This is a genomic window from Allosphingosinicella sp. (assembly GCF_059502505.1).
The window spans coordinates 386,130-614,862 of sequence record NZ_JCACEU010000016.1; the positions used below are offsets into that span (position 1 = coordinate 386,130).

The 228,733-nt window shown below is 66.6% G+C and carries 197 protein-coding genes, 1 tRNA gene and 2 pseudogenes (2 of these 200 only partly in view); 124 read left to right on the forward strand and 76 right to left on the reverse strand.

What is annotated here, in order from left to right; genetic code table 11:
- The 15 genes and pseudogenes from nuoF to AC5JBD_RS10305 all read left to right on the forward strand — a co-directional run.
- On the forward strand, positions 1 to 619 hold the end of the coding sequence (gene nuoF / locus AC5JBD_RS10235) for an NADH-quinone oxidoreductase subunit NuoF (protein WP_495721690.1). The gene continues 674 nt to the left of window position 1, outside the view; the window shows 619 of its 1,293 coding nt (coding positions 675–1,293); its start codon lies beyond the left edge, outside the window; its stop codon occupies positions 617 to 619.
- On the forward strand, positions 616 to 1,242 hold the full coding sequence (locus AC5JBD_RS10240; RefSeq protein WP_495721691.1) for a hypothetical protein: 627 nt from the start codon (positions 616 to 618) through the stop codon (positions 1,240 to 1,242). The genes nuoF and AC5JBD_RS10240 overlap by 4 nt, the downstream gene beginning before the upstream one ends.
- 22 nt (positions 1,243 to 1,264) lie before the next feature.
- The gene (locus AC5JBD_RS10245; RefSeq protein ID WP_495721692.1) at positions 1,265 to 1,945 is read left to right on the forward strand and encodes a hypothetical protein; all 681 of its coding nucleotides are present in this window, start codon (positions 1,265 to 1,267) and stop codon (positions 1,943 to 1,945) included.
- Between the two features lie 20 nt (positions 1,946 to 1,965).
- On the forward strand, positions 1,966 to 3,975 hold the full coding sequence (gene nuoG, locus AC5JBD_RS10250; RefSeq protein WP_495721693.1) for an NADH-quinone oxidoreductase subunit NuoG: 2,010 nt from the start codon (positions 1,966 to 1,968) through the stop codon (positions 3,973 to 3,975).
- Positions 3,972 to 5,000, forward strand: a pseudogene (gene nuoH, locus AC5JBD_RS10255) (NADH-quinone oxidoreductase subunit NuoH); the annotation flags it as partial. The gene nuoG and the pseudogene nuoH, both read left to right, overlap by 4 nt.
- Before the next feature lie 128 nt (positions 5,001 to 5,128).
- Positions 5,129 to 5,611, forward strand: coding sequence for an NADH-quinone oxidoreductase subunit NuoI (gene nuoI, locus AC5JBD_RS10260; protein WP_495721694.1), 483 nt, complete (start codon positions 5,129 to 5,131; stop codon positions 5,609 to 5,611).
- A 33-nt stretch (positions 5,612 to 5,644) separates the two neighbouring features.
- Positions 5,645 to 6,256: an NADH-quinone oxidoreductase subunit J gene (locus tag AC5JBD_RS10265; RefSeq protein WP_495721695.1), complete on the forward strand. Its 612-nt coding sequence runs from the start codon at positions 5,645 to 5,647 to the stop codon at positions 6,254 to 6,256.
- Entirely contained in the window at positions 6,253 to 6,558 is a 306-nt protein-coding gene (nuoK, locus tag AC5JBD_RS10270) for an NADH-quinone oxidoreductase subunit NuoK (RefSeq protein WP_495721696.1), read from the forward strand. The genes AC5JBD_RS10265 and nuoK overlap by 4 nt, the downstream gene beginning before the upstream one ends.
- 1 nt (position 6,559) lies before the next feature.
- Entirely contained in the window at positions 6,560 to 8,620 is a 2,061-nt protein-coding gene (nuoL, locus tag AC5JBD_RS10275) for an NADH-quinone oxidoreductase subunit L (RefSeq protein ID WP_495721697.1), read from the forward strand.
- Position 8,621: 1 nt separating this feature from the next.
- Complete coding sequence (locus tag AC5JBD_RS10280; protein ID WP_495721698.1) at positions 8,622 to 10,181, forward strand: NADH-quinone oxidoreductase subunit M; 1,560 nt, start codon at positions 8,622 to 8,624, stop codon at positions 10,179 to 10,181.
- Positions 10,181 to 11,617 (forward strand): NADH-quinone oxidoreductase subunit NuoN, encoded by a 1,437-nt coding sequence (nuoN, locus tag AC5JBD_RS10285; protein ID WP_495721699.1) that lies wholly within the window; start codon positions 10,181 to 10,183, stop codon positions 11,615 to 11,617. The genes AC5JBD_RS10280 and nuoN overlap by 1 nt, the downstream gene beginning before the upstream one ends.
- Positions 11,617 to 12,369 carry a biotin--[acetyl-CoA-carboxylase] ligase gene (locus AC5JBD_RS10290; RefSeq protein WP_495721999.1) on the forward strand — a complete coding sequence of 251 codons (753 nt, stop codon included), beginning with the start codon at positions 11,617 to 11,619 and terminating at the stop codon, positions 12,367 to 12,369. Before nuoN ends, AC5JBD_RS10290 begins: the two co-directional genes overlap by 1 nt.
- 9 nt (positions 12,370 to 12,378) lie before the next feature.
- Complete coding sequence (locus AC5JBD_RS10295) at positions 12,379 to 13,161, forward strand: type III pantothenate kinase (protein ID WP_495721700.1); 783 nt, start codon at positions 12,379 to 12,381, stop codon at positions 13,159 to 13,161.
- Between the two features lie 113 nt (positions 13,162 to 13,274).
- Positions 13,275 to 14,909, forward strand: a complete 1,635-nt coding sequence (locus tag AC5JBD_RS10300) for a ribonuclease J (RefSeq protein ID WP_495721701.1) — start codon at positions 13,275 to 13,277, stop codon at positions 14,907 to 14,909.
- Between the two features lie 15 nt (positions 14,910 to 14,924).
- A complete protein-coding gene (locus AC5JBD_RS10305) occupies positions 14,925 to 15,185 on the forward strand; it encodes a DUF1467 family protein (protein WP_495721702.1) in 261 nt (86 codons plus the stop codon).
- Between the two features lie 29 nt (positions 15,186 to 15,214).
- On the opposite strand, the gene AC5JBD_RS10310 is transcribed toward AC5JBD_RS10305, so the two are convergent.
- The gene (locus tag AC5JBD_RS10310) at positions 15,215 to 17,533 is read right to left on the reverse strand and encodes a coiled-coil domain-containing protein (RefSeq protein WP_495721703.1); all 2,319 of its coding nucleotides are present in this window, start codon (positions 17,531 to 17,533) and stop codon (positions 15,215 to 15,217) included.
- A gap of 82 nt (positions 17,534 to 17,615) precedes the next feature.
- On the opposite strand from AC5JBD_RS10310, the gene AC5JBD_RS10315 reads away from it, so the two are divergent.
- From AC5JBD_RS10315 to AC5JBD_RS10335, 5 genes are all read left to right on the forward strand, one after another.
- Positions 17,616 to 17,918 carry an Hpt domain-containing protein gene (locus AC5JBD_RS10315; protein ID WP_495721704.1) on the forward strand — a complete coding sequence of 101 codons (303 nt, stop codon included), beginning with the start codon at positions 17,616 to 17,618 and terminating at the stop codon, positions 17,916 to 17,918.
- A 63-nt stretch (positions 17,919 to 17,981) separates the two neighbouring features.
- On the forward strand, positions 17,982 to 19,199 hold the full coding sequence (locus AC5JBD_RS10320; RefSeq protein ID WP_495721705.1) for a hypothetical protein: 1,218 nt from the start codon (positions 17,982 to 17,984) through the stop codon (positions 19,197 to 19,199).
- Between the two features lie 34 nt (positions 19,200 to 19,233).
- On the forward strand, positions 19,234 to 20,280 hold the full coding sequence (locus AC5JBD_RS10325) for a DUF2336 domain-containing protein (RefSeq protein WP_495721706.1): 1,047 nt from the start codon (positions 19,234 to 19,236) through the stop codon (positions 20,278 to 20,280).
- Positions 20,277 to 21,668: a sensor histidine kinase gene (locus AC5JBD_RS10330; RefSeq protein ID WP_495721707.1), complete on the forward strand. Its 1,392-nt coding sequence runs from the start codon at positions 20,277 to 20,279 to the stop codon at positions 21,666 to 21,668. The genes AC5JBD_RS10325 and AC5JBD_RS10330 overlap by 4 nt, the downstream gene beginning before the upstream one ends.
- Positions 21,669 to 21,797: 129 nt before the next feature.
- Entirely contained in the window at positions 21,798 to 22,169 is a 372-nt protein-coding gene (locus AC5JBD_RS10335; protein ID WP_495721708.1) for a response regulator, read from the forward strand.
- Positions 22,170 to 22,217: 48 nt separating this feature from the next.
- Here AC5JBD_RS10335 and AC5JBD_RS10340 read toward each other — a convergent pair whose 3' ends face one another.
- Positions 22,218 to 23,504, reverse strand: a complete 1,287-nt coding sequence (locus AC5JBD_RS10340) for a citrate synthase (protein WP_495721709.1) — start codon at positions 23,502 to 23,504, stop codon at positions 22,218 to 22,220.
- A 1-nt stretch (position 23,505) separates the two neighbouring features.
- Positions 23,506 to 24,996, reverse strand: a complete 1,491-nt coding sequence (gltX, locus tag AC5JBD_RS10345) for a glutamate--tRNA ligase (RefSeq protein ID WP_495721710.1) — start codon at positions 24,994 to 24,996, stop codon at positions 23,506 to 23,508.
- Between gltX and AC5JBD_RS10350 the strand changes: the two genes are divergently transcribed.
- On the forward strand, positions 24,965 to 27,088 hold the full coding sequence (locus tag AC5JBD_RS10350) for a ComEC/Rec2 family competence protein (RefSeq protein WP_495721711.1): 2,124 nt from the start codon (positions 24,965 to 24,967) through the stop codon (positions 27,086 to 27,088). The genes gltX and AC5JBD_RS10350 overlap by 32 nt on opposite strands.
- Positions 27,089 to 27,091: 3 nt before the next feature.
- Here the strand turns inward: AC5JBD_RS10350 and AC5JBD_RS10355 are convergent, their stop codons facing one another.
- Positions 27,092 to 28,081 carry a YihY/virulence factor BrkB family protein gene (locus AC5JBD_RS10355; RefSeq protein ID WP_495721712.1) on the reverse strand — a complete coding sequence of 330 codons (990 nt, stop codon included), beginning with the start codon at positions 28,079 to 28,081 and terminating at the stop codon, positions 27,092 to 27,094.
- 117 nt (positions 28,082 to 28,198) lie between these two features.
- Here AC5JBD_RS10355 and AC5JBD_RS10360 point away from each other — a divergent pair, with 117 nt between their 5' ends.
- Positions 28,199 to 28,894 carry an HAD family hydrolase gene (locus AC5JBD_RS10360; RefSeq protein WP_495721713.1) on the forward strand — a complete coding sequence of 232 codons (696 nt, stop codon included), beginning with the start codon at positions 28,199 to 28,201 and terminating at the stop codon, positions 28,892 to 28,894.
- A gap of 68 nt (positions 28,895 to 28,962) precedes the next feature.
- On the opposite strand, the gene lexA is transcribed toward AC5JBD_RS10360, so the two are convergent.
- The 5 genes from lexA to AC5JBD_RS10385 all read right to left on the reverse strand — a co-directional run bounded on the left by lexA (position 28,963) and on the right by AC5JBD_RS10385 (position 32,174).
- Positions 28,963 to 29,622, reverse strand: a complete 660-nt coding sequence (gene lexA, locus AC5JBD_RS10365) for a transcriptional repressor LexA (protein WP_495721714.1) — start codon at positions 29,620 to 29,622, stop codon at positions 28,963 to 28,965.
- Positions 29,623 to 29,697: 75 nt separating this feature from the next.
- Positions 29,698 to 30,432, reverse strand: coding sequence for a methanethiol S-methyltransferase (gene mddA / locus AC5JBD_RS10370; RefSeq protein WP_495721715.1), 735 nt, complete (start codon positions 30,430 to 30,432; stop codon positions 29,698 to 29,700).
- 80 nt (positions 30,433 to 30,512) lie between these two features.
- Positions 30,513 to 31,097: an anthranilate synthase component II gene (locus AC5JBD_RS10375; protein WP_495721716.1), complete on the reverse strand. Its 585-nt coding sequence runs from the start codon at positions 31,095 to 31,097 to the stop codon at positions 30,513 to 30,515.
- An 8-nt stretch (positions 31,098 to 31,105) separates the two neighbouring features.
- Positions 31,106 to 31,660, reverse strand: coding sequence for a dCTP deaminase (gene dcd / locus AC5JBD_RS10380; protein WP_495721717.1), 555 nt, complete (start codon positions 31,658 to 31,660; stop codon positions 31,106 to 31,108).
- Positions 31,661 to 31,709: 49 nt separating this feature from the next.
- The gene (locus AC5JBD_RS10385; RefSeq protein ID WP_495721718.1) at positions 31,710 to 32,174 is read right to left on the reverse strand and encodes a UPF0262 family protein; all 465 of its coding nucleotides are present in this window, start codon (positions 32,172 to 32,174) and stop codon (positions 31,710 to 31,712) included.
- A gap of 116 nt (positions 32,175 to 32,290) precedes the next feature.
- Between AC5JBD_RS10385 and AC5JBD_RS10390 the strand changes: the two genes are divergently transcribed.
- Complete coding sequence (locus AC5JBD_RS10390) at positions 32,291 to 33,808, forward strand: replicative DNA helicase (protein WP_495721719.1); 1,518 nt, start codon at positions 32,291 to 32,293, stop codon at positions 33,806 to 33,808.
- A gap of 89 nt (positions 33,809 to 33,897) precedes the next feature.
- On the opposite strand, the gene astD is transcribed toward AC5JBD_RS10390, so the two are convergent.
- A complete protein-coding gene (gene astD, locus AC5JBD_RS10395) occupies positions 33,898 to 35,334 on the reverse strand; it encodes a succinylglutamate-semialdehyde dehydrogenase (protein WP_495721720.1) in 1,437 nt (478 codons plus the stop codon).
- Positions 35,335 to 35,385: 51 nt separating this feature from the next.
- Positions 35,386 to 36,786, reverse strand: a complete 1,401-nt coding sequence (locus tag AC5JBD_RS10400; RefSeq protein WP_495721721.1) for a protein adenylyltransferase SelO family protein — start codon at positions 36,784 to 36,786, stop codon at positions 35,386 to 35,388.
- Between the two features lie 36 nt (positions 36,787 to 36,822).
- Between AC5JBD_RS10400 and AC5JBD_RS10405 the strand changes: the two genes are divergently transcribed.
- Positions 36,823 to 37,692, forward strand: a complete 870-nt coding sequence (locus AC5JBD_RS10405) for an alpha/beta fold hydrolase (protein ID WP_495721722.1) — start codon at positions 36,823 to 36,825, stop codon at positions 37,690 to 37,692.
- The gene (locus AC5JBD_RS10410) at positions 37,685 to 37,966 is read left to right on the forward strand and encodes a GNAT family N-acetyltransferase (protein ID WP_495721723.1); all 282 of its coding nucleotides are present in this window, start codon (positions 37,685 to 37,687) and stop codon (positions 37,964 to 37,966) included. The genes AC5JBD_RS10405 and AC5JBD_RS10410 overlap by 8 nt, the downstream gene beginning before the upstream one ends.
- Before the next feature lie 12 nt (positions 37,967 to 37,978).
- On the opposite strand, the gene AC5JBD_RS10415 is transcribed toward AC5JBD_RS10410, so the two are convergent.
- Entirely contained in the window at positions 37,979 to 38,455 is a 477-nt protein-coding gene (locus AC5JBD_RS10415; RefSeq protein ID WP_495721724.1) for a response regulator, read from the reverse strand.
- Between the two features lie 115 nt (positions 38,456 to 38,570).
- On the opposite strand from AC5JBD_RS10415, the gene AC5JBD_RS10420 reads away from it, so the two are divergent.
- The 10 genes from AC5JBD_RS10420 (at position 38,571) to AC5JBD_RS10465 (ending at position 48,238) form a co-directional block, all read left to right on the forward strand.
- The gene (locus tag AC5JBD_RS10420) at positions 38,571 to 38,951 is read left to right on the forward strand and encodes a PilZ domain-containing protein (RefSeq protein WP_495721725.1); all 381 of its coding nucleotides are present in this window, start codon (positions 38,571 to 38,573) and stop codon (positions 38,949 to 38,951) included.
- Between the two features lie 136 nt (positions 38,952 to 39,087).
- Positions 39,088 to 39,450: a hypothetical protein gene (locus AC5JBD_RS10425; protein WP_495721726.1), complete on the forward strand. Its 363-nt coding sequence runs from the start codon at positions 39,088 to 39,090 to the stop codon at positions 39,448 to 39,450.
- 463 nt (positions 39,451 to 39,913) lie between these two features.
- Positions 39,914 to 40,408: an AAA family ATPase gene (locus tag AC5JBD_RS10430; protein WP_495721727.1), complete on the forward strand. Its 495-nt coding sequence runs from the start codon at positions 39,914 to 39,916 to the stop codon at positions 40,406 to 40,408.
- A 339-nt stretch (positions 40,409 to 40,747) separates the two neighbouring features.
- Positions 40,748 to 41,899: a glycosyltransferase family 4 protein gene (locus AC5JBD_RS10435; RefSeq protein WP_495721728.1), complete on the forward strand. Its 1,152-nt coding sequence runs from the start codon at positions 40,748 to 40,750 to the stop codon at positions 41,897 to 41,899.
- A gap of 51 nt (positions 41,900 to 41,950) precedes the next feature.
- A complete protein-coding gene (locus AC5JBD_RS10440) occupies positions 41,951 to 43,357 on the forward strand; it encodes an NAD(P)H-dependent flavin oxidoreductase (protein WP_495721729.1) in 1,407 nt (468 codons plus the stop codon).
- A 6-nt stretch (positions 43,358 to 43,363) separates the two neighbouring features.
- The gene (locus AC5JBD_RS10445) at positions 43,364 to 43,843 is read left to right on the forward strand and encodes an SH3 domain-containing protein (RefSeq protein WP_495721730.1); all 480 of its coding nucleotides are present in this window, start codon (positions 43,364 to 43,366) and stop codon (positions 43,841 to 43,843) included.
- A 39-nt stretch (positions 43,844 to 43,882) separates the two neighbouring features.
- A complete protein-coding gene (otsB, locus tag AC5JBD_RS10450; RefSeq protein WP_495721731.1) occupies positions 43,883 to 44,623 on the forward strand; it encodes a trehalose-phosphatase in 741 nt (246 codons plus the stop codon).
- Positions 44,620 to 46,404: a glycoside hydrolase family 15 protein gene (locus AC5JBD_RS10455; protein WP_495721732.1), complete on the forward strand. Its 1,785-nt coding sequence runs from the start codon at positions 44,620 to 44,622 to the stop codon at positions 46,402 to 46,404. The genes otsB and AC5JBD_RS10455 overlap by 4 nt, the downstream gene beginning before the upstream one ends.
- Positions 46,401 to 47,822 carry an alpha,alpha-trehalose-phosphate synthase (UDP-forming) gene (gene otsA, locus AC5JBD_RS10460; protein ID WP_495721733.1) on the forward strand — a complete coding sequence of 474 codons (1,422 nt, stop codon included), beginning with the start codon at positions 46,401 to 46,403 and terminating at the stop codon, positions 47,820 to 47,822. The genes AC5JBD_RS10455 and otsA overlap by 4 nt, the downstream gene beginning before the upstream one ends.
- Positions 47,823 to 47,950: 128 nt before the next feature.
- Complete coding sequence (locus AC5JBD_RS10465; RefSeq protein WP_495721734.1) at positions 47,951 to 48,238, forward strand: PilZ domain-containing protein; 288 nt, start codon at positions 47,951 to 47,953, stop codon at positions 48,236 to 48,238.
- Here AC5JBD_RS10465 and AC5JBD_RS10470 read toward each other — a convergent pair.
- The 5 genes from AC5JBD_RS10470 to AC5JBD_RS10490 form a co-directional block, all read right to left on the reverse strand.
- Positions 48,207 to 49,436, reverse strand: a complete 1,230-nt coding sequence (locus AC5JBD_RS10470) for a hypothetical protein (protein WP_495721735.1) — start codon at positions 49,434 to 49,436, stop codon at positions 48,207 to 48,209. The two genes, AC5JBD_RS10465 and AC5JBD_RS10470, sit on opposite strands and share 32 nt — an antisense overlap.
- A 533-nt stretch (positions 49,437 to 49,969) precedes the next feature.
- On the reverse strand, positions 49,970 to 50,446 hold the full coding sequence (locus AC5JBD_RS10475; RefSeq protein WP_495721736.1) for a hypothetical protein: 477 nt from the start codon (positions 50,444 to 50,446) through the stop codon (positions 49,970 to 49,972).
- A gap of 5 nt (positions 50,447 to 50,451) precedes the next feature.
- On the reverse strand, positions 50,452 to 50,826 hold the full coding sequence (locus tag AC5JBD_RS10480; RefSeq protein ID WP_495721737.1) for a hypothetical protein: 375 nt from the start codon (positions 50,824 to 50,826) through the stop codon (positions 50,452 to 50,454).
- A gap of 387 nt (positions 50,827 to 51,213) precedes the next feature.
- Complete coding sequence (locus tag AC5JBD_RS10485) at positions 51,214 to 51,774, reverse strand: NADPH-dependent FMN reductase (RefSeq protein WP_495721738.1); 561 nt, start codon at positions 51,772 to 51,774, stop codon at positions 51,214 to 51,216.
- Positions 51,775 to 51,847: 73 nt separating this feature from the next.
- The gene (locus AC5JBD_RS10490; protein ID WP_495721739.1) at positions 51,848 to 52,093 is read right to left on the reverse strand and encodes a hypothetical protein; all 246 of its coding nucleotides are present in this window, start codon (positions 52,091 to 52,093) and stop codon (positions 51,848 to 51,850) included.
- A 209-nt stretch (positions 52,094 to 52,302) separates the two neighbouring features.
- Here AC5JBD_RS10490 and AC5JBD_RS10495 point away from each other — a divergent pair, with 209 nt between their 5' ends.
- Positions 52,303 to 53,079 (forward strand): PEPxxWA-CTERM sorting domain-containing protein, encoded by a 777-nt coding sequence (locus AC5JBD_RS10495; protein ID WP_495721740.1) that lies wholly within the window; start codon positions 52,303 to 52,305, stop codon positions 53,077 to 53,079.
- 75 nt (positions 53,080 to 53,154) lie between these two features.
- On the opposite strand, the gene AC5JBD_RS10500 is transcribed toward AC5JBD_RS10495, so the two are convergent.
- A complete protein-coding gene (locus AC5JBD_RS10500) occupies positions 53,155 to 53,688 on the reverse strand; it encodes a hypothetical protein (RefSeq protein ID WP_495721741.1) in 534 nt (177 codons plus the stop codon).
- A gap of 83 nt (positions 53,689 to 53,771) precedes the next feature.
- A complete protein-coding gene (locus tag AC5JBD_RS10505; protein WP_495721742.1) occupies positions 53,772 to 54,965 on the reverse strand; it encodes an acetyl-CoA C-acyltransferase in 1,194 nt (397 codons plus the stop codon).
- Between the two features lie 124 nt (positions 54,966 to 55,089).
- Between AC5JBD_RS10505 and AC5JBD_RS10510 the strand changes: the two genes are divergently transcribed.
- The gene (locus AC5JBD_RS10510; RefSeq protein WP_495721743.1) at positions 55,090 to 56,244 is read left to right on the forward strand and encodes an isovaleryl-CoA dehydrogenase; all 1,155 of its coding nucleotides are present in this window, start codon (positions 55,090 to 55,092) and stop codon (positions 56,242 to 56,244) included.
- Entirely contained in the window at positions 56,241 to 56,588 is a 348-nt protein-coding gene (locus AC5JBD_RS10515) for a hypothetical protein (protein ID WP_495721744.1), read from the forward strand. The genes AC5JBD_RS10510 and AC5JBD_RS10515 overlap by 4 nt, the downstream gene beginning before the upstream one ends.
- Before the next feature lie 138 nt (positions 56,589 to 56,726).
- On the opposite strand, the gene AC5JBD_RS10520 is transcribed toward AC5JBD_RS10515, so the two are convergent.
- Positions 56,727 to 58,775 carry a M13 family metallopeptidase gene (locus AC5JBD_RS10520; RefSeq protein ID WP_495721745.1) on the reverse strand — a complete coding sequence of 683 codons (2,049 nt, stop codon included), beginning with the start codon at positions 58,773 to 58,775 and terminating at the stop codon, positions 56,727 to 56,729.
- Between the two features lie 162 nt (positions 58,776 to 58,937).
- On the opposite strand from AC5JBD_RS10520, the gene AC5JBD_RS10525 reads away from it, so the two are divergent.
- The 6 genes from AC5JBD_RS10525 to AC5JBD_RS10550 are packed head-to-tail and all read left to right on the forward strand — an operon-like array spanning position 58,938 to position 65,156.
- The gene (locus AC5JBD_RS10525; RefSeq protein ID WP_495721746.1) at positions 58,938 to 59,252 is read left to right on the forward strand and encodes a hypothetical protein; all 315 of its coding nucleotides are present in this window, start codon (positions 58,938 to 58,940) and stop codon (positions 59,250 to 59,252) included.
- Positions 59,249 to 60,844 carry a carboxyl transferase domain-containing protein gene (locus tag AC5JBD_RS10530; RefSeq protein ID WP_495721747.1) on the forward strand — a complete coding sequence of 532 codons (1,596 nt, stop codon included), beginning with the start codon at positions 59,249 to 59,251 and terminating at the stop codon, positions 60,842 to 60,844. The genes AC5JBD_RS10525 and AC5JBD_RS10530 overlap by 4 nt, the downstream gene beginning before the upstream one ends.
- An 8-nt stretch (positions 60,845 to 60,852) precedes the next feature.
- Complete coding sequence (locus AC5JBD_RS10535; protein WP_495721748.1) at positions 60,853 to 63,108, forward strand: ATP-binding protein; 2,256 nt, start codon at positions 60,853 to 60,855, stop codon at positions 63,106 to 63,108.
- Positions 63,108 to 63,560, forward strand: coding sequence for a MaoC family dehydratase (locus tag AC5JBD_RS10540; protein WP_495721749.1), 453 nt, complete (start codon positions 63,108 to 63,110; stop codon positions 63,558 to 63,560). The genes AC5JBD_RS10535 and AC5JBD_RS10540 overlap by 1 nt, the downstream gene beginning before the upstream one ends.
- The gene (locus tag AC5JBD_RS10545) at positions 63,557 to 64,399 is read left to right on the forward strand and encodes an HpcH/HpaI aldolase/citrate lyase family protein (RefSeq protein ID WP_495721750.1); all 843 of its coding nucleotides are present in this window, start codon (positions 63,557 to 63,559) and stop codon (positions 64,397 to 64,399) included. Before AC5JBD_RS10540 ends, AC5JBD_RS10545 begins: the two co-directional genes overlap by 4 nt.
- On the forward strand, positions 64,392 to 65,156 hold the full coding sequence (locus tag AC5JBD_RS10550; RefSeq protein WP_495721751.1) for a prepilin peptidase: 765 nt from the start codon (positions 64,392 to 64,394) through the stop codon (positions 65,154 to 65,156). The genes AC5JBD_RS10545 and AC5JBD_RS10550 overlap by 8 nt, the downstream gene beginning before the upstream one ends.
- A gap of 96 nt (positions 65,157 to 65,252) precedes the next feature.
- Here the strand turns inward: AC5JBD_RS10550 and AC5JBD_RS10555 are convergent, their stop codons facing one another.
- Positions 65,253 to 65,870 (reverse strand): prolyl hydroxylase family protein, encoded by a 618-nt coding sequence (locus AC5JBD_RS10555; protein ID WP_495721752.1) that lies wholly within the window; start codon positions 65,868 to 65,870, stop codon positions 65,253 to 65,255.
- A gap of 142 nt (positions 65,871 to 66,012) precedes the next feature.
- Between AC5JBD_RS10555 and AC5JBD_RS10560 the strand changes: the two genes are divergently transcribed.
- The 12 genes from AC5JBD_RS10560 to gspN all read left to right on the forward strand — a co-directional run bounded on the left by AC5JBD_RS10560 (position 66,013) and on the right by gspN (position 76,976).
- The gene (locus tag AC5JBD_RS10560) at positions 66,013 to 66,858 is read left to right on the forward strand and encodes a type II secretion system protein N (RefSeq protein ID WP_495721753.1); all 846 of its coding nucleotides are present in this window, start codon (positions 66,013 to 66,015) and stop codon (positions 66,856 to 66,858) included.
- On the forward strand, positions 66,855 to 69,017 hold the full coding sequence (gene gspD, locus AC5JBD_RS10565) for a type II secretion system secretin GspD (RefSeq protein ID WP_495721754.1): 2,163 nt from the start codon (positions 66,855 to 66,857) through the stop codon (positions 69,015 to 69,017). Before AC5JBD_RS10560 ends, gspD begins: the two co-directional genes overlap by 4 nt.
- Positions 69,014 to 70,528: a type II secretion system ATPase GspE gene (gspE, locus tag AC5JBD_RS10570; protein ID WP_495721755.1), complete on the forward strand. Its 1,515-nt coding sequence runs from the start codon at positions 69,014 to 69,016 to the stop codon at positions 70,526 to 70,528. The genes gspD and gspE overlap by 4 nt, the downstream gene beginning before the upstream one ends.
- Positions 70,521 to 71,747 (forward strand): type II secretion system inner membrane protein GspF, encoded by a 1,227-nt coding sequence (gspF, locus tag AC5JBD_RS10575; RefSeq protein ID WP_495721756.1) that lies wholly within the window; start codon positions 70,521 to 70,523, stop codon positions 71,745 to 71,747. Before gspE ends, gspF begins: the two co-directional genes overlap by 8 nt.
- A gap of 3 nt (positions 71,748 to 71,750) precedes the next feature.
- A complete protein-coding gene (gspG, locus tag AC5JBD_RS10580) occupies positions 71,751 to 72,149 on the forward strand; it encodes a type II secretion system major pseudopilin GspG (RefSeq protein ID WP_495721757.1) in 399 nt (132 codons plus the stop codon).
- On the forward strand, positions 72,127 to 72,609 hold the full coding sequence (locus AC5JBD_RS10585) for a GspH/FimT family pseudopilin (protein WP_495721758.1): 483 nt from the start codon (positions 72,127 to 72,129) through the stop codon (positions 72,607 to 72,609). Before gspG ends, AC5JBD_RS10585 begins: the two co-directional genes overlap by 23 nt.
- Positions 72,581 to 72,961, forward strand: a complete 381-nt coding sequence (gene gspI / locus AC5JBD_RS10590; RefSeq protein WP_495721759.1) for a type II secretion system minor pseudopilin GspI — start codon at positions 72,581 to 72,583, stop codon at positions 72,959 to 72,961. The genes AC5JBD_RS10585 and gspI overlap by 29 nt, the downstream gene beginning before the upstream one ends.
- Before the next feature lie 80 nt (positions 72,962 to 73,041).
- A complete protein-coding gene (gene gspJ / locus AC5JBD_RS10595) occupies positions 73,042 to 73,680 on the forward strand; it encodes a type II secretion system minor pseudopilin GspJ (protein WP_495721760.1) in 639 nt (212 codons plus the stop codon).
- Positions 73,680 to 74,666, forward strand: coding sequence for a type II secretion system minor pseudopilin GspK (gspK, locus tag AC5JBD_RS10600; protein WP_495721761.1), 987 nt, complete (start codon positions 73,680 to 73,682; stop codon positions 74,664 to 74,666). Before gspJ ends, gspK begins: the two co-directional genes overlap by 1 nt.
- On the forward strand, positions 74,663 to 75,781 hold the full coding sequence (gspL, locus tag AC5JBD_RS10605; RefSeq protein WP_495721762.1) for a type II secretion system protein GspL: 1,119 nt from the start codon (positions 74,663 to 74,665) through the stop codon (positions 75,779 to 75,781). The genes gspK and gspL overlap by 4 nt, the downstream gene beginning before the upstream one ends.
- Positions 75,778 to 76,260 carry a type II secretion system protein GspM gene (gspM, locus tag AC5JBD_RS10610; protein ID WP_495721763.1) on the forward strand — a complete coding sequence of 161 codons (483 nt, stop codon included), beginning with the start codon at positions 75,778 to 75,780 and terminating at the stop codon, positions 76,258 to 76,260. The genes gspL and gspM overlap by 4 nt, the downstream gene beginning before the upstream one ends.
- Positions 76,260 to 76,976 (forward strand): type II secretion system protein N, encoded by a 717-nt coding sequence (gene gspN / locus AC5JBD_RS10615; protein ID WP_495721764.1) that lies wholly within the window; start codon positions 76,260 to 76,262, stop codon positions 76,974 to 76,976. The genes gspM and gspN overlap by 1 nt, the downstream gene beginning before the upstream one ends.
- Here the strand turns inward: gspN and AC5JBD_RS10620 are convergent.
- The 5 genes from AC5JBD_RS10620 to AC5JBD_RS10640 form a co-directional block, all read right to left on the reverse strand.
- Positions 76,946 to 77,923 carry a bile acid:sodium symporter family protein gene (locus AC5JBD_RS10620; RefSeq protein WP_495721765.1) on the reverse strand — a complete coding sequence of 326 codons (978 nt, stop codon included), beginning with the start codon at positions 77,921 to 77,923 and terminating at the stop codon, positions 76,946 to 76,948. The two genes, gspN and AC5JBD_RS10620, sit on opposite strands and share 31 nt — an antisense overlap.
- Positions 77,924 to 77,930: 7 nt before the next feature.
- Positions 77,931 to 78,629: a hypothetical protein gene (locus AC5JBD_RS10625; protein ID WP_495721766.1), complete on the reverse strand. Its 699-nt coding sequence runs from the start codon at positions 78,627 to 78,629 to the stop codon at positions 77,931 to 77,933.
- Between the two features lie 2 nt (positions 78,630 to 78,631).
- Positions 78,632 to 79,351: a hypothetical protein gene (locus tag AC5JBD_RS10630; RefSeq protein WP_495721767.1), complete on the reverse strand. Its 720-nt coding sequence runs from the start codon at positions 79,349 to 79,351 to the stop codon at positions 78,632 to 78,634.
- Between the two features lie 2 nt (positions 79,352 to 79,353).
- Entirely contained in the window at positions 79,354 to 80,547 is a 1,194-nt protein-coding gene (locus AC5JBD_RS10635; protein WP_495721768.1) for a toxic anion resistance protein, read from the reverse strand.
- 588 nt (positions 80,548 to 81,135) lie between these two features.
- Positions 81,136 to 81,339, reverse strand: coding sequence for a ComEA family DNA-binding protein (locus AC5JBD_RS10640; protein ID WP_495721769.1), 204 nt, complete (start codon positions 81,337 to 81,339; stop codon positions 81,136 to 81,138).
- A 148-nt stretch (positions 81,340 to 81,487) separates the two neighbouring features.
- Here AC5JBD_RS10640 and AC5JBD_RS10645 point away from each other — a divergent pair, with 148 nt between their 5' ends.
- Positions 81,488 to 81,715 carry a type II toxin-antitoxin system HicB family antitoxin gene (locus AC5JBD_RS10645; RefSeq protein WP_495721770.1) on the forward strand — a complete coding sequence of 76 codons (228 nt, stop codon included), beginning with the start codon at positions 81,488 to 81,490 and terminating at the stop codon, positions 81,713 to 81,715.
- Here AC5JBD_RS10645 and bla read toward each other — a convergent pair.
- Positions 81,712 to 82,608, reverse strand: a complete 897-nt coding sequence (gene bla / locus AC5JBD_RS10650) for a subclass B3 metallo-beta-lactamase (RefSeq protein ID WP_495721771.1) — start codon at positions 82,606 to 82,608, stop codon at positions 81,712 to 81,714. The genes AC5JBD_RS10645 and bla overlap by 4 nt on opposite strands.
- 123 nt (positions 82,609 to 82,731) lie before the next feature.
- On the opposite strand from bla, the gene AC5JBD_RS10655 reads away from it, so the two are divergent.
- Entirely contained in the window at positions 82,732 to 83,598 is an 867-nt protein-coding gene (locus AC5JBD_RS10655; RefSeq protein WP_495721772.1) for a LysR family transcriptional regulator, read from the forward strand.
- Here AC5JBD_RS10655 and ligD read toward each other — a convergent pair.
- The 3 genes from ligD to AC5JBD_RS10670 are packed head-to-tail and all read right to left on the reverse strand — an operon-like array spanning position 83,595 to position 88,125.
- Positions 83,595 to 86,126, reverse strand: coding sequence for a DNA ligase D (ligD, locus tag AC5JBD_RS10660; protein ID WP_495721773.1), 2,532 nt, complete (start codon positions 86,124 to 86,126; stop codon positions 83,595 to 83,597). The genes AC5JBD_RS10655 and ligD overlap by 4 nt on opposite strands.
- Before the next feature lie 5 nt (positions 86,127 to 86,131).
- Positions 86,132 to 87,031 carry a non-homologous end joining protein Ku gene (gene ku / locus AC5JBD_RS10665; protein WP_495721774.1) on the reverse strand — a complete coding sequence of 300 codons (900 nt, stop codon included), beginning with the start codon at positions 87,029 to 87,031 and terminating at the stop codon, positions 86,132 to 86,134.
- 59 nt (positions 87,032 to 87,090) lie between these two features.
- The gene (locus tag AC5JBD_RS10670; protein WP_495721775.1) at positions 87,091 to 88,125 is read right to left on the reverse strand and encodes an SPOR domain-containing protein; all 1,035 of its coding nucleotides are present in this window, start codon (positions 88,123 to 88,125) and stop codon (positions 87,091 to 87,093) included.
- Between the two features lie 176 nt (positions 88,126 to 88,301).
- Between AC5JBD_RS10670 and AC5JBD_RS10675 the strand changes: the two genes are divergently transcribed.
- The 3 genes from AC5JBD_RS10675 to AC5JBD_RS10685 are packed head-to-tail and all read left to right on the forward strand — an operon-like array spanning position 88,302 to position 90,964.
- Positions 88,302 to 89,021: an AAA family ATPase gene (locus AC5JBD_RS10675; protein ID WP_495721776.1), complete on the forward strand. Its 720-nt coding sequence runs from the start codon at positions 88,302 to 88,304 to the stop codon at positions 89,019 to 89,021.
- Between the two features lie 15 nt (positions 89,022 to 89,036).
- A complete protein-coding gene (locus tag AC5JBD_RS10680) occupies positions 89,037 to 89,645 on the forward strand; it encodes a hypothetical protein (protein WP_495721777.1) in 609 nt (202 codons plus the stop codon).
- A 14-nt stretch (positions 89,646 to 89,659) separates the two neighbouring features.
- Positions 89,660 to 90,964, forward strand: coding sequence for an SPOR domain-containing protein (locus tag AC5JBD_RS10685; protein ID WP_495721778.1), 1,305 nt, complete (start codon positions 89,660 to 89,662; stop codon positions 90,962 to 90,964).
- A gap of 48 nt (positions 90,965 to 91,012) precedes the next feature.
- Here AC5JBD_RS10685 and AC5JBD_RS10690 read toward each other — a convergent pair whose 3' ends face one another.
- From AC5JBD_RS10690 to AC5JBD_RS10705, 4 genes are read right to left on the reverse strand one after another with little or no spacing between them, the layout of a single operon-like run.
- Positions 91,013 to 91,951: an aspartate carbamoyltransferase catalytic subunit gene (locus tag AC5JBD_RS10690; protein WP_495721779.1), complete on the reverse strand. Its 939-nt coding sequence runs from the start codon at positions 91,949 to 91,951 to the stop codon at positions 91,013 to 91,015.
- A gap of 11 nt (positions 91,952 to 91,962) precedes the next feature.
- On the reverse strand, positions 91,963 to 93,207 hold the full coding sequence (locus AC5JBD_RS10695; RefSeq protein WP_495721780.1) for an O-antigen ligase family protein: 1,245 nt from the start codon (positions 93,205 to 93,207) through the stop codon (positions 91,963 to 91,965).
- Positions 93,208 to 93,254: 47 nt separating this feature from the next.
- The gene (gene ruvX, locus AC5JBD_RS10700; protein ID WP_495721781.1) at positions 93,255 to 93,716 is read right to left on the reverse strand and encodes a Holliday junction resolvase RuvX; all 462 of its coding nucleotides are present in this window, start codon (positions 93,714 to 93,716) and stop codon (positions 93,255 to 93,257) included.
- Complete coding sequence (locus tag AC5JBD_RS10705; RefSeq protein ID WP_495721782.1) at positions 93,713 to 94,840, reverse strand: DUF3089 domain-containing protein; 1,128 nt, start codon at positions 94,838 to 94,840, stop codon at positions 93,713 to 93,715. Before AC5JBD_RS10705 ends, ruvX begins: the two co-directional genes overlap by 4 nt.
- Positions 94,841 to 94,941: 101 nt before the next feature.
- Here AC5JBD_RS10705 and AC5JBD_RS10710 point away from each other — a divergent pair, with 101 nt between their 5' ends.
- From AC5JBD_RS10710 to AC5JBD_RS10745, 8 genes are all read left to right on the forward strand, one after another.
- Positions 94,942 to 96,660 carry a DUF4153 domain-containing protein gene (locus tag AC5JBD_RS10710; RefSeq protein WP_495721783.1) on the forward strand — a complete coding sequence of 573 codons (1,719 nt, stop codon included), beginning with the start codon at positions 94,942 to 94,944 and terminating at the stop codon, positions 96,658 to 96,660.
- A gap of 76 nt (positions 96,661 to 96,736) precedes the next feature.
- On the forward strand, positions 96,737 to 97,024 hold the full coding sequence (gene gatC, locus AC5JBD_RS10715) for an Asp-tRNA(Asn)/Glu-tRNA(Gln) amidotransferase subunit GatC (RefSeq protein ID WP_495721784.1): 288 nt from the start codon (positions 96,737 to 96,739) through the stop codon (positions 97,022 to 97,024).
- The gene (gatA, locus tag AC5JBD_RS10720) at positions 97,021 to 98,502 is read left to right on the forward strand and encodes an Asp-tRNA(Asn)/Glu-tRNA(Gln) amidotransferase subunit GatA (protein ID WP_495721785.1); all 1,482 of its coding nucleotides are present in this window, start codon (positions 97,021 to 97,023) and stop codon (positions 98,500 to 98,502) included. The genes gatC and gatA overlap by 4 nt, the downstream gene beginning before the upstream one ends.
- Entirely contained in the window at positions 98,499 to 98,885 is a 387-nt protein-coding gene (locus AC5JBD_RS10725; protein ID WP_495721786.1) for a hypothetical protein, read from the forward strand. The genes gatA and AC5JBD_RS10725 overlap by 4 nt, the downstream gene beginning before the upstream one ends.
- Entirely contained in the window at positions 98,882 to 100,360 is a 1,479-nt protein-coding gene (gene gatB / locus AC5JBD_RS10730; protein ID WP_495721787.1) for an Asp-tRNA(Asn)/Glu-tRNA(Gln) amidotransferase subunit GatB, read from the forward strand. The genes AC5JBD_RS10725 and gatB overlap by 4 nt, the downstream gene beginning before the upstream one ends.
- A gap of 284 nt (positions 100,361 to 100,644) precedes the next feature.
- The gene (locus AC5JBD_RS10735; RefSeq protein WP_495721788.1) at positions 100,645 to 101,412 is read left to right on the forward strand and encodes a hypothetical protein; all 768 of its coding nucleotides are present in this window, start codon (positions 100,645 to 100,647) and stop codon (positions 101,410 to 101,412) included.
- Positions 101,409 to 102,623 carry a M48 family metallopeptidase gene (locus AC5JBD_RS10740; protein ID WP_495721789.1) on the forward strand — a complete coding sequence of 405 codons (1,215 nt, stop codon included), beginning with the start codon at positions 101,409 to 101,411 and terminating at the stop codon, positions 102,621 to 102,623. Before AC5JBD_RS10735 ends, AC5JBD_RS10740 begins: the two co-directional genes overlap by 4 nt.
- Positions 102,624 to 102,634: 11 nt before the next feature.
- The gene (locus AC5JBD_RS10745) at positions 102,635 to 103,255 is read left to right on the forward strand and encodes a hypothetical protein (protein ID WP_495721790.1); all 621 of its coding nucleotides are present in this window, start codon (positions 102,635 to 102,637) and stop codon (positions 103,253 to 103,255) included.
- On the opposite strand, the gene AC5JBD_RS10750 is transcribed toward AC5JBD_RS10745, so the two are convergent.
- Positions 103,252 to 104,190, reverse strand: coding sequence for an aldo/keto reductase family protein (locus AC5JBD_RS10750; RefSeq protein ID WP_495721791.1), 939 nt, complete (start codon positions 104,188 to 104,190; stop codon positions 103,252 to 103,254). The two genes, AC5JBD_RS10745 and AC5JBD_RS10750, sit on opposite strands and share 4 nt — an antisense overlap.
- Positions 104,191 to 104,330: 140 nt before the next feature.
- Between AC5JBD_RS10750 and AC5JBD_RS10755 the strand changes: the two genes are divergently transcribed.
- The 6 genes from AC5JBD_RS10755 to AC5JBD_RS10780 all read left to right on the forward strand — a co-directional run bounded on the left by AC5JBD_RS10755 (position 104,331) and on the right by AC5JBD_RS10780 (position 111,571).
- Positions 104,331 to 105,581: a GTP cyclohydrolase II gene (locus tag AC5JBD_RS10755; protein WP_495721792.1), complete on the forward strand. Its 1,251-nt coding sequence runs from the start codon at positions 104,331 to 104,333 to the stop codon at positions 105,579 to 105,581.
- 5 nt (positions 105,582 to 105,586) lie between these two features.
- Positions 105,587 to 106,792 carry a URC4/urg3 family protein gene (locus AC5JBD_RS10760; protein WP_495721793.1) on the forward strand — a complete coding sequence of 402 codons (1,206 nt, stop codon included), beginning with the start codon at positions 105,587 to 105,589 and terminating at the stop codon, positions 106,790 to 106,792.
- Positions 106,792 to 107,421 (forward strand): uracil phosphoribosyltransferase, encoded by a 630-nt coding sequence (gene upp / locus AC5JBD_RS10765; RefSeq protein WP_495721794.1) that lies wholly within the window; start codon positions 106,792 to 106,794, stop codon positions 107,419 to 107,421. The genes AC5JBD_RS10760 and upp overlap by 1 nt, the downstream gene beginning before the upstream one ends.
- 397 nt (positions 107,422 to 107,818) lie before the next feature.
- Positions 107,819 to 108,898 carry a tyrosine-type recombinase/integrase gene (locus tag AC5JBD_RS10770; protein ID WP_495721795.1) on the forward strand — a complete coding sequence of 360 codons (1,080 nt, stop codon included), beginning with the start codon at positions 107,819 to 107,821 and terminating at the stop codon, positions 108,896 to 108,898.
- A gap of 805 nt (positions 108,899 to 109,703) precedes the next feature.
- Positions 109,704 to 110,480: a prolyl oligopeptidase family serine peptidase gene (locus tag AC5JBD_RS10775; protein WP_495721796.1), complete on the forward strand. Its 777-nt coding sequence runs from the start codon at positions 109,704 to 109,706 to the stop codon at positions 110,478 to 110,480.
- Positions 110,477 to 111,571, forward strand: a complete 1,095-nt coding sequence (locus tag AC5JBD_RS10780) for an IS110 family RNA-guided transposase (RefSeq protein WP_495721797.1) — start codon at positions 110,477 to 110,479, stop codon at positions 111,569 to 111,571. The genes AC5JBD_RS10775 and AC5JBD_RS10780 overlap by 4 nt, the downstream gene beginning before the upstream one ends.
- Before the next feature lie 92 nt (positions 111,572 to 111,663).
- Here AC5JBD_RS10780 and AC5JBD_RS10785 read toward each other — a convergent pair whose 3' ends face one another.
- The gene (locus tag AC5JBD_RS10785) at positions 111,664 to 112,221 is read right to left on the reverse strand and encodes a MarR family transcriptional regulator (protein ID WP_495721798.1); all 558 of its coding nucleotides are present in this window, start codon (positions 112,219 to 112,221) and stop codon (positions 111,664 to 111,666) included.
- 654 nt (positions 112,222 to 112,875) lie between these two features.
- Between AC5JBD_RS10785 and AC5JBD_RS10790 the strand changes: the two genes are divergently transcribed.
- Together AC5JBD_RS10790 and AC5JBD_RS10795 are read left to right on the forward strand one after the other, a co-directional pair.
- Entirely contained in the window at positions 112,876 to 113,064 is a 189-nt protein-coding gene (locus AC5JBD_RS10790) for a hypothetical protein (RefSeq protein ID WP_495721799.1), read from the forward strand.
- Positions 113,065 to 113,572: 508 nt separating this feature from the next.
- Positions 113,573 to 114,304, forward strand: coding sequence for a PEPxxWA-CTERM sorting domain-containing protein (locus AC5JBD_RS10795; RefSeq protein ID WP_495721800.1), 732 nt, complete (start codon positions 113,573 to 113,575; stop codon positions 114,302 to 114,304).
- Positions 114,305 to 114,381: 77 nt separating this feature from the next.
- On the opposite strand, the gene AC5JBD_RS10800 is transcribed toward AC5JBD_RS10795, so the two are convergent.
- A complete protein-coding gene (locus tag AC5JBD_RS10800) occupies positions 114,382 to 116,658 on the reverse strand; it encodes a right-handed parallel beta-helix repeat-containing protein (protein ID WP_495721801.1) in 2,277 nt (758 codons plus the stop codon).
- Between the two features lie 249 nt (positions 116,659 to 116,907).
- Positions 116,908 to 117,084 (reverse strand): hypothetical protein, encoded by a 177-nt coding sequence (locus tag AC5JBD_RS10805; RefSeq protein ID WP_495721802.1) that lies wholly within the window; start codon positions 117,082 to 117,084, stop codon positions 116,908 to 116,910.
- 449 nt (positions 117,085 to 117,533) lie between these two features.
- On the opposite strand from AC5JBD_RS10805, the gene AC5JBD_RS10810 reads away from it, so the two are divergent.
- The gene (locus tag AC5JBD_RS10810; protein WP_495721803.1) at positions 117,534 to 118,550 is read left to right on the forward strand and encodes an acyltransferase family protein; all 1,017 of its coding nucleotides are present in this window, start codon (positions 117,534 to 117,536) and stop codon (positions 118,548 to 118,550) included.
- A gap of 90 nt (positions 118,551 to 118,640) precedes the next feature.
- On the opposite strand, the gene AC5JBD_RS10815 is transcribed toward AC5JBD_RS10810, so the two are convergent.
- The 9 genes from AC5JBD_RS10815 to AC5JBD_RS10855 are packed head-to-tail and all read right to left on the reverse strand — an operon-like array spanning position 118,641 to position 127,006.
- Positions 118,641 to 118,799 carry a hypothetical protein gene (locus AC5JBD_RS10815; protein WP_495721804.1) on the reverse strand — a complete coding sequence of 53 codons (159 nt, stop codon included), beginning with the start codon at positions 118,797 to 118,799 and terminating at the stop codon, positions 118,641 to 118,643.
- The gene (locus AC5JBD_RS10820; protein ID WP_495721805.1) at positions 118,799 to 119,722 is read right to left on the reverse strand and encodes a glycosyltransferase family 2 protein; all 924 of its coding nucleotides are present in this window, start codon (positions 119,720 to 119,722) and stop codon (positions 118,799 to 118,801) included. Before AC5JBD_RS10820 ends, AC5JBD_RS10815 begins: the two co-directional genes overlap by 1 nt.
- A gap of 14 nt (positions 119,723 to 119,736) precedes the next feature.
- Positions 119,737 to 121,278, reverse strand: coding sequence for an undecaprenyl-phosphate glucose phosphotransferase (locus AC5JBD_RS10825; protein WP_495721806.1), 1,542 nt, complete (start codon positions 121,276 to 121,278; stop codon positions 119,737 to 119,739).
- 2 nt (positions 121,279 to 121,280) lie between these two features.
- Positions 121,281 to 121,973, reverse strand: coding sequence for an exosortase-associated protein EpsI, V-type (gene epsI / locus AC5JBD_RS10830; protein ID WP_495721807.1), 693 nt, complete (start codon positions 121,971 to 121,973; stop codon positions 121,281 to 121,283).
- A complete protein-coding gene (gene xrtV / locus AC5JBD_RS10835) occupies positions 121,970 to 122,854 on the reverse strand; it encodes an exosortase V (RefSeq protein ID WP_495721808.1) in 885 nt (294 codons plus the stop codon). The genes epsI and xrtV overlap by 4 nt, the downstream gene beginning before the upstream one ends.
- Positions 122,854 to 123,582, reverse strand: coding sequence for a CpsD/CapB family tyrosine-protein kinase (locus AC5JBD_RS10840; RefSeq protein WP_495721809.1), 729 nt, complete (start codon positions 123,580 to 123,582; stop codon positions 122,854 to 122,856). The genes xrtV and AC5JBD_RS10840 overlap by 1 nt, the downstream gene beginning before the upstream one ends.
- Positions 123,579 to 124,952, reverse strand: coding sequence for a Wzz/FepE/Etk N-terminal domain-containing protein (locus tag AC5JBD_RS10845; RefSeq protein ID WP_495721810.1), 1,374 nt, complete (start codon positions 124,950 to 124,952; stop codon positions 123,579 to 123,581). Before AC5JBD_RS10845 ends, AC5JBD_RS10840 begins: the two co-directional genes overlap by 4 nt.
- Before the next feature lie 15 nt (positions 124,953 to 124,967).
- Positions 124,968 to 125,795, reverse strand: a complete 828-nt coding sequence (locus AC5JBD_RS10850) for a polysaccharide biosynthesis/export family protein (protein WP_495721811.1) — start codon at positions 125,793 to 125,795, stop codon at positions 124,968 to 124,970.
- 14 nt (positions 125,796 to 125,809) lie between these two features.
- Positions 125,810 to 127,006, reverse strand: a complete 1,197-nt coding sequence (locus AC5JBD_RS10855) for an outer membrane beta-barrel protein (RefSeq protein ID WP_495721812.1) — start codon at positions 127,004 to 127,006, stop codon at positions 125,810 to 125,812.
- 272 nt (positions 127,007 to 127,278) lie between these two features.
- Here AC5JBD_RS10855 and AC5JBD_RS10860 point away from each other — a divergent pair, with 272 nt between their 5' ends.
- From AC5JBD_RS10860 to AC5JBD_RS10870, 3 genes are read left to right on the forward strand one after another with little or no spacing between them, the layout of a single operon-like run.
- A complete protein-coding gene (locus AC5JBD_RS10860; protein ID WP_495721813.1) occupies positions 127,279 to 127,545 on the forward strand; it encodes an XrtV sorting system accessory protein in 267 nt (88 codons plus the stop codon).
- 26 nt (positions 127,546 to 127,571) lie between these two features.
- A complete protein-coding gene (locus AC5JBD_RS10865) occupies positions 127,572 to 128,927 on the forward strand; it encodes an ATP-binding protein (protein WP_495721814.1) in 1,356 nt (451 codons plus the stop codon).
- Positions 128,928 to 128,930: 3 nt separating this feature from the next.
- Positions 128,931 to 129,872, forward strand: a complete 942-nt coding sequence (locus tag AC5JBD_RS10870; RefSeq protein WP_495721815.1) for a glycosyltransferase family 2 protein — start codon at positions 128,931 to 128,933, stop codon at positions 129,870 to 129,872.
- On the opposite strand, the gene welK is transcribed toward AC5JBD_RS10870, so the two are convergent.
- The gene (gene welK, locus AC5JBD_RS10875) at positions 129,869 to 130,891 is read right to left on the reverse strand and encodes a beta-1,4-glucuronosyltransferase WelK (protein ID WP_495721816.1); all 1,023 of its coding nucleotides are present in this window, start codon (positions 130,889 to 130,891) and stop codon (positions 129,869 to 129,871) included. The two genes, AC5JBD_RS10870 and welK, sit on opposite strands and share 4 nt — an antisense overlap.
- 197 nt (positions 130,892 to 131,088) lie before the next feature.
- On the opposite strand from welK, the gene AC5JBD_RS10880 reads away from it, so the two are divergent.
- From AC5JBD_RS10880 to AC5JBD_RS10905, 6 genes are all read left to right on the forward strand, one after another.
- Positions 131,089 to 131,979 carry an EpsD family peptidyl-prolyl cis-trans isomerase gene (locus AC5JBD_RS10880; RefSeq protein ID WP_495721817.1) on the forward strand — a complete coding sequence of 297 codons (891 nt, stop codon included), beginning with the start codon at positions 131,089 to 131,091 and terminating at the stop codon, positions 131,977 to 131,979.
- Positions 131,980 to 132,041: 62 nt separating this feature from the next.
- Positions 132,042 to 133,232, forward strand: coding sequence for a polysaccharide pyruvyl transferase family protein (locus AC5JBD_RS10885; RefSeq protein WP_495721818.1), 1,191 nt, complete (start codon positions 132,042 to 132,044; stop codon positions 133,230 to 133,232).
- Positions 133,229 to 134,446 carry a Coenzyme F420 hydrogenase/dehydrogenase, beta subunit C-terminal domain gene (locus AC5JBD_RS10890; RefSeq protein ID WP_495721819.1) on the forward strand — a complete coding sequence of 406 codons (1,218 nt, stop codon included), beginning with the start codon at positions 133,229 to 133,231 and terminating at the stop codon, positions 134,444 to 134,446. Before AC5JBD_RS10885 ends, AC5JBD_RS10890 begins: the two co-directional genes overlap by 4 nt.
- Positions 134,447 to 134,449: 3 nt before the next feature.
- Positions 134,450 to 136,099, forward strand: coding sequence for an O-antigen ligase family protein (locus AC5JBD_RS10895; RefSeq protein WP_495721820.1), 1,650 nt, complete (start codon positions 134,450 to 134,452; stop codon positions 136,097 to 136,099).
- Entirely contained in the window at positions 136,089 to 136,745 is a 657-nt protein-coding gene (locus tag AC5JBD_RS10900) for a class I SAM-dependent methyltransferase (RefSeq protein ID WP_495721821.1), read from the forward strand. The genes AC5JBD_RS10895 and AC5JBD_RS10900 overlap by 11 nt, the downstream gene beginning before the upstream one ends.
- On the forward strand, positions 136,742 to 139,300 hold the full coding sequence (locus AC5JBD_RS10905; RefSeq protein ID WP_495721822.1) for an AMP-binding protein: 2,559 nt from the start codon (positions 136,742 to 136,744) through the stop codon (positions 139,298 to 139,300). The genes AC5JBD_RS10900 and AC5JBD_RS10905 overlap by 4 nt, the downstream gene beginning before the upstream one ends.
- Here the strand turns inward: AC5JBD_RS10905 and AC5JBD_RS10910 are convergent.
- Both AC5JBD_RS10910 and AC5JBD_RS10915 read right to left on the reverse strand, forming a co-directional pair.
- Positions 139,297 to 140,073 carry a hypothetical protein gene (locus AC5JBD_RS10910; protein ID WP_495721823.1) on the reverse strand — a complete coding sequence of 259 codons (777 nt, stop codon included), beginning with the start codon at positions 140,071 to 140,073 and terminating at the stop codon, positions 139,297 to 139,299. The genes AC5JBD_RS10905 and AC5JBD_RS10910 overlap by 4 nt on opposite strands.
- A gap of 124 nt (positions 140,074 to 140,197) precedes the next feature.
- Complete coding sequence (locus AC5JBD_RS10915) at positions 140,198 to 141,694, reverse strand: flippase (RefSeq protein ID WP_495721824.1); 1,497 nt, start codon at positions 141,692 to 141,694, stop codon at positions 140,198 to 140,200.
- Between the two features lie 397 nt (positions 141,695 to 142,091).
- Between AC5JBD_RS10915 and AC5JBD_RS10920 the strand changes: the two genes are divergently transcribed.
- Complete coding sequence (locus AC5JBD_RS10920; protein ID WP_495721825.1) at positions 142,092 to 143,321, forward strand: NF038122 family metalloprotease; 1,230 nt, start codon at positions 142,092 to 142,094, stop codon at positions 143,319 to 143,321.
- A 907-nt stretch (positions 143,322 to 144,228) separates the two neighbouring features.
- On the opposite strand, the gene AC5JBD_RS10925 is transcribed toward AC5JBD_RS10920, so the two are convergent.
- Complete coding sequence (locus AC5JBD_RS10925; RefSeq protein WP_495721826.1) at positions 144,229 to 144,903, reverse strand: nuclear transport factor 2 family protein; 675 nt, start codon at positions 144,901 to 144,903, stop codon at positions 144,229 to 144,231.
- Between the two features lie 133 nt (positions 144,904 to 145,036).
- Between AC5JBD_RS10925 and AC5JBD_RS10930 the strand changes: the two genes are divergently transcribed.
- Complete coding sequence (locus AC5JBD_RS10930) at positions 145,037 to 145,480, forward strand: tetratricopeptide repeat protein (protein ID WP_495721827.1); 444 nt, start codon at positions 145,037 to 145,039, stop codon at positions 145,478 to 145,480.
- Between the two features lie 500 nt (positions 145,481 to 145,980).
- Here the strand turns inward: AC5JBD_RS10930 and AC5JBD_RS10935 are convergent, their stop codons facing one another.
- From AC5JBD_RS10935 to AC5JBD_RS10945, 3 genes are all read right to left on the reverse strand, one after another.
- Positions 145,981 to 147,498, reverse strand: coding sequence for an META domain-containing protein (locus AC5JBD_RS10935; protein ID WP_495721828.1), 1,518 nt, complete (start codon positions 147,496 to 147,498; stop codon positions 145,981 to 145,983).
- A gap of 240 nt (positions 147,499 to 147,738) precedes the next feature.
- A complete protein-coding gene (locus AC5JBD_RS10940; protein WP_495721829.1) occupies positions 147,739 to 148,161 on the reverse strand; it encodes a nuclear transport factor 2 family protein in 423 nt (140 codons plus the stop codon).
- Between the two features lie 82 nt (positions 148,162 to 148,243).
- On the reverse strand, positions 148,244 to 149,137 hold the full coding sequence (locus AC5JBD_RS10945; protein ID WP_495721830.1) for an alpha/beta hydrolase family protein: 894 nt from the start codon (positions 149,135 to 149,137) through the stop codon (positions 148,244 to 148,246).
- Between the two features lie 352 nt (positions 149,138 to 149,489).
- On the opposite strand from AC5JBD_RS10945, the gene AC5JBD_RS10950 reads away from it, so the two are divergent.
- The 6 genes from AC5JBD_RS10950 (at position 149,490) to AC5JBD_RS10975 (ending at position 155,980) form a co-directional block, all read left to right on the forward strand.
- On the forward strand, positions 149,490 to 150,482 hold the full coding sequence (locus AC5JBD_RS10950; RefSeq protein WP_495721831.1) for a helix-turn-helix domain-containing protein: 993 nt from the start codon (positions 149,490 to 149,492) through the stop codon (positions 150,480 to 150,482).
- Positions 150,483 to 150,754: 272 nt separating this feature from the next.
- A complete protein-coding gene (locus AC5JBD_RS10955) occupies positions 150,755 to 151,045 on the forward strand; it encodes a hypothetical protein (RefSeq protein ID WP_495721832.1) in 291 nt (96 codons plus the stop codon).
- A gap of 71 nt (positions 151,046 to 151,116) precedes the next feature.
- Complete coding sequence (locus AC5JBD_RS10960) at positions 151,117 to 152,280, forward strand: serine/threonine-protein kinase (protein WP_495721833.1); 1,164 nt, start codon at positions 151,117 to 151,119, stop codon at positions 152,278 to 152,280.
- Between the two features lie 10 nt (positions 152,281 to 152,290).
- Positions 152,291 to 154,117: a type I secretion system permease/ATPase gene (locus AC5JBD_RS10965; RefSeq protein ID WP_495721834.1), complete on the forward strand. Its 1,827-nt coding sequence runs from the start codon at positions 152,291 to 152,293 to the stop codon at positions 154,115 to 154,117.
- Between the two features lies 1 nt (position 154,118).
- Complete coding sequence (locus tag AC5JBD_RS10970) at positions 154,119 to 155,501, forward strand: HlyD family type I secretion periplasmic adaptor subunit (protein ID WP_495721835.1); 1,383 nt, start codon at positions 154,119 to 154,121, stop codon at positions 155,499 to 155,501.
- Between the two features lie 38 nt (positions 155,502 to 155,539).
- Positions 155,540 to 155,980: a hypothetical protein gene (locus AC5JBD_RS10975; protein WP_495721836.1), complete on the forward strand. Its 441-nt coding sequence runs from the start codon at positions 155,540 to 155,542 to the stop codon at positions 155,978 to 155,980.
- Between the two features lie 229 nt (positions 155,981 to 156,209).
- Here the strand turns inward: AC5JBD_RS10975 and AC5JBD_RS10980 are convergent, their stop codons facing one another.
- Complete coding sequence (locus AC5JBD_RS10980; protein WP_495722000.1) at positions 156,210 to 156,551, reverse strand: amidohydrolase family protein; 342 nt, start codon at positions 156,549 to 156,551, stop codon at positions 156,210 to 156,212.
- A gap of 26 nt (positions 156,552 to 156,577) precedes the next feature.
- On the opposite strand from AC5JBD_RS10980, the pseudogene AC5JBD_RS10985 reads away from it, so the two are divergent.
- The 8 genes and pseudogenes from AC5JBD_RS10985 to AC5JBD_RS11020 form a co-directional block, all read left to right on the forward strand.
- Positions 156,578 to 158,005 (forward strand): annotated as a pseudogene (locus AC5JBD_RS10985) (conjugal transfer protein TrbE); the annotation flags it as partial.
- The gene (gene trbJ, locus AC5JBD_RS10990) at positions 158,002 to 158,742 is read left to right on the forward strand and encodes a P-type conjugative transfer protein TrbJ (RefSeq protein WP_495721837.1); all 741 of its coding nucleotides are present in this window, start codon (positions 158,002 to 158,004) and stop codon (positions 158,740 to 158,742) included. The pseudogene AC5JBD_RS10985 and the gene trbJ, both read left to right, overlap by 4 nt.
- 114 nt (positions 158,743 to 158,856) lie before the next feature.
- Positions 158,857 to 160,167 carry a P-type conjugative transfer protein TrbL gene (gene trbL / locus AC5JBD_RS10995; RefSeq protein WP_495721838.1) on the forward strand — a complete coding sequence of 437 codons (1,311 nt, stop codon included), beginning with the start codon at positions 158,857 to 158,859 and terminating at the stop codon, positions 160,165 to 160,167.
- Between the two features lie 2 nt (positions 160,168 to 160,169).
- Positions 160,170 to 160,982 (forward strand): conjugal transfer protein TrbF, encoded by an 813-nt coding sequence (gene trbF, locus AC5JBD_RS11000; RefSeq protein ID WP_495721839.1) that lies wholly within the window; start codon positions 160,170 to 160,172, stop codon positions 160,980 to 160,982.
- Positions 160,979 to 161,968, forward strand: coding sequence for a P-type conjugative transfer protein TrbG (gene trbG / locus AC5JBD_RS11005; protein ID WP_495721840.1), 990 nt, complete (start codon positions 160,979 to 160,981; stop codon positions 161,966 to 161,968). The genes trbF and trbG overlap by 4 nt, the downstream gene beginning before the upstream one ends.
- Positions 161,965 to 163,143 (forward strand): TraB/TrbI/VirB10 family type IV secretion system protein, encoded by a 1,179-nt coding sequence (locus AC5JBD_RS11010; protein ID WP_495721841.1) that lies wholly within the window; start codon positions 161,965 to 161,967, stop codon positions 163,141 to 163,143. Before trbG ends, AC5JBD_RS11010 begins: the two co-directional genes overlap by 4 nt.
- A 4-nt stretch (positions 163,144 to 163,147) precedes the next feature.
- Positions 163,148 to 163,369, forward strand: a complete 222-nt coding sequence (locus AC5JBD_RS11015) for a DUF2274 domain-containing protein (RefSeq protein WP_495721842.1) — start codon at positions 163,148 to 163,150, stop codon at positions 163,367 to 163,369.
- A gap of 38 nt (positions 163,370 to 163,407) precedes the next feature.
- Entirely contained in the window at positions 163,408 to 163,602 is a 195-nt protein-coding gene (locus AC5JBD_RS11020; protein WP_495722001.1) for a helix-turn-helix domain-containing protein, read from the forward strand.
- 175 nt (positions 163,603 to 163,777) lie between these two features.
- On the opposite strand, the gene AC5JBD_RS11025 is transcribed toward AC5JBD_RS11020, so the two are convergent.
- The 4 genes from AC5JBD_RS11025 to AC5JBD_RS11040 all read right to left on the reverse strand — a co-directional run bounded on the left by AC5JBD_RS11025 (position 163,778) and on the right by AC5JBD_RS11040 (position 165,983).
- Positions 163,778 to 163,853, reverse strand: a tRNA-Glu gene (locus tag AC5JBD_RS11025).
- A gap of 58 nt (positions 163,854 to 163,911) precedes the next feature.
- Entirely contained in the window at positions 163,912 to 164,430 is a 519-nt protein-coding gene (locus AC5JBD_RS11030) for a UDP-N-acetylglucosamine 2-epimerase (RefSeq protein WP_495722002.1), read from the reverse strand.
- Positions 164,348 to 165,040 carry a UDP-N-acetylglucosamine 2-epimerase gene (locus AC5JBD_RS11035; protein WP_495721843.1) on the reverse strand — a complete coding sequence of 231 codons (693 nt, stop codon included), beginning with the start codon at positions 165,038 to 165,040 and terminating at the stop codon, positions 164,348 to 164,350. Before AC5JBD_RS11035 ends, AC5JBD_RS11030 begins: the two co-directional genes overlap by 83 nt.
- Entirely contained in the window at positions 165,030 to 165,983 is a 954-nt protein-coding gene (locus AC5JBD_RS11040; RefSeq protein ID WP_495721844.1) for a tetratricopeptide repeat protein, read from the reverse strand. The genes AC5JBD_RS11035 and AC5JBD_RS11040 overlap by 11 nt, the downstream gene beginning before the upstream one ends.
- A 149-nt stretch (positions 165,984 to 166,132) precedes the next feature.
- Here AC5JBD_RS11040 and AC5JBD_RS11045 point away from each other — a divergent pair, with 149 nt between their 5' ends.
- From AC5JBD_RS11045 to AC5JBD_RS11060, 4 genes are all read left to right on the forward strand, one after another.
- Positions 166,133 to 168,562 (forward strand): NAD(P)-binding domain-containing protein, encoded by a 2,430-nt coding sequence (locus tag AC5JBD_RS11045; RefSeq protein ID WP_495721845.1) that lies wholly within the window; start codon positions 166,133 to 166,135, stop codon positions 168,560 to 168,562.
- Positions 168,563 to 168,623: 61 nt separating this feature from the next.
- Entirely contained in the window at positions 168,624 to 169,499 is an 876-nt protein-coding gene (locus AC5JBD_RS11050; RefSeq protein ID WP_495721846.1) for a hypothetical protein, read from the forward strand.
- A gap of 14 nt (positions 169,500 to 169,513) precedes the next feature.
- Positions 169,514 to 171,403 (forward strand): cytochrome c3 family protein, encoded by a 1,890-nt coding sequence (locus AC5JBD_RS11055; protein WP_495721847.1) that lies wholly within the window; start codon positions 169,514 to 169,516, stop codon positions 171,401 to 171,403.
- Between the two features lie 7 nt (positions 171,404 to 171,410).
- Complete coding sequence (locus AC5JBD_RS11060; protein ID WP_495721848.1) at positions 171,411 to 172,277, forward strand: phosphodiesterase; 867 nt, start codon at positions 171,411 to 171,413, stop codon at positions 172,275 to 172,277.
- Positions 172,278 to 172,326: 49 nt separating this feature from the next.
- Here AC5JBD_RS11060 and AC5JBD_RS11065 read toward each other — a convergent pair whose 3' ends face one another.
- The 5 genes from AC5JBD_RS11065 to AC5JBD_RS11085 form a co-directional block, all read right to left on the reverse strand.
- Positions 172,327 to 172,764, reverse strand: coding sequence for a hypothetical protein (locus AC5JBD_RS11065; protein WP_495721849.1), 438 nt, complete (start codon positions 172,762 to 172,764; stop codon positions 172,327 to 172,329).
- Between the two features lie 140 nt (positions 172,765 to 172,904).
- A complete protein-coding gene (locus tag AC5JBD_RS11070; RefSeq protein ID WP_495721850.1) occupies positions 172,905 to 177,176 on the reverse strand; it encodes an LVIVD repeat-containing protein in 4,272 nt (1,423 codons plus the stop codon).
- A 14-nt stretch (positions 177,177 to 177,190) separates the two neighbouring features.
- Entirely contained in the window at positions 177,191 to 179,308 is a 2,118-nt protein-coding gene (locus AC5JBD_RS11075) for a hypothetical protein (RefSeq protein WP_495721851.1), read from the reverse strand.
- A gap of 1 nt (position 179,309) precedes the next feature.
- A complete protein-coding gene (locus tag AC5JBD_RS11080; protein ID WP_495721852.1) occupies positions 179,310 to 181,289 on the reverse strand; it encodes a heme-binding protein in 1,980 nt (659 codons plus the stop codon).
- A 2-nt stretch (positions 181,290 to 181,291) separates the two neighbouring features.
- A complete protein-coding gene (locus tag AC5JBD_RS11085) occupies positions 181,292 to 182,680 on the reverse strand; it encodes a multiheme c-type cytochrome (RefSeq protein ID WP_495721853.1) in 1,389 nt (462 codons plus the stop codon).
- Between the two features lie 226 nt (positions 182,681 to 182,906).
- Here AC5JBD_RS11085 and AC5JBD_RS11090 point away from each other — a divergent pair, with 226 nt between their 5' ends.
- The 4 genes from AC5JBD_RS11090 (at position 182,907) to AC5JBD_RS11105 (ending at position 187,128) form a co-directional block, all read left to right on the forward strand.
- Positions 182,907 to 184,565, forward strand: coding sequence for an acetolactate synthase large subunit (locus tag AC5JBD_RS11090; RefSeq protein WP_495721854.1), 1,659 nt, complete (start codon positions 182,907 to 182,909; stop codon positions 184,563 to 184,565).
- A 5-nt stretch (positions 184,566 to 184,570) separates the two neighbouring features.
- Positions 184,571 to 185,062, forward strand: coding sequence for an Imm26 family immunity protein (locus AC5JBD_RS11095; protein WP_495721855.1), 492 nt, complete (start codon positions 184,571 to 184,573; stop codon positions 185,060 to 185,062).
- A gap of 18 nt (positions 185,063 to 185,080) precedes the next feature.
- On the forward strand, positions 185,081 to 186,541 hold the full coding sequence (locus AC5JBD_RS11100; RefSeq protein ID WP_495722003.1) for an aldehyde dehydrogenase family protein: 1,461 nt from the start codon (positions 185,081 to 185,083) through the stop codon (positions 186,539 to 186,541).
- Between the two features lie 239 nt (positions 186,542 to 186,780).
- Positions 186,781 to 187,128 (forward strand): hypothetical protein, encoded by a 348-nt coding sequence (locus AC5JBD_RS11105; RefSeq protein ID WP_495721856.1) that lies wholly within the window; start codon positions 186,781 to 186,783, stop codon positions 187,126 to 187,128.
- Between the two features lie 290 nt (positions 187,129 to 187,418).
- Here the strand turns inward: AC5JBD_RS11105 and AC5JBD_RS11110 are convergent, their stop codons facing one another.
- Positions 187,419 to 187,595 carry a hypothetical protein gene (locus tag AC5JBD_RS11110; RefSeq protein WP_495721857.1) on the reverse strand — a complete coding sequence of 59 codons (177 nt, stop codon included), beginning with the start codon at positions 187,593 to 187,595 and terminating at the stop codon, positions 187,419 to 187,421.
- A 77-nt stretch (positions 187,596 to 187,672) separates the two neighbouring features.
- The gene (locus AC5JBD_RS11115) at positions 187,673 to 188,368 is read right to left on the reverse strand and encodes a cyclic nucleotide-binding domain-containing protein (RefSeq protein WP_495721858.1); all 696 of its coding nucleotides are present in this window, start codon (positions 188,366 to 188,368) and stop codon (positions 187,673 to 187,675) included.
- Positions 188,369 to 188,594: 226 nt separating this feature from the next.
- Between AC5JBD_RS11115 and AC5JBD_RS11120 the strand changes: the two genes are divergently transcribed.
- Entirely contained in the window at positions 188,595 to 190,703 is a 2,109-nt protein-coding gene (locus AC5JBD_RS11120) for a M3 family metallopeptidase (protein ID WP_495721859.1), read from the forward strand.
- Positions 190,704 to 190,820: 117 nt separating this feature from the next.
- Here AC5JBD_RS11120 and AC5JBD_RS11125 read toward each other — a convergent pair whose 3' ends face one another.
- The 6 genes from AC5JBD_RS11125 to AC5JBD_RS11150 all read right to left on the reverse strand — a co-directional run bounded on the left by AC5JBD_RS11125 (position 190,821) and on the right by AC5JBD_RS11150 (position 209,156).
- Positions 190,821 to 200,000 carry a beta strand repeat-containing protein gene (locus tag AC5JBD_RS11125; protein WP_495721860.1) on the reverse strand — a complete coding sequence of 3,060 codons (9,180 nt, stop codon included), beginning with the start codon at positions 199,998 to 200,000 and terminating at the stop codon, positions 190,821 to 190,823.
- A 22-nt stretch (positions 200,001 to 200,022) separates the two neighbouring features.
- Entirely contained in the window at positions 200,023 to 201,780 is a 1,758-nt protein-coding gene (locus tag AC5JBD_RS11130) for a ShlB/FhaC/HecB family hemolysin secretion/activation protein (protein WP_495721861.1), read from the reverse strand.
- Positions 201,781 to 202,093: 313 nt separating this feature from the next.
- Positions 202,094 to 202,822 (reverse strand): hypothetical protein, encoded by a 729-nt coding sequence (locus AC5JBD_RS11135; protein WP_495721862.1) that lies wholly within the window; start codon positions 202,820 to 202,822, stop codon positions 202,094 to 202,096.
- Between the two features lies 1 nt (position 202,823).
- Positions 202,824 to 204,830, reverse strand: coding sequence for a CHASE2 domain-containing protein (locus AC5JBD_RS11140; protein WP_495721863.1), 2,007 nt, complete (start codon positions 204,828 to 204,830; stop codon positions 202,824 to 202,826).
- 22 nt (positions 204,831 to 204,852) lie between these two features.
- Entirely contained in the window at positions 204,853 to 207,936 is a 3,084-nt protein-coding gene (locus AC5JBD_RS11145; RefSeq protein WP_495721864.1) for a CHAT domain-containing protein, read from the reverse strand.
- A gap of 149 nt (positions 207,937 to 208,085) precedes the next feature.
- A complete protein-coding gene (locus AC5JBD_RS11150) occupies positions 208,086 to 209,156 on the reverse strand; it encodes a phosphotransferase (RefSeq protein WP_495721865.1) in 1,071 nt (356 codons plus the stop codon).
- Between the two features lie 62 nt (positions 209,157 to 209,218).
- Between AC5JBD_RS11150 and AC5JBD_RS11155 the strand changes: the two genes are divergently transcribed.
- The 5 genes from AC5JBD_RS11155 (at position 209,219) to AC5JBD_RS11175 (ending at position 212,755) form a co-directional block, all read left to right on the forward strand.
- On the forward strand, positions 209,219 to 209,767 hold the full coding sequence (locus AC5JBD_RS11155; RefSeq protein WP_495721866.1) for an RNA polymerase sigma factor: 549 nt from the start codon (positions 209,219 to 209,221) through the stop codon (positions 209,765 to 209,767).
- The gene (locus AC5JBD_RS11160; protein WP_495721867.1) at positions 209,764 to 210,399 is read left to right on the forward strand and encodes a hypothetical protein; all 636 of its coding nucleotides are present in this window, start codon (positions 209,764 to 209,766) and stop codon (positions 210,397 to 210,399) included. The genes AC5JBD_RS11155 and AC5JBD_RS11160 overlap by 4 nt, the downstream gene beginning before the upstream one ends.
- Positions 210,400 to 210,631: 232 nt before the next feature.
- Complete coding sequence (locus AC5JBD_RS11165; RefSeq protein WP_495721868.1) at positions 210,632 to 210,772, forward strand: hypothetical protein; 141 nt, start codon at positions 210,632 to 210,634, stop codon at positions 210,770 to 210,772.
- Positions 210,773 to 211,016: 244 nt separating this feature from the next.
- Positions 211,017 to 211,820, forward strand: coding sequence for a HEAT repeat domain-containing protein (locus tag AC5JBD_RS11170; RefSeq protein WP_495721869.1), 804 nt, complete (start codon positions 211,017 to 211,019; stop codon positions 211,818 to 211,820).
- Entirely contained in the window at positions 211,808 to 212,755 is a 948-nt protein-coding gene (locus AC5JBD_RS11175; protein ID WP_495721870.1) for a transposase, read from the forward strand. Before AC5JBD_RS11170 ends, AC5JBD_RS11175 begins: the two co-directional genes overlap by 13 nt.
- On the opposite strand, the gene AC5JBD_RS11180 is transcribed toward AC5JBD_RS11175, so the two are convergent.
- On the reverse strand, positions 212,752 to 214,896 hold the full coding sequence (locus tag AC5JBD_RS11180; RefSeq protein ID WP_495721871.1) for a malate synthase G: 2,145 nt from the start codon (positions 214,894 to 214,896) through the stop codon (positions 212,752 to 212,754). The genes AC5JBD_RS11175 and AC5JBD_RS11180 overlap by 4 nt on opposite strands.
- A gap of 85 nt (positions 214,897 to 214,981) precedes the next feature.
- On the opposite strand from AC5JBD_RS11180, the gene AC5JBD_RS11185 reads away from it, so the two are divergent.
- On the forward strand, positions 214,982 to 216,571 hold the full coding sequence (locus tag AC5JBD_RS11185; protein ID WP_495721872.1) for a peptide chain release factor 3: 1,590 nt from the start codon (positions 214,982 to 214,984) through the stop codon (positions 216,569 to 216,571).
- 53 nt (positions 216,572 to 216,624) lie between these two features.
- Positions 216,625 to 217,749: a BaiN/RdsA family NAD(P)/FAD-dependent oxidoreductase gene (locus AC5JBD_RS11190; protein ID WP_495721873.1), complete on the forward strand. Its 1,125-nt coding sequence runs from the start codon at positions 216,625 to 216,627 to the stop codon at positions 217,747 to 217,749.
- Here AC5JBD_RS11190 and AC5JBD_RS11195 read toward each other — a convergent pair.
- The 3 genes from AC5JBD_RS11195 to AC5JBD_RS11205 all read right to left on the reverse strand — a co-directional run bounded on the left by AC5JBD_RS11195 (position 217,746) and on the right by AC5JBD_RS11205 (position 222,131).
- Positions 217,746 to 218,003 carry a hypothetical protein gene (locus tag AC5JBD_RS11195; RefSeq protein ID WP_495721874.1) on the reverse strand — a complete coding sequence of 86 codons (258 nt, stop codon included), beginning with the start codon at positions 218,001 to 218,003 and terminating at the stop codon, positions 217,746 to 217,748. The genes AC5JBD_RS11190 and AC5JBD_RS11195 overlap by 4 nt on opposite strands.
- 115 nt (positions 218,004 to 218,118) lie before the next feature.
- Complete coding sequence (locus tag AC5JBD_RS11200) at positions 218,119 to 220,308, reverse strand: penicillin acylase family protein (protein ID WP_495721875.1); 2,190 nt, start codon at positions 220,306 to 220,308, stop codon at positions 218,119 to 218,121.
- On the reverse strand, positions 220,305 to 222,131 hold the full coding sequence (locus tag AC5JBD_RS11205) for a DUF885 domain-containing protein (protein WP_495721876.1): 1,827 nt from the start codon (positions 222,129 to 222,131) through the stop codon (positions 220,305 to 220,307). Before AC5JBD_RS11205 ends, AC5JBD_RS11200 begins: the two co-directional genes overlap by 4 nt.
- Before the next feature lie 477 nt (positions 222,132 to 222,608).
- On the opposite strand from AC5JBD_RS11205, the gene AC5JBD_RS11210 reads away from it, so the two are divergent.
- From AC5JBD_RS11210 to AC5JBD_RS11230, 5 genes are all read left to right on the forward strand, one after another.
- A complete protein-coding gene (locus AC5JBD_RS11210) occupies positions 222,609 to 223,832 on the forward strand; it encodes a multidrug effflux MFS transporter (protein ID WP_495721877.1) in 1,224 nt (407 codons plus the stop codon).
- Positions 223,833 to 223,992: 160 nt separating this feature from the next.
- The gene (locus AC5JBD_RS11215; protein WP_495721878.1) at positions 223,993 to 224,604 is read left to right on the forward strand and encodes a TetR/AcrR family transcriptional regulator; all 612 of its coding nucleotides are present in this window, start codon (positions 223,993 to 223,995) and stop codon (positions 224,602 to 224,604) included.
- A gap of 398 nt (positions 224,605 to 225,002) precedes the next feature.
- Positions 225,003 to 225,404 (forward strand): hypothetical protein, encoded by a 402-nt coding sequence (locus AC5JBD_RS11220; RefSeq protein ID WP_495721879.1) that lies wholly within the window; start codon positions 225,003 to 225,005, stop codon positions 225,402 to 225,404.
- Positions 225,401 to 226,678 (forward strand): efflux RND transporter periplasmic adaptor subunit, encoded by a 1,278-nt coding sequence (locus AC5JBD_RS11225; RefSeq protein ID WP_495721880.1) that lies wholly within the window; start codon positions 225,401 to 225,403, stop codon positions 226,676 to 226,678. The genes AC5JBD_RS11220 and AC5JBD_RS11225 overlap by 4 nt, the downstream gene beginning before the upstream one ends.
- A 25-nt stretch (positions 226,679 to 226,703) precedes the next feature.
- Positions 226,704 to 228,733 carry the 5' portion of an efflux RND transporter permease subunit gene (locus AC5JBD_RS11230; RefSeq protein WP_495721881.1) on the forward strand. Its footprint extends 1,150 nt past the window's final position, so the window shows 2,030 of its 3,180 coding nt (coding positions 1–2,030); the start codon lies at positions 226,704 to 226,706; the stop codon falls past the right edge of the window.

A 228,733-nucleotide genomic window follows, 5' to 3' on the forward strand; every position in this document is an offset into this window, starting at 1 on the left:
CGGCGCCGCCTGGTTCAAGAGCTTCGGCCGCGAGAAAAACGAGGGCACCAAGCTCTTCCAGATATCCGGCCATGTGAACAAGCCCTGCGTCGTCGAGGACGCGATGTCAGTGCCGTTCCGCGAGCTGATCGACCGCCACGCCGGCGGCATCCGCGGCGGCTGGGACAATCTCCTGGCCGTCATCCCCGGCGGATCCTCGGTCCCGGTCGTGCCGGCCGAGCAGATCATCGACGCGCCGATGGATTTCGATGGCCTCAAGGATCTGCAGTCGGGCCTTGGGACGGCGGCCGTCATCGTGATGGACAAATCGACCGACATCGTCCGCGCGATCAGCCGCATCAGCTACTTTTACAAGCATGAGAGCTGCGGCCAGTGCACGCCCTGCCGCGAAGGCACGGGTTGGATGTGGCGGGTCATGGAGCGGCTGCGCGAAGGCAATGCCGAGATCCACGAGATCGACATGCTCTGGGATGTCACCAAGCAGGTCGAAGGCCACACCATCTGCGCGCTCGGCGACGCCGCCGCCTGGCCGATCCAAGGCCTCATCCGCCACTACCGCCCCGAGCTCGAGCGCCGCATCAAGGAGCGCCAGGGCCAGCAGCTGGAGGCGGCGGAATGAAGACTTTTTGGTGCGGAGCGCTGATCGCTTTGCTTTGCGCCCAGCAGGCAGGCGCTCAGCTGGGAACCGGACAGTCGGGGCACTCGAGTGCTTCGCCTTCGACCAACGCCCAGCCTTTCCGCGAGCTGCAAGTATTCGGGCTGTGTTTTGCCAAGACGCGGCGGCAGGCTGCGCTCAGCTTGATCGCCACCGTCCCTGACTCGCCGGAGGAGGACAAGGCTTTCAAGCGGCTCGTTTACGGCGAGCACAATACCTGTCTGTTCGGCGGCACCCGCATGTCGATGCCGACTCTCTTTGCCCGCGGCGCCATCGCCGAAGGGCTGCTGAAATCCGAGGGTGTCCCCGACGAGTATCGGCTTCCGAGCCCGAGCCCGGCAGAAGTCCGCGACCTTCACGGCGTCGCGCGCTGCTATACGTCGGGACACCGCAGCGAAGTCCAAAACCTGCTTCAGACGCAGCCGGGTAGTGCAAAGGAAAAGGCGGCTGTTGCTGCCCTTTGGAACGACTTCAGGGCGTGCATGCCGGGTTTCAGAGTTCGCTTGAACGCGCCCTGGATCCGCTTCCTGCTCGCCGAGGCTCTGCTTCGTGCCGGACCGAGCACGGCGTCGGTGGCAGCCCGATGACCTGGAGAGAGGAGGCAGTGGAATGATCACCACCCTGCTTGCCGTGGCGATGCTCGTCCAGGACGCGCCTCAGCCGAGCCAGGGGCCGCTATCGGCCGACTTCCCGCCGGAGCGCTCGCTGTCGCCGGCCCATGACCTCTTCTATGAGGACGAGAATAAGTCGACGCCTGAGGCACGGATAGCTATCCACGGCTTTGGCGCCTGCGTTGCCGACGGGAGCACGGAGCTGGCCTCCGAGACCCTCCGCAGCGATTTCACGAACCGGAGCTATCGGACCAGCCTGCGGCGTCTCGTCCGCGCGAACGAGAGCTGCTTCCGGCAGCGGGGCCGGTTGCGATCGGGCGGCCTGCTCTTCGCCGGTGCGATGGCTGAGCGGTTGTTGAAGCGCAATCCGCAGCCACTGAACGTCCGGCTGGCGCGCGCTGCCATGAAGCCGGCGACACCAGCTTATTCTCCTAGCGACCAGATCGCCATCTGCGTCGTGCGGGGCGTGCCGGATGAAACCGGCCAGCTGCTGGCCAGCGATGTCGGCAGCGAGGCCGAGGCAGCCGCCGTGCGGGCGCTGGCGCCTGCCATCGCGGCCTGCTCTGCGTCGGCCGCGAAGTTGGAAAGCAATGTTGGTGGGTTGCGCGCGATCCTGGCGACTGCGGCCTACCGCAGCATAGACAGCGCGGCCGGCAGCGGCCTGGCGCAGCGCGACTAAAGGGAAGGACTGGGCCGCTCATGCCCAAAGTGAAGGTCGACGGGGTGGAGATCGAGGTTCCGCAGGGGGCGACCGTGCTCCAGGCGTGCGAGATGGCGGGCAAGGAAGTGCCGCGCTTCTGCTATCACGAGCGCCTCACCATCGCGGGCAATTGCCGTATGTGCCTGGTGGAGGTGAAGCCCGGGCCGCCCAAGCCGCAGGCGTCGTGCGCGCTGCCGACTTCCGAAGGGCAGGAGATCATCACCACCTCCGAGACCGTGAAGAAGGCGCGGGAAGGGGTGATGGAGTTCCTGCTCATCAACCACCCGCTCGATTGCCCGATCTGTGACCAGGGCGGCGAATGCGACTTGCAGGACCAGGCCATGGCCTATGGCCGAGGCCACTCGCGCTTCGCGGAGAACAAGCGGGCGGTGACCGAGAAATATATGGGTCCGGTCGTCAAGACGATCATGACCCGGTGCATCCAGTGCACGCGCTGCGTGCGCTTCGCCGAGGAAGTCGCCGGCGTCGAGGAGATCGGGCTGATCGGCCGCGGCGAGAATGAGGAGATCACCTCCTATTTGGAAGGCACTTTGACCTCCGAACTGAGCGGCAACGTCGTCGATCTCTGCCCGGTCGGTGCGCTCGTCTCTAAGCCCTACAGCTTCGAGGCGCGGCCTTGGGAGCTCCGCAAGATCCCCGGCATCGACGTCATGGACGCGGTCGGCACCAACATCCGCATCGACGCCCGCCAGCGCGAGGTGATGCGCGCTCTGCCTCGCCTCAACGAGGACGTGAACGAGGAGTGGGCGCACGACAAGACGCGTCATGCCGTGGACGGCCTGCTCCGCCGCCGTCTCGATCGGCCGTGGATCCGCCGCGGCGGCAAGCTGCAGCAGGCGACCTGGGAAGAGGCGTTCGAGCATATCGCCGCGCAGCTTGAGGGCGCCGGCGGCGACCAGGTCGCGGGCCTCGCCGGAGACCTGCAGGATCTCGAGAGCATCTATGCCCTGAAGGCTCTGCTCGGCCGCTATGGCTCCACGCTGCACGAATGCCGGACGGACGGAGCGCACTTCGATGTCTCCGCACCGGCCGCCTATCGCTTCGCCTCGACCATTGCCGGTATCGAGGAAGCGGGGGCGATCCTCCTCGTCGGCTCCAACCCCCGCTGGGAGGCGCCGCTCGTCAACACGCGTATCCGCAAGGCGATCAAGAACGGCGCCCGCGTCTTCCGGATCGGCGAGCCGGTCGACCTGACCTATCCGGTCACCGACCTCGGCAATGACCTTGCCTTGCTCGGCAAGCTTCCGCGCGAGCTGATCGACGCTTTCCGAGGGGCTGGCGCACCGGCGGTGATCGTCGGCATGGGCGCGCTCGCGACGCCGGGAGCCTATGAGGCGAGCCGCGCGGCGACGACCTTCCTGGGCGCGACGTTGAACGTCCTGCACACCGCCGCCTCGCGCGTCGGCGCGCTCGATGTCGGCTTCACCACGGACGGTGGCGTGGAAGCGATCCGCGCGAGGGCAGGGGCCTTGAAGGCGCTCTTCCTGCTCGGCGTCGACGAGGCGGATCTCTCCGCCTTCGCCAACACCTTCACCGTCTATATCGGCACCCATGGGGATCAGGGGGCGCGGCAGGCTGACGTGATCCTTCCAGCCGCTGCCTACACGGAGAAGCACGGCACCTACGTCAATCTGGAAGGCCGCGTGCAGCTTTCCGAGCGCGCCGTCGATCCGCCCGGCGAGGCACGCGTCGACTGGACCATCTTCCGTGCCCTGTCGGACGTGCTTGGCAAGACGCTGCCGTTCGACGACCTCTCGCAGCTTCGCGCCGCGATCGGCGCCGAGCGGCCGCATCTGACTGTATCCGGCCTCACTACTTTCGATCCGCTGCCGGCACCCAGCGCGCCCGCGCCGCGGCTCAGCGGCCCGATCAGCTATCCGATCGAGGACTTCTACCTTACCAACCCCATTGCCCGCGCCTCGCCGACGCTGCAGCGCTGCTCCGCCGAGATCCTGCACGGGCAGACCTTCCAGGAGGCCGCCGAATGACCGAGTGGTTCCAGGGAACGCTCGGCTACGGCCTCGGCTGGTTCGCGGCGACCCTCATCCTCATCCTGATGATCGCGCTGCCGCTGATGCTGGCGGTGGCGATGATCATCTATGCCGACCGCAAGATCTGGGCGGCGATGGCGCTCCGGCGCGGACCGAACGTGGTCGGGCCGTTCGGCCTCCTCCAGAGCTTCGCCGACGGCCTCAAGGTCTTCCTCAAGGAGACCATCATCCCGTCCTCGGCGAACCGCGGCCTGTTCCTGCTCGCGCCGATCCTCACCTTCACCCTCGCTTTGATCGGCTGGGCGGTGATCCCGTTCGGGCCGGACATGGTGCTCGCCGACATCAATGTCGGCCTGCTCTACATCCTCGCCGTCTCCTCGCTGTCGGTCTATGGCGTGGTGATCGCGGGCTGGTCGTCCAACTCCAAATATCCCTTCTACTCCGCCCTCCGCGCCGCCGCGCAGATGGTGAGCTACGAGGTCTCGATCGGCTTCGTGCTGATCGGCGTCATCCTCTGGGCCGGCACCTTCAATCTCGGCGGCATCATCGAGGCGCAGCGCAGCCACGTCTGGTCTATCAACGGGTTCGGCTTCAATCCCTTGCTGTTCCCGCTGAGCATCATCTTCTTCATCTCGGCCCTCGCCGAGACGGCACGCGCGCCGTTCGACCTCACCGAGGCGGAATCCGAGCTCGTCGCCGGTTTCCAGACCGAATATTCGTCGATGAGCTTCGCGCTCTTCTGGCTCGGTGAGTACGGCAACGTGCTCTTGATGTGCGGCCTCAACGCCACGCTCTTCTGGGGCGGCTGGCTGCCCCCGATCGACTGGGAGCCGCTCTACGCGATCCCAGGCATCTTCTGGTTCTTCGCCAAGATCCTCCTGTTCTTCTTCATCTTCTCCTGGGTGAAGGCGACCGTGCCGCGCTTCCGCTACGACCAGCTGATGCGGCTCGGCTGGAAGATCTTCCTGCCCATCTCGCTGATCTGGGTGTTCCTGGTGTCCGGCTATCTGCTCGCCACCAAGTCCCAATGCCCGACCGATCCGGGCGTGCTCTTCTCGATCCGCACCGAGCGCGAGGCCGACCGCTACATGCCTTCCTGCCGGAGCCGCATGCCCAATCTCGCTAGCCGCGCCGCGGCCGGAGCCGCATCATGATCAAGCACTGGATCAAGTCCTTCTTCCTGTGGGAATTCGTGAAGGCGCACGCGCTGACGCTGAAATATTTCTTCAAGCCGAAGGCGACGATCAACTATCCCTACGAGAAGAACCCCATTTCCCCGCGCTTCCGCGGTGAGCATGCCTTGCGCCGTTACCCGAATGGGGAAGAGCGCTGCATCGCCTGCAAGCTGTGCGAGGCGGTGTGCCCGGCGCTGGCGATCACGATCGAGGCCGAGCCGCGCGAGGACGGCAGCCGCCGCACCACGCGCTACGACATCGACATGACCAAGTGCATCTATTGCGGCTTCTGCCAGGAGGCATGCCCGGTCGATGCGATCGTCGAGGGGCCGAACATGGAATTCTCGACCGAGACCCGTGAGGAGCTGCTGTACGACAAGCAGAAGCTGCTCGACAACGGCGACAAGTGGGAGCGCGCGCTCGCTGCCAACCTTGCCGCCGATGCACCCTATCGCTAAGCCGCCGCACGAATCCCAGGGCACCTGAATTACGTGATCCAAGCCTTTGCCTTTTACCTGTTCGCGGCCGTCGTGATCGCCTCCGGCGTGATGACGATCGCGAGCCGGAACCCGGTGCACAGCGTGCTCTGGCTGATCCTCGCCTTCTTCAATGCGGCGGGGCTGATGCTGCTCCTGGGCGCCGAGTTCATCGCGATGCTGCTGGTGATCGTCTACGTGGGCGCGGTCGCGGTGCTGTTCCTGTTCGTCGTCATGATGCTCGACGTCGATTTCGCGGAGATGCGCGCCGGCTTTGCCCGCTATCTGCCGTTCGGGACCCTGCTCGCGATCGTGCTGCTGGCCGAGATCGTATTCGCCATCGCCGCCTGGAATGCCGGCGGAATCATGGCGACGGCCAAGGCGGCGCCGGTGAACGCGGCCATTCCGAACATCGAACAGCTCGGCACCGTGCTGTACACGCGCTACCTCTACATCTTCGAAGGCGCCGGGCTCGTCCTGCTGGTGGCGATGATCGGCGCGATCGTCCTCACCCACCGCACCCGCGGCGGCACCCGGCCGCAGAACATCTCCGCCCAGGTCCGCCGCCGTCCCGAAGATGCCGTGCGCAACGTCAACCAGCCGGTCGGGCAGGGGGTCGAGCTGTGATCGGCCTCGGCCATTACCTCGTCGTCGCCGCGATCCTGTTCGTCCTCGGCGTGTTCGGCATCTTCCTCAACCGCAAGAACATCATCGTCATCCTGATGGCCATCGAGCTGATCCTGCTCGCCGTGAACATCAACCTCGTCGCCTTCTCCGCCTTCCTCGGCGACATGGTCGGGCAGGTCTTCGCGATGTTCGTCCTCACCGTCGCGGCGGGCGAGGCGGCGATCGGCCTCGCCATTCTCGTCATCTATTTCCGCGGCCGCGGCACGATCGCGGTCGACGACATCAACCAGATGAAGGGCTGAGATGATTCAGGCGATCGTCTTCCTGCCCCTGGTCGCTGCGATCATTGCGGGCCTCGGCAACCGCATGATCGGCAACGTTCCGGCCAAGCTGATCACGACCGGTGCCCTGTTCGTCTCGTGCGCGCTGTCATGGCCGGTCTTCCTCGGCTTCATGGCCGGGACCGAGACGTCGCAGCTCCATCCGGTGCTCGCCTGGATCCGTTCCGGCGATCTCCAGGTCGATTGGGCGCTCCGCGTCGATGCGCTCACAGCAGTGATGCTGGTGGTGGTGACGACCGTGTCCGCGCTCGTCCACCTCTACTCCTGGGGCTATATGGAGGAGGATCCGGACCAGCCGCGCTTCTTCGCCTATCTCAGCCTCTTCACCTTCGCGATGCTGATGCTCGTGACAGCGGACAATCTCGTCCAGATGTTCTTCGGTTGGGAAGGCGTCGGCCTTGCGTCCTACCTGCTGATCGGCTTTTGGTATCACAAGCCGTCGGCCAATGCGGCCGCGATTAAGGCATTCGTCGTCAACCGCGTCGGCGATTTCGGCTTCAGCCTCGGTATCTTCGGCACCTTCCTGGTCTTCGGCACCGTCTCGATCCCGGAGATTCTGGAAGCGGCGCCGGCCATGGCGGGCGCGACCTTCGGCTTCCTCGGCATGCGCGTCGACGTGATGACGACGCTTTGCCTGCTCCTCTTCATCGGCGCGATGGGCAAGTCGGCGCAGCTCGGCCTCCACACCTGGCTGCCGGACGCGATGGAAGGCCCGACGCCGGTCTCCGCCCTCATCCACGCCGCCACCATGGTGACGGCCGGCGTGTTCATGGTCTGCCGCCTGTCGCCGATGTTCGAGGTGAGCCCGACCGCATTGGGCGTGGTGACCTTCGTCGGCGCCGCCACCGCGCTATTCGCCGCCACGGTCGGCACGGTGCAGAACGACATCAAGCGCGTGATCGCTTATTCGACCTGCTCGCAGCTCGGCTACATGTTCTTCGCGGCGGGCGTCGGCGCCTATTCGGCGGCGATGTTCCACCTCTTCACGCACGCCTTCTTCAAGGCCCTGCTGTTCCTCGGCGCCGGCTCGGTGATCCACGCCATGCATCACGAGCAGGACATGCGCTTCTACGGCGGCCTCCGTAAGGAGATCCCGCTCACCTTCTGGGCGATGATGGCCGGCACGCTCGCCATCACCGGCGTCGGCGTCCTCGGCGTATTCGGGTTCGCGGGCTTCTACTCCAAGGACGCGATCATCGAGGCCTCCTATATGAGCGGCGCGACGGCGAGCGGCTTCGCCTTCGCGGTCGGCGTCTTCGCGGCCCTGCTGACCAGCTTCTACTCCTGGCGCCTCGTCTTCCTGACCTTCTTCGGGAAACCGCGCTGGGCCGCTTCTGAGCACATCCAGCACGCCGTCCACGACACGCACGGCCACGACCATAACGATCCGATCCAGGAGCATTCGGGCGACGATCCGCATCCCGAGATCCCGGGCGCGCGGCATCTGCCGGAAGGCACCGGCGGCTACCATCCGCACGAGAGCCCGTGGACGATGCTCGTGCCGCTGGGCGTGCTCGCGATCGGCGCGATCTTCGCCGGCATGGTCTTCCATGGCCCCTTCCTGGAGCCGGGCGAGGGCACGCGCTTCTGGGCCGGCAGCCTCGCCTTCGACGAGCATCTGATGGAGGAGATCCATCACGCGCCGCTCTGGGTGAAGCTCGCGCCCGCGGCCGTGATGATCCTCGGCTTCCTGATCGCGCTGCAGGCCTATATCCGCAGCACCAGCATCCCGTCCCGCTTCGTCGGCCAGTTCGGCGTGCTCTACCGGTTCCTGCTCAACAAATGGTATATCGACGAGCTCTATCACTATGTCTTCGTGCTGCCGTCGATGTGGATCGGCCGCCTGTTCTGGAAGCGCGGCGACGAAGGCACGATCGACCGCTTCGGCCCGAACGGCGCCGCCGCTTTGATCGCCGGCAGCAACCGGCTCACCGCCCGCCTGCAGTCCGGCTATGTCTACACCTATGCCTTGGTGATGCTCCTCGGCCTCGCCGCCGCCGCCACCTGGGCGATGGCTCGATGATATGAACGCGCTCGGCTTCCCCATCCTCAGCTTGATGCTGCTGGTGCCGTTCGCGGCGGCGATCGCCTGCCTGTTCGTCGGCAACAATGCCGCGCGCTGGCTCGCCTTCGGCGCGACCCTGCTCGACCTCCTGCTCGGCATCCTCCTGTGGGGCGCCTACGAGATCGGCGGGCCGCAATGGCAATTCGTCGAATTCTCGGCGATCTTCGGCGACTTCGCCTGGGCGCTCGGCATCGACGGCATCGCACTGATGCTGATCATGCTGTCGGTGTTCCTGATGCCGATCTGCATCGCGGCGAGCTGGTCCTCGATCGAGCACCGCATCCCCGAATATATGGCCGCGTTCCTCCTCATGGAGACGCTGATGCTCGGCGTCTTCATGGCGCAGGACATCTTCCTCTTCTACATCTTCTTCGAAGCCGGCCTCATCCCGATGTACCTGATCATCGGCATCTGGGGCGGCAAGGAGCGCATCTACGCCTCCTACAAGTTCTTCCTCTACACCCTGCTCGGATCGGTGCTGATGCTGATCGCGATGCTGTGGATGGTGAACTTCGCCGACACCACCAGCATCCCCGTCCTGCTCCAGACCGACTTCCCCGTCGAGGCGCAGACATTGCTCTGGCTCGCCTTCTTCGCCTCCTTCGCGGTGAAGCTGCCCATGTGGCCGGTCCACACCTGGCTCCCCGACGCGCACGTCCAGGCGCCGACCGCAGGCTCGGTGATCCTCGCCGGCGTGCTGCTGAAGCTCGGCGGCTACGGCTTCATCCGCTTCTCGCTGCCGATGTTCCCCGAGGCCTCGGCGCAGCTCTTCTGGCTGGTCATGGGCCTGTCGATGGTGGCGATCGTCTACACCTCGCTCGTCGCGCTCGTGCAGAAGGACATGAAGAAGCTGATCGCTTATTCGTCCGTCGCCCATATGGCGTTCGTGACGATCGGCCTGTTCGCCTTCAACCGCCAGGGCATCGAAGGCGCGCTGATCGTGATGCTGAGCCACGGCCTCGTGTCGGGCGCGCTCTTCCTGTGCGTCGGCGTGATCTACGATCGCCTGCATACCCGCGAGATCGAGCGCTATGGCGGCCTCAGCGACAATATGCCGGCTTATGCCGTGCTGTTCCTCCTGTTCACTATGGCCTCGGTCGGCCTGCCCGGCACGGGCGGCTTCGTCGGCGAGTTCCTGAGCCTGATGGGCGCCTATCGCGCGAACAGCTGGGTCGCCTTCGTCGCGACCACCGGCATCATCCTCGGCGCCGCCTACATGCTCTACCTCTACTGGCGGGTCGCCTACGGGAAGCTCGACAAGCCCGACGTTGCCGCCATGCCGGACCTCAACAAGCGCGAGCTCGCCATGCTCGGCTCGATCGCCGCGGTCGTGCTGTGGATGGGCGTCTATCCGGAGAGCTTCCTCGCACCGATGCGCAACGATGTCGGCACCTTGCTCGCCCGGATCGAACGCGCCAATCCGGGCGGTGACGCGCGGATCGCTCTCAACACCAATCCCGCGCCTTCCGTGGTCGAGGCCGACGGCGCCGTGCCCGAAGCGGCCGAGGGAGGCCACTGATGGGCAACAGCCTGTTCCTGACGCTGCCCGAGATCGTGCTCTCGCTCGGCTCGCTCCTCCTGCTGATGCTGGCCGCCTTCATGGGCGACCGCGTCTCCCGCCTCGCCACTTGGCTGGCGGTCGGCTTCTTCGTGATCGCAGCGCTGGTGACGCCGGAGATTATCGGCCGCGGTGGCGTCGGCTTCGACGGCCTGTTCATCGCCGACAGCTTCGCCGCCTTCTCCAAGATCCTGATCTACATCGCCGCCGCCGCTGCCCTCATCGCCGCCACCGGCTGGTTCGCACGCGAGGGGACGTTCCGCACCGAATATCCGGTGCTGATCCTGCTCTCCTCAGTCGGAATGGGCATGATGGTCTCGGCCGGCGACCTGCTCACTCTCTATGTCGGCCTCGAGCTACAGAGCCTCGCCGCTTACGTGCTCGCCTCCTTCCAGCGCAAGGACACGCGCTCGGCCGAGGCGGGCCTCAAATATTTCGTCCTCGGCGCGCTCGCCTCGGGCATCCTGCTCTACGGCATCTCGCTTCTCTACGGCTTCACCGGCTCGACCCTGTTCGGCGAGATCAATCTCGCGCTCGGCCGCGACGGCATCTCGACCGGAGAATTGTTCGGCATCGTCTTTGTCCTCGCCGGCATCGCGTTCAAGGTCTCGGCCGTGCCGTTCCACATGTGGACGCCCGACGTCTATGAAGGCGCGCCGACGCCCGTCACCACCTTCTTCGCCTCCGCGCCAAAGGTCGCCGCCATGGCCCTGATGGCGCGGGTCGCGATCGAGGGAATGGGTCCCGCCACTTTCGAATGGCGCCAGATCGTCATCTTCTCGGCGCTCGCCTCCACCATCCTCGGCGGGGTCGCGGCGATCAACCAGCGCAACATCAAGCGGCTGCTCGCCTACAGCTCGATCAACAATGTCGGCTTCGCTCTGATCGGCCTCGCCGCCGCCACGCGCGAGGGCATCGCCGCCCTGCTGTTCTACATGGCGGTTTATGTCGTGATGACGATCGGCTCCTTCCTCTGCGTGCTGCGGATGCGCGACGCCGAGGGCCGCCCGGTCGAGACGATCGCAAGCCTCTCCGGCCTCTCGCGCACGCGGCCCGGCTTGGCGGCGGCGCTCGCCATGTTCATGTTCAGCCTCGCGGGCATCCCCCCGCTGTTCGGCTTCTGGCCGAAGTTCCTGGTGTTCAACGCCGCCGTCCAGGCGGACCTAACCTGGCTGGCCGCAGTCGGCATCGCCACGTCGGTGATCGGCGCCTTCTATTATTTGAAGATCATCAAGACGATGTATTTCGACGAGCCGGCACCGGCCTATGAGCCCGGCCGCGACCGAGTCGAAGGCGTGCTGATCGCGCTGGCAGCCCTGTTCGTGTCGCCGCTCGGCTATTTCTCGATCCCCTATCTGGGCGCGGCTGCCGAGAATGCCGCGGGAGCCCTGTTCTGATCGAAGAGGTCGGGGAGACCCGCTCCACCAACGACGATGTCGCGGCCCGGGCGCGGGAAGGCGCACCCGAAGGCCTGTGGCTGCGTGCCGACCGCCAGACCGGGGGCAGGGGCCGGCAGGGGAGGGACTGGCATTCTCCCGCCGGCAATCTCTACGCCAGCACGCTGGTCCGCCTGCGCCCCGGCGATCCGCCCGCGCCGAGCCTGGCTCTCGTCGCAGCGATTGCCCTGCACGAGACGGTCTCCGCCTTCGCGCCGGAACAGGAGATCGTCATCAAATGGCCGAATGACCTCCTAGCGTGTTCCCCGGCGAAGGCCGGGGCCCAGAAGGACGGTGCCGCTGGACCCCGGCCTTCGCCGGGGAACGGCTGGCCCAAGCTCGCCGGCATCCTGCTCGAGCGAGCCGATGACGCGGTGGTGATCGGCATCGGCGTCAACCTCGCTCATCATCCAGAGGATATCGGCCGCCCAGCCACCAGCCTCGCTGCCCTGACCGGCGCAGCGCCGGAGCCGCGTGCCTTCCTCGACATTCTCGCCGATGCTTTCTCCCGATGGCTCGGCCGCTGGCGCACGGAGGGCCTTTCCGGCATCCGCAGCCGCTGGCTGGAGGCCGCACATCCGATCGGCACCGCCCTCTCCACCTCGGCCGGGGACGGCCTGTTCGACGGGCTCGACGAAACGGGCGCGTTACGGCTTCGCTTGGCGGACGGCTCCACCCGTGTCATTCACGCCGGCGACGTCTTCCTGATCTAAGGGCTCGCCATGCTGCTCGCCGTCGACGCCGGCAACACCAACCTCGTCTTCGCGCTCGTCGAGCAGGGCGTGATCCGCGCGCGCTGGCGGATCGCGACGGACCCGCGCCGCACCGCCGATCAATATGCCGTCTGGCTGCACCAGTTGCTCGAGCTGGAGGGCTTCACCCGGGAGGATGTCGACGCGGTGATCATCGGCACCGTCGTCCCGCGCGCGCTCCACAATCTGGAGGTGCTCGCGACCAAATATTTCCGCGTCGAGCCGCTGATCGCCGGGCAGGGCGCAGCCGCTTGGGGGATCGAACTGGACGTCGCCGAACCGGGCAGCGTCGGCGCCGACCGCGCGCTGAATGCGATCGCCGCCCACGCCGTGCACGAAGGCGATCTCATCGTCATCGATTTCGGCACCGCGACCACCTTCGATGTGGTCGACTATTCCGGCGCCTATAAAGGCGGGATCATCGCGCCCGGCATCAACCTGTCGCTCGACGCGCTGGTCACCGCCGCCGCCAAGCTGCCGCGCATCGCGATCGAGGCGCCCGGCAGCACGTCCGTCATCGGCCGCACCACCGAAAGCCAGATGCATATCGGCATCTACTGGGGCTACGTCACCATGATCGAAGGACTGGTGGCGCGGATGAAGGCCGAGATCGGCCGGCCGGTGAAGGTGATTGCCACCGGCGGCCTCGCCATCCTGTTCGACCAGCACACCCAAGCCTTCGACGCGATCGAGCCCGACCTGACGATCCAGGGCCTTTCGCTTCTTTACAAACGGACGCTCTCCACCACTTAAGCTGCAACACGTCATCCCGGCGAAGGCCGGGATCTCAGGACCAGAAGACGCCTGCGCAGGTCCTCCCGGAGACCCCAGCTTTCGCCGGGGTGACGAGCAAGAACAGGAACCTGATGAAACCCGGCAACGAACTTCTCTTCCTCGCGCTCGGCGGCTCGGGCGAGATCGGCATGAACGTCAATCTCTACGGCTGCAACGGCAAGTGGATCATGGTCGATCTCGGCATGACCTTCGGCGATCCCGGCTATCCGGGCATCGACCTGATCCTCCCCGACCTCAGCTTTGTCGAGGAGCGGCGCGAGGACCTGCTCGGCATAATCCTTACCCACGGTCACGAGGACCATATCGGCGCGATCCCCTACCTCGCCGCCGATTTGGGCGTGCCGCTCTATGCGACGCCCTTCACCGCCAGCCTGATTCTCGGCAAGCTCGAGGAGGAGGGGCTGAACGGCGAGATCGAGCTGAACACGATCGAGCTCGGCGTCGGCATGCAACTCGGGCCCTTCGGCATCCGCTACGTGCCGCTCGCCCATTCCATCCCCGAAGCCAACGGCCTGCTCATCGACACGCCGCACGGCAAGGTCTTCCACAGCGGCGACTGGAAGCTCGACGCCGCGCCGCAGCTCGGCCGCCCAAGCAGCGACGAGGAGCTGTCTGCGATCGGCGACGAAGGCATCCTCGCCTTGGTCTGCGACTCGACCAACGTGTTCAATGCCGATCCGGCCGGCTCCGAGGCGACGGTGCGCGGCGGGCTGGAGGAATGCGTCGCCGCCGCGAAGGGGAGGGTGGTCGTCACCACCTTCGCCTCAAACGCCGCCCGCCTCCACACGATCGGCGAGGTCGCCAAGGCGACGGGCCGCAAGCTCTGCGTCGCCGGCCGCTCGCTCGACCGCATCCTCCGCGCCGCCCGCAGCAACGGCTATCTGCTCGATTTCCCCGACACGATCGACTTCGACACCGCCATGACGTTGCCGCGCCGGGAGGTGATGATCGTCGCCACCGGCGGCCAGGGCGAGCCGCGCGCCGCGCTCGCCCGCATCGCCTTTGGCGAGCACACGATTAAGCTGACGGAAGGCGACACTGTCATCTTCTCCTCGCGGCAGATCCCGGGCAACGAACTCGCCGTCGGCCGCATCATGAACGCGCTCGCGCGGAGCGACGTGAAGACCGTCACCGAGCGCCAGGCCCATGTCCACGTCTCCGGCCATCCGGGCCGCCCAGAGCTCGCCGCAATGTATCACTGGCTGCGCCCGCAGATGCTGATCCCGGTCCATGGCGAGAGCCGCCACCTCCACGAGCATCGCCGCTTCGCGCTCGAGCAGGGCGTGCCGCAGAGTTTCGTGCAGGAGAATGGCGAGATCGTTCGCCTCGCTCCCGACGGGCCTCAGAAGGTGGGCATGGAGCGGGTGGGGCGCCTGATCCTCGACGGCGACGTGATCCTCACCGCCGACGGCACGACCATGAACCAGCGGCGCAAGATGGCGTCGTTCGGCCTAATCTCAGTGGCGGTGGTGATGGACGGCGACGGCCGCGTCCGCGGCCCCGTCGAGATGAGCCTGCAGGGCATTCCGGTCGAGGAGGACAAGGCGGCGTTCCTGGAGGAAGCCTGCGCCGCCGCGGCCGATGCGGCACGCAAGGGTGGCGACGAGGGCAAGCTGCGCGAGGCGATCCGCCTTGCCGTCCGCCGCTGCGCCACCGACTGGACCGGCAAGAAGCCGATCGTCGACGTGCTACTGGTGCGGATCTAGGCACCCGCCGAAGTCATGAAGTTCAGCTCGATCCTGGCGATCTACGCCCTATTCTGGACGATGAGCCTGTTCGTGGTGCTGCCGTTCGGCGTGCGCACCGACGAGGAAGCGGGCGTCGAGCGGCGCCCCGGCCATGCCGAAAGCGCGCCCCACGGCTTCAGCTTCCCGCGCGCGGCCCTGCGCGCGACGATCGTATCAGCCGTTCTGTTCGGCCTGTTCTATCTCAACTATGTCTACGCCTGGATCGGCCCCGCGGACCTCGACTGGGCCCACTAAACTCTCCCCTCCCTTCAAGGGAGGGGAGTTTAGGCCCGGATCCGCTCGATCGCCTGCGCAAGCGCCACGTAAAGCTTGCCCATGTCGCTGCTGAGGATGGTGACCCCGAGCGCCGAGCTGTCGCGGTCCGCCAGGATCCGCCGCAGCATCGATTCGAAGTCGTGGATGTAGCGATTGACCTGATCCCGGAATTCCGGCTCCGCCTCATAATGCTGCATGATCTCGCGGGCTTCGTTCGTGTCGAGCAGCCGCACCGCCCGCCGCGTGAAGACGCCGCGATCGCCCTTCATATAGGCCGCCCAGGCGCTGTCGGTGACCTCGTTCGACAGGATCTTGGTGACGTCGATCGCGGTCGAATTGAGCGATTCGATGAGCAGCGCCACGCGCCGCGAGAAATTCTCGCTGTCCCGCGCCTCGCGCTCCTTGCGCGTCTCGTCGATCCGCTCCTCGACCGCCGCGGCGGTCTCGCCGATCGTCAGCATCTGCCGGGTCAGCCGCTCGGACGCCTTGCGCGCCGCTTCGACCGTGCGTTCCGCCAAGGCGGAGAGCTGCTCCATCTGCAGGCCGACCTCGTCGCCGATCGACTGCGCGATCGCCTCCCGGCTCGCGGCGCCGATCGCCGCGGCGCTTTGCGGGATCACCGCCGCGATCGCCTCGCGCGCCCGCTCGGCCGCCTGGGCCGCCGCCTCGCGCACCCGCACCAGCGACTCGATCAGTTCGGGGCCGGTGTCGCTGACGATCTTGCCGGTCGCCTGATCGGCCTCGGCAACGGCGGCGGAGAGGGCGCGGATCTGCTCCTCGGCGGTGCCGACACCCGCCTGCAGCCGCGCCAGCATCGCTTCCAGCGCTTCCTGCTGCCGCGCAAGGCTCGTTTCGGTCTCCGATATCCGGGACGCGGCCGCATCGGCGGCGCCCGCCACCGATTCGACGTTCGGAGCGATGGCAGAGACTGCGGTCCGCGCTCGCTCCGCCTGCTCCTCGATCCGCCCCAGCGCGCCCGGGACGTCCGCGGTCAGCTGGTCGGTCACCGAGCTCATCGCGCCCGCCATCTCGCGTGCACGTTCGATCAGCGCCGATGCCCGCGCGTTGCTGCCGCCAATCTCCTCGTCCAACTGCCGCATCGATGCGCGCACCGTCTCGATCGCGACGCCGAGCCCATCGGAGGCGCCGCTGCCGGTCTCCCGCAGGGCGACGAACTTGCCGTCCAGGTCGCGCAATTCCCTGGTGAGGCCCGTGACCAGCGCCTGGCTCGCCGCATCCTGCGCCGCCAGGTGCGCGGCAAGGGCCTCGATCTTGCTGCCGACTGATTCGAGTCGCTGGCCGAGGTTACGCGTGGCATCCTCCCCGGCGCGGTCGAGCGCCGCCCGGCTCTGCTCGATCATCGCCATCATCGCGGCGCCCTGCGCCTCGAGGCCGATCCGTGCCGCATCGACCGCCTCGGCCGCCCGCGCCATCGTGCCGTCGACCGTGTTGGCCATGGCTGCGGCCGCTTCCTGCATCCGCGTCGCCGCCGCGCCGGTCGTGCTCTCGACCCGCGACAGGTGGGCGCCGAGCCGCTGCGCCGCGCCGCCGACCACCTCGTCGGCCTCGCGGCCGCGCGCGATCAGCGCCGAGAGCTGCCCCTCGAGTGCGCCCGCCTGGCTATGGGCGGTGAGACCGGCTTCCTTCATGCGCTCGGCGACCTGGAGCGCCTGTGCTTCGGCCTTGGGAAGATCGCTCATCAGCACGTCGATCTCGTTGCGCGCCTTCTCCGCCGCTTTCTCCAGCGCCTCGGACTTTGCGTCGAGCTTCGCGCCTTCCTTGGAAAGATAGTGAGCGACGCGGCCAAGCCGATCCGACGCCTCGTCGCCGAGCGCCATCAGCTTGCCCGCCTCGCCGGTGACCTTGTCGTGATTCTCGTCCAGGCGAGCGGTGACCGTCGCGAGCAGCCCCTCGAGCTCCTGGCTCTCACGGCGCATCGCGGCGACGGTGCGGGTATAATGTTCCGCGTCGCGCCGCGAGGTGCCGCCGAACAGGAGCCACGCAAGACCGAGCAATGCGATCGGCGCGCTCATCAGCGCGAACCACTGCATCAGGTTCGGAAGTGCCCCCGCGGCAGGGCCGGCCATCGCAACCCAGGTGGCGAGCGCCGTCCACAGCACGGCAGCAGCAACCAGCAGCGGCGCCAGGAGCTTCTTCCTGGGCTCGGGCTCAGACTCCGGCTCCTCCGAATTGGTCCGGCTCCACGCAATCTGCGCTGCCGGGCCTCCGCTCAGTGGAATGGCCGCCCAGTCGCCCTGGACCACCTCAATGCCGGCGTCATCCGGCTGCTGCGCTTCGGCGCGCGACGCCCCCATACTCATACTCATGATGTATGTTTAACATGAATCGGGCCGCTGCAAAGACGCTCCGGAAAGAAGACCTTAACTCCCCATCCTCTAGGCAGAACGGATGGTCTACGATCCCGGAGCATTGAACGCATCCCTGGCCGCCGCAGTGGGCAGCGATGGCGACCTGATGGCCGAGCTTCGCGCCGCCTTCATAGAGTCCGCGCTTCGCCAGGCAGATTTGATGAGCCGCTCGCGCTGCGACGCAAATTGGCAGGTCTCCGCGTCGCGGCTGCAGAGCCTCGCCGCCAGCTTCGGCGCCGTCGGCCTGCAGGGTCTCGCCAACGACGCGCTCGCGGGCGCTCCCGGCGACCCCGCCATCCTCCGCAGGATCCAGGCCGCGATCGACGATTTCGCGGCCCAATAAGCCGAACCGAATTGCGGGCGGCGGGGCAGCCGCTTATCCCTTGCCGCTTGCTTCGGGAGGGGATTGTTCGCGTTGGGCCTCGCTGCTCTCATCTGTGCCTATCATGATGCCGCCGACGCCCCGGGAGGGCTGCGCGCGACGCTTCCGCTCGCCGGCCGCACCCTGATCGAGCGCCAGGCGCGCCTGGCTGCCGTCGCGGGCGCCGCGCCCGTCGTCATCCTGGTCGAGCGCCTCCCCGCGGAGCTCGTCGCCGCGATCGACCGGATGCGATCCGAAGGCGTCAGCGCGATCGTCGCCCGCAGCGTCGAAGACGCCGCTGAGGCGATCCGCGCGGAGGACGGGCTGCTGGTCTTCGCCGATGGACTGTTGGCTGAGGACAGCCATGTCTCGCGCTTCGCCGGCACCCGCGCCCCGGCGCTGCTGACGCTTCCCGAAACCGGCGCGGACGATCGCTTCGAGCGGATCGATGCCGAGACGCGATGGGCAGGACTCGCCTTGCTGGACGGTGATCTTCTCCGCCGCACTGCCGCCAAGCTGCAGGACTGGGACCTCCAGTCGACCTTGCTGCGCCGCGCGGTCGAGGAAGGTGCACGACAGGTGGCGGTGCGCGGCGACCCGGCCGAGCAGCCGGTGGTGATCGCGCAGCGGGCGGCCGACCTTGCCGCCGCCCAGGCGCGGATCGTCTCAGGCGCCGGCACAGCCCGCGACGACTGGGCTTCACGCTACCTGCTCGCCCCAATCGAGGCGAGCGCGAGCCGCGCGCTGATGCCGAGCTCGATCACGCCGGGCTGGCTCTACGTCGGTGCCGGCGCGCTCACCGCCCTCGGCGGCGTGCTCTTCCTCCAGGGCTGGCTGCTCGTCGGGCTGCTGATGCTCCTGCTCGCGACCCCGCTCGACGGCATCGCGGAGCGCCTCGCCTCGATGCGCCTGCAGCCGGGCGGGGAGGGGAGCCTGCCCGCGCGAGCGCTGCCCTGGCTTTCGGCCGGAGCGCTGGGTGCGCTGAGCTACACTCTTTCGGAAACCCGTGGCTGGGGCTGCCTGGCGCTCGCGGCGACGACGATCGCCTTCCTGGCCGCTCTTTTCTTCGAGACGAAGGGTCGTCGCCTGCCCCAGCGGCTCTTCTTCGCCGAGCGCAAGGGCATGAGCTGGCTGATGCTCCCGTTCGCCGTTACCGGCGCCTGGGTGAGCGGCCTCGGCGTGCTTGCCGCCTATGCGGCCGGCTCTTTTTTCTGGGCCCAGCGGGAGGTGCATCGCGCTCCCGCGTCGGAGGCTCAGGATTAGCGCAGGGTTAACCTTGGTCCGGCTATGCAATGGCATGGCCGAGACTGCCCGCCAGGATGATGCCGCGCGCCTGCTGCTTGCCGCGTCGCATCGCCGCGCCGTCGCGACCTCCGATCTCTTCCTGCCCGAGACGCTTCGCCTCAGCGACCAGCAGCGCAGCATCGTGCGGACCTTGCTCGACAAGCTCGTCCGCACGATCGAGGATGAGCTGCGGGTCTCGCTTGCGGAGACTTTTGCGGGCGAAGCCGCGCTCCATGCCGCGCTCGCCTCCGCCCACGTCCAGCTCGCTGTGCCCTTGCTCGCCCGTTCGGAGGCGCTGCACGATCCCGAGCTGGTGACGATCCTGCTCCGCCGAGCCGAGGAGCACCGCATTTACCGCAACGCTTCCGCCGCGGACGACGCCCTCCAGACTTTGATCGCCGATCCCGACGCCGCCATCGCCGCCGAGGCCATGGCCGTCCTGGTCGGACGCAGCCGCCGCCTCGACCGGTTCCAGGAGCCGGTCATGGCCCGTACCGAATTGCCGGCCGAGGTCCAGCATCGCCTGGTCTGGACCATCGCCGCCGCGCTCCGTCGCTATATGGTCGACCAGCATGGCATCGACCCCGCCGCGGCCGATGCCGCGCTCGCCGCCGCGGCGGGCGCGCTAATCCTCGGCTATGACGAGGGTGACACGCTGGAGGCGCGCAGCTTCCGTCTCGCCCATCGCCTCGGCGAGGCGGGGCGCCTCGACGGCCCCGCCTTCCTCGCCGCCATTACCGGCGGCACGCTGCCGCTCTTCCTTGCCGGCCTGTCGGTTAGTACCGGCCTCGCCTACGCTTCGGTGTGGGATATTCTCTCGGATCCTGCCGGCCGCGGCCTCGTCTACCTCCTGCGTGCCGCCGGTATCGGCCGCCAGGAAGCGGCGGCGATTCTGATCGCCCTTGGTTCGGCTGCGGACGAAGCCGGTCTCGCTTCCGCCATCGACCTGTTCGACGTCGCCAATGAAGCGGCCGTGCGCCGTGCGCTTAGCCTCTGGTCGCTTGACCCTGCCTACCGCGCTGCCCTCGTCCGTATCGGCGAGTCCCGGAAGGCGGCATGAGCGAGCAGCGCGCGTCCGAAGCCGCCGTCGTCTACGGCCGCCTCGATCAGGACGGCCGGCTCATCGCCGCCGATCCGAAACTTGCTTCGCTCCACCGCCGTGCGGGCGGCGAGGAGGGCGGCCCGCTGGCCGTTCCGCAGATCGCCGCCTTGGCCCGCCTTGCCCGACGTCTCGGCATCCTGGTCTCGCGCCCGGTTACCGCTGCCGATGGCGATTCCGATCTCGATCTCTGGGTCCGCGCTCAGCCGCAGGATACGGAGGTGGAGCTCGCCATCACCGGCTGGACCGAGCGGCCGGCCCGCTCGCCGTTCGCCGAGCCCGAGGATCAGCGCGAGGCCGACTTCCTCCGCGCCGCCGCCGACTGGGTTTGGGAAACCGACGATTCACTCCGCTTCACCACGGTTTCGGCCGCCGCCGCCGCCGCCATCGGCCGTGCACCCGGCGAACTGATCGGCAGGCAGCTCACTCGCCTGTTCCGCTTCATTGAGGCGGAGGACGGCTCGCTGCCGATCCTCGACGCGCTCGCCGAGCAACGCCGCTTCGATGACCAGTTCGCCGAGCTTCGCGGCGGCTCGCGCGGCCGCTACCGCCTCGGCGGCGTCCCGCTGATCGACGGCGCCGGGCGCTTCGCCGGCTATCACGGCCATGCGAGCAGCATCCCCAGCTGGCTGACGGAGGCTGCCCTGCCTGAGCTTCCGGAAGAGCCGACGCTTTCCGACACGCCCGCATTCGGCGAACGCCTCGACAAGGCGCTTCGCACACCTCTCGACCACATCATCGCCAATGCCGAGGCGATCGGCGCCCAGCCCGACGGTCCGATCCGCCGCGATTATGCCGCTTACGCGCAGGATATCGCCACGGCAGGCCGCCACCTCCTCGCCCTGGTCGACGACCTCGTGGACCTGCAGGCAATCGAGCGGCCCGACTTCCGGCCCGAGGAGGAAGCAATCGACCTCGCCGACGTCGCCCGTCGCGCCGCCGGCCTGCTCGGGGTCCGCGCCGCCGACGCCAGGGTCAGGATCGATCGCCCCTCCGAGGACGAGACGCTGCCAGCGACCGGCGAGTTCAAGCGCGTGCTCCAGATCCTCATGAACCTCCTCACCAACGCCATCCGCTATTCGCCGGAGGGCGGGCAGGTCTGGATACGCTTGGAACGTGAAGGCGACATCGCCTCCGTCTGCATCGCCGACCAGGGCAAGGGCATCGCACTCGACGACCAGGGCCGCATCTTCGACAAGTTCGAGCGCGTCGACCCGACCGAAGCCGGCACCACCGGCCTCGGCCTCTACATCGCCCGCCGTCTCGCCCGGGCGATGAGCGGCGACATCCAGGTCGACAGCGCCCCGGGGCAGGGCGCCCGCTTCACCTTCACCCTGCCGGCGCGCTGATCCCCCGGCGATACGCAGGGGCTTCTTCCCGGACATATAAATGCGGCCGAAGGGGAACGGTCTCGGGCGCGCTTGAGTTGAAGCGATGCTGCCGCCGTTGCGGCCGCCTGTGACGAAGGGGTGCTCATCATGACAAATGCCGCCGCCAAGACGGTTCTTCTCGTCGAGGATGAACCGCTGGTGATGCAATCAACGTCCGATCTGCTCGAACATGACGGCTACAGGGTCGTCGGTGCGACCAATTACGATGAGGCTGTCGCGGCCCTCGAAGCGGAGCCGGAAACGGCGGTGCTCGTCACGGACATCAGCATCGGCGGCCAGGGCGACGGCGTACAACTCGCAAGGCTGGCGGCAGAACGCTTTCCTCACGTCCGCACCCTGATCGTCTCCGGCGCCGTTCGGCCGTCCGGCGACGCTTATCCGAAGGACGCGATCTTCTTCACCAAGCCCTATGCGCCGGGCGCCTTGCTGACGATCGTCAGGGACTGCGTCGACTGCTGAGGAAAGCTCCCTCTCCCGGGTGGGGAGAGGGCTCTCAGTTACTGAGCCTTACCGCTGGTCGACCGGCACGTAATCGCGCTGCGTCGGCCCGGTGTAGAGCTGCCGCGGCCGGCCGATCTTCTGCTCGGGGTCCGAGATCATCTCGTTCCACTGCGCGACCCAGCCGACGGTGCGGGCGAGGGCGAAGAGCGCGGTGAACATCGAGGTCGGGAAGCCGATCGCCGACAGGATCACGCCCGAATAGAAATCGACGTTCGGATAGAGCTTCTTGTCGATGAAATAGCTGTCGTTGAGGGCGATCTGCTCCAGCTCGCGGGCAACGTCGAAGATCGGATCGTTGATGCCGAGCTCCTTGAGCACCGCCTCCGCGGTCGCCTGCATCACCTTCGCGCGCGGATCGAAATTCTTGTAGACCCGGTGGCCGAAGCCCATCAGCCGGAACGGGTCGTCCTTGTCCTTGGCGCGCTTGATATATTCCGGGATGCGGTCGGGCGTCCGGATCTCGCGCAGCATGTTGAGCGCTGCCTCGTTCGCGCCGCCATGGGCCGGGCCCCACAGGCATGCGATGCCCGCCGCGATGCAGGCGAACGGGTTGGCGCCCGACGAGCCCGCCAGCCGCACCGTCGAGGTCGACGCATTCTGCTCATGGTCGGCGTGGAGGATGAAGATCTTGCGCATCGCGCTCTCGACCACCGGGTTCACCTCATAGGGCTCGGCCGGCACGCCGAAGGTCATGCGCAGGAAGTTGCCCGTGTAGCTGAGGTTGTTCTGGGGATACATGAACGGCTGGCCGAGCGAATATTTGTAGGCCGCCGCCGCGATCGTCGGCATCTTCGCGATCAGCCGGTGGCTGGCGATCATGCGCTGCTTGGGATCGGTGATGTCGGTCGAATCGTGATAGAAGGCCGAGAGCGCCCCGACCACGCCGCACATCACCGCCATCGGGTGGGCGTCGCGCCGGAAGCCGCGATAGAATTGCATCAGCTGCTCGTGCAGCATGGTGTGGCGGCTGATCGTGTAGGTGAAGCCGTCCAGCTCCTTGCGGTTCGGAAGCTCCCCGTGGAGCAGCAGATGGGCGACCTCCATGAAGGTCGAATTCTCGGCGAGCTGGTCGATCGGATAGCCGCGGTGGAGCAATATGCCGGCGTCGCCGTCGATATAAGTGATCGCGGATTCGCAGCTGCCGGTCGAGGTGTAGCCGGGATCGTAGGTGAAGAGGCCAGTCTGGCCGTAGAGCTTCCGGATATCGACGACGTCGGGACCGACCGTGCCGGACAGCACCGGATAATCGAAGGTCTTGTCGCCATAGGTCAGGCGGGCGGTGCTGTCGGCCATCTTAATGCTCCCCTTTGGTCATCCGGTCGGCGATCCGCGCCAGGCTCTCCTGGCGCCCGAGCAGGATGAGTACGTCGAAAATACCCGGCGATGTCGCCCGCCCGGTCAGCGCCGCCCTCAGCGGCTGCGCCACCTGGCCAAGCTTGACGCCGGCTGCTTCAGACACCCCACGCACGGCCTCCTCTGTCGCCTCGACTGTCCACTCCGGCAACGCAGCAAGCGACGCGTGGACGAGGGCGAGAAGGTCCGAGGCCTGACCCTGTAGCAGGGAGGCGGCGCGTTCGTCCATGTCGAGCGGGCACGACTTGAAGAGAAATGACCCGCTTTCGGCCAATTCGTTGAGCGTTTTGGCGCGCGGCTTGAGGCCGTCCATCGCGCGGGCGAGCAGAGCGATCTCGTCATTGGTCAGCATCCGCCCGAGCATGGTCTCGATACGCGGCGCGGTAAGACCCGCCAGCCGTCCATCCGATGCCTCGCGGATATAGTGGCCGTTGAGGTTCTCGAGCTTCTTCGTGTCGAATCGCGAAGGCGAGCGGCCGACGCCGTCCAGGCTGAACAGCTCGGTCGCGCGCTCGCGGGAGATGATCTCCTCGTCACCATGCCCCCATCCGAGGCGAAGCAGGTAATTGCTCAGCGCCTCCGGCAGGAAACCGAGTTCGTGATAGTCCATCACGCCGGTGGCGCCGTGCCGCTTCGACATCTTGGCGCCGTCGGCACCATGGATCAGCGGCACATGCGCATAGACCGGCTCGGGCCAGCCCATCGCCTTGATGATGCCGAGCTGCCGGAACGCGTTGTTGAGATGGTCGTCGCCGCGGATTACGTGGGTGACGCCCATGTCGTGATCGTCGACGACGACCGCGAGCATGTAGGTCGGCGTGCCGTCGGAGCGGAGCAGGACCATGTCGTCCAGCTCGCTGTTCTGCACCACGACCCGGCCCTGCACGCGATCCTCGATCACCGTCTCGCCATCGCGCGGCGCCTTCAGGCGGATGACGAAGGGGGCGTCCGGTGCGGGCGCGTCCGGCGTGCAGTCGCGCCACTGGCTCTCCACCCGGAACGGCCGCCGCTCCGCCTGAGCCCGCTCCCGCTGCGCCGCCAGTTCCTCCTGCGTCATGTAGCAGCGATAGGCATGGCCGCGCGCCAGCAGCTCATTGGCGACCTCGGCGTGCCGCGCCTGGAACTGGGACTGGTAATATTCGTGCCCATCCCAGTCGAGGCCCAGCCAGCGCATACCCTCCAGAATGGCAGCGATGGCTTCCTTGGTGGAGCGGGCGCGGTCGGTATCCTCGATGCGGAGCAGGAACTTGCCGCCGTGATGGCGCGCGAACAGCCAGTTGAAGAGCGCGGTGCGAGCGCCGCCGATGTGCAGGAATCCGGTGGGGGAGGGGGCGAAACGGGTGACGATTGCGCGGGGCTCTGTGCTTGCGCTCACGCGCGGATTCTCCAAGAATGCGGTGATGGCCACCAGGAACTGGCGCGCCCCTAGCATAGCGGGCTGGCGGCGACAAACCGGCCTCCAGACGCGCCTAGGGGAGCGGCTGGAGCGGATCGCCGACGCGGAGCGCGACCAGTTGCCGCTGTGGCTCCCCGTCGGCCTGGGTCTCGGCATCGGCGCATGGTTCGCGCTTCCGGACTCCAGTGCCTGGGCGGCTTTCCTGCTCCTCGCGGTCGCGCTCGCGACGGGCGCGGCGGCGATTGGCTGGGGCAGCCGCTGGGGCCGGGCGATTGCCATCTTCGGCCTCGCCGCTGCCTTCGGCTGCGGCCTCATCTGGGCGAAGGCCGAACGGGTGGAGGCGCCGCGGCTGGAGCGAGCCCGCCTGGCGGAATTCACCGCCCGCATCGAGACGACCCAGAAGCTGCCCGCGCGTGAGACCGTCCGCCTCGTCGTCGCGCCGCTCGACGCGGCCGATCTCCCGCCGAGGCTTCGGATCAACATCGACGAAAAGGCCGCAAAGCCCGCGTTCGCGCCCGGCGCAACGGTGCGCCTCAAGGCTTGGCTGATGCCGCCTGCGCCGATGGCGGTGCCTGGTGCGTTCGACCTTGCCCAGATGGCGTGGTTCCAGGGCATCGGCGGCACCGGCCGCGCCAGCCGGATCGAGCTCGTCTCACCCGCCGCGGAGCAGGGCTGGCGTGGCCGCTTGTCGTCGACACGCCAGGATCTGGCGGATCATGTCCGCTGGCAACTGGACGGCGGCGCCGGCGCAGTCGCCGCCGCGCTGGCAACAGGCGATCAGGGGGCGATCCCGGAGGAGGATGCCGAGGCGATGCGCGCCTCCGGCCTGGCCCATCTCCTTTCCGTGAGCGGCCTTCACCTGACTGCCGTGGTCGGCGCCGTCATGCTCCTCGTGCTGAAGCTGCTCGCGCTCAGCCCGACGCTGGCGCTTCGCCTCCCGCTTGTCCTGATCGCTGCGGGAGCGGGCGCCGTGGCGGGCGTTGCCTACACATTGCTCACTGGAGCCGAGGTGCCGACCGTGCGCGCCTGCGTGGCGGCTCTCCTCATCCTCTTGGCGCTGGCCCTTGGCCGCGATGCCTTCACCCTCCGGCTGCTGGCGGTCGGCGCCGTCGTCGTGCTGCTCTTCTGGCCGGAATCGCTCGCCGGCCCCAGCTTCCAGCTGAGCTTCGCCGCCATCACCGCGATCGTGGCGCTGCACGAGCATCCGCGCATCAAGGCATTGCTCGCCCGTCGCGAAGAAGGCGCGGTGCAGAAGATCGGCCGCGGCCTGCTCGCCCTGATCCTCACCGGCTTGGTGGTCGAAGCGGCGCTGATGCCGATCGCGCTCTACCATTTTCACAAGGCGGGCTTCTACGGCGCCCTCGCCAACGTGCTCGCGATCCCGCTCACGACCTTTGTCATCATGCCGCTCGAGGCGCTCGCGCTGCTGCTCGACCTCGCCGGCCTGGGCGCTCCGGTCTGGTGGCTGACCGGCCTCGCCCTCGATTTCCTGCTTGCGCTGGCGCATGCCGTTGCGAACGCGCCGGGGGCGGTTGCGACCCTGCCGACCATGCCGCGCGCCGCCTTCGCGTTGATCGTCGCCGGAGGCCTCTGGCTCGCACTCTGGCGCACCGGCTGGCGCCGCCTCGGCCTGGTCCCGGTCGCGGCCGGCATCGCCTGGGCAGCCGCCACCCCGCCGCCCGACCTGATCGTGACCGGCGACGGCAAGCACCTCGCGCTTCGCACCTCCGCGGGCGGGCTCGCCATCCTTCGCGCCCGCGCCGGCGACTATGTCCGCGACATGCTCAGCGAGACTGCCGGCGAGGAAGGCGAGCTTGCCTCGCTGGAGGATGTCGTGCCCTGCAGCCCGGATCTCTGCCAGGCCGAGTTCGCCAGGGACGGCCGCGTCTGGCGCATCCTCGCCACCCGCTCGCCTCACCATGTCGCCTGGCCCGAGATGATCCGCGCGTGCGCGGAGGCCGACATCGTCGTCTCCGAGCGCCGCTTGCCCCGCGGCTGCACGCCCCGCTGGCTGAAGGCCGACCGCGCCCTGCTTTCCCGCACCGGCGGCCTGTCGATCGCGCTCGGCAGCCGCCCGTCCGCCGTGACCGTGGCGGACCGGGTCGGCCGTCATCCCTGGGCTGACTAAGCTTCAGGGCACCTCGCCGAGCGTATCCGCGCTCTGCGCATGGCGGAGCCCCGCGGGGAGGGGCCGGCCAACGGTCGTGTCCCGCATCGTCTGCCGCTCGATCTCGGCGTTGAATTTGGCGCCGAGCAGCAAGATGAAGGCGGACAGATAGAGCCAGATCTGGAGGATGGCGACGGCGGCGAGCGACCCGTAGGTCGCGTCATAGCGTCCGAAATTGGCAATGTAGAGGCCGAAGGCGGCCCCGTTCAGCAGCCACAACAGAGTCGCCGCCGCCGCGCCGGGCAGGATCCAGCGCCAGCGCGCCCGCCGTCGACTGGGCGCATAGCGATAGAGCGCCGCGCTGCCGAGCCCGAAGCCGATGAGGACCAGTAGCCAGGAGGCGACCCGCACCAGCAGCCAAAAGGCAGCGGAGCGACCGGGAAGCAGCGGTTCGATGTAGCCGAAAGCGGCGATGCCGATGAGCGCCAGCGCAAGCACACCTGCGGTGCCGATGGCGAGGAGGACGGGCGGGCTCCACCGCCGGGCGAACCGCGTTTCCTCCTCCTCGCCATAGACCATGTTGAGGGACGCGATCAGAGACTGGGTGCCGCGCGCTCCGGCATAAAGCGTCAGGACGAGCGCGCCGAGCAGCGCCAGCGGGCCGCCGCGATCGCCGTTGATCACCTCGGCGATCCTGATCGCGATCGGTCCTTGCGCAGCGTCCGGCAGGATCACCATCAATGTCCTGAGGTCCTCCAGCACCTGCGCGGGCGTGGTCACCAGGCCGTAGATCATCGCTGCCGAGGCGATCAGGGGCAACAGCGCCAGGAAGGCGAAGAAGGCGATGCCGGCCGCCAGCACGCTCAGGTTGTCGTCGCGCCGGCTGCGCCAGGTGCGGATCGCGATGTCCCGCCAGCCGAGCATCGGTATGTCGCCCGGCGTGACCGCCTGCCTCCCGCGATCGCCGGTGCGTTTGAGGAGGAAGCGCCCGAGGGCCCTGAGTCGCTGAAGCACTTCACCCTGCGGCAGGAGGCAGTTTCGGACCGCTTACGATGCGCGGCGGGCCCACGGAAGGCGCAAACGCCGAGAAGTCGCTGGCGCCGGGAGGCGGGGAGGATTAGCGGCGCCGGCATGCCGATCCGCCTCATCTGCCTCGATGCCGACGACACGCTCTGGCACAACGAGACCTTCTTCCGCCGCACCTTTGGCGCGTTCGCAAGCCTGCTCGCACCGTTCGCGCCGGCCGACGAGATCCAGCGCCGCCTCGACGAGACCGAGCATCGCAACCTCGTCTCCTACGGCTATGGCGCCAAGGGCTTCATTCTTTCGATGCTCGAAGCCGCCTCGGACCTGGCCGGCGACAATCTCCCCGCCGCGACCGTCCGCGATATCCTCGCGCTCGGCCGCGAAATGCTGGCGCATCCGATCGAGATGCTGCCGGGAGTCGAGGACGCCTTGCCGGAACTCGCCGAGCGCGCGCCGCTGATCCTCGTCACCAAGGGCGACCTCCATCACCAGGAGGCGAAGCTCGCCGCCTCCGGCCTCGGCCACCATTTCACCGGCGTGGAAATCGTCAGCGAGAAGAGCGCGGAAACCTACCGCCGCGTCTTCGCCCGCTACGGCGCAGCGCCGCAGGAGGCCGTGATGGCCGGCAATTCGATGCGCTCCGACATCCTCCCCGCGCTGGAGGCCGGCGCCTGGGCCGCCTTCATCCCCTTCGAACTCGTCTGGACCCACGAAGCCGCCGACGCGCCCGAGGGCCATCCCCGCTTCGCTGAGCTACCGACCTTGGCCGAGCTCGCCAGCTGGATCGACCGGATCGACTGATGGGGGCAAGGGAGGGAGGTCCTCTTCCGCGAGCGTGACGTCAATAAGGCAGCCTCGCGGCCGCGATCTCAGTAGCGCCGCAGCAGTCCCGACAGCCGCCCCTGGATCTGCACCTGGTCCGGCCGGTAGCGCTGCGGGTCGTAGCGGCGGTTGGCGGGGTCGAGGCGGATCATCTGGCCCTCGCGGCGGAAGGTCTTGAGCGTCGCCTCCTCATTGTCGATCAGCGCCACCACGATCTCGCCGTCGCGGGCGGTGTCGGTCTTGCGGATGAGCGCATAGTCGCCGTCGAGAATGCCTTCCTCGACCATGGAATCGCCGGCCACCTCCAGCGCATAATGCTCGCCCGGCCCGAGCAGGGCCGCCGGCACCTGCAGGCTTTCCGTCCCCTGCAGCGCCTCGATCGGCGTGCCCGCCGCAATCCGGCCGTGGAGGGGAAGCTCGATGATGTCGTTCGCCGGCGCCGGGGTGGCGGGCGCGGGAGCCCGCAGCGGCACGACGTTGCTTGCGCCGGCCCGCTCCGGCATCTTCAGCACCTCGAGCGCGCGCGCGCGGTTGGGCAGCCTGCGGATGAAGCCGCGCTCCTCCAGCGCGGAGATCAGCCGGTGCACACCGGACTTGGACTTGAGGTCCAGCGCCTCCTTCATCTCCTCGAACGACGGCGACACGCCCGTCTCGCCGAGCCGCCCGTGGATGAAGGAAAGAAGCTCATGTTGCTTGCGCGTCAGCATGTCCGGCTCCGCTTAGAACGTTTGCGGAACGTGTAAGGAACGTTACGGCTGCTTGTCAAGCGGCAAGCTGCGCCTTCAGGCGCGCCGCCTCATGCGCGGCGTCAGCATCCCCACGCGACCGCGATATTCCTCATAATCCCGGCCGAAGAGGCCGACGAGGTCGCGTTCCTCGTAGCGGATCGCGATCAGCATGTAGACGGACATGCCCACCGCGAGCAGCAGATGCCCCGCTGTCATCCGCGGCGTCGCCCAGAAGGCGATGAAGAAGCCGGTATAGAGGGGGTGGCGGACGAGCTTGTAGAAGAAGGGCTGCCGGAAGATAGGACCCGGGATCTCCGCACCGCGCATGTTCGACCAGACCTGCCGCAGCCCGAACAATTCGAAATGGTTGATCAGGAACGTGCTCAGAAGCACGATCAGCCATCCCGATGCGAACAGCGCCCACAGCACCACCGCGCCGGCGCTTTCCACTTCCCAGACCGGCGTAGCGATCGGCCGCCAGAACAGGAACATCAGGATCAGCGCGAGGCTGGCGAAGATGACGTAGGTGCTGCGCTCGACTGGCGCCGGCACGATCCGCTTCCATACCGCCTTGAAGCCCTGGCGGGCCATGACGCTGTGCTGAAGCCCGAACAAAGCGATCAGCGCGACGTCGATGGCGAGTGCGGCGCCGAGGCTCGCCTCCGGCCCCCGATCGACGGTTCGCGGCGCTCCCGGAATGTCGCCGACAAAGGCGATCAGGTACAGGAACGTCGCGAAGAAGATCAGATACGCAATCACCCCGTAAAGGAGAAAGACCGGCCGAGCCATCTTGCCCTCCCACCCGTATGCGTCTCGACTCTTCTACCACAGCCGGCGCATCCGACCTAAAGCCGTGTCGGGAAGCCGACTTAAGAGGAGCTCTTCAGTTTCGTCATCGCCAGGAAGTTGGCGAGCAACTTGTGCCCCCACTCGCTCGCGACGCTCTCCGGGTGGAACTGAACGCCGTGGATCGGCAGCTCGCAATGGCGAAAGCCCTGCACCGTCGCGTCCGCCGCTGTCGCGTTGACGCTCAGGCACTCGGGCAAGCCCTCCGCCGCCACCGCGAGCGAGTGATAGCGCGTTGCGGTGAAGGGGGAGGGGAGGCCGGCAAAGACGCCGCTCCCGTCATGCTCCACATCGCAGGTCTTGCCGTGCATCAGCGGCGCGCGCACCACGCGCCCGCCGAAATGCTGCCCGATCGCCTGGTGGCCGAGGCACACGCCCAGCAGCGGCCGCCTGGCGTCCGCACAGGCTGCGACAAGTTCCAGCGAAACACCCGCTTCGTCGGGCGTGCCCGGCCCGGGCGAGATGAGGATCCCCGCCGCGCCGCTCGCGATCGCCTCGGCCGCTCCGATCTCGTCGTTCCTCACCACCCGCACCTCGGCGCCGAGCTCGCGCAGATAATGGACGAGGTTCCAGGTGAAGCTGTCGTAATTGTCGACGACCAGGATCATCGCTGCGCTCAGAGCTTGGGCAGCGTCACGCCCCTCTGGCCCATATATTTGCCCGCGCGGTCGGCATAGCTGGTCTCGCACGGCTCGTTGCCCTGCAGGAACAGGAACTGGCACGCGCCTTCATTCGCATAGACCTTGGCGGGTAGGGGCGTCGTGTTGGAGAATTCGAGCGTGACATGCCCCTCCCAGCCCGGCTCCAGCGGCGTCACGTTGACGATGATCCCGCACCGCGCATAGGTCGATTTACCGAGGCAGATGACGAGCACGTCGCGCGGCACTCGGAAATACTCGACCGTCCGCGCCAGCGCGAAGCTGTTCGGCGGGATGATGCAGACGTCGGTCTGGCGGTCGACGAAGCTGTTGGCCTTGAAATCCTTGGGGTCGACGATGGCGTTGTCGACATTGGTGAACAATTTGAACTCGTCGGAGACGCGGGCGTCGTAGCCGTAGCTCGACAGTCCGTAACTGATGGTCCCCTCGCGTCTCTGCCCGTCCTCGAACGGCTCAATCATTCCGTGCTCGCGCGCCTGGGCCCGAATCCACTTGTCCGACATGATGCTCATGAGATGGCGTTCTTCACGGCTTGAGCGCTTGTGGCAAGCGGGCTGGCCGTCACTTGATGTGCAGCACGCAGATCAAAGTGAAGAGGCGGCGCGCGGTGTCGAAGTCGACCTCGATCTTACCCTCCAGACACTCCTGGAGGAGCTCGGCTGCTTCGTTGTGGACGCCCCGGCGAGCCATGTCGACGGTCTCGAGCCCGTGCGGCGAGTCCGATCGCACCGCTTTGAAGTAGCTGTCGCAGATCGCGAAATAGTCGCGGATCAGGCGCCGGAAGCGGGCGAGGCCGAGGCGGACTGTGTCGAGCTCCCGCCCGTCCGCATCCTTGAGGTCGATGGCGAGCCTGTTGTCCTCCACCCGCAGCAGGATCTTGAACGGCCCCTCGAAACCGGCAGGCGCAAAGCGGTTATTCTCCAGCAGGTCGAAGATGGCGATCCGCCGCTCCTGCTCGACGTCCGGATTGCGCCAGATGATCGTGCGCGTGTCGAGCTGGATGTCGATGATGCGGGGTTCGCCCATGCGTGCCGCTGTTAGCAAGTGCAGCATCGTTTATCCACAAAGCATCCACACAAAGGTTCCGGAAATCTTTGCTGGCGGTGCTATGACTTAGCTGCCGCGCGGCATAGGATAGGCTCATGGCCGACATCATCAGAATCGCTGAAGCGCCCGCTCCGACTCCGCCCGCTCTCCCTCAGAATATCGAGGCGGAGGCGGCGCTGCTCGGCGCGCTAATGATCGACAACCGGCTCGCCGAAGACATCCAGATGAAGCTGCGCGCGGAGCATTTCTTCGAGCCGCTGCACGCGCGCATCTACGAGAATATCCTGAAGCTGGTCGACCGTAACATGATCGCTTCCCCGGTCACATTGCGCCCGCTGTTCGAGGCGGACGAGGAGATGAAGGAACTGGGCGGCCCGTCCTATCTCGCCCAGCTGACCGGCAGCGGCGCCGCGATCATCGGCGCCCGCGATTTCGCCGAGCAGATCTACGAGCTGGCATTGCTGCGCGCGCTGATCGGTGTCGGCCGCGAGATGGTCGAGAATGCGCTCGACACCAGCGAGGATGTCGACCCAAAGGGCCAGATCGAGGCGGCCGAGAGCGCGCTCTATCGCGTCGCGGAGGAGGGCGGCGGCGAGGGCTCGGTGAAGAGCTTCGCGCAGGCGACGAAGCTCGCCGTGCAGCTCGCCGAGAAGGCGCTCAACACCGGCGGTGGCCTCAGCGGCGTCACCACCGGCCTCGACAGCGTCAACGCCAAGACCGGCGGCCTCCACCATTCCGACCTTCTGATCCTCGCCGGCCGTCCCGGCATGGGCAAGACCTCGCTCGCCACCAACATCGCTTTCAACGCCGCGCAACGGCTGGTGCGGGACATGGAGGATGGCATCGCCCCCGAGAAGTCGGCGGGCGCCGCGGTCGCCTTCTTCAGCCTGGAAATGAGTGCCGACCAGCTCGCAACGCGTATCCTGTCGGAGCAGTCGGGCATCAGCTCCGAAAACCTGCGCATGGGAAAGATCAGCCAGCAGGATTTCCGCAACCTCGCCCGCGCCGCCGCCGAGCTGGAGAGCCTGCCGCTCTATATCGACGACACGCCCGGCCTTACCATCGCCGCGCTCCGTACCCGCGCCCGGCGTCTCAAGCGGCAGCGGAACATCGGCTTCATCGTGGTGGACTATCTCCAGCTCCTGCAGGGCAGCGGCAAGGCGTCAGACGGCAACCGCGTCCAGGAGATCTCGGAGATATCACGCGGCCTCAAGACGCTCGCCAAGGAGCTGAACGTGCCGGTGATGGCGCTCTCCCAGCTCAGCCGTCAGGTCGAAAGCCGCGAGAACAAGCGGCCGCAGCTCTCCGACCTTCGCGAATCCGGCTCGATCGAGCAGGACGCCGATATCGTCATGTTCGTCTATCGCGAGGAATATTACGTCAATTTCGCCAAGCCCAAGGAAGCCTCGGCGGGTGCCGGCGACGATGCCGCTTCGGTCGCGGCGTTCGAGGAATGGCAGCGGGCGATGGGCGACGCCCACGGCAAGGCCGAAGTCATCATCGCCAAGCAGCGCCACGGCGCCACCGGCACGGTCACGCTCCAGTTCGAGAGCAAGATCACCCGCTTCAGCGACCTCGCTCAGGACAGCTACCTGCCCGAGGCGCGGGGGTAAATCTCGTCATCCCGGCGAAGGCCGGGATCTGAGGGCGAAAAGACCCGGTGCATGTTCTCGCTGGGATCCCGGCCCGCGCCGGGATGACGTCAGCCTTCGAGGTTGTTCGCCGCATAGGGGTCGCGAAGGCCGACACCGATCGACGCCCGCGCCTGCTCGGCCTCCGAGCTGGTCACCGGATAGGCGCAATAATCCGCAGCGTAATAAGCGCTCGGGCGGTGATTGCCGCTGAGACCGACGCCGCCGAACGGCGCGTTGGAAGGCGCGCCGTTGGTCGGCTTGTTCCAGTTGACGACGCCCGCGCGGACGTTGGCCCAGAATTTGTCGTATAGCTGGGGGCTGCCCCCGATCAGCGATGCGGCGAGACCGTAGCGGGTCGCATTGGCCTCCACCAATGCCGCGTCGAAATCCGGCACCCGCACGACCTGGAGGATCGGCCCGAACAGCTCCGCATCGGGGCGGTTGGCGATGCCGGTCACGTCGATCACCGCCGGTGTCAGGAACGGCTTCTTCTCGTCCGGCCGGTCGAGATGCTTGAGCGGCCGGCCGCCCTTCAACATCAGCTCGAGGAAGCCCTCCTGGAGCTGGTCGGCCGCCTGGTTATCGATCACCGGTCCCATGAAGGGCGGCGGATTGGCGTGCGGCTGGTCGACGATCAGCCGCTCGGCCAGCTTCGTCACCGCCTCGACCAGTTCCTCATGCCCGCCATCCTTGACGATCAGCCGCCGCGCCGCCGTGCAGCGCTGCCCGGCGCTGAGGAAGGCGGACTGGACCGCGATTGTCGCCGCGGTGAACGTGTCGGCCATGTCCCAGACGATCAGCGGATTGTTGCCGCCGAGCTCGAGCGCGAGGATCTTGTGCGGCGCCTCGGCGAACTGGCGGTGGAGCGCCATGCCGGCCCGCGCCGATCCGGTGAACAGCAGCCCGTCGATACCGGGATGCGCCGCCAGCGCCTTGCCCTGATCCGGCCCGCCGATCAGGCAGCGCACCACGCCTTCCGGCACGCCCGCCTCGTGGAACAGCCTGACCAGATATTCGCCGACCGCCGGCGTCTTCTCGCTCGGCTTGAACACCACCGCATTGCCGGCGAGCAAGGCGGGGACGATGTGGCCGTTGGGCAGGTGGGCCGGAAAGTTGTAGGGCCCGAGCACGGCCAGCACGCCATGCGGCTTGTGGCGGACCGCGACCTTGGCGCCGAGCGACCCTTCGAGCCGCCGCTGCGACGTCCGCTCGGCATAAGCCGAGACCGAGATGTCGACCTTGTTGACGACGGCATCGACCTCGGTGAGCGCTTCCCACACCGGCTTGCCGGTCTCGCGGGCGATGAGGTCCGCGAACTTCTCCTTCTGCCCGCGCACCGTGTTGGCGAAGCGGCGCAGCGTCTCGACGCGAACGGCGAGGGGGCGCGCGGCCCAGGCAGACCAGGCGGCGCGGGCGGCGGCGACCTCGCGATCGGCGTCGCCGACTTCACCCGTCCAGAGCGTCTCGCCCGTCGCCGGCTCTAGGGAGCTAAGCGTCTCTGCCATCTGTCCTCTTCACGTCCTTGCCACCGCCCCAGCATCTTTGCGCGACCCGCGTCAAGTTTGGCCCATCGCCTCGCCCATCCTGCGTATCGCGGCAATCTTCGCCTCGAGAGCGGACCAGTCGTCCGCCTCGTCGATCCGGGACCAAATCGCCTCCACCTCCTCGATATGCATCGAGCAGGGCTCGGCGTCTGACCAATAGGGATGGTCCGTAGCAGCGGCAGGTTGATAATCGGCTATCAGGCTCCGGAAGCCGGCGAAAGCGTCGCCGTCATAGCGCGCATCGGCGGGCGAGGGGCCGCGCCGCCGCCCGCCCCGCCAGTCGAAGAAGAAGCGATCGATGGTCACGTCGTGCCGCCCGAGCCCCGCTTCGATGCCGGCGAGCAGCGCATTGTCCGCCTCCTCGCCCTGCGCCACGACCCCCAGACGCGCGCAGACCGCCTCCCTCAGCGCCTGCTGGAAGGTCGGCCCGTAAAGCTGCAGCGCTGGCATCAGCGCGTCCTCCTCGGCGAGGTGGCGGAGAGAGGAGGCGAGCTGGACCAGATCCCAATGGATCGCCTCGGGCTGCCGGCCGAAGGCGTAGAGCCCCGCATGATCGAAATAGGCGGCGGTGAACCGCCCGTCCCAGAAAGGCGTCCAGCGCCACGGGCCGTAGTCGAAGCTCTCAGCCGTGATCGCGATATTGTCGCTGTTGAGCACCCCGTGCACGAAACCCGCGGCGACATAGGAGGACGCCAGCCTCGCCGTCGCCCGCGCCACATGAGCGAGCAGTCGCGCCGGGCCATCCTCTCCTCCCGCCTCGCCATAATAATGGCGGAGGCAGTAATCGTTCAGCCTGGCAAGATTTTCGGTCTCGCCCAGGAAGGCCAGCCGCTGAAACGTCCCGATCCGGATATGGCTGTGCTGAAGCCGCACCAGCACCGCGGCGCGGGTGGGGGAGGGTTCGTCGTTCCGCTCCAGCGCCTCGCCCGTCTCGATGAGCGAGAAAGTCTTCGACGTTTGAACGCCGAGCGCCTCCAGCATCTCGGTCGCAAGCACTTCCCGCACACCGCCCTTCAAGGTCAGCCGCCCGTCGCCGAAGCGGCTGTAGGGCGTCTGCCCCGATCCCTTGGTGCCGAGGTCGAGCAGGCGATCCGCCCCGTCCCGCAGCTGCGCGAAGAGGAAGCCGCGCCCGTCGCCGATGTCGGGATTGTACACGCGGAACTGGTGCCCGTGATAGCGCAGCGCCAGCGGCTGCGGCAGCGTGTCGGGCAGCGGCTGGAACCGTCCGAAATGCCGCAGCCATTCCGCGTCCGACAAATTTGCCAGGCCCACCGCCTCCGCCCAGCGCTGGTTGCGGAACCTGAGAATGGTCTGCGGGAAGTCTGCCGCCGCCACCGGATCGTAGAAGGCGTCGCCGAGCTCCAATATGGCGCGCTCGGGGCGATAGTCCCCCGCTTGCGGTGCGCTGCTCATCCGTCGATATGGGGTCGAAGTTCAGGGGATATCTGCATGGCGGCTTGGTCCGATGGCTATTGGTGGTCGAACGACGGGCTGAGGCTGCACTATCGGGATTATGCCGGGTCGGACAGCCGCCCGCCGATCATCTGCATCCCGGGCCTGACGCGCAACGCACGCGACTTCGAAGGGGTTGCGGATCGTCTCGCGCGCGATTGGCGCGTAATTTGCGTCGACCTGCGCGGCCGCGGCGAGAGCGCCTATGCCAAGGACCCGATGAGCTATGTGCCGCTCACCTACCTCCAGGACATCGAGGCGCTCATCCGCGAACTAAGCCTCGCCCGCTTCGTCCTGTTCGGCACCTCGCTCGGCGGCCTCATCACCATGCTGCTCGCAATGAGCGACAACAGGCGCATCGCCGGCGCGATGATCAACGACATCGGCCCGGTGCTGGTCGAGCGCGGCCTGGAACGCATCCGCGGCTATGTCGGCCGCTCGCAAAGCTGGCCGACCTGGCTCCACGCGGCGCGCCATTTCCAGGAGATGCTGGGCGACGTCTATCCCGGCTGGCCGCTCGAACAATGGCTGGTCCACGCCAAGCGCGTCTGCAAGCTGACGGCGAACGGACGCATCACCTTCGACTATGACATGCGCATCGCCGAGCCTTTCAAGATCCCCGGCGGCGCCACCGGCTTCGATCTCTGGCAGGCTTTCGAGGGTCTGAACGGCGTGCCGTCGCTGGTGGTCCGCGGCGAGATATCCGATCTGCTCGACGAGGCGACCGTCGCCAGGATGCTGGAGCAGAACCCGACGATGGAGGCAGTCACGGTCCCCGCCGTCGGCCACGCTCCGACACTCGACGAACCGGAGGCTGTCTGCGCGATCGAGGATCTTCTTGCGCGGGTGGAGAAAGCGAATGGCTGAACAAGGCACTGTCTCGAACAACGAAGCCCGGCATCAATATGAGCTGCGCGTCGACGGCGCCCTTGCGCTCGCCGCCTACAAGCTCGACGGCGACGTGATCCGCTTCACCCACACCGAGGTGCCGGAGGAACTGGAAGGGCAGGGCATCGGCAAGCGCCTCGTCGCTGGAGCGCTAGACGACGTCCGCCGCCGCGGCCTCAAGCTCGTCCCGCTCTGCGCATTCGTCCGTCATTATATCGATACGCATCCGGACGCGCAGGACCTGCTCGCCTGACGGAGCGGCTTTTCAATTCGGCCAGCGGATCTTGGCGCAGTTGAACCGCCCATAGAGGGTGTCGATGAGCCGCTTCAGGTCGGCGCGCGCGAACGGCTTCACGATGAAGGTATCGGCGCCGAAATCACGAGCCTGCTCGATGACCTGCTGATCGTCTGCTGCGCTCAGCATGATGATGATCGCGTGGTCGAGCGAGCTGTCGCCGCGCAGCGTCTCGACCATCTGCAGCCCGTGCATTCCGGGCATGTGATAGTCGGAGATGATGATGTCCGGCCGCTCCCGCGCAGCCGCGGCAACGCCCTCGCTTCCGTCTTCGGCGACAAGAACCTGGGTGAAACCGAGACCGGCGAGTGCGCGCCCGACGAGGCGCCGCATCATCTCGTCGTCGTCGACGACCAGGACCTTGAGCTGCTCCGGTGAAACCGACTGGCTCGCTTCGACCCACTCGGTCTGCGGCGTTTCCGAAAAGTCGTCGTGCAACTGTTCCATGACGCCAGTGCATAATCGCGAATGCGTTTCCCGTTCCTTACCCGCGTCGCGGCGCGACCTTAACAAAGCCTTCAGGATCAATGGCTAGGCTTCCCGGACGAGCAGACGAGGACCGATGCTGAGCCGCGAACAGACATCTAGCGCTGCTGCTCGGGTGGGAGCGCCCCCACCCGTGGATTCGCCCGAAAGCCTCCGCGTCCACCCGCGCGTTCCCTTCCGGGGTCACCCGTTCCAGGTTCTGGCAGGCAAAATGAATTGCTCGATCCGCCTGCGCGATCTGTCGTGCGGCGGCGCGTCCGGGCTTTGTGACGAGCCGCTCGATGTCGGCTCGTTCATCACCGTCTGCTTCGGCAGGGAGAATTTCGTCGAGGCGGAGGTGCGGTGGGTCGAACGCATGAGCGTCGGCCTGAAGTTCACCCACCCGCTCGCGCCTGGACTCGTGCGCCGCTTGCACCAGTCGCACGGTGAGTTCGTGACGACGCGCAGGAAGAGGTGATCGGGCTTCGCGTCGCGCCTGACCGCGAGCGCTGACAGCGGACGTCGGCTGTCGCCGATTGGACGTTCCAAAGAAAAATGGTGCTCACCCGCTCCATGACTGTAATGGACGCCGCATGTGGGCGAAGGGAGCAGAAGTGCGGCGCATAGCGCTGGTGGCGACCATTGCGCTACTCGCCGGGTGCGATCAGGCAGCGCCCCCTAAGGTTGCAACGGCCCTGCCCAAAAAAGTCTGCGAAGATGCCCAGGCCGCGGTGACGCAAGCCACGAAGAGTGGTGCCGTAGTCGTCAACAGCCCCGTCGAGGTGATGATCGCGCAGGAATCCTGGCTACCCATGCCGGAGGCGCAGCGCGACGGCCTGACCCGCGCGCTCGGCATCGCGGCCACCTGCGCGGGAGGCGTTCCGAAGCTCGAGCAGGAGGTGGTTGTCCGGAGCGACACCGGGATGGTCCTCACGCGGCGCATCATTCAGACGTCTTTCTCACCGCTGGGCGAGTAATCTGTTGTAGCCGAGCGTCCGCGTTCGACCCGTTGCGGACATTCAGCCTAGCCTGCAGGTGGCGAGTCGGAGAGCCATGCCGTTCTCTCTGCTGAGACCTCAAGAACCGCCTGATCGCTGAGGCTCCTCCATGGGTCGGCCGAGGTGTCAAATTCGATTACGTGGTAGCGTCGCCCGCAGGTTCGCCAACTTGTGCAGGGGCATAGGTTAGGCGCTTCGTTCCACGGCAGTGCAGCCAGCCGCCGAAGCTCTTCATCCGCCTCTTCTCGGCTAGGATATTCGCCGACCCACTCAGCGTGCCACTCATCTTCAATCACGAACATTGGGAATGCCTAAGCCGGTCGATGTCCGCTTTCCACCCATGTCGGACGCTCAGACGCTAAGTCCGTTTTCGACCCATTACAGACAGCCGGAGCAAGCGGCGCCTTTCCGCCGTTGAAGACAAATGCGCTAAAGGCGAACCATGGGCAGGAGAAACTATCTGATCGAGGGCGGGTCCTGCTCAGGCAAGACGACGATCTGCAATGAGCTGCGCGAGCGCGGGTATCACGCGATCAACGGCGACACAGAACTCGCCTACCAGGGCGATCCGGTGACGGGCGAGCCGCTGGAGGTGCGCGCCCACGAGCACCACATCTGGGAAGTGAGTAAGGTAAGGGCCTTGGCTGCAGATCAAGGTCCTGCCGAGACCTTCTTCTGTGGCGGCTCGCGAAACTTCCCTTGCTTCATAGATGTCTTCGACCGGGTGTTCGTTCTTGAGGTCGATCTTCACACGCTCAACCGGAGGCTCGCTGCTCGACCGGAAGACGAGTGGGGCAGCAGGCCCGCTGAGCAGCGCCTGATTAGGCGCTTGCACGCAACCAGAGAGGATCTGCCACGCGACGCAGTGCCGATCGACGCGACAGCGCCCGTCGATAGCGTCGTCGATGCAATCCTGAAAGAATGCTCCCAGCTATAATCCGCTGCGGGTGAACTCACGGCTCGAAACGTCCGCTTTCCAGCCATTTCGCGGGCACTTCTTGCCCTCGCCGCGGAATGCTCATTTGGGCCGGTCTTTGGGAAGGATGGCTCGTTAGCCGACGCTTTCCTACAGGCGTCTGTTAGTGCCATGCTCAACCGCCCTTCAGGAAAAGCGCCCCATGTTCCTCGCCGCCCGTCCAGCTCTCGCCGCTTCGGCTCCCGCAGCCGGAGTGGAACCCGTCGTGCCCAACCGGCGCCTTCGGCGAGAGAAGCCGACAGCGATGGCATGTGTCAGCTTTGTAAGCTTCACCTCGTGTCCCTTGGAGAAACGGGGCTTGTGACCCGACCCGTCCGCATCCTCCACGCTCATTCGACCTTCGCGCTCGGCGGCAAGGAGGCTCGGGCGGTGCGCCTGATGAATGCGTTCGGCGATTCGGCCGAGCACGTGATTCTCAGCGGCATGGCGGACCAGCTTTCCGCCCGCTCGGCCATTGCGTCAGGGATCAACGTGGAGTTCCCCCAGGACGCGCCGCCGCTGACCGGTCGTCCGGGACTGGCACGGCTGTTTCGGCTTGCCCGCTACATGCGCGGCTTCGATCTGGTGCTGACCTACAATTGGGGCGCGTTCGACGCGGTGATGGCGCGCTACCTGTTTCGAGGGCCGCCGCTCGTCCACCACGAGGACGGGTTCAACGAGGACGAGGCGGAGGGGCTGAAGACCAGCCGCAACCTCTATCGCCGGCTCGGCCTCTCGGCCGCGCACAAGCTGATCGTGCCCTCGCAGCGGCTCGAGAAGATCGCGCGCACCACTTGGGCGCAGCCGACGGAGCGCGTCGAGCGCATCCCGAACGGCATCTCCGTCGCTTCTTATGCCGCTGCTCCCGCCGAGGACGCGCTTCCCGGCCTTGGCAGGCGCGACGGCGAAGTGGTGATCGGCACAGTCGCCGGCCTTCGCGCCGTCAAGAACCTGCCGCGCCTCGTGCGCGCCCTTGCAGGGATGCGCTTCAAGAACGCGCGCCTGGTGATCGTGGGGGAGGGGCCGGAAGGCGAACGGATCATGGCCGAGGCGCGCATTTGCGGGGTTGCCGATCGCGTGATCCTCCCCGGGTTCCTGCCCGACCCGGCGCGCTACGTGGGCCGCTTCCACATCTTCGCTTTGTCTTCTGACAGCGAGCAGTTTCCGATCTCGCTGGTCGAAGCGATGGCGGCGGGACTGCCGGTCGTCGCCACCGACGTTGGCGACATCGGCGCGATGGTCTCGGCGGACAATCGCCCACTGATCGTCGAGCCCGAGGACGAATCCGCCTTCTCCCAGGCGCTTGACAGTCTTGCCGAACGTCCCGACTTGAGACGCGCGATCGGCCGCGCCAATCGGGCGCTCGCCGTCGCAGACTATGACGAACGCCGCATGATCGAGCGCTACGCCCGCCTTTATGGTGAGACGATCGGCGATGCTTGTGCGTTCATTCCACAGTCGAACAGTTTTTGACGGCTTCGCCGCTTCAGGCGTATAGCCGCCGCGCTCTTTCTGGAGGTCTGATTGTTCAAAGGTATTCGGCCGATCCGCTATGCAGGCCGTGAGGTGCTCCCGCTGGTGGAGGGCGGCAAAGGGGTCTCGGCGACCAATCACCTGAGCTCCGGCGCCTGGGCCGCTGCCGGCGGCATCGGTACGGTCTCGGCCGTCAATGCCGACAGCTACGATCCCGAAGGCAAGATCATCCCCCAGATCTACCATGCTCTCACCCGCCGCGACCGGCACGAGGAGCTGATCAACTACGCTATCGCCGGCGCCACCGAGCAGGTCCGCCGCGCCTACGAGATGGCGGACGGCAAGGGTGCCATCAACATCAACGTGCTCTGGGAAATGGGCGGCGCGCAGCGCATTCTCCACGGCGTCCTGGAGCGGACCCGCGGCATGGTCGCCGGCGTCACCTGCGGCGCCGGCATGCCCTACAAGCTCTCCGAGATCGCCGCCTCCTATGGCGTCAATTATCTGCCGATCATCAGCTCGGCGCGCGCCTTCAGCGCGCTCTGGAAGCGCGCTTATTCCAAGGCTGCGGAGTGGCTCGGAGCGGTGGTCTACGAAGACCCATGGCTAGCGGGCGGCCATAACGGCCTGTCCAATGCCGAGGACCCGCTCGTCCCGCAGGACCCCTATCCGCGCGTGAAGGCACTGCGCGATACGATGCGGCAGGGCGGCATCTCCGACGACGTGCCGATCGTGATGGCCGGCGGCGTCTGGGATTTGAAGGAATGGAACGACTGGATCGACAATCCTGAGCTCGGCCAGATTGTCTTCCAGTTCGGCACCCGTCCCTTGCTGACCCAAGAAAGTCCCATTCCGGACGAGTGGAAGCAAAGGCTGATGACGCTGGAGGAAGGGGACGTCCTCCTTCACCGCTTCTCGCCGACCGGCTTCTATTCCTCGGCGGTGCGCAATCCCTTCCTCCGCAACCTCGAGGCGCGCTCGCACCGCCAGGTCGCCTTCACCAAGGAGGAGCTGGGCGATCATTGCTTCCAGCTCGACGTGGGCGTCGGCGCCAAGAAGAATTACTGGGTCACCCGCGGCGACCTGCTGCATGCTCGCGAATGGTATGCCCAGGGCTACACCGAAGCCCTCAAGACGCCGGACGAGACCCTCGTCTTCGTCACGCCCGAGGAGAAGACGATCATCCGCAAGGATCAGGCGGATTGCATGGGCTGCCTCAGCCAGTGCGCCTTCTCCTCCTGGGCGGACAATGAGAAGAATTCGACCGGACGTCTCGCCGACCCGCGCTCCTTCTGCATCCAGAAGACGCTACAGGACATCGCCCATGGCGGGCCGGTCGAGGAGAACCTCATGTTCGCCGGCCACTCCGCCTTCCGCTTCAAGAAGGATCCCTTCTATTCGAACGGCTTCGTGCCGACCGTGAAGCAGCTCGTCGAACGCATCCAGACAGGGGACTAGAAACCGATGCGCAAGCTCATCGCTTTTGCTCTGCTGCTGGCCGGAATCGCGACCGTTCCGGCCGCTCAGGCGCAGGAGAAGAAGACACCTTATTGGGCGTCGATCTCGGCGGGCGAGGCGATGATGCGCACCGGGCCCGGCCGCAACTATCCCGCCACCTGGCTCTACAAGCGCGCCGATTTGCCGATCAAGGTGGTCGAGGTCTATCCGAGCTGGCGCAAGGTCCAGGATCCGGACGGCACCACCGGCTGGATGCTGGTCAACCTGCTCAGCGACACCCGCACCGCGATTGTGCGCGGCAATGCGCCGGTGCCGCTGCATGAAGCGCCTCGGGCCGAATCCAAGATCCGCTACCGTGCTGAGCCCGGCGTCGTCGGCCGTCTGTCGGAATGCACGGTCGACTGGTGCCGCTTCGACGTCGGCGAGCGCGGCGGCTTCATCCGTACCGGCAACATCTGGGGCACCGATCCGGGCGAAAGCTTCTGATCGCTTGAGTTTCCGCGCCCGGCTTGCCACGGGCGAAGCATGCCCGAGCCGAGCCTGGCGCCGCCGCCTGACCAGATCGACGACATCGCCCTGTTCCTCGACTTCGACGGGACCCTGGTCGAGCTCGCCGAGACGCCCGATGCGATCCGCGTGCCGCCGCACCTGTCGCCGCTCCTCGGCACCCTGTCGCAGAAGCTGAACGGCCGCCTCGCCCTCATCAGCGGCCGCGCCATCCGCGACCTCGAGCGGCATCTCTCCTGTGCCGGCCTCGCCGTCTCCGGCTCGCACGGCCTCGAGCTTCGCCTCCGCGACGGCAGCTTCGTTCCCCTTGCCGTGCCCCGCGGCCTCGATCATGCCCGGGAGCGGAGCCTGCGCTTTGCCGGAGCCATTCCGGGCCTCCTCGTCGAGGAAAAGCCGTTCAGCATCGCCATCCATTACCGCAAGGCTCCCGAACGGGCGGATGAGGTGCACGCCTTCATGACCGGGCTCGCCGGGTCCACGGGCCTCACCCTCCAGCAGGGCAAGATGGTCGCCGAGCTCCGCCCGCCGGGCGCCGACAAGGGCGACGCGCTGAGGGCGTTGATGACGGAACCGGAATTCGCAGGCGCGCGTCCTGTGTTCGTGGGCGACGACCAGACTGATGAAGATGCGTTCAGCGCGGCGGCCGATCTGGGCGGCGGCGGCGTGCTGGTGGGACCGGCGCGCGCGACGGCGGCGAAGTGGCGGCTGGAGGGCGTCGCCGATGTCGCCGCTTGGCTGCAGAAGCTGGCTGAGCGATGACCGATCTCCGGCTCTGGCCGATCGGCAATTGCCAGGTGAGCGCCCTCGTCGACAGCGAGGCCGGCTTCACCTGGGCCTGCGCGCCGCGGGTGGACGGCGATCCACTCTTCTGCTCTCTGCTCTCGCCCAAAGGAGAGAATGTGCTCGGCGAGTGGCGGCTCGCGCTCGAGAGTCAGGTGAAGGTCGAGCAGCGCTACCTGCGCAACACGCCGGTGCTCGTCACGCGCCTCACCGATGCGGATGGGGCTGTGGCAGAGGTGTTCGACTTCTGCCCGCGCTTCGAGAAGAGCGGTCGCACCTATCGGCCGGTGGCGTTCGTGCGGATCGTTCGACCGATCCAGGGTGCGCCGCGGCTGCGCGTGCTGCTCGACCCGGCGACCAACTGGGGCGGCAAGTCCGCCGAGCGGACCAGCGGCAGCAACCACATCCGCTTCCTGCTGAAGCCGCAGCCGCTGAGGCTCACCACCGACGCGCCGGTGGGGCAGATCATGGAGGGACGCAGCTTCCGGCTGGAGAAGCCACTTCATTTCTTCCTCGGTCCCGACGAGCCGTTTGTCGGCAATGTCGGCCATGTGCTCGCCGCGATGCTCCACCAGACATCGGACCATTGGCGGGACTGGGTGAGGGGTCTCGCCATTCCGCTCGAATGGCAGAGCGTCGTCATCCGCGCGGCGATTACGCTGAAGCTCTGTCAGCATGAGGAGACCGGGGCGATCGTCGCCGCGCTCACCACCTCGATACCGGAGGCGGCCAATTCGGGGCGCAACTGGGACTATCGCTACTGCTGGATCCGCGATGCCTATTACACCGTCCAGGCGCTGAACCGGCTCGGCGCGCTCGACGTGCTGGAGAATTATCTCAGCTATTTGCGCAACATCGTCGACCAGTCGGAGGGAGGGCAGATCCAGCCGCTCTACTCCGTTTCGGGAGAGAAGCGGCTGGAGGAGTGGGAGGCGCAGGGACTGGCCGGCTATCGCGGCATGGGTCCCGTCCGCGTCGGCAATGCCGCCTATACCCAGGCGCAGCATGACGCCTACGGCCAAATCGTGCTGTCCAACGCCCAGGCATTCTTCGACCAGCGGCTGTTCCGGACCGCCACCGTCGACGATTTCCACGCCCTCGAGCAGGTCGGCGAGCGGGCCTGGGCGATGCACGACCAGCCCGATGCGGGACTGTGGGAATATCGCACGCGAAGTTCCGTCCATACCTACAGCTCGGTGATGAGTTGGGCGGCCTGCGACCGGCTCGGCAATGCGGCCGAGGCGCTCGGGCTGGGGGAGCGGGCGGCGCACTGGCGGGAGCGGGCCGACCGGGTCCGCGCCCGCATCGAGCAGGCGGCGTGGTTCGCGCCGGAGGAGCGCTTCGGCGCCACGTTCGGCGGCGGCGAGCTTGACGCCAGTTTGCTCCAGCTCGTCGACATGCGCTTCCTGGAGCCCGACGATCCGCGCTTCCGCGCCACCTTCGAGGCGGTGGAGAAGGGCCTGAGGCGCGGCGAGCATATGCTGCGCTACGCCGCCGAGGACGATTTCGGGCTGCCGGAGACGGCGTTCAATTTCTGCACCTTCTGGCTGATCGAGGCGCTGCATCTGGCCGGGCGCGGCGAGGAGGCGCGGCTTCTCTACGAGCGGATGCTCGAGCGGCTGACGCCGGCGGGCCTCCTTTCGGAGGATACCGATTTCGTTACCGGAGAGCTGTGGGGCAACTATCCGCAGACATATTCGCTGGTGGGGTTGATCAACTGTGCCGTGCTTCTCTCCAAGCCGTGGAGCGCCGTCAGATGAGCCGCCTGATCGTCATCTCGAACCGCGTCGCCGCGCCGCGTCCCCAGGGTGAGGGCGGCGCGCAGGGCGGGCTGGCGGTGGCGCTGTCGGCAGCGCTCAGGGAATATCGCGGCCTCTGGTTCGGCTGGTCGGGCAACAAGACCGAGGAGTTTACCGGCCATATCGAGTTTCAGCGCCACGAGGGCGTGACTTCCGCTACGATCGACCTCGAGGAACAGGACGTCGACGAATATTATAACGGCTACGCCAACCGCACGCTCTGGCCGCTCTTCCACTACCGCATCGACCTCGCCGAATATGACCGAAGCTTCGCCGGCGGCTATGAGCGGGTGAACGAGCGCTTCGCCGAGACGGTGGCGCCGCTGATCGAGCCGGACGACCTGATCTGGGTTCACGACTACCACCTAATCCCGCTCGGCGCCCAACTGAGGGAGCGGGGCGTCCGCAACCGCATCGGATTCTTCCTCCACATTCCGTTCCCGCCCTCCCGGCTGATGGTGTCGCTGCCCTTCCACGAGGGGCTTGTCCTCTCGCTGCTCGCCTATGACGTGATCGGCTTCCAGACCGAGGAGTGGCTGGAGAGCTTCCGCCACTATGTCACCCGCGAGCTGGGCGGCCATTGCGACGACGACGGCACGATCCATGTCGGCGACCGCTCCGTCCACGCCGCCGCCTATCCGATCGGCATCGACTATGCCGAGTTCAGCGAGGCCGCCCGCAGCGAGGGTGCCCAGCGCGCCTATGACCGCCTCAGGGCCAGCGCCGCCGGAAGGCACACGATCATCGGCGTCGACCGGCTCGATTACTCCAAGGGCCTGGAGGAGCGCTTCCTCGGCTACCGCCGCTTCCTGGAGGAGCATGAGGAATGCCAGGGCGAGGTCTTCCTCCTCCAGATCGCGCCGCCCTCGCGCGGCGAGGTCCACACCTACGAGATCATCCGCGAGGACCTCGACGAGCTATCCGGCCGCATCAACGGCGAGTTCGCCCATGTCGACTGGGTGCCGATCCGCTACGTCAACCAGGGCTATGACCGCGAGGACCTGGCCGGCTTCTACCGCGCGTCCGAGATCGCGCTCATCACCCCCCTTCGCGACGGCATGAACCTGGTGGCCAAGGAATATGTCGCGGCGCAGGACCCGGAGGATCCGGGCGTCCTGATCCTCTCCCGCTTCGCCGGCGCCGCGCTGCAGCTGAAGGACGCCTTGCTGGTCAATCCGTACAGCAAGGAGGAGATCAGCGACGCGATCATGCGCGCGCTGGAGATGCCCAAGGAGGAGCGCATCCGCCGCTGGCGCGCGCTTCACGAAAGCGTCGCCCGCGAGGACGTGGTCTGGTGGCGCCGCAATTTCGTGGAGGCGCTGCAAGGCAAGGCCGCCCAACCCTCGGATGAGGCGGGCCGGGCCCAAGGCGCCGGCTGAGCGCGAAAGAGTCCTAAGCCGGCGTTCACTTTCTTCTTTCCGGAACCCTTGCAGGGCGGAGGCGCTGATGCAGCGTCGGGAAGGGCCAGTGCATGCGTGTCGGGACCAGCAGCAGCGCAATCAAGCGCGTGGCAAAGAGGGTCAAGGTCTTCCAGCCGGCGATGCTGGTCGCGGACGGCCGCGCGCGCCGTGTCCACCTGCTCGACGTCTCGGCCGCAGGCGCGCTCGTCCATGCCCAGGAGCCGGTGGCCAAGGGCGCGCAGGTGCGGGTGGAATGCGCCGGCGTGGTGCGCGACGCGGCGGTGCGCTGGAGCGAGGGCAAGCGATTCGGGCTGCTGTTCGAGCGGCAGCTGAGCGCGGAGCAGGTGGGGGCGCTGGCGGCGATCACATCGGATCCTCCTCGGACGGCGGCGTGAAGCCGAAATACAGGTCGCGCGCCTCAGCTTCGAGCGCCAGCCGCTCCGTCCGTCCGCGCCCCCATTCGAGCGCCACAGCCTCGGGATCGGCGCCGATCGCCGCCAGTTCGGCCGGCGTCAGCGCGCGCTGATAATCCGGGTCGCCCGGTTCGCCTGCCTCATAGAGGTCGAAGCCGGGCGGTGGCGGGAAGTGGGTCCGGAACTCGCCATCCTCCACCTCCCAGACCTCGCAATTGGCGAGTTCGTCCTCCTCGTCCTCCGCAACCGCAGCCTCGCCGGCAGGCTCGGCGCCGTGGCGTTCGAGGTAAAGCTGACGACTCCGACACATGCCATCTGTGCCGTCGGCTTCGCCGGAAAGCGCTTCCGACGGCCAGGCGTCCGCAGGCAGGCGGTCGAGGAAGCCGCTGAACTCTGCGCGCGCCCATTGCTCCTGGGTCCATGCGGACATCTTTGCCGGAGCGAGATCGGCGGTGCGGATCTCGTGGGGCAGGCCGACCTCGAACTTCTTGTAGGCGGTGAGGCGGGCGAGGAGGGAGGCGCTGGATTCCAGTTCTTCTGCCTCCTCCTGCTCCTTTGGCGCAGGCCCTTCAACCGCGCGGCGCGCATTCCGCGGCGAATGCTGGGGAGGAGAGGTGCGTGCCCTGAGGAAGGCCTCGGCGCCGTCGCCGCCGGCTTGGACGATGTCGAGGAACTGATCCCATTCGCCGGCGATCGTGTTGGCGACGGCGGCGCCTTCGCCCTGACCTTCGGCGAGGCGATCGAGCCGGGTGAGCACGGCCATGGTGAGGCGGTTGTCGTAGCGGTGGCGCTCGGCGACGAGCTGGCCGTCCTTGTAGATGCGATCGACGACGCCGTGGCGGGCGCGGCAGATCACGTCGTCGGCGATGACGCGGCGGGAAATCAGGATCGCCGCGTCCCAGGCGAGCGCGAATACGCGGCCGGCGGCACGCTTCCGGTAGCCATAGGCGCTGTCGCGGCTGATGCCGACGGCGCGGCAGGCGTCGGCGACGACGCCGGTCTGGGCCAGCGTGTCGAGGAAGAGGCGCTCGCGGTCGGGCGTCCAGCCGTCGTGGCGCGGCGCGCGCAGCGGCTTGGGGTCCGCCTTCGGGTCTTCGGGCCAGGCCTCGATCAGCTTGGCGGAGACGAGACCGGGAGCGGCGGGATCGCGGGTGAGATCGAGGCTGAAGTCCGTCGACATGTGCGGATGCCCCGGCTCGCGCCCGGCGCAGCGTATGCCATGCGAAAGGCCCCGATAAAAAGCCTTGGCCTCTTCTTCGGAGTCGAAGTCGGGAACGCGCCGTCGTCGTCGGCGTCGGTCTGCGCTTCGACGTCGCTCAGGCTGGAATGGAAAGGAGAGGCGGGCTCATAGGTCGCCGCCTCGGTGAGGGCGCTCTCATGCACGATGTGGTTCTCTGCCATTTGGCAGTATGAACCATAAAGGTGAGGCTGTAGGAAAGCCCCAGCGTTCCGCCCAGTGTCTGCTTTTGACCCCTAGCAGACGGTGCCTTCAGCGGTTAATCGGCCAATTCCGGTTGTTCACCTGCACGCCGGCGCATCTGGCTGGTGCCGTTCGTTCAGGCAACCATGATGTCAGCGATTGGGCGGCTTCCTGCGTGGCGGCGATCGTGGAAGAGCCGGTGAAAGCACCCATTGAAGCTAATGTCCCGCTTTGGCGGCTGTACGCCCTAGCCCGGTCGTTCTACCCTAACGGCGCCGAAGGTGCCGGCACGATCACTCGACGGTGCCGGCAACCTTCCCGCGCGTGATGCCGCGCTCGTTCACAGTATCCACCGAGAAGTAATAGCGCGTGCCGGCATTCAGCGTCGTCAGCGGCAACGATGTCGCACCGTCATAGACCTGATAGTTCTGGATCAGCAGGTCAGGCCGCGTACCCACGCGCACGACATAGAACTCGGCCCGTTGCGCGCGTTGCCACGAAACGACGCCCTTGCGGGGATCAGCCGTATCACGCCGACCACTGCCCGAAACGACCCGACCCGGCAGTGGCATGTCACCGATCCCGAACACGCGCAGGTCGTAGAGCGAGAACTTCTGATCATCCGGCGAATGGATGTTGCGGATGCGCACGAACCTCGCCCGCTGCGCCCTCGCCAGCACCTGATAGTCATGAGGAGCGTCGCGCCCGCTCGCCGATTTGTCCGATGGCAAGCGCGAGCTGACTGGCTGGATGCTGCTGTCGCGCGGCAAGCCGGTCAGTAGCCCGGCGAGATATCGGCGGCCTCGGACCACTCGCCGTTCATCGGATCGTCCGTGACCCATATTTTTTTCGTGCGCTCGCTGGCCGTCAGGTAGAGCTTGCCGTCGGACACGATCACCGTTGGGGCGAAGCGATTGACGCTGTAGCCGCGGCCTTCCACGAAGGTCCAGTTGCGCAGGTCCGTAGACCACCAATAGCCTTTCGAATGCGAGGCGAAGAGCCAGTAGCGCCCCTTGAAGCGCACGATCGTGGGGTCAGCCGCCTCGCGATACGAGGGCCCGCGCGTGCGCGGCTGGTAGCGGTAGGGCAGGTCGATCGGGTTCGCGAAGGTGGCCAGCCGCCGCGGTTGGGAAGCGGCAGAATGGGCCACTCCGGTGAACAAGATCAAGGCCAGGGCAAATGGAGCGAGCCGAGAGGCAGATCGCGTGGACCGTTCAACGTGTTTAGCCATCGTTCTTCCTCCCGTCCGGCGGCCGCGCGCGCGCACGCCACCAGCTGAAGTCCGCCTGTAGAACGTGGGGTGCGATTGGCAATTCCCGGCTCACGGCTCCAGTCGCGAGCAATGCCTGTTCGAAGTGCCGGCCATTGTGTCGCGAATGTCAGCTTACTTGTGTCGTATGTCCGAAAGCCGCCAAGCAGCAAGCGTCCACGAGCAGGCGTTCCGCCCGCCAAAGCTATGTCCGCTTTCCACCCATAGCCGACATTCCGATGACCCCTGGCCGGGAACACTGGAGTGGGCTGAGAACGCCAAGAGCGACTAGGCTTGCGAAGTGGCTTGAGCGAAGACCGCAAATCCTTTCAGATAGGCTTGAAGCCTTGCCGCTACGGCCTGGTCCGTGAGCTTGCCCTCCTCATCGAACACCGTTCGAGCGCTCGAGACCATCAGTCGGCCGCCTGTCCACAAGGTGCAGCCGAGGGTGCGCAGGACCGGAAGCCACGCATTTTGCGACAGGATCGTGCCGAAGCCGCCGGGGGAGGCGCCGATCAGGGCGACGGGCTTGCCGCCGAAGACGCGCGGGATGTCGGACGAGGGGCGCGAGGCCCAGTCGATGGCATTCTTGAACGGGCCGGGGATCGAATTGTTATATTCGGGCGTGACGAGGAGGAGCGCGTCGGCGGAGGCGATCGCCTCCTTCAGCGCGACGACGGAGGCGGGGATGCCGCTCTCGGTCTCGACGTCGCCGTCATAGAGCGGGATGCCGGCAATGGTGTGGCGGCGGAGCTCGACCCCCTCGGGGAGCAGGTCCGCGGCGGCGTGCAGGAGGGCGGTGTTGAGCGAGGCGCGGCGGGCGCTCCCGGAGATGCCGGTGATGATCATGGGCACGGCTTAGCGCGAGAATCGTCGAGCCGCGAACCTTCTTGCAATCACCTGCGTCGCGGACCGCCGCGCTTCATCTCAGGACGGCGACGCCTTCCTTGGCCCAATCCTTGTCGACGTCGACGCCCTGTTCGGCCCACATCTGGCGGGTCCAGCAGCGGACCGGCTCGACACGGCTGCCGGTGATCCGCTCGACGCGCATGCAATATCTGGCGCTCGCGCCTGCGGCCGGGGCGGTCATGCCCGGTTCGGGCCCCGTCGCGGGCATCGGCTGGACGGCGGCGGTGATTGCCAGAGCGGCGACCATTAGATGTGCCATGTCGTTTCTCCCATTGATGGCAACGCTGGCCGGCGCAGATTAGCGCCTTTCCCGCAGCGATGCGAGCGTGATCCGCACGCGGCGGAGGGAAGGGTTTGGACGAGAGTGTGCCGCTTTGGTGCCGAATGTAAAAAACAAAAAAAGGGGGCTTTTGAAAATTTAATAATCCGTTATCCATGCGAGCGATCGATTCATCGTAGGGGGAAAAGATGCGCAAGTTCAGCATGATCGTCGCTGCCGGATTGCTGGCGGCCAGCGCGCTTGGGGGCGCGGCCCAGGCGGCCGTCACCGTGGTGACGCCGACCTCCGGGGGCTGGAACAACCTGCCGTTCGAATCGCGCCTCGGCGCGACCGCGGAGATCACCGACACCGCAGCGCGCAGCGGCAACGGCTCGCTGGAGCTGACCGGCGACCGCACCCGCTTCGCCACCGGCACCATCTATCCAAATGCAGGGAGCACCAAGCTCTATGACCTCAGCGACGTCACCGCGCTGACCTTCGACTGGATGATCGCGGCGGGTTCGACCAATCCGTATAATGCGGATTATACGCCGGCGCTGCGGCTGCACATCTTCGATGCGGGCTCGAACTCGCGCAAGGAGCTGATCTGGGAGGGCGCCTATAACGGCGTCTACGGGACGCAGACCAACCCGGGCAATTGGTACACTTCGGGCGTCAACGACAAATTCTACATCACCGGCGGCAACGTGAACCAGGGCAAGACGATCGCGGACTGGGCGTCGTTCCTCGACACTGGTTCGTTCGTCGCGGGCATCAGCGTCGGCAGCGGCGGCGGCGCCGGGATCGGCTACCATGCTTTTGCCGACAACGTCACGATCGCGACGCTGAACGGCTCCACCACCTACAATTTCGAGACTGGCGTCGTGCCGGAGCCCGCGACCTGGGCGATGCTGATCACCGGCTTCGGCGCGGTCGGCTTCTCGATGCGGCGCCGCAAGGCCGCCAGCGCGACCGCTCTGGCCTGATCCGCTGCTCTTCGAGCAAAGGAACGCCGCCGGTCGCGAGACCGGCGGCGTTTTGCTGTTCGCTTCAGTCGATCGTCACATCGCCGACGTGCGGGCGCGGGACGCGCTGTGGCCGCCATGGCGATAGAGGATGTCCTGGGCGGTGGTGCGGTCGATGCCGGCGTCGCCGGTGTCGACAGAGACGAACACGCCGCCGCCATGGATGCGCTCCTCATAGTAGCTCGCGTCTTCCTCACTGACGCCGTGCTTGGTGAGGAGGCCGGAAAGCCCGCCTGCCAGAGCGCCCGCGCCGGCGCCGATGGCGGCGCCTTCGGGAATGGCCGAGCCGGCGATCGCGCCGGCAGCGGCGAGCGGGCCGACGCCCGGGATGGCGAGCGCGGCAATACCGAGCAGAGCGCCGACGCCGGCGCCGCCAAGCGCGCCCTTCAGCAAGCCTTCGCCCTTCTCCTTCGCCTCATGGGTGTTGGCGTCGCCATAGTCACCGTCACCAGAATCGCGGCGGGCGATGACGGAGAGCGCGCTGTCGCGCACGCCGGCGCTGCGCAGTTCAGAAACGGCTCGCTCGGCCTCGGCATGACTGTCGAACACGGCGGATACGATGTGATTCATAACTACTCCTGCGGCTTGGGAAACGGGCGCATGCCCGAGCCGGAGAACGGTCTGTGAATCAGTACGTTCCGCCCGCGGCGGGCCTAGTTCATCAGCTCCACCGCCATCGCGGTCGCTTCGCCGCCGCCGATGCAGAGGGTGGCGAGGCCGCGGCGCTGGCCGTGGGTCTCGAGCGCCGACAGCAGGGTGGCGAGGATGCGGGCGCCTGATGCTCCGATGGGATGGCCCAACGCAGTTGCGCCGCCGTGGACGTTGAGGACTTCGCGGGAGATGCCGAGATCGCGCATCGCGATCATGGCGACGCAGGCGAAGGCTTCGTTGACTTCCCAGAGGTCGACGTCGCCGACGCTCCAGCCGGCTTTCTCCAGCGCCTTCTGCACGGCGGGGACGGGGGCGGAGGTGAACTTGTTGGGCGCCTGGGCGTGGGCGGCGTGGGCAATGATGCGGGCGACGGGCTTGACGCCGAGGCGGTCGGCGACGCTTTGGCGAGTGACGATCAGGGCCGCGGCGCCGTCCGAGATGCTGGAGGCGTTGGCGGCGGTGATGGTGCCGTCCTTGGCGAAGGCGGGCTTGAGGTTCGGGATCTTCTCCGGATTGGCCTTGCCGGGCTGCTCGTCGCAGGTGACCACGTCCTCGCCCTTGCGGGTGGTGACGGTGACGGACGTGGTCTCGCGGTCGAAGGCGCCGCTCCTGATCGCTTCGGTGGCGCGGCGGAGGGATTCGATGGCGTAATCGTCCTGTTGGGCGCGGGTGAATTGATATTCGCGGGCGGCGTCCTCGGCGAAGGTGCCCATGGCGCGGCCGGCATCATAGGCGTCCTCAAGGCCGTCGAGCATCATATGGTCGTAAACCGTGTCGTGGCCGATGCGGGCGCCGGCGCGGTGCTTCTTCATGAGATAGGGGGAGTTCGACATCGACTCCATGCCGCCGGCGACGATCAGGTCGGCGGAGCCGGCGGCGATCATGTCGTGGGCGAACATGGCGGCCTGCATGCCGGAGCCGCAGACCTTGTTGATGGTGGTCGCCTCGACCGACTTGGGGAGACCGGCGCCCAACGCGGCTTGGCGGGCAGGGGCCTGGCCGAGGCCGGCGGGGAGGACGCAGCCCATGAAGATCTTGTCGACCTGATCACCCGAGACGCCGGCGCGTTCGATCGCGGCTCGGACGGCGGTGGCGCCGAGCTCCGTCGCGGGCACGCCGGCGAGCTGGCCCTGGAAGCCGCCCATCGGGGTGCGGGCATAGGAGAGGATGACGATCGGGTCGGCAGCGGTGGCCATGTGTGCAGCGCTCCAGCGTTGTCGCTCGGACGAGCGGGGGTGTTGGCGCTGCACATAGGCGGGGAGCGGCGCTTGTTCAAACTTCGCGGGCTCTGCTAGGGCGCCGGGCAAACAGGAGAGAGACATGTCCGAGATCGGGCTCGACTTCGCCCTCGGCGAGATGGCCGACACCATCCGCGAGACCACCGCCCGCTTCGCCGCCGATCGGATCGCGCCCTTGGCCGCGCGGATCGACGAGGAGGACTGGTTCCCGACCGAGCTGTGGCCGGAGATGGGAGAGCTTGGGCTGCACGGCATCACCGTGGCGGAGGAGGATGGCGGGCTCGGGCTCGGCTATCTCGAGCATGTCGTGGCGCAGGAGGAAGTGGCGCGGGCGTCGGCCTCGATCGGGCTCAGCTACGGTGCGCATTCGAACCTGTGCGTGAACCAGATCAGGCGCTGGGCGAACCCGGAGCAGAAGGCGAAGTATCTGCCCAAGCTCATCTCCGGCGAGCATGTCGGCTCACTCGCGATGAGCGAGGCGGGGGCGGGGTCGGACGTCGTCTCGATGACGCTCAAGGCGGAGAAGGTGCAGGGCGGCTATGTGCTGAACGGCACCAAATTCTGGATCACAAATGCGGCCTATGCCGACACACTCGTCGTCTATGCGAAGACTGGCGAGGGGAGCCGCGGCATCACCACCTTTATCATCGAGAAGGACATGGCGGGCTTCTCGATCGGACAGAAGATCCCGAAGATGGGGATGCGCGGGTCGCCCACCGCGGAGCTCGTGTTCAACGACTGCGAGGTGCCGGAAGAGAATGTGATGGGGCCGGAAAATGGCGGCGTCGGGGTGCTGATGTCAGGGCTCGATTATGAGCGGACGGTGCTCGCGGGCATCCAGCTCGGGATCATGCAGGCGTGCCTCGACGTGGTTATTCCGTACGTGCGGGAGAGGAAGCAGTTCGGGAAGCCGATCGGGGCGTTCCAGCTGATCCAGGCGAAGGTGGCGGACATGTATGTCGCGCTGAATTCGGCGCGGGCATACGTCTATACGGTCGCCAGGAATTGCGATGCGGGGAAGACGACGCGGTTCGATGCGGCGGGGGCGATTTTGCTGGCGTCGGAGAGCGCGGTGAAGGTGAGCCTGGAGGCGATCCAGGCACTGGGCGGCGCCGGCTACACGAAGGATTGGCCGGTCGAGCGCTACATGCGCGATGCCAAGCTGCTCGACATCGGCGCAGGCACCAACGAGATCCGCCGGATGCTGATCGGGCGCGAGCTGATCGGCGCGGCATGAACCTGCTGGCGGTGGCGGCGGCAATCGTCATCGCAGCGACGGGCGCCATCCACTCGGTGCTCGGCGAGCGGCGGATGATCATGCCGCTGCTGGCCAAGGGCGCCTTTGCGGCCATGCCGCGCGTCGGCCGGGCGGTCCGCTTCACCTGGCACATGTCGACTTTGTTGATGGTGCTGACGGCTTTGACCGTCGCCTGGCCGGGAACGCCGATCGTCATCGTCCGGCTGATCGGCGCGGCCTATCTGCTGCTCGGCCTGCTGTCGCTCGGGATGACGCGCGGGCGGCATATCAGCGGGCCGCTCTTCACTGCGGCGGGGTTGCTGTCCCTCGCAGCGTCCATGTAAATTCCTGATCGGGCGCCCTGAATTTCTCCCTCCCCACTTGCGGGAAGGGTCGGGAGGGGTGCTGGGCGTAAGGCCGGCGCGCGACTGCGTCGCGCACCCCCCTCTCCAACCTCTCCCCCGCAAGGGGGGAGAGGCTTTTCACCAAATCCGGACGCGGGCTTCCGGCTCGAGGTAGAGCTTCTCGCCCGGCTTCACATCGAAGCTCGAATACCAGGCATCCAGGTTCCGCACGATCTCGGCGCGCCAGCGGCTGGGGCTGTGGCCGTCGGTGGCGACGAGCTGGCGCAGGGTGGCGTCGCGATATTTGCCGCGGCGGCTCTGGCCGTAGGCGATGAAGAAGCGCTGGTCGCCGGTGAGGCCGTCGATCACCGGCGCTTCCTTGCCGCCCAATGAGGCCTTGTAGGCGTCGTAGGCGGCAGCGAGGCCGGCGAGGTCGGCGATGTTCTCGCCGAGCGTCAGCTCGCCGTTGAGCTTGAGGTCCGGGAAGACCTGATAGGCGTCGTACTGCTTCACCAAAGCGTCGCCGGCGGCCTTGAACTTCGCCAGGTCCGCCGGGGTCCACCAGTTGCGGACGCGGCCGTCGGCGTCGAAATCGGCGCCCAGATTGTCGAAGCTGTGGCTGACTTCATGACCGATCACCGAACCGATTGAGCCATAATTGAAGGCTGGGTCGGCGCTGGCGTCGTAGAAAGGCGGCTCAAGGATGCCGGCCGGGTAGTTCATCGCATTTTGAAGCGGCAGGAAGACCGCGTTCACAGTGTGCGGATAGAGCCACCATTCGCGCTTATCGACCGGCTTGCCGAGCTTGGCGATCTGGTGCGCATATTCCTCCTCCTGCGCGCGCCAGGCATTGCCGAAGGCGTCGCCGGGGCGGACGTCGAAGCTGGTATAATCGCGCCAAGTCTCGGGATAGCCGACGCCGACTTCCAGTGTCTCGATCTTGCGGCGGGCCTCGGCTTTGGTGGCCGGGGCCATCCAGTCGATGCCCTGGACGCGGCGGTCGAACGCCGCCTTGATGTTGGCGACCATCTGCTCGATGTCGGCCTTGTTCTTCGCGGGGAAGTGACGCTCGACATAGATCTTGCCGACGGCGTCGCCGAGCGCGCCGCTGGTGGCGCTGATGGCGCGCTTCTCGCGCGGGCGCTGCTGCTTCTGGCCGGACAGGGTCTGGCCGTAGAAGGAGAAGCGCAGGTCGTCATAGGCCTTGGGCAGGACGGCGGCGAAGCGGCTGGCGGTGTGGAATTTCAGCCAGTCCTTCCAGACGTCGAGCGGCTCGCTCGCGACGAGGGCGGAGATGCCGGTGGTCGGCGCGGCGTGCCAGGCGATGAAGTCCTTCTCCTGTCCCAGCTTCGCGCCGTCGAAGAAGGCGGCCCAGTCGATGCCGGGCGCCTTGCGGCTGAAGTCGGCGCGGGTCCAGAGCTCGGCCTTCTTCGCGTCCTGGGCGTCGACGGCGGAGAGATGGGCGCGGGCGATCTTGGTCTCGAGATCGAAGATGCGGGCGGCGCGGGTGGCGGCGTCCGGGACGCCGGCGAGCGTCAGCATGTTGGCGATATAGGTGCGGTAGGCGCCGCGCACCTCGGTCATTGCCGGGGTGTCGGAGAGGTAATAATCCCGCTCGGGCATGCCGAGGCCGCCCTGGAGAAGATAGGCGACGTTGCGGCTCGGATCCTTGGGCGCCTGGGCGACGAAGATGCCGAACAGATTCTCGGTCCAGAAGTTGGTGGCGTTCAAGGGATCGGTGTCGGCGCGCATGGTGGTGCCGAGCAGGCGCGAGAGGGCGCGCTTGTCGCGGACGGCGTCAATCGAGGCGAAGACCGGCTTCAGCGGCTCGGCGCCGCGGCGCTCGATCGCGGCGGTGTCGAGATAGGCGGAATAATAGTCGCCGATCCGACGCTCGTCGTTGCCGGCGGCGGCCTGGCCCCTGGCAGCGCCGGTGATGATGTCGATGTTGCGCCGTTCGACCAGCTCGGCGACCGTGACGAAGGTGCCGATCGAGGTGCGGTCGGCGGGGATCTCGGTGCGGGCCTTGTAGGCGCCGTTGGCATAATCGTCGAAGCTGTCGCCTGGCGCGGCATTGCGGTCGATGCCCTGGAGATCGACGCCGACGGTTCCGGTGGACTGGAAGGCAAGAGCGGGTGCGGCGGTGGTGAGCAGCAAGGCGGCTGCGAGCAGCTTGGATCTCTTCATGTGGGCTTTCTGGTTGAACGCGGTGGCATCCCCGCCGCTTTCTTAAGCGGGGACGATGCCGCTGCCTAGACGCTTCCCATCCCGGTGCCGGGCGGCTAGGCAGTGCGCCGCTTAGAGGGCCAACAAGGGGAGCCGCTTCAGCATGCCAGGATCTGCATGAGCATGGCGGACATCCTCGAATGGTATGCGACGGTGAGCGGCGTGATCGCGGCGCTGATGCTGGCGGGCGATTTCGGGCGGAAGGTGACGGGCTTCGGCTTCGTCCTGTTCTGCACGATGAACGTCGCTTGGATCATCTTCGCCCAGATGGACGATACCGCTGGACTGATGTGGCAGAACATCATCCTCTTCGCGGTCAACGCGCTCGGCATCTATCAATATCTGCTGAGCCCCAAGAACCGGCGGAAGATGAAGGCGGTGGAGCAGGCGGTCGAGAAGTTCGAGGAGCGTGAGGCTGCGGCAGAGGGGCGCGCATGAGCCAGCTCACCAGCAAGATCGATGACGGATCGGAGACTTACCGCAGATTTGCTGCGCACAATCGGCGGCTGGCGGAGGAGCTGAGGGAGCGGGTTGCCGAGGCCGCGCTCGGCGGGCCGGAGAAGCATCGCGAACGGCATGTGAGCCGCGGCAAATTGCTGCCGCGCGACCGGGTGACGCGGCTGCTCGATCCGAGGTCGCCTTTCCTAGAGATCGGACAGCTTGCCGCGGGCGGCATGTACAAGGACGAGGCGCCGGGGGCGGGGATGATCGCCGGGATCGGCCGCGTCTCCGGGCGCGAGACGATGGTGGTCGCCAACGACCCGACGGTGAAGGGCGGGGCCTATTTTCCGCTGACGGTGAAGAAGCATCTCAGGGCACAGGAGATTGCGCGGGAGAACAGGCTGCCCTGCGTCTATCTGGTCGACAGCGGCGGCGCGAACCTGCCGCACCAGGCGGAGGTGTTTCCGGACCGGGAGCATTTCGGTCGCATCTTCTACAATCAGGCGCAGATGAGCGCGCAGGGCATCGCGCAGATCGCCTGCGTGATGGGGAGCTGCACGGCAGGCGGCGCCTATGTGCCGGCCATGTCCGACGAGACGGTGATCGTGCGCAACCAGGGCACGATCTTCCTCGGCGGGCCGCCGCTGGTGAAGGCGGCGACGGGGGAGGTGATCTCGGCCGAGGATCTGGGCGGCGGCGATCTGCACGCGCGGCGCTCCGGAGTGGTCGATCATCTTGCCGAGAATGACGAGCATGCGCTCAGCATCGTGCGGAGCATCGTGGGGCGGCTGAACACAGTGAAGGCAGTCGATCTCGATCTGGCGGAGCCGGTGGAGCCGAAATTCGACCCGGAGGAGCTCTATGGGATCATTCCGGACGATGTGCGCACGCCCTATGACGTGCACGAGGTGATCGCCCGGATCGTCGACGGGTCGGAGTTTCACGAATTCAAGCCGCTGTATGGCTCGACCTTGGTGTGCGGCTTTGCTCGCATCTGGGGCATGCCGGTCGCGATCCTGGCGAACAACGGCATCCTGTTCAGCGAGAGCGCCTTGAAAGGCGCGCATTTCATCGAGCTTGCCTGCCAGCGGCGGACGCCCTTGCTGTTCCTGCAGAACATCTCCGGCTTCATGGTCGGCGGCAAATATGAGGCGGGCGGCATCGCCAAGGACGGGGCAAAGCTGGTGACGGCGGTGGCGACCGCGCAGGTGCCGAAGGTGACGGTCTTGATCGGCGGCAGCTTCGGCGCCGGCAATTACGGCATGAACGGCCGCGCCTACGGCCCGCGCTTCCTGTTCACCTGGCCCAACAGCCGGATCAGCGTGATGGGCGGCGAGCAGGCGGCGAGCGTGCTGGCGACGGTGCACAAGGATGCCGACCGGTGGACGCCGGAGGAGGCAGAGGCGTTCAAGGCGCCGATCCGGCAGAGGTATGAGGATGAGGGCAACCCCTACTATGCGACGGCGCGGTTGTGGGACGACGGCATCATCGATCCGGCACAGACGCGAGACGTGCTGGGGCTCGCCTTCGCAGCGACTCTGAACGGGCCGATCCCCGAGCGGGCGCAGTTCGGCATCTTCAGGATGTGAGGCAACCGATGTTCAGATTGCCTAAGACGCCGGATGTCGAGGAGGCGCTGCTCCATCATCTTCAGCAAATTGGAGGTGGAGGTCGCCCCAGTGACATCTATCGGCCGCTCGGAGAGCTCTTCGGCCTGAGCATCGCCGATCAATCTGCCCTGATGCCGTTTCAGAATGAGAGGCATTGGGACAATCGCGTGCGCACCGCCAGGAAGCACCTGGTCGAGCGAGGCCTGCTCGATAATAGCCGGCACGGCGTTTGGCAGCTGACCGAGGCCGGGTTGCAAGCTTCGACGGCAGCGGGACATGACTTCAGACGCCGCGAAATGGAGCTCATCGTGGAGCCGGACTCGAAGATGGCCACACAGGCTCACCCAAAGCTGATCGGGTCCCTACTAATTGCTAATCGGGGCGAGATCGCGTGCCGGATCATCCGCACCGCCCGGCGGCTCGGTATCCGCACGATCGCGGTCTATTCCGATGCGGACGCGAAGGCGCTGCACGTGCGGGAGGCGGATGCGGCGGTGCATATTGGGGCGAGCCCGGCACGCGAGTCGTATCTGATCGGGGAGAAGATCATCGCTGCCGCCCGCGAAACGGGGGCGGAGGCGATTCATCCGGGATATGGGTTCCTGTCCGAGAATGCGGACTTTGCGCAGGCGGTGATCGATGCGGGGCTGGTCTGGGTGGGGCCGAAGCCGTCCTCCATTCGGGCGATGGGGCTGAAGGATGCGGCCAAGAAGTTGATGGACGAGGCGGGGGTGCCGACCACGCCTGGCTATCTGGGGGAGGATCAGAGCCCCGAAAGGCTGCAGCGCGAGGCCGATGCGATCGGCTATCCGGTGCTGATCAAGGCCGTGGCGGGCGGCGGCGGGAAGGGGATGCGGCGGGTCAATGCGTCCGCCGAGTTCGCGGACATGCTGACGAGTTGCAAGCGCGAGGCGGCGGCTTCGTTCGGTGACGATCGGGTGCTGATCGAGAAATATATCCTGCGGCCACGGCATATTGAGGTGCAGGTGTTCGGCGACAGCCATGGCAACGTCGTCCACCTCTTTGAGCGCGATTGCTCGCTGCAGCGGCGGCACCAGAAGGTGATCGAGGAAGCGCCGGCGCCGGGCATGGACGAGGCGACGCGGGCGGCGGTGTGCGGCGCGGCGGTGAAGGCGGCGCAGGCGGTCGACTATGTCGGCGCGGGGACGATCGAGTTCATCGCCGATGCCTCGGAGGGGCTGAAGCCGGACCGGATCTGGTTCATGGAGATGAACACGCGGCTCCAGGTCGAGCATCCGGTGACCGAGGAGATTACCGGGCAGGACCTGGTCGAATGGCAGCTCCGCGTTGCTTCCGGAGAGCCCTTGCCGCTGAGGCAGGAGGAGCTGTCGATCCGCGGCTGGGCGATGGAGGCGCGGCTCTACGCCGAGGATCCGGCGCATGAGTTCCTGCCTTCGACGGGGCGGCTCGACCATTTCGTGCTCGGCGGGCTGATTCGGGTCGATACGGGCGTCGAGGAAGGCGACCGGATCAGTCCCTATTACGACCCGATGATCGCGAAGCTGATCTCGACCGGCGCCACGCGGGATGAGGCGATCGACCGGCTGGTGGACGTGCTCGAGCAGGTCGAGGTGTGGCCGGTGAAGACCAATGCCGCCTTCCTCGCCCGCGCTGCGGCGGATCCGGATTTTCGGGCGGGGGAGGTGGATACCGCCTTCATCCCTTCGAAGATCGACAGCCTGGTGCCCGATCCCGCGCCGCCGGAAGGCGTCTGGGCGCTCGCGGCGAATGCGATGCTCGCCTCCGATTTCGGCGGGCGGTTCGAGACGCTCGACCCGTGGACGGCGCTGCAGGGCTTCCGCGCCAATGCCGCGGCGGACCTCCGCGTCGCATTGCGCCACGGGCACGAGACGCGCAGCCTCGCCGCGGGTGGCGACGAGGCGATCGAGGGCGTCGCGACGGCGCATGGCGAGACGATGCTGGTCTTCTCCGAAGGGCAGGCCTTCGCCTTCGGCTTGCCGGGCAGCGGTGGCGGGGCAGGGGCCGGCGGCGCTTCTGACGGCACCTTGCTGTCGCCGATGCCGGGGCGGGTGATTGCGGTTGATGTGCGGCAGGGCGACCGGGTGACCAAGGGGCAGAAGCTGCTGACCCTGGAGGCGATGAAGATGGAGCACAGCCTCGCCGCGCCGTTCGACGGGCAGGTGGCGGAGCTGAATGCGAATGCGGGGGAGCAAGTGACCGAAGGCACGTTGCTCGTGCGCATCGAGAAGGACGGGGACTGATGCCCGGGCGCTATTTCGACGAGTGGACGATCGGCGACAGGCTGCAGCACCAGCCGCACCGGACGGTGACCGGGACCGACAACCTGCTCATCTCGACGCTGACGCACAATCCGCAGCCGCTGCATCTCGATGCGGAATATGCGGGTGCGACCGAGTTCGGGCGGATCGTCGTCAACGGCACTTTCACCTTCGCGCTGATGGTGGGGCTCAGCGTCGGCGATACGACGCTCGGCACGCTGATCGCGAACCTCGGCTACGACAAGGTGCGGATGCCGAAGCCGGTCTTCATCGGCGATACGCTACGGGCGGAGACCGAGGTGACTGGGCTCAAGGAATCGCGGTCGCGGCCGGACGCCGGGATCGTCACGTTCGAGCACCGCATGCTGAACCAGCGGGACGAGCTGGTCTGCGTCTGCGAGCGCACGGCGCTGATGCAGCGGAGGCCGGGGTGAGGCTGCGCTCGCTCCTGTTCGTGCCGGGCGACCGGCCGGACCGGATGGAGAAGGCGCTGGGGACCGGCGCCGATGCGCTGATCCTGGACCTGGAGGATGCAGTGGCGCCGGCGGCGAAGGCTGAGGCGCGTGAGCAGGTGGCGCATTTTCTGGCCGCCAACCCGGACGCGCCGCTTTGGGTGCGCATCAACCCGCTGGACAGCGAGGCTTGCGCCGACGATCTTGCCGCGATCGCTACGGGACAGCCGGCCGGCATCGTTCTCCCCAAGGCGGAAGGCGGAGCCTCGGTCTCGGAACTTGCCCGCCGACTCGATGCGGCGAACATCGTCCATGCCGGCATTCTCGCCATCGCCACCGAGACGCCGGCGGCGATGTTCCAGCTCGGCAGCTATGGCGGCGCAGAGCGGCTCGCCGGGCTCACCTGGGGGGCCGAGGACCTGCCCGCCGCGATCGGGGCGTCGACCAGCCGCGAGGAGGATGGCCGCTTCACCCCACCCTATGAGCTGGCGCGCTCGCTCTGCCTGTTCGGCGCGGCCGCGGCGGGAGTGGCGCCGATCGAGACGGTCTATCCCGCGTTTCGGGACCTCGAGGGACTGGCCGCCTATGCGGCGCGGGCGTGGCGGGACGGCTTCACGGGCATGATGGCGATCCACCCGGCGCAGGTAGAGGTGATCAACGCGGCCTTCACGCCGAGCGAGGCGGAGGTCGAGCATGCCCGCGCGGTGGTCGCTGCGTTCGAGGCGAATCCGTGCGCTGGGGCGCTGTCGCTCGACGGCAGAATGATCGACCGGCCGCATCTGGTGCAGGCACAGCGGACGCTCGACGCCGTCCGTGACTGAAGGCTTTGCCGGCCTGCCCGGCGGGGCGTGGACCGCGCTCGGCTTCGTGATGGGCGCGATCGTCGGCAGCTTTCTTGCCGCCTTGCTTGTGCGCTGGCCCTCGGGGCGATCGGTGCTGCGGGGTCGGTCGCAATGCGATTCGTGCGGCGAGAAGCTGGGCGCCCGCGACCTCGTCCCGATTCTCTCCTACTTCCTGGTCAAGGGCCGCTGCCGCCGCTGCGGGGCGGAGATCGATCGCAAGCACCTCGCGGCGGAAGCGGGAGCGGCGCTGATCGGCCTCACCGCGATCGCGGCGCACCCGCTGCCGATCGCGATCTTCACAGCTTTGTTCGGCTGGTGGCTGTTCCTGCTCGCGGCCCTGGATGTCGAGCATCACTGGCTGCCGGACCGGCTGACGCTGCCGCTGATCCCGGCCGGACTCGCGGTCGGGTGGCTCGGCATCGGGCCGCCGCTTGAGTTGCGGATTATCGGGGCGGTGGCGGGGTTCGCATCGCTGGCGCTGATTGCCTGGGCCTACCGAAGCCTGCGCGGGCGCGAAGGGCTCGGGGGCGGCGACCCGAAGCTGTTCGCGGCGATCGGCGCCTGGCTCGGCTGGGCGCAGCTTCCGTTCGTGCTGCTGGGGGCGGGGCTGATCGGGCTCGCTGCGATCCTGGTCATGCGGCTGCGCGGCACCAAGGTCGCCGCGACCGACCGGCTTCCGCTCGGCACCCTGACGGCGCTTGCAGCGTGGCCGATCTGGCTGCTGATCGCTGGCTAGGCGTTCAGCGGGGATTCAACCAGCGGCCGGCATAAAGAGGCTTCGGGCGGCGTGGTTCCCTAGACTCGCCGCCCGAGCCTTCTCCCGCCGGCCGCTTCAGCCCCAGGGCCGCTCCCGGAACCACTTGGTCACGATATATTTGACGCCCGCGCGCACCTTCATGCCGTGGTGCATGGTGTTGGGATTGACGCTGCCGTCGGCCAGACAATTGTCCCATGCGAGCAGCTTGCCGAGCTCCGGCTGCACCGTCTTGCCGATGGTGGTGAAGCGGGTCGCGCCGCCCGCGCCGACGTCGTTCAGATAGATCATCACAGTCCAGGTGCGGTTGCCGGCGACCGAGCAATAGATCGGGTAGTCGGCGCCGCCCGGTTCGAAATAGTCGGTGTGAGCCTTGAACTCCTGTCCAACCGCATAGCGCTGGCCCTGGATCGGCTCGCCATGCGCCGGGTCGAGCCCGGTGAGGGCGATGATCTTCGCATCGAGCGCGGCGACTGCGGGGTGCGTGCCGTCAAGGTCGCAGGTCTCGCTGGTGCGGAAGGTCGGATCGCCCAGATCGTCGGCGATGGTCGAGGGCCGTCTCTTCTCGTCGATCAGCCCGATGATCTCCGCGCATTCCGCCTCGTCGAGGAAGCGCTTGCGGATGAACAGGTTGAGCTTGGGCGAGGGAACCCGTTGCACGCCGGCATGAGCGGCGATGGTGGCGGCGGTCTGCATCAGCCGAAACTAGCAGCGCCGCCACCCTGCGCCAGCGTGGATTCGCGCGCCGCAGCGCATCCTAAGCGTCAGATTGTTGTCACATTTCCTCAAACGCTGTGTCATGATAGCCTCCTACGCGCCTCTGGGGTGGGGAGTATCGATGCGTTTAGCCTTGGATCCGCGTGCGCGCCGGCTGCTCAGGCGGCTTCCGCGGAACACCGTCTATTCGGCGATGGAGCTCGTCGTCCTCTCGCTGCTAGCGCTGCAATGCGCGCGGCTGGTGTGGACGCTGGTGACGCCGCTCGGTCCCGTCGGTGACTGGAAGGCGGGGAGTGCGCTGCGTCCGGTGGCGCCGGGGGCCAGCGCGGTGCTGGGCGGCTTCGATCCTTTCTTCCGCCTGAGCGCCGGCGGCGGCGCGCCGGTGGTGGTCACCTCGCTCAACCTCAAGCTGTTCGGCGTCCGGGAGGACCGCGCTTCCGGACGTGGTTCGGCGATCATCGGCACGCCGGACGGCCAGCAGAGGAGCTTCGCGGTCGGTGAGGAAGTCATTCCGGGCGTCCGGCTGACCGCCGTCGGCTATGACAGTGTCACCGTCTCGCGCGGCGGGACGGCCGAGCAGCTCTATCTTGACCAGTCGACGCCGGCGACCGTCGTGGCGCCGAGCGGCGGACCTCCCGCCGTTGCCGCTCCGCCCCCGCCGCCCCAGGTGGCGCCGCCGCCGATCGGGACTATGCGGACGGAGAGCTCTCCGCCTGCGCCGGTCCAGATCCTCCCGCGGGTCGCAGGCGGCCAGGTCACCGGCGTCACCATCCAGGGCAGCGGCGCCATGCTTGGTCGATCGGGGCTCCAGCCGGGGGACGTCGTGACGTCGGTCAACGGCCAGCGCATCAGCTCCGTCGAGCAGGGGCGCGCCATCGCGGCCCAACTCGAAGGCGGCGGTGAGGCGAATGTCGAGGTCGAGCGGGGAGGGCGGACCCTATCGCTCCGCGTGAGGGCCGGCCAATGAAGCGACTTCCGATCGCTCTCGCCCTGGCTCTGGTGTCGGCGCCTCTGATGCCGGCCTCGTCCCAATATGTGCTGAATTTCCGGGAGGCGGACATCCGCGCCTTCATCGAGGATGCGGCGCGGGTGACGGGTCGAACCTTCATCATCGATCCGGCCGTCCAGGGCCGGGTCTCCGTGGTGACGCAGCGGCCGCTGTCGCGTTCGGAATATTTCGAGCTGTTCCTCTCCACCTTGCGAGCCAATGGCCTGGTCGCCGCGCCCGCGCCGGGCGGCGCGTTGCGCATTCAGCCGGTCGCGACTGCCGCCACCACCGCGGGCCGCGTCGGACGGCGCGCGACGAGCCCGAGCAGCTTCGTCACCGAGATCATCCGCCTGCGCAGCATCGACCCCGCGACCGCGATCGAGGCGGTTCGGCCGCTGGTCAGCCGCGAAGGATCGGTGACCGGCAGCAGGAACTCGATCATCGTCGCGGACTTCGCGGACAATGTCGGGCGCGTGCGTCAGATCATCGCGAATATCGACCGCGACACGGCGGCGACGCGGCTGCTGGAGCTGGAAAATGCCGGCGCGCGCGAGATCGCCGATGCGCTCACCGCGCTGGTGGCGCAGGAAGGCGGCCGCGCGGGCGTCTCCATCGTGCCGGTCGACAGCGCCAACTCGATCGCGCTGCGGGGAGACGCCGCCACGGTGGCGCGGATGGTCGAGATCGCGCGCGACCTCGACCGGCGTGCGGCGAGCGGGACGGAGCTGAGGGTCATCTTTCTCCAGCATGCGGATGCCGAGCAATTGCTGCCTGTGCTCCAGCAACTGCTGGGGCAGGCTGCGACGCCGCCCTCCCGCGCCGTTTCCCGGACGCCGGTCAGCACCGGTCGCCGCACGACATTGGGCGGGACGACGACCACTGCCATGACGGAAACCGCGCCTCCGCCGCCAATCGTCAGCGCCGCGCCGCCCGCGGGCGCCGGCCTGTTCGGCGGGAAGTCGGCCGTCGTGACGCGCTTCGAGGGCGCGAATGCGATCGTCATCGCGGCACCGAGCGACATCCAGCGCCAGATCGGCGAGGTCATCCGCCAGCTCGACGTGCGCCGGCCGCAGGTTTTGGTCGAGGCGATCATCGTCGAGATCTCCGACACGGCGGCCAAACAGCTTGGAGTGCAGCTCCTGCTCGCCGGCACCAAGGGCAGCGCCATCCCGTTCGCCGTCACCAATTATTCGAACGCCTCACCGAACATCGCCACCATTGCCGGCGCGATCGCGGCGCAGGACCTGCGCACCTCGACGACGACGGTGAACGGCGAGGTCGTGACCACGACCGAAAGCTCGCCGATCGCCGACGCGCTCGAGGAAGCGGCGGCGGCGGAAATCCTCGGTGCACGAACCGGACTGCTCGGTGTCGGCTTCCGCGCGGGCAACGCCATCTTCGGCGCTATCGTCAATGCGGTGCAGTCGGACAACAAGTCGAACCTGCTGGCGACACCGTCGGTGACGGTGATCGACAATCAGCCCGCGCACTTTCTCGCCGGACAGGAAGTGCCGGTGACGACGGGCGAGGCGCTGTCCGACAATTTCGACAACGCCTTCCGCACCGTGCAGCGCCAGAATGTCGGCATCTCATTGGACGTAACGCCGCAGATCAATGCGGGCGACACCGTAAAGCTCGACATCCGCCAGGAAGTGAGCTCAGTGGCCGGCACGGTCGGGGGACGCGCCTCGGCCGACCTCATCCTCAACAAACGCGAGATCGAGACCTCGATCGTCGTCGACGACGGCGACATCATCGGCATCGGCGGCCTGCTCAACGACAATGAGCGGCGGACGATCGAGAAGATCCCGTTCCTCGGCGATCTCCCGGGGATCGGCAATCTGTTCAAATCGCGCGGGCGGCAGCGCGAGAAGACTAACCTGATGGTCTTCATCCGCCCGACGATCCTGCGCTCGGCCGAGGATGCGCGGGAGATGTCGCAGCGCCGCTACGGCTATATCCGCAACATGCAGTTCCTGCAGAACCCGAACCAGGAGCCGATCATTGACGAGCTGGTCCGCGAATATATGGGCGCGGCGCCGCCGCCGCCCGCGCCGCCGGCACCGGCCGTCGATCCGGCGCTCTATGCGCCCGCGGTGCGGCCGGGCGACGCGGTCGTGACGCCGCCGGCGCAATGATCGAAACGGTATCCGTAACGGGCGCCGAAGCCTCGCTGCCGGTCAACATACTCTACGGCTTCGCCAAGCGCTTCGGCGTTGCGCTGCTCGGCGAGGAGAATGGCAAGCTGGTCGTGGCGATGCGCGAGGGCGGCGAGCCGCGCGCGCTGATCGAGGTGCGGCGCTATCTCGCACGGCCGTTTGACGTTCAGATGTCGCCGCCGGAGAGCTTCGACCGCATCCTGTCCGAACGTTATGCGATGGACGGGCAGGCGGCGGCGCATGCGGCGGGAACGCTGGGGCTGGGCGACGAGCTGAGTTCGCTCGCCACCGATCTGCCGACCGCCGACGATCTGCTCGACAGCGCCGACGATGCGCCCGCCATCCGCCTCATCAACGGCATCATCGCCGACGCGGCGAGGCAGGGCGTGTCGGACATCCATATCGAGCCCTACGAGAGTGGGCTTGTCGTGCGGATGCGGGTGGATGGGGTGCTGCGCGAGACGCTGCGCATGCCGCCGCACGTCGCACCGGTGGTCGTCTCGCGCATCAAGGTGATGGCGCGCCTCGACATTGCCGAGCGGCGGGTGCCGCAGGACGGGCGGATCGGGCTGACGCTGGGCGGCAAATTGCTCGACGTGCGCGTCTCGACGCTGCCGAGCCGGGCGGGCGAGCGGGTGGTGCTGCGCATCCTCGACAAGGACAATGCCGGCCTCGACCTCGAGGTGCTCGGCATGCCGGCGGAGGTCGAGCGCCTCTATCGCGAGGCGCTGGCGGAGCCGAACGGGATCGTCCTCGTCACCGGCCCGACCGGATCGGGCAAGACGACCTCGCTCTACGCCGGCCTCAGGCAGTTGAACGACGGCACGCGCAACATCCTGACGGTCGAGGATCCGGTCGAATATGCGGTCGAGGGCGTCGGCCAGACCCAGGTCAACGACAAGGTCGGCCTGACCTTCGCCACGGGGCTGCGCGCGATCCTCCGCCAGGACCCGGACGTGGTCATGGTCGGCGAGATCCGCGACCGCGAGACGGCCGACATCGCGGTGCAGGCCTCGCTCACCGGTCATCTCGTGCTGTCGACCGTCCACACCAACGATGCGGTCGGCGCCATCACGCGCATGCGGGACATGAAGATCGAGCCGTTCCTGCTCGCCTCGACGCTGCGCGCGGTGATCGCGCAGCGGCTGGTGCGGCGGCTCTGCCCCAATTGCCGGCAGCCGGTGCAGGCGACGGGCTCGGTGAGTGCGCTGCTCGGCTTCGAGAGTGGCACGATCATCTACGAGGCGCGGGGCTGCGGCGAATGTTCGAACAGCGGCTATCGCGGCCGGATCGGCGTGTTCGAGGCGGTGCGGGTCGACGATACGATCCGGCGGCTGATCAATGCCGGCGGCGACGAGGCGGCGATTGCAAGCCATGCCTTCCGGCATGCTCCCAATCTCGGCGCCGCCGCGCGCTCGCTGGTGCGCGAGGGGGTGACGACCGCCGAGGAAGCTGTCAGGATTTCGCGTCGCGAAACCGAGCATGTCTGATTTCGACTATCTGGCGCTCGACACCGCCGGGCGGGAGCGGCGGGGATCGGTGCGGGCCGCGAGCGTGGAGGATGCCCGCGCATCGCTGAGCGCGCGCAAGCTCTACGTGGTGCGGATGGAACGGGCGACCGGAGCGGCGGCGGCGCCCCTGCTGTCGCGCGGCCTGCTGGTGCGGAGGAAGCTCGACGCCAAGCAGCTGACCCTCTTCACCCGCCAACTGGCGACGCTCATCTCGGTCAGCCCGCTGGAGGAGTCGCTGCGGACGATCGGGCGGCAGGCGGAGAAGGAGCAGGTGCGCTCGATCCTGCTGTCGGTCCATGCCGGCGTTGTCGAGGGGCGGCGGCTGTCGGAGGCGATGACGCGGGAGGCGGCGAGCTTCCCGCCGCTCTACCGGGCGATGGTCGCGGCGGGCGAAAGCTCGGGCACGCTGCCACGGATCCTCGACCGACTCTCGGATCTGCTCGAGCGGCAGGCGCAGGTGCGCTCGAAGGTGACGAGCGCGCTCGCTTACCCGATCATCCTCGCCATCGTCGCCAGCTTCGTGGTGATGGCGCTGATGATTTTCGTGGTGCCGCGAGTGGTCGAGCAGTTCGAGGATGTGGGGCAGGAGTTGCCGTTTCTCACACGGGCCGTGATAGCCCTCTCCGAGTTCCTCGCCAATTGGTGGTGGGGGCTGGCGCTGGCGCTGGTCGGACTTGCGCTGCTGGTCGCGCGCGCTCTCCAGGAGGAGACGCTGCGGCTCCGCTTCGATCGCACCTTGCTGCGCCTGCCGCTGATCGGGCGGCTGCTGCGCGATCTCCACGCCGCGCGCATGGCACGGACGCTGTCCACCATGGTGGCCAGCCGGCTGCCGCTGCTGGAGGGGCTGAGGCTGACCACTCAGACGGTGCACAACAGGGCGCTGCGGGTCGCTTCGGAAGACATCACCGAGGCGATCCGCACCGGCGGCAGCCTCTCCGCGGCCTTGAGGCGCGCTGCCGTGTTCCCGCCCTTGCTGGTCTATCTGGCGGCGAGCGGAGAGGCGTCGGGCAAGCTCGACATCATGCTGGAGCGCGCCGCCGACTATCTCGAGCGGGAGTTCGACGCCTTCACCGCGACCGCCTTGTCGCTGCTCGAGCCCGCCATCATTGTCGTCATGGGAGCGATCGTCGCCCTGATCGTGCTGTCGATCCTGCTCCCGATCCTCCAATTGGACACGCTCGCGGGCGGAGTAGGATAGAATATGGAGATTTGCCTTCGCCGCGCCGATGACGAGGATGGCTTCACGCTCGTCGAGTTGATGGTGGTGATCGTCATCATCGGCCTTCTCGCCACGGTGGTGGTGATCAACGTCGCCCCGGCAACGGACAAGGCGGCGGCGACCAAGGTCAAGGCCGACGTCGCGACGCTCGAGCAGGGCGTCGAGATGTACCGCCTCAACCGCATGAACTATCCGAGCGGCGACGGGCTGCAGGCTCTGGTCACCGAAGGGTTCATCAGGCGCTTGCCGGACGATCCGTGGGGCAATCCCTATCGCTACGAAGCGCCGGGCCGGAACGGGGCGCCGTTCAACATCTACAGCCTGGGTGCCGACGGAGCCGAAGGCGGCGAGGGCGAGGATGCGGACATCGGCAACTGGTAGAGCGCGGCAGACCGGCTTCACGCCATTGCGGCCTTCCGCCGAGCACGGCTTCACGCTGGTCGAACTGCTGATCGTGCTTGCCATCATCGGCATGATGTCGGCGGTCGTCGTGCTCGCGATACCGGACCCGCGCGGCAGCCTGGTCCAGGAAGCCGAGCGGTTCGCGGCGCGCGCCAAGGCAGCGCAGGAGCGGGCGATCATGGACGCGCGCGCGACGTCGGTGCGGGTGACGAATGCCGGCTACGGCTTCGACCGGCGCGAGCGCTCCGGATGGCAGCCGATCGGCCCCGACCAGACCTGGATCGAAGGCACTGCGGCGGCGGTCACGGAGCAGAGCGCAGCGCGGATCGTGTTCGATTCCACGGGCGCGGCGGAGCCGGCGCAGCTCGTGCTCAGGCGCGACGACGAGCAGGTGGTGGTCGACATAAGTCATGACGGCAGCATCCATGTCGGAGCGTGAGGCAGGGTTCACGCTCATCGAGATGCTGGTCGCCCTGGCGATCTTCAGCCTTGCCGCGCTCGCATTGCTGCGGCTCGAGGGGGCAACGGTCGCCAACACCGCACGGCTGCAGGACCAAGCGATGGCGCAGATCGTCGCCCGCAATCTCGCGGTCGAAGCGATGACCGATCCGGTGGCGCCGGCTTTCGGCCGCGAGAGCGGCCAGGCAGCGAATGGCGGCCGCAACTGGAGCTGGACGCGCACCGTCGCCCGCTCGCCCGAGCCGCGCATCCAACAGATCGACATCGCCGTGCAGAGCCAGGTCGGGCCCGAAGGCGCGCGGCTGACAATCTTCCGAAGGGCGGCGGAATGAGGCGGTGCCTAAATCCTCCCCGGAACGGGGAGGGGGACCATGCGAAGCATGGTGGAGGGGGCCCCTCACCCGCGTGGGTCTTGGGGCCCCCTCCACCACCGCCTGCGGCGGCGGTCCCCCTCCCCGTTCCGGGGAGGAATGGGTTCACCCTCGTCGAATTGCTCGTCGCGCTCACCATCTTCGCCTTGCTCTCGGCGGCGGGGGTGACGCTGCTTTCGTTCAGCGTGCGGGCACAGGCGGCGGCGGACCAGAGGCTCGAGCGGCTGGCGGAGATACGACGCGCGGGGGCGTTGCTGACCAGCGACCTCGCCCAGGCGGCCCCGCGCATCTCGCGCGACGAGGCGGGGGCAGTGAGGCCGGCGCTGATCGGCGGGAGCGGGCAGGGCGATGCGCTGATCCTGTCGCTGGTGCGGCGTGGCTGGGAGAATCTGGACGGTGCCAACCGTCCGTCGCTGCAAAAGGTGCAGTATCGCTGGGTGTCCGGCCGGCTGGAGCGGACCGCCTATCGCCATGTCGATGGCGGTCCGGCAATGGCGCCGGTAGCGGTCGTGACCGGCGTCCGGACGGTTCGCATGCGCTATCGCGACCCGCGCGGCGAGTGGCGGGAGCGCTGGGACCCGACCCAGCCGACGCTCATGCCGACTGCCGTCGAGATGCAGATCGACACGGAGCAAAGCGGGTCGATCCGCCAGCTCTTCCTTGTCGGGGCGGCGGTCTGATGCGCGTGCCTTCCCGCGAGCGCGGCGCGGCCTTGCTGGCGGTGCTGCTGCTCGTCTCCGTCATGGGCGCGATCGCGGCGACGGCGCTGGAGCGGCTGCGGCTGTCGACGGCGCTGGCGGTCAACAATGCCGCGCTCGACCAAGCACGCGCGTCCGCGATCGGGGTCGAGTCCCTGCTGGCGCTGAAGGCGGACGACGTGCTCGCGCTCGATGCGGAGAAGACCACGCTCGCCGGCGGCTGGAATGGACAGACGCGGACGATTCCCATGCCGGGCGGCGGTCTCGTCCAGTCGACGATCCGCGATGGCGGCAATTGCTTCAACATCAACAGCGTCGCCGACGGCCGGCTGCCGACGGCACTGACCCCCCGTGGGGCGGGCATCGATCAGTTCACGGCGTTGCTGCTGGTCCTCGACGTGCCCGACCTCGACGCGAGGCGGATCGCCGAGGCCGCCGGCGACTGGGTCGATGCCGACATGAACCGCAGCCGTCAGGGCGCCGAGGACCCGGACTATGCCGGGGCGACGAGCGGCTATCGTGCCGGCAACACCCTTTTTGCCGAGGTTAGCGAGCTCCGCGCGGTGGCGGGCATGACGCCGGAAATCTACGCGCGCGTGCGGCCCTGGCTGTGCGCGCTGCCAGTAGCGGAGCTGTCGCCGATCAACGTCAACACCCTTTCGCCGGACCAGGCGCCGTTGCTGGCGATGCTGGCGCCCGAGCAGATCCCGGTCGATCGCGCGCGCCAGCTGCTTGCCGACCGCCCGGCGGCGGGATGGAGCTACATGATCGATTTCTGGCGCTCTCCGGCGCTGCAGGGCGTCAACCTGCCCCTCGACGTGCAGACGCAACCTCAGCTAAGAACAAGGTGGTTCGCGCTCGACATTCAGGTCGAGCTGCAGGGGGCGCAGCTCAACGAAACCGCGCTCGTCGATGCCCGCGTGGCGCCTGCGCGGGTGGTGGTCAGACGGTGGGGGAGTGACGATTGAGCGACGCGCTCCTCATCTTCCTCGACGCGCATAACGAGATCGAGGGCTGGCTTCGTCTTGGCGATGGCACGGTCGCGGCACGGGGCAAGGGCCTGGAAGGTCTGCCGGACGTCGGCGACTCCGCTGAAGGCGTGCCGCCTCGCATCACGGCGATCGTGCCGGGCGAGGCGGTGACGATTCACTGGCTGGAGGTGCCCGCCGGGCTGGCTCCCGCCCAGGCGGCCGCCGCGGCGCGATTGATCGCGGCGGATGCCGGCGCGCAGCCGGTCTCCGACATGCATGTGGCGGTCGGTCCGGAAGTCGAGGACAGCCCACTCAGGGCGGTGGCGATGGTGCCGGCGATCACCATGGCCGGCTGGCTCGGCAAGCTGCAGGCGCAGGCGATCGATCCGGATGTCGTGCTGCCGGAGCCGTTGCTGCTCCGCGCGCCGCGTGAGGGCTTCGTGCGGATCGAGCGGGCCGGGCTGCCGCTCTACCGCGGGCCGCAGGATGCGTTCAGCGTCGAGCCGGAGCTGGCCGAGCTGATCGTCGCCGGGGCCCCGGTCGAGGCACTGGACGAGGAGGCGTTCGAAGGCGGCCTCGTCGATGCGATTGCCGATCCCGCCGTCAACCTTCGCCAGGGCGCTTTCGCAAAAAGGCGGCGCTGGACGATCGAGTGGCCGCTGGTGCGCAGGCTGGCGATGCTGACGCTGGCGCTGCTGGTGGCGACGCTCGCCATCCAGTTGGCCTCAATCTTCCGCTACACGTTCGAGGCCGATGCGTTGGAGATGGAGGCGAACCGGGTCGCGGCCACCGCACTCCAGCGCAGCGGACCGGTCACCGACGGGCCGCGCCAGCTCGAGCGGCGTCTGTCCGAGTTGCGCGGCAGCGGGCCCGGCTACAGCGTGCTAGCTGCGGCCGTGTTCGCAGCCGTGCGGGCGACGCCGAACGTCGAACTGACCGCCGTCAATTTCGACCAAACCGGTGCGCTCCGCGCGACAGTGCAGGCGGACAGTCCCGCCTCGATCCAGACCCTCCAGCAGCGGATCGAGGCGAGCGGCTTCGCGGTCTCGACAAGCGATGCCCGGAGCGGAGGCGGACGGCCGACGACGGACCTGACGGTGCGCGCGCGATGAACGACAGCGTCAAGCTCTGGTGGCGGACCCGCACCCTTCGCGAGCAACGCCTGCTCATCGCCATGTCGGCGCTCCTTCTTTTCGTGCTGCTGTGGCTGCTCGTCATCCGGCCGATCAACGACGCGCTCTCCGCGGCGCGGGAGCGGCATGGGGCGGCGGTGCTGGCGCTGGCCGAGGCACGGGCGCAGGCGACGGCGATCGGCACGCTCCAGGAGCGGCGGCCGGCATCGCTCGGCGCCCCCCTCGACACGATCCTCAACCAGAGTGCGAGCGAAGCAGGCTTTCCGGTGGCGCGGGTGGAGCGCGAGGGGATCAACCAAGCGACGATTGTGTTCGAGAGCGTGCGCCCACAGGCCTTCTTCGCCTGGGTGAACCGGATGGAGGCCGACCGCGGCCTGATCGTCGAGCGGCTCAGCGCCCGCACCAACAGCGACCAGACGCTCGGCGTCGAGCTCACCTTTCGGGCGAGGGAGGGCTGATGCGCATCCGCCTGCCGCTCGGCCGCACGCTCTTCTTCGTGGTGGCATTCCTGTTCGCCTTGGTGGCCTTGCTGCCGCTGCGGCTTGCGCTCGACTGGTTCGGGCTCGACGACCGCGGTTTCGCGGCGCGGGAGGCGAATGGCAGCGTCTGGCTCGGCTCGGTCAGCGAGGCGCAGTTCGGCACGGTGGCGTTGGGCGATCTCCAGACGCAGCTTCGCAGCCTGCCGCTGTTCATCGGCCGCGCCCGGGTCGATCTCGAGCGGCTGGACGAGGCGCGACGCTTCGAGGGGTCCGCCAGCGTCTCCCGCAACCGCTTCGGCATCGACGACATGACCGGGCAACTCGACGTCGGCGCGACGCTGGCGCCGCTGCCGATCGGCGGGATCGACATGAGCGACGTCACGGCCCATTTCTCCGACGGCCTCTGCACCGGCGCCGAGGGGCTGGTGAAGGCGAACGTAGCCGGCGACATTGCCGGCGTGACCCTGCCCGGCGGCCTCAGCGGCAATGCGCGGTGCGACCGCGGCGCCTTGCTGCTGCCGCTGGCCAGCCAGTCGGGCATGGAGGCGCTGAACCTGCGCCTGTTCGAGGACGGGCGTTACGAAGTCGAGCTTGCCGTCCGGCCCGTCGACGACGCAATGCGAGACCGGCTGATCCAGTCCGGGTTCGCGCTCAGCAACAACGGCTATGCGCTGCGGCTGAGCGGAAGGTTCTGAGCCGCCATTCGCGCCGCGATCCAGGCGCAGACGATCAGCTGCATGGTGTGAAACAGCATGATCGGCAGGATCACCATGCCGGCCGCCGATCCTGGGAAGAGGATGCGCGCCATCGGCGCTCCGCTCGCGAGGCTCTTGACCGAGCCGCAGAACAGGATCGCCGCGCGGCTCTCGCGGGAGAAGCCGCCCGCGCGGCCGATGCTCCAGCTCGCTCCCAGGATCAACGCCAGGATCAGCCCGCAGACGCCGGCGAGGATGCCGAGATCGGCGGGCGGCACCCGGCTCCAGATGCCTTCGACGACCGCGGCCGAAAAGGCGCCGTAGACGGCGAGCAGGATGGTGCCCTTGTCCACGATCGTGGTGAGGCGGGGGCGGTCCTTCACGAAGGGAAGCAGCAGCGGCCGCAGGGCATGGCCGAGCAGGAAGGGGAGGAAGAGCAAGGCGACGATCTTGCCGATCCCGGTGAGGGAGATCTGCGCGCCCTGCGCTTCCAGGAGGAGGGTGACGAGCAGGGGGGTGAGGAACACGCCGACGAGGTTCGAGAAGGCGGCTGCTGCGACGGCTCCCGCGACGTTGCCGCCCGCCATCGAGGTGTAGGCGATCGAGCTCTGCACGGTAGAGGGCAGGGCGCAAAGGAAGAGGATGCCGGTCCACAGCTCCGCCGTCAGCGCGCTCGGGAAGGCCGCGGCGAGGCTGAGGCCGATCAGCGGAAAGGCGACGAAGGTGGCGGCGAGGATCGCGAGATGCAGTCGCCAGTCGGTGATCCCGGAGAGCAAGGCCTCGCGCGGCAGCCGCACGCCGTGCAGGAAGAACAAGGAGAAGATCGCGGCCAGCGTGAGCCAGTCCACGGCCTCGGCGAGGCCGCCGCGGACCGGGAGGAGAGTGGCCGCGGCAACGGCCGCCAGCAGCCAGAGGATGAACCTGTCGGGGAAGAGGCGGGCGAGCACGTGCGGCTTAGTAGCCCGGCTCCTTGTAGCGCGTGCGGATGAAGCGCTCCTGGATGTCGAAGTTGATCCTCGGATCGCGGCCGACCTCGGTGCAGAGGCGCTCAAGCTCGTCGGCGACCGTGTCGAGTCCTTCGAGCAGCCGCTCGGCCATTTGCGGGTCGCGGTTGCGAATCGCCGAGGGCGTGGCGAGATAGGATTCGATGAGGCGCGGCAGGTGCCGGCCGATGAGGCGGCGGGCCTCTCCCGCCAGCGGACCATCCGGATCGAGGCTGCATAGATGCGGCTCCAGGTCCTTCAGCGCGATCAGGATCTCGTCGAGAACTCCGGCGGAACGGGTGGGAAGAAAGGCGCGCTTGGCCAGCAGCCAGTCTTCGGCGACGGGCACCAAGTCGACGAACTCGCATTCGAAGCGCTCGCCGTCGCTGCGGCGCCCCGAGGGCCAGAACAAGGCCGCGCCGGTTGCGACCGTGGCCGCGGCCCCTGCGGCGACCAGGCCGGCGGTGGTGAGCGGCGCCACTGCGAGGCCGTAGCCGACCGCGCTGGCGCCCGAGAGGCCGGCGACGGTCGCGCCGCGGGTGAGCCGGCGCAGGGCCTCGCGGTTGCGGCGCTCCTGGCGCCTTTTCTCCGCCTCGCGCACCGCCTTCGACTTGATGTGGCGCCGCAGGAACTCCTCGGCACGCTCCAGGGAAAAGGACAGCAGGAACATGCTTATTCGCCCTCGACGCTGCCATCCTTGTAGCGGTTCTCGATGAAGCGCCCCTGCGTCTCGAACGCGTCGATATCCTGCTTGTGGAGCTTGGCGCCGAGCTCGTCGAGGGCGGTACGGGCGGCGTCGAGGCTGGCGACGAGACGCTCGTCCACTGTCAGGCCCTCGCCGTCGCGCTGGCTGCGATAGGCGGCGGGCACCTTCTCGTAGCGGTCGATCAGGTCGGGAAGATGCTTGCCCATCAGGCGGCGCGCATCCTGAGCGAGCGGATCGAGCGCATCGACTTCGGCGAGCCGGCTTTCGAGCAGGGGCAGCTGCTGCGCGATGGCATCGGCGCGAAGGGCGGCGGGGGCGGGTAGGGCGGTCCTGCGATAGTTGAGGAGGCTGCCGAGCTGCTGCACCACCGTGCGGGTCGGCACCTGCTCGCTATAGGCGACCCGCTTCGGCTCCCGCCGCGTCGGGAAGACGGAGAAGAAGACGAGGATGAAGATCAGCGCCACCGCGACGAGGAACAGGCCGCTGAGGCCGATCGGGCCGACGAACAGGCCGAAGCCGATCGTCGCGGCGATCAGCGCCATCACCGCGATGCCGATGTTCGCCGCCTTCTTGCCGACACGGGTGACGCTCGCACGCGAGACCGGCCGCGTCGGCACATGGCCGTCGAGCCGCGCCGTGATCTCGTCGAAACGCGCAAGCGTGTCCTCGACCCGGCGCGAAACCATTCTCAGCCCTCGAGCGACGTCAGCAGCGAGCGGTCGCTGCCGCCGCTAAGCCGGTTCTGCTCGACACCCTCGGCGCGGGCGATATAGCCGCGCGACTTCTCGACCTCGCTGGTGAGCACGTTGACGGTCTGCTTCATGTTGCCGAGCGCCTCGAGCTTGAACTGATCGATCGCATCCATCGTGTCGTAGATGTTCTGAAAGGCGCGCTGCAGCGTCTCCAGCGGGATGGTGGAGGAGGCGGCCTGCTTGTGGATCTCCCCGGTCTGGCTCTTCAGGAGGTCGCCGGTGCGATCGATCATGTTGGCGGTGGTTGTGTTGAGCGCGCCGATCTGCTCCAGCACCAGCTTCTGATTGGTCAGCGCCTGCGCGACGGTGACGGCGGTGCGGAGTGCCGCGACGGTGGTGGTGGAGGCGCGGTCGACGCCCTTCACCAGCTCGACATTGTTCTTCTTGACGAGGTCGAGCGCCAGGTAACCCTGCACCGTCACCGCCATCTGGGTCAGCAGGTCCGTAGTGCGCTGGCGGGTGTAGAAGAGCGCGGTCTCGCGGATCGCCTTAGCCTTGGCGGGCTCGGTGGCGTCGAGCTCGTTCGCTTTCTCCTCCAGCTTCTGGTCCATCACCTTCGAGATGTGGATCATCTGCTCGAGCCGGCCCATCGCCTTCCACATATTGGCGCGCTCGACGTCGATCGCCGCATTGTCCATCAGCAGCTCGTCCTTGCCGGAAGCAAGGCTGGCGAGCACCTTCGAGATGTGGGTCTGCGACGACTGGTATTGGCGGAAATAGTTGTTGAGCTTGTTGCCGAACGGAATGATGCCGAGGATCTTGCGCGGCGTGCTGAGATTGCCCTGGCGTCCCGGGTCGAGATCCTCGACCGTGCGCCTGAGCTCGGTGAGATCGGCGCCGATGCCGGTGTCGGCGTCGATCGCCTTGACGGGTCGGTCGAGGAAGCGGTTCGAATAACCAGCGGCCTCGGCGATCTCCTTGCGGCCCATGTTGGTGAGCTGGTCGACCTTCTTGCCGAAATCGGGGCTGTTGGCGTCGGTGGCGACGAGATCGTCGATAAAGCTGTCGACCTTCACCTCGAGCGCGCTGCGCTCCGTATCCTTGAGCGGCACCAGGCCCGCAGCCTGCTCCGGCTGCACCGTCGTCAGCGCCTCCGGCGCCTCGAGCTTCAGCTTGGTTTCCGTGGCCATTCCGCTCCCCGTCTTAAGTCTCCAGCGGAAGATGGGGGAGAGAGGCCGCTTTAGGCAAGGGCTAAAGTGTGTTAATTGCACAATACAGCGCTGCTTTCAGCTTCTTCTTCAAGCTTTTCGCCGCGTCGAAAATAGAGTAACGGGAGAATGGGGAAGGGAGATAGTCGCCTTTTGCGCGGACTGTCGGCGAAGCGCCTCGAAAAAAATCGGGGCGCTTCGTTTTTTTGGGGAACCGATCAGCGGGTGGCGTGTTTAAGCGATACCCCCCGATAGATCGGCCTCCCCCCCCCCCGGCCGACTATCAAAGCCCCGACCGGAAACGGTCGGGGCTTTTTCATTTCTGGAGCTGGTCGTGCCGACCGGCGAAGCTGCGAGCGAGCGCAGCCACGGTGACGGGCGAGGTTCGGGAGACAAAAGGGGCGGACGACTCAGATCAGGGAGAAGATAGTCGTCCGCCCAGTTGCGTGAGCCGGTGGTTTGGCGACTCACGAACCGATGAATAGCTAATCGGGGTTAAGCACGCCATAAATCCGCAAAGATTATTAACGGGCGCCGCGTCAGGCGGCTGTGCCGGTGTGGAGCAGAGGATCAGCCATCCTTTACCCGCAGCCGGTCGGTTATCTCGTCGGTGATCTTGCCGGTAAGACCCGGCACCTCATCGAGCTGACCAACGCTGGTGAAGCCGCCGCGCTCGTCGCGATACCGCACGATTTCGTGGCCGTGACCGCGCAGCCCATTGATGGCGTCGAGCGCGTCCTGGTCTGCGGTGTTGAGATCGATCCTTGCGTCCATCGCCGCCCAACCACTCACCGTGGAAATGGATGCAGGGCGGCGAGAAACCGATGCAGATCAGTTTTTCTTGGTCGGAGCGGCGACAGGCGGAACCGCGGGGCCGCGCTTCCAGTTTTGCTGCCAAACGAAATTCGCCGGAGTGCGAGACATGCTTCGTTACCCAGTGCAACTCACCCGCTGCGAGAGCAGCGGGGTCATCCTCACTTTGCCCGACGTTCCCGAAGTCACCGTGATCGGTCCGACCGAGGAGTTCGCCCGCCGCTGCGCGAGCAGCGTACTGGAGGGCATGCTCAAGGCCTTCGCTGCGGACGACCGGCCGGCGCCGGAGCCGTCGGAAATCCCCGGTGCTCCGACGATATCGGCGCGGTTGCACTAAGGCTTGCCGGCTCCTTCTGAGGCAGCGAGGGCATCCCGCTCGCGCGTGAGCTGTTCGCGGTAGCTCGTCTCCATGCGAGCGATGTAGCGCCTGCACCCTTCCGGATCGACGAACGGGTTCACCTTGGCTTTGCCGAGCTGTGCGCGCTTGGCGTCCAGATTAAAGAAGGATGCGTGCGCGCCGAGGAAGATGTCGCACGGTAGCTGCCGGAGCTTGGCGAAGGTCCGATCGTAATCGGCGGCCATGTCCGGGTAAGCGGGCGTGCCGAGCAGCTTGTAGCCGGGGATGCTGGCGCTGCAGTTGAACTGGGCCACCATTGTGCGCCCCTGCTCGCTCACCGGCATCGTCCAGGTCGTGCAGCCCTTGGTGTGGCCGGGAGTGAGGTGCGCCGTCAGCGTCGCCTTGCCGAGCGTCACGCGCTGGCCGTCGCGGACGATGCCGTCGACCTTGATCGGCGGATAGGCGAGGTCGTCCCCCCAGGCGAAGTCCTCCTTGCCGCCGCGCTGCAGCAGCTTGGCATCGGCGGCGGAGGCGAGCATCTTCGCCCCCGTCGCCGCTTTGACCGCGGCAAGGCCGCCGGCATGGTCGAGATGCGCCTGGCCGTTGAGCAATATCTTGACCTGCTTCGGCTCGAAGCCGAGCGTGCGGATGTTGGCGAGAAGCCGCGGCGCGTATTCCGGAACACCGGCGTCGAGCAGGATGAGGCCCTCGCCGCTGTCGATCAGGAACGCGGCCAGTTCCCTCGAGCCGACATAATAAAGCCGCTCGGCGATGCGGAACGGAGCTATGGGCTCCCTCCACTTGGGATCATCGTACGACTTTGCCTGCGTCTGGACAGCGGGGGCCGCCGAGGCGAGCCCAACTAGGGTGAGGAAGAACAAACTTTTACGCATATATCGCCTCCGACGCCTCGCAGGAGATAATGGCCCTGCTGGACCGCGAAGATGCTGCCCGTGGCGGCGGCGAGCAAACGATGTTACCTCTGCTGAGCTTTTAGGAAAACTAAAGGATCAAGCATGATCCGGCCTTATCTGCCGCTCAACGCTCTGCGTGCCTTCGAGGCGGCGGCGCGGCATCTGAGCTTTACCAATGGTGCGATCGAGCTGTGCGTCACGCCGGCCGCGCTCAGCCATCAGGTGAAGGCGCTTGAGGAGCGGCTCGGCGCGCCGCTTTTCCGCCGGCTGCCGAGAGGGCTCGCGCTGACGGACGAGGGCCTGGCGCTGCTGCCGGTGCTGCGGGAGTCGTTCGACAGGATGGCCGAACTGCTGGAGCGTTTCCGGGGCGGGATCGTGCGCGAGGTGCTGGCGGTGGGCGTGGTCGGCACCTTTGCGGTGGGATGGCTACTGCCGCGCCTCGACGCCTTCCGCGAAGCTCATCCCTTCGTCGATCTTAGGCTCTCGACCAACAATAACCGTGTCGACATCGCGGCGGAGGGGCTCGACTATGCGATCCGCTTCGGCGACGGCGCCTGGCACGGCACCGAGGCGCGGCTGCTGTTCGAGGCGCCGTTCACGCCGCTCTGCACCCCCGCCATCGCCGCGCGCCTGAAGGTGCCCACCGATCTCGCACGGGAGACGCTGCTGCGTTCCTATCGCAACGACTGGCCGGACTGGTTCGCGGCGGCGGGGACGGCCGCGCCGGCGATCGGCGGCCCGATGTTCGACTCCTCCTGGGTGATGATCGAGGCGGCGCTGCAGGGGGCGGGGGTCGCGCTGGCGCCGGTCTCGATGTTCGAGCGGGAGCTGCGCGAGGGACGGCTTTCGCGCCCGTTCGATGCCGAAGTGGTGACGGGAAGCTATTGGCTGACGCGCCTCAAATCGAAGGAGCCGAGTCCGGCGATGCGGGCGTTCGAGGACTGGCTCGTCGCCCAGGCGGCGGATTAGAGGTCCGGCAGGACCTGCGCGGCTTCGCCCCAGCCCTGCAGCGTGCGGGACGAAGCGCGCTCGACGAGCAGATCTCCGTCGCGGACGGTGAAACGGCCGCCCGAAGGCATGTCGTCAAGCTCGTCCCAGATGATCGGAGCCGCCACCGGCGCGCCTTCGCGGGCCCGGCTCGAATAAGGCATGATCGCCGTCGCGCCGCGCTGGTTGCGCAGGTAGTCGAGAAACATCCGGCCTTTGCGCTTGGCCTTGGCGAGATTGGCGGTGAAGCGGTCGGGTTCCGCGGTCGCGAGGGCGACGCAGAAGCGCTGGGCGAAATCCTTCACCTGAGGCCATTCCGCCTCCGGCGTGAGCGGCACGATCACGTGGACGCCCTTGCCGCCGGTCAGCATCGGGAAGGTCTGGAGGCCCATGTCGGCGAGGTAGCGTTTGAGATCGTGCGCGGCCTTCCTGACGACGTCAAAATCCAGGCCTTCGTCGGGATCGATGTCGAAGACGAGCCGGTCGGGCTTTTCGATCGCATCGACGGGCGAGCCCCAGCCGTGAAACTCGATCGTGCCCATCTGGACGCAGGCGATGATGCCGGCGACCTCCTTGACGAAGACATAGTCCTCGACCTGCCCCTTCTTCTCCTCGATCGGGATCTGGTGGACGTGCGGTCCGAAGCTGCCGGTATTGTGCTTCTGGAAGAAGCATTTCTTGGCCCGCCCCTGGGGGCAGCGGACCAGGCTCAGCGGGCGGTTGGCCGTCCAGGGCGTCATCAGCGGCCCGACCGTGCGGTAATAGTCGACCAGCTCGCCCTTGGTGATCTTCGCGTCCGGGAAGACGATCCGCTCGGGATTGCTGATCTTGATGTTATCGGGCGCGGCTTCGGCAATCGGCTGCGGCTTCTCGACGACGACGGCCTTGGCCGGCTTGTCCTCGCGGAGGCCCAGGAAGCTGGCGTGCCGGACGACATTGTCGGCGGTGAACTCGGCAAAGGCGACCTCCGCCACCAGCTCCGGCTTCAGCCAATGCGCGCCGCGCGCTTCCGTCCGTGGGACGGGGGCAGGGGGCTTGGCCACCGAGATCTTCTCGAACCGTTCGCGCAGCTCGTGCTGGATCGCGTTGGAGAAGCCGGTGCCGACCTTGCCCGCGTAGCGGAGCTTGCCGTCCTGGTTGAGGCCGAGCAGCAGCGCCCTGAAGCCGCGGCCCTTCTTGTCGCTCTCCGACCAGCCGATGATGACGAACTCCTGCCGCCGCGTGCACTTGATCTTGAGCCAGGCCTTGGTGCGGGTGCCGCGATAGGGTGCGTCGGCTTTCTTGGCGATGATGCCTTCGCCGCCGGCCTCGCACATCGCGTCGAACAGTTTCTCGCCATGGCCGACGACATGGTCCGCGTAGAGTAGGAAGGGCGGCTTGCCCTCGCCGAGCAGCGAGGCGAGGCGCTGCTTGCGTTCGATGTTCGGGAGCGGCGCCAGGTCCTCGCCGTCTATCTCGAGCGCGTCGAACAGGAACAGAGTGAGGCCGCGGCCGCCCTCGCTGATCGCCTGTTGGAGGGCGGAGAAGTTGCTGCCGCCTTTCTCGTCGAGCTTCACGATCTCGCCGTCGAGCAGGGCCGAGCCGACCTCCAACTCGCGCGCCGCGGCGGCGATCTCAGGGAACTTGTCCGACCAGTCGAGCCCGGAGCGGGTGTAGACCTTCGCCTCCCCGCCGCCGATGCTCAGCAGGCAGCGATAGCCGTCGAACTTGATCTCATGGATCCAGGCGGAGCCGGAGGGGACGTTGTCGACGAGCGTCGCCTTCTGCGGCTCGCGGAAGGGCGGGGGCTTGCCGTTCTTGTTCCCCGGCGAAGGCCGGCGTCCAGTCCGCGGCTGTTTCTGCGCCCCGGCCTTTGCCGGGGAGCTACGTGAGCCCGCTTTCATCGCCTTCTGGAAGGTGCTGAGCTCCTTGGCCGGCTTTGCCGCGGCGATCTCCTGCATCGTGCGGCCGGTCTTGATGCTGGTTAGATATTTCTCGGTGAGGCCGGTCGAGCCGCCGACGAATTCGTCATTCACCTTGCGAAGGATCCAGTTCTCCGCCCGCTCGCCGCCGCGCGGCTTCAGGCGGAACATGATCCATTCGCCCTTCATCCGCTGGCCGTCGAGCGTGAAGTGGAGATGGCCTTCCTCAATCGTCTTCACCGGATCCTTGCGCGGGTCCGGCGTCCAGACCCCCCAGTCCCACAGCATCACCGTGCCACCGCCATATTGGCCCTTGGGAATGGTGCCTTCGAACGTGGCGTAGGAGAGGGGATGGTCTTCGGTGCGGACGGCGAGGCGCTTGTCGTCCGGATCGAGGCTGGGGCCGCGCGTGACCGCCCAGCTCTTCAGCGTTCCCTGCATCTCCAGCCGGAAGTCGTAGTGCAGCCGCGTGGCATCGTGCTTCTGCACCATGAAGGCGTAGCCGCCGCCCCAAGGGAGCGTCTCATATTTGCCCGCCGGCTCAGCGGTCTTCGTGAAGTCGCGCTTCTTGTTGTAGGCCGCGAGCGGATCGGCCGCCTTGCGAGCCATTCAGCTTATGCCCGCTTGCGAGCCGGTGCGGCCTTGGCCGGTGCCTTCTTGGCAGGCGCTTTCTTGGCCGCGGGCTTGGCGGCAGGCTTTGCCGCGCTCTTCTTAGGTTTCCCGTCCTCCGCGCCGGGTCGTTCGATCGAGCGCTTGAGCGCGGCCATCAGATCGATTACATTGGAGCCGCGCGCCGGGGCCTGCTCCTCGTCGGTATGGATGGTCTTGCCCTTGCGCTTCTTCTCAATGAGATCGTGCAGCGCGTCGACGTAGCGGTCGTGGAACTGGCTCGGGTCGAACTTGGCCGTTTTCTTGGCGATCAGGGTCTCCGCGAGGTCGAGCAGCTCTTCGTCGGGCTTCGCCTCGCCGATGTCGCGGAAATAACCCTGAGCCTTGTTGACCTCGTCGGCATAGCGGAGCGTCTCCAGCACGATGCCTCGGCCGCAGGGCTTGAGACTGACGATATATTCGCGGCCGCGCAGAGCAAGCTGGCCGAGGGCGACCTTCTTCGTCCGCTTGAGCGCCTCGCGTAGGACGATGAACGCCTCCTCGGCGAGATCGTCGGCCGGGACGACATAATAAGGCTTCTCGAAATAAAGGACGTCGATCTCGTCATGATCGACGAACTGGGTGAGCTCGAGCGTCTTCTTGCTCTCCAGCTTGACCGCCTCGATCTCCTCGTCCTGCAGCAGAACGTAATTGCCCTTCTCGACCTGGAATCCCTTCACGATCTCGTCGGGATCGACCGGGCCGACGCCGGGCACCACCTTCTCATATTTGATGCGCTTGCCGGTCGGCTCGTGGATTTGGTTGAAGGCGATGGTGGCGCCGCTCTTGGTCGCCGAGAAAATCTCCACGGGAATAGAGACCAGAGCGAGCCTGATCTGACCCTTCCAATAGGCGCGTGCCGCCATCTTGCTGTCTCCAATCGATTCGCAGCCGATTCAATCGACGGGAGGGGCGGGAGTTCCCGTCAGGGCGCGACGACGAAGCAAGCCTGTCCCGCGGACTTGGCTGCGGCGCAGAGCTTCTCGGCATCGGCGCGGCTGGCGAGGGGCCCGACGCGAAGGCGAGTGAACTCGCCGGCAGGCTCATAGCTCGGCTGCATGCCGCCTAGTGCGCCGATCTTGCGCGACAGGACAGGCCATTGCCCACGTGCAAGGCCCGGGCTGCCATAGGCGCCGAGCTGCACCCGCCAGCGTCCGCCCGTGCTGGTCGCCGCAGGCTTGGGGGCTGGCGCCGCCTTCGCTCCCGAGGCCCCATCAAGCTTTGCAGCCTGCGCTGCAGCGGCGGCGGATTTCTCGCCCGGCGTGTTGCCCTTGCCCGGCGGCAGCGGCTTGGACGAAGCGGAAGAGGTGCTCGGCTTGGTCGCCGGCTTGGCGGGCGCAGCGGAGGCCAGCGCCGTCGGCCGGGTCGTTGGCATGGTCAGCGGGTCGGAGACCAGGCGCTGCGCCATCTGCGCCGCGAGCTGCTTGCCCTTCTGCTTGTCGGCGGCGGGGACGAACTCCTCCATCTGCGCGAGGCTCGCGCGGGCGGGCGCCAGGCCCTGCCCGGCGGCGCTGGTCATCAGCGCATAGGCGCGCGGCCAGTCTTTCGGCACGCCGTCGCCGTTGAAGAGGGCGGTGCCCAGCACATATTGCGCGCGCATGTCGCCCTTGTCGGCGGCCTTGCGGATCCAGGGCATGGCGGCGGTGCGGTTGCCCGCCTGGAACAGGATCAGGCCGAGATTGGCCTGCGCCGGCTCATGGCCCTGGGCCGCAGCCTTTTCATACCAGCTCTGGGCGATCTTCATGTCGGCGGGTGCGCCGCGGCCGAGCTTGTAGGCCTGGCCCATGTTGAACTGGGCGTCGGCATCGCCCTTGTCCGCGAGCGGGCGCCAGTCCTTGACCGCCGCGGTGAAGTCCCCGCGCTGCCAGGCATCGACCCCGGATTTGACGTCGGCAAGGGCGGGCGCGGCAAGAGCGGCCGCGCAAGCGAGGATGATGATATGCCGAGCAGTCTTGTTCATGTCCGCCTCCCGGAGCGCGGGGTCTGCGCTTCGCCTGCAAAGCTTCAATAGTTTGCGAGTATAAAATTGGCGTTGCCGCTGAACCAGCCGAGAAATGAAGCGGCTGAGGATTAACCAGATTTTAGGCGCCTGAAGTGCATCCCCCGGCGGGAAGGTCTGAGAGCCGAGGGAAAATCATGCGCGTTCTGGCACTGTCGTCTCAAAAAGGTGGTTCGGGCAAGACCACGCTGTCCGGCCACTTGGCCGTGCAGGCCCAGCTTGCCGGTTATGGGCCGGTCTGTCTGATCGACATCGACCCGCAGGGCTCGCTCGCCGACTGGTGGAACGAGCGCGAGTCGGAAATGCCCGCATTTGCGCAGACGACCGTCGCCCGTCTCGGTGCCGACCTGGAAGTGCTGCGCCAGCAGGGCTTCAAGCTCGCCGTCATCGACACCCCTCCGGCGATCACCATGGCGATCCAGAGCGTCATCCAAGTGGCCGAGCTGATCGTCATCCCGACGCGTCCCTCTCCGCACGATCTGCGCGCTGTCGGCGCCACCGTCGATCTGTGCGAACGTGCCGGCAAGCCGCTCATCTTCGTCGTCAATGCGGCGACGCCCAAGGCCAAGATCACATACGAGGCCGCGGTGGCTTTGTCCCAGCACGGGACGGTCGCTCCGGTCACTCTCCACCACCGCACCGACTTCGCCGCTTCGATGATCGATGGCCGCACGGTGATGGAGGTCGACCCCCGGGGCAAGTCGGCGGCCGAGGTCACGGAGCTCTGGGAATATATCGCCGACCGGCTCGAGAAGAATTTCCGTCGCACCGTCTTCGCCGCACCGGGTGGCCCGCAGCTGCACGCCGCCACGCCTCGTCCCGCCGGCGGCTTCGGCCGCCGCGTGGCCGGTCAGTAAGCGGAGGGCCGAACGATGGCTGAACCGAAGCCTTTCGCATCCCTCTCTTCCGGTCTCCTCGCCCGCAAGGGCGCGGCCAAGCCCGCCATGCGCCCGCAGGGCTTCGGCCAGGGCATGGGCCTCGAGGATCTCGGCTGGAACGACATGGGCCATGGGCACCAGCCCGCTACCCCGAGCCATCCCGCGCCGCGAGACGAGCGTCCGGAGCATGTGCCGAGCTCGATCTCGGCGCTGACGCCGGCACCGCGCTCGCCCATCGCCGAGGAGCCGGCCTCGCCGCCGCCCGTCATCGAGCAGCAGCGTGCCATCAAGGCCAGTTTCGCGCCCGAATCCGAAGAGGAAGCGGCCGAGGAACAGGCGCCGCAGGCCGAGCTGCCCAAGGTCAGGGCCGAGGTGGTCAAGCTGCCCTCGCGTCCGCGCAGCGCGCCGGGATCGAAGGCCAAGGCGGCTTTCACCCTTCGGCTGGATTCGGAGCGTCATCTGAAGCTGCGACTCGCCTGTGCGGTCACGCACCGTTCGGCGCAGCAGATCGTCAGCGAGGCACTGGACTCGTTCCTCGGCTCGCTTCCCGAACTCGACGCCATGGCGGGTCATGTGCCGGCCACTCTCGGCAAACGCCGCTGAGCAGGAGAATTAGGATGAACAAAGGTTTCGCTTTCAGGCTCGCCGCGTCCGGCCTCGTCCTTGGCACCACCGTCGTCGGCTGCGCGCCGGCCGGCCAGGCCGATCGCACCGCCTCGCTGGAGGCATCGCCGGTCTCCGAGCGCAATGCGATGAAGCTTTACGAGCGCGCCCAGATCGCGGTGCAGCAGGGCAAGTTTGCCGACGCGCTGCCGATTGCCGAGCGCCTCGTCGAGCTCGCGCCGCGCGATGCCGGCTACCGCATGCTGCTCGGCGATCTTTATCTGAAGAATGGCCGGTTCGTCTCGGCCGAGGCTGCTTTCTCCGACGTGCTGACGCTGGACCCGCGCAATCCTCGCGCATCGCTGAGCATTTCGCTGGCGCTGATCGCGCAGGGAAAGAAACAGCTCGCCACCGCCGAACTGGAGCAGCTCGCCGAAACGGCGGCGCCTGGCGACGTCGGTCTCGCCTTCGCGCTTGCCGGCAATCCGCAGCGTGCGATCGCGCTGCTTGAGCCGGCTGCGCGCGAAGCCAATGCTACGGGCCGAGTCCGGCAGAATTTGGCGCTCGCTTACGCCCTCGCCGGCGACTGGCAGAGAGCCCGCGTGACCGCCGAGCAGGACGTGTCGCCGGCCGATCTTCCCGAGCGTCTCGCCCAATGGGCGGAGTTCGCCAGCCCCACCGGCGACAAGAATCAGGTCGCTATGCTGCTCGGCGTCACGGCGGTTGCCGAAGATGCGGGTCAGCCGGTCCGACTGGCACTCAAGGCGCCGGAGCCGGAGGCTCCCGTGTGGGCGGAGGCCGTCGCTCCGGCGGTCGAGGCTCCGGTCGAAGTGGCTGCGGTCGAACCCGTCGTTGCCGAACCCGAAATTGTTGCGGCGGAGAAGTTCGCCGCCGCCGCGGAGACGCTGGTCACCGCGGATCCGGTCGTCATCCCCGCCGCTGTCCAGGTGGCGCCGGCGCCGATCCCCGTATTCAAGTCCGCCAAGCTTGCGAAGCTCGAATCCGAAGCACGCGCGGTCGCGAATGGTCGCTTCGTGGTTCAGGTCGCCGCCTACCGGAACCCGGTTCAGGTGGAGCTCGGCTGGAGCCGCCTGCAGGACCGCTTCGCCTTCGGGCCCGACAAGCAGCCGGTCAGCACGACCGTGAGTCTTCCCGGCAAGGGCACGTTCCATCGTCTCGCGATCGGCAGCTTCGAGGCTCCAGCCGAGGCGGCCCGCGTCTGCAACTCGATCAAGGCCAAAGGTGGCGCATGCTTCGTGCGCAGCAAGGCCGGCGACGCGCCGGTCCAGTGGGCAGCTCGCTACGCCGCTCGCGGCTAAGTCATAACCCAGGAGGGGGCGGGCGGCGGCAGGCGACTGCCGTCGCCCTTATTCTGTCCGGCGTCCATGGGTGAGGATGTCGAGGCAGGCCATCCGGACGGCGACGCCGATCTCGACCTGATCAAGGATCGCCGAACGGCTGCGATCGTCGGCCAGCTCCCCATCGATCTCCACGCCGCGGTTCATCGGGCCTGGGTGCATGACGAGGGCATCGGGCGCCGCCCGGGCAAGCCGTTCGCGGGTGAGGCCGTAACGGGCATGGAAGTCATCGAGCGAGGCGGACAATGCCGCTTCCATCCGCTCGCGCTGGATGCGCAGCATCATCACCACGTCCGCCCCCTCGATCGCCTCGTCGAAATCATCGAAGGCCGGGACACCGCCGAGCGCTTCCCAGCCCGGGAGCAAGGCAGGGGGACCCGCCACCCGCAGCTCCGCACCCAGCAAGGGCAGCGAGAGGAGATTTGAGCGCGCGACGCGGCTGTGCCTGATGTCGCCGCAGATCACCACCTTCAGCCCCTCGATCCGTCCCAGCCGGCGCCGGATCGTCAGCGCGTCGAGCAAAGCCTGGGTCGGATGTTCGCCGGTGCCGTCGCCGGCATTGATCACCGCGCAATCCACGGCCGCCGCCACTTCGGCTGCCGCGCCGGTCGAGGAGTGGCGGATCACCAGCACGTCCGGCCGCATGGCGTCGAGCGTGAGGGCAGTGTCGATCAGCGTCTCACCCTTGTGGACCGACGAGCCGGCGGCGTGGAAATTCGCGACCGTCGCCCCCAGCCGCTTGCCCGCCACCTCGAAGGAGAACAGGGTGCGGGTGCTGTTCTCGAAGAAGACGTTGAACTGCGTGAGGCCCTTCAGCCGCTCGTCGATCTTCCGCGTGCGGCGGTTGAATTCGATCCACTGCTCCGCCTGATCCAGGATGAAGCGGATCTCGCTTGCCGACAGCGCCGCGATGCCGAGCAGGTGACGGTGGGGGAAGGGATCGCTCATCGCCTGCGGCTCTAGGTGGGGCGCGGCTGCGGCTCAAGCCGGCGGCTGGCGACGAGGAGGCCGAACAGCAGCCAGAGATGGCGCGCATCCTCGAACGAGCCGCCGAGGCCCTGATAGACGAATGCACCGATGAAGGCGACGCCGAGCGCGACCGGCAGCGCATGCTCGCCGTGAGGCCCGATGCGAAAGGGCGAAGCGGCCTTCCAGGCGGCGAGGGTGACCAGCACCAGCCCCGCGAGGCCGAGCAGGCCGCATTGGACGGCGATGTTGAGGTAGGAGTTGTGTGCGTCGGTCAGCCGCTGGAGGTTGCCCGAGGGATCCTGATAGCGGACCAGCACCGCATCGGCGCCAAGGCCCCGGCCCAGCAGCGGATCGGCGACGAAGTTTCGCACTGCATCCGTCCAGATCATCAGTCGCCCCGCCGGTGCCAGGGTAAGGTCGATCAGGGGAACGCGTATGAGATAGGGCGCGGTGCTGTGAAGGATGGGCGTCACGGCCATGGCGACTATGAAGAGGACGGCGACGACGGCTCCGCCACCGAGTGCGAGGCTGCGCGCGAGCCGCCGCTCGCTGGGCAGTGTCAGGCCGAGCCAGAGCCCAACGACGAGGGCGATCCCGCCGAGCCCCGGCGAGATCGTGAACGCAGCCGCGATCATCAGGCCTGCGGCGACCAATGCTCCCGCAACTCTTGGAACCCAGCTCAACCGCAGGGAGGCGAGCAGGATCATCAGCGACACGCTCAGATAGTTGCAGAGCATGTTGGCATTGGTGAAGCTGAGCTGGAAACGGGGATAGGCACCCGGAGCGAGGGTTCCGAAACGGTAGAGCGCCCGCGCCAGCAGCGGATTGTTGCGATCGACGTAGAAGAGAAGGAGGGCAGCGACCGCCATCGCGGCCAGGAGCGCCATCGCGGCGATCCACCAGCGGAAGATGCGCCTCAGATCCGCCGTGCCGTCGATGAGGCTCACAGCGATGACCGGGAGGCTGAGCAGGTATACCTGGCTGGCCAGCTTGATCGCACCCCGGCCGATGGTCGCGGTCGCGAGCAACGACAGAGTCATGGCGGCGAAGTAGAAGAGGAGCGGCCACCAGGCCCGGTCCCAGATGAGCTTCGCCTGCCCGCGCAACACGGCGAGGCCCCAGACCAGCGCCAGCGGGACGAAGACGATATCCGAAGGCACGGCGTTATAGCCGAGCAGCCGTATCCGGGGCTGCATGAAGGCGAGCGAGATGACGTAGAGAAGGAGCAGGGCCATCGCCGCTCGCGCGAGCCCCCCCTTTTTCGCCTGCTCCATCGCGGCGCTCAGCCCATCGTCAGCGCGTCGATCGCGCCCTGTAGGATGTAGGCTGCGGCCATCTTGTCGACGAGCTCGGCACGGCGGGCTCGGCTGGCGTCGGCGTCGATGAGGGTGCGGGTGACGGCCTGCGTGGACCAGCGTTCGTCCCAGAGCAGGATCGGCAGGCCGAGCGGCTGGAGGTTGCGGGCAAAGGCGCGAACCGACTGGGTGCGGGGGGAATCGCTGCCGTCGAGGTTGAGCGGCAGGCCGACGACGATGCCGGTGACATGCTGCGCGGCGGTGAGCGCCTTCAGCTTCTCGAGGTCCGCCGAGAACTTCCCGCGCCGGATCAGCTCCGCGGGCGTCGCGAAGGTCCATTGTGCGTCGCAAAGCGCCACCCCGATCGTCTTGGTGCCGACGTCGAGGCCGATCAGGCGACCACCAGCCGGGAGCGCCTCACGGAAAGCGGCGGCACCGGCGACGATCATGAGGCGCGGAAGCTTGCGAGCCGGGCGGCGGCGTCGGCACGGATGTTCGACCAGAAGAGCGCATAGTCGAACACATGATAGTTGTTGCCCGGCAGCACGTAGGCCGGCAGGTCGGGCAGCCGCTCCTCGTCGCCGATCAGGAGGAACCCCGTCGGGCCGCACTCCGCCGGCACCGCCCCGACCGCCATCTCCGCCTCGGTCAGCTCCGCATTGGGCAGGAGGGTGCCGAGATTGCGCGCGGCGGGAGCGGCGTCGCCCCGGTTGCCGGTGAGCGGATTGACGCACAGCATCGGCGTGCCGGCGCGCCTTTGCCCGTTGGATGCGCTGGAGGCGTTGTAGACGTCCGTCACCATTGAGGGATCGGCCGGCTCGGCGAAGGTCTGCCAGGAAAGGATGCAGCCGCTCTGGCCGGCGGTTGCGCAGGCGGGGAGTCCGAGGGCCGGAAGGTCCGCGGTGATCGAGATCGGCCAGCCGACGACGTAGGCCGCGGCGACGCGCTTCGACACCGACGTCCCCGCAACCCGCTCGCGAAGCAGCCGCATCAGGTGCAGGCTGCCCTGGCTGTGGGCGGCGAGGATGATCGGCCGGTCCGCCGGCGCTTGCCTCAGGAATTCCTCGAACGCGGCGAGAACGTCGCGATAGGCGAAGTTCAGGGCCTTCTCGGCGTCGTCCTTGCTGGTGAGGAAGGCGCCGAACGTCGCCTGGCGGTATTTGGGCGCCCAGATGTCGCCCACGCCGTTGAAGGCGCTCGCCTGGTGGCGGACGAACAGGCGGGCGCGCTGCTGTGAATCCTGATGGTCGATGGGCGCATTCCAGCGCGATTTATCGAGGAAGGAGGTGGGGTGGATGAAGAACACCGCCGCCTTTTCCTCAGGCGGGGGAGGGGGCGTGAATCCGTCGGGCAGCCAGCGCGCCGGGTCTCTAGCCAGGTCGGGGCGGGCGATCCACATCGAGGCAGCGGCGTAATCGGGGCCGGCCGTTGGCGCCTTCGCCTCCTCGAACGCCACGGTGGGCACCATGGCCAGCTTGAACAGCCGGTCCTCGAACAGGCGATAGGCGAGCGCCCCCGCCAGCAGCATCACGATCAGACCCGCGACGATCCACAGAAAACGGCGTGCGGGCATCTAATTCCTCCGGAAATGCATCGCGGCTGCACAACAGCATGGCAGAGGCGGTTGCAAGCCGCCGCTGGCGCGGCGCATGTTCGACGCGGGGAGAAGGGTCAATGGCGGACAGGATGGCGGATCACGAGCCTTGGCCGGTGCGTGCGGCGGGGCTGGCGGCGCTGGGCGCGGTGCTGGCCGTTCTGATCGATGGTCTCATCAACGTCAGCGAGCATGCTCAGACCGAGGATCCGCTGCGGCTGGCAACCGCCTTCTTCCTTGCCGTCGCCGGCATCACACTGGGCTTCACGCTCGAGCGGGTGCGGCCGCTCTGGTCGCTCGCCTTCGGACTCACCGCCGGGCTGGTCGTCGCGCTCGTCTTCTACTCGAACGGCAGCAGGAGCGGATGGAGCGCCGGCGACGAATGGCGGGTCTTCTCGTCCTTGCTGGTCGTGGCGATTGCCGTGCCGCTCTTCCAGGCGGCGCGGGACGAGGGGCGCTGGCGGCTCGATTATGCGCCGATCCACGCCCATGCCTGGACCAACATCGTGCTGTGGTGCGCCGCCTGGGCTTTCGTGCTCATCTCCTGGCTGCTGGCGCAATTGCTCGCCGAGCTGTTCAACCTCATCGGGCTCGACCTGCTGCGCGAGGCGCTGCGGGAAAGCTGGTTCAACGCCCTCATCATCGGCGCGGCGCTCGGCGGCGCGATCGGGCTGCTGCGGGATCGCGATCAAGTCCTGGGCATGCTCCAGCGGGTGGCGACCACCGTCCTGTCGGTGCTGGCCCCCGTGCTTGCTGCGGGGCTGGTGCTGTTCGTGCTGGCTTTGCCTTTCACCGGGCTGGAGCCGCTGTGGGACAAGACGACGTCGACCACACCCATCCTGCTGTTCGCCATCCTCGGCGCCTTCCTGCTCGCCAATGCCGTGATCGGAAACGCGCCGGACGAGGAGGCGAAGGGCAGGGCGCTCCGCCTGTCGGCGGCGGCGCTCGCGGCGGTGATGGCGCCGCTTGCGATCGTGGCGGCGATCTCGACCTGGCTGCGGATCGATCAGCATGGCTTCACGCCCGAGCGACTCTGGGCCGCCACGTTCGTGCTGATCGTGCTGGCGGTCTCGCTCGCCTATCTCTGGACGGTAGTTCGCGGACGCCTCGGCTGGGCCGAGCGCGTGCGGCCGATGAACGTCAGGCTGGCGCTCGGCATCTCCGCCGTGGCGCTGCTGCTGGCGGCGCCTTTGGTCAATTTCGGCGCGATCTCGACGCGCGACCAGATGGCGCGGCTCGAGGCCGGCAAGGTCTCGCCGGAGGAATTCGACTGGACCGCGATCCGCTTCGACTTCGGCCCGGCCGGCCGGCGCGCGCTCGAGCGGATCCGCGACACGGGTCCCGCCAATCTGCGCGCGTTCGCCGCGACTGCGCTGGCCAGCAAGGTGCGCTGGGCGGCGGCCGAGCCTGCACGGCTTCGACGCAGCGCCAGGCAGCTGGAAACGAACCTGCGCGTGCTGCCGGAGAATGTGCCCGTGCCGCCGGAGCTCCGGGTCGCCTTGTCACAATCCGCCGCCTGCCAGTTCGGTCCCTGCACCTTGATCTGGCGACCGGGCGCGAACGAGGCGGTCGCGGTCGGCTTTCCCTGCGAGCGCTGCGACGTCAGCCCGGTCCGGGTCGTCCGCGACGAGCAGGGGGGCTGGCTGGTCAATCCGGATATCGGGCCGGGCATCTCCACGGGGACGTCTCGCAACCCGGAGGCGCAGCAGCGGGCGGTCGCGGCGGGGCAGGTCGAGGTGCGGCCGGTCCAGCGGCGTCAGGTCTTCGTGAACGGGCAGCCGGTGGGGCCGATCTTCTAACCTCTTCCTTGAAGGGGAACCAAGCGGGTGCTAGCGCGCGTGCCGTCGCTCAGCGACGTTTCCGCACAAGGCACTCATGTCCGTCGATACCGCCACCGTACGCCATATCGCCAAGCTCGCCCGCATCGCCGTTAGCGATGCGGAGGTCGAGGCCTTGGTTCCCGAACTCAACAACATACTCGGCTGGATCGAGCAGCTGCAGGAGGTGGACGTCACCGGCGTGCAGCCGATGACGGCGGTGATCCCGAACCAGCTCCGCATGCGGGCGGACGTGGTGACGGACGGCGACAGGCGCGACGCCGTGCTGAAGAACGCGCCGGTTGCCGAGCATGGCTTCTTCGCGGTGCCGAAGGTCATCGAATGAGCCAGCTGACGGATCTCGGCGTCGCGGCGATCCGTGACGGGGTGCGCGACGGCGCCTTCTCGGCCCGCGAGGTGGCGGAGGCGTTCAACGCGAACGTCGCCAAGGCGAAGATGCTCAACGCCTTCGTGATCGACACGCCGGAACATGCGCTCGCCGCGGCCGACCAGGCCGACCGCGACCGCGTTGAGGGCAACCTGAAGCCGCTCTCCGGCGTGCCGCTCGGCATCAAGGACCTGTTCGCGACCGAAGGCTATCAGACCACCGCCGGCAGCTCGATGCTCGGGGGCTACGAGCCGGTCTACGAATCCACCGTCAGCCGGCATCTGTTCGAGGCGGGCGCCGGCATGCTCGGCAAGCTCAACATGGACGAGTTCGCCATGGGCTCGTCCAACGAGACCAGTGCCTATGGCAACGTCATCTCGCCTTGGCGGCGCAACGACGGCGGTAACGCGGGGCTGACCCCGGGCGGCTCGTCCGGCGGCTCGGCCGCGGCCGTCGCCGCGCGGCTCGCGCCAGGCGTCACTGGCACCGATACCGGCGGCTCGATCAGGCAGCCTGCCGCCTTCGTCGGCATCACCGGGGTCAAGCCGACCTACGGCCGCTGCTCGCGCTACGGCATGGTCGCCTTCGCGTCCTCGCTCGATCAGGCCGGGCCGATGGCGCGGGACGTGCGCGACTGCACGATCCTGCTCGAGACCATGGCCGGGCACGATCCGAAGGACTCGACCTCCCTGAAGCTCGACGTGCCCGCCTGGGAGGCGAATCTTTCGAGCGATATCAGGGGCAAGCGGATCGGTATTCCCAGGGAGTATCGGATCGATGGCGTGCCGGAGGAGATCGATCGCGTCTGGGAGCAGGGCATCGCCTGGATGCGCGATGCCGGCGCCGAGATAGTCGAGGTCTCGCTTCCGCATACGCGCTACGCGCTGCCGACGTATTACATCATCGCGCCGGCCGAAGCCTCGTCCAACCTCGCCCGCTATGACGGCGTGAAGTATGGCAAGCGGGTCGCGCCGGATAACGGCAACCTTGCCGACATGTATCAGGCGACCCGCGCCGCCGGCTTCGGCGCCGAGGTGAAGCGCCGCATCATGATCGGCACCTACGTGCTCTCGGCCGGCTTCTACGACGCCTATTTCAACCAGGCGCAGAAGGTGAGGGCGCTCATCGCCCGCGACTTCGAGGCGGTCTGGGGCGAATGCGATCTGATCCTGACGCCGACAGCGCCGTCGGCCGCCTTCGCGCTGGGCGAGAAGACCGCCGACCCAATTGCCATGTATCTGAACGACGTCTTCGCCGTGCCCGCCAGCCTCGCTGGCCTGCCGGCCATGTCGGTCCCGGCAGGCCTCAACGATCAGGGCCTGCCGCTCGGCCTTCAGATCATCGGCAAGGCATTCGACGAGCAGGGCGTCCTCAACGCCGGCCTCGCCTTCGAGGAACGCGCCGGCTTCACCGCGAGGGCCGAGGCTTGGTGGTGAGCAGCTACGAATTTCCGGCTGAAACGGGTGAGCAGCGGCTGCAGCGAGCCCTAGACCGTCGGCGCGTCTGGACATGGCGTGCGCTGATGGCGGCTGGCATCGCTGGAGGCTCCGTGTGGCTGTGGATGGACGGCGTCTTCGAAGAGGAAGGATGGGACCTCCTCTGGATGCTGCCGCTCTGCCTGCTTCTGCTACTCATTTGGGAAGGAGTGTTCGAAGGGATCGGCGCTATTCTAAGGGCACTGTTCTCCCCGCTGGCGCGACCATTTAGCAGTCGCGGCTACAGCTATTATGACGACGAGATACAGGATCCGCCGCCCGACTACAGCATGGCGGAGGTGATTGTTCCCGACGCCAGGCAGCCGCATAAGGGAAGTCGATGAGCTACCGCATCCGTGGCGCCACGGGCGATTGGGAAGTTGTGATCGGGCTTGAGGTTCACGCCCAAGTCACTTCGAACGCCAAGCTTTTTTCCGGCGCTTCGACCGAGTTCGGCGCGGAGCCGAACACGCAGGTGAGCCTCGTCGATGCGGCGTTCCCGGGCATGCTTCCGGTGCTCAATGAGGAGTGCGTGCGGCAGGCGGTGCGGACCGGCATGGCGCTGGAGGCTCAGATCAACGCCTGGTCGCGCTTCGACCGGAAGAATTATTTCTACGCCGATCTGCCGCAGGGCTATCAGATCAGCCAGCTTTACCACCCGATCGTCGGCGAGGGCGCGATCGAGATCGAGGCGGGCGAGGGGACCAAGACTGTCGGCATCGAGCGGATTCATATCGAGCAGGATGCCGGCAAGCTGATGCACGACCAGCATCCGAGCTTCTCCTATGTCGACCTCAACCGCTCGGGCGTGGCTTTGATGGAGATCGTCTCCAAGCCCGACATGCGTTCGCCAGAGGAAGCAGGCGCTTACGTCCGCAAGCTGAGATCGATCCTACGCTACGTCGGCTCGTGCGACGGCAATATGGAGCAGGGCTCGATGCGCGCCGACGTCAACGTCTCGGTCCGCAAGCCCGGCGAGGAATTCGGCACCCGCACCGAGACCAAGAACGTCAATTCGGTGCGCTTCATCATGGCGACGATCGAATATGAGGCGAACCGGCAGGTCGATGTTCTGGAGAGCGGCGGCGCGATCGTCCAGGAAACTCGCCTGTTCGATCCCGACAAGGGCGAAACGCGCTCGCTCCGTTCCAAGGAGGATGCGCACGATTATCGCTACTTCCCGGATCCGGACCTGCTGCCGCTGGAGCTCACGCCGGAGTTTCTTGAGGAATGCCGCGCCAGCCTTCCCGAACTGCCTGACGCCAAGCGCCGCCGCTACGAGGAGCAACTCGGTCTCAGCGCCTACAATGCGCAGGTGCTCACGGCCGAGGCCGAGACTGCCCGCTGGTTCGAGGCCCTCCTCGCCGAAGCCGCGCTGAAGGCCGGCAAGCCCGAGACCCAGGTCGCGAAGGCGGCTGCCAACTGGCTGCTGTCCGACCTTTATGGCGCACTCAACCGGCTCGGCCGCACGATCGAGGATTCGCCCGTCACGCCCGCGCAGGGCGCGGAGCTCCTCGCGCTCGTTGCCGACGGCACCCTCTCCGGCACCCTCGGCAAGCAGGTGTTCGAGATCATGCTCGAGACGGGCGACGATCCCAGCCGCATCGTCGAGGAGCGCGGCCTCAGGCAGACCAGCGACACCGGCGCGATCGAGGCGGTGATCGCCGAGATCATGGCCGCGAATGCGGACAAGGTTGCGGAATATCGCTCCGGCAAGGACAAGCTCTTCGGCTTCTTCGTCGGCCAGACGATGAAGGCGATGGCCGGCAAGGCCAACCCGCAGGTGGTTAACGAGCTCCTGAAGAAGGCGCTGGCCTAGGTCTTTGCCTAAGGCGGCTGATGTTGCGCCTCCAGAGAGGCGACGGAGACGCGCTATGCCTGACGATCCCGACGAAAGGGAGCAATCGCGTGCCTATGTCTGGCTGCTCGGCACTGGTGCGCTTGGCGCCTGGTTCGTCCTGCTCTGGCTGATGTTCGGTGACGTGCTCTAGCAGGCAGTCGCCCGCAGCTGCCCGGAAGGGAGTTGCAGTCAGATAACACGTTGAGGCGCTTGAGCTTTTCCAGATGCTGGGGCAAGATGCCAGGCTTGCGCGGGAGGTGGCCATGGCAAGAGGCGCATGTGCTTGGGTGGCGGCGGCTTCGCTGACCCTCGCCGGCTGCGTGCAGACGCGGCAGGTGGCCGACGTCGAGTTCCAGCCGCCGCAGGGCGATTACAGCCTGATCGTGATGCGGCCTGACGTGCAGGTCGGTTCGGTCACCGCCGGCGGTCTTGTCGAGCCGCGGGCCGAATGGACCGAGCAGGCGCGGCGCAACGTCCTCCAGGCGCTGCGCGAGCAGCAGGGCGGACGCGGCGGGCGCACCGTCATCGCTGAGACGCGAGAGTCGGTCTCGGGTGTCGATCCGAAGCTGGTCGCCGACCTCGAGCGGCTCCACAATGCGGTCGGCAATTCAATCGCGCTTCACAAATATTTCGGCGCCGACCTGCCGACCAAGCGCAGGCAGGGCATCGACTGGACGCTGGGGCAGGATGCGGTGACGCTCGGCCGCGCCACCGGCATGGACTATGCTCTCTTCCTCTACGCGCAGGACAGCATCGCCTCCTCCGAACGGATGGCGCTGCAGGTGCTCGGCATCGCCGGCTGCTTCATCGGCTTCTGCGCGCCGCAGGGCGGCGGCGGCCAGGTGGCCTATGCGTCGCTGGTCGATCTCAGGACCGGCGGGGTCGTCTGGTTCAACGTGCTCCAGACCAACAGCCACCTCCCCGGCGTGACGTTCGGCGACATCCGCACGCCGGAGGGCTCGGCGCAGATGGTCGAGCGGCTGCTCGGCCGCATGAAGGCGGGCCGCAACGTCAGGAACCGCGCCCGATGAGCGAAATCATTACGAGGCGCAGCTTGCTCGGCGGTCTCGGCTGCGCCTGCTGCGCGGGCCTCGTCGGCAGGGGCGAGGCACGCATTTCGCCCAGGTCGATGACCCCGCTCATCCAGGCCGGCTACCGGCCGACGGAGACGGACGAGAAGGGCCTTTGGCAGCAGTACGAGCGGGTCGAGCAGGAGATTGCCGGCTCGAACCTGCTGATCGAGGACCGGGCGCTCACCTCCTACCTTGGCGGTCTTGCCGAGTGCGTCGGCGGTCCGGCGGCCAGGGACCTGCGCGTCTACCTGGCGCACATCCCCGAGTTCAACGCGTTCATGGCGCCGACCGGCTTCATGGTCGTCTTCTCGGGCCTCCTCACCCGGATGCGGGACGAGGCGCAGCTTTCCGGCGTGATCGCTCACGAAGCCGGTCACTTCCTGCGCCGCCACCACGTTCGCGGCTGGCGCGACACGAAGCGTAAGTCCGATCTCCTTACCGTCGCCGCGGTGGGTGCAGGCGTCGGCGGTGCCGCGGCGGGTGCTTATCTGGGCGATGCCGTCCGCCTCGCCCACATGGGCACGATCCTGTCGCTCTTCGCATATAGCCGCACGCTGGAGGCCGAGGCGGACGCGATGGGGCTGAAGCTGATCGGCGAGGCCGGCTACGACCCGCACGCCGTGCCGGAGACCTGGCAGCAGCTGATCGAGGAAGTCGAGGCAAGCGCGAGGATGCGCCGTAAGCGGCCCAACCGCGGCTATTCGCTCTTCGCCACTCATCCCGCGCCCGCCGAGCGCATGAGCGATTTGCGTATCTCAGCGCAGGAAGTGGCAGGCGGCAGCGGCACGCGCGGTCGCGAGCGCTACCTCGCTGCCCTCGGTGGCCATCGCACGCGCTTTCTCGACGATCAGGTCAAGCTCAACGATCCGGGTGCTAGCCTCTATATCATCCAGAACCTGGCGAAGGACGGCTGGAGCGGACTGCTCCGCTATTACGAAGCGGAGATCTGGCGGCTGCGCGGCGAGAAGGGCGACGATATCCGCGCCGCGCAAGGCTATGCCGCCGCCGTGACATTGCCGGACGCGCCGGCGGAGGCGTGGCGTGCGCACGGCTATGCCGAGTTCAAGGCCGGCCGCCGGGAGGAAGGGAAGCAGGCGCTCGGCCGCTACCTCGCGATGGCGCCCCAGGCGAAGGACGCGGCGATGGTCCGCTATTCGCTCACGCAATGAGGAGGGAGCTGATGAGGACGTCGCTGCTCGCGCCGCTGCTGGGTCTGAGCCTGCTCGCCGGCTGCGCAGGCGGCGGTCTGGGAAGCGGCGGCTTCGGCTACTATTCGCTCGTCCATCCGCGGCCGCAGAGTGTCGCCCGCGGCTCGATGACGGTGACGCCGACCATCCGCTGGAACCAGGCGCCCCGCGGCTTCTACGACATCAATCGCGAGGAGAACTGGACGCTCAACGGCCCCTTGCTCGACGGACTCTCCTTCATCGGCGGACTGGAGCACGACAAGCGCATCGTCCAGCAGCGGCGCAAGGCCGACCGGAAGGTGCCGAACTTCCGCGCTGATATGTCGCCGCCCGAAATAGCAGCGATGATCGAGAGCTTCTATCGGATCCGCTCCGGCGCCAGCAGCTTCGCCATGACCAACCTCGCGCCGCGGACTTTCCTCGGCCATCCCGGCTTCCAGTTCGACTACGACTATCTCGGCGGCGACGAGGTCGAGCGGCGGGGCCGGGCAGTCGGCGCAATCATTGGGGGCCGCTTCTATCTCGCCCTCTTCGATGCCGCGCGGATGCATTATTTCGACGCGGGACTGCCGGAATATGAGCGGATCGTGGAGTCGGCGCGGCTGAGGGCTTAGGCCGAGGCTAGGATGTCCTCGGCCTGCCGGAACAGCGCGGGATCGACCTCGGCGCCCGATGCCTTAGCATTTTCCTCGAGCTGCTCCGGCCGCGACGCGCCGACGATGGCGGAGGCGACGTTGGGCTCCCTCAGCACCCAGGCGAGCGCGAATTGCGCAAGGCTCAGCCCCGCTTCGGCGGCCAGCGGCTGGAGGCGCTGCACAGCCTCCAGCAGGCTGTCCTGCATTAGCCGCTCCATCCAGCCGCCCATCTCGTCGCTGGTCGCGCGGCTGCCGCCGGGCGGCGGCGCGCCTGGACGATATTTGCCGGTGAGCACGCCCTGCGCCAGCGGCGACCAGACGATCTGCGAAATGCCGTTCGCCGAGGAAAGCGGGATCACCTCTTCCTCGGGCTGGCGCCACACCAGCGAATATTGCGGCTGGCTGGACACGAACTTCTCGACGCCGGCCATCTCAATCGCCGCTCGGATCCTGTCCTCCGGCCATTCCGAAAAGCCGATGTAGCGCACCTTGCCGGAGCGCACGGCTTCGGTCAGCGCCTGCATCGTCTCCTCGAGCGGCGTCTCCTCGTCGTAGCGGTGGCACTGGTAGAGATCGATGTAATCGGTCCTGAGACGCTTCAGCGACGAGTCGAGCTGCTTTTCGACCTGCGCCCGCGAGAGGCCGCGATCCTGCTCCGTCATCGGGAAGAAGAGCTTGGTGGCGAGGTTGTAGCTGTCGCGCGGTCGGCCGGACAGCGCCTCGCCGAGGAAGCTCTCGGCAGCGCCGCGGCCGTAGATGTTGGCGGTGTCGATGAAGTTGATGCCGAGATCGAATGCCTTGTTGACGCAGGCGGCCGCACGATCGCGCTCGACGCCGACGCCATAGGTCAGCCACGATCCGAGCGAGATTTCCGATACATCAAGGTCGCTCGACCCGAGCCGCCGGTATTGCATCTCCGCTCTCCTCCTATGGACGCGAGGGCAAAGCACGAAGCCGGAACATCGTTCCGAAAGAGCGGGCTAGCTACGGCGCCTTTGCTGGCGTAGCGTCCTGACCGAGGCCGAGAAGCCCGTGTGAGGAGGGGGAGTAGTCGATGCCCGAAGGTAAGAGCGGCCATATCAGGCTGACTTCGCATCCCGGTTCGCGGGGGCCGGCGCGCTTTCCGCTGCACTGGGGCGCCGCCACGGCACCGGAGAGGGGTCCGGTCGTCGCGACCGTCAATGCCGGTTCGGACCGCAACGCGATCGGCGCCCATGGCGGCTCCTATTCGATCTACCGCGCGCTCGCCATTTCCGCCGGCGCCATGGACCCGCACGCGCGCCCGGACCTTCACGACACATCGCCGGTCTGCGAAATCGGCCCGCACGCGCAGTGGGGCGAGGCCGGCAAGATCGTCTCGCTCGATCCCTGGGGGCATCGCGTCGCGCATGATTTCGCCGATCTGATCCAGCAGGGCGTCGACATCCGCCCGTCGATCGCGATCACCAAGGCGCGGCTGACGCTGCCGGAGATGCAGGCCGCGATCGCCGCCGGGCGCGTGGAGGCGGACGGCGAGATCGTCCATAGAGCGGGCGACGTCTCCGTCACCAAGATCGCCGTCGATCCGGTCTGGTGGCTGCCCGGCGTCGCCGAGCGCTTCGGCGTAAACGAGGGAAGCCTCCGCCGCTGCCTGTTCGAGCAAACCGGCGGCATGTATCCGGAGCTCGTCACCCGCCCGGACCTTTGCGTCTTCCTGCCCCCGATCGGCGGTATGACCCTCTACATCTTCGGCGATCCCGAACAGCTGGGCAAGAAGCCGCTCACCTGCCGCGTCCATGACGAATGCAACGGCTCAGACGTGTTCGGCTCCGACATCTGCACCTGCCGCCCCTACCTCACCCACGGCATCGAGGAGGCGACGCGGGCGGCCCAGGACGGCGGCGTCGGCCTGATCGTCTACAATCGCAAGGAGGGGAGGGCGCTGGGCGAGGTCACAAAGTTCCTCGTCTACAATGCCCGCAAGCGACAGCCCGGCGGCGACCAGGCGGCGACCTATTTCGAGCGCACTGAATGCGTCGCCGGCGTCCAGGACGCGCGCTTCCAGCAGCTCATGCCGGACGTGATCCATTGGCTCGGCATCCGCCGCATCGACCGCTTCGTGTCGATGTCGAACATGAAATATGACGCGCTCGCCGGCGGCGGCGTAGAGATCGGCGAGCGGGTGCCCATACCTGACGATCTCGTCCCCCCCGATGCCAGCGTGGAAATGGAGGCCAAGAAGGCCGCCGGCTATTTCACGCCGGAAGGGGCGCCGAGCGCCGAGCAGCTCCGCAAGGTCGTCGGCCGCGATCTGGGGAATTTCTGACGCTCATGCACAATACAGCGACTTTGCACCGCCTGCTGAGTGCGGCGGCGGTCCGCGAACGGGCGCACGAGATGCTGGATCTCGCGCTTCAGGGGGCGATCGACGGATGGAAGGTCGATCTCGCCCGCCTGGAAGAAGCGGCCGACCGCACGGCGCGAGTGACACGGGAGAGCTATCCCGATCTCGCCATTCCTTTCCATGCCCGCTGGCGCCACTTCGTAGCCGGCGATCCGGCCCTGCCGCCGGAGGGCGTGGAGCGTGCGCGGGCTGCATTCGACCTCGTGATCCTCTCGGTGCTGCTCGATGCCGGCGCGGGACCCGACTGGCGCTATCGTGATGACCGGACCGGCAAGGTTCTTGCCCGCTCGGAAGGGCTCGCCGTCGCCAGCCAAAGGCTGTTCGAGCAGGGCGCCTTTTCCGCAGATGCTTCGCTGCCCTCGCGGGCGGACGGATCGGCACTTGCCGAACTGGATGCGAGCAGCCTTGCCGGAGGCTTCCAGGTGGATGAGGCCAATCCGATGGTTGGCCTTGACGGACGTTCGGCCCTGATCCGCCGCCTCGGGGAGCAGGTGCTGGCGCGGCCCGATCTCTTCGCCAGCGCCGATGCGCCACGTCCTGGGGGTCTCTACGACGTGCTGGCTGCCCGCGCGGAAGGTGGCCGCTTGCCCGCTTCGGCGGTCCTCAAATTGCTGCTCGAGGCGCTCGGGCCGATCTGGTCCGACCGGCTCGTCATTGATGGCCTCCCGCTCGGCGACTGCTGGCGGCACCCGGCGCTCCGCCGCAGCGACGCGACCGACGGCTTCGTGCCGCTCCACAAGCTGTCACAATGGCTCGCATACTCGCTGATCGAGCCGCTCCAGGAGGCGGGACTGGAGGTCGTCGACATTGACGGCCTCACTGGCCTCGCGGAATATCGCAACGGCGGCCTCTTCGTCGATTGCGGCGTCCTCAGCCTCACCGACCCGGCGGCGGCGGAGCAGCCGCACCATGTGTCCGACCCGCTCATCGTCGCCTGGCGCTCGATGACGGTCGCCCTGCTCGATCGGCTGGCGCCCCTGGTGCGGGAGCGGCTCGGCGTTCGGGAGGTCGATTTTCCGCTCGCCCGCATGCTCGAGGGCGGCAGCTGGATGGCCGGCCGCCGCATCGCCGTCGAGCGCCGCGCCGACGGCGGGCCGCCTTTCACCATCATCAGCGACGGAACGGTATTCTGATGGACGGACTGACCATCGTTCAGCACCCCCTGGTGCAGCACAAGCTCACCATCCTGCGCGACAGGAGCACCTCAACCCAGTTGTTCCGTGCCGTGGTGCGGGAGACCGCGACCTTGCTCTGCTATGAGGTGACGCGCGACCTGCCGACCGCGCCGATCCGGGTGGAGACGCCGATGGCGGTGACGGACTCGCCGGCGATCGCGGGCAAGAAGCTCGTCTTCGCACCGATCCTGCGCGCCGGCCTGCAGATGGCGGAAGGCATGCTCGACCTCGTGCCTTCAGCTCGTCTCGCCCATGTCGGCCTCTACCGCGATCCGCTCTCGCTCCAGGCGGTCGAATATTATTTCAAGACGCCCGAGGATTGCCACGAGCGCCTCGTTATCATCGTCGATCCGATGCTGGCCACCGGCCACACCGCGATCGCCGCGGTCGACCGGCTGAAGGAAGCGGGCGTGTGCGACATGCGCTTCGTTTGCCTGCTCGCCGCCCGGCCCGGCGCCGAGGCGCTGCGCGCCGCTCATCCCGACGTGCCGGTCTGGGCCGCCGCGATGGACGACGCGCTGAACGACCATGGCTACATCATCCCCGGCCTCGGCGACGCCGGCGACCGCACCTACGGCACGCGCTGAATTTCCAGTGAGCCGCCTCGAGCGGCGGTGGTGACCCCTACGGGACTCGAACCCGTGTTTTCGCCGTGAGAGAAAGGCCCCCGAGACGGCCCCGGACGGCCCTGGACGCCGCAGAAATCCGCCATTTTCTGGATTCCCGTCCAGCCTCATCCATGCTACTTTTCCCCCGTATATTGGACATTTATTTGACACGATTTCCGGGTCGAACGAGGTCAAAATGGGGCGGAGTCTACGCGATCATCGGCTCGAGAACCGCGCTGCGCGCGAGCGGCTTAAGCCAGGGCGCCGGATCTATTGGCGGACGGTCTCTATCGGGTGCCACATCGGCTACTCACGTGGCCTTAGAGGCGGGAGCTGGGCTGCACGGCATCGCTGCGCGGGCTCGAGGAGCGGCTATGTGCAGAAGACCCTGGGGCAGGCCGACGACACCCAAGATGCAAACGGGGTGGACATCCTGGACTTCCGCCAGGCGCAGGAGGTTGCTCAATCCTGGTTTGAGGATTTAGCGAAGCAGGGGGGAAAGCGCCCGCACCTCTACAAGGTCGGAAATGCGCTCGATGACTATCTCGCTGGCTTCACCGGCAAGTCGCTCGATAAGACCCGCCACACGATCGAGCGGCATATCCGTCCGGTGCTGGGCGAGAAGCTTGTCGCTGAACTGACGACGGCAGAGCTCGCCGCGTTCCAGAGCGATCTTGCAAACCGTCCCTCTGTCTATCGGGCGAACAAGGCAGGAAAGGCGAGGAGACGTCCGGAAGACGACGACAGCATGCGGCGGCGGCGCGCCAATGCCAACCGCATATTCACGCCGCTCAAGGCCGCGCTCAACCGCGCCTTCAACATCGGCAAGGTGGCGGATGACACGGCTTGGCGCAGGGTCAAGCCTTTCGCGAAGGTATCGGCGGCGAGAATTCGCTATTTCACTCCGGCAGAGGTCCAGGCGCTACTGGACGCGGCGGAGCCCTGGTTTCGCCAGTTGATGCAAGCAGCCCTGCTGACGGGCGGGCGCTGGTCTGAAATCTATAGGATGAGGGTGAGGGACGTCGATCCCAGTGCCGGCACCGTGCATTTTCCAGAGACCAAGGGCGGCCGCCCCCGATACGTCCATCTTACAGATGAAGGACTGCTCTTCTTCAGGCGGCTCTGCAGCGGCAAGCTGCTGTCTGACATGCTTTTCGTCAATCAGCATGGGAGGGCAATTGGGCCATCCCATCAGATCCGGCCGATGCGCGAAACCTGCAGGCGAGCGGGGGTAGACCCCGCCGGCTTTCACATACTCCGGCATACCTATGGCTCGACGCTTGCTATGGCCGCGGTGCCGCTTCCAGTCATTGCCGAGGCGCTCGGCCACGCGGACGAGAGGATTACGCGCAAGCATTATGCTCATCTGGGGCCCTCCTATGTGAGAGACGCCGTCCGCGCTGGGCTTGGCACTCTGGGCGCTTACCGTGCGGGAGGACTTCGGCTCGTCACATGAAAGGGGAGCTAGGGAGGCCCTCAGGTCTAGCACGATCCCGCGACACGAAGCGGCGGGAGACCTCGATCAAATGAGACGGAGCCTCACCGACTCCCATGGTCGGCGCTGAATTGCGCGACACAGGCTCTCGTGAGGTTAGCTTCTTGGCCGCAGTCACGTCGTGATAACCGTCGAGGTTAGCCGAGCGTCGGCCGAGGTTGAGCCCATCGCTCGCGTGCACGACAGCCGCCTCGCTTGAACTTCGCGCACAGGGCTCTAAGCTTGCCGGGCGCCGCAGCTGCGGTGCCGAGGCGTGAGAACCTTGCTTGAGGAACCGGAACTGATCGCCTGACGGTGGCCGGGTGGCCGACGCGCATGTCCAGACCGCTCGCGGTTAAAGGCGGCGGCGCATGTCCAAGCATGTTCTCAACACCCGGCTTCGCCGGCTGCCTCGCACGGGAGGCAGACGATGCGGGTTGGCGGTAACATCTCCGGGGCGAGCAGGCTCGAACCAGGCGGCATGGCGGCTGCGGCGGCGGCGCCGGAAGGCTTCCGATGAGAGGAAGCCTCATCGATGAGCATCTCAGCTGGACGCTCGCCGACGGCCGCCCGGCGAGCGCGACCTTGCTGAAGCCGCGGAGTGGGGCGCGAAAGGCGCCCTATTCATCAACTACTATTTCTGCCCCGGTTTCTTGTGGGGAGAGGAGGGCGGGGACTATCCGCTCGCGCCCCTGGCCGATGCTGGCTTCGTCGTCGCCTGCATGAATATGCTTCCGTTCAAGGATGCCCGGAACGGGTCGGCCGCTACCGCGATTCCCTCGAGGCCGTGCAGGGGCTGGTCGAGCTGCTCGACAAACAGGGGCTCATGAACCGGAGCAGGATCGGCATGGGCGGGTTCAGCGTCGGCAGCGCGGCGATAACCTGGGCGCTGATGAACTCGGACCTGCTGGCGGCGGCCGGCGTCGCCTCCTCGCGCTATGCCCCGTCCAATTGCTGGCTCGATGCAATGCGCGGCAGCACCATACCCGGCTCGTTGCAGAACGTTCACGAGTTCGGCGCGCCCTATAAGACGCCCAAGCGTTGGCGGCTGATCTCGCCGGCACTCAACGTGGAGCGGATCCGGGCTCCCCTTCTGATGCAGCTGCCCGAGCAGGAGGTGCGGCATCAGATGGAGTTCTTCTCGCACCTGTCGAACACCGCCACTCCGGTCGAGCTCTACGCTTATTATGGAGCCGCCCACATCAAGATGCAGCCGCGGCAGCGGCTAGGGGCGAACAGGCGGAACGTCGACTGGTTACTCTTCTGGCTGCAGGACCATGTCGACGCCGAGCCGGCGACGGCGGCGCAGTATCGGCGTTGGGATGCGCTTCGGCAACGCTGGGAGGAAGAGGCGGTTGGGCGATCCCGCCGGGTCGTCATCATTGGCCGGGCGCGATCGTGTTGGTTCGAAACAGCGCAGGCCGGGGATCGAGATCACGGCAACTTCACCTCGCCCGAAGGTTCGGAACAGGGGGATAGCGCGCCCACGCTGGTCAAGGGCTCTGCCGGCCGACGGGCGCGGCAGCACAGCGAGGCAGGCGAGCAGCGGCGGAGGGTCGTATGAGCGGTGCGAAAGTGTGGATCGGCCTCGATCTCGGGCGAGATCGAACGCATGTCTGCGTCGTCGATGACGAGGGCGTTCCCTTGGAGGAATGCGACTGTCCGGCCAATGCAGCAGACGTAGAGTCTGCTCTCGCGGCATTCCCCCTCGGTGACATCGGCCTGATCGCGGTAGAGGCCGGCGCCGAAATGCGTCTCGTCCGCGCCCTTCGCGCGCGAGGTTTCCCGATCGCTGTTTTCGAGTCTCGCAAAGCGAGCAGGTTTCTGGCGATCCGCCGCAGCAAGACAGACAGCGGCGACGCCAGGGGCCTCGCTGACCTCGCGCGTTTGGGTCGGGACACAGTGTCCCAGGTCCGTCTCAAGAGCGAGGAAATGCAGCAACTACGCTCCCGCATCGTGCTGCGACACAGGCTCGTACTCATCAAAGTGGCGGCCGAAGGTGCACTGCGCTCGAGATTGGCACTGCATGGCCGGCGGCTGAAAAGCACGAGGGTTCCCGGCGGGCTGCGCGACCAGGTTGCGGCGCACATCGCAGAGATACGCGAAGCCGAAGGTATCGACCTCAGTGGGGACCTACGGCCACTGGTCGATGTGTGCGAGAGCTTGAAGGGCCATCTTAATCAACTGGGTCAAGTCATCGAACGGACGGCGAAAAGTAACCCTGTGTGCAGCCTGCTGATGCAGGTTCCCGGCGTCGGGCCAATCTGCGCCGTGTCCTTTTACAGTGCGATTGAAGATCCCGCTCGCTTCGGCAAGAGCGCTGCCGTTGGCGCCTATCTGGGACTGGTGCCGCGGCGCTACCAATCCGGCCAGACCTCAAGGACGCTCGGCATCACCAAGACCGGCAGCAAGCTCACGCGATCACACTTGGTGGCCGCCGCGACCGGGTTTATCAGGTTTGCGCCCGACTCTGCTCTGAAGGAATGGGCCATGGCTGCCAGGACGCGTCTCGGCTCGCGGCGTGCCAAGGTTGCGGTTGCTCGCAAACTGGCGATCGTCCTGCTGTGCATGTGGAAGAGCGGCTCATCGTTTCGGCCATATCCGCCAGTGGCTGGCGCTTCGCATCCCGCATCGGCCCTCGAAACCCCGCGATAAAGTCGCCCTCGAGCGGTGGCGGGGCAGAGGTCATTCGTGAGAGTGCGAGCCTCTCGCCCGGCATGGATCCGCTGGCCATAGCGCCCGGCCATTCAGGACGGCTTCTGGCGACTCTCCCACGCCGCTTCCCGTCGCGGCACGGGCTCCGAGGCGAGGCGGCCCGTCTCCTCGAGCAATGCGGCCGCTATAGACCCTATGATCTTGTGCGCGTTCTGGAGTTCCGCGTCGCTGTAGCCGGCGAGCGCGTTCTCCAGCGAGCCTTGCCTCATATCGTAGATCGGCGCGATCTCCTGGAGGGCAATCGCGCGGGGCCGAACGATGGTCTTGCGGCGATCGCCGGGAACCGGCTCACGTTGCGCGAGCCCGCGTGCTTCGAGCCTGTTCATGGTACCGGTCGTTGCTCCGCCGGTCAGGCCCGTCGCGGCTGTGAGCTCGCCCGCAGTCGCGCCGCCCTGCGACAGGATGAGCCTCAAGCAAAGCAGGTCCGACTCGACGATTCCGGCGCGTTGCGCGACCAGCCCATTGAATCGGCTGCTCTGCGCTGCGAGCCCGTCGGCTGCGTCGGCCAGCGCTTCGACGAGCCCGCTGCGCCGCGATGCTTGCGGCCGATTTGGGCCTTCCGGTGAGTCCTTCGGAGGCGGCGCTATCATTCTGCTTTGTCCGGCAAGTGAGGATGGCCTCTCGGAAGAGTTCGACAAAACATGAGCGGGTCAGCGCACTCTTCGAAGATTAGCCGCTCACTGCTAAACTTCTCGTCGGCGGGCAAGATGCGAGGATCGGCTTGGAGGCGTTCCGGCGCTTCCGGAGCCGCCATGGGGGCTTCCCAGCCCACACAATGTCCACGCTCTTCAACTCGCGATCTTCGTCCTACCGCGTGAATAGACGGGTCGAGGCGCTTGTCCGCTTGGTCGAAGGCGCATATCCATATCGCACGGGAGACCGGACTCCGGGTAAACCATCTGTGGCTCGACCGCGCGTTAGTTGGTGGAGCCGGGCTCCCGACGTTCGCCGATTCACTTCTGCAGGCGCCAGGAACAGGTGGACGGCGCGCGCCGCTGAAGAACAGACTGCGGTCGCACGCGTCAACTTTGTCTCTCCGCGAAGGCGGTGTTTATGGCATGGTTGCTGCGGAGGCTCGGACTCCGAATGACGCAGAGGGCGACCCGAGCCCGGATCATTTGAGCGAGCCGAGCCTCCAACACCGCAGAGCTTAGGCCTTTAGCTCACGGTCGCGGCGAACATAAAAGTTTCTGATGCGAACGGCGCGTTAACCATCTACCGCTAGGAAAGCGGCGGCGCCGCGAATGCGCGGCATCGACAGAAGCGGGGTGCAGAGAATTATGGACTATAGAAACGGCGCGGAAAAGAATGGCTCAATGCCGCGGAATGACGAGCGCGCTTTCTGGGTGAAGCCCGAGCTCAAGCGCCTCGATGCGGGTGCTGCTGAAAACACCTCCGGGATGTCATCTGACGGGGACTTCACCTTTTCCTGAGCGAAGCGCTCACACTCAACTCAGTATACGACGCGCCGAGGAACCTGGACACTCGGCTGATGTAGCCTGACGCTCGTCTTCTGGACGATCGATCAGGCCTGAACTTCTTGGCCTTCGCGCGGAGCGAAGGCCAAGGAGCCGCGACGGCTCATCTTGTTAAGCACCAAGTCTGTTCTCGACGTTGCAGGCTCTCGAAACGAGCTTTGCGGGCGTCTCATCGGATGCGTCCCCACCGCGCTTCGCGCCCTACGCTCCGCTCCAACCTCCTAGAAAATCTAAAGAATGCGATCTGCTGCGGGTGTCTTTTTGAGACATGCGTGTGGAAGAACTATTTGTTCGTTCCGCAAATAGGTATACAAGGCGTTAAGGAATTGGGGGCGAATCGAGGGGGGACGGGGTGCCAAGCACCCTCCTTCGATCATCCGAACCAGAAGTCTGCGTAGGAGCAAGCGCCCTTCGTGGCGCCACGACCTCGTATTTTTGCGATCGGGGAAAGAGGGAGTTTGACATGCTGAGTTTCAAGATGAAGGCGGGCCTCGTTGCGGTGGGGACCGCGATGTCGCTCGGAACCGCCGCGCCGGCCAACGCCGCCGCAATTCTCGGCCTCTACAACACGGGGGTCGACAACAGCGGCAATGTTCTCGCTCCGGGTGCTGCCGAGCAGCATTATGTCATCACCGGGTCCAGCAATGCAGCCTTGGTCATTCCGAATACGCCGACCGTGGCGACGCACCCGTCTTGGTCGGTGAATAACGCTGCCGGCGCTGCGGGGTCCTCCTGGATTTCGCCCTTCACGGATGCGAACGGCGTGGCGACGAAAAGCACCTCGTTCCCGACTCAGTTCACGTATGACTATTCGCTGACTTTCAGCCTGGGCTCTCTCAGCGCCAGCAGTGCAGTCATCAGCGGCCTCGTCCAGTCCGACAATTTCGTGACGGTGCTCCTGAACGGCGTGGCGCTGGTTGCCCAACCGCAGGATCCGGTGTTCCCGGGCGGTCTGCCAACATCCTATTTCCGCAAATTCTCGGCCTTCGGCACGAATGGCGGGTTCGTGAGCGGGACCAACACTTTAACATTCCAGGTCACCGACTATGGCGTCATTTCGGGGCTGCGCGTCAGTGACCTTGTCGGCACCGCGGTTCCGGAGCCGGCCACCTGGGCGATGCTGATCGTCGGCTTCGGGCTCGTTGCCGGCCAGATCCGCCGGCGCCGCCGGGCGGGAACGCTCGCGATTGCCTAAGCTTCTATTGGGGGGCAATAGGGAAGGGGCGGCACCGCAAGGTGCCGCCGCTTTCTTGTGCCGAAGGCCCCGCTGCTTCAGACAAAGAAATCGAGCGCAGGATTGATCGGCACGAGCGGATTGACCAACTCGATCACGAAGTCCGCGCCGGCCTGATAGCCCGCTTGGCCATTGGCATCGACCACCAGGAAGGAGCGCCCGGCCATGTCGCCCGTACTGGCCGTGAACAATGCTGCTTCACCCGCACCCAGGAAGGCGCCGAGCGCAGCTGAGAGGTCGCCGTCGAACGAGCCGGACGAGAGACTACCGCTGTTCACGACGTCCGAGAGACCGGCGAGATTGCCGGCCAAATCCAGCTTGTCGGTCCTGCAGTCGAAGCCAATCAACTGGTCGCAGTTCGGACCTGTCGATTCCGCCGCTGACTTAAACTGGAAGGTGTCGGATCCCGCCCCGCCGTTCAGCTGGTCACGACCAAGTCCACCATAGATGAGGTCATTCCCGGCGCCGCCCAGAATGGTGTCGTCTCCGGCACCCCCGAACAGGCGGAAATGGCCATCCGTCTCGGCTCTGCCGTCGAACTTGAAGGTCTCTCCGGCAGCCAGCTGACCGGCATTATAGGTCATCACCTGGCCAGCGGCGAGGTTGGCATCGTGCACGGTCAAGTCGTAGCTCAGTCTCATTCCTGTGCCCGCCATGTAGCGCACGTCGCTTGCTGAGGTGAGGGCGACCGTTTCGATGTTGGAAAGGGCATCGGCAGCGAACACGATCGCGTTCGCGCCGCTATAGTCGCCGCGCAAGGCGACGGCGTCGTTACCCGCCCCGCCCTCGATACGATCGCCCGCATTGAAGCGGCCTTCTGCCATGTAAAAGGAATCGCTCCCGGCGCCGCCGGTGAGGGTGTCGCGGCCCTGTCCACCATAGATGAAGAAGCTGCCATCCGTCTCGGCAGAGCCGTTGAAGGTGAAGTTCTCCCCCTGGAGAAGCACCGCTGCATTCACGATCAATCTGGCACCTGCGGCGACGTTCGCATCGACGGCTGTGAGATCGTAGCTGTAGCGGTTGTTGGCCGTGTCGCCGAAGCGCGTATCGGATCCGGAGATCAACGCGACGGTCTCGATATTCAGCAGATTATATCGGCCGAAGGTGAACCCTGCGTAATTCCCCTGGAGCCCCAACGCGTCGCTTGCGCCGAGCCCATCGATGAAATCCAGTGCCGTCAGGGTTTTACCCATGTAGAACCCGTTGGGGTTCGCATCGCCGATCTTCGGCGTCTTAAGTGGTTCCGGTCCACCGTCTGACTGGTAGCCGATGCCGTCGATCTGGAGACCGGCGGGCCGAGCTCCTGCGCCGAGATTGAGCTCGCGTATCTCGCTCGCTCGCTCAGGGGACTTGTCGAGCAAGATGTTCCGAGTCGCGATAACGCCGGTGTTCGTCGAATTGATGAGAGAGTCGGCGACGTTGCCCTCGATGAGGCCACCAGTTACCCGCTCCAGACGGATCCAGATCTCACCCGCAGCAGACTTCTGGGAGACGACGCTGTTGCTTTGGACGATGATGTCCTTGCCACCACCCACGGTTATGCCGTTGCCGGATCCTTGATTGATGTAGACGAGATTGTTGAGGATCGTGACCCGCTCGTAAGGCAAAGTTCCGATCTGATCCCGAAGGAAGATTCCCTGCAGGCCGCCACCATCGCCTTGCAGAATCACGTTGTCCTCAATGAGGATATCGGTGGATGCCTGAGTCGTCCCGCTGGTCCAGAACTGGATGGCGTCCGGATGATCATCGGAATCGGGATAGAAATCGCGAAAATTGTTGCGGGCGATGACGACGTGCTGGACGTCTGCGAAATCGGCGCCGTCGCTGCGAAGATCGTGGAAGTCATTGTCGAGAACCTCGACGTGCGAGGTGTCGCCGATCATAAGCGCTCGGCCGAGCTGCTCGAAGGTCGAATTTAGCACAGCGACATGGTCGCTTCGAAGGACGTTGAGACCATTTCCGTCATTCGCCGAATTGTTGTCGAGAGAACCGTGGAATGCGATGCTTTCGAACGTAATGAACGAGCTGTTGGTGACGCTCGCCATTGTCGCGAAATTGGGCTGTCCCGGCGCTAATGCGAATCCGATATCGAGGCCCTTGAAGGCCAAGTTCCGGCTGCTGGAGACGGTGATATACTCGAAATGTGCGGGATTGGCCGGATCGGCCGACTCGATCTCAACTTTGCTGGTGAAGTTGCGGTCGTTAAGCTTCAGTGTTCCGTAGTTTCCACCGGCCAGCACAATACGGTCGCCCCCTTGAGCGCTCGCCAGTGCGGCCGCGAGCTGGCTCGCGCTGGACACATTATGCGTTGCCATGATTTGCTCCGTCCGTTCCAGTGGCCGGTCGCAGCCTCCCGACAACAGGCAGGAGGCGACCGCTACACAGGCAACAATAACCGCCTGCATTAAAGCCATGCTGAACATCCGTGGTTACCCCGGTCTTTCCCACAGGCTGCGGGACCATGCAGCTGCGAGAGACCCGCCCCATGGCATCGGAGACAAGCAAAGTGTCTGTTTCTGCTGAGAAACCCCGCGCAGGATACAGTCGCAGGTTTGATCACGGCCTTAAGCCACGCCCCGCAATTCTTGATTGATTAACCACCATTTTCTTCTGATTGCAATGAGGGACTTCGTCAATTCCATGGCACGCCCCAGCTGCAGTTCCGCCTCCGAAATCGAATACATGTTCCGGGTCACGTTGAGCAGCGAGAGGTGCTGCACGGACATGGTGGCGCCGGACACGTCCAGAGGCGCTTTGCCCGAACCGGGCAAGCCGGCCGAGCCGCGCCGGCTCGCGCAGCCGGTGGATCGGCGGCAGCTGGAGATGCGGGTCGATGGGGAACGAGATGTTTGGCGTCGGGATGCGTAGGGGGCGCAAGCGCCGCACTCCATCCGCCATCTGCATCAGCTCCGGTCAGTGGCCGACATACTCGATCACGCTGTTGAAGTGGACCAGCTCGAATCTCATTGCGGGGAAGGTTACCACGGACAGTGCAGCCTTATGCGTCTTGAAACAGCTCGGAGTCGTCTACCTGAGCTCAATTCTCTCTATGCTGTTCAAAAACATGCCTATACGAGAAGGTGAGAGGGCTTGCTCAAAGATGCTGCCCCGTCAGCAAGATTTTCTGATCGCAAGTGCCGGGGCGTGATCGAAGTACGTTTCGGAATTCTATGGTGGGCAGGTAAAGACGATGTCTCGTAGCCTCAAATATGACCCGGCGTTGGACGGGCTCCGTGCAGTCGCCGTCATCGCCGTTGTCCTGTTCCACACGTGGCCTGACAAATTGCCGGGCGGCTGGGCCGGCGTGGACCTGTTTTTTGTGCTCAGCGGTTATTTGATTACGCAAATATTGGTCCGCGAGTGGACCAGCACCGGGCAGATCGACTTCAGGCGCTTCTACATCCGGCGCGCGTTGCGTCTCGCGCCCGCGCTTGCGGCTCTCGTCCTCGCATATCTGGTCTTTACCGCCGTGACGCGAGACGAGATGGGCGATGCGCCGTTCGATGCGCTGATGGCGATCACGTATCTCACGAATTGGAGCAGGGCCCTCGGATGGGGCGATTCGGAGATCGGGCATACCTGGTCACTCGCAATCGAGGAGCAATTCTACCTCGTTTGGCCGATAATCCTAATCGCGTTGCTCCGTAGTTCAAATTCGTTGCGGGGCGCGGTGGTTCTGCTTGCCGCTGCCGTCGGCTGGCGAGTGGCAATGATCGTGGCGGGCGCTGGCTATGAGCGGATCTACAACGGTTTCGATACGCACGCTGACCCGATCCTCATCGGGTGCATCTTGGCACTTCATCCGTGGAAAACGGCGCGGGGCGGCGCAGCTTTGCCCCTTCTATTGATGGTGATGTGGTTCCTCTTCGTATATGTCCAGGAGCCACTCGTGCTTGCGTTCGGCTATGCGATCATCGGGGTTCTCGCTGCATGGCTGATTGCGTCTGCATCCGGGAATGGCTGGTTTCGCACGATTTTGTCCTGGAGGCCGCTCGTGTTCACCGGCAAGATTTCCTACGGTATCTATCTCTGGCATTTTCCAATCATAGTCATTGGACGTCATCATGTACCGGAGAGCGCTTGGTTCGTCCTGCCGCTCATTGGTTATGCGGCTGCGGTCGCATCTTATTACGTAGTCGAGCGTCCATTCCTTCGAATGAAGGACCGGCTGGCTGGGCCAAATCCGAAGCTCGCGACATCGGCTTGACATGGACCGACGAGGCTTCGCCATGTTCGGCGTATTGATGCCTGCTGGTAGCGCCAACATAGGCTGCCAACATCCCTGTGATCGGAAAACTTAATGGAATGGCTGATCCTTCAACTTCTGTTCGGCATAGCCGCGTTTCTGGCTGGCCGCCGCTACACCAATGGTCTTGACCGGATCGAAGCCGAAAAGGCTGCGCTGCGGCGCGCTGCCCCAGACGAGGGCGAAGCCTTCGATGACGCCGTTCGGCATTAATAGCCGCTTAGCCATTCGGAGCGGCGGCTCCAGATCGTCTTCCACTTGTCGCTCGATCCGCCGCGGCGGTCGCGCGCGACGTGCGAGCCGATCGCCCGCGACAGCGCCCAGCTGCGGAAGAGGGTGAGCCCGACCGCCCGCTGCCAGGCCGGCCAATGCTTGCGGATCAGGGTGACGCGGCCGCGGGTCGTCTTGATCGTCTTCTCGACCGGCGACGCTTCCGAGCGGCCGCCCAGATGGACGATCTCGGCCTTCGGCGTGACCGTGGGTCGATAGCCTAGCTTGGCCGCGCGCAGACAAAGATCCGCTTCCTCGGCATACATGAAGAAGGTGCGATCGAAGCCGCCGAGGCGTTGCCAGAGCGGGCGGTCGATCAGCAGGAAGCAACCAGTGACGATGTCGACCTCGCGCTCGCTGTCGCGCTGCCAGCCGCCATAAGACTCCGGATTGAACAGCGGGCTCCCCGGGAAGAGGTAGGTGAGCCCGGCCGCGCTGCAGAACAGACTCCAGGGCGTGATCCTGGCCCAGCAGGAGGTTGGGTTGAGGCTGCCATCCTCGAACAGGGTGCGGCCGCCCCATATGCCGCGGTCCGGATGCGCCTCGGCGAAATCCCACAACGCGCGAAGGCTGCCTTCGAGGACGATCGTGTCGGGGTTGAGCAACAGCAGGCGCCGCCCGGTGGCGCGCTCGGCCGCGATGTTGTTGCCGCCCGCAAAGCCGGTATTTTCACGAATGGCGATCAACTGCACCTGCGGGAAGTGTTCGGCGACGGCCTCTGCCGAGCCGTCGGCTGAAGCGTTGTCGAGCAGGATCACTTCGAAGGGCACGGCCGGCGGATGCGCATAGAGGCTGTGCAGGCAGTCGAGGGTCACCTGCCGCGTATTGTAGCTGACGATCAGGATCGACAGGTCGACGCTCACCCTCCGGCCCTCGCTCAATATGCGCGCGAGGAGAAGAAGGCGGTGAAGGTCCGGAACAGGATCGCGAGGTCGAACAGGACCGACCAATTGTCGATATAATGAAGGTCGTGCTCGACGCGGGCGAGCAGCTTCTCTTCCGTATCGGTCTCGCCGCGCCAGCCATTGACCTGCGCCCAGCCGGTGATGCCGGGCTTCACCTTGTGGCGCGCCGCATAGGTCGACACGACGTCGGCGAACAGCCGGTCGCCCGCACGGGTGGACGGCGCGTGCGGACGCGGGCCGACCAGCGACATCTCTCCCGACAGCACGTTGAACAGCTGCGGCAGCTCGTCGAGGCTGGTGCGGCGGAGCAGGCGGCCGACACGGGTGACGCGCGGATCGGCCTTGCGGGCCTGCTCTATGGCCTGGACCTGGCTCTGGTCTGTATACATCGACCGGAACTTCCAGATGCAGAAAGTCTGGTTGTTGAACCCCTCGCGCGGCTGACGGAAGAAGACCGGGCCTGAGCTGTCGAGCTTGATCAGGAGCGCGATCAGCAGCAGCAATGGCGAGAGCAGGATGGTGAGCGCGGTCGCCAGCACCATGTCCTCGACCTTCTTCACCATCTGGTCGGCGCCCGAGATCGGCCGCTCGAACAGGGTCATGACCGGCAGGCCGTCCAGCATGACGAACGGGCGCTGGAGGTACATGAAGTTGGCCATGTCCGGGGCAAGGCGAATGCGGACCGGCGTCACGGCGAGCTTGGCCACGATCTCCTGGATACGGTCATCGGCAGACCAAGGCAGGGCGACCATGACCTGGTCGATCTGGCCCGCTCGGATCGAGCCGAGCAGCTCGTCGAGGCCACCGCGGAAGGGCACGTTAGTTTCGCCGGCAGCGGCGCCGTTGACGGCCTTGTCGTCGTAGAACCCGACCAAGTCGATGCTGAGGCGCTCGCTTTTCTGGACGTGCTGGACGAACCGCGCGCCCTGCTTGCCGGCGCCGAATATTGCCACGCGCTGATTGAAGGCCCCGTGGCGCAGCAGGCGCTTCAGCCACAAGGTCATCCCGGTGCGGAAGATCAGCAGCGCGCCGCCGCCGGCCGCGAACCAGCTTACCGCCCAGACGCGGGAGAAGGTTTCCGACGCCTTGAACAGGAAGCCGAGGGTCAGCATGAAGACGAAGGTCGAGAACCAGGCAAGCGCCACTCGGCTCCATCCGGACCGAACCGAGAAGCGCGCGTCCAGGTCATAGGCGCCGATCGCCTCGGAGAAGATCGCATAGAAGACGGCGGCCACCAGCACGGCATTGCGATAATCGCGGGCGCGCTCCGGGCTCAGGAAATCGAGCAGCAGCTGTGTGCAAACCAGGGCCGCCAGCGCGAGGACGGCGAGCTCCACCACGCGCAGGATCAGCGAGCTGAGCTCGAGCAGGCCGGACGTGCCAGCCGAGGGGCCCGAACGGCCGGAGCTGAGCTCCTCCGCCGCAGCCGGTGCGGCCACGGACGACACCGCCTCGACGCTGGACTCGCTCTGGATCTCTCTCGCCCGGCTGGCCCCGGTCTGGATCCCCTCCATGGTCAGCTCGCCAGAGCCTTGGCGGGCTCGGTGCCGAGGAGCAGGCGCCGCGTGCCGGGGGACACCGCCTTCATCAAATCGGCGGCGAGAGCGCGGTTGAGCTGGAGCCCGCGCTCGGCGTTTCTCGCTATGGTGGAAATACGGACGAGCACGCCATCCGGAATCGTGCCGCTCATCTCGGTGCTCAGCCTTGCCCAGCGCTGCTCTGCACCTGTGACCGGAAGATGTTCGCCGATCCGCGTCCAGTAGAGGATCTGCTCGGTGCGCATGGCGGATGCGGCAACAAGCTTTCTCGCGGGGATTTCAACGTCGGACCCGAGCGGGATCGGTACGTTTGCCGCGTCGCGGATCTCGAAGCCGAAGGCCGGGTAACAGACCTCCGGGCGATGAAGCTGGAGCGAGTCGCTCTGCGTGCCGCCATAAGCGATCAGCAGCATCGCCGCCTCGTTGTCCGGGTTCGCGTAGATGCGGCCGACGCGCTGGCTGTAGAGCTGGGTTGCGAGGCTGCCTTCTTCCTCCGGAACAACGAGCGCCGAGGCGGGAAGAGAGCGCCAATGCCCGAACGATTGGGGAATCAGTTTCTCCAGCTCGGCGTTGCCGATCAGCGACATCTTGTTGCGCGGGGTCCAGGCCCAGGCGCCGGCGGAGGCGCCGAGCAGCATCCCCCCAATCAGCATATCGCGCCGCGAGATCATGCGTGCCTCCGCGCAAGCCGCTTGCGGATCGGCCAGCTGAGGCCGTCGATCACGAAGATGCCCGCCAAGGCGGTGACGAACATCAGCAGGCCGGCCGTCGAATGGAGGAAGCCCTGCGCCATCGCGTCGCCGAAATGATAGGTGATGAGCACCAGGACGACCACGCGTATGAAGTTTGCAAGTAGGGCGACAGGGATGATCCAGCAGAGCAGGAACAGCGAGTATCGCCAGGACGCCCGATGCAAGAGATAAATATAAAAAAGCCCGATAGATGTCAAACTTATCAATGAGTTGAGACCAGCACAGGCATCCTTCACGAGCAGCTGATATTGGGCGACGTAGAGCATCACGCCCTCGCGCACGATCGGGTACCCCAAGGGCTGCAGCGCCTCGACGGCGGCAACAGAGATGCCCGTCTTCAGCGGTGCCGTGACCCAGTCCATGAACCAGCCGGGCAGCGGGATCAGGAAGCAGAGATAAAGGATCGGAAACCAGAGGTGCTTCAGCACCGCGGCGCCGAGATAAAGATAGGCGATGGCGCCGGTCAGGCCCAGCAGCGCCGTTGCTTCGAGGCTGAGGAAGCCGAACGCGCGCCCGAAAACATATACCGCCAGCGAAGGAAGCGCAGCCGCGAGAAACAGGGCGGTCGAGCCGCGCCGGCTCAGCGCGATGATCTCGTCCTTCTCGCGCGCTATCAGCCAGATGCCAGTCGCCAGCACGATCGGCCCGTGCATGCCGGCCTCGGTCGACCAGTGCTGCTGCGCAAGGCGGATGACGGTCGGTATCAGCACGACCGCAAGACCGAGCAGCAGCGGCCAGTGCTCGAGCAGCCGATGCGCGAAGTGCGCGCGCGGCGCGGGAGTGATCGTGTCGATCCGCATCAGAAGTCCACCAGGACGGAGCCGACTACACGCGAGCCGTCGGCGCGGAGCAGCTTGGCCAGCGTGGCGAGGTCGTCCACATAGGAATTGTTCTTGCGCGCCACGACGAGGCTATAGCCGGCAACGGTGGCGACGCGCTGGGCGTCGGTGCAGCCATTGGCCGGCGTCGTGTCGAAGATCGTCACCTGATGCTCGCGCAGCAGGTGGCTCGCCAGCGCCGCGAATCGCGCGGAGGCCAGCAGTTCCTGCGGCCGGGCGGGGAGGGAACCGGCCGGGATGAAGGACAGGCAGGGAAGCAACGGCTCCTCGACCAGGTCCTGGATGTAGACGTCCGGGTCGGACAGGAATTCGGAGAGTCCGGGTCCCTGGTGATGGACGCCCAGCAGCTTCGACAGGCTCGGCTGCCTGAGGTCGGCATCGACGAGCGCGGTGCGGACGCCGATCTGGGCCAGCGACACCGCAAGATTGGCGGCGATGAACGAGCATCCCACGCCGGGCGTCGCTCCGCACACTGCGAGCGCGCGGCGGCCGATCTGGACATGCTGGGCCATGATGCGCGTGCGTAGCGCCCGCACGGCCTCTGCCATGATGCTGCTGGGGCTGGTGATGACAGCGAGCGCGTTCAGCGGGTCGGACGCGTCCGCAGCCGGCTCCGGCGCAGCTGGTGCGGGAACGAGTGAAGTGCCGGCCTGCGGCTCTGCTTCGAGCTGATCGGTCAAGGCGCTCATTCGGCACCGATGGCGAGCGGCTGGCGGCGCCGGGTGCGCTCACCCAGACGGGCGATCAGCTTGCGAACGAAGCCGAGCTTCTTCGGCCGGGCGCCGATTTCCGCAAAGACGGGCGCGCCGGCGGCATGCTCCAGATCTTCCTGGCTACGGATGCGGCGGCCGATCATCTCGATCAGTAGCGCGAGCACAATGCCCAGCGCGGCCCCGAACCCGATCGACCCGGCGAGTACGAGCGGCACTTTCGGAAAGTCCGGGCTACCGGATGAGGTTGCGTCGCCGAGCAGCGACATGCCGGTATCGCCGACATTGGCCGAGAGGCGCGAATCGTTGACGCGATCGCTGAGCTTGGCGAGCTGCTCGCGCTTCAGCTCGATGTCGCGGGTCATGCGGTTCAGCATGTCGACGGCGCCGCTCTGGGCAACCACCTTCTGCTTCTGCGCCTCATAGGCCGCATTTGCGCGAGCCGCGGGATCGGGACCGGTGACGCCGCCCCGAGATGCTCCGGCGCGCTCCTCCGCCACCACCTTCTCCAGGACGGCGCGCTGGCGCTGGAGCGCCTGGAAGGACGGGTGGTTCGGGCCGAGCGTCTGGCCGGCCTGCGCCAGCTGCTGCGTCACCGTCTCGAGCTGCATCTGGGTCGGGCTTACGCCGCCGCCCATTGGCGCAATCGTGACTCCCCCGAGGCCAGCGGTCGCGGACTGGCCGGACAGGGCGTTGAGCCGCGAACTTTCGAGGCTGGTATTGTCGGCCTGGAGGACGATGCCGTTATCCTGGGCGAACTTCGCGCGTTCCGCTTCGGCCGCCTTGACCAGAGATTCGGCCTGCACGGCCTGCTCCCGGAACCAGTCCGCGGTCTGCCCGGCGCTTTCGCGCTTCTTCTCCAGGCTGTCCTCCATGTAGACCGCGCGAATTACGGTGACGATCCGCTTGGCGAGCTCCGGATTGGGGCCGGTATAGGTGATCTCGAGGATGTTGCTGGCTTCGATCAGGCCGGCGTCGGTGCCGGTTATGATCTGATTGGCGAGCCAGCGCCGGAGGCCGTCCGCAGTGGCGCCGTCGGTCGAGTAATATGACTGGACGATCTCCGGATTGTTGGTCCAGCCAAGGCGGTCCACGACCTTGCCGGCGGTCTGATAGTCCTTGATCAGCTCGATCTGCGTCTTGGTGTAGGAACGCAGGAACTGGGTGCCGAGCACTTGGCCAGTGACCGGATCCGGCTTGATCACGTCCAGCATGATACGGGCGCTGGCGGTGTAACGCTTCGGCAGCACGTTGATCATGACGACGCCGGCGAACAGGGCGCTCCCCAACGCGACGATCAGGATGATCCGCCGCGCGTACAGGATCCGGAAAAATTGTACCAAGCTCATCGACCCAACCCTGACCTAGAAGAACCGCTCGCCGATTACGATCACATCACCAGCCTGCACGACCTCGTCGAGCTCAAGCTTGGTCTTCTCCCCATTGCGGAACACCGACACGCGCCTGTCCGATCCGCTGGGGGACAGTCCCCCACTGCGCGCGATCGCCTTGCGCAGCGTCATGTCGTCCTTCAGCGCATAGGCGCCCGGCGCATTCACTTGGCCATATATGAAAAATTGGTCGGCCAAGGGAACATATATTTTATCTCCGGGGCTTACCATCGGGTCCTCTGTCCCGGTTCCGGTCGCGATCTGCTCGAAGTTTAAACGTTGCTCAATGCCGTCGGCACGGGTCAGGATGACGTAATCCGCGCCGGTGCCGGCGATGCCGCCAGCGCGGGCGAGGATCTCCGAGATGCGATATTCGCGGTCGACCGGCTGCAGGCCGGGGCTGCTGACCGCGCCGAGCACGATCACGTAGCGGCTGGCATAGCTCACCACCTCCACGCTTACGATCGGATTGATGTAATAGCCGCCGGCCGCCAGCGAGCTCGCCACCTGCTGGGCGAAGGCGGTGGGCGAGCTGCCCTGCGTCGCGACATTGCCGAGGAAGGGGAGGGCGATCGTCCCGTCCGAGCGGACGCGGGCGCGCGTCTTGAACTCGGACTGGCCGAGCACGTCGACCTCGACCACGTCGCCCGGGCCGAGAATATATTCGGCCGCTTCGGACGTGCCTTGCTGGCCTTGCTGCTGAGCCTGCTGCTGCTGTTGAGGCGGCTGCTGGGCGGTCGCGCCCGTCACGGGCGCCCAGGCGAGCAGCACCAGCAGAAGCATCCGGATCAGTCTGTTCATCGCACCTATCCTCGTCAAATGGTCAGTCGCGTGGTGAGCGCGACCGAGTAATTGTTGAAGCTCAGCTCGTCGAAATCGGAGCGGCGCCGCTCCGCCCGGCCGTCGAGCGAGAAAGTCAGCCGTTCCCCGACTTGATAGCTGCCGCCGGCGGAGAGCAGCAGGCGGCGGTCCTCGGTCTGAAGCACCGGGCCCGGGGTCAGCGCCGAATCGCGCAGCTTGCGCCGGCTGTAGTCTGCGCCAGCGCTCAGCCGGATGCGCTCGCCCAGGGCATAGCGCAGTTGGGCCTGATAATTGTCGGTGATCGCATAGCTGATGCTGAGCAGGTTCGGCTGCTCCGCTTCGCGCGACAGTCCGAGCGTCGCCTGGAGTCGCGTTCCGGGGGTCCATGTCAGGTCGGCGGAATAGGAAGCCCCCTTGAAGCCGGGAACACCGGCGAGGCTGGGCTGGACGCGCGTCAGGCCGCCGGAGATGTTGCCCGTCAGCTGACTCCCGATACGCCGCTCAAACGTGAGGCCGCCGGAATAGACCGTGATCGCGTTGCTCTGGTCCGGAGGCAGATCGGGAGTACGGTCATAGCGCGATTCGCTAAGACTGGCCTGAACCCCGAGACGACCGAAGACAGGACGGTCGTAATTCAGTGAGAAGCCGTAAACGTCATTCGTCGAATTGCCGCTGCGGCGCATCCGATCGCCATTTTCGGTACGTTCCCGGTCATAGGTGAAGGAGGGCACGAGAGTGCCGAAGCCGCGGCAACTGAGCTGCCCGCTATAGGAGGTGGTGGTTTGGGTGTTGACCTGCCGCTCCCCCGGGAGCACGTCGGCGAGGTCGCTTTGCTGCCGCGCATAGCTGACGGTGAGCTTAGAGCCGCAGGACCGCAGGTTGAGATTGAGCCCACCGGCCAGCTCAATCCGCTCGCGCTCAAGCTCATTATTCTCGCGGTAGAAATCATACCCGACGGTTCCCGCCAGGAACACCGACTGGCGGCCGAGCGGCTGCTCGGCATCGATGGTGAAGCTGGGGGTGGCGCGGATGTCGTCGCGGCTCTGGCCCGGCGGCGCGGATGCTCCCTCAGGAAGTCTCAGGATGTTGGTGTCGTAGCTGTTGAGGATCGTGACGCCGATGTCGAGCCGGCGCTCCGGCAGGCCTTGCGCGCCCGCCGCTCCACCGAGCGACAGGAGGCCGAGCCCGAGCATAGGCGCGATCTTCGACAATGCGGACCCTCCCCGATCATTCCCCGGCCCCCCGGCCTTGGCATGATAAACATACAGCAAAGCGGGCCTTATACGAATCCGATCCGAAAGGGCACCCGCAAGTCGCTGGATTTACCTCGATTTTGCATTTTCACTGCAATCCGATCAGTATAGGCGATGCAGCGCGCCCTTGCCGTCTATCGCTTTTGGCGCCACGCGGGGATCGGCTCGTGGGGCTGCGGAGGGATCGGCCGAAGGCGAGGACCGGAAGCGCGGGTGTCGGGGGAAGTTTGATGCAGACTGTGTACGACTGGGTGACGATCGCCCTGTTTGCGGGCTTGATCGTCCTGTTCCTGCAGCGCTCGGTCGGCAATAAGCAGGACGATGCGGAGATCGTCGAGCATCACGATACGATCTTCCACTATCTTGCCCCGTCCGTCGGATTGGCGGTCGCCAATTATCTCGGCAATGAGGGTTATGGGCTCCCCGCCTGGCTGCTGATCGCCGGCGTGTGCGTCTATATCTACCTGGTGCTCAAGCCGTTCCCGGCGCTGCGCTAGGCGCCGAGGCAAGAGGAAGTCAGACTTTGAAGTTCAATTTCCGCTCCTTTCTCGCCCGCGGCGGCCGCAGCAGGGAGCCCGACGCGGAGCAGGAGGCTGCGCCGCAGCCGATCGCGGACGAAAGCTGGACGGTCGCCCGGCCGCCGAAGCGGGAGGACCATCTTCCCCGCTTCAAGGGCGTGGCGGCGGTGCGGCGCGAAGGCACGGAGCGGAGCGAGATCACGCGCGCCCGCACCCGGCTTCGCGAAGCCTTCACGCCGGCCCAGCCGGTCACCGACCGCCGGCTCTTTGCGGGACGCATCGAAGTGCTCCACCATCTTATCGAGGTGATCGAGACTCGTCTGGCGCATGTCGTCGTGTTCGGCGAGCGCGGCATCGGCAAGACCTCGCTGATGCACATCCTCTCCGACCTCGCCCGCGAATCGGACTATCTGACACTGCGCGCGACGTGCGGCGCCGGCTCGCAATTCGACGTCTTGTTCCGGACGCTGCTCCGCGAGATCCCGCTCATCTACCACGAAAGCGTCTCCCCGACCGATTCGGGCAGCGGCGCGGAGACGACGCTGGCGAGCCTGCTGCCGGACCGTCCGTTCGACGCGCGCGAGCTGGCGGATCTGCTGAGCGGCGTCACCAGCGTCCGCATCCTGCTGATGCTCGACGAATATGATCGAATCGAAAGCGAGGATTTTCGGCTCAACATCGCCGAGCTGATCAAGAACCTTTCGGACCGCGCGGCGCCCGTCCAGCTCGTCATCGCCGGCGTCTCATCCAATTTGCACGAGCTGATCGGCTACATTCCCTCAATCCGCCGCAACGTCGTGGGGCTTCCGCTCCCGAAGCTGACCGAGGCGGAGGTGAGCGAGATCATCCGCCACGGCGAGCAGGCATCCGGCATCCGTTTCGACGCGGATATCGTCGGGATGATCAACGATCTGTCGCAGGGATCGCCCTATCTGGTCCGGCTGGTCTGCTATCACAGCAGCCTTGCCGCATTGTCCGCCGGACGGATGGAAGTCCTAATCGAGGACGTGCGGGAAGGCCTCGACCTCATGGTGGAGGAAGCTGCCGCGCGGCTGCCGATCGCTGCGCTCCAGAGCTCGCGCCGCATCGACCTTGCGCGGCACGCCGAGCTGCTCGGCTGCACGGTGCATCTCGCGGGAACGCCGAGCGGCTGGTTCTCGGCGCCGGACATCGTGGACGAAGTGAAGAACCCGGAGACGGTGGCGAGGATCGAGAATTTCATCAGCGACGAGCTGATCCCGGTCAGGCTGATGCTTCGGGAGGGCTCGGGCCCGGAGGCGCGCTACCGGTTCGTCGACGAAGGACTGCAAAGCTTCCTCTGGATCAGCCTCGCGCGCAACCGGCTGCTCGGGGGCGCCTGAGCGGTGAACGAGCGGGCGGAGCGTGGCGCGTGCCCGCTGGTCAGCGTCATCATTCCGCACCTCAACCAGCCGGACTTCCTGCGCACCTGCCTCCAGTCACTGGCAGCGCAGGACTGGCCGGCCGAGCGGACTGAGATCATCGTCGTCGACAACGGCTCGCGCGAGCTGCCGGATCTGGCGGCGCTCGGCTTTCCACACGCGACGCTGCTGGCCGAGCCCACGCCTGGCCCTGGCCCAGCGCGCAATTGCGGCATCGCGGCTTCATCTGGCGCGCTGCTCGCCTTCATCGACGCCGACTGCCGGGCGGATCCGGGCTGGATCTCGGCGGCGGTCGCCGGTCTGACGGCCGAAGGCAGCACGGGCGTGGTCGGCGGCGACGTGCGGATCGACTTCGGTGATGACAAGCATCTGACGCCGCTCGAAGCCTATGAGGCGGTCTTCGCCTACCGTCAGAAGCTTTACATCGGCCGCCACGGCTATTCGGGCACCGGCAACCTCGCCATGCGCCGGGGTGTGTTCGACATCGTCGGGCCGTTCGGCGGCATCCACACCGCCGAGGATATGGACTGGGGCCGGCGTGCCCGCGCCGCCGGTCACCCGGCCATGTACCGGCCCGACATGATCGTCTATCATCCCGCACGCACCACCAGGGCCGAGCTCGAGACCAAGTGGCGCCGCCATGTGGCCCATTCGCTCGTCCTGCATCGCCAGAGCGGCGGCTCCGATCTCGGCTGGGCGGCCCGCTCGGCGATGGTGCTGGCGTCCGCGGTTCCGCATATCGGCATGGTGCTGACCTCGCCGCGCCTGCCGGGCTTCGCCAACCGCCTACGCGGCATCGGCGTGCTGATCGGTATCCGCGCCTTTCGTGCCCGCGAGATGCTCCGCCAGCGCGCAGGCAGCGCGACGGCCGGGTCGGAGAGCTGGAACCGGCCTCCCGAAGGCTAAGCTTGGAGCGCGGCGTAATGCGCCAGCCGGGCCTTCAGCCAGCCGATCAGCGCGCTCGGATCCGTGGTCGCCATGGGTGGCACCTTCTGCCGCGCCCGCTCGATCGCCGGGCCAAGATCGTCCTGCTCGACGGCCACCTCGATCAGCCCGCGGTCGGCGAACGCGGTGGTGATCTCGAACTGATGGTCGTCATAATGCTCGCCCCGGGCGAACTGGCGCGGCATCGCCACCACGCGGCACCCTTCGCGCAGCGCGGTGATGAGCGAGCCGGTCCCGCCGTGGGTCACGACGATGTCGGCATCGCGCAGGATCGCCTTCATCTCCTCGAAGCTGAGCGCCGGAAAGGCGCGGACCCGCTCCGCCTCAGCAGCCGCCTTGCTGCCGATTCCGGTCTGCAGGATCACCTCCTCCGTGATCGCGCCGCTCCTCGCGAGATCGACCACGCCGCCGGTCATGCGGTCGAAGGGCAGGGTCGCGCCGACCGTCGCAAGGACCAGCGGCTTCTTCGGCGGCCGTGCCGCCTCCAGCCTCCTGAACGGATCGAACACCAGAGCGTCCGGCCAGCGCTCCTTCAATTGCTCCGACTGGGCGATGACGTCGGTCGCGAACGGTTTCACCATGCGCCCGAATTTGGACGGCGCTTCGAAGCGGGCGAAGGATTCGACCAGGATCACCTTGGCTCCGCTGAGCCGGCCGAGCAGGGCGATCCAGAACACCGCGCCTGCCCCCGTCGTCAGGATGACGCTCGGCTTCTCCTGCCGGAGGATCTCGATCGACTGGACGAGGTTGCGAATCATCGCGCGCAGCATCTTGAACGGCTTGCCGAGCCGCAGTTGTCCAAAGCTGTAATGATCGACGAACCGCGCCGGATGGTCGCTGGCGATGCTCTCGCCGAGCGCGCTCTCTTCGGTGACGAAGAAATAATCATGGGCCGACCAGACCGGTTCCAGGTCCAGCAGCTGCCGCACATGGCCGCCGCCCGAGCCAGCCAGGCACAGGCGAAACCCTTTGCTTTCCACGCGGAACCCCCGTTCGATCCGTCCGAATGAGCCCGGCGCTCTAGCCCGCCCGGTTCGGCAACACTAGCCGCTCCATCTGTGCCCCGCCTGCACATAGTTCGCCGCTCGGCGCGGCGACGCCTGAATCCATTTTACCAATTGCGACCGAATGGCTATGGCCCGGTTTTCAGGAAAGAAGCGGGTGGGAGATCAAGAGGATGCGCGTCAAGGCGTCTCTGATTACGGCGGCATTGCTGCTTGCAGGCTGTGGTGGCAGCGAGGGTGAAGGCGGCGGGGGCGGCGAGCCTCTCGCCAAGGGCCAGACGGTGGCGACCGTAAATGGGAAGGACGTGACCGTTCACCAGCTCAATGCCGAGCTGATGGGCGTGAACCTGCCGGAGGGCGAGCAGCGCAAGCAGGTCGAACAGGCGGCGCTCCAGGCCGTGATCGGCCGGCAGATTCTCGCCGACATTGCCCGCGAGCGCGGCATCGACAAGTCGCCGAGCTTCCTGATGCAGCAGCGCCGAGCGAACGAGAACCTGCTGGTGCAGATGCTGAGGTCAGACATCGCGTCGCGCCTCCCGCCGGCGACGCGCGAGGATGCCGAAGCCTATATGCGGGCGAACCCGGACTTTTTCGCGCAGCGGAAGGTCTTCCAGCTCGATCAGATTCAGTTCGCCACGCCGGCCGACATGAACAAGGTCAAGAACCTCGAGCCGCTCAAGACGATGGAGCAGGTCGAGCAGCAGCTCATCCAGGATCGGATCCAGTATCGCCGCGGCGCGACCCGGCTCGATACGATCGGCACCAATCCGGAGCTGATCCGGCAGATGCTCCGTCTCCCCGAGGGCGAGATCTTCGTCGTGCCCCAGCAGGGTTCGATCGTCGCGAGCCGCATCACCGGCGTGCAGGTGGTGCCGTTCGAAGGTGAGGATGCGATCAACTATGCGATGAACCTCGTCCAGAACCAGCGCATGCAGCAGGCGACCGAGCGCGAGCTGAAGGGCAGGCTCGAGGAGGCCCGCAAGACGATCAAATATCAGGAGGGCTTCGGGCCGCCTGCCGGGGCGCAGCCGGCAGCTCCGACGAAGGCCGCCGCAGGAACCTGACCCAGCTCTCGTCGCGGCGGCTCGCGCCCGCGGCGCGAGCAGATTGCGACCGGAACGCGTGAATGACGGACCAGGCGATCAATATTGGCCTCCTGTGGCATTCGGTCCGGTCCGGCAATCTCGGCGTCGGGGCGCTCACGGTCAGCAATATCGCATTGATCCGGGAGGCGTGCGGCCGGCTCGGGCTGCGGCCCCATCTCACGGTGCTGGGGCCGCGCGAGGCGAGCCCCGTCTATGTCCGCGAGCCGGACGTCGAGGCGCTTGATATCGATGGGCGCTTCATGGGGTCGCCATCGGGTTATTGGCGAACGCTGCGCGCGCTCGATTGCGTCGTCGACATCGGCGCGGGCGACAGCTTCGCCGAAATCTACGGACCCAAGCGCTTCGGCTATCTCTGGCTCACGAAATTCCTCGCGGTGACCCGCGGGCTGCCGCTGCTGATGAGCCCTCAGACGATCGGCCCGTTCGAGGGTGAGCCGTGGCGCAAGCTGGCGGGCTATATCATGGATCGGGCGCAGGTGGTGCTGGCGCGCGATCCACTCTCCTTTCAGGCGGCGAGCGAGCTTGCCCGCAAAACGCGGCTTCGGGAGGCGATCGATGTCGCCTTCGCGCTGCCGTTCACGCGGCGGTCCCGCGCTGGTGGCCCGATCGAGATCGGTATCAACGTCTCGGGCCTGTTGTTCAACGGCGGCTATGGCGGCGGCAACCAATATGGGCTCGAGGTCGACTATGCGGCGCTGATGCGCGGCTATCTGACTGCTCTCTCGAGGCGTGACGATGTGGCGGTGAAGCTCATCACCCATGTCGTTTCGGCCGACCTTCCCGTGGACGATGACGGCCGCGTCGCCGACCTTCTCGCCCGCGAATTCCCGAAGGCGGAGCGTGTGCCCGACTTCGCCTCGCCGAGCGAAGCCAAGTCCTACATTTCGGGCCTCGACCTCCTCGTGGGCGGGAGAATGCATGCGTGCATCGCCGCTTATTCGAGCGGCGTTCCAGTCATCCCGGTCGCCTATAGCCGCAAGTTCAGCGGCCTGTTCGAAGGCGTGCTCGGCTATCGGCATGGCGTTCCTGTGAAGGGGCTCTCGACCGAGGAAGCTCTGGCTTATCTCACCCGTGCGCTGGACCGCCGCGACGCGCTGCGCGAGGAGATTGAGGCAGGCTTGCGAACCGTGGACGCCAAGCTCGATGTCTATCGGGCGGAGCTCGACCTTTTCCTCGGCGGCGTTGCTGCCGGCCGGAGGAAGGCGGCGTGAATGCAGTCAGTTCACCTACCCTGAAGCGCGTGCTTGCCGGCGACCTCTGCTCCGGCTGCGGCATGTGCGCGGGCGTCAGCGGCGGCGCGATTACGATCGAGGAGTCTGTGAAGGGCTATAATCGGCCCCATCAGCATGCGCCGCTCTCGGCGGAGGCGGAGCGGGCGGTGGCCCATGGCTGCCCCGGCTCGGCGGTTGCCGGTTGGAACGACAAGAGCGATTGCGACCCCTTCTGGGGCCCGCATCAGTCGATCAGCACGGGCAATTCAACAGACCCGGAGCTGCGGTTTGCGGCGTCTTCCGGGGGAATGATCTCGGCTCTTCTGGCGCATGCGCTGGAGACCGGCCTAGTCGATGAAGTCATTCAGGTCGGCGCCGCGGACGACCCGACCCGCACCGCCATCCGCCGCTCCTCCAGCGGCGAGGAGATCGCCGCCAGCGCCGGCTCCCGCTATTCGCCGTCCTCGCCGCTCGCCTTCGTTGGCGATCTGCTCGACGAGGACAAGAGCTTCGCCTTCGTCGGCAAGCCCTGTGACGTGTCAGCCTTGCGCCGCCTGGGCGAACTGGACTCCCGGGTCGCGGAGCGCTTTCCGGTCGTGCTGTCCTTCTTCTGTGGCGGCATTCCCAGCCATCGCGGCACTCAGCAGATCCTCGACGATCTGGGCGTCGCCAAGGCGGACCTTGCCGACTTCAAATATCGCGGCGACGGCTGGCCCGGCTACGCCACCGCCACCCGCCGCGACGGATCGAGCGAGCGGATGAGCTATGCCGACAGCTGGGGCGGCCGGCTGTCGAAGCACGTCCAGTTCCGCTGCAAGATCTGCCCCGACGCGGTCGGCGGCACCGCCGACATTGCCTGCGCCGACGCCTGGTACGGTGACGAGAGCGGCTACCCGCAATTCGAGGAGACGGACGGTCGCAGCCTGGTGATCGCCCGCAGCGACGCCGGCAGCGCGCTAGTCGAGAGCGCCCGCCGCGCCGGCCGGATCGAGACCGAGGCCTGCCCGCTCCGCGACATCGACCTGATGCAGCCGTCGCAGGCGCGGCGGAAGCGGCTGATCGCCTCGCGCGTGGCTGCCCTCGCCGCGACCGCCCAGCCGTGGCCGGATTATCGCGGCGTCGCAGTTCCCGCCGCCGCCCGCCGCGCGGGCTTCGGCGAGACGCTGAAGAGCTTCCTCGGCATGGGCCGCCGCATCGTCATGGGCAAGCGCTGAGCGATGGCAACCGTGCTCGCCCCGATCCGCGCGCTCGGCACTTCGCTCCCCCGGCGCCTCGCCGGCTGGATCAAGGCTCGCCTGAACCCGGAGCAGGCGCCGCCCGTCCTCGCGCCTTATCGCCCGGTCCGCACGCGCCGCGAGGAAAAGAAGCGTCGGCGCCGCCTGCTCACCGCGATTGGCTTCATCGGCTTCATCTACGGCTTCCTCGTCTCGATCTTCCCGGTTGCCTGGTATCTTTACATGGCGTTGCCGATCCTCCTCATGGGGGCACTCGTCGTCTGGGCCCTGCCGGAGAGCGAGTCCTATCCGGAAGCGGCCATCGAGCGGCTCTTCTTCGCCGTCTTCATCAGCCTGTTCCTCTGGCCGAATTACCTTGCCGTCGAGCTGCCGGGCCTGCCGTGGATCACGATGATACGACTCTGGGCGGCGCCGCTCTGCCTGGTCTTTCTAATGAGCCTGTCGACGTCTCCGAGCTTCCGCGGCCGCATCACTCAGGTGTTTTCGGCGAGCCCGTGGCTGCTGCGGTTGATGGTGGCATTCATCATAATCCAGACTCTGACCCTGCCGCTGTCGGGACGGCTCGGCAACTCGTTCAACAAGTTCCTCGACGCACAATTCGCCTGGACGACGATCTTCTTTGTCTCTGCCTGCATTTTCATGAAGCCGGGGCGGCCGCGCCTGTGGGCCACCTTGTTCTGCGCCATGGCCGTTCTGCTGGCATTTCTCGCCATTCCCGAGCTGCGAAGGCAGCAAGTCCTCTGGGGAGGGGAGATCCCGTCCTTTCTGGCGATCGAGGACGAGCGCGTACTTGCGATCCTCGCCGGCGGCCGCCGCTTCGCGTCGGGCATCTATCGGCTGCAGTCGACCTTTGGTACCTCGCTCAATTTCGCCGAGTTCCTCGGCTACACAACGCCCTTCTTCCTTTATTTCCTCGCCACTGCGAGGTCGGCGCTGCTGCGCCTGGCGATCATCGCCTACCTGCCTTATTCCTTTTGGGTGATCAGCGGCACCGATTCGCGGCTCGGCGTGATCGCCTTCTTCGCCTCGCTGATGCTCTACCTGCTGCTCTGGGGGCTGAAGACTTGGATGCGGCGGCGAGAGAATCTGTTCGCGCCGCTGGTGGTGCTCACGTACCCGATCCTCGCCGGTTTGTTCTTCGTGTTGACTCTGGTCTGGCAGCGGCTCGGGCGGATGGTGTGGGGCGGCGGTCCGCAGCAGGCGAGCAACGAGGCGCGCAAGCAGCAATATGCCTCCGCCTGGCCCAAGATCGGCAAGAACCCGGTCGGCAACGGCATCGGCGAGGGGGCGGTGACGCTCGGGCACACCAATCTCGGCGGCACGCTGACCATCGACAGCTATTATCTGACGATCGCGCTGGAATATGGCGTGCTCGGTTTCTTCGTCTACTACGGGCTCGTGATGACCGGAATTTGGCAGGCGGTGAAATACGGTCTGCAAAGCGTGGGCAAGGAGGCCGAGCTGCTGCTGCCTTGCGCGGTGATGCTGACCGTGTTCGTGATCGTGAAGGGCGTGCTCGCCCAGGACGACATCCACTCGGCGATGTTCATGGTGCTGGGGATGGTGGCGGCGCTCACCTACAAGGTGAAGCGGGACCTCGAGGCGAGGGGAGGGGTGCCGGTTGGGCGTTGAGCAGCTCTACGAGGGGAAGGCGGACACCTATTTCGCCAATGCCCGGCACGATATCGTCGCCCGGCTCAAGACCGACACGAATTCGGCGCTGCTCGAGCTGGGCTGCGGCGCAGGCGGGACCGGCGGGGCAGCGCTCGCGGCGGGCAAGGCCGGCCGATACGTCGGCATCGAGCTCAGCCCGAAGGCGGCGGCGGCGGCACGGGAGCGTCTGACCGAAGTGATCGAGGGGAATGTCGAAACGCTCGATCTGACGCCGCTCCACGGCTCATTCGACGCATTGATCATCAGCGAGGTGCTGGAGCATCTCACCGACCCGTGGCGGGCCCTGACGGCACTCGCCGCGTGCGTTCGGCCGGGAGGGCAGGTGTTCGCCAGCTCGCCCAACGTCGCCCATTGGCGGGTGGTTCGCTCGCTGGTCTCGGGCCGGTTCGACTATCAGGAAAGCGGTGCGATGGACCGCACCCATCTGCGCTGGTTCACGCCGGCCAGCTACCGCCAGATGTTCGAGGCGGCCGGGTTCCAGATCGTCTCGATCGAGCCGATCACGCCCAATGCCGGGCGGACGCGGCTCCTGAACCGGCTGACCGGCAATCGCTTTCGACACCTGTTCATGACCCAGATGATGGTGGAGGGCCGCCGTCCGTGAATCGGGAGGGGCAGGACCTGCTCTTCTTCGCGCGGCGGCTGGAGCGATTCGGCGATGCCCCCGCCCTGATCCTCGAGAGCGGCGAGACGCTGACCTATGCCGAGCTGGCGCGGCGCGCCGACGACTTTGGAGAGCGGTTGGGGGCCGAGCGGTCGCTGCTGCTGATCGAGGCGGAGAACCAGGTCGAAGCCGTGATCGCCTATCTCGGCGCACTCCGCGCTGGTCATCCAATCATCCTCAGCGGCGGCGGTTCGGACGGCGCCCGGCGCCTCGTCGAGACGTACCGGCCTAACTGGCGCTTTCACGTGGACGGCAGCGAGTGGCGCCTCGATGCGACGGGGGAGGGCGGGCGGGAGCTGCATCCGGAGCTAGCGCTGATGCTGTCGACATCAGGGACAACCGGCGCGACCAAGCTGGTGCGGCTGTCCGCGAACAATATTGATGCCAATGCACGGTCGATCGCCACCTATCTCGGCATCGCCGCCGGAGACCGGCCGATCACGTCGCTCCCGCTTCATTACAGCTATGGCCTCTCGGTCCTGAACTCTCACCTCGCCTCCGGGGCCGCCCTGCTGCTCACGGAACGATCGGTGATCGACCCCGCTTTCTGGACCTTCTTCGACGCCCATGGCGCAACCAGCATCGCTGGTGTTCCCTACACCTACGAGCTGCTGGAGCGGGTTGGCTTTCGCGATCGTGACTTGCCGACGCTGAGGACCATGACCCAGGCGGGCGGGCGACTGCCGCCCGAGCTCGTCACCCGCTATGGCGATTGGGCGCGCTCGCGCGGCGTGCGCTTCTTCGTCATGTACGGGCAGACTGAGGCCACTGCCCGGATCAGCTACGTGCCGCCCGAGCGGCTGGAGGGGAATGAGCGGACGATCGGCGTTCCCATCCCCGCCGGAGAGCTGCGCCTGATCGATGACGAGGGGCGCACCATCGATGCGGCCGGCGAAGCGGGCGAGCTGGTCTATCGCGGGCCGAACGTGATGCTCGGCTATGCCGAGGGGCAAGGGGATCTCGCCCGCGGCCGCGAGCTGGAGGAACTGCGCACCGGCGATCTCGCGGTCCGCGAGCCGAGCGGCTTCTTCCGCATCACCGGCCGCAAGAGCCGCTTCTCCAAATTGTTCGGGCTGCGGGTGAATCTCGACGAAGTGGAGGCGCAGCTCGCCCGCCTTCACCTGCGAGGTGCGGCGGCAGGCAATGACACGCTGGTCGCCGTCGCATATCTCGGCGATCTGCCGCCGGAGGCGGTCCGGGGGAAGCTCGCCGAGGCGCTGTCGCTGCCCGCCGAGGCGTTCGAGGCCGAGCAGGTGGCCGATCTCCCACTCCTCTCCTCCGGCAAGGTCGATTATCGGACCATCCTCGCCCGTGCCGAGGCCCGTCGAGCCGCCGCGCCTGTCGATCCAAACAGCGATTTCGGCACTTTGTTCGCGGCCGCCTTTCCCGGACGCCCCATCGCCCCCTCCGACAGCTTCGTCAGCCTCGGCGGCGACAGCCTGGTCTATGTGACGCTGGCCGGCGAGATCGAGACGCGACTGGGGCACCTGCCGCGCGGCTGGGAGGGGATGAGCGTGGAAGCGCTCGCGGCCAAGGCCGAGGGCGCACCGCGCGCCGTGCGCGTATCGAGCATCGACAGCGAGATCCTGCTACGGGCGCTCGCGATCCTGGCGGTCGTGATTAATCATGCGAGCAGCTATGCAGTCGGTGGCGGCGCCGAGGCCCTGCTGATGCTGGCCGGCTTCAATATGGCGAGGTTCAATCAGGGCCGCTTCGTCGAGGGCCGCTTCTGGCAGGCGATCGGCAGCTTCGCGCTGCGCGTCGTCTTGCCGGTCTATCTGATTATCGTCGCCTTCGCGATCGTGCGTGAGGACCCGCCGGCCAGCTCCTTCGTCATGGCGAGCGTGTTCGAGGGACGGTTCGGATCGATCCTGGAGCCCTTCTGGTTCATCGAGACCCTGCTCCATTGTTTCCTGCTGGTCGGCTTCATCTCCTGGCTGCCGGCCGCCCGGCGGCTCGCGGCAACGCAGCCCTTCCAGTTCGGCCTGGTGCTGCTCGGGCTCGCGGTCGCGATGCGGCTCGCAGGGCCTTTGCTGTTCGATCATGCGCCGCTCGGCGGCCGCAGCGTCGACCAGCTCTTCTTTCTCGTCGCCCTCGGCTGGTGCGCCTATTTCGCCGGCAGCCTGCGCGCGAAGCTCGGCATCGCCGCGGCCACCCTGCTGTTCGCGGCGTTGAACGGCGGACTGGTTTCATTCCCCGGCTGGATCGCTTCGGACAAGCTCTACAGGCTCACCTGGCTGGTGGCAGGGATGGGCCTGCTCCTGTTCGTGCCGCGCATCCCTATCCCGGCGCTGCTGCGGCGCGCGCTGATCCCGCTCGCCGCCGCCAGCTTCTCAATTTACGTGGTCCACGGCCTGCCGATCTACGCAATCAACGAGCATATCGACCGGAGCCTGGAGCTCACGAAGATCGTCATCGGCGTGGCGTCGGGCCTGATCTTCCACTGGCTCGTGTTAAAAATTGTACGGCGGACGAGGAGGGTCCGCGCCGGTTAGCTTTCGAAGCCAAGGCGGGCGGCGATGGCGGCTGGATCTTCGGGGGCCATCGCACCGCGGCGTGCGCGTCCGCGATGCTTGACGCGGATGCGAATATCTTTCTCAATTACCGTCAGCGGGGACGATGTGATCGCACAAACGAGGTTTTGGATCGGCAACCGATCCCGCCATTTGCGACGAAGATAGTACCAGGCCTGCTTGTAGCCGCCGTCCAAATTGATCACCGGGCGGCTGTGGTGAACGGCTGGCGCATCGATGACCCACGTGCTGTAGCCTTGCACCGCGGCGATCTCAATGATGTCGGCTGCATAAAGGTGGAAGCCAGGCAAGCCTTCATCAAAGCGCACACCAGTCGAGGTTCTGACAAACAGGATCATCTCGTCGAGCGTCTTTACTCGCGCGGGAAGAGTGCCGTGGCCCCCGATGACTTTGCCAATGCCTGTCGACCAGACGCGGCCGTGTAGCAGCCCGTCTTCGTCAGCGCCAACGACGCCTGCTACCGCCCAGGCTGGGGCGACCTCGTCGAGGCGGTGGAGCGCCGCTTCAAGCTTGGCGAGATAGCCGCGCGGGAGGTAGACATCTTGATGAAGCAGAATCAAAACGTCGGCATCGGTCTCCTCTAGCGCACGGTTATAGGCCGCGCCGGCGGAGCGAAAGCCTTCGTAGGTGCGCAAAGCCAATGCGCCGCGAGCGATGTCCGGCGACGCGAACAGGCATCGATGAAGGACCTCATGATCGTTGACGGCTGCGGCGGCGGCGAGCTTTGAGTCCATGGGTTAGCTATCGTCTTTGTTAGCTGTGGGCAGCGCAGGGGTTTGAGTCTATGATGCTGGAGGGTTGATTGCGACTGGCGACGATTCTGGAGCGATCACTCCGTAGTCGAGATGAACTCCGCCTTCAAATGCCTCTGGAGGACGAGCGGCTTACGAGCAGGCCTACAAGCTTCTCGCGAATATGAATCGGCAGCGATGCGAGACCCAGCGCCGCGGTGCTGGCCAAGAGGAGAGCCGATCCTCCCAACCAAAGGGGCTCGAACGGCTCGGTGCGTTGTGAAAGGGCGGCAGCAAGCGCGAGCAAAGCAAGGTTTGGCGCGAGGATCGCCAGGCCGCCAATGCGTCGGTCTTGCATCCAAGAAAGGAGCAGGAGATCGAGAAGGCAGCGTAGTCCGAACATGACCGCGCAACCGACAAGTCCATATAGCTTCATCGCCAGCGTCAGGCCCGCGAGATAGGGAGCGAGCTCAAGAAGATGGCATTTGGTGACGAGGTCAGGGCGCCCTCTCGCCTGAAGCCGGGTCAGTGGAAGCAGCGCGAACGCGTTGATCCAGAATCCGATGAGCAAAAGGCGGGCGACCGGCGCCGCCTGGCCGCCGATGTCGCGGCCGACCCAAAGCTCAAGGAATGGGCCGATCAGAAGGACACCGCCTAGCACCGGAAACGTCATCAAGGCTGCCAATGTCCGAAAAGCGAGGCGGCCGAGCCGTTCCTGCTCCTCCGGAGGCGCCGCGGAAAGTCGCGGAAAGAGTGCTGTCGTCAGCGCCGATGGAACGATGGCCATGCGCTGGGCCAGCTGGAAGGGTATCGAATAGAGGGTCACGGCCACGGCGCCGAGCACCGCCCCGATTAGAAAGCGATCCGTGACGAGGAGCATCGCGCCCACGAAGGAGGTAAGGGATATCCATCCGCCGAAGCTGAGCAGCTCCTTTATCCGCGCCTTCTCAATCCGGACGGGATGATCGCGCGTCACTTCGGCGTGACACATCGCGCACAGGATCACGATCGCGATCAGGCGGGCGGCGAGGGCGGCGAGGAGAAGGCGTGGGAGGTAGGGGCCCATCGCCCACGCGACGCCGAGCGGGAACAGCTGGAACAGCACCGTCGACGTCACGGAAACGGTGTTGGTCCGCAGGAATTGCTCGCGGCCCTGCAGTGCCCCAGTCAACACGCCGGTCATTGTGGCGACCGGCACCGTCATGGCGAGGAACGGCACGCCTGCAATGATCTCGGGTCGAATCCGCGGCTCCACCTTGAAGACATCCGAGAAGAACCAGTGCGCTGCCGCCCACAGGATCGCAGCCCCTATAAGGCCGAGGCCAAGATTGACGATGATGGCCGTCCAAAGTGTTGTGGCCCTCTCCTCCGCGGGAGCGTCCCGAAGGGCGGCGATCCGAAAAGCCGTTGCGCGTCCCAAACCGAGATCAAAGAGCCCGAGATAACCGAGCATGATCCAGGCAATCGCCAGCACCCCATACCGATCCGTCCCGACAAGCTTCAGGTAGACGGGTACGGTGACGAGAGAGAGGGTCAGCGGGATGACGGCGCCCGCCAGGTTATACCCAGCGTTGCGTCCTATGCTCTTGCTGCCACTTGTGTCCCTTACCCCAGCATTTGCCATAAGCCGGTGTGCTAAGAGCAAACGCTGCAAGATGCTATACGTTGAACGACAGTGCTCGACCCGCTCTTCCGAACGACCGCTTTGGCGCGCGGGGCAGGCAAATTGGTGTCGCCTGCAGGCTTGGTCGGGCGTTCGCCATTTTCCTCGGGCTTCGATGCCGTGCAGGTATCCAGGCAGCTATGGCGAGGATCCAGCCACTAGGTGATCCTATGGTGGAGTGGTTGCACCCCCAATCGGCGTTAACAATATTCGTTTGAAAGTGTATCTATTTGGGATTCTTGGAAACAATCGTTAATAGTTTGTTGACTGTTATGAACAATCCGTTCACCTAGGGGGCCTGGGGGAGGCGCCGACTCGCCTTCCGAGATTGCGATTATTCAGTCGGAGGGGAACTCACATGCGCCGTATCACTCGCGCCCTTCTCGGGGCCGCTGCCATTGCCTGTCTCATGCCTACTGCCGCCAACGCGGTCACCATCAATCTCTTCGACACGAACGGTCGCGTCGCGGGGACCGCTGCCGAGAAGGGCTTCCGTGAAGCTGCGGCCTTCTGGGAATACATGTTGCGGGACAACATCACGATCAACCTCGGCGTTGACTATGCTGCGCTCTCTGCGGGCGTGATCGGTTCCACCGGCAGCACCCGCGGCACGGTGGCCACCTCCCAGGTCTATGCCGCGATGGCGGCCGACGCCAAGACCGCCCTCGACACGACCGCCGTCACCAACCTGTCGCCGCTCTCCGCGGTCGGCGGCATCTCCATGATCACCAGCGGTTACGACACCGACGCGACGCGCGCCGGCATCGACGTGACCAAGCGGGCATGGGACAATGACAACTCGGCGAACAACCTGTTCCTGGGCGTCAACACCGCCAACCTGAAGGCGCTCGGTTATACGATCAATTACGGGGCGAGCAATCCGAACGGGCTGGACGGCAACGTCACCTTCAGCAGCAACTTCGCGTTCGACTTCGATGCCAGCGACGGCATCGCGGCGAACCAGATGGACTTCGTCGGCGTTGCGATCCACGAGATCGGCCACGCCCTCGGCTTCACCAGCGGCGTCGACGTCTACGACAACCCCGCCAACGTGAACTTGAACAACGTAAACGCCAACGGCGCGGCGGGCATCTTCTCGGCGCTCGACCTGTTCCGTTACAGCAACGATCCGACCGGTGTGGCGCCGGGCACCGGTCCGGTGCTCGACTTCGCGGTCAACTCGCCGGCTTATTTCTCGATCGACGGCGGCGCGAGCCAGTTCAACGGCCGCTCGCTGATGTCGACCGGGCGCAACTACGGTGACGGCCAGCAGGCTTCGCACTTCAAGGATGCGAAGAACCCGAATTGCAGCGGCCAGATCGGCATCATGGATCCGACCTTCTGCCTCGGGCAGCTGGGTGAGATCACCGGCACCGACCTCGCCGCGTTCGACGCGATGGGCTGGGACCTGCGCTTCGACGTGCTCCGCAACAAAGACTTTCTCATGACCTCGGCCGCGGTTCAGAACCTCGCGGCGGTGCCGGAGCCCACCACCTGGGCGATGCTGATCGCCGGCTTCGGCATGGTCGGCTTCACGATGCGTCGTGCCCAGCGCCGTCAGTCGAAGGGCGCGATGGCGATCGCCTGATCGCTTGAGCTCGAGAACCGGAGGAGCCGCGGACCGGAGTCCGCGGCTCCTCTTTTTTTGCCCGCGGATCTACGAATTTCTCGTTTGGCCGTTGAGCGGGCAATGCTGCCGCCGTAGCTCGGAATCACCTTCCGTTCATTCGCCCATATTAGAGTCGAAAGCGCCGCGGCAGATTTTTGCCCTATTGCCTGCATAGCACCTGCTTTCTGCCCGCTCTTTGATGATCGAGGCCGTCCATCAATATACGGGCTTCGGATGTCGGCGGCGCGTGGAACCTGCGCTTGATGAGGCGGAACTGATCGCCGCAACGCGATCCGATGTCGGTTGCGCATGACTCACCGAGTGCGGGGCCCCCGACATCCATCGCTTGCGCAGCTAAATTTCTAGCGTCGACCCGCTTTCCCACTTTTTAGTGAAGCGGCGCCTCCGCAGGCATCGGCCGTTCAGCTGATGCATAGCGAGTTTCGCTGCTAGTGAAAATCAGAGCGCTGCCGAGCGGTACAGGCGCAGGCTGGCTTCAAGAATCGTTGATATCATACGCGGTCTTTGATGCTAGCGGACGGCGCCGTACGGGCTCTGACGCAGGTCGCAGCCGAACAGCGGACCATGAGTCGGACCATGCGCTGCTGCAGACACAAAGCTGCCCCGCATTGCCGACCCGACAGTCCTGATTACCTCGACGATTTCATGCGTTGTCACGGCGCTGTGGATCGCGACTAGGGAGAGCACTGGGCGCAGGTTGATCAAGCGCGATCTTGGCTGGCCGAGGAGCGTCTTCTGACGGAGCGCGACGCGGGGACCTTGGCGCGATGAGTGAAGCTTCGCCTCTATCATCGCAATCCGGAGCTCTTCATACCTTTCGGTTAGATCGTATTTGAAGACAAGACGCCGACGCTGGACCCACTCTTCACCCGGCGAATTCCGTGGGAGGCAACATACGGGCAAACAGGCTGCGCTTGTGGATCTGCGTGCGTGTCCGCAAGATCTTCCATCCCGCGTCCGTGCGGATGAGGGTTCGATAGTACCAGCCGCTGTTGGATGTGTGCTCGTCGTCGCCCAGAAATGCGTAGCTCTGCACCGTCTCGGCCGTGTCGCCATCAACCATGATCCGCAATCCGCCGCAAAGATAGGTGCCGTGCGGCGCTTGGGATAGCGTCGCAGCGACCTCCTCCCGTCCGAGATGCTCCCGTGGAGACACCTCGTAGACAGCGTCGTCGGTGAAGAGGTCAAGCAACCCCTCGAAGTCATTGAATTCGAGCCGGAGGTAATATTCGTCGTGCACATCCCGAACCGCTTGCCGATCGGCCACGCTCTGCAAATCGGAGCTTGGTTCCACGTTCTTTCCCTTTACGCCATTGATGTGCCTATGTTTAGAGGCCCGGGCGTGAAAGTGAAAGATACCGCGTACCGAGGTCGCGCCATTGTCACGCATGTAGTGGGGCAATGGCCACATCACATTGACGAGATATACGACCTCTCCGACCGCGCCGCGCCACATTTCCTGGTCCCGGTAAAAACGCGAGAGGGCGACGCTCTGGATAAGGGGAACGCGGCGCCTATCAGACGCAGCCAACAGCGCCATTGCCTCCGCAGGTACAATTCCACACCATAAGGCTCTTGAGGAGGGCACGGTGACGACTGGACGAACACGCGGGGTTGAGGGGCAGACGGTCGGGCCTTTCTTCGCGAGTTCACGCGACAGCGAAATCGCCGCTGTGGCCCTGTCGGTTCGGGAAGACCCGCGCAGCGCGCTGCCGCGGTTGCGCGCGATCCTGCGCGCCCACCCAGGCGATCCGGCAGCGATACTGCTTCTGGAAAAGGCCCTGCAGGCGCTCGGGCAGGATCATTCACCAGAGAAGATCAGGCTACTCGCCAAGGGTGCCGAGTTCCAGGACGCGCGAAATCGCGAGGCGGCGGCACTGATCGGACAGGAGCGTCTGGCGGAGGCTGAACGCTTAACCCGATCGATCCTGAGCGTTGAGGCAACCAACCCGACCGCCTTGCGCCTGCTCGCCGAGATCGCCAGCCGTCTCGGTCGGATGGCCGAAGCTGAGCTTCTGCTCGAAAAGGCGCTGACCATCGCTCCTCATTTTGCGACTGCACGCTACGTCGACGGGCAGCTGGACGTTCACCAGGCGTGTCTGGCAAAGCCCTGCTGACCCTTTGTCGATCGTAGCGAGCCTTCCGCCGATCCGCCGGCTCCCCGGGCCAGGGAATGCGCCGTAATCGTCGATCTCGAGCGTGTAGCCGGGGCCGTCAATTCTCAGGATGGTGCTGTCGATCCCCTGCGGCCGCGCCACCGCCGCCTCCGGCGGAACTGCCAGGCTCAAGCCTGCGACATAAGCGGCGCGTGTCCAGCCGGCCGGCGTCGAGATCGCGCTCTCCGTCAACGGTTCCGGAAGAATTGCCGCATTGCGTTCCGAAGCCGGGGAGCAACCCGGCAAGGCGAGGCCTGCGATCATGATGACCATCCACCGCATCCGGCCCTGCCTGCCCTTGGGGAGCGGATTGGGCGGTGCCGGCCGGTCGCCGGGATCGCAGGGGAATGGTTGCGCACCCGGGGCATAGCATGTGGATCGCGCGGATGGTCGGACCAGGGCTGGCAAGTTCGTGCAGGTGCGACACCGCCTTGGAGGGCCGTCCCGGCCCGTTCTCTTCCTCATGGAGATGCCGCTACGAGGCGCGCGGGCAAGCTTCGGCCGTTGTTGACGAACAGAGCCATATCGCGGTTCTGGCCGATGGCCGCAATCACATTGCCAGTGAAGAAGTTGTACAATTGCATCGCTGCGGGTGCGTCGCCGCAGCCTGCCGGCGGTCGTTCCGGCGAGAAGCGGCTGTGATCAGTTCCGAAGCCGCGCCCGTTCCGCCAGCGCCCTGAGAAGGTGCCGCAGGGAAGGGCGACGGTGAATGCGTCGCCGGGGCCGAGTTTAAGCCGCGCAGGTCCAGGATCGCGCTGGAGATCGAAGCTGGTGCCGGACCGCAATCCCGTTCCCGCCGAGGTGCCGAAGGGCTTCGTCGAGAGCCGGCGCAGACGCAGGGCGCCGCTGCGGCCAATCAGGGCGATTTCGTCGTCACCCGCGCGGGCGATCCTGGGTGAATCCGTCACGATCGTGCTGATCTTCTCGCGGACCTCGTCCCGCGGGCATTTGGCGAGCGTCACGACGCCAGAGCCGAGGGTGAAGAGTTGCCGCTCCGATCCGATGGCGATCCCCTCGCTACGTCGGCAGCCGTCCCAAAGGGCGAAGGCCCGCGGGCCCAGGAAGAACGCTGGCGGCCGGTCGCCCGGGGGCGGCCTCGATCCGTCCACGGAAACAATCTGCCACTCGCCGGCGAACATGCCTTCTTGCCCTCGAGTGAAGGTCGGGTCCTGCCGGCCGGTCAGCCAATGCGCCTTGCTTGCAAGCACGAGCTCCCCGTTAGGACCGACCACGTATGCGAGGCGGCCAGCGAGCGCCCGGGCGACCATGTCGCTTTGCCCGAGGAGAGGCTGACTGCATGGACGCTCGGTCATGCCGCCGGGATCGACGATCAGGGCATCGTCCAGTTGCCGCCACGGCCCGCCTCGTGTCGCGCAGGGCGTCTCGAGCGTCCATCGATCGGCCTCAAGCGTCAGGCGAGCCGGCACCTGCGCGCCCGGAAGCTGGATCGCAGCGCCGTCGACCGCCAGGAGCTCCCACCGTGTGCCGGCAAGGAGGGGCGGGGGCGTGGCCGGCTTATCGATCGGTGCCGCCTCGACGAGACGCAGCCGCATGCTGCCCCCCGGGGCGCGAAGCACAACGGCGTCCGCGCCCTCCCAGGTGACCGTCGGACCACTGGCGAGAATTTCGAAAATGCTGTTCTCCTGCTCCGTGAGATCAGCACATCCTTGCTGGGTTGCCATGGGTGGTTCAGCGAACCACCTTTCGCCGACCAGCACTCCATGGCCGCCGAAGCCGTTGCAGCCGCTGCTGCCACCATAGCTCCCCGAAGCGAAGGAGACATGGGGCTGCACCTCTGGATCGCGCGCCTGGGGCCGCGCGGCCTTCCCATTCACCTCGACGATCCGCCAATGCCCATGAAGCGAGGCGGGCCTGGCGGATCCCGAATCTTCGGTCGGAGACTTTCTCGGTTCGGACGGACCCGGTGCAGAGCAGGCGAACAGCAGGGCCAGCGCCAGGGCTGCGATCGCGTCTTTCACCCGGAACACCCTCCCTGATCGTCGTCCTATCGGAGAACGCATTGGAGCCTCCAAAGCTGCGTCGTGCCGCGGTGGAGCACCCGGCCGCTCCCCCGCCGGTTGCTGCCAAAGGCATTGAATCGACGTGCGTCAGCCGAGCCCCAGGGCGATGCTGCTTGGCATGCTCGAACCGGCGCGGCACTGCAGCGCATCGAAGCATGGGCGCCCTGCCTGGCGCCATGTGCTTGATCATGCCCTCGTTCAGCGGGATGGCCGGGAGGTCCCATCGTGATCCACCCAAGTGTCCACGCCCGCGAGACGACCAGCGGGGACACACGCAGCCGGTGCAGTCCAAGACTCTGCCCACGTCACGACCGCAACGTTGCCGAAGAACCGCACATTTGCTCGCTCCAATGACGCGGTCGCGCGCCGCGCATCTCCGGAGACGGCCGCGATCAACTGCTCTCCCGATCGGACCTCGCCGCTGGTTGAAATCCAAAGCGCCCGGGAATCAAGATGTCGACGTAGCGGTGCTGGATCGCCGGTGACGAGCATGCCCGTCGAATCCTCGGTCGCCTGCAGGATGTAGCGGCAACTCTCTTCGTCGCCTCCGTCGCAACTCGTCACCGGGCCGACTTGCGCAATCACTTGCGCACTGCCTGTCATGGAAAGGGCGACGAGCATCCTCAAACCGAACTTGAACCTTCATACCGCCCTTCCTGCTAGCCTATGCCAACGTCGTTCATGCGGCTGGTCCACCGGCTGTTCAGGGTACGCTGGCCCGTTCGGAGAATGTGACGCCAAGCCAGTCGATGATTACGGACGCCAGGGCGACGCGATTATCGTTGTAGCTGTGGTCCGTCTCGAACTTAACTCGGGTTGGAGCTGGGCCGCCCGCCTGAGAGACGGCCGCCGCGATGGCAGCACCGTCCTTTTCCAGGCCGTCGTTTGAGTCGATCACCAGGACCGGCCGCCGCGCCATCTCGGCCGCGTTCCGGCGCCAATCCCACGTCCTGAGGTTCGCCAGGCCCTCGTCGATCATGGCAGCATAGGACATGTTGGTGAAGCTGGTGTCCTTCTCCCACTCTGAGCGGGCCGCCTCGCGCGCCTCTAAGGACTTAAGCGGGCCTAGAAGAGCGCCCATGTCGGCCGCGGAGATGGTGACGAAGCCGGCCACTCCCGCGTCATCACCGATCATCACCGTGTCGAAACCTCCCATGCTGTGACCCAGCACAACGATGCGCGAGGTGTCGACCTGTCCAGCACGGGCAGACTGGCGCAGCCAGACCAGTGCGGCGCGCGCGTCCTCGATCGTGTGATTGAAGCTGAACTGCCCAGGCGCGCCCCAGACCCCCCTATAATGGATGGCCATCACGTTCCATCCCGCCCGCTGCACGGCGCGGGCCAAGTCCAGGTTCAATTCGGTGCCTGGAAAGCCGTGCAGGAGCAACATTGTTGGATGTGGCCCGGGTCCGGCCGCGATGAACCAGCGGGCCGGCACCTGAACACCGCCGGTCAGATAGCGTGTCTGCACCAGCTGAGGCGGATGGGCTGCATCGCTGCGCTGGTCCGCGATCACCGCCGCCGATGGCCTCGCGTCCTGCGCATGAGCCATCGATGTCAACGTCGCCCACGCAAGCGCCGCCACTGCGATCCGCATGCTTGTTTCCCCCGGTTCGGCGGAGCCTCAGGATAGGCTGCGCTCCCGCTGCCCGGCTTAGCAGAGGTCAGCGTCGGCTTGCCACCCATCGCGGAATTGAACAGGCCGCCCTGCGCCCCATCCAAAACGATGTCGAAGTCGAAGCCGCATCGATTGGCGCGGTGATCTACTCATGCGCTTTTTGTGAATTACTGGTGCGGTAGGCAAGACGCTGCGACCGCTGTCAGGATCGAATTGAAGAGTGGTCGTCTTCCCTCCTACGTGCCAAATCGTCTGGCATCTGTGCGATGCCGTCCCCTTACCCATGCGCAAGTTGCTTACGGCGGGTGTTAAGGTCATGTGGCGGAAAGCCATGACGGCATCGCACGATCTCGACCGCCTGCTGGTGACGATGGACGTCGCGGTCCAGAATTTCGGCGTCTGCGAGGTGCGGCGCGGCTACAGGCTGGTCAGCGCGCCGGTCGATGCGATAATGGTCCATTATGTGCTGGCCGGCACGATGCACATGACGATCCCGGGCATGGATCTGATCGTGTGCGGGCCGGGCGGCATCGCCTTGATCCCGCCGGGCATGCAGCCCAGCATGACCGCGGACGGCGGGCCGGCCACCGAAGTGATGGCGCTCGACCATGCCAAGATGAACCGCGACGGCCTGCTCGTCTTCGACGCGGCCGAGGGCGGAGCGGGCGACCTGAGGCTCGTCTGCGGCATCATCATGGCAAGCCTGTCCGGCTCGTTCGGACTGTTCGACAAGCTGAAGGTGCCGATCGCCGAGGATCTGAGCGGCGTCGATATCGTGCGGCAATCCTATGCGATGATGCTCGCGGAGATCGAGCAGCCGGGTTTCGGCACGCGGGCCTTGTCCGGAACCTTGATGAAAACCTGCCTGCTGATGGTAATCCGCAGGTTCTTCGGCCGGCCCGGCGGCGATCAGGCGCTGGTCGGGGCGCTGACCGACCCGAGGCTCGGAGCGGCGGTGGCGATGGTGCTCGACATGCCCTCGGCGCCGCATACGGTGGCGACGCTTGCGGCTCGCGCGGGGATGAGCCGGTCCACCTTCGCACGCCAGTTCAGCGACGCTTTTTCCATGAGCCCGATGGAGTTCGTCGCCAAGACGCGGCTGCACCACGCCGCCGACATGCTGCGATCGAGCCGCCTTCCGATCAAGGTGATCGCCGCCAGCATCGGCTTTGCCAGCCGCAGTCATTTCTCACGTGCCTTCCGCGATGCCTATGGCGCCGATCCCAGCGCATTCCGCAAGTCGCACAGCGAGCCGGCGCTCGATGCTCCGAAGCCGCTCAGCGGATCGCGCGAGCGCTTCGCCCTGCCCGAAGAGCCGGATTGAGGGCTGACGACGGTCCTCAATTGGTGCTCTCCTATGTCGAAACGGTCCCAGATCGCGCTGACGGGGTTGCGGAAGTAACGTGACGAATCGCGCTGCCGAAAAGCTTTGTCAGCGGCTGAAAACGCCGGTTGTTACGGCTCCGGAGGCGTCTTCCTTCGTGCCCCAAATACTGACCTTGGCAAGTATAGCGGGCCAGAAGCGGTCAGGAACACTCGTTAATCGAGCCCGTTCTCCTGTCACGATCTCGCAAGATCGCCACTAGGAGAAAGATAATGGCTCGCAATTTTTCGGATGTCTTCAGCAACGACCAGAACGACAGCAACAATTCGTCCGACACCAACACCGATCAGAATGCCGATGCGGCGCTGGATACCAGCAACGAAGGCATCAGCGTCCAGAACGAGAGCTACAGCCGTGACGAGGACGGCGAGGAATCCTACGAGAGCACCGGCGCCGACACAGGCGGCACTGACCTCGGCTCGAACCTCGACATCGACAACATGGTCGACAACATGACCGACAGCTCGAACTCGTCCAGCGGTTCGGAGCTGCTCGACTCGTAATCGGGTTCCTGGGGCGGACCGGTCTGACCGGTCCGCTTCCATTTCTTTGGCAACGGAGGTGAAGGAACGCGATGCTCGACCGGATCCTGATCAATCCGGAAAGTCGCTTTCTCGGATCCTCCGCCGCAAACGACTTCAGTCTCTACGGCGCCCAGCCTCCGGCCGCCGTCGCGATCCGCGCCGCGGACGATGCTCCCCTCGCCGATGCGGGCGACGACAGCCGCGTCGCCGGCTCGGGCTCTCCCGCCGATGATGGCGGCGCACCTTTCCCCAGCCAGACCTTCGCTTCCGCCGACACCGTCGCCGAGGGCTTCGGATCGCCGCTCTTCGCACTGCCGGCCATCGCCCGACCCGGCGAAATCGCCGAAGCCAGCCGGGCCGAGGCGGTCGCCGGCACCAGCTCAGGCGCTGCTGTTTCCGATTTTCCCGGCGAGGTCGCCGGTTCCGGCGCTCCAGCCACCAGCTCGCTGACGCCCGCCCCGGCCGCTGAAGCGGCACCGGTAGGCACGGCCGCGTCGGAGGGCGACATGGCCGCGCCCGCGGCACCCGTTCACGCCATGTCGCTGACGCCGGATGCCGTGTCGGCCCTGCTCCTCGCCACCCCGGTCATCGATCAGGCGACCGATGCCCTCGTTGCCGACCCTTCGCCGACCATCTCCGCGGCCGTCGCGCCGCTTGACCTGCTGCCGGCCACGGAAGCGACCGGGCCGGTGATCGATGCCGCCGCCGACGTTCCGGAGGCGGTGACGGGAACGCTTGCCGCAGCGCTGCCCGCCGAGGCGCCGGACGCTCTGGACGACCTTGCCGGCAGCGATCCGGCCGCCGGCATTGCGACCCTGGTCAGCCTCGTCTCGGTGCCCGATGTGCTCGCCGTGCCGGCCGCGGGCGCCCCGGATGTGGCTGCGGCGGCGGACAGCGGGGCCGACATGCTCGACACGCTGGCGGCCGATACGATCGAAGTCACACTTCCCGCCCACGATACCTCGGACGGGGACGAAGCAGTCGGGGACGACGCGCCTGCTGTGCCCGCAGACGATCCTCTTGATGATCCGATCGATGAGACGGTCGACGCCCTGGCCGATCTCGACGCCGGTCCGGCGCCGGGCACCGCTCTGCCCATGGACGCCTCGGGCGAGAGCGCCGCGGCGCCGCTGCCGTTCGTGGCGACGGCCGAACTGCCCCCTTTGTCTCCGCCTCCGCCGCCGGCTGGGGACGACGACCTGCCCGGTATTTGAGGAACGCAAGATGGCAAACGGGTTGTTCCCGAAGCTCACGCCTAGCGAAGTCAGGGATGCGCGAGAAGAGGCGCAGGAAGCCGCGGCCGAGGCGATCGCCCTCGACAGCGCTGCGCGCTCAGCAGATCTCGAGCTCGGCGACGAATTCGCCTCCGCGCTGCGGCAATGCAAGCGGCTGCTGTGGACGGCGGCGGCGTTCAGCGGCGGTGTCAACCTGCTGTTCCTCGCGTCGCCCATCTACCTCATCCAGGTCTATGGCCGCGTCATCACCAGCGGCAGCATCGCCACCCTGGTCAGCCTCAGCGTCGCCTTGCTGTTCGCGCTGGCGACGATGGTGGTGTTCGACGCGGTGCGCGGCCGCATCCTGATCAAGGCGGCGGCCCGGCTAGACCGCATCCTCGCCCACCGCGTCTTCCAGGCGACGATCGACCTCGCGCCCAAGAACGGCGCCGTCTTCCGCAACGCGCAGGCGCTGCGCGACCTCGACCATTTCCGCACCGCGCTGGCGGGGCAGGGCGCGCAATTCTTCTTCGACGTGCCGTGGATGCCGCTCTTCCTACTCGTCCTGTTCCTGATCCATCCGGCGCTGGGGATCGTCGGCCTCGGAGGTGCCGCGCTGCTGCTGGCACTTGCTTTCTGGAACGACCGCACGACGCGCGAAAGCGCGGCGACGGCCATTGCCGCCCAGAACCGAAGCTACCAGTTCACCGACGCCGTCGCGCGCTATGCCGGTCCGGTCCGCGCGATGGGCATGGACGATGCGCTGGCGGTGCGCTGGCACGTTGACCGCGAGACGATGGTGCGGCGCCAGGCGGAAGGCAGCGAGCGCAACGCCGACGCCTCCGCGCTGATCCGCGGCCTCCGCCTGGCGCTGCAGAGCGCCATGATCGGGGTCGGCGGCTATCTCGCCATCCAGGGCCAGTTGCTGCCGGCGGCCATCTTCGCCGCTAACCTGCTGCTCGGCCGCGCTTTGGCACCGCTCGAGACGGCGGTGGCGGGCTGGCGCCAGATCAAGAGCGGCATCGAGGCCGGGCGCCGCGTGCAGAAGGCGCTGGTCCAGGCGCCGCCCCGCAAGTCCAGGATCGACCTGCCGGATCCGGACATCGAGATCGAGGCGCTGGGCGTCAGCTACGTCCCGCCCAATGCCAAGCGCCCTGCGCTGAAGAATATCAGCCTTCATATCGAGGCCGGCGAGGCGATCGGCATTGTCGGGCCGAGCGGCGCCGGAAAGAGCTGCCTTGCCCGGATGCTCGTTGCTGCGACTTCGCCCAGCCAGGGGCGCCTCACCATCGGCGGCGTCGAGGGGCGGCAGTGGACGGCCGACAATCTCGCCCGCTATGTCGGTTATCTGCCGCAATCGATCGGGTTGTTCCCGGGCACGATCCGCGACAACATCGCCCGTTTCGCACAGGCCGACGACGCCGAGGTGGTGAAGGCCGCCATTCGCGCCAACGTCCACGAGATGATCCTTGAGCTGCCGGAGGGCTATGAGACGCAGGTGACCGAAGGCGGGCGCGGCCTGTCCGGCGGGCAGCGCCAGCGCATCGCCCTGGCCCGCGCCATGTTCGGCTCGCCCCGGCTGCTGGTGCTCGACGAGCCCAATGCCCATCTCGACGCCGATGGCGAGCAGGCTCTTGCGGTGGCATTGGCGACGCTCAAGAAGGAGGGATCGACCATCGTTCTCATCGCCCACCGCCTCAATCCGATCGCCCACGTCGACCGGGTGATCGTGCTCAACAAGGGCGAGCTGCAGCTCGACGGTCCGCGCGCCCGGGTCTTCCGCAAGGTCAAGACCGAGATCGCACGGTCGATCGCTCGCGAGCCGACGGAGGCCTGAGATGAAACTCGATTTCCTTTATTTCGGCGGTGGCGGCAGCGGCGGCGGCGGCGGTTTTCGCGGCTGGGGAACCCGGTGGCGGTCGAGGCGGCTCTCGAAGCGCCTGATCCAGCGCTATATGCGCGAGCGGCTCGAGGCGCCGCAGCTCGACGACGCCCGCGACACCGTCCGGGTCGGCCTGATCGGCGCTGCCCTCTTCTTCGGCCTGTTCCTGCTGTTCGCCCTGCTCGCGCCGATCTCCGGCGCGGCGGTTGCGGAGGGCGAGGTGGCGCCGCGCGGCGACCGCCTCGTCATCCAGCCGGTCGCGACCGGACTTGTCTCGCAGGTGCTGATCCATGAAGGCCAGCAGGTCCGGGCCGGCCAGCCGCTCGTGCGCCTGAACGGCATCGGCTCCGGCGCGAAGCTCGACCAGGCCCAGGCCAGCCGCGACGTGCTGCGGGCGACCGAGGCGCGGCTGATCGCCGAGCGCGACGGGTCCAACCGCATTGCCTTCCCGGCGGACCTGGTGAGCCGCTGGGGCGATCCGACCGCGCGCGAGGCGATGCGGGCGCAGTTCGCTCTCTTCCAGCGCCACCTCGGCATCCTTGGTGCCGACCGCGCGGTGACCGAGACGCGGCTCGCCTCGGCCGAGGCGCAGCGCGCGGCGTCGGAGACCCAGTTGGCGCTGGTCCAGGACGAGCTTGCCGGCATCAGGCAGCTTTATGAGAAGGGCTTCGCTCGCAAGACGACGCTGAGGGCGCTCGAGCGCAGCGCCGCCCAGCTCGAGGCCGACACGCTGACCGGCGCGGCGAGCGTTGAGGAGGCGCGGATCAACCAGAGCCGTACCCGCGACAGCCAGATGATGGACATCGTCAACCAGCTGGCCCGCGTCCAGGAGCAGCTGGCGCAAATCACTCCGCAGCTCGAAGTCTCCCGTTATTACGCCGACCGCGACCTGCTCCGCGCGCCTGTCACGGGCTTGGTCTCCGGCCTTAGCCCGCTAGGGCCGGGAACGGTCGTCAGCGGCGGCCAGACTTTGATGCAGATCGTGCCGCAGAACCGCTCCCTGATCGTCGAGGCACGGGTGAAGCCGGGCGATATCGACGACGTCCGCGTCGGGCAGGAGGCGACGGTCCGCTTCTCGAGCGTCAATCCGCACGGCCAGTCGAGCTTCAAGGGCCGGGTCGTCACCCTTTCGCCCGCCCGCATCGATGGGCAAGGCGGCGAGGGTTACTTCCGTGCTCAAATTGCGCTCGACGACCTAGCGGCGGCGGCCGAGGCGGGCGTGACGCTCCAGCCCGGCATCCCCGCCCGGGTGAACATCAAGACCGAAGACCGCACCCTCTGGGATTATCTGATGGCCCCGCTCGGGGATGCGCTGAGCCGGAGCTTCCGGGAGGAATAACCACAGCAAGGCTGCAGACGTTTGATGGAGAATTTGGAATGGCAGGTTTGTTCAGCAAGGTTTTCGAGGCGAGCGAAGGCGAGGGGCGGGTATCGTCCGTCCTCGACCGCTCAGACGATGTCGGCGATCGCCTGATCGAGCAGGCCGATCGCGCCACGGACAACGCGAACGACCGGTCCCACCAGGCGGCGGAGCGCGGCGACAATCGCGCCGACAATGCCGGCGAACGCAGCGACCGCGCCGAGGACAGGGTGGAGGACAGGACAAGCGAGGAGCAGTCCGCCGATGGTTCGGCAAGGGTCGAAGCCAACATCGACGTCGACCTAGCCGTTCGCAACGAAACCGAAATGTCTCATACGGACGCGGACGGCCAAACGAGCAGTTGGTCGCGCAGCACTGAGGTTTCGACCGGAGCGGAGGCCGGCGCTTCGATCGACACAAGCTCCGGCCTCTCTACCAGCTTGACAGACGAGTTCTAAGCACTCGGATCGTCTGCAACGGCCCGTCGCCAGCTGCCTTTGCGTGAAGTCGCTGTACGTCCGCTTTATAGCCCCAGCTCAAAGAGGGGATATTCCGCTTTCCGCCACAAGCCGCTCACCGGAAAGCACGAATGTCCGCTTTCCACCCATTTCGGACATTCGCTCTCTTCGGTTTAGCACAGTCATAGCCCGTCCGGTGGGCGCCCAGTCCCGGCGGGCGCCGTGTCGGTCATCTAACGTTAGCGGGCGCCGGCCGGTTCTTCTGTCCGGCGGGGTCCATCCGCAAAAGGCGAGCGGCGTTCTCGTACAAGAACTTGCGCTTCACCGCCTCGCTGAGGCCGGGTGCTCGCCGGACCCGCTCGAGGGTTGCATCGATCAACCCAGGCCAGACCATCTGGTCCGTCCCGTACAGGATGCGGTCCTCGAAACCGGCATCAACGAAGGCTTGCAAATACGGCCATATGTCGCTGTCGCGGTAGCCGGAGGTCAGGAAGCCGAACTCCGCATAAACCTGGGGGTGCGCGGCCATGAGGGCCATCATCCGGTCTTTGAACGGATAGCCCGCGTGCATGACGAACACGCGAAGCTTCGGGTGCCGATGCCGCGGCCGCCGAGGAAAAGGTGAGGGCGGTCGAGCGGATCGTGAACGGCCTCGGCTTCACCGCCATGCGCGAGCGCCTCAACGGGGTCGAGGCCTGGCTCTCGAGCCTGCCCGGCCACGTCTATGCCAACGTCCGCCAGCCGCTCGTCCACACATTGAATCTCGCTCACCTGATGCCGCTGTCCTCGGTCTGGGCGGGACCGGCGCGGAACACGCATCTGGACGGGCCGCCATTGCTGTTCGCCCGCACGAGCGGGTCGACGCCGTTCCGGCTCTCCACCCATGTTGGGGACGTCGGCCACATGCTCGTCGTCGGCCCGACCGGCGCCGGCAAATCGGTGCTGCTCGCCATGCTGGCGATGCAGTTCCGGCGCTACGAGGGCGCGCGCGTCTATTTGTTCGACAAGGGCTGGTCCGCGCGTGCGGCAGTGCTCGCTTGTGGCGGCAGCCATCATGCGCTCGGCTCGGGCGCGGAAGCCGGCGAGGGCGCCTTGGCCTTCCAGCCGCTGCGGCGCATCGACGTGCCGGCGCAGCGGACCTGGGCGGCGGAGTGGATCGCGGCATTGCTCGAGCATCAAAGGCTGCTCGTGACGCCCGAGGTGAAGGACGCCTTATGGTCGGCGCTCGGCAGCCTCGCCTCGGCCCCGGCCGGCGAGCGGACGCTGACGGGCCTGTCGCTCCTCATGCAGTCCAATGCGCTCAAGTCGGCGCTGCTGCCCTACACGCTCGAGGGGCCGTTCGGCGCCCTGCTCGACGCCGCCGAGGACAGGCTCGCTCTGGCCGACGTCCAGTGCTTCGAGACTGAGACGCTGATGGGGCAGGCGGGGGCGGTCCTTCCCGTCCTCACCTACCTGTTCCACCGGCTCGAGGAACGGTTCGACGGCAGCCCAACCCTCCTCGTGCTCGACGAGGCCTGGGTGTTCCTCGACAATCCGCTGTTCGCCGCCCGCATCCGTGAATGGCTGAAGGTCCTTCGCAAGAAGAATGTGGCGGTGGTGTTCGCCACCCAGTCGCTCGCCGACATCGCCGAGAGCAGCATCGCCCCAGCCATCATCGAAAGCTGCCCGCAGCGCATCTTCCTGCCCAATGACCGGGCGGTCGAGCCGCAGGCCCGTGCCGCCTACGAGCGGTTCGGGCTGAACGCGCGGCAGGTCGAGCTGATCGCCCGCGCCACGCCCAAGCGCGATTATTACCTCCAGTCGCGCCGCGGCAACCGGCTGTTCGACCTCGGCCTCGGGCCGATCGCGCTGGCATATTGCGGTGCGTCGGATCCCGCGGCGCAGCAGCAGATCGACCGCCTCCTTGCCGAGCACGGCGCCGCTGGCTTCGCGCATCATTTCCTCGACGCCCGAGACCTAGGCTGGGCCGCGTCCGCGCTCGACCAGTTCCCCACCCCCGTCGCCCCGGAAGGAGATTTGAAGTGAAGACAATTTCCCGCGCCGTCGCTTTCGCGGCCGCCACCAGCCTGTCGGTCGCGGCCACATTCGCTCTGCCGGCCGCGCCCGCGGCCGCGCAGTTCACAGTGTTCGATCCCACGAACTACGCCCAGAACCTGCTGCAGGCGGCCCGCGCGCTGGAGCAGATCAACCAGCAGATCCAGTCGCTCCAGAACGAGGCGGCGATGCTCCAGAATATGGGGCGCAACCTCGAGCGGATCGACTTTCCGCAGCTTGAGCGGGTCACGTCCTCCATGCAGCGGATCGACCAGCTGATGGGGCAGGCGCAGGGCATCGACTTCCGGATCGATCAGCTCGACGATCGCGTTCGCACGCTGTTTCCCGGCGCGGTGAGCCAAGCCCTGGGCAGCGACCAGCGCCTCGCGCAGGCGCGCGGGCGGCTCGATGCCGCGATGACCGGATACCGGCACGCGATGGGCGTGCAGGCGCAGGTCGTCGAGAATGTCCGCGAGGATGCGGGCACGCTCGCTGAGCTTGTCGGGCGCAGCCAGGGTGCCGTGGGCGCGCTTCAGGTCAGCCAAGCGGCGAACCAGCTGCTCGCGCTCAGCATCAAGCAGCAGTTCCAGCTTCAGAGCCTGATGGCCTCGGACTTCCGCGGTGCCGCGCTGGAACGGGCGCGCCGGGTGCAGGCCGAGGAGGACGGGCGCGCCGCGACGCGCCGGTTCCTGGGCACCGGCCGAGCCTACAGCCCCGGCGGGCGCTGACCCAAGAGATGGACGCGGGGGCGATGCCGCCGGGCCCGCCGCGGGGCGTCCATGGCCCCTTTGGGACTGCCCCGCGGCACCCTTTCCTTCGAGCCTTGAGCGGAACGCGACGACATGGGTGACCTCAATGTGATCGACCGCTTCATGGCGGCCTTCATCCAATACATCGACAGCGGCTTCGGACTGCTCGGCGGCGACGTCGCGTTCCTGACGACGGTCCTCATCGGCATCGACATCACCCTTGCCGGCCTGTTCTGGGCGATGGGCGGCGAGGACGACATCATCGGCCGCTTCCTCAAGAAGATCCTCTATGTCGGGGCCTTCGCGCTGATCCTCGGCAGCTTCTCGACGCTCGCAGACATCATCTTCCGCTCATTCGCGGGGCTCGGGATCACGGCGGGCGGCGGCACGATGACGGCCGACGACCTGCTGCGGCCCGGCTATGTCGCCAGCACAGGGTTCGAGGCAGCCCGGCCGATGCTGGATCAGGTGAGCGAGCTCACCGGCTTCTTCAGCTTCTTCGAAAATTTCCTGACGATCGCCGTGCTGATGATCGCCTGGCTGTTCGTGATCATCGCCTTCTTCGTGCTCGCGATCCAGCTGTTCATCACGATCATCGAGTTCAAGCTGACGGCCCTCGCGGGCTTCGTTCTGGTGCCGTTCGCGCTGTGGAACCGCACCAGCTTCCTTGCCGAGCGCGTGCTCGGCAACGTCATCTCGTCCGGGATCAAGGTGATGGTGCTGGCGGTGATCGTGGGCATCGGCTCGGGTTTTTTCGACGAGTTCGTCACTGCGGGAGCGGCCGAGGAGCCGGACCTCACCCACGCCATGAGCCTGGTGCTCGGCAGCCTCGCTTTGTTCGGGCTCGGCATCTTCGGCCCGAGCATCGCGTCCGGGCTGGTTTCGGGCGCCCCACAGCTGGGGGCCGGCGCAGCCGTCGGCACGACGGCGGCCGCGGTCGGCACTCTGGCAGTGGGCGGCGGCGCTGCGGTGGCCGGCGCACGCGGCGTCGCGGGCGGTGCGATGGGCGCCGTGCGCGCGGGCACCTCGATGGGCTCGGCAGCGTCGACCGCCTACCGTCTCGGCGAGGAGACGTCCGGGTCGAAGAGCGTCGGCGCCGGCCTCGGCGGCATCGCAAGTGCCGGCGGGGCCGCCGCGCGGGACAAGATCGGCTCCGCCGCCGGACTTGGCGCGGCGGCCGAGCGCGGTTCGCGGGGCGCTTTCCTTGCCGGTTCGAGGTCCGCCGGTTCAGCCCACAGCGCGGAAGCCGGGGCGGGCTCGTCGGACGGCGCCCCGCAATGGGCGCGGCGTCTGCGCTCGGAGCAGAATGCACGCCATCACTGCCACGTCGCCCTGCAGGCCCTCCGCGAGGGCGATCGAGGGGGCGCGGCAGCCAATCCCGACATCAGCCAGAGAGAGGACTGAAGATGAAGTTCAGGCGCGCGCTGCAGCGCTATGGAAAGACCCCCGAGCCCGAGACACCCCATCAGCGCGCGGCGCAGGTCTGGGACGACAGGATCGGCTCCGCCCGCGTCCAGGCCCGCAACTGGCGGCTGATGGCGTTCGGGGGACTCCTTCTCTCGACGGGCCTCTCCGGCGGCCTCCTCTGGCAGTCGATGCAGAGCCGGGTGGTGCCCTATGTGGTCGAGGTCGACCGGCTTGGGGAGGCGAGGGCGGTAGAGCACGCCGCCGCCGAATACCGCCCGACCGACCCGCAGATCGCCTGGCACCTCGCTCGCTTCATCACGAACGTCCGCTCCGTTTCGCTCGACCCGGTGCTGATGCGCGAGAACTGGCTGTCGGCCTACGACTTCGTGAACGACAGGGGTGCGCTGTTCCTCGGCGAATATGCCCGCGCGGCGAACCCGTTCGCAGACGTCGGCACGCGCACCGTCTCGGTCCAGGTGACGAGCGTCGTTCGCGCCTCGGATCGCTCGTTCCAGGTGAAATGGACGGAGACGGCCTATGAGCGGGGCAGCCTCGCCGGCACCTCGCGCTGGACGGCGATCCTGACGGTCGCCGTGAGGCCGCCTTCGTCGGCCGAGACGCTCCGCAACAACCCGCTTGGCCTTTATGTCGAGGCGATCGACTGGTCGCGCGAACTTGACGTGCCGGCGCCGGCCTCCGCGCCGCCGCCGGTCGCCACACCTCCGGCTCCGCTGCCGATGGGTTCCCCGCTCGACCCGAACCTCGGCCGCGAAGCCGCTCCGGCCCCCACTCCTGAAAGGACCATGAGATGACCCAATCCCCGCTGCTTGCGGCAGTCTCCCTGCTCGCGCTGAGCGCCTGCGCCGGCCGCGGCGAAGATCGTCCGGCACCGCCATCTCCGCCTGGCCGGTTTTCGGCAGCCATGCTCCTGCAGGATCCGGTGCCGGAAGCGAGACCGGTAACCCGGGTGGTGCAGCCGCTACTCCCGCCGGAGCAGCTTCTGCCGCCGCCGAGCGGTGCCGCGCCGCGCGAACGCGGTGCACCCGCATCGCGCGTGGAGGCCGCGAACCGCGCAGCCGTCCGGGAGCCGAGCAGTCCGGGCTATGTCAACGCGACGCAAGTCTATGCCTGGTCGGAAGGCGCGATCTACCGCCTCTACACCGCGCCCGAGCGGGTCAGCGAGATCGCGCTCCAGCCCGGAGAGGCGCTTGTCTCGGTCGCGGCCGGCGACACCGTCCGGTGGGTGATCGGCGACACGACCAGCGGGTCCGGAGCCGGGCGCCGCACCCACATCCTCGTCAAGCCTTCGGCGGTCGGCCTGCGCACCAACCTCGTCATCTCCACAGATCGGCGGGTCTACCACGTGCAGGTCGAGAGCACCGCCCGCACGGCGATGGCGAGCATCTCCTGGACCTACCCGCAGGATGAGCTGCTCGCGCTCCGGCGCGAAGGGGCGGAGATGGCTTCCGGGACTGGCACCCCGGGCATCGCGATCGAAGCGCTGAACTTCGGCTACAGGATCGAGGGTGACGATCCGCCCTGGCGTCCGATCCGAGCTTTCGACGATGGGAACCAGGTGTTCATCGAATTCCCGGCCACGCTCGGTCAGGGAGAGGCGCCGCCCTTATTCGTGCGTGGCGGCGGCGGGCGCACGGAACTCGTCAACTACCGTCTGCGCGGCCGCTATTATGTCGTCGACAGGTTGTTCGCCGCCGCCGAGCTGCGTCTTGGCGGGCGCCGCCAGCACGTCGTGCGGATCGTGCGGCAAGCCGGCGCGGACCGCCGGAGGGCATCATGAGCGATACCGACCGCAGCGAGGAGGCGCCTGCCGCTCCGGGGAAGGAGGAGCCCGAATCCCTGGTGCTCCGCGGCAGCCCGCAGCCGATCGTGCGCTTCAGGCGCGGTCTCATCATCGGCATCACCGGCCTCGTTGCGGCTTGCCTGGTGACGGTGACCTGGTTTGCGCTGGAGCCGCCCAGCTTTCGTCTGGCGGCCGGCCAGGAAGGCGAGGGCGATCCGCTTCGGAAAGCTGCGCCCGATGCGCTCGCCAACGCGCCGAGCAGCTATGGCGAGGTGCCCCGCCTCGGGCCGCCGCTCCCCGGCGACCTTGGCCGACCTATCCTCGAGCACCAGCGCAGGCTCGAGGAGGAGGGTGCTCCCGTCCCACCAGGCGCGGCAACGCCGCAGCCTGACCCGGCACGGGCAGCCGCGGACGCGGAGCGACAGCGATTGGCCGCCGCGCACGAGGCGGCGAGAACCTCCCCCGTGGTCGTGCAGCTGTCCGGCCGCGGCGGAGGGACGCCACAGGCGGCAATCCCGCCGGCCGGCGCGGCGCTGGAGACCCCGCGATCGGCGGACCTCGGGTCGCAACCCAGCGACACGATCCCTCATGCGCTGCGCGTGGCTCCGTCGCCCTGGACCCTGAGCGCCGGCACGATTATTCCCGCCAGCCTCGTCACCGGCCTGAACTCGGACCTGCCCGGCACTGTGATTGCCCAGGTGACCGAAAATGTGCGGGACAGCGCCACCGGTCGAACGATCCTCGTGCCGCAGGGGGCACGGCTGATCGGCAGCTATGACAATAAGGTGGGCTTCGGACAGCGCCGGGCCTTGCTCGTCTGGCAGCGGATCGTCTTCCCGGATGGATCGTCGGTCGGCCTCGACGCTGCACCTGCCACGGACACGTCCGGCTACTCAGGCGTCGAGGACAGTGTCGACTTCCACACCTGGCGTCTGCTGACAGGCATCGCCCTGTCGACGCTCTTGGGGATGGGCACCGAGCTCAGCTTCGGAAGCGCGGAGAGCGATCTCGTCAGAGCCGTACGAGAGTCGACGCAGCAGAATGCCGGACGGGCAGGGGACCAGATCACGTCCCGCAACCTTGAGGTACAGCCGACCCTCACCGTCCGCCCAGGCTGGCCGCTGCGGGCCCTGATCCACAAGGACCTGGTCCTTCGGCCGTGGAGAGGATGAGGACATGCGCGAGCTGAGGTTGCCGAAGCTTCCCGACCGGACGCCGGTCAAGATCGCGATCAGCGTGGCGCCGGACCTCAACCAGGCGCTCCTGGATTATGCGGCGCTCTATGGCGACGTTTACGGGCAGACGGAGTCGGTCCCGGATCTCATCCCGGCGATGCTGGCAACCTTTCTCGATGGCGATCGCGCCTTCGCTCGGCGCCGGCGCGGGCAGGGGAGCTGAGGGCCTCGATGGCTGATCCGAACGAGAGGCATTCCTGGATGGAGCCGATCAGCGTCAGGATCCCTGAAGCAGTCCGGCTCACGGGCCTCAGCCGCTCCCGTCTGTACGAGCTGATGAAAAGCAAAGAGATCGAATTCGTGAAGGTCGGGAGCTCCACATTGATCCCGTTCGACAGCCTCCGCGGGTTCATCGAGCGGCAGCGAAGTGTCATAGGAACCCACGCACGTCCTTAGAGGACGCTCCACGTTCACGACGCTGCGAATCGTGCACTCAGCTTTGTCACCGAAGGCACAAGCCGAGCCTCAATCGTCCGTCCGTGTTCAGGCCCATCTCGCGAACTATATTGGACAAAAATTGTGCACGCTTGAGATTTCGCGCAAATCAATACAGCTAAGCTATTGATTTTACTGGTGACCCCTACGGGACTCGAACCCGTGTTTTCGCCGTGAGAGGGCGACGTCCTAGACCGCTAGACGAAGGGGCCAACGCGTCGCGGCAGCGCCGCGGGACGGGACGCGCATATGGGCGAGGGGCGGGGGAAGTCAAGGAATCCGTTCGCCCGCCAGCAGGAACTGCTCGATGACGTCGGCGATGCGCGCGGAGGCGTTGCCGTCGCCGAACGGGAAAGCGGGAGTTGCCATCCGGCGATAGCGATCATCGTCTTTGAGAAGCTCTGCCACGGCGCGATAGATGCGTTCGCCGTCGGCTCCGACCAGTTCGGCATTCAGGCTGTCGATCGCCTCCGCGCGCTCGGTCACGTTGCGCAGGACCAGCACCGGCTTGCCGAGCGCAGGCGCCTCCTCCTGGATGCCGCCGCTGTCGGTCAGGATGAGCCAGCTCGACTCCATCAGGGCGATCGTAGCTTCGTGCTCCAGCGGCTCGATCAGCCGGATGTGCGGAACGCCGCCGAGCAGCCGCTCCATCGCACGCCGCAGTCCAGGATTGGGGTGGAGCGGCAGCACGATCTCTACCGGCAATTCACGGGCGAGGCGGCGGCAGGCCTGGGCGACCTGTCGGAGCGGCTCGCCCTGATTCTCGCGCCGGTGACAGGTGAGGAGAATGCGGTTCCGGCCAGATTCCGGAGGGGAGAGGGGCGGCGCTGTCCGGGGAGCGGCCAGCAGCGTCGATGCCGCTATTGCCTGTGAGATGGACGGCGCCTCGCACCGCGGGCTCGGCGGCGAGGTTCCGGGCGGCGCTGTCGCTCGGCGCGAAGAGCAGGTCGGACAGCCCGTCGATCGCGATGCGGTAGCCCTCCTCGGGCCAGGGCTGGGTGAGATCGAAGGTCCTCAGCCCCGCCTCGACATGGCCGAGGGCGATGCCCTGGTCCCGGGCAGCCAGCGCTCCGGCGTAGGCGCTCGACGTGTCGCCCTGGACAAGGATGAGGTCGGCGTCATGCCGGTCGAGCAGTTCGCACAACTCGTAGTGGATGGCGTCGCAGATCTCACCGGCGCTCTGTTCCCGCGTGTCGACCCCGAGGTCGCGGATATTGTCAGGTGCGAGGAAGGCGAAGGCTGAAGCGAGGCTCTGATGCTGGCCGGTGAGGATGACCTGCTGATCGAGGCCGCGCGCGGCGAGAGCGCTTACGACGGGCCTCAGCTTGATCGCTTCCGGTCGGGTGCCGACGATCGAGACGATCCGCGCGGATCGCGCCGCCAGGCGGTCAGCCGCCACCAGGCACGCCGAGCTCCGCCGCTGCCTGGCTGAGGCGGGCCTGGGTTGCCGAATCGCCCTTGAAGGCCTCTTGGCCGGTGCGAAGCGCGGCGGTGGCCTTGTCGGTCTCGCCGAGCACCATCCGTGCGCGCATCAGCCGGATCCAGCCATCGGCATCCTTCGGATTCGTTTTCAGCCGGTTGGCGAGGCGGCTGACCATCCCTTGGACCATCTCGTCCTGCTGGCTGGGCGGGATCGAAGAGGCGGCGGCCAGTTGCTCAGGCGTCGGGCCGGGAATTGCCGCGGTCGCTACCGAGCCGCCGCTGGGAGCGGACGGCGCCGGCATGCGGCCGGCGATGTCGATCTTCTCCCTGCTTGCGACCTCCTGAATGGTGCGGCGAAGATCCGCCTCCCATGGCGCTCCCGCCGGCGTGTCGCCGAGCAAGGCTATCCAGTCGGCGATCGCCGCTTCATGCTGTCCCGAAAGATCCTTCTGGACGGCAAGGAAGTAACGGGCGCGGGGATCCTGAGGCTGCAACTTTATCGCGCGCTGAAAGGCACTTGCGGCTTCAGGAGAGACGGTCGTGCTGGCCGTCTGCAGCGCTTCGCCGAGCGACGACCAGTTCTCCGGATTGTTCGGCTCGACCTGCGCCGCGCGGCGATAGGCCGCGGCCGATCGGGCGAGATCGCGGGTCTCGAAATAGGACCAGCCCAGCATCCGCCATCCTTCCGCATTGTCGGGGTCCTGCTTCAGCCGACCCTCGAGCGAGGCGATCATGCTGTCGATGTCGCCGACGGGCTGGTCCGGCTTCACGGTCCCGTGCGGACCGGCCGCCGCGCTCTCGTCGCTGCCGCCGCGGGTTAGCGCCACCGCGGCCGATGCCGCGGCGACGATGCCGGCGCCGATCAGAAGGATGGTCGCGGTGGAGGGTCGCTTTTTCGCGGCGCTGCTGGTGTCGGTCATGTCGCGATTGTTCCTGCAAAAAAACGAACGTCAAGTCTGGCGTGCGCGATACAACATGATACAGTGCGATCGGCTGTGCACGTGCCGGGTTGGTTTGCGTCTTTTTACTGTCGACGCATATTGCCGATGTGACAGGGGGGAAATCAGGGGTGTCAGCATCCTATCGTATCGCGGTCGTGGGCTCCGGTCCGGCGGGCCTCAGCGCTGCCGGTCGCGCGGCGGAGCTCGGCCTCAGTCACGTCCTGCTCGAAAAGACGGACCATCTGTCCGATACCATCTATAAGTATCAGAAGGGCAAGCACGTCATGGCGACGCCGAACCAGCTGCTGCTGCGTTCGGACTTCGACTTCGAGGCCGGGAAGCGCGAGAAGGTGCTCGGCACCTGGGACGAGCAGGCCGCCGCCAAGAAGATCAACGTCAAGCTCAAGTCCGAAGTGAAGTCGATCGTCGGCTCCAAGGGCGATTATACGATCACGCTCACCAACGGGGAGACGTTGACCGCCGAGAACGTCATCCTCGCGATCGGCACGCAGGGCAACCCGAACAAGATGCGGGCGCCTGGCGCCGATCTGCCGCACATCCAGTATCAGCTCGACGACCCCGGCGAATATGTGGACGAGCATATCACCGTCGTGGGATCGGGCGATGCGGGCATCGAGAATGCGCTCGGCCTCGCAGCGGATCCCGAGCAGGCGAACGTCGTCACCATTCTCAATCGCGGCGCCGATTTCGCCCGCGCCAAGAGCGCCAACGTCAAGCTGCTGATGGAAGCCCAGGCGACCGGCCGCGTCAACGTGATGACGGAGACGGCGCCCAAGTTGATCGAGAAGGGTTACCTCACCGTCGACACCCGCGACGGCGAGCAGAGGATCCGGTGCGACCGCATCATCGCCCGCATGGGCTCGGCCGCGCCGCGCTCGTTTGTGGAAAGCTGCGGCATCCAGTTCACCAGCGAGGATCGAGAATCCTTCCCGATGCTCTCGCCGCAGTTCGAGAGCACCGCGCCGGGCATCTTCGTGATCGGCGCGCTGGCCGGCTACCCGCTGATCAAGCATTGCATGAATCAGGGCTATGACGTCGTCGAGTTCATAAACGGCAATGTCGACCTGCAGCCTGCCGACCAGCCGATCCTGGAGGCCAAGTTCAAGCATCTGCCCGGCACGCGCAGCGTCGACGAATGGCTCGCCTTCCTCCGCCGCCGCGTCACCGTCCTGAACGAGCTGTCGATGCTGCAGATGCGCGAGTTCATGCTCGATTCGGAAGCCATCTCCTACCGCGCCGGCGACGTGATCTTCGAGCGGAACGACCCCGGCTCCTCGCTGTTCGCGATCGCCGACGGCTCCGTCTATGTTGAGGTGGGCCCGAAGCAGATACCGATCGAGCAGGGTTCCATCTTCGGCGAAGTCGGCCTGATCTCCGGCCGCCGCCGCGGTGCCACGGTGCGGACTGCCGAGGGCGCGATCGTGATCGAGATCCCGCGCAACGCGGCGCTGAAGCTGATGGCGACGGTGCCGGCGGCCAAGCGCGCGATCACCCGCATCTCGACCGAGCGGCAGCTGCTCCAGATGTTCGGTTCCGGCCTCACGCCGGAGGATCTGGGCGAGTTGCTCGAAACCGCCGAGATCAAGCAGCTTTCGGCCGGCGAGACGATCATCAACGAAGGGCAGGACGGCTATGACGTGTTCGTCATCCGCCAGGGCTCGATGGTGGTCGAGAAGAATATCGGGGGCAAGCCGGTCTTCCTCTCCTATCTGCCGGCCGGCTCCTATGTCGGTGAGATGGCGCTGATCGACGGCGGCCGCCGCACGGCGACGGTGCGCGCGGCAATTAAGTCCGAAGTGATCAAGCTCGACGGCGACGCGTTCCGCCGGCTGCTCGAGAAGAAGCCGGACCTGCTCAACAAGGCCAAGCAGGAGATGGCCTCTCGCCAGCAGCTGACCAGCTTCATTGAGGCGAAGAAGGACAGCTTCGGCGGCGTCGTGGACATGTATTCATCGGTCGCCTCCTTCCTGCTCGAGAACGGTATCGGCGAAGCGACCGACGTGCTGCTCATTGACGAGAATCTCTGCGTCGGCTGCGACAATTGCGAGAAGGCCTGCGCCGACAGCCACGAAGGCCTGTCGCGGCTTAACCGCGAGGCCGGCAAGACCTTCGCGCATCTCCACGTGCCGACCAGCTGCCGGCACTGCGAGCATCCGCACTGCATGGCCGACTGCCCACCCAATGCGATCCATCGCGGGCCCGACGGCGAGGTGTTTATCGACGACACCTGCATCGGCTGCGGCAATTGCCAGCGCAACTGCCCCTATGGCGTGATCAGGCTCGACAAGGTGCCGCCGAAGAAGCCGGGCCTGCTCGCCTGGCTGCTCGCCGGCATCGGACCCGGCCCCGGAGAGCCGCCCAAGAAATGGACGGAGAAGCGCGTTAGCCCTGAGACGCCCAAGAAGGCGATCAAGTGCGACATGTGCTCGGGCATCGCCGGCGGGCCGGCCTGCGTGCGCGCCTGCCCGACCGGGGCGGCGATCCGCGTGGCGCCGGAAGAATTCCTCACCGTGGCGAGGCTGGGGCAGGAGGGCTGAGGCCGTCTAAGGGGCCAGCCGGAAGGCTGGGTGGTCGGAACTGGTCGGGGGCAAGAACCAGATGGCAAGCGTTGGGATCGAACGGACGGAGCTGAGCGAGGGGGCAAGCCACGAGGGCTTTCTGCGGCACAGGAACTATCGCTGGCTCAAGATCGCGCTGGTGCTCTCGCTCGTCTCGCTGATCGTCTACATGAGCGTGAACGTGCAGCCGCGCCACAATGGCGGCAGCTGGTACGGCTACACGACGGGCACGATCGGCGCGCTGCTGATCCTGTGGCTGACCATGCTGGGGCTCAGGAAGCGCGCGATGACGCGGGGCCGCTGGTCGCTCAAGGCCTGGACGTCCGCCCACGTCTATCTCGGCCTGTCGCTGATCGTCGTAGCGACCCTGCATACCGGCTTCCAGTTCGGCTGGAACGTCCACACGCTCGCCTATAGTTTGATGATGCTGGTGATCTTCTCGGGCATCTACGGCATCTCGGTCTATGCCGGGCTGCCGCAGGAGCTCAGCGACAATCGCTCGGAGATGACCAAGGGCCAAATGGTCGACGCGGTCTATAAGATCGACCGCCAGCTCCAGCTCGCCGCGCAGCCGCTGCGGAGCGACGAGACCGAGCTCGTGCTCGATTCCACCGGCATCAACCCGTTCAAGGCCGGTCTGCTGCGCCGCCTTTCCGGCCGTTATCCCAAATGCTTCAACCGACGCGCGCTGAACGAGCTTCGCCGCCGTATGGCGACCGCGACGGGCGAGGAGGCTGAAACGCTGGAGACAGTGGTCAACCTCCTCGAGCGCAAGTCAGCCGCGCTCGGGCGGATCCGCCGGCACATGAAGATCAAGGCGTTGCTGGAGGTCTGGCTGTTCATCCACGTGCCGGTGACCTTCGCACTGATCGCCGCGCTCGCCGCGCACATCATCAGCGTCTTCTTCTACTGGTAAGCGGGGGCTTCTAGATGGCATTTCTGCTTCGCCAGATCACCTACGCAGCGGACGGTCGCGAGATCGTCCGCCCGCTCCGGATTGACGACGACCTTCTTCGGATCGGCCGCGATCCGGAAATGGACATCCGGCTCAACGACCTCGCCGTCGCACTGAAGCACGCGGTCATCGAGCGCATCTCGGCCGGGCAGCTCGGCGTCAATGCGGAGCAGGGCCTCACCGTCGTCCTCAACGGCCGCTCGACCAATTTCGGCAAGATCAACCTCGCCAAGGGCGGCGACATCAAGATCGCCAGCCACCTGCTGCGGATCATGCCGACGCCGCCGGATTCGCAGGACATCGCGATCGACGTCGAGAAGATCACCGATTCCGACGTGCGTCTGGACAAGAGCGCCGAGAAGGAATTCTCGCTGGTTTCGGTGCTGCCGAGCAAGCGGCTGACCGCCTATGTGCTCAGCATCGCGATCCTGGGGCTATTCCTGGCCTGGCCGGTGATGAACTATTTCGAGCGGCGCGATCAGCCGATGACGCCGACCCTGGCGGCGACGCTGGCCGCCGGCGGTGCGGGGGCCGCGGGTGGCTTCCATCCTGACAGCACGTGGTCGAGCGGCAAGCTGTCGCTCTCCCACACCGGACTCGAGCAGAATTGCAAGGCCTGTCACGTCAACGCCTTCGAAGCGGTCCGCGACGAGAGCTGTAAGACCTGCCACACCACCGTTCATGACCACGCCGACCCGTTCCGGATCGCGCGGGCGCAGCCTGACCTCGACCAGTGGGGCAGGGTCAAGCTCGCCTTCCAGGAGACGTTCAACATCCCGCCCGGCCGCTGCGTCGAATGCCATACCGAGCATGAGGGACGCACCCAGATGGCGGCCACTGCGCAGCGTTTCTGCAGCGATTGCCACCAGACGCTGAAGGAGAAGCTGCCGGATACCCGCCTCGCCGACGCTGGCGACTTCGAGGATTCTCATCCCGAGTTCCAGCCGGCGGTGCTGACCCGCTGGAACGGCGACCGGCCGATGCTGCAGCGCGTGTCGCTGGCCGCCAGGCCGCAGGAGAACAGCAACCTCAAATTCCCGCACGACATGCACCTGTCGAAGACCAACGGGGTCGCACAGATGGCGAGGCGGCTGGGCGGCGAATATGGCTTCGGCCAGGCGCTGGCCTGCAAGGATTGCCATGATTCGGATCCGACGGGCACTCGTTTCCAGCCGGTGAGCATGGAAGAGGATTGCCAGATGTGCCACAGCCTCGGCCTGCAGACGATCGGCGGCACGGTGCGCCTGCTGCCGCACGGAGAGCCCGAGCAGGTGGTCGCGGATATCCGTGCCTTCTACGGCTCGACCGGCCCCTATCGTCCGGCGGGTCTCCCGATTGCCCAATATTCGCGTCAGCGGCCCGGAGACGTGAACTTCATCCGCCGCGCCCAGGATGTTGCGCGTGGCCGCGCCGCGGTGCCGATGCGGGCCGAGGCGATGGTCAGGACCACCTTCTCGAACCAGGGCGTCTGCGGCGAATGCCACACGGCGAGCCTCGCCGGCGGGCAGCCCAAGATCGCGCCCGTCGCCTTCCCGGTCCGCTACATGCACAAGGGCTGGTTCGACCACCGGCCGCACGCGACCGAGACCTGCCAGAGCTGCCACAAGGCGGAGGCATCGGCTTCGTCCAACGACCTGCTGCTGCCTGATCTCGCCAGCTGCCGAGAATGCCATGGCGGCGAGACGACCTCGAAAGCGGTTCCGTCCGGCTGCGCGATGTGCCACGATTATCACATGGATGGTGGCGCGCCCGCGATGCTGATCCGCCAGCGCGTGCGGGGTAAGAGGCAGGACAATGTGATCGCGGCTGCGGAGCCGACCGGACCGCAGCTCGCCGGGCGCAGCGCCGTGGGTGGAAGACGTTAGGCAGCGGATGCTGATCGCTCAGATTACGGACATCCACCTCGGTTTCGAGCCGGACAACCCCGCCGAGTTCAACCGCAAGCGTCTCGACCAGACGCTTCGGACACTGGTGGCGATGACCCCGCGGCCGGACGTGCTGCTGGCCACCGGCGACCTCGCCGACACCGGTGACGACGAGGCATCCTACCGACGCCTGAAGAAGGCCCTAGCCGGTCTGCCCTTTCCGGTCTGGTTCTGCATGGGCAACCATGACGGCCGCGCCGCCTTCCGCAAGCACTTCCCCGACGTGCCGACGTCCGACGGCTTCGTTCAATATGCGATCGAGGACTATCCGATCCGGATCCTCGTCCTCGATACCCTAGAGGAAGGGCGCCATGGCGGCGGCTTCTGCGAAGTACGCGCGGCCTGGCTGTCGGAGCGGCTCGCGGAGCAGCCCGACCGCCCGACGTTGATCGTACTTCATCACCCGCCGATCGAGACCGGCCTCAGCTGGATGACCGAGGATCCAGACGCCCAGTGGGTGCGTCGGCTCCACGCCATAATCTCGCGCCACAACAATATCGTCGCGATGATCAGCGGCCACCTGCATCGCCAGGTTGTGACGCAATGGGCCGGCACGACGCTCGCCGTCTGCCCCTCCACCGCGCCACAGGTTGCGCTTGATTTGGCCGAGATCGATCCGGACATGCCGGACGGCCGCCCGATGATCGTCGCCGACCCACCCGCTTACGCGATCCACTATTGGAACGGCGCCCAGCTCGTCTCCCACTACGACACCGCAGACGAGCACACCGTCCTCGCCCGCTACGAGCCCTCGCTGCAGCCCCTCGTCCAGATGCTGGTGGCGGAGAAGGAACGACCTTCGACTCTGGACTAAGCTCCGGCAAGCGCCTGCGGGCGCCATCACCGGTCGACTACTGCAAGCCTCAGTTCAACCGGATGCCTCTCGCCGCAGCGTCGGCGCGGATCTGATCCCCGCAAGGTGCCTGCGATAGGGACAGGTCCTGCGGCGCGCGGAAGGAGCGCCTGGCAAGGCCGTGCAGCTTCTGCACTGCCGGTTGCGCGGCATCCTCAGCAGCGGCTGGTGAGAATTCGGCGCGTGAGTTCGATCCCTCTTCGAAGATGAGCAACTGGTCGGCGCCGGGCAGGGCGAGGTGCCGGACGACGACTGAACGCTCGGCATCGGTCAGCTCGCTCGCGATCCTCTCGTATTTCTGGCGCGCCTGGGCTTCAGCGACCTGCCGGAAGCACAGGTTGTGCTCCGTCAGCAGCTTCTCGACTTCCACAATCGCGCTCGGGTTCAGACGGTGGAGGTGAGGCTGGACCGCGTTGATGAGCTTCACCTGGAGCCGGGTGAGGCGCATGCCCTCAAGAGCAGGCAGAGCAGCGAGAAATTCCGCCTCCGCAGTGCCTTGAGGGCTCCCGCTTTCTGTAGGCTCCGTGGGAGCCGCAGCGACGAGAGACGCGAAGGCGAGAAAGCTTAGCATCGGCGGAACATTTGCGCTTAGCGCACGCCTTTCGCAGCCGATCCTGCTTGATCCTTCGCCGCCATCCGGGCCCCGCCACGATCAGCGACCCAGTCGGCGAAGGTGCCGGTGTCGCTGACCTTGTAGGGGAAGCCGCGGCTGTTGAGGAACAGCTGCTCCATTTCCTGGCGGTTGAAGGGGCGCGAGCCCAGGCGGCCGAAGATCGCCATCTGGCCGCCGGTCTCGTCGACGCCGCGGTCGCGGTCGAGGCCCTTGGACAGCGCGATTGCCGGCTTCGGCGTCCTCACCCAGGCGATGAGTTCGGGCTTGGGCGCCGGCGAGAAGCCGTAGAGATTGGGCTGGCTGTCGAAAGAGGTCAGCTGCAGCACCTTGAGACCGTTCCGCCCGTCGGCGACGTAGCCGAACAACGACGCGTTGGTGGAGGCGACGATCACGTCCTCGACGTCGGTCATCTGACCGTCCAGCGTCACCTTCTGGTAGACGGTCGGGCGCTCCGGATTGCGGATGTCGACGATCACCAGGCCGTCCTGCTTGGCCGCCACATAGGCGTAGGTGCGGGCGAGGTAGACCTTGCGGGCATCGGCGAGCGGGACGACGGCGCCGGCGACGAGCTGCGGCTCGGCCATCTTGGTGACGTCGACGACTTTCAGGCCTTCCGCGTCCGTCACCAGCAGGTAGCGGAACTGCAGCGCGGAAGCGCGGGCATCGTTGAGCGGGATCGTGCTGACGTGCCTGGGCTGCAGCGGGTCGTTGAGATCGATCGTCACCAGGCCGGTTGGCGCCGTGATGTAGGCATAATGGCCGGCGAGGGTGATGTGCCGCGCGCCTGTGAGGACGCCGCCTTCATTCCAGGTGACTGCACGCTTCATGAAGTTGTTGCGCGGCTCGGCGTCGGCGAAGGTGTTGACGTCGACCAGGATCAGACCCTCTTCGGAGTCGGTGATCACCGCATAATTGTAGATCGGGTGGAACGGCTGTTCCTGGTTCATCGCCCGCATCTGCTCGGTATTGCGCAGCGGGTTGATGGGCTGGTTGGTGGCCAGCGCCATGCAGGTGGCGTTCTTGGTCTTGATGCGCGGATTGTGGCCGAGCGGCGAGAAGGGCGCGGTCAGCACACGCTCCGACAGGCCCTTGTTGCCGATCGATGCGACATCATAGACCATGAAGCCGCCGCGGCCTTCGGCGACGAACATATATTCGCCGCGCAGCTGCAGGCACTGCGCCCGGCCGTCAGTGTCCTGGGTGACGTTGGCGAACTGCTCCAGCGCCTGGGTCTCGCCGCTCCACTTGGCGTCCTTGTCGAAGGTCTTGCCGCGGGTCCACTCGACAAGCTCGCGCTTGTTCCTCTCGACATGGGCGCGCCAGTAATCGGGATAGGCATAGCGGTGCAGCCAGGAGCCTATCACCGCCTGCGGCTCGTCCCATTCAGTGACGCGCACCGCCTCGAACCCGTCCTCCATACCGACCCAGGCGTGCATGCCGACGAAGTTCACGAAGTTCGTGCCGTGCAGCAGGAGCTGCGCCATGATCGCATTGTTGTCGTTCGCGGCGCTGAGGTGGCAGTCGGTGCAGGTCTTGGTCTCGGTCTTGCGCACCGTGTGCGGGAAGTGGGGCGCGAAGGCCTGCGATGAGAAGCCGACGGCACTGATCGGCGGCTGCTGCACGTAGATGCGCTCGCGGTTGATGTTGGTCGACGAGAGGATCAGCGCCGAGGTCGAGCGGATCGGCGCCGTGATGTTGCCCTTGGTCGTCTGGTGCTTGCCGAGCTGGAACATCTCGTCGCGGGCGACCTGCGGGTTGTAGGTCGCGAAGTTGCGAGTCTCCATGCCCTCATATTTGTGGCTGGTGGTCTTCCAGTTCGCCTCGATCGGCAGGTGGCAGCCGGCGCAGCTCGTCGTCCAGCTGAGGTGGCAGGTGAAGCAGGCCATCTCGCTTTCCTTGTGTGCGAGATCCTCCTCGGCGACGCCCGGGCCGAACGCGAATTGCCCGGTCTCCGCGCCCGCCTTCGACATCAGCTTGGATCGTGCCGACTTCATGTTGAACTGTGGATGGTCGCGGTCGACGCTGTCCTTCACCAGGCTGACTTCCCACTCGAGGTTGGGATCGACGATCGAGCGCTGGATCAGCACGCGGCGACCGGCTTCATCCTGCATCCACTCGAAGCGGCGCTTGCCGTCGGCATTGCGGATGAGAGCCAGGTTATTGCCCTTGGGCGGCGCGGCGGGGCCGGAGGTCAGCAGCGTCGGATATTGCGTGGCGGTGCCGTGGCAGTCCTTGCAGCCGATCTCGATGGCATTGGCGACCTCGCCGTAGATGAAGCCGTTGCCGTGGCTGTCCTGGCTGAAGTGGCAGTCGGCGCACTGAAGGCCCTTTTCGGCATGGATGTCCATCATGTGGACGGTCTTGCCCGGGTTGAGGCCGGCGGGGACGAACTTGCCTTCCTTGCCATGGTCGGCGGTGGAGAGGCAGAGCGCGCGCTGCTTCTCGTCCGTATAGGCCGAGCAGGACTTGCGCCACCGCTCGGGATCTTCCGGTGAGACCATGTTGGCAGTCTCGGTGCCGTAGGTCGCCATGTTGCCGTCGGCGTCGAGCAGATTGCCCTCGCGGTCGCGCTTCAGGATGGCACGGAAGTTCCAGCCGTGGCCATGATAGTCGGCGAACTGGGTGTGCCGGGCCTTGTCGTTGACGTCATAGACGTTGCGGACGAAGTCGACGTCCGCCCACAGGCCGCGCGGCGCCGCGCCTTCGGGGTTGCGATCGAGCACCTCGTGCACTTCGGCTGCGGTCGGGAATTTTTGCTTTTTGTATTTGTCTTCCTGGCCGTGCGGCGGGGTCAGGCGATTCTCGGGTCCCGGCCACAGCAGGTCGGCGTCGGACTCATAGTCCCACATCGTGTAGCCTAGATACGAGTTCAGGAAGATGTTCGGCTGGTGCATGTGGCAGTTCATGCACTGGGCGGTGGTGATCGCGCGGGTGAAGACGTGCTCGATCGGGTGGCCCTTCTCCTTGACGCCGCTATGTGCGGAATCCTTGGGCATGCCGGCCGGAGCTTCGTCGCCATGATCGCCAGTGGCGCCATGCTCCTCCACGGGCACGACCTCTTCCTCGTGACCGCCCTTCAGTTCGCCATGACCGCCGCCGTGCGCCGGCTCCATCTTGTTGGCGATCGTGGGATCGACGGTGAACGTCTGCCCGTCCCGGCCATATTTGGCGTAGGTCAGGCTGTGCCGCGGCTCGCGGTCGTTGGCGTAGACGACATGGCAGCCGGCGCAGCCCGACTGACGATAGTCGCCGGGCTGGTCGTTGGTGCCCATGAACCACATGAACGGGTCGTTGAGGCGGGTCTTGTGGACGTTGAGGATCGGGATGGCGACGCGCAGGCCGGTGCCGGGACCGCGGTTCGACTGGCGGATGTCGGGACGGCCCGGCTCCTCGAGGCGCTGGATGATGCCTGAGGGGGAGGGGAGACCGATCTCCGGGAATTGCGTGCCGATCGTGCGGCCGCCGCGCTCGAACACGCGGAACACGTCGGCGGGGGGAATGACATGCCATTGCGGCAGCGGGTACATGGCCGCCAGCGCGCCCCGCGCCTCCTGCTCCGGCGTCAGCTTGCCGTCGCCGGTGGTGGAAGGCGAGACGATCTTCGCCGGCTGGCCGTCCCTGGTATAGCCCTCGCCGAAGATGTAGTTCTTGAAGGGCGCAATGCCGTTATTGTAGGCGGCGCCGCCCCAAAGCATCGCACCGGTCGCCATCAGCGAGCGTTCCGCCGCTTCGATAACCTCGATGTGGCAGGCGCCGCAGGCCTCGCGCGCGACGCGATAGTCGGAGGGGTTGACGAACTTGACGTATTCCGGCGCCTCCTTGTTGAGGAGGGTATAGCTGCGCTTCGGATTGGCGCTCGAAGGCCAGTGCCAAGCCGCCGGATATTTCGGCAGCACGTGCGCCTTGTCGCGGGCGGCGATGTAGGAAGGCGCGTTGTGATCGGCGATCTCGGTCGCAAAAACTGATGCGTTGCCGCCGTGGCAGTCGACGCAGCCGAGCACGACGGCGGGCGACTTGTGCATCGTCTTGGCGTCACTCGCCGTATGGCAGCTGACGCAGCCGGCGCTCTTCGCGTCTGCCTGGTCCCAGTCCTGAACCCGCGGCGAGGCAGCGGCGCGAACGAGCGAATAGTCACGCTCGACCGGCTTCTCCTTTTCGGCGGCGGAGAGCTGCCCGGCACCGAAAATGGCGGCGGCGGCGATCACCGCACCGGCCAGGATCTTGGAACTGAAATTCAGTCTGAGCATGTTCCCCCGCGCCCTCAATATGTGAGGATGGCGTTGAAAAGAACTGAAAGATATCGTTTGTCGCCGTCGAAATTATCGAACAGGTCCTTGAAGCCGTCGCCTTTCTCCAAGACCGCGCCCGACAGGCGGAAGACGAGGTTCTGGGTCGACTTGGGTCGGTAGATGATGGCGGCGGAAAGATCGTAGCCGATGTCGCTCGGAATGCTGCCCTCGACGCGCAGCGCTTCGAGCACCTGGGTCTTGTGGAACCAGAGGTGGTTGAGGTTCACCGACACGCGCAATTGCTGCGTCAGGTCGAAGTCCGCGCCCGCCCCGACCAGGATCGTGCCGGGATTTACGAAGTTGGACTGACCCTCCTCCTTTGAGGAGCGCAGCGAATTGAGGATGCCGTTGCGGCCGTTGATCGCCACGGCGCGGCCGCCACCGGCGAACGGGATGGTCTGGCGGATCCAGTAGCTGGTGTCGGCGCCGGCGAAGATCGGATTCTCGAAGATCGAATCGAAGCCCGCCTGGGTATTGTTGAACGGCTTGCCGTCGCCGCTGGCGAACAGGAAGGCGCCGCGGAAGCGGATCCAGTCCTGGTCGTAGCTCGGCTCCACCGCGACGAAATAGGAGCGGATGTTGGCCGGTTTCGACGTGAAGATGTTGTTCCGGTCCTCGCCGAACGCGCCGTAGGCCTGGCCGCTGAGATTGATCTTGCCGATGCGGCCGTCAAAGCCGTAGCCGACATAGACGACGTCGTAATTGCGTGCGCGCAGGTTGCCGAGAAGGGCGGGGCGAACCGGAAATCCGTTATCGTCGATCTCGCGGTCGCCGCGTTCCCGGTTCATATTGTAGGTGATGCTCGCCATCGAGGTGAGCCCGACCACCGGAAAGTCCTGTCGGTAGACGTTGCCGTGGAAGATGTAGCTCTGCCGCGGCACCTCGGTGACGTCGTTCAGGCCGGAATTGGTGTCCTTCTCCAGCTGCCAGGCCGCGACCAGATTATATTGGAAGCGGTTGTTGTCGCGGTTGCCGAACAGGCGCACGCCGAGCTGCTGGTCCTGGAACAGGAAGCCACGGAAATCGAACTGGAAGGGCTGGATGCCGACGCGGATCGAGTCGAAGTCGAAGCGGTCGGACACGTTGCGGAAGTGGTAGTCGACGAACGCTTCCTGGACACCGACCGAGAAATCGAAGCGGTCGGTGCCCTTGGACGGCTCGACGAACAGCACACGACGCTCGTTCACGTTGACGTAATTGGCCTGGAAGGCGAGCGCGACGCGATATTCGATGTCCGGCGGCTTATAGGCCGTCGAGCCCTTCAGCAGCGATGCGCTGAGGATGACGGTCTGGGCGACGACGAGGCTGTCATTGTCGCCGAACACGTCGTTCCGGTCCGGTTGCTGCGTGGTCTGCACGCCGACCGGGATCGGGAAGGTCCGCGGCTCGATGATCGTGTCGGAGATGACGCTGACCGGGAAGAACCATTCGTCGGTCTTCAGCTTCAGGAATCTGGGTGTGGCGCAGGGTGCGCTGCCATAAGGCGCCGGCTCCCCGCGCGCCTCGGCTTCGTCCCGGAGGCGCTGGCGGCGCGCCTGCTCCTCATCGGTCGGAAGGCAGATCGGGCGATCGCCCTTGTAGGTGTTCTGGTTGTAGGGATCGTACCAGCGCTCGCGGACGATGCCGAGCGTCTGAATGAGACGCCAGCGATCTGGGATTGGGATCTGATCAGTCGGAAAGGCTTCCGGCGGCGGCGCTCGGACGGCGCCGGGATTGTCCTGGGTTACCGCATCGGGAAGGTCGCGCTGCTCGACGCCAGGGCGGCGACGACCGTCGATGATGTCGCCCGGCTCTGTCCCCGGCACCTCTTCCAGAGGGGCTTCGGAAGGTGCGGTGCCGGTGGAAGACTGCTCGCGTACGTAGGCTTCCGCCGGCGTTTCCTCCGGTGGCGGCGACGGTTGCGCGGCGCTCTGCACCGTGATGGCGAGGGCACCCGCATCCGCCTGAGGTGCGGCGAGGCTTGCAAGCCAGCTGATCAGCGGCGCGCCGAGATCCTCGCCCCCAGCCTTCGCGACCGGCACCGGTGCGGCCGCGAGCGCGGGACCGCTGACCGTGGCGAGCAATGCTGCAAGAGGCCCCCCGACCCTCATGCTAGATCCCCTGGCAGACATTCTGCTCGCTCGAGCCGACGAACGGCGCGAACGGGCAATTGACGTAACGCAGGCGCACCTTGGCATTGCCGACCGGCACTTCGATGCGATCGGAGCGGATCGCGGGATCCGGATGACCGATTGAGCCGAGCACCTTGCCCGCGTTGAACAGGCCAAGGAAGCCGACCATGTCGTCCTGGTCGATTCCGTCGCCGGACAGGCCGATGCCGCCGACGAGCTGGCCGCCGCGATAGATCGGCTCACCGCCCGGGAAGATCTGGATGCCGTTCTGGAGCGGGTTCTGGCCCGGCGCGACGTCAGGCGTGGCTGTACAACGCGCCGGCGTGTCGGGCGAGCCAGGCTGCAGCAGCGCGGTCACATGGGCGAAGACGTTGTTGAGGATCAAGGCCGACTGAAGGCCCGTGGAGAAGGGGCTGAAGCTCTGGATCGGACGCGAGAGTGCGCCATGCGGCCGCCCGACTTCGCCATCGGGATAATAGGGGCGGGAGATGTTGCCGATCGCGCGGGCGGTGATCGCGAACTTGCCCGCCAAGACCTGCGGATCGGCGGTCTGGGTGCGTAGCGCGCCGGCGAACTGGCGCACGTCGGCGGAGGGGTTTGCCTCGAGCAAGGTGCCGGCCCGGGCGCTGGAGAAGAACGTGGCGGTTCGCGCTTTTTGCAGCGACACGTCAGTGCCGAAGATCGGCGCGTCCGGCGAGCGGACGATGCCGAGGATCGCGCCGTTGGTGTCGACAATCGAAATGGTGGCTTCCATCCGGCTGTCGAGCGGACGCCGGATCTGGGCGCGGGCGCGGAAGAGGATCTTGAACGCTTCCTCCAGCAGGACCCGGACTTCGTTCTGGGTGAGCGGCTGCGCGACGGCGCCGCCATCCGTGCCGGCACGCGCGGCGTAGCGGTTCTGGCCCGAGCCGTTGGTGAGGATGAAGGCCTGCTGGTCGGAGAATTCGGCAGCGGTGGCCTGCCGATAGCCGGAGGCTTCGCTGCCATAAGCGGTGCCCGGAACGATGCCGCCGGCTGCATTGTAATAAGCGGGGACCGAGGCGAGCTGGCCGGGTAGGCCGGCGAAGGCGGGCGGATTGGCGGGATTGCTCTTGAAGTCCGCGGGCGTCGCGTCGGAATAGCGAAGCTGGGTGCCGTCGACCGTGATCCGTTCCGCGCGCACCTCATCCGAGGGCGTGAACCCTTGGGTGCCGGCGAGCGCGATGATCTCCTCGGCTTCCTTGTCGACGTCCTGAATTTCCTTGTCGAAGCCGTAGATGCCGTCGGCCATCACGCCGATGCCGCCGACCACTACGCCATTCTTGTAGAGCGGGAAGCCGCCAGCGTCGGCGGAGAGGCCGAGCGGTGAGCGCTTCGGACCGATGAAGGCCTGCGGCCCGCTATTGCCGTTGAAGCGCGGGTTGAGGTCGGAGCAGGGAAGCTGGCTGAACTGCACGCCGAACAGCGGGCCGCTCTCTAGCCCGACCGCGACATTCGACGGCGGGAAATGCTCCTGCACGATCTGGCTCGCCGTGCGGGTCGAGAAGGCGTTGCCGCTCGACGAGAGATAGGCGCCGGTGATTGCCTTGGCGATCGCCCCTGCGGCGGCGGCGGGCGCGCCCAGGGAAACGCCCTGAAGGTCGAATTCCTGGCCCGGCACCTCCGGCACCTTCAGGCTCAGGTCGGCACCGTTCATCACGTAGAAGGCGAGCACGTTGCCGACGCGGTCGACGACGGCGATCGAGGCAGGCAGGTTCTGCGCCTGCGCTTCCGCGACTGCCTGGGCGACGACGCGCTGGACCTCGGCCTGGGTGAGGCTGAGCTGGGCCGGGATCGTGTAGCCCGCGCTCGGTGATGGAGACGGGGAGGGGGAGGGCGAAGGTGAGGGGCTGGGGCTCGGGCCGGGCGTGCCGCCGCCCCCACCGCCCCCACAGGAGCCGAGCAGCAGCGCCGCGATAACCAGCAGACTCGTCGAACGCATTCTTATCTCAGCCTTCTGATCGCTGACGCCGCCCGGCCGAGACTCGCCCGGAATTCACGCGGCTGATACTCGTTGGGATCGCGCACGGCGCGATAGGCGATGTTGATGTCGGAGCGGATTGTGTTCGCCGTCTCGGTGCTGACGTCGCCCGAATTCACCAGCGAGGAGAGCAGGGTGTCGGTGGCCATGACCGCCTGCACGCTGCCCGCATAATCGGTGAAGCGCTCCTGGACGGCGTTGCTGGTGATGGCGTCTATGATGGCGAAGGTCTGTTGACGTCCCATTTGTGCGCTGGAGAAGGCGTTGGCGAGGTTGCGGGAGGTCTCGCGCAGGCGATTGGCCGCGGCGACGCCGGCCGCCCGGTCGCGGCCCAGCGCCTGGTGGAAAGCGCGGCTGTCGCGTTCGAACTGCGCCGCGAGGGACGGCGCCGCGACGCGGGCCGCGGCGGCCAGCATGATCATGTTCTCGTCATTATAGGCGGGCATGCCTTCGGGGATCGGGCGCGACGGGTTGTCGAGCGCGGTCGGCTGGAAGTTCGGATTGTCCGAAATGCGCCGATGGCAGGTGTGGCAGTCGAAGAAGTAGAATTCCGGGAAGACGCCCTCGGTGCCGCGGCTCGGATTTGCATAGAGCGCCAGCGACCGCTCCAGCGCCATGGCCTGGCCGACCGCCCAGAGCTGCACGCCGTTCGGGCGGCCCTTGCGCTGGGCATAGTCGCCATCCTCGTTGTGATGCTGCTGCAGCGTCGAGAAGAGGTCGAGCTCGAAGGCGATGCGCGGGTGGCCGGCGGCCATGATCCGGTGATTGACGAACTGCCCCTCCTCGGCGCTGCCGAAGTGGCAGTCGAGGCACTGGGCGGCGCGGGCGCGCGGATTCTCGAGCGGCACCAGGCCCCGGGCGACATTCTGCGCGTGATTCGCGCCGACCTCATAATGCGAGGAGAGCCAGCCCGAAGCGGGCCCGTGGCAGCCTTCGCAGCCGACGCCGTCGGAGAGCTGGAAGCGGGCGCCGCGCTGGCCGGCGGCGGCGGGAGTCGCATGGCAGCCGAGACACATTGGCGCGCTGGTCGCCTCGCCGATGCCTAGGCGCTGCGCGATCTGGCGCGAGCGCGGAAGCTGGAGCACGCGGTGCGCGCGGCTATGGGCGCCGGCGGGCGAGGATTCGTCCTGCCAGATCATCAGCTCGTCCTGACGGACGATCTTGCCGGTTGGCTCGCTGCGGCCGTGGCAGGTGGAGCCGGAGCAGGTCGCGACGCCGACATAGGAGCCGCTGCGCTGGGCCTGGCTGCTCTGGGCCGTGGCGCCGGCGGGACGGAAGAAAAGAGCAGCGGCGAGCGCGAGCAAAAGGCCCACGCCACCGAACATCATCGCCAGGTTACGGCTGCGCCCCATCTCTGCCCCCCTTCACCGCTCCCGCGAGACTCCGGGGCGGCTGCTTGGCCGTAACTATGTTCGACTTATCCGTGGCTTTCAAGCCGCAACATCGTTGCTTGAACGTGATGACAGCCGAAACAAAGCCCGATACATGAGGTGGCGAGGGGGAATGGGGCGCTTGGCGGCCTTCGCTCGCCCGCTGTGCTTTTCAGCCTAAACAGAACCACTCAGCGGAGAGGGCGACATGACCAAAGCCTCGGACCTGTTCATTCAGTGCCTGGAAGAAGAGGGGGTCGAATATATTTTCGGCGTACCGGGCGAAGAAAATCTCGACATGCTCGACAGTCTGTCGCGGTCGAAGAAGATCAAGCTGATCCTCACGAGGCACGAGCAGGGCGCCGGCTTCATGGCCGCGACTTACGGACGCCACACCGGCAAGACCGGCGTCTGCATGGCGACTTTGGGTCCCGGGGCGACCAACTTCGTGACTGCCGCGGCTTACGCCTTTCTTGGCGGCATGCCGATCCTGATGGTGACAGGGCAGAAGCCGATCAAGAAGTCCAAGCAGGGCCGCTTCCAGATCCTGGACGTAGTCGACATGATGCGGCCGATCACCAAGTTCACGCACCAGCTGGCGTCATCCGACAATATTCCGAGCCGGATTCGCGAGGCGATTCGCCTGGCCGAGGAGGAGAAGCCGGGCGCGACCCATATCGAGTTCCCCGAGGATATCGCCGACGAGCACACCGATTCGGTGCCACTGAAGCCGAGCATCCACCGCCGCCCCAATGCCGACGAGAAGGGCATTCGCGCCGCGGTGAAGCGGATCGAGCAGGCCAAGGCGCCGGTGCTGGTGCTGGGCGCGGGCGCGAACCGCAAGATGACGAGCCGAATGCTGCTGCAGTTCGTCGAGAAGACCGGCATCCCGTTCCTGACGACGCAGCTCGGCAAGGGCGTGCTCGACGAGACGCATCCGTTGTTCCTCGGCTGCGCAGCGTTGTCGGCCGGCGACTTCGTCCACCGGGCCATCGAGGCGTCCGACCTCATCATCAACGTCGGCCACGACGTGATCGAGAAGCCGCCCTTCTTCATGAAACAGGGCGGGACGGAAGTGATCCACGTCTCGACCAAGACGGCGGAGGTGGACCCGGTCTACTTCCCTCAGATCGAGGTGATCGGCGACATCGCCAACGCCATCTGGCAGATCAAGCAGGACATCGTGCCCTCGGGCAGCTGGAAGTTCGACAGGATGCTTGCCGCCCGCAAGGCCGAGGTCGAACACACCAATTCGATGTGCGACGACATGCGCTTCCCGATCTTCCCGGCCTGCCTCGTCAAGCAGATCCGCGAGGCGATGCCGGCCGACGGCATCATCTGCCTCGACAATGGCGTCTACAAGATCTGGTTCGCGCGCAACTATAACGCGCGCCAACCCAACACGGTGCTGCTCGACAATGCGCTCGCCACGATGGGCGCCGGCCTGCCGTCGGCAATGGCCTCGGCGATGGTCTATCCGGACCGCAAGGTGATGGCGATCTGCGGCGACGGCGGCTTCATGATGAACAGCCAGGAGATGGAGACGGCGGTTCGCCTCAAGCTCAACATCACCGTGCTGATCCTCAACGACAACAGCTACGGCATGATTCGCTGGAAGCAGGCCAACATGGGCTTCGAGGATTGGGGCCTGACCTATGGCAACCCCGACTTCGTCAAATATGCCGAGAGCTACGGCGCCAAGGGCCACCGCGTGGAAAGCGCGGAGATGCTGCCGGGCCTGCTAAGGGAGTGCCTCGACACCGAGGGCGTGCACCTGATCGACTGCCCGGTCGATTATGCGGACAACGACCGCATCCTCAACAAGGAGATCAAGGAGCTGAGCGCCAAGCTCTCGCACCAGGGCTAAGCGCGGTGCGCAAGCGGATCAAGTTCAAGCCGGGTGACATCTTCACCTTCCCCATCGACGTTGATCGTGTCGGAGTGGGGCAGGTGCTTAGTGTCAAACCTCAGCTCCACATCTCAGTCCTGCGCGAACCCGCGTCGCCGGGCTTCGACTTGAACGAAGTTTCCACGGATCAGATACTCCTTTGCGGACGTACCATGGATGCTCTGTTCTATCACGGGCGGTGGCAGGTGGTCGGCCACCTACCGATACCAGACGGCGTAATTCCACGCCCTTTCTCCCATGTTCGTGTGTCCGGTAGTAATTGGGTGCAGGACTTCGACGGCCGCTTAATCCGCCCAGCCACAGCCCGGGAGACGGAGTGTCTGGACGAGCACTGGAACAGGTCTCCAATCGGCTTTGAGAACGCATTCAAAGCCTTTCACGGGCTTGCAGCGATCGACCCCGGCTACGAAAAGCTCAGCATCGTGTACCAGCGGCAGCAAGCAGCGGTCTGCTAGGTTTAGGAGGCACACTTGATCCAGCTCAAATCCGTCTACCCGCTCTACCTCGCCAACGAGGCGCAGCAGCCGAATACGGATCTCGAGGTCACCGACAAATATACCGGCGAGGTCGCATTTCGCTGCGCGCTCGCGGATGCAAAGACTATCGATGCGGGGATCGCGGCGACGGTCGAGGCTGCCGAGCCGATGGCGCACATGGCGAGCTATGAGCGGCAGAACGTGCTGCAGCATTGCGTCAATCGCTTCACCGAGCGGTTCGACGAGCTCGCCTACGCGCTCTGCGTCGAGGCGGGGAAGCCGATCAACGACGCGGAAGGGGAGGTGACTCGCCTGATCGACACCTTCCGCATCGCTGCCGAGGAATCGGTGCGGATGACCGGGGAGGTGCAGCCGCTCGACATCTCCAAGCGCGCCAAGGGCTATCAGGGAATGTGGAAGCGCGTGCCGATCGGCCCGTGCAGCTTCATCTCCCCGTTCAACTTCCCGCTCAACCTTGCCGCCCACAAAATCGCGCCGGCGATCGCGGTCGGTTGCCCGTTCGTGATGAAGCCGGCGAGCCGCACGCCATTGGGCGCCCTCATCATGGGCGAAGTGCTCGCCGAGACGAACCTGCCCAAGGGCGCCTTCTCGATCCTGCCGGCAAGCCGCGACGGCGCCGACCTCTTCACCGAGGACGACCGGCTGAAGCTGCTCAGCTTCACCGGCTCCCCGGGGGTGGGCTGGGACCTCAAGGCCAAAGCCGGCAAGAAGAAGGTGGTGCTGGAGCTCGGCGGCAATGCGGCGGTGATCGTCGATGCCGACGCCGACCTAGACGATGCGGTCGAGCGGATCATCTTCGGCGCCTTCTACCAGTCGGGCCAGAGCTGCATCGGGGTGCAGCGCATCATCATCCACGCCGACATCTATGACGATCTGCGTGACCGGCTCGTGGCGCGTGCCGGCAAGCTCATCGCCGGCAACCCGCACGAGCGCGAGACCTTCGTCGGCCCGATGATCGATCTAAAGGAGGCCAAGCGCCTCGACGGCTGGATCCAGGAGGCGGTGCAGGGCGGCGCGAAGCTCCTGTGCGGCGGCAAGCGCGACGGTGCGATGCTCGAGGCGACATTGCTCGAGAATGTGGATCGCGGCGCAACGGTAGTGGTCGAGGAGGCGTTCGGGCCGGTCGCGGTGCTGTCCAAATTCACCCGCTTCAAGGACGCGCTCGACGAGGTGAACGATTCGAAGTTCGGACTCCAGGCCGGCGTTTTCACCCGGGACCTGTTCAAGATGTTCGACGCCTGGGACCATCTCGACGTCGGCGGCGTCGTGATCAACGACGTGCCGAGCTACCGTGTCGACAACATGCCCTATGGCGGCGTCAAGGACAGCGGCCTCGGTCGCGAGGGCGTGCGTTTCGCGATGGAGGACATGACGGAGATCCGCAACCTCGTCATCCGCCGAGGTGCGGGCGCAGCTCTGCGCTACATGGGCGAGTGATCGGTCAGCGCATCGCCAGCAAGGCGAGCATCGCGACGAGGAAGAACAGGATCAGCAGCACGATGCCGAACAGCACGGCGAGGACGGTCCACGTCCCGAGATCGTTGTTCAGGCGGAAGCGCATGCCGGTTTCCCTCTCCTGCTCGGGCTAAAGGATGCGGGCCGGCGGGGCCAGCCAGCGCGCGGAACCGAGCCCGCTCAACTCACGTTCTGAGGCCGAATCCAAACAGGAGTGAGCAATGTCCAGTATCCCCAGTTCAGCCATGCCGCATGCCAAGGCGGAAGAAGGCAGCAGCGAGAACGAGAATCAAGGCACGGAGCAGAAGAAGAGCCGCGGCGCGTCCATCAAGAAAGGCGCGAGCAAGTTGAAGGACAAGGCGAAAGAGAATCCGAAGACCGCTATTGCGGCCGGTGCGGCCGTTGTCGCCGCCGCGGTCGGCGCGGCCGCGCTCGGTGTGCGGAAGCGGTCCGCCGGAACGAAGTCGGGTGGCACCAAGTCGGGCAGCGCCAAGTCTGGCAGCACGAAGTCCAGCTCAAAGGCGGCAAATACGAAAAGCGACGGGAGCAAAGGCAAGTCGTCGTCCTGACCTGACACGGACCAGCCGGGGCGGCCGGCGCTCCTCAAGAGGAGCGAGCGTGTCGCCCCGGAGGGCTGCGGCGATAAGCTTCAGGTTCGCCGCCAGCAGCGCGTGCAGCGCGGCGGCCGAGCCCACCAGCACGGCGATGAAGAACAAGGCGAAGGCGTTGTGGAACATCGTCTTTTCCCCTGCAACGGGGATGGAAACGCCGGTGCGAATCCCGCTGTTCCCGCGCCCACGCCGAGCACGATGCTTTGGGCGATTGCTGATGCCGGGATGCTACACCTGCACAGCCAAAGTCAGGCGGCAGGATACTCCGGGTCATAGTCGTCGTTCGCAGCGGCGAGGGATTGCCGCGTGCAGGGGCTAGCCTCGGTGATGGGCCGCGGCTCTTCCATGAAAAGCATTGCCTCGATGGCCACGCTCGCGCGCTGAACGGCACGCCGGTCGAACTCGACCGTACCCTTGTCGACCACGTCCCTACTCCTTGATTGATCCAAGTTAAGTGCCGCGCCTTAACAGCCGGTAAGCAATCGAAGTTAACAGGCGCGGCTCACGCCGGCACGCCACCAGCGTCGGCAATGCGTTCGTTGCTCTGGCGAAGCTTGTTCTTGAGCGACTGAGCGAAGCCCTGCTCGAGCGCGCGGCGGACGTCCTCATGCGCCTGGATGTAGGGGCGAAGCACGCTTGCGGGGGCGCACCAGAAGCGAGCGGGGCCCTCCAGCACGACCGTGGCACTCGCATGATCACCCGACAGAACGGTGACCTCGCCGATCAGGTCGCCGGGACGGCAGGTGCCGACCTGGCGGCCGTGGCTCAGCACCTTCGCTTCGCCGGCAGCGAGATAATAAAGATGGGTGACCGATTCCTCCTCGCGGGTGAGCACGTCGCCCTCGCGGCCCGAAAGCCAGAAGCCCTGATCGAGAAGATGGCGAGCGCGGCTGCGGGGGAGGGCGGAGAAGACGCCCTTCAGCAGCCCCTCCTCCTCTTCGGTGAAGCGCACCTTGCTGTTCTCCGCCGCGCGGCGGCCAAGGACGAGCAGGGCCGCACCCAGCAGAAGGGCCCACCAGATCGCCGCCACCACGTCCTGTGAAAAGGCGAGGGCGTGGGCGAAGCCGACCAACGCCGCCACCGCCACCAGCGCGCGCAGCCGATCGGCTCGCGTCGACAGGATCGCCGCGACCAGCAGCGCGAAAGCCAGCTGGAAAACCAGCCCGGCGGGCGTGAATGCAGATGCGATGCCGTCCATTGCGCCCCCCTGGCGAAACAACCCCGATGATGCGCGAAACCGCGCGAGATGTGAAGGGGAAGGCGGTCTCGTTCAAGTTGCGTGACGTTCAGGCACAACATGCTATGGCCGAGGCCATCAAGGCGCGCGCCTGCCGGTTGCGCCCGACGCTCGGAAATGGAGAGTGATCTTGAAAGCTATGTTTCTGGCGAGTGCAGCCGCGCTCGCTCTTGGTGGTTGTGCAACCATGAACGCTGATAGCCAGGCCGCTGAGGCGGCAACTTCGGAATCCGCGCCGGCAATGGCCGCGGCCACGCCGGCGCCCGACAACATCCTGCTCGTCGAGTGGACGGGTCCCTATGACGGGGTGCCGCCATGGGACAAGGTTCACCCGGACCTGTTCCCGCAGGCGCTCCAATACGGCATCGACGCGCAGCGCCGCGAAGTGCTGGCGATCGCCAGCAATCCTGCCGCGCCGACCTTCGACAACACTGTCGCCGCGCTCGAGAAGGCCGGCGAGGACCTCGGCCGCGTAACCACCTTGATGGGCGTCATGACGTCGAACATGGCGACGCCGGAATATCAGGCGTTGCAGCGCGAGTGGGGGCCGAAGCTCGCCGCTGCATCGGACGAGATCGTGCTCAACCCGCAGCTCTTCCAGCGCATCAAGGCGGTCTACGAGGCGCGCGACGGCGCCGGCCTCAATGCCGAGCAGAAGCGCCTCGTGAGCCGGATGTACGAGAGCTATGTCCGCCGCGGCGCGAACCTCGATGCGGGGCAGAAGCAGCAGCTTTCGGCCTATAACCAGCAGCTCGCGAGCCTGTTCGCCGAGTTCAGCGAGAAGGTGCTGGCGGACGAGAGCACCTATATCACCGCCACCGAGGCGGAGCTGAAGGGCGTTCCGGCGGACGTGAAGGCGGCGGCGGCTTCGGCTGCTCAGGAGCGCAAGCTTCCCCCCGGCTCCTACGCCATCGTCAACACCCGCTCGGCGGTGGATCCGGTGCTGAGCTTCGGCGACAATAGGGCGCTGCGCGAGAAGGTCTGGCGCGCCTTCGTCAACCGCGGCGACAATAAGGACGCGAACGACACCAACGCGACAATTGCGAAGATCGTGAAGGCGCGCGCCGATCGCGCCAGGCTGCTCGGCTACGAGACCCATGCCCATTGGCGGATGCAGGACACGATGGCTCGTGAGCCTGCGCGTGCCCAGCAGCTGATGGAGCGTGTCTGGCCGGCAGCCGTCGCCCGCGTTCGCGAGGAAGTCGCCGACATGCAGAAGCTGGCTGGCAACTCGATCACGATCGAGCCTTGGGACTATCGCTATTATCAGGAGAAGGTCAGGAAGCAGCGCTACGACCTCAGCCAGGACGAGATTAAGCCCTATTTCGAGCTGTCGAACATGATCAACGGCATGTTCTGGGCGGCGGGGCAGCTCTACGGCCTCGATTTCAAGGAGAATACGGGCGCGGTGCCGGTCTGGCATCCGGACGTGCGCACCTTCGAGGTCACCGACCGCGGGACGGGCAAGAATGTCGGCCTGTTCTACATGGACAATTATGCCCGCACCGGGAAGCGCTCGGGCGCCTGGCACTCGGCCGCGCGGACGCGGGTCGGCCTGCTCGGCGATGAGATCGTGCTCAATTCCAACAACAACAACTTCATCAAGCCGGTGGCGGGTCAGCCGGTGCTGATCAGCCTCGACGATGCCGAGACGCTCTTCCACGAATTCGGGCACGCCATTCACTATCTGCTGGTGGACGTGGAGTATCCGAGCTTCGCGGGGGCGCAGCGCGACTTCGTCGAATATCCGAGCCAGGTGAACGAGAATTGGCTGATGACGCCGGAGGTGCTGCAGAAGTTCGCCAAGCATCACCAGACTGGCCAGCCGATGCCGCAGGCGCTGATCGACAAGATCCAGAAGGCGCAGACCTTCAACCAGGGCTTCGCAACGGCGGAGTATCTGTCGTCGGCACTGGTCGACATGGCGCTGCACATGGACCCGGATGGCGTGGTCGATCCGGACGCGTTCGAGCGCGAGACGCTGACCCGGCTCGGCATGCCGAAGGAGTTGGTGATGCGGCACCGCCTGCCGCAGTTCAATCACCTGTTCTCGTCGGATGCCTACTCGGCGGGCTATTATTCCTACCTCTGGTCGGAGACGATGGACGCCGACACCTGGGCGGCGTTCGAGGAGGCGGGGAGTCCGTGGGACAAGGCGACGGCTACCCGCTTCAAGGAGCTGGTGCTGGCGACCGGCAACGAGACTGATCGCGTCGAGGCCTACCGCGCCTTCCGCGGCCGCGATCCGGACGTCACCGCGCTGATGAAGAAGCGCGGCTTCCCGACGGGTAATTGATGAGCGAACCCATTCGCCGCTCGCGCTGAGAGGCGAGCGGTGAATTGGGTGGTTGTCAAATGAAAGGGCGGCGTCTCCGTTGGAGGCGCCGCCCTTTGCTCGTCGATGGTATCAGCCTCAATCTTCTTGAGGCGAGCCCGATTGCAGCGCTTCGTTGCCGGTGCCGGTGACCGGGCCGTTCGCGTCCGGCTGGCGGCCCTGTTGCTGGCCCGGTGCGAGCTGCGTCGGCTGCGTGTCGCCCGACTGAAGCGTCTCGTTGCCGGTGCCGGTGACGGGCTGGTCAACGGCGCAGTCGGTCCGATCATCCGGGCAGACCGGCTCGAGCGCATCTTCCGACAAATAGATGTCTTCGTTCCCGGTCCCGGTGACGGGCTCGTCGACCACGGACAACAACGGGCCGTCCTCGATGTCGATCAGGCGGGAGAAGCCGATCGCCGGAGGCCGCGTCTCCGAATCCTCCTGCTCCAGTTCCTCGATCAGATCCTTCGCTCGGGTGAGCGGGCTCTCCGGAAGGATGATTACGCCGCAATTGAAGCCGGTGATGAGGCAGCCGTTGACCGTCGAGCGCGCCGCGAAATTGGCTTGGCCGCCATTCGCGCCGACGATCGTCAGCTCGTCGATCAAGGCCTCGCCGGTGAACTCACCGCCGGCCGGATTCACCTGCCGGCCGTTGATGATTATCTCGACCGGCGTCGTGCTGTTGTTGGTGACCAGCGTGATGCCGCCGGCGCCCGCCGACAGGCCGGCGCGGTCGTCCGGTTCGTCGCTGTTGATGCCGCTGTTCTGGACATGGATCTTCTCCGATGCCGAGAGACGGATGCCGTCGGCGCGGACGAAGCCGGCATTGTCCGCCGTCCCGTCATTCTGGCCGAGGCGGTCGCTGCGATCATCGATATTGTTGATGCTGCCGAGCTCGCCGGCCGCGCCGCGGCTGGCGATCACAATCGAGCGGGCTTCGATGTCGACCGAGCCGGCAAGCGCGCTGCCGTTGGTGACGGCGATGCCTGCACCCGCCGCATCGGCGAAGAAGCTGTCGCCGGCGCTGACGCGGACACTGTTCGCCGCGGTGGCGCTATCGAAGGCCAATCTACCGGTCATCTCGACGTCGCCGCCGGCCGCGAGAGTGAGGCGGCCTGTGACGTTCGGGTTGCCGGCGCCAGCACCGCGGACGGTGAGCGCGTCGACCTGCATCGAACCGCTCTCGCCCTGGCTGCTGATCGTGACATCGCGCGAGGCGAGGCGACCGAACTCGGCATTGTCGAGCCGATAGCCGCTGCCGGTCGCGCTGCCGCCGATCACCACCGGCGAATTGGCGCCATTGGCGGTGATCTGGATGCCGGTGGTGCGCTGGGTGGTCCCGACCTGGGCGTTGGAGCCGATCGCGATGTCTCGCGAGGCGAGGCTGATCTGGGTGCCGTTGACCTGGCCGGTCAGGCCGAGCGTGCCGCCGGAGCTGGCACTGACCTGAGCGGACGCATCCGCCCGTTCGACCTGCAGGTTGCCGGCGCTGGTGAGGGCGACATTGCCTGCGCTCGCCGTGGCGGACCGGACGGCGAGGGCGCCCTGCGCGTTGAGCGTCACCGAGCGGCCGGCCGCGTCGACCGGCTGCCCCGATTTCAGATCCTCCGAGACAAGGACTGCGCCGCCGCTGGAGGTGAGGGTGACGCCGCCGCCCGCATCGATGCGCGCGACCTGGATGGCGCCGCCCGCGTCGAGATCGACCGACTGGCCGGCATTGGCTTCGGCGAGCGTGATCGTCGTGGCGGCGGTTCCGAGGATGGAGCCGCCTGCTGTGAGGGCGTCGGTGCTCGCGATCGAGGCCTGGCTGCTCGACAGGTCGATCGCGTCGGCGGCCGTGCCGGTCGCCAGGGCGATCGTGCCGGCGGCGGCGACGGTGATGTTGCTGCCGTCATCCGCTACCGCAGCGACAGTGCCGTAGCCGTTCTCGCCGCCATCCTCTGCGTCCGGACCTTCGCCGGTCGTGACCACGAGGGTGCCGGTGAAGGCGCCGCCGCTTTCCGCGGTGAAGTCGTCGCCGGCCCTGGCCGAGCCGACATCGATGTCTCCCGCCGAGGCGAGACGGATGTCGCGGCCGGCGGTGCCGTCGGCCAGGGTGACCGAGGCGCCGGAGATGGCGATGTCGCTGCCGGCAAGCGCGGTCCCGACCGATGCCTCGCCGCTGGTCGCGGAGAGGGTGATCGATCCGGGTGTGGTGAGTGTGCCCGCAGTGATGGTGCTGCCCGAGCCGTCGATGCTGCCGGCGCTTGCCGTGCCGAGCACGAGCGCGCCGGGCGTGTCGAGGTTGAGCGCGCCGCCGATGACGACGCTACCGAACTCGATCGACGAGCCTTGCGCGAAGAGCTCGCCGCCGGCCGTTGCCGCATCGACGCTGAGCGCGCCGCCCGCATCGAGGGAGAGATCGTCGCCGGCCGCAAGGCTGCCGGTGTCGATCGCGCCTTGAGAGGCGAGCGCGATATCGCCGCCGGCATTCACCGCCGACAGGTTGAGATCGAAGGCCGCCGAGACGAAGACGTTGCCGCCGGCCTCGATCAGGTTCGCTTCGGGCGCGCCGAGGCGGAGGATGCCGCCCTCCTGCGAGACGAGGCGCAGATTGCCGACCGTCTCCGCGCTGCCGAAGCTGACATTGCCGACAGCCTCGACATCGATGTTGAAGCCGTCGCCTTCGCTGTCGGTGCCGGTGCCGGGAGCCGAGGCCGCACCGACCAGAGCGGTGCCGCCTGCGAAGATCGAGATGTCGTCGCCGGCGCGTGCCTCCTGGACCGTGACGTTTCCGTTGGCGTCCAGGTTCACGTCGCCCTCGCTGGCGAGGGAACGGCCCGAGATCGAGCCGCCGGTCGTGGCAAGCATGAGGTCGTTGACGACATCGACGTCGGTGAGCGCGATGTCGCTGGTGGCGCTGGCGTCGAACTGGGTGGTTTCGATCAGTCCGGCGCTGTCGATGCGACCGTTGCGGGCAGTGAGGCTGATGCGGTCAGGCGCACTGCCGTTGTCGAGCCGGATCGAGCCTGCCGCATCGACGAGGATGTTGCTGCCGTCGCCCGGGCCGTAGCCGCTTTCGCTCGCGTCCTCACCCAGGCCCGTGGTGGTGATCGTGCCGCCGGTGAAGCTACCGCTCGCGCTGGTTGCTTCGAAGTCGTCGCCGGCCTCGGCCGCGGTGACGCCGATCGCGCCGTTCGCCTCGAGCACGATGTCACGCGCCGCGGTGCCGCTCGTCAGGCTGATGCTGTCGGCAGAGACTGCGATGTCGCTGCTGGCGAGGAGCGATCCGAGGATCGCCGCTCCGCCGGCGCTGACGAAGACGCCGCCGCCGGAGGCCGTCAGGCTGCCCGCCGTCGCGCCCGCATCGGCTTCGAGGTTCACGAAGCTGCCGGCGCTGACCGCATCCACGTCGATGCCGGTGCCTGGACCGCCTTCGCCGCCCAATGCGCGGATGTCCGTCTCGTTGGCCGAGACGAGCGAGCCGCCGCTGAAGCCGCGCGACCTGACCGAGATGAAGCTGGCAGAGTCCGCCGTCTCGATCGAGGCCTGATCGTCGGCGAAGACCGTGATGCCGCTGCCGCCTTCACCGCCGGTGAAGGTGCCGTTGGTCACGGCTCCCGCCAGACTGACATTCTGGGCACTGGCGAAGATCTCGCCGCCGGCCTCCGCGGTGCCGGTGAGCGCAATGTCGCCGCCGGCAAACAGCGAGATGTCGCCGTCGCTGGTGAAGTCCCGTCCGGTCACCGAGCCGTTGGCCGAGAGGAACAGGCTATCGCGCACCAGCACGTCCGTCAGCGCGATATCCTGCGCGGCGTTGGCGCTGAGCGATTGCGCGTCGAGCAGACCGCCGCTCCTGACCGACCCTTCGGAGGAGGTCAGGATGATTGAGCCCGGGGTGGTGCCGTTGTCGAGACGGGCGTCGCCGAGGGCGGTTATGCGGATGTTGGTGCCTGCGTCGGAGCCGTAGCCGCTCTCCGTGTCAAATTCGCCCAGGGTCGTCGCCGACGCGACCGAGGCCGTGCCGCCGTCGCTGGTGACGAGGATGTCGTCGGCCGCGGTCGCGCTGCCGATGACGATGTTGCCGGCGGCATTGACGAAGAGGTCGCTGGCCGAGTCCGCGCTGCCGATGTCGGCCGTTCCTGCCGATGTGACGAAGATGCCCGTGAAGCTTTCCCCGCCGAATTCAGGATTGGTCGTGGTGAGATCGCCAAGCGAGATGCTGCCGTTCTCGGTCTCGGCGGTGATGCTGTCTTCCGCCAGGATCCCGGCGGTCGCGCCGAGGATCGACTGGCCCGCATCGAGATCGACTCGAATGGCCTGGATCAGCGGCACCGTCGCGCCGGCATCCTGTTCGAGGGTGATCGAGCCGCCCGCATTCACGTCGAACGAGAAGCCGGCCGCGATCGTGCCGTCGCCTACGCCCTCAAGTCTCGCGTCATTATCGACGTCGATGTTGACGGACCCGAACACGTCCATGCGACCGGCGTTCGTGACCAGCTCGAAGCCGATCGCGTGCGCCGCATTGTCGCCCGACGCTTCCACATTGAGGCTGGACACCTGGAAGGAGCCTTCGGCCGCGCCGGCAGTGTCGAAAATCCCGATGGTGCCCGCGGAACCGGCCGCGCTGCTGTCGTCCGCATTCTGCCCGCCGGAGCCGGAGGCGAAGAGATTTACCGACCCTGCCGCCAGTGCGCCCGCGTCACTGCCATCATCGGCAACCGCGATCCGGATGGTTCCGCCCGTGCCGGTGCCGCCGGAACCGCTAGGAGCCGAGGTAACCGGGATTTCCGGCTGGCTTTCATCCTCAGGCGTCTCCGGATCGTCCGGTACCGCAGCCCGGCCTTCGCCGCTGCCGCCAAAGCCGGCGTTGCCGCCGCTCGCAGTGGCGTTGGCCGTGACGTCGCCGAGCGTTGCAGTGCCGCCCGCGATGTCGATGTCGACGAAGCCTGCAATGGCATCACCTCCATCGGCGCCGAGCCCACCGGTGTCCCCTACCTCCGAGCCATTGCCACCGTTCCCGGCGTTGCCCGCGCGGGCATAGGCCTCCGCCTGAAGGTCGCCGCCACCTTCGCCGGAAGTTAGCGTGATGCTGCCTTGCCGCAGGGTGGCAAGTTCGATCCTGCCACCCTCGGCGTCGCCGCCTCGGCCGCCATTGCCGCCGCGATCGCTGTCGCCGCCATCGCCGCCTTCACCGCCGAGGCCGAACGAACCGAGGGTCGCGCCTGCCAGCGTGATCTCGCCGGTTTCCGTCGCGGCGAGGCTGATCGTTCCGCCTAGGCCTTTGCCGCCTGCGCCGCCGGCGAGACTTTCGGATCCGCCGCCGTCGCCGCCAGCACCAATTGCAGTAAACTCGATCCGGCTGAGGATTCGATTGATGCCGGCCGTGGAGACGAGAGCGACCGTGCCGCCCGTGCCGGCGCCGCCCGCACCGCCTGCCGCTGTTTCGAACGGATCGCCTTCGTCGCTGCCGATGCCTTCCGCGCTGACGAAGCCGCTGCCCCCCGTGCCGCCATTGCCATTGGCCTGGGCGCTGACATTCGAGATATTCACGTCCGCCGCGCTGAGAATGATGTCGACACCGCCCTGGACGGTTCCGTTTTCAGTGGTCGTGTCGCGGCCGCCGCTGCCGTCGCCTCCCGCCCCGGATAGGCCGCCGTCGATCACGCCGGTGCCGCCATTGCCGCCATCGCCACCGATGCCGCCGGCCAGCACCGTTATGCCGCTCGCGAGCTGGTTGAAATTGACCGCCCCTGTAAGGCTGAAGACCGCATGCCCTCCCAGCGCAGTGCCGCCGCTTCCGCCGTTCCCGCCGGTATTTGCTTCGCCGCCGGTGCCGCCGACGCCGCCGCGGCCGTCGCTGACCAAGTCGACGCGTCCGATCGTCAGCGATCCGTCCGCAACCGACAGGCTCGCCGTTCCGCCGCTGGCATCGCCGCCGCGTCCGCCGTTGCCGGCGACGCCACTGAAGACGTCACCCTCGCCACCTCTGCCGCCGTCGCCGCCATAGCCTTCGGCCAGCAACCTCAGCAGTGTCACGATCGGGTCACTGGTATCGCCGTTCGAGAAATCCAGCGTGCCGCCGGTGACGTCAATCTCGATGGCTCCGCCGGTCGCCTTGCCGCCGAAGCCGCCGTCGCCGCCGAAGCCGCTGCCGCCGCCATAGCCGCTTTCTTCGCCGAAGCCGCCGTCGCCACCCAAGCCCCCGCGCGCCTCCGCGCGGAACTCGGGGGTGAAGTAGCTGGTGTTGCCGTAGCCGTCCTCGACCTCGGTCGGCCGGATGTTAAGCACGCCGTCCCCGGAGGTCTGGAGCCTGATACCGCCGCCGATCGCTTCGCCGCCGGCTCCACCGGATCCGCCGTCGCCGCTGAACGAGCTGCCGCCGCTGCCGCCTTCTCCGCCGATGCCGCTGACCTGGAAGCCGAAGCCTCCATTATCGACCCGGTCGAAGGTGCTGAGGGTAAGGCGTCCCGAACCGGAGCTCGCGAGGGTGAGCTGGCCACCCTCTCCAAGCCCGCCCGCACCGCCATTGCCGCCCGCGCCTTCGCCGCCAAAGGCGCCGGAGCCGCCATCGCCGCCGATGCCGTCGGCGCTGACCGCGAGGGAACCGATCGTGGTGTCGCCCGCAGTCGAGCGCAGGATGATGCTCCCGGCAGCGCCGATCCCGCCGTCGCCGCCGTTGCGGCCGTTGCTGCTGAAGGCGGAACCGCCGTCGCCTCCGAGACCGTCCACGTCGATATTGAGGGTTTCGATCGAGGTGGAGGCAGAGAATTCGAGGAGGACGTCGCCGCCGATCCCGTCGCTGCCGCCTGTCGCGTCCATCGAACCGGTGGCGTCGCGCCCGGCGCCGCCGATGCCTTCCGCATTCAGCGTCATCGCATTGGTGCTGAGCGCGCCCGCGATGGTCGCAGTGATCGTTCCGCCCGAGCCGTTGCCGCCGCTGCCGACACCAGGACGCGCTACCCGCGCGGCGGTGAGGACCTCGTCGCAGCAGATCGAGCCGAGGCCGCCGCCAAGGCCGACCGATGTCATCGTCACGCTGGTGGCCGAGACCGAGCCGCCCGCCGCAACATCGAGGGTCGCATCGCCGCCCTGGCCGTCGCCGGACCGGACACCATCGTCCGTGGGGCCGCCGCGTGCGTCGGAGAGGAGCGCAAGCTCACCCGCGACGCCGATGCTGCCGCCGCTCGCCAAGACGCCGACATCGCCACCTTCGGCATTGCCGCCGGTCACAGCGCCGAAGCCGGCTCCCGCGGTGGCGCTGATCTCGAGATCGTCGCTAAAGGTGAGGGCGCCTCCGCCCGTCGCCGACACGGTGGCGCTCCCGGCGAGCGCATCGCCACCCTTGTTGTCGGAAAGCCCGCCCTCGCCGCCGAAAAAGGCGAAGTCCCCGGCATCCGCCTCCACCGAGGCGAAGCCGGTGGTGGTGATCGCGCCGCTGCCGCTGGCGAGCACCGAGGCTTCGCCGCCCTCAGCATTGCCGCCGAGCGTCTCGCCGGCGCCGCCGAGCGCATTGGCGGAGACGTTGAGCGACCCTTCGATGGCGAGCGTGCCGCCCGTTGCCTCGATCTTCGCGATGCCGCCCAAGCCGTCGCCGCCGACCGCCGTGCCGCCTTCACCCGAAAAGGCATTGCCGCCACGGGCATTCGCCTCGACACTGAGGCTGCCGACGGTGAGGGAGCCGCTGCTGAGCGAAATCACGGCGGTGCCCGCCTCGGCATCGCCGCCGCTCGAGGAGAAGAAGCCCGCGACCCGCGCATTCGCCCGCACGAAGACGTTGCCGTTGATGTCGACGCTGCCGCCCTCGACCAGTATCTCCGCCGTTCGCTCATTGATGGCGCTGGTCCCGAAGCCCGACGTCTGCAGACTGGCGTCGAGGTCGGCACCCCCGCCGAAATCAGGATCCGATCCGATGTCGATATCCGAGCCAGCTCGGGCGATGAGGCTGGCGCGAGCGGTGGACGCGCTGTCGCTGCCCGACACGTCGAGCAAGAGCGAGCGAGCGATGTCGATGCGGCTGTTCGCGCCTGCCTCGAGCGAGGCGCCGCGCGTTCCCGTCAGTTCCAGCGCACCGCCGAACGTCAGATCGTCCAGCGCCACGCCGCCATAGCCGGTCTCGTTCCGCGCGATTGCGGTCGCACTTGCGGTGCCGGTTGCGCGACCGATCACGTCGGCGTCGAAGGCGCTCCGCCCCGGGCCGTTGCTGACACGGATGTCGGCGGTGCTGTTCGCGGGTGCGTCGCTCCTCGACCCGATGAAGATGCCGTTCACGTCATGACCGGCCGACAGAACGATCCGGCCGTTGACCTGCGAAACGTCACTCGCCTGCTGGTAGGCGACATTGCCCTGAACCAGCATGGTCACAGCGTCATTCTTCGGCACCGCGACCATGATCGCCGCCCGATCGGTGGGCGCGTCGCCGTAGCCGCTCTCTCCATAACCCACTTCAACGTTCTGGATGGTCGTATTGCCGTCGTGGACCAGCGCGGCATCGCCGCTGCCGGTGCCGCCGACGCTGGTGCCGTCAGTGATCTGGATGTCGAACAAAGAGCCGTTGATCGTCATCGTCGCGGCTTCCGCCGCCACGTAGGCAGCAGTCCCGTTGACCGAAACGTTTCCGGACTGGACGACCCGCGGCGCGATCAGCGCGACGTAAGCGTTGCGGCTGCCAGCGGTGATGTTGCCCCGGACCTCGACCGCAGCCCGGCTGCCGTCAGCCGCCCCAAATTGGAAAGTGCTGTTCCCCTCGTTCAGGAACCCCGCTTCATCGGTGATATCCGCGGCACTCAGCAGAAGGCTGCCGACGTTGAAGCTGCCCGTCGCTCCAACCATGATGCCGGTCGGGCTGTAGAACCACACCTGACCGCCGCGCGCGCCCCCGGCAGCGGTGGTCAACGTGCTCCGAACCGTGCCGTTGAAGGCAATCGGGCGGTTGGGAGAGCCCATGATGCGGTTGAGGACGATATAGTCCTGACCGGAGCGCCCGCTGTTGTTGACGAAGTCGGCGGTGTGCCCATTCGGGAGGAAATCGATCGGATCTGTCCCGCCGGCGGTGTCGTCGGTGTTCCAATTGATGATGTTGCGGTTTGCATTGACCGTCACTGTGGTCGTCTGCGTGCCGGTCGTGATGCCTCCGGCTCCACCCGCGAATACGCCGTTCCCTTGAAAGCCTTTGGTGAGGTCCGGCACGGCCTGTGCCCGCACCGGCATGTGCACCGTCAGCGTCGCGATCACGGCGACGGCGCATGACGACAGGAGCCGGTTGCGGCGGGGGAGGGCGATGGGGACGATCGTGGACATGAGGGTCAGTCCTTGGGCAAGATCAGCGGGTCCACGGCAGGAGGCGCGTGGTGAAGGAGATGAGCAGGCGCGGGTCGGCGCGTTCGGTCTGGAGGCCGGCGCGCTTCAGCGGCACCGCCAGCGCGACGTCCAATCGGAAGCGGTCGCCATAAGCGGCGCGGACGCCCGCGCCGGCGGAATAGAGGCTCTGCGAGCCGGACATGGCGTCGCGGTTGTTCCACACCCAGCCAGCATCGAAGAAGCCGAAGGGCTGGAAGGCGAACTTGTCGGCCGCTTCCGGTGCGGCGTTGCCGATCCTGATCTCCGACTGGAAGCCGAAGCCGCTGTCGCCGGTGATGACGCCCGGATCATAGCCGCGGCCCACGGTGTAGTTGCCGCCGGAGAATTCCTCGAAGGCGAACAGGGGATCGTCGCTATATTGCGCCCGCGGGGCGAGGCTGAAGGCGATGTTCGGGACCGGCCGATATTCGGCAAGCGCGGCGGCGCGGACCACCGTGCCCTTGGCTGTGCCGGGGATGCGGCTCGGCTGCACTTCGCAGGCGGCGCAGAAATCGGTCGCGTCGAGAACGTCGAGGCCCTGGCGCAGCTCGATCGTGCCGCCGAAGCGCCAGCGCGGCTGGAAGGCGGTGAAGCCGGGCAGGGCGCCCAGGCTCTGTTCGTCGATGGTATCGAAATCGGCACGGGCATAGATGATGCGGAGCTTATCGCGGTTCAGGGTCTCGCCGAGGATATCGATCTCCTGGTTGACGAGATCGAAGCCGATCGCGCCCTGCACGTTGGCCGATTGCGAGCGCACGAAGGGATAGGTCGCCTCTAGCGAGGCGAGGAGGGTGCGGGACTCGATGTCGAGCTCGGGATTGCCGCCGGGCTCGGTCCAGGCATGAGTAAAGCGGCCGGCGAGGCGCAACCCCTCCGCACCGATCGCGAAATCGTGCGAGAGCTGGAGCACCTGCTGCTCCTCGAAATCGGCGGTCGAATAGAGGCCGACCGTGGTGCGGTCGCCGAGGCCGGTGAGGCCGTTGATCTGGGCGCGCAGCAGGCCGCCCCAGCGGCCGACGTCGCGGGCGCCGTAATTCTGGACGTTGAAGTCGACTTCGATCGGGGTGTGCAGCACCGCCACCTCGCCGATCACTTCGCCAGGCGCCGTGCCGGCGGGGCGGAGGGTCAGCCGGACGTCGTAGCCGGGCAGGTCCTTGGCGAGCAGCAGGTAGCGCTCGGCCTCCTTTTCGTTGAAGACCGGCATCTCCTGGAGCGCGCGGAGGAAGCCGGCGATCGTATTCTCTGAGCGGCCGGCGTCGCCGCGCACCTGCACCGAGACGATCCGCGCCATCAGCACGTCGAACCGGACGATGCCGTTCTCGATCTCCTGCGGCGGCACCTGGACGGCAGCGAGATAGCCCTCGCGGCGCAGGATGGTGGCGGCGCGGTCGCGGATCTCGCACACCGTAGCGATCGGCACCGTCTGCCCGACGAAATCGGCGAAAGCGGGCCTGAGATCGGCGGCCGACAGCCCCGTCAGATTGTTGAAGACGACGTCGCTGAGCGTGAATGTCACGCCCTGATAGTCGGGTGCGGCGAGCGGGCAGGGGGCGCGCTCGACCTCACCCTCCACCGTCAGGCGGGCGGGCGGCGCCGGCGTCGGCCTCAGGTCGGGGCGGTCGATTTCCTCGCGGGTGGGCGCGGCCTGCGCCGGAACGGTCTGTGCCGAAAGCGGCGCGGCGATGCCCCCCGTCGCAACTGCCGCCAAGAGTGCCGAACGAATGTGGCACATGAATCGCATGCCGGTCTCCCCACAGCCGGCGTTTCCTGCCTTGCCCCCATCTCGCGTCGAGGCGGTATCAACCGCCCTTTGGCTCGTGGCTGCCCGTGGCAGACGAACGCTAAGCCCAACTTGGCCCCGAACGGATATTTCTAGTCCCCCCGCCCGGGACAGTCCCTGTTCCCCTATGGAATCAGCGGCAAAGCTCGCCTCTGCCGCCTCATGGCGAGGTGACCGAGCCGAAAACCATCCGATTCCAATGCCTGAGACCGTACTCGCCGCAGGCCTGCCGCACAACCGGAAAGCACTGCTTTCCCAATCTTGTACGGGTCGTTCAGCCGGTTGTGGACGTGCCGTCGTCGGGCAGCCGCCTTTCCTCGATCAGCAAGTCGAGCTGTGCCTGACATCCGTTCTTGATGAGCGACGAGGCCGTTTCCAAAAGATCTATGGGCCTGCCCGGCAGCATCCGGAACTTGAGACTCGTCTGACCCGACTTGTCCCAGCTCAGCTTATACTCGGCACCATCGTTGATCGGAGTGTCGGACGGCCAGGCGAGCGTGGCCGCACCGGCGGGCCAGGTAATCGTGCGTCTGGCGCCATTTTCGGCCAGAAAGGTCAGCATCCTCTGCTGCGCGGCGTCCGCGCGCCAGAGCGTCACGTTCGCCGGATCCGCGACGCAGACGGTGGAACTCTTCGCCACGTCCACTGGCCAGATGTCGGGGCTGCGCAGCGGCGTGAGGCCTACACTGCGCACGGCGCCGATGCGGGCGCGGCGCTGCGGCGCGGCGATGCCGGTCAGCCCCGCCGTCCGGCTCGCCGCCTGGGCAGGACCGCCCGGCGTGAAGCTTCCCGGGCCCTTCAGCTCGCGCGTGCCGCGGCCGTCGAGGACGACCAGCTTGTCGTTCGCCTGCAAGGTGATGCGCCCGTTCTCCGGCAGCGACTTGCCCGGCGGGAAATTCTTCGCCGAGGGACCTGCGGACCTCACGACCAGGATGTCTGCCGAAGCTGCGGCAGTGGCGACAGAGGCGGCCAGCACAGCAGCCGCAAGATGCATCTTCCTCATTTTACTTCGACCCCAAGACATAATGGCCTCCCGGCCCCGCTTCCCTGATGCGATACACGAAATTGGCCAGCGCCGCATCCTCCTTGTGACGGACGGCGATCTCGCCAAATTCTGTAAGCGCGCTCAAGTCTCCGCCATCGAACCTTTCCCAGAGCTTTACCAATGTGCGCCTCAGCCCCCTGTCCATTTGCGGCACCGGCTCCCAGACCTCGACCGGCGTCGAGCGGCCACTGAGCACGATGCGGCCCATCGGGCGGAAGATGTCGAGGGTTGATTCCACGCGCGCCTCGCTGCTGACGAGGATCGTGGTTTTCAGCGACTTGTTCGCGGATTCGAGTCGCGCGGCGGTATTCATGCCGTCTCCAAGTGCCGTATACTGGATCCTTCCTTCGCCGCCGAAATTGCCGACGACAGCCTCGCCGCGATGAAGACCGACGCGCGTGCGACCAAGTTGCGGAATGTCGGGTCCTCCGGAGGCGGCAAAGGCCTCGCCCGCCTCGTACATGGCGATCGCGGCGCGCATCGCCCGGTCGGCATCGTCGTCCCGGGCGATCGGCGCGCCCCAGAAGGCGACCACCGCATCGCCGACGAACTTGTCGATCGTGCCGCCATGCTCGAGCACCACGTTGCTGAGCACGTCGAGATAGCGGTTGAGCAGGCCGGAGAGCTGCTCCGGCGTGATCGCATGGCTCAGCTTGGTGAAGCCTTCGAGATCCGTGAAGACCGCGTAGATCCGCCTCTTCTCGCCCTTCAGCGCAAGCCGCTCGGGATCCCGCAGGATCTGGGCGGCGATGTCGCGCGGCAGATATCGGCCGAGTGCGGACTGCGCGAACTTGCGCTGCTCGGCGCCGATCACCCGCGCCGCCGCTCCGACCGCTGCGAACGCGAAGACCCACCCCATGCCCCACCCGAAAGCGGGGAGGCCGAGTGTGTCTACATTATTGGCGTGGAGGAAGAACGGCAGCGACACGAAGAAGAGGAACTGGCCGATCAGCACCAGCGCCAGCCGCCATGCGCGCATGTCGAGCAAGGCGGTGAGGGCGCCCGCGAGCACGACGAAGAGGGCAGTGAGCCAGAGCGTCCATGGCGAGATCGCACGGGGCATACGGCCGTCGAGCAATTGGGCGAGCAGGTGTGCGTGGACCTCCAGACCCTTCATCATCTGGCCGTTGCCGCGCGTCATCGGAGTCTCGAAATCGTCGAGATCCTGGATGTCGCCGCCGATCAGAACGTAGCGCCCCTCGATCTGGGATCGCATCGCGGGGGCCAGCTCGCCGGCGAACAGGTCGATCGGCAGCCTCGAGAAGACCGGATAGTCCTCCGCCTTCGGCAGGCGATAGGCGATCGCGCCTTCATAGGTGCGAAACTCCGGATGCCCCGGCGCGAGCGCATTTGGCATCAGCGGCGGGAGGGAGGCGGGCCGGTCGGGCCAGCGGCGCATCACATTATCCTGATCAGGGCGGATCCGGATGCTGGTCGGCTGCACCGGTCCCGGCGCCGCCTGCGCAAGGAACCCGCGCAGGAACTCTTCCTGCCAAACCTGCATCTGCTCCGGATTGCTCGCATTGGTCGCATAGGCGAAATAGATCGGCGTCTTCAGCCGCCGCAGCGTCTCGATCAGCAGCGGGTCTTCCTGCTGGGGCTGGTCGATCAGGATGTCGACCGCGATCCCTTTCGGGTTCATCGCGTCGATCGCGGCGAGCGCCTGGGCGAGCGTGCGCCGGTCGAGCGGCGAGCGCTTCTCGACCCGGCGCAGCGTGTCGTCGGTGTAGACGACCAGCGCAATCCGTTCGTCCTGGTCGACCTGCGGCGCGGTCAGGATGACGCGCGTATCGTAGAGTGCCCGCTCGGCGTCGCGCGCCAGCGGGACCTGCCAGCCGTAGCGCGCGAAGAGCAGGCCCAGCACGACGAAGGCGAGGGTGACGAGCAGCCGCAGCGGCCCGATCTGCTTCAGCGCGCGCTTTGCCCGCGTCCGCCAAGGCGGAACCGCGGTCGCTTCCTCGGTCATCGCGTCCAGGGCTCTGGCCCGGTCAGCGCGCCGTCAGCACCGGCCGGCTGCCGTCACCAATCACGGCGAAGCCCGACCAGTAATAAGGATGCGACGTCTCCGCCTCGTTCATCAGGCCGAGCTGCGCGGTGCGCAGAGCCGCGGTCGTCGAGGTGCCCGGAGGCGCCCTGAACATGCCGCTGATCAGCCGCTCGGTCGCATCGTAATTGTCGGGCAGCGGCCAGTGGCTGGCCACCACCGATCGGCCGCCGGCGCCGACGAAGGCGCGGACCAGCCCATCCAGGGCGAAGTCGCCGCCGGCGGCAAGCCCCGCCTCGCGGGTCGCCGCGGCGCCGGCCGCACTGGCGGTGTCGCAGGCCGACAGGATGACGAGATCGGCGTCGAGCCGGAGATCGAAAATCTCCTTAAAGGTGAGCAGGCCGTCCGACTGGAGCGCGCCGTTCGGTCCCGTCTCGAACGAGGTCAGCAGAGCCGGCTGGGCCGGGCATTCCGGCTTGGGCGCCGAGACGAGGCCGTGCGTGGCGAAATGCAGGATGCGATATTGCGAGAGATCGCCCTGCTGCTTCAGCTTCGCATCGGTGAACTCGTTGCCGGTCAGCAGCCGCGCCGCCTGCGCACCGATCACGGAGCGGGCGGTGACGAGCTCGCTCGCCGAAATCGGGTTGTTCCAGGCTTCGAGCGGCCAGGCGCAGTCCGCACGTCCTTCCGTCACGCGGTTCACACCGGCAAGCTGCACCGTCGCCGGCACGCGGCTGTTCTCGCCGAGGCCGAGATATTCAAGCGGCGCCCTTGAGGTCGGCGCCGCGCGGACGTCGCGGAAGGCGCGGGCGGACACGGCCGTCGAGATGTCGCGATCGCGGCCCAGCCAGGCCACGTTGCGGAAGTCGAATTCGTCGCGTTGCGCCTGCGCCCGATAGGTCGCGACGCTGGCATCATCCGTCACGAGCAGGTTGAGCGGCAGCTTCAGCATAGCGCCCGCCGGTTCGAAGATGATGTGCTGCGCGCCGGTGAGGCGGCTCGATACCGGCCCGAACAGATCGGCATAAAGCCGCCGCGCCCGGGCGAGATCGAACGGATAGGTGAGCTGCTGATCGTTCTCGATCACCGAGATGCTGTCGCGAAGGGCGTTCACCGTCTTGTCGAGCTGGCGCGTCGAGATGTTGGTGCGGTAGGCCGTCGCTCCGTCCGGGGAGACCAGCATCGCATAGACTGCGCCGCCGACCTGCGCCATCTTGAGATAGGCCTCGCCGGGCTTGAGGCTGGAGCGCAGATCCTCGAGCGTCAGAGCCTTGGTCGAAAGCGCACGGAAGCGCGGAAATTCGCCGAGCCGGGCCTGTGTTGCCGCCTGGTTCGCCTGCAGCGTCTCGAGCTCCCGCGTAAGGGTCGCGACCTGACCTTGCTGTTCGGCGCTGAGCTCCGGCATCGAATTGAGGCGCGCCAGCGTGACGCGCGACTGCTCGACTTCGCGGGTGAGGGTGAGCGCCTGGCGGAACAGGCGGGCTGCCTCGTCGTCGCCGGCGCTGAGCTCCCGGGCGAGCGCCGCCTGCGTGCTGGCGACGCCGGGGCGGACGAGCGTCTCGCCGGCTAGGAAGAAGTCGGAAACCAGCTCCGGCCTCTGCGGGATCTCGCGCGCCAGCAAGGCGAAATAGGGCGCGAGCATATCGCTCGAAATGTTGTTGGCCAGCGCGCCGCTGCCGGCCCGCTCGACGATCTGGCGATAGATGCCGATCGCATCGTCGGTGCGGCCGCGCCGGGCGAGATAGGCGGCGAGCCGCGCATTGGCGCCAGCGACCGCGATCGACTCCGGATATTCGATGGCGAGCACGTCGATGGCTTCACGCAGCAGCCGTTCGGCGCCAGCCTGATCGTTCGCCTGCTCGGCGATCAGCGCCTGTTCGTTCAACGCCTGCGAGCGCAGCCGCGCGATTGACGTGACGCGGCCGTCGCGAATGGCGAGCAGGTCGGTGACCGCGCCGGCAAGTGCCGTGGAGGCGTCTGCGGTCTGGCCCTGGCGCCGCATGATCGACCCCGTCAGCAGCCGGGCTTGGGCGTCCAGGATCGCCGCACGCTCCTCGGGTGTGAGGCTGGTGCTCTGGAAGCCGGCGAGCTGCTGCGCGAGCGGCATCGAGCTGTTGATCATCTCGGCCTCGGACGCGCCGATCACCGCGTCCTTCTTCATGCTGCTGACCATCGCGCCGGCGCTGTCGATCGGCCGCTCCAGCACCCGTTGCGCCTCGGCGAACTTCTGCTGGTTCATCAGGTGCAGCGCGCGGAAGTTTCGCCGCAGCCTGAGCTGCACCGAATCGGCCGTCGGGATGATGTCGGCCTGGAGGAACAGGGCATCCGCCTCGGCGAAGGCGCCGAGATTGGAGCGCTGGAGCGCGCGGTTGATCAGATATTCGCCGAGATAGCGGCGGCCGTCCTGGTCGTTCTGGGCGCGCTGGAGCAGGGTGTCGAAGAACTCGGCAGCCTCGGCATAATTGCCGCTGTTGTTGCGGCGATAGCCTTCGTCGAGCGCCTCATCGAGATCGAGCGTGCCGGCCTGCACCCGGGCGAAGGCGGCGGGATCGCCGGCTTCGGTCGCGGCGATGGCGATCTCGCCCGGCAGGATCCGGTCGGCGACGACTGTCCGGAGGCCGAGCGCCAGCGCGCTGTCATAGCCGGCGAGCCCTTCGGCCACGTAGACGGTGCGGCCGCGATTGTAGGAATAGACGCGATAGGCGACTTCGGAACCGGCGAGGGTGCACTGGCCGACGGCAACGGCGCGCAATTCTTCCAGCGACCGCGTCTCCGACTGACCTGGGCAATTGACCTGGCTCCGGCGGATCTCGGCGAGCCTGGCAAGCGGATCGCCGCCGGCCTTGCGCAAGGCGTAGATGCGGCCCACGGGCTGGGCCGCGTCACGGCAGACGATCGAGTAAGCGCGGTCGAACATGCCCTTCACGGCGGGGTCGACGCCGCTGCTCTGGACGCGGCAAAGCGTGTCGCCGCCCGTCCCCAGCCGGAAGCTGTTCTGAAGCGATGGCCGATCCTCGGCCTGACCCGCCATTGCCGGTGAGGCGGCCGCGCCCGCGGCCAGCACCATGATTCCAAGATATGTGCGCACACCAGCCTCCCCGCAGCCGCCGCAATGCGAGCGGGCCGCGCCTGTGCCGGCCTGCTCGCCCAATTTCCCCTGAACCCCTGCCGACATCGCTCGACTCAATGGCGCAGGGTAAACCTTCTTGGGGTTAAGTCCATCGACTTCGCCGGCTTTTAGCGCGCTCCCGCGAGCTCTGCCTGGGTCCAGGCGAGGTCGGCCAGCCCCTCCAGCCCCGCCACCGCAGCTTCGGCATGGGCCGAGGCGGCGGTCCCGCGTGCCACCCGGCCCTTGATGCCGTGCAGGATCGCTGCGAGGCGGAACATGTTGAAGGCGATGTAGAAATCGAGATGTGGGATGCCCCGCCGCCCGGTCCGCTCGCAATAGGCGCGGACATAGTCGGCTTCGGAGGGGATGTTGAGTGCCGCCAGGTCGAGACCCGCAAGCCCTGCCGTAATCCCCGCAGGCATACGATACATCATGAGATGATATGAAAAGTCGGCGAGCGGGTGCCCGAGTGTCGACAGCTCCCAGTCGAGGACAGCCAGAACACGAGGCTCGGTGGGATGAAAGATCATGTTGTCGCAGCGGAAGTCGCCATGGATGACCCGGGCCTCCGCGTCGTCGGCGGGAATGTGCTCGGGCAGCCATGCGACGAGCCGGTCCATGGAGCGCACTCGGCCCGCCTCGGCATCCCCCAGATATTGCTTAGACCAGCGGCCGATCTGGCGTGCGAAATAATTGCCTGGCTTGCCGTAATCCTCAAGGCCTGCCGCGACTGGATCAATGCGATGAAGCGCGGCGATCGTCGCATTCATGGCGTCGAAGTAAAGCGGGCGCTCTACGCGGCTCACCTCGGGAAAGGTCGCTTCCCAGAAGATCCGGCCTTCGACCATCTCCATGACGTAGAAGGCGGTGCCGATCACGGCTTCGTCCTCGCAGAGGCCGAAGGCCTCTGCGACCGGAAAGCCCTGGCTGCGAAGTGCCGTGATGACGCGATATTCCCTCTCGACGGCATGGGCGCCGGGCAGAAGTTTCCCCGGTGGCTTCCGGCGCAAGACGTAGGAGCGGGCAGGGGTGACGAGCTTGTAGGTGGGATTGGACTGGCCGCCCTTGAACTGCTCCACCTCCAGCGGACCACTGAAGCCGGGCACGTGATCCGCCATCCATTGCTCCAATCTGGAGCGATCGAAACGGTGCGCTGTTCTTACCTCGATTGTCCCGCTATTCTGCGCGCTTCTGTCCATCCGCCGCGTCTCTCCTTCCGGGTGGTCTGAATTGACGCTATCAGATGCGCCGGGGGTTTACGATGGCAGCGCGGCCTGATCACGTGGCGAGTGCGGCAAGCCCGGCGGTGGAGACCGGCCGCCGACAATTGTTCGACGACGTCACCGCCCGCTGCACCGGCCTCATCACCCGCATCGCGCTTTCCTATGAAGCCGACGAGGCGCTCCGCCGCGAGCTTGTCCAGGACATCATGCTGGCCGTCTGGATTGCTCTGCCGAGCTTCCGCGGCGACAGTTCCCTCAAGACCTTCGTCGCCAGCATCGCCCAGAAGCGCTCGATCACCCACGTCACCCGCCGCGCCCGCGAGCCGCGCAAGGTGGAGCTTCCTGAGGACCTGCGTGCCTCGGGCGACCTCCCCGACGAGGTGGCGGTGCGCAACGACCTCAAGCGCCAGCTCACCGAGTCGATCCAGCTCCTGCCGCTGCCGCAGCGCGAAGCGATCGTGCTGTGCTTCGAAGGCTTCAGCTATACCGAAATGGGACAGGTGCTCGGCATCTCGACCAACGCCGCCATGCTGCGCTGCCAGCGCGCCAAGGCGGCACTCAAGTCCATAATGGAGAAAAGATCGTGAGCAGTGACCTTCATGATCTCGACGATCTGGCGGCGCTTTGGGCCGAGGAGCCGAAGCACGAGGAGAGGCAAGAATTCGCTGCGCTCGCTCGCCGCGTGAGCTGGCGGGCTGCGTTTCTCCATTACTGGGATATCGGCCTTGGCGTCGCCATCGCGGTCGGGGTCCTGTTCGCGGTTGTTCTGCAGCCGGCGCCGGTCACCTTTGCGGTCGGTCTCGTGGCAGCAGGCGGGCTGCTCTGGTCGACGTGGAAACGACACCTGCTGAAGAAGCAAGTGATGCTGCTTCTAGAGGTGAGCGAGCGGACCCAGTTTCTCGACCTTGAGATCCGGCGGGTGCGGACTGATCTGCATCGCGCGGTGGTGGGTCTACTCGCGACTCCCCCAGCAATCTTGTTGTTCGCCATGCTTACCCATAGCGTCGGACAGGGAGGAAGCCTTGCTGGTTTTGCCCAAGCTGCGGGCGCGAGATTGTTCGAGGGGCCGGTCGGGCCGGTTTCGTTGGCGGCCATATTGACCCTCCTTTATCAGCAATCCCAAATCGCCCGTCGACTCAACTGCGAGCTGCGTCGGCTCAAATTTCTCAGCGGCGAATATCGTCAAGAGGCCCGGCTGGACGGAGTGGCCCTCGGCTGAGCGTCTGCTCCGCCGAGAAAATCTTAACCATCGAGACTGGTTTCCAATTTCCCCGAGACTTGAGCGCTCGGGGGAAGGATTGGACACCGACCTGATCGGATCGAGCATCCGGTGTCGACGGCCGCCGTACCGGGCGGCCGCGCGAGCCGGTGTTCGTCTCGGCTAGAAGCTTCAGCCAGACTGGGAATGTCCTCTCCCTCCTCCTCATCAACTGGAGAGAGGGAAGCTCAACATGAAGAAAATCGACATCAGCCGTATCCCCGAATTGAAGACGAGCGTCGGAATGCAGGGCTCGGTCAAGCACAAGGAGGTCGGGGGCCCCGTCTGTCTCGGCGCCTTGCTCGGTGTCGCATACATGCTCGTCGCCGGCTGAGTTGCCGTTCGAAGCGCGGGCGGCGGGGCCGTCCGCGCTTCCCGTAAGGAGAGTTGTTATGAGAATAGGTCCTGAACTGAGCCTATGGCTCTTGGACCCTGATCGGCAGATGCGATCGAGAGCCGCCGCCGACACCGTGACCGAACGATGGTCCGACCACCCCCTGTTCGCCCATTTTCGCGCGGAACTAGCTGCAATGCCCGAGAGGGATCCGCAGAGCGTCTTGGCGGCGGCCGATCGATTCATGGATCGACTGGGGGAGATCGAGGCACTCCTCGAGAATTTCATCTCCCATGCGTGCGCCGACCCATTCTTCTCGCCGCCGCTCACGCCGGTGAACAGCGAGATCAACACGGGGTATCTGCTCTTCGCGGACGAAGGTGTGACGGTCGGCCTCGGCGTGATCAGCGCCGACGCGCTGGCGGCCAAACGCGTCTCGGCGAAAGGCCAGACCGCGATCGGCTTCACCGGCTTTCTGACCAGCTACCGCTTCCTGAAGGCAGGCGGCGCGACATTGTCGTTCTGGGAGACGCCTGAACTGACCAGCGATTTCAGCGGAGATGTGGCCGGAAGCTGCCGCTTCGCCGGGCGACGGCAGATCGAGGATGGCGACCGGCTTGTCATGGACGGCCGCCGCCAGAGCCTAGTCATCGAGCATCTGCACTCGGACATGCTATGCCTGCAGGCGAGCACCCAGGCGGGTGCAGCGCCGCTCAGCGCGGACTACGACTCCCGCACGTTGCGCTATCTCGGCGCCGTGAGCACCGACGAGGCCAGCTCACGGACGCAGATGATGACGACCCTGCTTCGTCTCATGGACCGGACGGACGCGGTGCCGGTGCTGGAGCAGGCGCTCCGGAGCGAGCATTTCTACACGCGCTGGCACGTCATGCGCGAGATGCTGGCACTGGATGCCGAGCGCGCGCTTCCATGCCTCAGGCGGATGGCCGACAGCGATCCTCATCCCGAGGTGCGCTTCGCTGCCACTCAGGCGCTCAGCCTGTTCTTTGAAGACGAACAAGAGGAGCCGCTGCAATGCCGCGCGTGATCCATGCCGACGCGAGCGACCAGATCGAACTCGGCGATCTGATCGAGATGCTGGAGACCGGCCCGTTCGACCCGCGGGACGAGGACTGCTTCGCCTCGTGGGGCGACGCGCTCAAGAAGCTGGCGAACAACCGCAGGTTCCTCAGCGACATCGTCCTCGAAGAGCTCAAGCAGCGCTGCGGCAACCAGGTCCGCGAGAACCAATATTCGCCGCAGGTGATCATGCTCTACGGCGGCTCGAAGAGCTTCGCGTTGCGCGCGAACTTCTGGCCCGCCGCGAATGACAGCATGGTCCATAACAGCGGCACCAGCCCATTCTTCTATGGCGTTCCGCACGACCATAATTTCTCGTTCCTGACGGTCGGCTATGTGGGGCCCGGCTATTGGAGCGAATATTACGAATATGATTATGAGGAGGTCAGCGGCTATGCCGGCGAACCGGTAGACCTGAGGTTCGTCGAGAAGTCGCGGCTCGATGAAGGCAAGGTGATGCTCTACCGGGCCCATCGCGACGTCCACAACCAGCTGCCGGCGGACCAGACATCGGTTTCGGTCAACATCCTGGGCTCGCCCGGAGGGAATGAATATCGCGACCAGTATCGCTTCGATGTCGAGCGCAAGTGCATCCACGGCATCCTCAACCGTGTCTCGATCGAATCGCTGATCGCGCTGGCGGCGCATTATGGCGGCGAGGCCGGACAGGATCTGATCGAAGCCTTCGCCGATCGCCATCCCAGCGACCGTATCCGCTTTTCGGCGCTGAGGGCGAAAGCCGCGTCAGGCGGGAGCGTCGGCGAGCGCGTTGCGCTGTTCGAGCGGGCGGCGAGGGGGGGCAACCGCTACGTGGCGGAGATGGCGAGGATCGAGGCGGCGAAGCTGGAGCGCGGCCGGGCCTGGATCGAGCAGGGTCCGGAGGCGCTGCAGCCGGTCTCCTAGCCGCCGGCCTTCAGCCTGAGCCTGTGAGCGTGGAGCAGCGGCTCGGTATAGCCTGACGGCTGCCTCGCGCCTTCGAAGAGGAGCGCCGAGGCAGCCTGTAAGGCGACGCTGTCCGGTGTCAGCGGCCGATAGAAATGGTCGCTCGCATTCTGGGCGTCCACCACCCGCGCCATCCGCCCCAGCGCCGCTTCCACGTCGTCGCGGCTGACGATGCCGTGGAGCAGCCAGTTGGCGATGTGCTGGCTGGAGATGCGGCAGGTTGCGCGGTCCTCCATCAGGCCGACATCGTGGATGTCCGGCACCTTCGAGCAACCGACGCCCTGGTCGATCCAGCGAACGACATAGCCGAGGATGCCTTGGGCATTGTTCTCCAGCTCCTCCCGCACCTCGTCTGGCGACCAGTCGCGACCTGCCGCGACGGGGATGGAAAGGATGTCGTGCAGTTTCGCAGGCGCGCGGTCGGCAAGCTCCCGCTGGCGCGCGGCAACGTCGACGCGGTGGTAGTGGATCGCGTGCAGCGTTGCAGCGGTCGGGGAGGGGACCCAGGCCGTGTTCGCGCCGGCCTGCGGGTGTGCGATCTTCTGCTCCAGCATGTCCGCCATGCGGTCGGGGATCGCCCACATGCCTTTGCCGATCTGCGCCCGCCCCCGGAAGCCGCAGGCAAGGCCGACGTCGACATTGTTGTCCTCATAGGACTTGAGCCAAGTCGAGCCCTTCATCTCGCCCTTGCGGATCATCGGCCCCAATTTCATCGAGGTGTGGATTTCGTCGCCCGTGCGGTCGAGGAAGCCCGTGTTGATGAAGACGACCCGGTCCTTCACCTCATAGATGACGGCCGCGAGATTGACCGAGGTGCGCCGCTCCTCGTCCATGACGCCGATCTTGATCGCGTGGCGGGCGAGGCCGAGCAGATCCTCGGTGCGGCCGAAGAGGCGATTGGCGAAGGATGCTTCCTCGGGGCCATGCATCTTGGGCTTGACGATGTAGATCGAACCCGCAGGGCTGTTGGCGCGGCGGCCGTTTACGTCGTGTAGCGCGATCAGCGAGGTGAACACGGCGTCGGCCAACCCTTCCTGCACCTCCTCGCCGTCGAGCCGCATCATCGGGTTGGTCATGAGGTGACCGACGTTGCGCACGAATAGGAGCGAGCGAGCCTTCAGCGTCAGTGTGCCGCCGCCAGGCGCCCGATAAATCCGATTCTCGGCGGCGCGGCGCTCGACCTGGCGTCCACCCTTGTCGAAAGTCGCCGACAGGTCGCCCCGCATCAGGCCGAGCCAGTTGCGATAAAGGCCGATTTTCTCCTCGGCATCGACGGCTGCCACCGAATCCTCGCAGTCCATAATCGCCGTGATGGCGCTTTCGAGGAGGATGTCGGCGACGTTGCCAAGATTGTGCCGACCGATCGGATGCTGCCCATCCACTACGAGCTCAATATGCAAGCCGTGATTGCGAAAGACGAAGCTCTCGCGCGACAAACCTTTCTGTGCGTTTCCCGCATATTGTTCCGGGCATCTTAGAAAGGCGCAGTCTTCCGGAACATCGACGAAGAACCGGCCGTCCTGCGTCTCGTGCCCCGCAAGCATTTCCGACCAGCTTCCTCTTTCGAGCGGAATTGCCTCGTCTAGGAACTGCCAACCCCATTCGATCACTCGTGCGCCGCGCTCGGGATCGTAGCCGCCGCCCTTCGGCAGGTCGCCCAGCACGTCGGTGCCGTAGAGCGCGTCGTAGAGGCTGCCCCAGCGGGCGTTGACGGCGTTGAGGGCATAGCGGGCGTTGTTGACGGGGACGACGAGCTGCGGCCCGGCGATCCGGGCGATCTCAGGATCGACATTTTCGGTGCCGATCCCGAACGGGGCAGGGGGATCGACGAGATAGCCGATCTCGCGCAGGAAGGCCTCCTCATCGGCGGGATCGGGCGCCTGGCCCATCAACTCATCATTGCGCGCGTCGATCGCCGCCTGCAGCGTCTCGCGCTTCCTGAGCAGCCGCTTGTTCTCGGGTGTGAGGTCGCGGAGCAGCTTCGCGAAGCCAGCCCAGAAGGCGGCCGGGTTAAGTCCTGTGCCGGGCAGCGCCTCGTCTTCCACGAAGGCTTTCAGCGCCCGGTCCACCTCGATCCCGGAGATCAGCTCATAATCGGCCAAGGCTTGCCCCTTTCATCGCATCCGGTGCCCGCCTATGTTCGAGCGCGTGCCGGGCTTCAATAGCCGGGCCCTTCCAGGATCCAGCATGCTCAACCGACCCACCGGCCGCCCCGACCGGCGTACCTTCGCCATCATCTCGCACCCGGACGCCGGCAAGACGACGCTGACCGAGAAGCTGCTCCTGTTCGGCGGCGCGATCCACCTCGCCGGCGAGGTCAAGGCGCGCGGCGCGAACCGGCGCGCCCGCTCCGACTGGATGAAGATCGAGCAGCAGCGCGGCATCTCCGTCACCAGCTCGGTGATGACGTTCGAGCACAAGGACGTGACCTACAACCTCCTCGACACGCCGGGCCACGAAGACTTCTCCGAGGACACGTATCGCACGCTGACCGCGGTAGATTCCGCGGTGATGGTGATCGACGCGGCGAAGGGCATCGAGCCGCAGACGCGCAAGCTGTTCGAGGTCTGCCGCATCCGCAACGTGCCGATCATCACCTTCGTCAACAAGGTCGATCGCGAGGGCAAGGAGCCGTTCGAGCTGCTCGACGAGATCGCTGACGTACTCGCGCTCGACGTGGCGCCGATGAGCTGGCCGGTGGGAATGGGCGGCACGTTCGAAGGAATTTACGACCTTGCGAACCATCGCCTGAACCTGCCCGCCAAGAACGACAGCGGCCACTTCGAGGGCGAGACCGTGCAGTTCACGGGCCTCGATGACTCGAAGCTCGCTGCGACGATCTCCGCCGAGGGCCTCGCGCATCTGCGCGAGGAGGCGTCGCTCGCCGTCGCGGCTTACCCAGCGTTCGACTCCGCTGCCTATCTCGGAGGCGACCTCACGCCGGTCTATTTCGGTTCTGCGCTCAAGGAGTTCGGCGTTGGGGAGCTGATCGCCGCGCTGGGCGAGATCGCGCCGTCGCCGTTGCCGCAGCCGACAACCGCCGGCCCCGTCGATCCCGATCATGGCGCCGTCACCGGATTCGTCTTCAAGGTGCAGGCCAACATGAACCCGCAGCACCGCGACCGCGTCGCCTTCATGCGGCTCTGCTCGGGCCGCTTCAAGCGCGGCATGAAACTCCTGCAGCCCTCAACCGGCAAGCAGATCGCGGTGCACAGCCCGATCCTCTTCTTCGCGCAGAATCGTGAGCTCGCCGACGAGGCTTACCCCGGGGACATCATCGGCATTCCGAATCACGGGACGCTGCGGGTCGGCGACACTTTGACCGAGGACGAGGCGATCCGCTTCACCGGCCTGCCGAACTTCGCGCCGGAGATCCTGCGCCGCGTCGTACTCACCGATCCCACCAAGACAAAGCAGCTCCGCAAGGCGCTCGATGACATGGCGGAGGAGGGGGTGACGCAGGTATTCTATCCCTCCATTGGCGCCAACTGGATCGTCGGCGTCGTCGGCCAGCTCCAGCTCGACGTGCTGATCTCGCGGCTGGAGGTCGAATATAAGGTCGATGCCCGTTTCGAGCCTTCGCCGTGGGACACCGCACGCTGGATTTCGTCGGACGGCGAGGCCGATCTCAAGGCCTTTACTGCGAGCCATCGCAGCGCTGTTGCGACCGATCGTGACGGCGCGCCCGTCTTCATGGCGAAGGATCTGTGGGAGCTCAGCTTCCATGAGCAGCGCAATCCCACGATCCGGTTCACGGCTACCAAGGAGCGGCACTGACCCAGAAGCGCGAATATGACGCGATCATCCTCGGCGCCGGCGGCGCCGGGCTGATGTGCGCAAGCGTGGCGGGGCAGCGCGGGCGGCGGGTGCTGCTGATCGATCATGCCGACCAAGCGGGGAAGAAGATCCTCATCTCCGGCGGCGGGCGCTGCAACTTCACGAACGTCCATGCGGCGCCGGACCGTTATCTCTCGGCCAACCCGCATTTCATGAAGTCGGCGCTCCGGCGCTACACCGCCCAGGAGTTCATCGACTTGGTCGATCGCCACCGCATCGCCTGGCACGAGAAGACGCTCGGCCAGCTCTTCTGCGACGGCTCGGCGCGGCAGATCGTCCACATGCTGATGGAGGAATGCGCCAAGGGCCCTGTCCGCATCTCGCTCGGCAAGGCGATCCGCGAGGTGGAGCATGCCGATGGCCGCTTCCGCGTCGGCTACGGCGACGAGGTCGCGGAAGCGCCCGCACTGGTGATCGCCACCGGCGGGCCATCGATTCACAAGATGGGCGCGACCGGCTTTGCTTATGATCTCGCCCGCAAGTTCGGCCTCAAGGTCGTGGAGCCGCGCCCTGCTTTGGTGCCGCTGACGCTCGGTGGGGAGGAAGTGCTGTTCCGCTCGCTGTCGGGTGTCGCGACCGAGGTGATCGCGAAAGCGGGCAAGGCCAAGTTTCGCGAGGCGGCGCTGTTCACGCACAAGGGGCTGTCGGGCCCTGCCATCCTGCAAATCTCCTCCTACTGGCGGCACGGCCAGCAGGTCGGCATCGACTTCCTGCCGGATCGGGAGCCGAACTGGGCGGTGGAGGCGAAGCGGTCGCGGCCGCGCACCCATTTCCACACCCTGCTCTCGGAGGCGCTGCCCGATCGCTTGGCGGAGACGCTGGCGAAGCGGATCGGCCTCTGGGGCGAACTCGCCAACCTGCCGGACCGGAAGCTGGAGGAGGCGGGACGGCTTCTCGCCGACTGGCGGTTCGCTCCGAACGGGACCGAAGGCTTCGCCAAGGCGGAGGTGACGGCGGGCGGCATCTCGACCGACGGCCTGTCGTCACAGACCATGGAGGCGAAGACGGTGCCCGGCCTCTACGCCATCGGCGAAGCGGTCGACGTGACCGGCTGGCTCGGCGGCTATAATTTCCAATGGGCCTGGTCGAGCGGCTGGGCCGCCGGACAGGCGCTTTAGGCGGCGAGCTGGGTCTCGACCGGATTCACTCGGAAGTTGCGGCGAAACGTGCCGACGCCGTTCATGCCAGCCTCCAGCAGCGGGAGGGCGGTGGCGCAGAAGGCGCATTCGGCCATCAGGCGGCCGATCATCCAGTGACTGCCGCCGCAGCCCGGGCAGTGGTTGGTTTCGTTCGGCCGGTAGACGACATGGTAGCCGCGGGCGCGCGGGTCGTGACGGTTGATCTGCTCGATACGCGATGCGACTTCCAACATTTTCCTGCCCTCCTCGGCTCTGCAGCCTCTTTATGTCAGGGCGGGAAGGATCGGTTGCGGTTCGCGACCAATCAGACTTTTTGCTCGACAAAGCCGAGCGGGTGCGACGAACCCATCAGCCGCCGGGCCTGTAGCTGCGCTCGACATGGCCGCGCAGCTCGTCGGGGTGGAAATAGACCGGCCGGAGGTTGCCGGTCGCATAGCGCTCGGCTTGGTCGTTGAAGTGCGGTGACCTCAGATCGCCGCTCTCGCCGCCGGCAGTGACGGCCAGGGCGCGAACGCGCGGCCCGAACTCCACCACGGCGACGAAGCTGTTGCCGCTGGTGCCGTACCAGCGCTTGGAGCCGTTCCGCGGCGCCGCCCCGAACGAGGCGAGCGAGCCCCAGCGGGCCGAGGAGAAGCCAACCGGGATGCTCGGCCCGGCATCGCTGAACGGGTGGACGATGTCGCTGCTGAGGCGCTGGAACCGGTTGATGTCGCCCCAGGGTGTCCGCCACGTGCCGAAATCCCTCTCCAGCCTGGTCAGCGCGGCGTCGAGTGCGTCGAGCTTCCGGCTGGCGGGAAGGCGGTCCAGCCGCTCGTCGATCCAGACGCCGTCATCCCAGTCGGGCGTCCGGGCGTCGGTCCGCAGTTCCTCGCCCCAGAACATCGCCAGGCTGTTGGCGATCGAGCCGGTGCTCCAGCGATAGTCCCACGCCTTCAGCTCGGCGATCGGCGCAGCCAGTCTCGCCTTCCGCCGATCCCGCGCGGGAAGGGCTTCCCAAGCCTTCACCAGCCCAGGAATCAGGCGGGCGAAAGCGGGCTGATAGGAATCGTAGGCAGCACGCTGCAGACCCTCGAGCGTGAAGCTCTTCTGCTTCGAGAGCAGTTGCAGTGCGTGAACGCCGCGCGAATTCTCGCCCCAGCTGTCCATGTAGCGGGGGAAGTCGCGTTGCCTGGGGCTGTAGGGACCGGCCGCCGAATAGGGCCAGTTGTTGGTGTTCATGACCCAGCCGTTCGGCGGGTTCACTGCCCGCGGCGCTTCGGAAAGCGCGTGGAGACCCCGCCAGTCGCTCGCAGGATCGCTGCCGTCGACAGGCTTGGTGTAGTCGAAGCGGTTGTTGCGCACCGGGATGAACTGCGGGTGCAGATAGGCGATCGTGCCGCGGCCGTCCGCGAACAGCGTATTGTTCGACGAATTGGCCTTGAGCTCTGCGACCTCCATGAAGGAGGCGAAGTCGCGCGCCTTGGTGCGCAGGAAGCTCTGCTGCAGCGCCTCGATCGGCTTGTGCATCATCGCGAAGGCGACCCATTTGCCGCCCTGTTCGCGCACGATCGGGCCGTGATGGGTGTGGTAGGTCTCGAAGCTGCGGCTCGCCATCGTGCCGTCGGCGGCGCGATAGGGGAGGGTGATCGTCCGGGTGACGACCGGCCTCAGCTCGTTGCCGTAGCGGTAGAGGAGACGGCCGTCCCTTTGCTCGATGGTCTCGAGGAACTCGTCGACCACATCGACGCCGCTCGACGTGTGCATCCAGCCGGCCTGGCTGTTGAAGCCCTGGTAGATGAAGAACTGGCCCCAGGTGGCGGCGCCATAGGCGTTGAGGCCTTCGTCGCTCGTCACCTGCAGCTCCGAGCGGAAGAAGAAGCTGGTGTGCGGGTTGATCAGCAGCAGGGCGTTGCCGGTGGCGCTGTTTGAGGGCGCGATCGCAATGCCGTTCGAGCCGCGCGGCTCCGGGTCAAGAGGTGCGGCCGCGGCCAGCGCACGCCCGCGCTTCGAGTAGAAGGCTTCGAGCCCGTCGAGGTCGATCCGCTCGATGTCGCCGCCGATGCTGCCTTCCGTAAATGACAAAGCCATCCACGGCTCGAAGCGCGTGATCGCCCTGGGTCGCACCTCCGGATGGGAGGCGAGATAGTAGTTCAGCCCGTCGGCCCAGGCGTCCATCAGGCGCCGGAGCCAGTCGGGACTGGCCGCATAGCGCGCCTTGAGATCCTCCGGATCCATGTAGAGCCGCGCGCGCAGGTCGGCCCAGATCGCCTTCTCGCCCTCCGCCTCGGCAGTGCGGCCGAGGGAGGTGAGATAATTGGTCTCGACGCGGTTGAAGTCGTCTTCGGCCTGGGCGTAGATCATGCCGAAAACCGCATCGGCGTCGGTGCGGCCGCGGACATGGGCGATGCCCCAGTCGTCGCGCGTGATCGTCACCCGCTCCGCCTGTTGTCGCCAGCGATCCAGCTCGGCATTCGGCCAGGCAGGCGGCGAGGTGGCGCAGCCGCTGAGCAACAACGCGCCGCAAAGCAGCGTCGTGCGGAGGAGCCTCGGCGGCCTCATGCCCGCAGTGCCGCGGCGGTTCGCGCCCGGACCGTCTGCTCAAGGATGGTGAGCGGGATCGCACCCTGCAGCAGCACTTGGTGGAACTCCTTCAGGTCGAAGCGGTCGCCCAGTTTGGCCTTGGCTTCCTCGCGCACCTTCACCCACACGGTATGGCCGATCTTGTAGCTGGTCGCCTGGCCCGGCCAGGCGGTGTAGCGGTCGATCTCATTCTGGCCGCGCCCGCGGGCGATGCCGGTGGTCCTGAGGAAATAGTCGGTCGCCTGCTCCCGCGACCAGCGCTTGGCATGGATGCCGGTGTCCACCACCAGCCGCGTCGCCCGGAACAGGAATGACTGGAGCATGCCGGCACGCTCCAGCGGGCGGCCCTCGTACATGCCCATTTCGTCGGCCAGTTGCTCGGCATAGAGTGCCCAGCCCTCCGAATAAGCGGAATAGCCGCCGAACCGCCGGATCAGCGGGATCGTATCGGATTCCTGGGCGAGGCTGACCTGGAGATGGTGGCCGGGCGTGGCTTCGTGGTGGGTGAGGGTGCGCAGGCCGAATTTCGGCCGGTCAAACGTGTCCTGCAGCTTGATATAGTAGATGGCGGGCCGCGAATTATCGAGCGGCGCGCTGTCATAATAGGCACCCGCCGATCCGGCTTCGATCAGTGGCGGCACCCGCCGTGCCTCCACCCGCGCCTTCGGGAGCGTCGAGAAGGCCTGCGGCAGCCGCGCTTCGATCTCTGCGATCTGGCGGTTGAGCTCGGCGATGAGCGCTTGCTTGCCCTCGTCCGTGTTCGGGAAGAGCTGATCCGGCCGCTTGTTGAGCTCGGCCAGCCGCTCGCCGGGAGTGCCGCGGGTCAGGCCGGCGTCGCGCAGGATCGGATCGAGCTGCGCCTCGAGTGCGGCGACCTGCTCGAGCCCGATCTGGTGCACTTCTTCCGGAGTGAGCTTCGTCGTCGTGGAGGCTTCGACGGCGGCCTGATAATAAGCCTCTCCGTCGGGCAGCCGCCATACGCCCGCATCATGGGTGGCGCGGCGGCGCAGGTCGCTGACGAGAGCGATCTGGCGATCGAGCGCGGGGAAGACGCCTTCGGTGACGATCTTCTCGGCTGTCCGCCCCCAGTCGCCGGCAATGCCTCTCGCGGCGGCGCGGCGCTCGACCGACTGAACCAGTTGGGTCTTCGCCGCCGGCTGGTCGCGCAGGCTGCGGAGCTGCCGCAGCGTCGTGTCGAGGACGTAGTCGGGCGCGAACACGCCGCGCGCGGCATCCTGCCGCTGACGCTCGCTGCTCTGGTCGAGGGCGCGGGGGAAAGCGGAGAGGCGGGCAAGATAGGCCTCGGCGTCGGTGCGGGTCTCGATCGGATGCTGGTTGTCCAGAAAATCCGGAATGCCGCGATAGGGGCCGGTGAGCTGGCTCAGAACATAGGGGGCATAATATCCGCCCGAGGCGCCGTAGGGAAAACGCTCCAGGCCCGTGATCGTGCGCTCCAGCCCATATTCCACGACGTCATAGTCCAGCGCCGCCGCATCGCCGAGCGACGCCCGCCGCACGGTGCGAAGCTCGCGAAGCTCGGCTTGCGCGCGGGCGAGGTCCTTCGCGCGCCCGGCGGTCGAATAATCGTCGAGGAGGAAGCGCAGGTTCGTGCGCTCGCCGGTGTCGAGGCTCTGCGAGGTCGCTGCTTCCGGATTGTCCTGAAGCCGGTCGTAGAAGAAGCGGTCGAGCAGCGCCCGAAGCCGCGCATCTTCGCCGGCGGCAGGCCCGGTCGTGGCGCAGGAGGGCAGGGTGGCGGCAAGCGCGACGGCGCCCGCGGAGGTCATGAACTGGCGGCGGTCCATCGCGAGGCGGCTCTCCTTGATCGGGAAAGCCGGACTAAGCGGCGGTGCGCATCCTGTCTATGGAAGGTGGAGGCGCGGCCAGTCCAATGGTCACAAGTCTCTGCTATTCCCTGCTTCCTAGGCATAAACGGGGATTTTAATCAAAATGCAGCCGACTTGACGACGAGGAGGGCGTCTCAGACGCCACTTCCCAAAATGTTTCCCGCCGGTTGGCTGACAGTTCCCTGCTCTAGAAGAACAGGGAAATTTATTCTGTTGATCTGGGAATGGGTGCCAGGCGAGCAGCGTAAGTCGTTGTATTCGAAGGAACCGAAAAGTCCGCTTGGCGCCCTCGCGAACGATCCAGATTACGCCCGGGCTCCGCGGCTGACTAGACGATCTCGACCCACCAGGCCTGCTGTGTCAGCAAAACTGAGCTGGATGCAGGCTCCGTCAATGAGCTTGGCATGGATGCCTCCAGGCCGGTAGTCGCGGCTGATGTCGGCGGAGCGAACACCACATCCCGGATTGAGCCGCGGCGAGTTCGTCGCCTTTGTCGCAGCGATAATGGCTGTGAACGCACTGGGCGTTGACCTGATGCTTCCGGCTCTCCCCGAAATTGGCCGAGAACTGGGCACCCCCAGTGCGAACGCGATGCAATGGGTCGTAACGGCCTATGTCTTTGGCTTTGGCGTAGGCCAGCTTCTCTATGGGCCTCTCGCTGATCGCTACGGTCGCAAGCCGGTGCTGCTCGTCACGCTGGCAGGATTTGTGGCCGCCAGTGTGTTCGCCGCGGGCGCACAGACCTTTGCCGCTCTTGTTGCTGCTCGGGTGCTACAGGGGCTGATGTCGGCATCATCTCGCGTGCTGGCAGTGGCGATCGTCCGCGACAGTTATTCGGGCCGGCGCATGGCTCGGATCACCTCGATTGCGCAGATGATCTTCTTTCTCGTCCCCATCCTCGCGCCTACTATTGGGCAGAGCTTGCTGTCGCTCGGGCCGTGGCGCTTTATCTTCTACGTGTTGGGTGCGTTCGCCGCGCTGGTGCTGGCTTGGGCCTTGTTTCGCTTGCCGGAGACACTCGCGGCCGAGTTGCGTCGGCCCATCTCAATGGCGTCCTTGGCTGAAGCCTATCGGGAGACACTGAGCAACCGCTACTCGTTCGGCTACGCGCTTGCCGCCTCGCTGCCGTTCGGCGGGATCATCGCGTTCGTCTCATCAGCACAGCAGGTGTTCGCGGACACGTTCCAGCAAGGCAGCCACTTTTCGATCCTGTTCGGTATCTGCGCGTTCTTCATGGCCTGCGCCTCCTTCGCCAACAGCCGCCTCGTTGAACGGCTCGGAACGCGTGTCATCTCGCAAGTGGGACTGCTTGCGCTCATCGTCTTGTCGCTTGCCCATGTGCTCGTCGCCTGGGCACAATTGGAGAGTCTCTGGGTCTATGTTGCTATCCAGGCGCTGAGCATGACCTGTATCGGCCTGTGCGGCTCCAACTTCGGAGCGATGGCAATGCAGCCGGTGGGACACATTGCCGGAACGGCATCTTCGATCCAAGGCTTCATTGTCAGCACTGGCGCCGCAGCTGTGGGAACCGTCATCGGGCAAGCCTATGACGGCACCACACTTCCGCTGGCACTCGGCTATCTTGGCATCGGTGTAGCCGCCATGGGCATAGTTTTGATCATAGAAGGCGGGCAACTTTTCCGCGCCCGAATGGCTTGAACGCGTCCTATCTCCTGCGCCATTTAGAGCGGTCGGAAGTTCACCACGGGAAGAACCGGATGCGCCGCAGAAGCATGGGGTGAGTTTTTCGTTATGCTCCAGTGCTTTGCTGCGGCGGTGACTGGACGGCGCAGGAAGATGCACTTATATACCGTCCGATATGAAAACAGCAGCATGCCCGGCACCCAAGGGTCGGCCCCGCGAATTCTGCACCGAAGGCGCCTTGGCGGCGGCGCTGCGCGTGTTCTGGACCAAGGGTTATGAGGGGACGTCGCTCACCGATCTGACCGAGGCGATGGGGATCACCCGGCCGAGCCTCTACGCCGCGTTCGGGAACAAGGAATCGCTCTTCCGTAAGGCGCTCGACCTCTATGAGCGGGAGAAGCTCGCCTACATCGATCAGTCGCTGGTGGCGCCGAACGCGCGGGGCGTAGCGGAAAGCCTCCTGCGCGGCGCACTCGAGATGCAGACCAACCCCTGCGAGCCGCGGGGCTGCCTCGGGGTGATCAGCGCGACCGCGTGCGGCGCGGAAGCGGAATCGATTCGGGCAGAGGTGATCGCCCGGCGCATGCCTTCCCATCTGGCGCTGATCAGGCGGCTCGAACGGGCGAAGGAGGAGGGCGATCTTCCCGCCTCTGCCGATCCAGCAGGCCTCGCGAGCTGGTTGGCTGCGATCATCCAAGGCATGTCGGTACAGGCGGGCGCCGGCGCCACGCGGCAGGATCTGGAGCGGCTGATCGACACCAGCCTGGCGATGTGGCCGAGCAGCTGAATATATTTTACCGGCCAGTATAGAAATCCCTTGACCTGAACGGCAGCTGCTTTACATACCGAACGGTATTCAAGTCCGGTTGGTGAGCGACCGGTGAAAATCCGGAGATGAGCATGCGCTGCCGACTCTGCTTCATACCGCGAGACGGTCCTTAGTCGCGGGCCGCGACACCGCTTCGTGACCATCTAGAGAGCCATTCATTATCTGAACGCCAACGTAGGTGCGATCGCGCCGACGGACGGCGGACTCACATCTTGGCTCCAGGGTCCGAGCGGCAAGACGATCACGATGCGGCCATCAGGTGCCGCATCATTCAGACGAACGCATCAGCAAGGGACGCGCGGTTCAGAGCGAGCCGGGCGAGGGCGAAGTGCGTGCTCGAGAAAGGGAGACGAACCATGGCCTATCTGAACTTTGCTGAGGCGATCCCGACGGCAACCGGCGCGGTTGCGCGCAAAGCCAAGTCGGCATCCGCCCACATCAGCACCGGCTTCTCGCCGCTTGAATGGTCGGTGATCGCGCTCGCCCGGCGCGACGGGCTTTCGAGCCTTTCCGAACCGGGTCGGGTGGCGATGGCGCTGGGCAGCCTGTTCGGCACGCGCCGCAATCCGAAGCTCGCAGACCCGCGCCTGGAAGCCTTGCGCCGCATGGCCGTGATGGCGTGGCGCCGCGGTTACGCCGTTCCGCTTCCCGAAGTCGCTGCCTTCCGCGCCGCCGGCTTTACCCGCGAGCAGCTGCAGACGCTGCTCTCGAGCATCGAAAGCGGCCAGGCGGCCGCTCAACGGGGGATAAATTCATGAACATGATCAGCAAGATCGGGCGTCCGCCCGTGGACGAGGCGCATCCGGAGCAAGTCGCGCCAGCGCCGCGAAGTCGCTGGAAGGGGGCCGCGATCGCGGTCCTGTCGCTGGGGCTCGTGGCCGCTGCCGGCGGGACGCTGCTGGACGAGGAGGCGCCCGTTGCCGCGGCGCCGCCGCCACCGACCGTCGCGGTGGCGCCGCCGCTCCAGCGCAGCGTCGAAGAGTGGGACGATTATATCGGCCGCTTCGAGGCGAGCCGCACGGTCGACGTCCGCCCGCGCATTTCAGGTGCCGTCACCGCCGTGCACTTCCGTGACGGCGCGGTGGTGCGAAAGGGGCAGCTCCTCTTCACCATCGATTCAAGGCCGTTCACTGCCGCGCTTGCGGAGGCGAGGGCCAGCGTCGCCAGCGCCCGCAGTGATCTTGCCCTCGCCCGCGCCGACCTTGGCCGCGCGACGCGGCTGCTCGAGGTCGAAGCCGTCTCGCGCAGCGACGTCGACCGGCTGCAGGCGCGCGTGCAGGCGGCGACGGCAGCCCTCGCCGCCGCCGAGGCGCGGGTACGCGCCCGTGCCCTCGACGTGGAGTTCACGCAGGTTCGCGCCCCGATCTCGGGACGCATTTCCGATCGCCGCATCGACGCCGGCAATCTGGTCGCGGGAGGGGCGGGCGGCGAGGCCACTTTGCTGACCACGATCAACGCCCTCGACCCAATCTACTTCGCGTTCGACGCGTCCGAATCCCTGTTCCTCAAGACCAAGCGGGGCGACGGTGAAGCCGGAGCCTCCCCGGTCGAGATCCGGCTGCAGGACGAGACCGATTATCGCTGGCGCGGGCGGCTCGACTTCACCGACAACGGGCTCGATCCGCGCTCCGGCACGATACGCGGCCGGGCTGTGCTCGCCAATCCCGGCCTGTTCCTGACCCCGGGCATGTTCGGCAACATGCGCCTCGCCAGCGGCGGAACCCGGCAGGCGCTACTCGTGCCGGACGCCGCCATCCAAACTGATCAGGCGCGCAAGCTCGTGCTGGTCGTCGGCAACGATGGTGTCGTTCAGCCGAGGCCGGTGGAGCTCGGACCGGTCGTGCAGGGGCTTCGCGTGATCCGCTCAGGGCTTCAGCCGAGCGACCGCATCGTCATCAGCGGAACCCAGCTTGCGGCTCCCGGCGCCAAGGTCCTCACCCGGGCGGCTCGCATCAGCCCGGCCGCTGCCGCGGATGCCCCGCCTGTCTCGGCTCCAGTCACCGGCGAAGCGACCTTCTCCGCCGCCCGCTGACCCATCTCAAAGCAAGGAGGGTGCGATGCGCCTCTCGCGGTTCTTCATCTCGCGGCCGATCTTCGCGGCCGTCATCGCGATCGTCATCACGATCGTCGGGGCCATCGCCTATATCGGCCTGCCCGTTGCCCAATATCCGGAGATCGTGCCGCCGACGGTCACGGTCGCGGCCAATTATCCGGGCGCGTCCGCAGAGACTGTCGCCGAAACCGTCGCGGCCCCGATCGAGCAGGAGATCAACGGTGTCGACAACATGCTCTACATGTCATCGCAGTCGACCGGGGATGGGCGCCTGACGGTCACCGTCACCTTCAAGATCGGCACCGATCTCGATGCCGCGCAGGTGCTGGTCCAGAACCGCGTCGCGATCGCGGTGCCGCGGCTTCCGGAGGAGGTGCAGCGGCTCGGCGTCGTCACGCGCAAGACCTCGCCCGACTTCCTGATGGTTGTGAACCTGATCTCGCCTGATGAGAGCCTCGATCGTGGCTACATTTCCAATTATGCGCTGACGCAGGTGCGTGACCGCATCAGCCGCATCGACGGCGTCGGCGACGTGCAGCTGTTCGGTGCACGCGATTATTCGATGCGGGTCTGGATCGATCCGAGCCGCGCCGCCGCGCTCGACCTGACAGCGGGCGAGATCGTCGCGGCGCTCCGGGCGAAGAACGTACAGGTCGCGGCCGGCACGCTCGGCCAGCCGCCTTATGCGAGCGGCAACGCCTTCCAGCTCAACGTGGAGACGCAGGGGCGGCTCAAGGACCCGCAGCAGTTCGCCGACATCGTCATCAGGAGCGATGCGGAGGGGAGGCAGGTCCGGGTCTCGGATGTCGCCCGCGTCGAGCTCGGTGCCGCCGATTACGCGTCCAACACCTACCTTTCGGGCAAGCCGACGGTTCTGCTCGGCATCTTCCAACGACCGGGCACAAATGCGCTGGCGGCGGCCGAGGCGGTCGAGGCCGAGATGAAAGCGGCTTCGGCAAACTTCCCCAAGGGGCTCGAATATCGCGTCATCTACAACCCGACCGAGTTCATCGCCCAGTCCATCGAGGCGGTGATGACCACCCTGCTCGAAGCGGCCGCCCTAGTGGTGCTCGTCATCCTCGTCTTCCTCCAGAAATGGCGGGCGACGATCATCCCGGTGGTGGCGATCCCGGTCTCGCTGATCGGCACCTTCGCCGTGCTCGCCGCCTTCGGCTACTCGCTCAACAACCTGTCGCTGTTTGGGCTGGTGCTGGCGATCGGCATCGTCGTCGACGATGCGATCGTGGTGGTCGAGAATGTCGAGCGGAACCTGGAGCGCGGCCTGACGCCGCTCGAGGCGGCGCGGACGTCGATGGACGAGGTGTCGGCAGCTCTGGTCGCGATCGTTCTGGTATTGTGCGCGGTGTTCGTGCCGACGCTCTTCCTCACCGGCCTGTCGGGTGCCTTCTACCAGCAGTTCGCGGTGACGATCTCGACCGCGACCGTGATCTCGCTGCTCCTGTCGCTCACTCTGTCGCCGGCGCTCGCCGCATTGCTGCTGCGCGCGCACGAAGCGAAGCCGACGGGCGGGCGGTTCAAGCGGTTGGTCCGAGCCGCAGGCGACCGCTTCAATCGAGAGTTCGAGCGGATGAGCGCCGGCTATGCCGGCCTCACCCGGACCTTGGTCACACGCCCGAAGCGGATGATGCTCGCTTATGGCGGGCTCATCGCCGCCACCGGCGCCTTGTTCTGGTCGACGCCGACCGGCTTCATTCCGGCGCAGGACCAGGGCTATTTCCTCACGGTCGTGCAGCTGCCGCCGGGATCCTCGGTAGAGCGCACGGATGCCGTCCTGCGCGAGGTCGCTGACCGCATCCTGCCGATCGAGGGCATCAAGGGCTCGGTCATGCTCGCCGGCTTCGACGGCCCGTCGCAGACGCTCGCGCCGAACGCCGCCGCCGCTTACTTCCCGCTCGACTCGTTCGAGGAGCGCAAGCGCCTCGGCAAGAGCTTCGCCCAGATCATGGATGAAGCGCGGGCGGCGACTGCGGATATCACGGAGGCGCGGCTGATGGTCGTGCCGCCGCCACTCAT

Bases quoted from the DNA above. Each gene is read 5' to 3' on its own strand.
- AC5JBD_RS10240 (WP_495721691.1), top strand. From the start codon at position 616: ATGAAGACTTTTTGGTGCGGAGCGCTGATCGCTTTGCTTTGCGCCCAG.
- AC5JBD_RS10245 (WP_495721692.1), top strand. From the start codon at position 1,265: ATGATCACCACCCTGCTTGCCGTGGCGATGCTCGTCCAGGACGCGCCT.
- nuoG (WP_495721693.1), top strand. From the start codon at position 1,966: ATGCCCAAAGTGAAGGTCGACGGGGTGGAGATCGAGGTTCCGCAGGGG.
- nuoI (WP_495721694.1), top strand. From the start codon at position 5,129: ATGATCAAGCACTGGATCAAGTCCTTCTTCCTGTGGGAATTCGTGAAG.
- nuoL (WP_495721697.1), top strand. From the start codon at position 6,560: ATGATTCAGGCGATCGTCTTCCTGCCCCTGGTCGCTGCGATCATTGCG.
- AC5JBD_RS10280 (WP_495721698.1), top strand. From the start codon at position 8,622: ATGAACGCGCTCGGCTTCCCCATCCTCAGCTTGATGCTGCTGGTGCCG.
- nuoN (WP_495721699.1), top strand. From the start codon at position 10,181: ATGGGCAACAGCCTGTTCCTGACGCTGCCCGAGATCGTGCTCTCGCTC.
- AC5JBD_RS10295 (WP_495721700.1), top strand. From the start codon at position 12,379: ATGCTGCTCGCCGTCGACGCCGGCAACACCAACCTCGTCTTCGCGCTC.
- AC5JBD_RS10300 (WP_495721701.1), top strand. From the start codon at position 13,275: ATGAAACCCGGCAACGAACTTCTCTTCCTCGCGCTCGGCGGCTCGGGC.
- AC5JBD_RS10305 (WP_495721702.1), top strand. From the start codon at position 14,925: ATGAAGTTCAGCTCGATCCTGGCGATCTACGCCCTATTCTGGACGATG.
- AC5JBD_RS10310 (WP_495721703.1), bottom strand. From the start codon at position 17,533: ATGAGTATGAGTATGGGGGCGTCGCGCGCCGAAGCGCAGCAGCCGGAT.
- AC5JBD_RS10315 (WP_495721704.1), top strand. From the start codon at position 17,616: ATGGTCTACGATCCCGGAGCATTGAACGCATCCCTGGCCGCCGCAGTG.
- AC5JBD_RS10325 (WP_495721706.1), top strand. From the start codon at position 19,234: ATGGCCGAGACTGCCCGCCAGGATGATGCCGCGCGCCTGCTGCTTGCC.
- AC5JBD_RS10330 (WP_495721707.1), top strand. From the start codon at position 20,277: ATGAGCGAGCAGCGCGCGTCCGAAGCCGCCGTCGTCTACGGCCGCCTC.
- AC5JBD_RS10335 (WP_495721708.1), top strand. From the start codon at position 21,798: ATGACAAATGCCGCCGCCAAGACGGTTCTTCTCGTCGAGGATGAACCG.
- AC5JBD_RS10340 (WP_495721709.1), bottom strand. From the start codon at position 23,504: ATGGCCGACAGCACCGCCCGCCTGACCTATGGCGACAAGACCTTCGAT.
- AC5JBD_RS10350 (WP_495721711.1), top strand. From the start codon at position 24,965: ATGGCCACCAGGAACTGGCGCGCCCCTAGCATAGCGGGCTGGCGGCGA.
- gltX (WP_495721710.1), bottom strand. From the start codon at position 24,996: ATGCTAGGGGCGCGCCAGTTCCTGGTGGCCATCACCGCATTCTTGGAG.
- AC5JBD_RS10360 (WP_495721713.1), top strand. From the start codon at position 28,199: ATGCCGATCCGCCTCATCTGCCTCGATGCCGACGACACGCTCTGGCAC.
- lexA (WP_495721714.1), bottom strand. From the start codon at position 29,622: ATGCTGACGCGCAAGCAACATGAGCTTCTTTCCTTCATCCACGGGCGG.
- mddA (WP_495721715.1), bottom strand. From the start codon at position 30,432: ATGGCTCGGCCGGTCTTTCTCCTTTACGGGGTGATTGCGTATCTGATC.
- AC5JBD_RS10375 (WP_495721716.1), bottom strand. From the start codon at position 31,097: ATGATCCTGGTCGTCGACAATTACGACAGCTTCACCTGGAACCTCGTC.
- dcd (WP_495721717.1), bottom strand. From the start codon at position 31,660: ATGAGCATCATGTCGGACAAGTGGATTCGGGCCCAGGCGCGCGAGCAC.
- AC5JBD_RS10385 (WP_495721718.1), bottom strand. From the start codon at position 32,174: ATGGGCGAACCCCGCATCATCGACATCCAGCTCGACACGCGCACGATC.
- AC5JBD_RS10390 (WP_495721719.1), top strand. From the start codon at position 32,291: ATGGCCGACATCATCAGAATCGCTGAAGCGCCCGCTCCGACTCCGCCC.
- astD (WP_495721720.1), bottom strand. From the start codon at position 35,334: ATGGCAGAGACGCTTAGCTCCCTAGAGCCGGCGACGGGCGAGACGCTC.
- AC5JBD_RS10400 (WP_495721721.1), bottom strand. From the start codon at position 36,786: ATGAGCAGCGCACCGCAAGCGGGGGACTATCGCCCCGAGCGCGCCATA.
- AC5JBD_RS10405 (WP_495721722.1), top strand. From the start codon at position 36,823: ATGGCGGCTTGGTCCGATGGCTATTGGTGGTCGAACGACGGGCTGAGG.
- AC5JBD_RS10410 (WP_495721723.1), top strand. From the start codon at position 37,685: ATGGCTGAACAAGGCACTGTCTCGAACAACGAAGCCCGGCATCAATAT.
- AC5JBD_RS10415 (WP_495721724.1), bottom strand. From the start codon at position 38,455: ATGGAACAGTTGCACGACGACTTTTCGGAAACGCCGCAGACCGAGTGG.
- AC5JBD_RS10420 (WP_495721725.1), top strand. From the start codon at position 38,571: ATGCTGAGCCGCGAACAGACATCTAGCGCTGCTGCTCGGGTGGGAGCG.
- AC5JBD_RS10430 (WP_495721727.1), top strand. From the start codon at position 39,914: ATGGGCAGGAGAAACTATCTGATCGAGGGCGGGTCCTGCTCAGGCAAG.
- AC5JBD_RS10445 (WP_495721730.1), top strand. From the start codon at position 43,364: ATGCGCAAGCTCATCGCTTTTGCTCTGCTGCTGGCCGGAATCGCGACC.
- otsB (WP_495721731.1), top strand. From the start codon at position 43,883: ATGCCCGAGCCGAGCCTGGCGCCGCCGCCTGACCAGATCGACGACATC.
- AC5JBD_RS10455 (WP_495721732.1), top strand. From the start codon at position 44,620: ATGACCGATCTCCGGCTCTGGCCGATCGGCAATTGCCAGGTGAGCGCC.
- otsA (WP_495721733.1), top strand. From the start codon at position 46,401: ATGAGCCGCCTGATCGTCATCTCGAACCGCGTCGCCGCGCCGCGTCCC.
- AC5JBD_RS10470 (WP_495721735.1), bottom strand. From the start codon at position 49,436: ATGTCGACGGACTTCAGCCTCGATCTCACCCGCGATCCCGCCGCTCCC.
- AC5JBD_RS10485 (WP_495721738.1), bottom strand. From the start codon at position 51,774: ATGATCATCACCGGCATCTCCGGGAGCGCCCGCCGCGCCTCGCTCAAC.
- AC5JBD_RS10490 (WP_495721739.1), bottom strand. From the start codon at position 52,093: ATGGCACATCTAATGGTCGCCGCTCTGGCAATCACCGCCGCCGTCCAG.
- AC5JBD_RS10495 (WP_495721740.1), top strand. From the start codon at position 52,303: ATGCGCAAGTTCAGCATGATCGTCGCTGCCGGATTGCTGGCGGCCAGC.
- AC5JBD_RS10500 (WP_495721741.1), bottom strand. From the start codon at position 53,688: ATGAATCACATCGTATCCGCCGTGTTCGACAGTCATGCCGAGGCCGAG.
- AC5JBD_RS10505 (WP_495721742.1), bottom strand. From the start codon at position 54,965: ATGGCCACCGCTGCCGACCCGATCGTCATCCTCTCCTATGCCCGCACC.
- AC5JBD_RS10510 (WP_495721743.1), top strand. From the start codon at position 55,090: ATGTCCGAGATCGGGCTCGACTTCGCCCTCGGCGAGATGGCCGACACC.
- AC5JBD_RS10515 (WP_495721744.1), top strand. From the start codon at position 56,241: ATGAACCTGCTGGCGGTGGCGGCGGCAATCGTCATCGCAGCGACGGGC.
- AC5JBD_RS10520 (WP_495721745.1), bottom strand. From the start codon at position 58,775: ATGAAGAGATCCAAGCTGCTCGCAGCCGCCTTGCTGCTCACCACCGCC.
- AC5JBD_RS10525 (WP_495721746.1), top strand. From the start codon at position 58,938: ATGGCGGACATCCTCGAATGGTATGCGACGGTGAGCGGCGTGATCGCG.
- AC5JBD_RS10530 (WP_495721747.1), top strand. From the start codon at position 59,249: ATGAGCCAGCTCACCAGCAAGATCGATGACGGATCGGAGACTTACCGC.
- AC5JBD_RS10535 (WP_495721748.1), top strand. From the start codon at position 60,853: ATGTTCAGATTGCCTAAGACGCCGGATGTCGAGGAGGCGCTGCTCCAT.
- AC5JBD_RS10540 (WP_495721749.1), top strand. From the start codon at position 63,108: ATGCCCGGGCGCTATTTCGACGAGTGGACGATCGGCGACAGGCTGCAG.
- AC5JBD_RS10555 (WP_495721752.1), bottom strand. From the start codon at position 65,870: ATGCAGACCGCCGCCACCATCGCCGCTCATGCCGGCGTGCAACGGGTT.
- AC5JBD_RS10560 (WP_495721753.1), top strand. From the start codon at position 66,013: ATGCGTTTAGCCTTGGATCCGCGTGCGCGCCGGCTGCTCAGGCGGCTT.
- gspD (WP_495721754.1), top strand. From the start codon at position 66,855: ATGAAGCGACTTCCGATCGCTCTCGCCCTGGCTCTGGTGTCGGCGCCT.
- gspE (WP_495721755.1), top strand. From the start codon at position 69,014: ATGATCGAAACGGTATCCGTAACGGGCGCCGAAGCCTCGCTGCCGGTC.
- gspF (WP_495721756.1), top strand. From the start codon at position 70,521: ATGTCTGATTTCGACTATCTGGCGCTCGACACCGCCGGGCGGGAGCGG.
- gspG (WP_495721757.1), top strand. From the start codon at position 71,751: ATGGAGATTTGCCTTCGCCGCGCCGATGACGAGGATGGCTTCACGCTC.
- AC5JBD_RS10585 (WP_495721758.1), top strand. From the start codon at position 72,127: ATGCGGACATCGGCAACTGGTAGAGCGCGGCAGACCGGCTTCACGCCA.
- gspI (WP_495721759.1), top strand. From the start codon at position 72,581: ATGACGGCAGCATCCATGTCGGAGCGTGAGGCAGGGTTCACGCTCATC.
- gspK (WP_495721761.1), top strand. From the start codon at position 73,680: ATGCGCGTGCCTTCCCGCGAGCGCGGCGCGGCCTTGCTGGCGGTGCTG.
- gspM (WP_495721763.1), top strand. From the start codon at position 75,778: ATGAACGACAGCGTCAAGCTCTGGTGGCGGACCCGCACCCTTCGCGAG.
- gspN (WP_495721764.1), top strand. From the start codon at position 76,260: ATGCGCATCCGCCTGCCGCTCGGCCGCACGCTCTTCTTCGTGGTGGCA.
- AC5JBD_RS10625 (WP_495721766.1), bottom strand. From the start codon at position 78,629: ATGTTCCTGCTGTCCTTTTCCCTGGAGCGTGCCGAGGAGTTCCTGCGG.
- AC5JBD_RS10630 (WP_495721767.1), bottom strand. From the start codon at position 79,351: ATGGTTTCGCGCCGGGTCGAGGACACGCTTGCGCGTTTCGACGAGATC.
- AC5JBD_RS10635 (WP_495721768.1), bottom strand. From the start codon at position 80,547: ATGGCCACGGAAACCAAGCTGAAGCTCGAGGCGCCGGAGGCGCTGACG.
- AC5JBD_RS10640 (WP_495721769.1), bottom strand. From the start codon at position 81,339: ATGGACGCAAGGATCGATCTCAACACCGCAGACCAGGACGCGCTCGAC.
- AC5JBD_RS10645 (WP_495721770.1), top strand. From the start codon at position 81,488: ATGCTTCGTTACCCAGTGCAACTCACCCGCTGCGAGAGCAGCGGGGTC.
- bla (WP_495721771.1), bottom strand. From the start codon at position 82,608: ATGCGTAAAAGTTTGTTCTTCCTCACCCTAGTTGGGCTCGCCTCGGCG.
- AC5JBD_RS10655 (WP_495721772.1), top strand. From the start codon at position 82,732: ATGATCCGGCCTTATCTGCCGCTCAACGCTCTGCGTGCCTTCGAGGCG.
- ligD (WP_495721773.1), bottom strand. From the start codon at position 86,126: ATGGCTCGCAAGGCGGCCGATCCGCTCGCGGCCTACAACAAGAAGCGC.
- ku (WP_495721774.1), bottom strand. From the start codon at position 87,031: ATGGCGGCACGCGCCTATTGGAAGGGTCAGATCAGGCTCGCTCTGGTC.
- AC5JBD_RS10670 (WP_495721775.1), bottom strand. From the start codon at position 88,125: ATGAACAAGACTGCTCGGCATATCATCATCCTCGCTTGCGCGGCCGCT.
- AC5JBD_RS10675 (WP_495721776.1), top strand. From the start codon at position 88,302: ATGCGCGTTCTGGCACTGTCGTCTCAAAAAGGTGGTTCGGGCAAGACC.
- AC5JBD_RS10680 (WP_495721777.1), top strand. From the start codon at position 89,037: ATGGCTGAACCGAAGCCTTTCGCATCCCTCTCTTCCGGTCTCCTCGCC.
- AC5JBD_RS10685 (WP_495721778.1), top strand. From the start codon at position 89,660: ATGAACAAAGGTTTCGCTTTCAGGCTCGCCGCGTCCGGCCTCGTCCTT.
- AC5JBD_RS10690 (WP_495721779.1), bottom strand. From the start codon at position 91,951: ATGAGCGATCCCTTCCCCCACCGTCACCTGCTCGGCATCGCGGCGCTG.
- AC5JBD_RS10695 (WP_495721780.1), bottom strand. From the start codon at position 93,207: ATGGCCCTGCTCCTTCTCTACGTCATCTCGCTCGCCTTCATGCAGCCC.
- ruvX (WP_495721781.1), bottom strand. From the start codon at position 93,716: ATGATCGTCGCCGGTGCCGCCGCTTTCCGTGAGGCGCTCCCGGCTGGT.
- AC5JBD_RS10705 (WP_495721782.1), bottom strand. From the start codon at position 94,840: ATGCCCGCACGCCGTTTTCTGTGGATCGTCGCGGGTCTGATCGTGATG.
- AC5JBD_RS10710 (WP_495721783.1), top strand. From the start codon at position 94,942: ATGGCGGACAGGATGGCGGATCACGAGCCTTGGCCGGTGCGTGCGGCG.
- gatC (WP_495721784.1), top strand. From the start codon at position 96,737: ATGTCCGTCGATACCGCCACCGTACGCCATATCGCCAAGCTCGCCCGC.
- gatA (WP_495721785.1), top strand. From the start codon at position 97,021: ATGAGCCAGCTGACGGATCTCGGCGTCGCGGCGATCCGTGACGGGGTG.
- gatB (WP_495721787.1), top strand. From the start codon at position 98,882: ATGAGCTACCGCATCCGTGGCGCCACGGGCGATTGGGAAGTTGTGATC.
- AC5JBD_RS10735 (WP_495721788.1), top strand. From the start codon at position 100,645: ATGGCAAGAGGCGCATGTGCTTGGGTGGCGGCGGCTTCGCTGACCCTC.
- AC5JBD_RS10740 (WP_495721789.1), top strand. From the start codon at position 101,409: ATGAGCGAAATCATTACGAGGCGCAGCTTGCTCGGCGGTCTCGGCTGC.
- AC5JBD_RS10745 (WP_495721790.1), top strand. From the start codon at position 102,635: ATGAGGACGTCGCTGCTCGCGCCGCTGCTGGGTCTGAGCCTGCTCGCC.
- AC5JBD_RS10750 (WP_495721791.1), bottom strand. From the start codon at position 104,190: ATGCAATACCGGCGGCTCGGGTCGAGCGACCTTGATGTATCGGAAATC.
- AC5JBD_RS10755 (WP_495721792.1), top strand. From the start codon at position 104,331: ATGCCCGAAGGTAAGAGCGGCCATATCAGGCTGACTTCGCATCCCGGT.
- AC5JBD_RS10760 (WP_495721793.1), top strand. From the start codon at position 105,587: ATGCACAATACAGCGACTTTGCACCGCCTGCTGAGTGCGGCGGCGGTC.
- upp (WP_495721794.1), top strand. From the start codon at position 106,792: ATGGACGGACTGACCATCGTTCAGCACCCCCTGGTGCAGCACAAGCTC.
- AC5JBD_RS10780 (WP_495721797.1), top strand. From the start codon at position 110,477: ATGAGCGGTGCGAAAGTGTGGATCGGCCTCGATCTCGGGCGAGATCGA.
- AC5JBD_RS10785 (WP_495721798.1), bottom strand. From the start codon at position 112,221: ATGATAGCGCCGCCTCCGAAGGACTCACCGGAAGGCCCAAATCGGCCG.
- AC5JBD_RS10790 (WP_495721799.1), top strand. From the start codon at position 112,876: ATGCGCGGCATCGACAGAAGCGGGGTGCAGAGAATTATGGACTATAGA.
- AC5JBD_RS10795 (WP_495721800.1), top strand. From the start codon at position 113,573: ATGCTGAGTTTCAAGATGAAGGCGGGCCTCGTTGCGGTGGGGACCGCG.
- AC5JBD_RS10800 (WP_495721801.1), bottom strand. From the start codon at position 116,658: ATGGCAACGCATAATGTGTCCAGCGCGAGCCAGCTCGCGGCCGCACTG.
- AC5JBD_RS10810 (WP_495721803.1), top strand. From the start codon at position 117,534: ATGTCTCGTAGCCTCAAATATGACCCGGCGTTGGACGGGCTCCGTGCA.
- AC5JBD_RS10815 (WP_495721804.1), bottom strand. From the start codon at position 118,799: ATGCCGAACGGCGTCATCGAAGGCTTCGCCCTCGTCTGGGGCAGCGCG.
- AC5JBD_RS10825 (WP_495721806.1), bottom strand. From the start codon at position 121,278: ATGGAGGGGATCCAGACCGGGGCCAGCCGGGCGAGAGAGATCCAGAGC.
- epsI (WP_495721807.1), bottom strand. From the start codon at position 121,973: ATGATCTCGCGGCGCGATATGCTGATTGGGGGGATGCTGCTCGGCGCC.
- xrtV (WP_495721808.1), bottom strand. From the start codon at position 122,854: ATGCGGATCGACACGATCACTCCCGCGCCGCGCGCGCACTTCGCGCAT.
- AC5JBD_RS10840 (WP_495721809.1), bottom strand. From the start codon at position 123,582: ATGAGCGCCTTGACCGATCAGCTCGAAGCAGAGCCGCAGGCCGGCACT.
- AC5JBD_RS10845 (WP_495721810.1), bottom strand. From the start codon at position 124,952: ATGAGCTTGGTACAATTTTTCCGGATCCTGTACGCGCGGCGGATCATC.
- AC5JBD_RS10850 (WP_495721811.1), bottom strand. From the start codon at position 125,795: ATGAACAGACTGATCCGGATGCTTCTGCTGGTGCTGCTCGCCTGGGCG.
- AC5JBD_RS10860 (WP_495721813.1), top strand. From the start codon at position 127,279: ATGCAGACTGTGTACGACTGGGTGACGATCGCCCTGTTTGCGGGCTTG.
- AC5JBD_RS10880 (WP_495721817.1), top strand. From the start codon at position 131,089: ATGCGCGTCAAGGCGTCTCTGATTACGGCGGCATTGCTGCTTGCAGGC.
- AC5JBD_RS10885 (WP_495721818.1), top strand. From the start codon at position 132,042: ATGACGGACCAGGCGATCAATATTGGCCTCCTGTGGCATTCGGTCCGG.
- AC5JBD_RS10895 (WP_495721820.1), top strand. From the start codon at position 134,450: ATGGCAACCGTGCTCGCCCCGATCCGCGCGCTCGGCACTTCGCTCCCC.
- AC5JBD_RS10910 (WP_495721823.1), bottom strand. From the start codon at position 140,073: ATGGACTCAAAGCTCGCCGCCGCCGCAGCCGTCAACGATCATGAGGTC.
- AC5JBD_RS10915 (WP_495721824.1), bottom strand. From the start codon at position 141,694: ATGGCAAATGCTGGGGTAAGGGACACAAGTGGCAGCAAGAGCATAGGA.
- AC5JBD_RS10920 (WP_495721825.1), top strand. From the start codon at position 142,092: ATGCGCCGTATCACTCGCGCCCTTCTCGGGGCCGCTGCCATTGCCTGT.
- AC5JBD_RS10925 (WP_495721826.1), bottom strand. From the start codon at position 144,903: ATGGCGCTGTTGGCTGCGTCTGATAGGCGCCGCGTTCCCCTTATCCAG.
- AC5JBD_RS10940 (WP_495721829.1), bottom strand. From the start codon at position 148,161: ATGCTCGTCGCCCTTTCCATGACAGGCAGTGCGCAAGTGATTGCGCAA.
- AC5JBD_RS10945 (WP_495721830.1), bottom strand. From the start codon at position 149,137: ATGCGGATCGCAGTGGCGGCGCTTGCGTGGGCGACGTTGACATCGATG.
- AC5JBD_RS10950 (WP_495721831.1), top strand. From the start codon at position 149,490: ATGACGGCATCGCACGATCTCGACCGCCTGCTGGTGACGATGGACGTC.
- AC5JBD_RS10955 (WP_495721832.1), top strand. From the start codon at position 150,755: ATGGCTCGCAATTTTTCGGATGTCTTCAGCAACGACCAGAACGACAGC.
- AC5JBD_RS10960 (WP_495721833.1), top strand. From the start codon at position 151,117: ATGCTCGACCGGATCCTGATCAATCCGGAAAGTCGCTTTCTCGGATCC.
- AC5JBD_RS10965 (WP_495721834.1), top strand. From the start codon at position 152,291: ATGGCAAACGGGTTGTTCCCGAAGCTCACGCCTAGCGAAGTCAGGGAT.
- AC5JBD_RS10970 (WP_495721835.1), top strand. From the start codon at position 154,119: ATGAAACTCGATTTCCTTTATTTCGGCGGTGGCGGCAGCGGCGGCGGC.
- AC5JBD_RS10975 (WP_495721836.1), top strand. From the start codon at position 155,540: ATGGCAGGTTTGTTCAGCAAGGTTTTCGAGGCGAGCGAAGGCGAGGGG.
- AC5JBD_RS10980 (WP_495722000.1), bottom strand. From the start codon at position 156,551: ATGCACGCGGGCTATCCGTTCAAAGACCGGATGATGGCCCTCATGGCC.
- trbL (WP_495721838.1), top strand. From the start codon at position 158,857: ATGGGTGACCTCAATGTGATCGACCGCTTCATGGCGGCCTTCATCCAA.
- trbF (WP_495721839.1), top strand. From the start codon at position 160,170: ATGAAGTTCAGGCGCGCGCTGCAGCGCTATGGAAAGACCCCCGAGCCC.
- trbG (WP_495721840.1), top strand. From the start codon at position 160,979: ATGACCCAATCCCCGCTGCTTGCGGCAGTCTCCCTGCTCGCGCTGAGC.
- AC5JBD_RS11010 (WP_495721841.1), top strand. From the start codon at position 161,965: ATGAGCGATACCGACCGCAGCGAGGAGGCGCCTGCCGCTCCGGGGAAG.
- AC5JBD_RS11015 (WP_495721842.1), top strand. From the start codon at position 163,148: ATGCGCGAGCTGAGGTTGCCGAAGCTTCCCGACCGGACGCCGGTCAAG.
- AC5JBD_RS11020 (WP_495722001.1), top strand. From the start codon at position 163,408: ATGGAGCCGATCAGCGTCAGGATCCCTGAAGCAGTCCGGCTCACGGGC.
- AC5JBD_RS11040 (WP_495721844.1), bottom strand. From the start codon at position 165,983: ATGACCGACACCAGCAGCGCCGCGAAAAAGCGACCCTCCACCGCGACC.
- AC5JBD_RS11050 (WP_495721846.1), top strand. From the start codon at position 168,624: ATGGCAAGCGTTGGGATCGAACGGACGGAGCTGAGCGAGGGGGCAAGC.
- AC5JBD_RS11055 (WP_495721847.1), top strand. From the start codon at position 169,514: ATGGCATTTCTGCTTCGCCAGATCACCTACGCAGCGGACGGTCGCGAG.
- AC5JBD_RS11060 (WP_495721848.1), top strand. From the start codon at position 171,411: ATGCTGATCGCTCAGATTACGGACATCCACCTCGGTTTCGAGCCGGAC.
- AC5JBD_RS11065 (WP_495721849.1), bottom strand. From the start codon at position 172,764: ATGCGCCTCACCCGGCTCCAGGTGAAGCTCATCAACGCGGTCCAGCCT.
- AC5JBD_RS11070 (WP_495721850.1), bottom strand. From the start codon at position 177,176: ATGCTCAGACTGAATTTCAGTTCCAAGATCCTGGCCGGTGCGGTGATC.
- AC5JBD_RS11075 (WP_495721851.1), bottom strand. From the start codon at position 179,308: ATGAGGGTCGGGGGGCCTCTTGCAGCATTGCTCGCCACGGTCAGCGGT.
- AC5JBD_RS11080 (WP_495721852.1), bottom strand. From the start codon at position 181,289: ATGCGTTCGACGAGTCTGCTGGTTATCGCGGCGCTGCTGCTCGGCTCC.
- AC5JBD_RS11085 (WP_495721853.1), bottom strand. From the start codon at position 182,680: ATGGGGCGCAGCCGTAACCTGGCGATGATGTTCGGTGGCGTGGGCCTT.
- AC5JBD_RS11090 (WP_495721854.1), top strand. From the start codon at position 182,907: ATGACCAAAGCCTCGGACCTGTTCATTCAGTGCCTGGAAGAAGAGGGG.
- AC5JBD_RS11105 (WP_495721856.1), top strand. From the start codon at position 186,781: ATGTCCAGTATCCCCAGTTCAGCCATGCCGCATGCCAAGGCGGAAGAA.
- AC5JBD_RS11115 (WP_495721858.1), bottom strand. From the start codon at position 188,368: ATGGACGGCATCGCATCTGCATTCACGCCCGCCGGGCTGGTTTTCCAG.
- AC5JBD_RS11120 (WP_495721859.1), top strand. From the start codon at position 188,595: ATGAACGCTGATAGCCAGGCCGCTGAGGCGGCAACTTCGGAATCCGCG.
- AC5JBD_RS11125 (WP_495721860.1), bottom strand. From the start codon at position 200,000: ATGTCCACGATCGTCCCCATCGCCCTCCCCCGCCGCAACCGGCTCCTG.
- AC5JBD_RS11130 (WP_495721861.1), bottom strand. From the start codon at position 201,780: ATGCGATTCATGTGCCACATTCGTTCGGCACTCTTGGCGGCAGTTGCG.
- AC5JBD_RS11135 (WP_495721862.1), bottom strand. From the start codon at position 202,822: ATGAGGAAGATGCATCTTGCGGCTGCTGTGCTGGCCGCCTCTGTCGCC.
- AC5JBD_RS11140 (WP_495721863.1), bottom strand. From the start codon at position 204,830: ATGACCGAGGAAGCGACCGCGGTTCCGCCTTGGCGGACGCGGGCAAAG.
- AC5JBD_RS11150 (WP_495721865.1), bottom strand. From the start codon at position 209,156: ATGGACAGAAGCGCGCAGAATAGCGGGACAATCGAGGTAAGAACAGCG.
- AC5JBD_RS11155 (WP_495721866.1), top strand. From the start codon at position 209,219: ATGGCAGCGCGGCCTGATCACGTGGCGAGTGCGGCAAGCCCGGCGGTG.
- AC5JBD_RS11165 (WP_495721868.1), top strand. From the start codon at position 210,632: ATGAAGAAAATCGACATCAGCCGTATCCCCGAATTGAAGACGAGCGTC.
- AC5JBD_RS11170 (WP_495721869.1), top strand. From the start codon at position 211,017: ATGGATCGACTGGGGGAGATCGAGGCACTCCTCGAGAATTTCATCTCC.
- AC5JBD_RS11175 (WP_495721870.1), top strand. From the start codon at position 211,808: ATGCCGCGCGTGATCCATGCCGACGCGAGCGACCAGATCGAACTCGGC.
- AC5JBD_RS11185 (WP_495721872.1), top strand. From the start codon at position 214,982: ATGCTCAACCGACCCACCGGCCGCCCCGACCGGCGTACCTTCGCCATC.
- AC5JBD_RS11190 (WP_495721873.1), top strand. From the start codon at position 216,625: ATGTGCGCAAGCGTGGCGGGGCAGCGCGGGCGGCGGGTGCTGCTGATC.
- AC5JBD_RS11195 (WP_495721874.1), bottom strand. From the start codon at position 218,003: ATGTTGGAAGTCGCATCGCGTATCGAGCAGATCAACCGTCACGACCCG.
- AC5JBD_RS11200 (WP_495721875.1), bottom strand. From the start codon at position 220,308: ATGAGGCCGCCGAGGCTCCTCCGCACGACGCTGCTTTGCGGCGCGTTG.
- AC5JBD_RS11205 (WP_495721876.1), bottom strand. From the start codon at position 222,131: ATGGACCGCCGCCAGTTCATGACCTCCGCGGGCGCCGTCGCGCTTGCC.
- AC5JBD_RS11210 (WP_495721877.1), top strand. From the start codon at position 222,609: ATGTCGGCGGAGCGAACACCACATCCCGGATTGAGCCGCGGCGAGTTC.
- AC5JBD_RS11215 (WP_495721878.1), top strand. From the start codon at position 223,993: ATGAAAACAGCAGCATGCCCGGCACCCAAGGGTCGGCCCCGCGAATTC.
- AC5JBD_RS11220 (WP_495721879.1), top strand. From the start codon at position 225,003: ATGGCCTATCTGAACTTTGCTGAGGCGATCCCGACGGCAACCGGCGCG.
- AC5JBD_RS11225 (WP_495721880.1), top strand. From the start codon at position 225,401: ATGAACATGATCAGCAAGATCGGGCGTCCGCCCGTGGACGAGGCGCAT.